Here is a 228,879-nt window from a genome sequence, read left to right as displayed (position 1 = left end):
ACGTTGATGCAGCGCAGGAAGGTGGACTTGCCCGAGCCCGAGGGCCCGACCACCACCACGACCTCGCCGGCCTCGATGTCCAGCGTGATGCCGTTCAGGACGGTGGTCTCGCCGAAGCGCTTCACCACGTCGCGGAATTCGACCATGCTCATTGTGTAGCCTCCTGCATCAGGCTCGTGGATACGTCTTCGTGCCGCGCGCGGCGGACTTCGTCCTGGATACGGGTGCGGGTTCTCATAGGATCCGCATCCGCTTTTCCAGCAGCCGCAAGCTCAGGGCGATGAACCCTGTGAGCGCCAGGTAGACGATGGCCACGGCCGACCAGATCTCCAGCGCGCGGAAGTTGCTGGCCATGATCTCCTGGCCCTGGCGGGTCAGTTCGGCCACGCCGATCACGATGAACAGCGACGAGTCCTTCAGGCTGATGATGCACTGGTTGCCCAGCGGCGGGATCATGCGGCGGAACGCCACCGGCCCGACGATGTGCAGCAGGATCTTGTGGAACGGCAGCCCCATCGCCTGCCCGGCCTCGCGCAGGCCCTTGTGCACCGACTGCAGCGCGCCGCGCACGATCTCCGCGATGTACGCACCCGAGTTGATGATGAGCGTGGCCACCGCCGCGGGCACGGCCTCGACGCGGATGTCGGCCACGATGGGCAACGCGAAGTAGATGAACATCACCTGCACCACGATGGGCGTGCCGCGCACCACCGCGACGTAGATGCTGGCGACGTCGGCCGCCAGCATGCCCAGCTGCGCGCCCAGCGCGGCCAGGCCGCCCACGCGCAACGCCGGCGCCAGCATCAGCCCCATCACGGCCAGCATCACCACCCAATAGCCGATCTGCGCCAGCGGCGCGAACCGCGTGACCCAGAAGAAGTAGACCAGCACGGTCGCGATGAACACCCACGGCAGCGCGGTGACGCGCAGGCCCTGGCTGCGCATGGCATCGGGCACGGCGGCGCGCCCGTACGTCTTGGCGACGCCCGCCAGCATGCCCAGCAGGAAGCCGCCCACCAGGCCTCCCACCGTGATCTTGACGGTCATCCACGTACCGTCCAGCAGATTGGGCAGCGAGTCCCAGATGACAGACCAATCGAAGTCCACGGTTGCTCCCTTGGACGCCGTGCGCGTCGTGCCGGCACAGCGCGGCCCCCCGTGGGGACTGCCTGCCGTTCAGGACGACGCAGCGGCACAGAAACCGGGGCGCCGCCCACGGGTGGCGTCCCCATCGATACCGCCGAAGGGTGGATGGGCGCAGTGCGGCGCCCTGTCCGTCCTCCGGCTCAGCCCGCGTTGGGCATCAAGGCTGCTTGCCGAACCACTTGGTGTACAGGGCGTCGTACTGGCCGTTCGACTTCAGCGTGGCCAGGGCCTTGTTGACCTTGGGCACCAGATCGCTGCCCTTGGGGAAGGCGATGCCGTAGAAGTCGCCGCTCTTGACCAGGCCGGCGACCTTCACGCGGCCCTTGCCGGCCGTGTTGGCGTAGTACTGGACATTGGGCGTGTCGTGCACCGCGGCGTCGACGCGGCCGGTGGCCAGCTCGAGATAGGCGTTGTCGATGTTGGGGAACAACTTGAGCTTGGCGTCCGGCACCTGGGTCTTCATGAAGTCGACCGTGGCGGTGCCGGTCTTCACGGCCACCGTCTTGCCGGACAGGTCCTTGGCCTGCTTGACCTTGTCGTCCTTGGCGTTGACCAGGATGGCCAGGCCGCTTTCGTAGTAGGGATCGGAGAAGTCCACGACCTTCTTGCGATCGTCGCGGATGGTGATGCCCGCCAGCGCGGCGTCGATGTTCCTGGTCTGCAGGCCCGGGATGATGCCGTTGAAGTCCATGGGCTGCAGCTTGTACTTCAGGTTCAACTCTTTGGCGATGGCTGCCCACAGTTCGACGTCGAAGCCGGTGTAGGTGTTGCCCTGCTTGAACTCGAACGGCACGAACGCGGTGTCGGTGGCGACGATCAGCTCGCGGTCCTGGGCCGACGCGGACGGCGCGGCGGCGGCCAGCGCGACGGATACGCCTGCCAGCACGGCGGCGAATTTGGCTTTCATCATGGAGTTGCTCCCTCTTGGTCAGGAATCTGGTTCAGACACTTGCACGCAAACGGCTGGCCCTGTTTTTGATAGTGGCCTGGAGCACGGCGTCCAGGGTACGGACGTCGGCTCCAGGCATCTTAGCAATGTGTCCCCGGCTTCGCCACCCTGGTCATTTTTTGTCGCCGGGTGGCGGCATGGCTGTCTTTGGCAAGCAGACGTTGCAATTCCCATCAAGATTGGCGGCACCTTCTAAAATCGGAACATCCCTGGAGACGGACATGTGGTTCAGACCGGCAAGCATTTCCGGCGCGCGTCGGCGCATCGGTGTGGAACTCGGCAAGCTGGGCCGTGCCCGCTTCGGCGCGTTCCTCGACCAAAGCCCATTGTGGGCGGCGCTGCGGCCCTGGCGTGGCCACGCGTATCTCGATGACCTGGCCGGCCATGCGCAGCGCGCGTTGCCCGCGGTGTGGGAGGAATTCGAGGGCTTGGCCGAAGGCCTGCGGGTGCCGCTGCCCGATCTGCTGCTGTGGCAAAGCCGCGGCGACCTGCTGCATCCGGCCGCGGACGGCTGCACCTCCATCGCCTGGCGCGGCCGCGACGGTACCTGCTGGATGGGCCACAACGAAGACGGCGATCCCTATCTGCACGGCCGCTGCGCCATGGTCGACGTGCGGCCCGACGACGCGCCGGGCTACGTGGCCTTCGCGTATCCCGGCTCGCTGCCGGGCCACGCGTTCGGCGCCAATCGCCTCGGCCTGGCGCAGACCGTCAACAACGTGCGCGTGAAGACGCGCCGGGCGGGCGTGCCGCGCATCTTCCTGGCGCGCGCGGTGCTGGACTGCGCCACGCTGGACGAGGCCCTGGAACTGCTGAGTGCCCACCCGCGCGCGGGCGGCTTCCATCACATGCTGGGGTCGGGCGCCGATGGCCGGCTGGTCGGCGTGGAAAGCGTGCCGGGCGTGTGTTCGGTGACCTCGGTCGAACGGGGCGCCGGGCACGCGAACCATCTGCTGCACACGGCCACGTCCCGCATTCCGCAGGTGATCACCGACTCTTCGCGCGCCCGGCAGCAGCGCGTCGAGAACCTGATGGATCAATGGGATGCCGACAGCGGCGCCGAACACGTGGTCGGCACGCTGCTGGACAGCGCGGGCGACCTGCCCCTGCTGCGCACGGCCAGCGATGATCCCGACGGCGAGAACACCCTGGCCACGGCGCTGTTCGAACTGCGCGACGGCGGGGTCACGCTGCGCGTGTACGACCGCGCGGCCAAGCCCTTGACGGAAATCGAGATCGTCTGAGGCCCGCGCGGGCCGGCATTGCCGGCCCGCGCGCCAGGGACGTCAAGCCGGCCCGTACCCGCCGCCTCCCGGCGTCTCGATCACGAACACGTCGCCCCGGCGCAACTGCGCGCTGTCCTGCGGCCCCAGGTCCTGCACGGAGCCATCCGCCCGCTCGATGTAGTTGCGCCCCATCCGCGCCGCGCCGCCGCCGGCCAGGCCGAACGGCGCATGCCTGCGGTTGTTCGACAGGATGGCCGCGGTCATGTCCTCCAGGAAGCGCACGCGCCGCACCCCGCCGTCGCCGCCCGGCCAGCGCCCCGCGCCGCCCGAGCCATGGCGGATCTCGTACGATTCCAGCCGCACCGGAAAGCGCAGTTCGAGCACCTCGGGGTCGGTCAGGCGCGAGTTGGTCATGTGCGCCTGCACCACCGAGGTGCCGGCGAATCCCTCGTCGTCCGGTCCTGTGGCGTCGATGCGCACCGGCCCCGCGCCCGTGCCGCCCGAGATGGTCTCGTAGTACTGGTAGCGCGCGTTGCCGAACGTGAAGTTGTTCATCGTGCCCTGGCTGGCGGCCAGCACGCCCAGCGCCCCGTACAGGGCGTTGACCACGCACATCGAGGTCTCGACGTTGCCCGCCACCACCGAGGCCGGCGGGCCCGGCCGCAGCATCGAGCCTTCCGGCACGATGATCTCGATGGGCTTCAGGCAGCCCGCGTTCATGGGGATCTCGTCGTTCACCAGCGTCCGGAACACGTACAGCACGGCCGCCACCGAGATCGCGCCCGGCGCGTTGAAGTTGTTGTCCAGCTGCGGCGAGGTGCCGGTGAAATCCACCACCGCGCTGCGCGCCTCGCGATCCACCTTGACCGCCACGCGCACCACCGCGCCGTTGTCCAGCGGGTACTCGTAGCGGCCGTCCGACAGCACCGAGATCACGCGCCGCACGGCCTCTTCGGCGTTGGCCTGCACGTGCCCCATGTAGGCCCGCACCACGTCCAGCCCGAAGCTGTCGCACATGCGCAGCAGCTCCTGCACGCCCTTTTCGTTGGCAGCGATCTGCGCGTGCATGTCGGCGATGTTCTGGTCCGGGTTGCGCGTGGGCCAGCGGCCCGATCCCAGGATCTCGCGCGCCGCCGCGTCGCGGAATTCGCCGCCGCGCACGATCTGGAAGTTGGTGAACAGCACGCCCTCTTCTTCCACCGTGCGGGAGTCGGGCGGCATCGAGCCCGGCGTGGTGCCGCCGATGTCCGAGTGATGCCCGCGCGAGCCCACGTAGAACAGGATCTCGCGGCCCGCCCGGTCGAACACCGGCGTGATCACCGTGATGTCGGGCAGGTGCGTGCCGCCGTTGTACGGGTCGTTGACCACGTAGGCATCGCCCGGCTGCATGCGGCCCGCGTTGGCCCGCATCACGGTCTTGATGGACTCGCCCATCGAGCCCAGGTGCACCGGCATGTGCGGCGCGTTGGCGATCAGGTTGCCCTGGTCGTCGAAGATGGCGCACGAGAAATCCAGGCGCTCCTTGATGGTGACCGAGTACGCCGTGTTCTGCAGCCGGTAGCCCATCTGCTCGGCGATCGACATGAACAGGTTGTTGAAGACCTCGAGCATGATGGGATCGGCATCGGTGCCGATGGCGCGCCGCTGGGCGCGGGCCTCGACGCGGCGCAGCACCAGGTGGTCCAGCGCCGTCACCTCGGCCTGCCAGCCGGACTCCACCACGGTGGTCTGGTTGGGCTCGGAGATGATGGCGGGGCCCGCCATCACGTCGCCCGGCACCAGGTCTTCGCGCACGTACAGCGGGGTGTCGCGCCAGGCGCCGCCGCTGTACATGCCCACGGTGCGCCGCGCCTGCAGCGGCTGCGAACGCGTACGCGTCACGGGCGCCTCGGCCGCGGTCTCGCCGCCGCCGCTGGCCTCGACCGACACCGTGTCCACCACCAGCTCGCGGCCCGGCATCAGGAAGGAATAGCGCTGGCGGTACGCCGCCTCGAACGCGGCGCGCGCCTGGTCGGGCGTGCCGTACGGCACTTCCAGCGCCGTGTCGGTGCCGCGGTACTTGAGGTGCAGCCGGCGCTGCACGGTGATGGCGCTGGCCGGCACGTGCTGGCGGCGCAGTTCGCCTTCGACCTCGGCGGCCAGGCCGTCCAGCAAGGCGTCCAGCTCGCCCACCAGCTCGGGCGACAACACTTTCTCGACCGTCTTCTGGCGCATCTCGGTCTGGTCGGCCAGGCCCATGCCATAGGCCGACAGCACGCCGCCCAGCGGATGCGCGTACACGGTGCCCATGCCCAGCGCGTCGGCCACCAGGCAGGCATGCTGCCCGCCCGCGCCGCCGAACACCGTCAGCGCATAGCCCGTGACGTCGTGGCCGCGCTGCACCGAGATGCGCTTGATGGCTTCGGCCATGTTGCCCACGGCGATTTCCAGGAAGCCCTCGGCCAGCTGCTCCGGCGTCATCTCGCGGCCGGTGGCCTCGCGCACCTCCCGCGCCATGGCGGCGAAGCGTTCGGCCGCGGCCTCGCGGTCCAGCGGCTGGTCGGCATGCGGGCCGAACACACGGGGGAAGAAGTCGGGCTGGATCTTGCCCAGCAGCACGTTGCAGTCCGTGACCGCCAGCGGACCGCCGCGCCGATAGCACGCCGGACCGGGATTGGCGCCGGCGGAATCCGGGCCCACGCGCAGCCGCGCGCCGTCGAAATGCAGGATCGAGCCGCCGCCGGCCGCCACGGTGTGGATGCTCATCATGGGCGCGCGCATGCGCACGCCGGCCACCCGGGTCTCGAACTCGCGCTCGAGTTCGCCGGCGTAGTGCGACACGTCGGTGGACGTGCCGCCCATGTCGAAGCCGATGACGCGGTCGAAGCCCGCCAGCTCGCTGGTGCGCACCATGCCGACGATGCCGCCCGCCGGGCCCGACAGGATGGCGTCCTTGCCGCGGAAGCGGTGCGCGTCGGTCAGGCCGCCGCTGGACTGCATGAACATCAGGCGGATGCCGGGCAGCTCGCCCGCCACCTGGTCCACGTAGCGTTTCAGGATGGGCGACAGATAGGCGTCGACCACCGTGGTGTCGCCGCGCGACACGTACTTGATCAGCGGGCTGACCTCGTGCGAGACCGATACCTGCGTGAAGCCGACGGCGCGCGCCAGCTCGGCGGCGCGCTGCTCGTGCGCGGGCTGCAGCCAGGCGTGCATGAACACGATGGCCACGGCGCGCAGGCCGTCGTCATAGGCCTTCTGCAGGCCCTCGCGCAGCGCGGCCTCGTCCAGCGGGCGCACCACGCCGCCCTGGGCGTCCAGGCGCTCGTCGGCTTCCAGCACCGACTCGTACAGCATCTCGGGCAGCACCACGTTGCGGTCGAACAGCCGCGGCCGGTTCTGGTAGGCGATGCGCAACGCATCGCGGAACCCGCGCGTGGCCACCAGCAGCGTGCGCTCGCCCTTGCGCTCCAGCAGCGCGTTGGTGGCCACGGTGGTGCCCATCTTCACGCATTCCACCTGGTCCGCCGGCACGGGCTCGCCCGGCGCCAGGCCCAGCAGCTTGCGGATGCCGGCGACCGCGGCGTCGCGGTACTGCTCGGGGTTTTCGGACAGCATCTTGGCGGTGGTCGTGCCGCCATCGGGACGGCGCGCCACGATGTCCGTGAACGTGCCCCCACGGTCGACCCAGAATTGCCATTTCATAAGAACATCCTCGAAAACGTTCGTACACGGGCGGCTGGCACCGCCCCGCGCGTCCGCCGCCCGAAGGCCGGCACGCAAGGGGCCGCGGCGCCCAGGATCCGGGCGCCGGCAGCCGACAGGAAAAGTAAACGATGTGGGCGCTACATGCCCAGGTAGGCCCGGCGCACCTCGTCGGACGCGGCCAGGTCGGTCGCGCTGCCCGACAGCGCCACGCGGCCGCTCTGCAGCACATAAGCGTGCGCGGCCACCTCCAGCGCCTGCGCCATGTTCTGCTCGACCAGCAGCACCGTCACGCCGCCGTCGCGGTTCAGCGCCGCCAGCGCGTCGAACACCTGTTCGACCAGCAGGGGCGACAGGCCCAGGCTGGGTTCATCGATCAGCAGCAGGCGCGGGCCGCTCATCAGCGCGCGGCCGATGGCCAGCATCTGCCGCTCGCCGCCCGACATGGTGCCCGCCAGCTGCTCGCGCCGTTCCTTCAGCCGCGGAAACAGCGTGTAGACGTGCTCCAGCCGCTGCCGGTACACCGTCTCGTCGCGCACCGTATAGGCGCCCAGGCGCAGGTTCTGCTCCACCGGCTGGCGCGCGAAGACGCGCGCGCCCTCGGGAATCAGCGCGATGCCCTGGGTGACGAGCTTCTCTGGCGGGGTGCCGGTGATGTCGCGGCCCTCGAAGGTGACGCGCCCGCTCTGCGGCCGCACCGCGCCCACGATGGACAGCAGCGTGCTGGACTTGCCCGCGCCGTTGGCGCCCAGCAGCGCCGCGATCTCGCCGTGCCGCACCTGCAGCGACACGCCGCGCACGGCCTGCACGCCGCCATAGGCCACGTGCAGGTTCTCCACTTGCAGCATCAGCTCAGACACGATGCTTCCTCCCCAGATAGGCCTCGATGACCGCCGGGTCGCGCACCACCTCGGCGGGCGTGCCCTGGGCGATCATCTGCCCGAAATTCAGCACCACCACGCGGTGCGCCAGGCGCATCACCACCTCGAGCACGTGTTCGACGATGACCAGCGTGACGCCCGCGGCATGGATGCCGCGCAGGATCTCCGCCAGCGCGATGGCCTCGGACGGGTTCAACCCGCCCGCCACCTCGTCCAGCAGCATCATGCGCGGCCCGGTGGCCAGCGCGCGCGCCAGCTCCACCCGCTTCTGCCCCGCCACGTTCAGTTCGCCCGCCTTGACCTGCGCGCGGTCGGCCAGTCCCACCAGTTCGAGCACGCGCTGCGATTCGCGGCGCGCGTCCTCCAGCCCGGGATGGCGCAGCAGCGCGCCCACCATGGCGTTCTCCAGCACGGTCATCTGCCCGAAGTTGCGCGGGATCTGATAGGTGCGCACCAGCCCCATCGCGGCGACCTGCTCGGGCCGTTTGCCCAGCATCGAGGCGCCGTCGAAGGTCACCGTGCCCGAGGTGGGCGCGTGATGGCCCACCAGGCCGTTGAACAGCGTGCTCTTGCCCGCGCCATTGGGGCCGATGATCGCCAGGATCTCGCCCGCCTGCACGGACAGCGAGATGTCCTTGTTGGCGACCAGCCCGCCGAAGCGCTTGGTCAGGTTATCAACGTCCAGCAGAGCCACGGCGCCTCCAAAGGGTTACCAGTCCACCCGGCAGGAACATCGTCACCAGCAGGATGGCCAGGCCGAAGATCAGCAGGTCCAGGCCCAGGCCCGAGCTGCCCCACATCACCCGCGTGCCCTCGGACAGCGGCAGCAGCAGCGCCGCGCCGATCCACGGGCCGACCAGCGTGCCCACGCCGCCCAGGATGGCCACCAGCACCACCTGCACCGACATGGTCAGGCTGAACATCGACTCGGGGTCGATGAAGCCCACGTACATGGCGAAGAACCCGCCCCACATGCCGGTCATGCCCGCCGACAGCACGAAGGCCAGCATCTTGTAGCGGTCGGCCGGCACGCCCAGGCTGCGCGCGGCCTCTTCGTCGCCGTTGATCGAGCGCCAATAGAAGCCCGTGCGCGAGTGCACCAGCAGATAGGTCGCGCAGAAGGTCAGCAGCGCCATGCCCACGGCGATCCAGTAGTACGGCACCTTGCTGCGGAACAGCAGCATCCACGGCGCGTCGCCGATGGGCGCTTCCAGCCCCACGGCGCCGCCCGCCCATTGCCAGTTGATCATCAGCAAGAGGCCTATCTGCAGCAGCGCGATGGTGGCCATGGCGAAATAGTGGCCCGACAGCCGCAGCGTCGGTCCGCCCACCAGCCACGCCAGCGCCGCGCTGATCAGGCCGCCCAGCGGGATGCCGATCAGGGGCGTCAGCTTCAGGTGCTGCAACAGCAGCAGCGTGGCATAGCCGCCCACCCCCACGAACACGCCGTGGCCGAACGAGATGCGGCCCAGGAAGCCGCCCACCAGGTTCCAGCACGCGCCCAGCGCGCCGAACATGATGGCCAGCAGCAGCACCTGCAGCGTGAAGGCGTCCTTGACCACGACGGGCACCAGGGCCAGCAGCACGGCCACGCCGGCCGCCGCCGCCAGCGGCCACATCGGCCGCAGCTTCACGTCGGAAGAAATCGATTGCGTCATGGCGTCACCACCTTCCGAACAGGCCCCGGGGCCGATACCACAGCACCAGGATGAACAGGATGAACACGCTGACGGTCTTGAGGGCCGGCGCGACGAAATAGCCCGTCATGGCCTCGATGATGCCGATGGCGATGCCCGCGATGAAGGCGCCCGGCAGCGAGCCGAAGCCGCCCATGCACACCGCCACGAAGGCCAGCAGGCCGAACACCGTGCCCACCGAGGGAAACACGTAGAAGAACGTGGTCAGCAGCGCGCCGGCCAGGCCCACGGCGGCGCTGCCCAGCATCCATACCTGCGCGTTGACGCGGTCGGGCGAGATGCCCACCAGCGCGGCCACCTTGCGGTCCTCGGCCACGGCCTGCAGCGCATGGCCCCAGCGGGTGCGGTAGACCAGCACGAACAGCGCGGCCACCACGGCCAGCGCCACGATGCCGGTGATCACCTGCGGCCGGCCCAGCGAGATGCCCGCCAGGCTGACGCTGCCGGACACCAGCGTGTCGGGCAGGCTGCGGTAGTCGGGCGAGAAAAAGATGAACGCCAGCTGTCGCAGCACCAGGCCCAGCCCGAAGGTGGCCAGGATGATGGCCATGGCCGGCCCCCGCTGCAGGCGCCGGATGACCAGCGCATAGGTCAGGAAGCCGACGAAGGCCAGCACGATGGCGACCAGCGGGGCCGACAGCGTGGGATCGAGATGGCCCAGGGTATAGAGCCAGTAGGCGGCATACATGCCCAGCATCAGGAATTCGCCGTGGGCGAAGTTGATGACGTCGGTGATGCCCCATATCAGCGCCAGGCCTACCGCCACGGCGGCGTAGATCAGGCCGTTGAACAGGCCGGCGGAAAGCGCTTCGAACATGGTTCAGCCCTCCCGCCGCCGGGCGTGCAGGCGCGACGCGCCCCCGACCGGCAGTGCAAGTAGATGCTTCATTGGATGCTCCCGCGACGGGCCCCGCGGCCCGCCGCTGTCGGCCAGAGGTTTACTTCCAGGTGAACGGAACGGTCGGCAGGCTCTTGTCGGCGCGGTACTTCTCGGGCCATACGGTCTGGTACGAGGCGCCCTTCAGTTCCAGGATCAGGCCCGCGCCCTGCGTGTTCTGGCCCTTGTCGTCGAACTTCACGCCGGCCCACGGCATGGCCACCTGCGCTTCGGTCAGGCTGGTGGCGGCCAGCGCCTTGCGGATGGCTTCCGGATCGGTCGAGCCGGCGCGGTTGATGGCATCGGCCAGCACCAGCACGCCCTGCATCGAGCGCGCGTTGTTGCCGTTCAGTTCCTTGCCGGTCTTGGCCTTGTACATGTCGTTGATCTTCTTCAGGCCGGCCTTGGCGGCGGCCACATCGCTGCCCCACACGTCACGCGTCAGCACGCCCTGCACCTGCGGGCCCACTTCCTGCACGAAGCGCGAGTCGATGAAGCCCGCGTCGTTGGCCAGCAGCACCGGCGGCGCGTACTTGGTCTCGCGCATGGTGCGCACGAACAGCATGGCGTCGGACGTGTAGCTGGCGAAGATCGCCACGTCGGGCTTGGCCGCGGCCAGCTTCTGCACTTCGGCGGTCACCGAGGCCGAGCCGGCGCTGTAGGCGATGTTGGCCACCAGTTCGCGCTTGTACTGCTTGGCGAACTTCTCGACGGCCTTGTACGTGTTCACGCCGAAGTCCGTGTTCTCGTATACCACGGCGATCTTGGCCGTGGGCACCTTCTGGATGGTATCCAGGAACTGCATCATGTTCTCGACGAAGGTGTCGTCGTTGGGCGAGGTGCGGAAGAACCACTTGTAGCCGCGCTCGGTCAGGTCCGGGCTGCTGGATTCGCCGTTCAGGTAGGGAATGCCGCGCTGCTCGGCCACGCGGCTGGCGGTCTTGGTCACCGCCGACTGGTAGGCGCCGGTCAGGGCGACCACCTTCTCCTGGTCGATCAGGCGCTGCGCGTCGGCCAGGCCCACTTCCGGCTTGCCCTGCGTGTCGCCGAACACCACTTCCAGCTTGGCGCCGCCCAGCTTGTCCAGGCCCGAGCCCACCGCCAGCGGCAGGCCTTCCAGTTCAGGATGCGGATTGTTGACGATATCCACCGCCAACTCGATGGCGGCCTTGATCTCGGCGCCGGTCGAGGCCAGCGCGCCGGACAGCGGATACAGCGCGCCGATGCGCACGGTCTTCTGCTGGGCATGAGCGGGCAGGCCCACGGTCAGCGCAAGGCTGGCGGCGAGACCTGCGATGAGTTTCTTGTTCATGACGACTCCTGAATATTCCGTTCGATTGAGACTGCAATGGGCAAAGCAGACTGCGGGCCGGCGGCCCGGCAAACGCGGGATGCGCCGCGCCGCCGCGCGTCGTGCGGCACGCGGCGGGCCCGGGCGCCGCACCTTTCCCCTGTCCTATCATGGATCGTTATGGGATGCGGCACCCGGCGCCGGCGCGCGCGGCCTCGCGGCCGCGGCGCCGGAGTGAAGCGGAATCAGAAAACGGCCATGCGGCTGTTCAGCAGGTCGGTGACCAGCATGTGGCCGGGCGCGTGCGTGATGCAGAACTCCGGCTTGACCGCCGTCACCACGGACTGCGGCGTGACACCGCAAGCCCAGAAGACCGGGATCTCGCCGTCGCGGATCTGCACCGCGTCACCGTAGTCCGGCTTCGCGATGTCGGCAATGCCGATCAATCCGGGGTCGCCCAGGTGCACCGGCGCGCCGTGCACCGACGGAAAGCGCGACGTGACCTGGATGGCCCGGATGGCATCGGCCGCCTTCAGCGGACGCATCGACACCACCAGCGGGCCGCCGAACACGCCGGCCTGCTGCGTCGCGATATTGGTGCGGTACATCGGCACGTTGCAGCCTTGCTCGATGTGGCGCACCGGCAGGCCGTTGTCCAACATGGCCTCCTCGAACGAAAACGAGCAGCCGATGAGAAACGACACCAGGTCGTCGCGCCACACGTCGCGCACGTCGGTGGGCTCGGACACCAGCTCGCCGTTGCGCCACACGCGATAGCGCGGGATGTCGGTCCGGATGTCGATGTCGCGGCCCAGCGCCGGAAGCGCCGGGTTGCCGGGTTCGGACATGGACAGCAGCGGACACGGCTTGGGATTGAGCTGGCAGAAGTGCAGGAAGTCCGCGGCCAGCGCGCGCGGCAGGATGGCCAGGTTGGCCTGCACGCGGCCCGGGGCCACGTTGGCCGTGGGACCCGCCAGCTTGCCGCTGCGGGCTTCCAGGCGCGCCAGATACCCAGGATCGACGTCTTGCGTCATGGTCAAACCCCTTGTGGTCTTGTGTTTGTGTAGACGCATTCCACAGGAAGACGCCCGCACCGTCCAATCACAAGTTGCGATACGCCCTGATCACAAAAACTTATCAGGGTTAAACCGGATGGCGGGCTTCCTCTTCGCGCGCGATCCGCACCGCTTCCTCGGCGACGCGGCGCGCCACCACGCTGTCCGGGCCGCGCATCCAGCTGGCCGTGTAATGCAGCGGCGGCAGCTCGGGCGCCTTCACGTCCAGCACGCGCAGCTCGCCCTGCGCGATCTCCTTGTGCAGGAACACCGGCGCGATCACCGCCGTGCCGATGCCGTCCTGCGCCATGCGCACGATCACGCTCAGCGCCGAACTGCCATACATGCGCGGCGTCGCCACGCCCGCGTCCAGCAGCATGCGGCGCACGGACTGGTGCGGCTCCGTGGTCGACGAATACGTGATGATCGGCCACTGCGCCAGGCGCTGCAGCGTGATGGGCTGGCGTCCCACCTTCAGCTTGGGGCCCGCCAGCCAGCGCAGCGGGTACGTGCATAGCGGCAGGTTCTCGGCGCGGGCCTCGTCCACCGGACCCAGCAGGAAGGCCAGGTCCAGCTGATGAGAGACCAGCTGGGTTTCCAGCGCCGTCGTGGTGTCCACCTGGATCTCGACCATCAAGGCCGGATAGGCATCCGACAGACGCTCCATCAGGCGCGACAGCCAGGTATGCACGATGGTTTCGGACACGCCCAGCCGCAGCGTCCCGCTCATCACATTCTTGGCCCGGGCGGCCTCCTGCATGTCGCGCCGCATCTGCAGCATGCGTTCGGCATGCGACAGCAGCTCGTAGCCCTTGGCAGTCAGCGTGATGCCGCGCGCGTCGCGCTCGAACAGGCGCACGCCCAGGTCGGACTCCAGCGACGCGATGCGTTGCGAGATGGCGGGCTGGGTGGCATTGAGTTTCTCGGCCGCCGCGCGGAAGCCGCCCAGCGTGGAGACCCAGAAGAACGTCTCGATGTTGCGCAGGTCGATCACGCGGCTAGGCTCCGGAAGATGCGGTGGTCGGGGTGCCTACGATAGCCGCTGCCGGGCGGAATTCATAACGCGCGCCAGTCCTAGTGATTACCCGTAAACCCATTGTCCATGCGCCTTTGCTGCGCGCGTGCGCCGTAGAATTGCCTTGCTTTCGCGGCTCTGAACGCTGCTTGCCGCGATTCCGAATCCTTAACTGCTCATCAAGGACTTCCCCATGTACAAGCGAGTTTCCCTGCTGGCCGGCGCCGCCGTGCTGGCCTTCGGCTCTGCCGCCAGCGCGCAGACCAAATGGGATCTGCCCAGCGCCTACCCGGCCAGCAATTTCCACGTCGAGAACCTGACGAACTTCATCAAGGACGTCGACTCGCTGACGGGCGGCAAGCTGAAGATCACGCTGCACAACAACGCCTCGCTGTACAAGGCGCCCGAGATCAAGCGCGCGGTGCAGGGCAACCAGGCCCAGGCCGGCGAGATCCTGCTGAGCAACTTCGCCAACGAAGATCCGGTGTACGAACTGGACGGCCTGCCCTTCCTGGCCTCGGGCTACCAGGCCTCGTACAAGCTGTACCAGGCGCAGAAGCCCTACCTCGAGAAGAAGCTGGCCTCGCAGGGCATGATGCTGCTGTACGCCGTGGCATGGCCGCCCCAGGGCATCTTCGCCAACAAGGACCTGCGCCAGATCAAGGACATGGCAGGCCTGAAGTGGCGCGCCTACAGCCCCGTCACCGCCAAGATCGCCGAACTGGTCGGCGCGCAGCCGGTCACCGTGCAGCAGGCCGAACTGTCGCAGGCCATGGCCACGGGCGTGATCGACTCGTACATGTCGTCGGGCTCGACCGGCTACGACACCAAGACCTTCGAGTACATCAAGAAGTTCTACGACACCCAGGCGTGGCTGCCCAAGAACGCCGTCATCGTCAACAAGCGCGCCTACGACGCGCTCGATCCCGCCACGCAGGAAGGCTTGAAGAAGGCCGCGGCGCAGGCCGAGGAACGCGGCTGGAAGCTGTCGGAAGAAAAGAACACCTGGTACCTCGAACAGCTGCAGAAGAACGGCATGGAGGTCGTCAAACCCGCGCCCGAGCTGCGCGAAGGCCTGGGCGCCATCGGCAAGCGCATGCTGGACGACTGGATGAAGAAGGCGGGCCCCGACGGCCAGGCCATGATCGAAGCCTACCGCAAGCAGTAATCGCCCATGCGCCGTTTCCTCGACAACCTGTACGGCGTGGCCGGCCTGCTGGCCGGCCTGTGCACCGTGGGCGTGCTGGCGGCGGTGCTGGCGGGCATCGCCGCCCGCCAGTTCAGCCTCAACGTGCCTGGCACGGATGCCTATGCCGGATACTTCATGGCCGCCGCCGGCTTCCTGGCCCTGGCCAGCACGTTCAAGCATGGCGAGCACATCCGCGTCACCCTGCTGCTGAACTCCCTGGCCCCGGCCGGCAATCGACGGCTGGACATCTTCGCGCTGGCCGTCGGCGCGCTGCTGGGCGCGGCGTTCGCGTTCTACAGCATCAAGCTGGCCTACGACTCCTGGCTCTACAACGACGTCTCCACCGGCAACGACGCCACGCCGCTATGGATTCCGCAGCTCACCATGGCCGCCGGCACGCTCCTGTTCCTGGTCGCCATCGTCGACGAACTGGTCCGCCGCACGAAGGGCATGGCCGCACCTACCTCGCAGCAAACCCATGAATGAAATCCTAGTCATCACCCTGCTGGTCGTCTCGATCTTCCTGCTGCTGGGCTGCGGAGTCTGGGTCGGCCTCACGCTGGCGGGCACGGCCTGGATCGGCATGGAGATCTTCTCCAGCCGCCCCGCCGGCGACGCCATGGCCGTGACCATCTGGGGCGCCTCGTCCAGCTGGACGCTGACGGCCTTGCCGCTGTTCCTCTGGATGGGCGAGATCCTGTTCCGCACGCGGCTGTCCGAAGACCTGTTCAAGGGGCTGGCCCCCTGGCTGAACCGGCTTCCCGGCCGGCTGCTGCACACCAACGTCATCGGCTGCGCCATCTTCGCCGCCGTCTCCGGCTCGTCCGCGGCCACCTGCGCCACCGTCGGCAAGATGACCATCCCCGAACTGACGCGGCGCGGCTATCCGCAGGACAAGATCCTGGGCACGCTGTCGGGCGCGGGCACGCTGGGCCTGCTGATCCCGCCGTCGATCATCATGATCGTCTACGGGGTCGCGGCCGACGTGTCCATCTCGCGGCTGTTCATCGCCGGCATCGTGCCGGGCATCATGCTGGCCCTGCTGTTCATGGGCTACATCGCCTGGTGGGCGTTGCGCAATCCCAAGGCCGTTCCCGAAGCGGATGCCGGCATGACGCTCGCCCAGAAGCTGCACCAGTCGCGCCACCTGATCCCGGTCGTGCTGCTGATCTCCGCGGTGCTGGGCTCGATCTACACCGGCTTCGCCACCGCCACCGAGGCGGCCGCCGTCGGCGTGGTCGGCGCCCTGGTGCTGTCGGGACTGCAGCGGTCGCTGACGCGCGAAAGCTTCATGCAGTCCCTGCTGGGCGCCACGCGGCTGTACTGCATGATCGCCCTGATCCTGGCCGGCGCGCAGTTCCTGACGCTGGCGATGGGCTACATCGGCCTGCCGCGCGCGCTGGCGGAATGGATCGGCGGCCTGGGCCTGAGCCAGTTCTGGCTCATCATGGCGCTGATGGTGTTCTTCATCATTCTCGGCTGCTTCCTGGACGGCATCTCGATCGTCGTGCTGACCATGGGCGTGCTGCTGCCCACGGTCCAGGCGGCCGGCATCGACCTGATCTGGTTCGGCATCTTCATCGTGCTGGTGGTCGAGATGGCGCAGATCACGCCGCCAGTAGGCTTCAACCTGTTCGTGCTGTCCGGCATGACCGGGCGCGAACTGCCCTACATCGCGCGGGTGTCGCTGCCGATGTTCTTCCTGATGATCCTGGCCGTGCTGCTGCTGTACTTCCTGCCCGGCATCGCCACCTGGCTGCCCCGGCAGATGATGTAGCGCGCATCACGCCCGCCAGGCAAAAAATGCCCGGCACTTCGTGCCGGGCATTTTCTTGTCTGAGTTGCCGTCGCGGCACGGCGGCGCGGGCGTACGAACGCTCGCGCAGCACGGCTCAGTGCGTGGCCAGCAGGTCTTCCACGGCCATGCCGATGGACAGGATGCGGCGGTCGGCGCCGTTGGCGCCCGCGATCATCAGCCCGACGGGCGCGCTGCCCGCTTCGTGGCACGGCACCGACAAGGCGCAGCCGTCCAGGAAGTTGATCAGCGTGGGATTGCGCAGGATCAGCAGGTTGGTGCTGCCGTACAGCGCATCGGACTCGACCAGCGCGGATACCGCGGGCGCCACCACCGGCACGGTGGGCAGCACCAGCGCGTCGTAGCCGGCGATGCGGCGCTGCACCGACGCGATCCAGGCCTGGCGCGCGGCCATCAGCTCGATCCAGTCGGCGGCGGTGATGTCCTGGCCGCGGCGGATGCGCGACACCACGCGCGGGTCATACTGGTCGGCCGAGCGGCCGATCAGGTCGCGATGCCAGGCCCAGGCCTCGGCAGCGGTAAAGCCGCCCTTGGCGTTGATCTGCCCCAGTTGGGCGAACTCGGAGATCTCGACGTGGTCGATCTGCGCGCCCGCCTCCGACAGCTTGGTCAGCGTGGCGGCAAAGGAGGCGGCCACGTGGTCGTCCATGCCTTCCAGGGCCAGCGTGGTGGGCACGGCCAGCCGCAGGCCGCGCAGTGCGGCCGGCTCGGGCAGCGGGCCGGCATCGCCCGACAGCACCGCGTCCATCGTCGCGCAGCAGCGGACAGTGGGCGCCAGGGGGCCGAGGGAATCCAGGTTGACCGACAGCGGCAGCACGCCGTCCATCGGCACGCGCTGCGCGCTGGGCTTGAAACCCGTCAGGCCGCACAGCGCCGCGGGAATGCGCACCGAGCCGCCCGTGTCCGAGCCGATGGCCGCGCTGGCCATGCCGTCGGTCACCGAGACCGCCGCGCCCGACGACGAGCCGCCCGGGATGCGGCCGGTGGCGCGGTCCCAGGGGTTGAGCGGCGTGCCGTAGTGCGGATTGATGCCCAGGCCCGAGTACGCGAACTCGGTCATGTTGGTACGGCCGACCAACACCGCGCCGGCGCCCAGCAGCCGCTGCACCACCACCGCGTGCGCGGCCGCCGGCGCGGCGTCGCGCAAGACGGCCGAGCCGGCCGGCGTCGCTTCGCCGGCTACGTCGAACAGGTCCTTGATCGACACCGGCAGGCCGTCGATCGGCGAGCGCGGCAGGCCAGCCTGGCGCATCAGGTCGGACGCGCGGGCGGCCGCGCGGGCCCGTTCCGCATACCGCTTGGTGAAGACGCGGGCGCCCTCGCCCGACGGGTCCGCGGCGCGCGCCAGCGCGGCCTCGGTCAGTTCCAGCGACGACGTACGGCCCTGCTGCAGGGCCTCGGCTTGTTCATGCAAAGAGGTGGACATGATGGACGGATGACGCCAGGCAAATGTGAAAAGAGAAACGGCCGCCTAAGCGGCCGCCGCGATCAGGCGATCTCGGGCAGGATCTCGACATCATAGCGATGGCGCAGCGTGCGGCCCAGGCGCGGGTCGTGCAGCTCCATGATGAACGTGGTGGACGGCCGGATGCCGCCGATCGCGCCCACCGTGCCGCAGGTCATGCCCGTGCCGTCCGGCAGCGCGCGGCCGCCCTGCGTGTAGCCTTCGATCAGTTCGATCGGCGTGCGCAGCGCCGACAGCGCGCCTTCCTGGTACAGCACTTCCGCGCCGTTCTCGACGATGTAGGCGCGCAGCACCAGCTCGTCCCAGTGGCCGGCCACGTCGGCATGCCGCCATGCCTGGCGCGCCACCGGCTTCACGCACAGCTGCTTGGACAGCGCCACGCTGTGCGCCTCCAGCTTGCGGTCGGTGTGGTCGGACGCGATGCTGACGTGCAGCTCGCCGTCCAGCATGAACACGAAGGGTTCGACCTCGCCCGACGACTCGCCGCCCACGGCCTGCACGCGCTCGTCCTGCGTCACCTGGTTGAAGGCCACGCGGTAGTACAGCGGCACGCTGCTGGGACGCGGCACGCCGATGGCGGCCAGCTCTTCGATGTGGTGCTCGATGGCGGCGCGGTCGCGCCCGGCCCAGCCGGCCACCACCAGGTTGCGGATGTCCACCTCGGCGGTGCGCGAGGCGCCGTTGCTCTCGATCTGGAATACGGTCTTCATGGAAATGAGGGTCCTACTACACAAGGGAATCTGAATGGCCGGCGCCAGGCGGCGCCGGCCGTGGGAATCAGCCGAATACCCGCGGCAGCCACAGCGCCAGGCCGGGGAACAGCGCCAGCAGCAGCAGCATCACGAACATGGCCAGCACGAACGGCAGGCTGCCGTTGATCACGGCGCTCATCGAGCCGCTCTTGCGCAGGCTCTGCACCACGAACAGGTTCAGGCCCACGGGCGGCGTGATCAGCGCGGCTTCCACCAGCACGATGATCAGGATGCCCAGCCAGATCGGGTCGTAGCCCAGGCCGATCATGATGGGCGCCACGATGGGGATGGTCGTGATCATCATGGACAGCGTCTCCATGAAGCAGCCCAGCACCAGGTAGAACACCACGATGATCAGCAGCATCCAGGCGGGCGACAGGCCCAGGCCGGTGATGGACTGCGTCAGCGCGTCCGTCAGGCCGGTGGCCGACATCACGAAGTTCAGGAAGCTGGCGGCGATCACGATCAGCATGATCATGGCCGTCGAGCGCATCGTGCCCTCCACCGCCTCGCGCAGCATGGTCAGCGTCAGGCGGCCGAAGCACGCGGCCAGAATCAGCGCGCCCAGCACGCCCAGCGCGGCGGCCTCGGTGGGCGTGGCCAGCCCGGCGTAGATGGAGCCCACCACCAGCAGGAAGATGCCCATCGGCGGCGCCAGGTGGATCAGGCTGGCCAGGCGCTCGCCCCACGAGGCGCGGATCTTCTGGCCCCCCCAGGACGGACGCATCACGCATGCCACGATGACGGTCAGCATGAACAGCCCGGCCATCAGGAAGCCCGGAATGATGCCGGCCAGGTACAGCTTGGGCACCGACGAGTTGGTCAGCACGCCGTAGATCACCAGGTTGATCGAGGGCGGGATCAGGATGCCCAGCGTGCCGCCGGCGGCCAGGCTGCCCAGGAACAGCGGCTCGTTGTAGCCGTACTTCTTGATCTGGGGAATGGACACCGTGCCCACCGTGGCGGCGGTCGCCACGCTGGAGCCCGAGGTGGCCGAGAACAGCGTGGAGGCGCCGATGTTGGCGTGCATCAGGCCGCCGGGCAGCCACGACAGCCACAGCGCCATCGCGCTGTACATGCGTTCGGCGAAGCCCGAGCGCAGCAGCACTTCGCCCAGCAGGATGAACAGCGGAATGGCGACCAGCAGGAACTCGTTGTTGGTGCTCCAGGACAGCTCGCCGATGGCGCGCGTCAGCGGCAGCATGGAGTACAGCGGATCCAGGATCAGGCCCAGCACCCCCAGGGCCGCGCCCACGGGAATCGAGATGCCGATCAGGACCAGCAGCAGTATCAACGCGGTGGCGATCATGCGGCGTCTCCCTTGACCATGCGCTCGCCGGCGGCGGCTTCTTCTTCGGCTTCTTCCTTGGTGGAACGCACGCCGCAGATGGCCTTGACCAGCTCGACGTCGCCCGTGACCAGCGCGGCGGAGGCGCGCACCAGCATCAGCGCCACCGTGATGCACATCCACGCCAGGCCCAGCAGCCACAGCGCCTGGGGAATCCACAGCGGCGTGGCCAACGGCGTGTTGGCCGCCGAGTTCTGCGTCCACGAGGCCTCGACCACGTCATACGCATAGCGGGTCAGGACCACCATGAACACGCCCAGCGCGACCAGCGCGATCCAGTCAACCAGCGCGGACAGGCGCACGGGCAGGTATTGGTAGACCACGTCCACGCGCACGTTGGCGCGCTGCAGCGTGGCAAAGGCCAGCGCCCACGAGGTGCTGATGGCGAAGGCGTAGCTGGACAGCTCGTCGGCGCCACCCGTGGTGAAGCCGAAGAACTTGCGCGACAGCACTTCGAAGGAGATCAGCAGCACGCTGGCCAGGGTGAGCGCGCCGCCCGCCCAGACCGCCACGCGCGAGCACGTCTCCGCGCGGCGCAGCAAGGCGCCCAGCGCTTGGAAATGTTCGGTACGAGTCATTGATGGAACCCTGTGGCCGGCATGGCGGCGCCGCATCGTGCGGGCGCCATGCCGGCGGTCATTGCATGGGGCCGGAGCGATCCGGCCGGTATTGCGCGGGCGGACCGCGCTTACTTCTTGGCGACCAGGCCGAGCTGCTTGCCGATGGTGGCGTTGAAGTCGGTCACGCACTGCGCCGAGCAGCGCGCGGCCCACTTCGGCAGCACCGATTCCTCGGTCACCTTCTTCAGCAGTTCGCGGTCGGCCGCGCTGGGCTGCACCAGCGTCATCTTGCCCTTGACGGGGAACGGGCATGCGGCGGCGCCGGTGTTGCAGTCATAGCCTTCCTGGGTCTGGCGCGCCGCGGCGTCCCAGATGTCCGACACCAGCTTGTTGACGTTCTCCTGCAGGAACGTGCGCACCTTCGGATCCAGCTTGTCCCAGGCCTTCTGGTTGACGGCGTGGATCTGCTGGTTCCAGTTGATGGGCAGCGCCACCAGGTGCGTCGACACCTCGTACCACTTGGCCGAATAGCCCGACAGCGAACCCGTGATGGCGCAGTCGACCACCTTGTTCTGCATGGCCGGCACCACTTCGCCGAACGCCATGGTCACGCTGGTGCCGCCCATCGCCTCGACGAACTCGGCCTGGGTGCGGCTGCTGGTGCGGACCTTCTTGCCCTTCAGGTCGCCCAGGTTGTTGATGGTCGCGTTGCAGAACAGCACCTGGGCCGGATAGGTCGAGATGCCCAGCAGCTTGACGTTGGCGCCGTCGCCATACGTCTTGGAGTAGACCGGCGCGAAGGCTTCCGTGACCTGGCGCGCGGTCTTGATGTCGGGCGCCAGGCCGGCCAGGTCGATGGCCTCGTTGATGGGATTGTCGCTGGCGAAGTAGGACAGCGTGGCGGTGCCGAACTCGACCACGCCCTGCGACATCAGGCGCAGCAGCTCGGGGCCCTTCAGGCCCATCTCGTTGAAGCCCTTGATCTGGGCCGTCACCTGGCCATTGGATTTTTCCGGGATGGTCTTGGTCCAGAACGGCACTTCGTAGTCCTGGTAGGCCGTCAGGTTGCTCAGGCCACCGACCACCTTCAGTTGGGTCTTGGGCAGGTCCTGCGCGTGGGCGGCACCGGACAGCGTGGCCGCGGCGAGCACGGCGTAGGCAAGCGACTTCATCATGGAGAATGCTCCTGGCAAGGGCGGGATTTCGTCGTGCGCCGGGCCCCGTCACCCTTGGCGGCACGCTTGGGAAACCGCCACGGGCAAGCGGGCACGCGCGGCCCGCGCCGCGCCAATCGCCCGATTCCCCGTGTGTGGTTATAAGTAAATCGTGATGCTGCGCATTGCACCGCGGCGCGGTCCGGAGCGTCCAATCGTTAGTTGGGATGAGGGGGTATAAATTTTTCTTAACCCTCTACCCAGACACGCCGCCGATCGCGGGGAAATCCAATGGTGGCGCGGCTTTGGGGGCAACCCGAAGCGCCGCGGAGCAGGCGCGCGGCCGGGACCGGCCGAGCCGGGGCAAGGGTAACTCCCTATCCTTTTTCCGTCGCGCAATGCCGACGCGGACTCAATCGGCGCCGTCTCGCGGGCGTGCGCCGTCGTGCTCCGCGGCAATGCGCTGGGCCAGCCGGGCAATGGCGCGCGCGGCATGGCTGTCCGGACCTTCGACCCAGGTGGCGGTGAAGGCGAGCTCCGGCAAGGGGTCGGCCTGCACCGACAGCAGACGCAGCTCGCCGCTGGCCAGTTCCTTTCCCAGGAACACGGGCGCGATCACGCTGGTGCCGATGCAGTCCATCGTCATGCGCACCACCATCGACAGGGAGGCGCTGCCATACATGCGCGGCGAGGCCACGCCGGCGCGCACCAGCATGTCCTGCACGGCCCGGTACGGCGTGCTGCTTGAGGGATAGGTGATCACCGGCAACTGGCCGACACGCGCCAAGCTCAGCGGCTCGGGCCCGAGGTCCAGCCGCGAGCTGGCGACCCAGGCCAGCGGATACGTGCACAGCGGCAGGTTCTCGACCCGCGCCTCGTTGACCGGCCCCATGAGGAAGGCCAGGTCGATCTGCCGCGCCAGCAACTGCGCGCGCAGCACGTGCGTGGTGTCCACTTCGATCTGCAGCACCAGCGCCGGGTAGGCGGCGTGCACGTGTTCGATCAGGGCAGGCAGCCAGGTCTGCACGATGGTCTCGGCCACGCCCATGCGCACCGTGCCGCTCATCACGTTCTGCTCGCGCGCCGCCTGCATCATGTCGCTGCGCATCTGCAGCATGCGTTCCGCGTGCGACACCAGTTCCTGGCCCTTGCCGGTGAGCGTGACGCCGCGCGCATCGCGCTCGAACAGCCGCACGCCCAGGTCGCTCTCCAGCGAGGCGATGCGCTGCGAAATCGCAGGCTGGGTCGTGTTGAGCTTCTCGGAAGCGGCACGGAAACTGCCCAGGCTGGCGACCCAGAAGAAGGTCTCGATGTGGCGCAGGTCTATCAATTGGCGCAGGTCCGGAAAAGTCGAGCCGGTATTTTAGGATGGCGATCCGCTGGCACTACAGGTCCAGCGGATCGCGGCTGCTCACCACGATCAGCGCGCGGCCCTCCTTGCGGCCCACGGAGGCCAGCTTGTGCGGCATCGTCGAATTGAACTGCACGCAATCGCCCTCTTCCAGCACTTCCTTGCGAGCGCCGATGGTCAGCTCCAGCTTGCCGGACAGCACGTACAGCAGTTCCTCGCCGTCGTGGTGGCTCAGCACACGCTTCTTCGTGCGGCCGCCATTGAACTGGCCGGGCCGGATGACGAAGGCGCGCATCAGGCGGTTGCCGTCGCCGCCGGCCACCAGCGACAGGTATTCGTTGGCCTCTTCGGGATCGGCATCCCTGGCGCGGAAGAACGAGGCCTCGGGCTGCTGCTCGGTCTTGCCGAACAGGCGGTCCACGTTCACGCCCAGGGCATGGGACAGCTTGAAGGCGGTCTCGATGGACGGCGTGGAGAGGCCGCGCTCGACCTTGGACAGGTAACTGCGGCTCAGGCCGCAGGCCTGGGCCAGTTGCTCCAGCGTCAGGCCCGCCTGGACACGCAGTAATTTCAGCTTCAATGCCACGAATGAACCTTTAACGAGATCTTTTCTTCCGATGGTGACGGGTCAGCCGGCCGCACCGCATGGCATCGCACCGCCCGTATCGCGAGCAAGCATAAACGGTCTTCATCCTGGCGTGCCCGCGTGGGCCAGGCCATGCACGGCCGCGGCCAGCTGGCGCACGCCGGTTTCGATGCGGACGGGGTCCAGGCTGGCGTAGCCGAGTATCAGCCCGGCATGCGGACGCCGGGCGCGCTGCGCCGCGTCCGCATACAGCGGCGTGATGGGCCGCACGCCCACGCCTTGCGCCCTCGCCCGCGCCACCAGGGCGTCTTCGTCGGCGTGCGCGATGTCCTTGAACCAGGCCACCACGTGCAGCCCGGACGCGGCGCCTTCCACCTCGACCCGATCGCCGGCATGGCGCTGCAAGGCTTGCAGCAGCGCCTCGCGCCGGGTCTCGTTCTCGCGCCGGCACCTGCGCACGTGGCGTTCGTACGAGCCGTCCTCGATCAGCGCGGCCAGCACGCGCTGGTCCACGCTGGGCGCGTGCCGGTCCATCAGCCGCTTGGCCTCGCGGAACACGCGCACCAGCGCCGGCGGCAGCACCAGGTAGCCCAGCCGCATCTGCGGCGACAGCGTCTTCGAGAACGTGCCCACATAGATGACGCGGCCCGCCTCGTCCACCGACTGCAGCGCGTCGACCGGCCGCAGGCCGTAGCGGAACTCGCCGTCGTAGTCGTCCTCGACGACCCACGCGTCCGCCCGCCGGGCCCAGTCCAGCAATTCCTGGCGGCGCCCGATGGGCATCACCCCGCCCAGGGGGAACTGGTGCGAGGGCGTCACGTACACCAGCCGGCCGCGCAGCCCGGACAGGGCCTGGGTGCGCAAGCCCTGCTCGTCCACCGGACAGCCGTGGATGCGCGCGCCCATCGCCTCGAACACCCGCCGCGCCGCTACGTAGCAGGGCTCCTCGATGACCATGTCGTCGTCCGGATCCAGCAGCACGCGCGCGCACAGGTCCAGCGCCTGCTGCGAGCCATGCACGATCACGATCTGCTGCGCCAGGCAGCGCATGCCGCGCGCCCGCAGCAGATAACCTTGCAGCGCCTCGCGCAGGGCCGGCTCGCCTTCGGGCGCTTCGTAGTACAGCCTGGGCTGGCGCTGCACGATGATGCGGTTGTAGGCGCGGCGCCAGGCCAGCGTGGGAAAGTCGTCGAAGGCGACGGCGCCGTACAGGAAGTCGATGGTGCGGCCCCAGTCGTGTTTTACCGGCGCGGAAATGCCGTCGAACCCGGCCACCCGCTTGCCGAACGCGGACAGCGCGACGGCCTGGGTCGGGGTCTGCATCGGAGCCTGCATCGCGGCATTGCGCGGCGGGCCGCCTGCACCCGGCAGCGCCACGCCCGCCGCCACGCGCGCCTTGGTGCCGGGTGAGGTCTCCAGGTATCCCTCGGCGGCCAACTGCTCGTAGACCGCGGTAACCGTGGTGCGCGACACGCCGAGTTCCTCGGCCAGCACCCGCGTGGACGGCAACCGTGCGCCTGCCGCCATCTCGCCCTGAACGATCTGGCCGCGCAAGGATTCGTAGATGGCCCGGCTTGCCCGCATGCGTGCTGGTCCAGCAACTGGACTTGTCGAAATGGCTTCAAATGGATGTTTTCATTGTGCCACGCGCGCCGCAGGGTGCCGGCGGGTCCATCTACAGGGAATCCCGCATCCCTGGACGCCTTCGCAAGGCCGGCTCCAAAAACGAATCCCGCCATCCCCCGGAACGCCAAGGGTGATGGCGGGTATGCCATGCCGGGCGAAGAGGCCGTCCTACTCCCGGATATACCCGATCGCCTTGGAAAACAGCGCGCGCTGCTGCTGCAGGTAGGTCCCATATTCCTTCGGCCCCAGCACGCTGATCTCGGCCCCGATCCCGCCCAGCGTCTTGCCCACCTCGTCGCCGTGCTCGGCCACCACCTTGCGCGCGGCCTGGTACAGCCTGTCGACCACCTGGGGCGGCGTGTTCCTGGGCGCCATCAGGCCGTAGATCGTGGGGCTGCCCACCTCGTAGCCCAGTTCGCGCAGCGTGGGCACCTCCGGGTACACGGCCAGGCGCTTGTCGCTGAACACGGCCAGCGCCCGCAGCGCGCCCGACTGGATGTGCGCCTGCGCCGGGCCGACCGCCGACACCGCGATGTCCGTATGGCCGCCCAGCAGGGCCGTCACCGCCGGCGTGCTGCCCTGGAACGGGATGTGGCGCAGCTGGACCTTCGCCTCGTGGGCGAAGGTCTCGCCCAGCAGGTGGCTGATGCCCATCGCGCCCGAGGTGCCGTAGGCGATGCCGTCCGGACGCGCCTTCGCGTCGGCCACCACGTCGGCCAGCGTCCTGTACCTGGATTTCGCGGGCGCGATGATCATCATGCCGCCCAGCGAGATCCCGGCCACGGGCGCGAAGGAATCGGTGGTGTACTTGATCTCCTTGTTGGCCAGCGGCACGACCACCAGCGAGCCGGGCGAGCTGCCGACGATGGTGTAGCCGTCCGGCGCCGCCCCCGCCGTGTAGGCCGCGCCGATGCCGCCGCCGGCGCCAGGCTTGTAGTTCATCACGATGGGTTGCCCCAGGTACTGCCCCATGCGCTCGGTGACGGGCCGCAGCATCTGGTCGGTGTCGCCCGGGGCGAATGGAATGACCAGCTGCACGGGTTTGTCGGGAAAGTCCTTCTGGGCCTGGACCGGGCCGGCGAGGGCCAGGCCCAGCGCCAGCGGTGCCAGGGCGATTCGCCATCCTTTGTAGCCTTGCATGTCCGTCTCCTTTGGTTTTTTGAACTACCGGCGTTCTGGCGAGCCGTTCATTCGTGGTCGACCTGGATGGCCTCCAGGAAGCGCGACACCATGTTGTAGGCCGCCACCGTGGCGGTGATCTCGACGATCTCCTGGTCGCTGAACGCGCCGCGCACCGCGGCGAAGGTCGCATCCTTCACGCGGATGCTGCGCGTCATCTCGTCGCAGTAGGCCAGCACCGCGCCCTCGCCCTTTTCCAGCGACGAGAAATCGCCCGACTTCACGCCCGCGACCTGCACCTCGGTGCAGCCGGCCTGCACCGCGATGGGCAGGTGCTGCTCGAACTCGTAGTCCGCCTCGTTCAGCACCGCCACGCGCAGGATGATCAGCTCGCGCAGCCTGGCCGGCAGGCTGCTCTTCTGCCGCACCGCCGTCAGATAGGCCAGCCAGCCCTCGGCGATGGCCGGGCTGTTCAGCAGCATGCGGTACAGGTTCGGCAGGCTGGAACGCTCTTTCTGGATGCGTTCCACCAGCGGCTGCGTATCGGGCTTCGTGATGTCGGCGTAGTCGATTCTTGCCATCTCGCTCTTGCTCCTTTGCGTGTTTCGTCGATCAATCGCAGCGGGCGCTCATGCCGCCGTCCACCACCAGTTCGGTGCCGGTGATGAAGCGCGCCTCGTCCGAGGCCAGGAACAGCACGGCATTCGCCGTGTCCCGGCCGTCGCCTTCCACCGGCAGCGGAATGCGCTTGCGGCGCCGCTGCAGCAGGGCCTCCACGTCGCCCGAGCTCTGCTGGCGGGCCAGGAAGGCATCCACCAGCGGCGTGTGCAACTGCCCCGGCAGCACCGTATTGATGCGCACGCCTTGCGCGGCCAGCTCCACGCCCGCCACGCGCCCGAACTGCATCACGCCCGCCTTCGCGGCGGCGTAACCCACCTGCGCGGCGCCCGTCCAACGGATAGCCGAGGTTGACGACACGTTCACCACCGCGCCGCCCCCCTGTGCCTGCATGATGGGCAGCACGTGCTGGCAGGTCGTGAAGACCGAGGTCAGGTTCAGGTCCAGCTGCTTCTGCCAGGCTTGCGGCGTCAACGCCGTGGGACCGCCCGGCGTGGGGCCGCCCACGTTGTTGACCAGGATGTCGATGCGGCCGTGCCGTCGATGCACGTCCTTTATCAACGCGGCCACTTGGTCGGCGTCAAGCACGTCGCAGATCCGCGTCTCGATGCGGGAGCGGCCGTCGCCCGCGCGTTCCAATGTCTCCGGCAAGGACTCCGGCTGGTTGTCGACGGCCACCACCGTGGCCCCTTCCTGCGCGAAGCGCACGGTGATGGCGCGGCCATTGCCCCAGCCCGGCCCGACGCAGCCCGCGCCGAACACCACCGCCACCTTGCCCGCCAGGCGTCCCGCATTGCCCGATGCCTGCATCGTGTCCCCCTAGCGCGTGGCCATCGTGATGCCGCCGTCCACCACGATCTGCTGCCCCGTGATGTAGCGGCTCTCGTCGCTGGCCAGGAAGGCCACCGCATGGGCCACGTCCCAGGCGTCGCCCATGCGGCCCGAGGGCACCTGCGCATGCCGATGCGCCACGAAGCCCTCGAAATCGCCCTTGGCGTACTTCTGCGCCAGGCGTTGCACCAGCGGCGTGAACATCAGCCCGGGCACCACCGAATTGAGGCGCACGCCGTCGGCGGCATAGATCACGGCGGTGGTGGCCGTCATCTGCATCAGGGCCGCCTTGGCCGCCGCGTAGCCCACCTGGGGTTTGCCCGCATACCGCAGCCCCGCGATGGAAGAAATGTTGATAATGGATCCCCCACCCTGTTCCTTCATGAGAGGAATGACGTGCTTGCAGCACAGGAAGGCGGACGTCAGGTTGACCTGGATCTGATCGTGCCAGGCTTCCTCCGTCATGCTGACCGGGTCGCCGGGCTCCGAGCGGCCGACGTTGTTGACCAGGATGTCGATGCGGCCATAGGTATCGATGCAGGCCTCGACCAGGCCGGCCACCTGCGCGCCATCGGTGACGTCGCAGGTCTGCACCTGGACGCGGCCGCCATCGGCGGCGATGGCCGCGGCCGATTGCCGGGCCGCCTCGATGTCCAGGTCGCATCCGTATATCGAGGCTCCCTGCCTGGCCAGCACCGCCGCGGCGGCCTTGCCGTTGCCCCACCCCTCACCCAGCGTTCCGCACCCCGTCACGAGCGCAACCTTTCCATCAAGGCGAAACATTCCAGCTCCAGAGATAGATCGTGATGTAGAGGCTAAGGCAGCGGGGCGCGAAGGGTAAGTTCCGATCCGGATGCGATTGATAGACAAAAAGAATGAATCTGACGACGAGACAATTACGCATCTTCGTGCTGCTGGCGGAGACGCTGAGCTTTCACCGCACGGCGGAGATGCTGCACATCACGCCGCCCACGCTGAGCAAGCTGCTGAAGGAGACCGAGGAAAGCCTGGGCATCAAGCTGTTCGAGCGCAGCACGCGGATGGTGCGGCTATCGCGCGAGGGGCAGGACATCCTGGAGACGGCGCGGCGCATCACCGCGCTGCATGCGAAGGGCATGCAGGAACTGGAGCAGCGCCTGCGGGACCGGAACAATCGCGTGGCGTTGGCGGCTCTGCCCACGCTGGCGGCGTCGGTGATTCCGCAGGTGATCCGGAACCTGACGAGCAGGAATCCGCGGATACGGGTGGAGGTGTTCGACCCGGTCGCCAACGAAGCGCTGGAGCTGCTGAGGGATCGGCGGGTCGACATCGCCGTGACGGCCAAGGGCGATGAGAACGCGACCGACCTGGTCTACCAGGAGCTGTTCACCGAGCCCTTCGTGCTGTTCCACAGCGAGCGGATGCGGCCGGGAATCACGCATTGGTCTCCCGCGGAACTGGCCGCCCTGCCGCTGATCAGCATGCCGCCCGGCACCAGCGTGCGCGTACTGACGGAGCGGGCCTTCCAGCGGGAATCGCAGCCCTTGAACCCGGTGTATTCGCTGCGGGACCTGAACACGATCACGCGCTTCGTGCAGAACGATTGCGGGATCGCGCTGTTGCCGGAGTCGTCCATCGACAGCGCGTCGCAGCATGGGGTCTGCAAGACGATGCTGCGCGGTGCGCTGACGCGATCGGTGGGGATGTACGTACGACGGGAGTTCCAGCCGTCGCGGCTGGTCCGGCAGGCATTGGATGAGTTGCGCAGGACAGGGAGATTGCGGCAGGCCCACTGATGAAACTGTGGCTGGCCGATTCAAATGAATTTGAGTTGCCCGCACACAAAAGCCAGCGCGGAGGGACTGGCGCAGGGCCTGCCGTATGCGACGATGAGTTACCGCTGGTAGGTTCGGCCGCTGGCGGCCTCGTATTGCGGGTAAGGTATGCGGTAGAGGCCATCATGCCCGGCACGCAGGCCCGTGCCGCCAGCGGGAACCAGAACATGACGAAGCACCTTCCGAAGCACCTTCGCTCGGCACTGCGGCCAGTCCTGGCCGCGGTTGCCTGCGCATCGATCAGCGCTTGCGCGGATAGTCGGCCGCGGCAAACCGGAATGGATTACCGAAGCCCTCCGGCGTCCACGACGCAAGGGGCGAACAATGGCGCCGGCCCGTCGGGCCAGCGCCTGACCATACAGTCCGGCGAGGGCGAACGGCTGAACCTTCCCTGGTTCGTCCGGGAAATACAGGACGGGGTCAACGGCAACTGAACCGGCCCGGCCGCTTCGCCAGTCGCGAGCAAAGGCTTCTTTCGTCCGAAAGCTGCCCGCGATACCCGCCTGGAGGTGGCGGGAGTATCACTCTTTCCGTGTCCGATTCACGAAGAACACCGCCATCGCCGTGGCTCCCATCCGCTGGATGACCACGTCGGCTTCCGTTCCCGCGTTGCCCGCTTCGTCCTTCACGCGCGCATCCGACGCGGCGCCAACGGCCTTTGCCACGCCCCAGAGCGTCGCCACGGCCACAAACCCCAATGGCGACGACAACGCGGTCAACACGCCCTCCGCATCCGACAGCAGGGGCCCAGTCGGCCATCGTCCCCACGTCAGCCCCAGCGCCACCACGCCCGCCTTGACCTGTGCCAGCACTACCTCGTAATCCTGGATGTTCTCGAGATAGAACGTCCGCCTCCCGGCAAGCAAGCCTTCCAGTTCGCCCTCGGCCATGCGGTTCATGAAGTAAGTCAGGCCACTGACCATGCCGGTCTCCCCGTTCAACCCCGCCGCGCCTTCTCGATGGCCGCGACGTCGATCTTCGTCATGGTCATCATCGCCTCGAAGGCCCGCTTGGCCGCCGCGCGGTCCGGATCGGTATACGCCTCGGTCAGCACCCGAGGCGTGATCTGCCAGGACAGGCCCCACTTGTCCTTGCACCACCCGCACGCGCTCTCATGGCCGCCGTTGCCGACGATGGCGTTCCACAGCCGATCGGTCTCTTCCTGGTCGTCCGTGGCCACCTGGAACGAGAACGCCTCGTTGTGCTTGAAGGCCGGGCCGCCGTTCAGGCCCAGGCATGGAATGCCCATCACCGTGAACTCGACCGTCAGGATCTCGCCTTCCTTGCTGGAAGGATTGTCGGCCGGGGAACGATGGACCGCGTTCACCGAGCTGTCGGGAAAGGTCCTGGCGTAGAAGGTCGCCGCCTCCAATGCGGTGCCGTCATACCACAGGCAAATGGTGTTCTTGCTGATCATGCCGGTCTCCCCTTCATGGTTGCAGGACTGCTGCTGGAAGAACCCACGCTGGCGCCGACCACGCGGCCGACGCCCGCCTATCGTACGGCGACATGATCCGTCCCGCCTATCGCCAGCGATGCCCCTCGCTTCAGGGTTTCCCCGCTTTGATGACACCAGGTGTTCTATAGGACACTTTGTGTCATAGAATGGCGATACACGCCGTTCACGCACCCAAGGGGAAGACCATGTTCAAGCATTCAGCGGCGGCACTCGGCCTGGCAACGGCGGCATTGATGGCGACCAGCGCGCAGGCCGCGTTTCCGGACAAGCCGATCCGGTTGATCGTGCCGTTCGGCGCGGGCGGCATCACGGACATCGTGGCGCGCCACGTCGGGCAGGCCTGGTCGCAGGCGCTGGGCGGCAACGTCATCGTGGAGAACCGGCCAGGCGCCGGCGGCGTGATCGCCGCGCAGGCCGGCGCCAGCGCCGCGCCCGACGGCTACACCGTCTTCATGGGCACCGTCGGCACCCAGGTGGTCAATCCGCTGATCATGCCCAAGCTCGGCTACGACCCGCAGCGCGCCTTCCGCCCTGTCGGCCTGGTGTCGGCGGCGCCCTACGTGCTGGCCGCGCGCGCCTCGCTGGGCATCCAGACCTATGCGCAACTGGTGGACTACGCGAAGGCCAACCCCGGCAAGCTGAATTTCGGCTCGGCCGGCAACGCCAGTTCGCCGCATCTGGGACTGGAACTGCTGAAGCTGCGCGAATCCCTGGACATCCTGCACATCCCGTTCAAGAGCGGCGGCGAGGCGGTGAACGCCGCCGTAGGCGGCCAGGTCGACCTGGTGATGGACGCGGTGCCGGTGGTGATGCCGCATGCGCAAAGCGGCAAGCTCAAGGCGCTGATGCTGGCGTCGGACACCGCCGTGCAGGGCGCCGAGCAGGTGCCCACCACGCAGCAACTGGGCAAGCCGGACCTGCGCATCGCCTCGTGGAGCGCCTTCTACGTGCCGGCCGGCACGCCCGACGACGTCGTGGCCAGGCTAAACGGCGCGTTGAAGCAGGCGTTGGCCTCCGAGGAACTGCGCGGCCGCGTCGCCGCCCAGGGCATCCAGTTGTACTCGGGCGACGTGGCCGAGCACGACGCCTTCCTGGCCGGCGAACGCACGCGCTGGGTCGAGATCGTCAAGCGCGCCAACATCACCTTGAACTGAGCCACACCGTGACCACAGACACCCCGCATCCCCTGAAAGGCCAGGACCTGCTGCTGGTCGACACGCTGCGCTCGGGCAACGCCTGGAAGATCCGCCTGGCCTGCGGCTGGATGGGCCTGGACGTACGCCGCCGCTCGCTGGACATCCTGCAGGGCGACCTGGAACGGCCCGAGTTCCGCCGGATCAATCCGTTCGGCCAGGTGCCCGTGCTGCAACTGCCCGACGGCACGTGGCTGGCCGAGTCCATCGCGATACTCTGGTATCTGGGACGCGGCACGCCCTGGCTGCCCGAGGACGCGGCCGGGCAGGCGCGCGTCGTCTCGTGGCTCAGCTTCGAACAGACGCAGCATATGCACGCCTATGCCCAGCCGCGCCTGCTGGTGCACCTGCGCCGCAGCGCGCGGGTGGACGACCCCGCCATCGCGGCGTGGCGCGAGATCGGCTACCGCGCGGCCGCCATCATGGAGGCCCACCTGGCCACGCAACCCTATTTCGCCGGGGACGCGCCCACCATCGCCGACGTCGCGCTGTATCCGTACACGGCGATGGCGGCGCTGGGCGGCTACGACCTCGGCGGCCACGCCGCTTTGCAGCAATGGCTGGCCCGCATGCGGCGCCTGCCGGGCTACGTGCCATTGCTGGACGGCGAACCCGATTAATCTACGTCCAGGAGACGACACATGACCGACACGATGACCCTGTCCAAGGACCAGCTGGTGCAGCAGGCCCAGCGGGATATGGAAAAAAAGCTGGCCGGCGGCGACTGGTCGCTGCGCGAGAAGCTCGCGCTGACCTGCCGCATCCTGTACGACGGCGGCCACGACTCCGGCCTGGCCGGCCAGATCACCGCGCGCACCGGCGAACCGGGCACGTTCTACACGCAGCAGCTGGGCCTGGGATTCGACGAGATCACCGCGTCCAACCTGCTGAAGGTGGACGAGCACCTGAACGTGCTGGAAGGCGAACGCATGGCCAACCCGGCCAACCGCTTCCATTCGTGGATCTACCGCGCGCGGCCCGACGTGCAGTGCATCATCCACACGCATCCGCTGCACGCGGCCGCGCTGTCCATGCTGGAGGTGCCGCTGGAAGTCAGCCACATGGACAACTGCGTCCTGTACGGCGACGTGGCCTTCCTGAAGGACTGGCCCGGCGTGCCCGTGGGCAACGAGGAAGGCGAGATCATCAGCGCGGCGCTGCAGGACAAGCGCGCGATCCTGCTCACGCACCACGGCATGCTGGTGGCCACCGAGAGCGTCGAAATGTCCTGCCAGCTGGCGCTGCAGTTCGAGCGCGCCGCGCGCATGCAATTGCTGGCCATGGGGGCCGGCACCATCCGTCCCATTCCGCCGGAACTGGGCAAGGAAGCGCACGACTGGATCCTGACGCCCAAGCGCAGCGAGGTGGGGTTCGCATACAACGCGCGCAAGGCGCTGCGCAATCACCCGGACGTGCTGAACTGACCGGCGGGCCGGCGTTCCCACGGGAACGCCGGCGCTGCGCAGTGCCACCCGCGTTCAGCCCGGTCCCGGGCGGACCGGACGCCGCGACGCCACGATGGCCTCTTCCAGCATCTCCAGCCGGTCCTGCCCCCAGAACAGCTCGCCCTCGTACACGTACGACGGCGAGCCGAACACGCCGCGCGCCACCGCCTGGTCGGTGTTGCGCCGGTACTCGGCCTCGACGCCCGGCTCGTCCGCATGCGCCATCAGCGCGCCCGCGTCCAGCCCCTCCTCCACCAGGATGGCGGCCAGGGTCTGCGGATCCGAGATGTCCCGCTCGTCGCACCATTGGGCCTTCAGCACGGCCTTGTGCAGCCCGTGCGCGTCCAGTCCGCGCGCCAGCGCCGCGATGGCAATGCGCGAGGCCTGGTCCGCATTGGGACACATGTAGGCCGGCCGCGGATTGACGTGGATGCCCAGCTTGCGGCACCAGCGCGCCAGCTCCGTCACGCGATAGGCCTGCCGCTCGGGCGCGCGCCGGCCCAGCAGCACGCCTCCCGTGCGCGCATACACGGCGGGCAGGTCCACGGGCAGGTAGCGGATCGGCACGCCGTGGTGCCGCGACAGCGCCAGCAGCCGGTCCGCGCCCAGGTAGGCCCAGTCGGAGTTCATCCAGAAGTAGTACTCGATGGCGCGCGCGCTCACGAGCCGCTCCGTTGCACGGCAGCGGCGGCAGGCAGCGCGAAGCGCGACGGCCCGTGCATGAAGCAGGCGCTGACAATGGCGATGACGCCCAGCGTGCCGAGATACCAGACGATGTAGCGCGGGCTGCCGTTGCCGTAGGCCAGCAGCGAGGTGGCCACGATGGGCGCGAGTCCGCCGCCGATGGCGCCGGACACCTGCACCGCGATGGAAATGCCGCTGTAGCGTACTTCCGGCGGGAACTGCGCCGAGAACAGGCCGCCTTCCGGACCGTACAGCGCGGCGTAGACCACGCCGATGGCGATGGCCACGGCCAGCGTGATGGTGCCCGGATCCAGCGTCTGCAGCATCGAGAAGAACGTGGACGCATACACCACGATGCCCAGCGAGCCCGCCATGAACACCCACTTGAAGCCGATGCGGTCGCCCAGCACCCCGCACAGCGGCATGATGAACAGCGCCACCAGCGCGCCCCATACGGTGGCGTCCAGCATCACCTTCCGGTCTATGCCCAGCGTGCCCGTGGCATAGGCCAGCGCGAAGGTCACCACGGTGTAGAACCACGTCACCTCGGCCAGCCGGCCGCCGACCACGGCCAGCACTTCGCGGGGATAGCGGCGCAGCACCGTCATCGCGGGAATCTCGACCTTCTCGCCTTGCGTCTGCATGTGCTCGAAGTCGGGCGACTCGGCCACCTTGACGCGGATGAACCAGCCCACCAGCAACAGCAGGACGCTGGCGATGAACGGAATGCGCCAGCCCCAGGACAGCATGTCCTGCTCGGGCAAGGCCGCCACGGCGCCCATGGCCAGCGACGACAGAATCAGCCCGGGGGCCACGCCCGTCTGCGGCAGGCTGCCGAAGAAGCCCTTCTTGCCCTCGGGCGCATGCTCGACGGCCATCAGCACGGCCCCGCCCCACTCGCCGCCCACCGCCACGCCCTGCAACAGGCGCATCAGCACCAGCAGCACCGCCGCCCAGTAGCCGATGCTGTCGTACGAAGGGATCAGCCCGATCAGGATGGTGGGTATGCCCATCAGGAACAGCGTGATCAGCAGCATGGACTTGCGGCCCACGCGGTCGCCGAAGTGGCCGAAGATGATGCCGCCCAGCGGCCGCGCGAAAAAGCCCACGGAATAGGTGGCGAAGGCCGCCAGCGTGCCCGTCAGCGGATCGAAGGCCGGGAAGAAAATCTTGTTGAAGATCAGCGCGGCGGCCGTGCCGTACAGGAAGAAGTCGTACCACTCGATAGTGGTGCCCATCATGCTGGCCAGGCCGGCCGTGACGTATTGCTTGCGCGAGCGGACGCCCGCATTCGATGCGTGTGTCATGGTGTTCCCCTTGTGGTTGTCGTCGCGACGCGGGCTATGCGATGCGCAGCGGCTCGATGCCGTGCGTCTGGCGCGCCCAGTAATTGAAGGTGGCCTTCACGATGGACGGCTTGAGCAGGTAGTCGTGCGCCTCGGCGGCCAGGGCGTCGTCCACCGGCGTCAGCGGGCCGAAGGCCTGGGCGCGGATCTGCATGCGCGCGGCGCGCTCCAGGTACACCGACAGGTACGTCGCTTCTTCGCAGCTACTGCCGGCGGTCAGGTAGCCGTGGTGGGCCAGGATGATGGCGCGCTTCCGGCCCAGGGCGCCCGAGATGATGACGCCCTCCTGGTCGGCGATGGGCACGCCGGGCCAGTCGCCCAGGAAAGCGCAGTCGTTATGCAGCGGCGTCATGTCCATCTGCGAGATCACCAGCGGCTGGCGCGCGGCGGCCAGCGCCGAGGCCCACGGCGAATGGGTATGGATGATGGAATCGACATCGGGCCGCGCGTCGTACACCCACAGGTGGAAACGCGTGGCGGGATTGGCCATGCCCTCGCCGGTCAGCGTGTTCAGGTCGCGGTCGACCTCGATGAAGTCCTCGGGCGTGGCCTCATCGAAGCCCAGGCCGAAGCGCAGGGTCCAGTACGCGCCGGGGCGCTGCGAACGCACGCTGATCTGGCCCGCCAGGCCGGCCTCCTGTTCCGTCATGGCCAGGATGCGACAGGCGTAGGCCATGGTTTCCTGCGTGCTGCGCTCGACGATGCGCAGGTGCCTGGCCATGTCCTGCGTGGCGCGTTGGTCGAAGTAGGATTTCTCTCGTAGCGGTTCGTTCATGGGGTCTCCGGAATGCGGGGCAGGCGCGCCGCGCGGACAGCGCGGCGCACCGGAGCATTCTGTAGACGGAACGACCGATAGGCCATGAACCTGCGTTCATAGCAGCTATTCCATATCGTTGGCGCGCAGGGCCTGCGCGACCTGCCGCGCGCAGCGCATCAGGTCGGCGATCAGCGGTTTCACGGGCTTGCCGGCCGGCGTGATCAGCACCACGCGGCGGCGCAGGGCCGGACTGCGCACGGGCAGCCTGCGCAGCGCGTGCTGCGCCAGCAGGCGTTCCGGAATGCGGGCGGGCAGGATACAGTCGCCCACGCCCGACGCCACCAGCTCCAGCACCGCGTCGATGGTCTCCGCTTCCGCGACGAACACCGGCGACAGCCCGCTGCTGTGGATCATCCGGCGCAGCGCATAGTGCGGCGGAAAGCCCACCAGCCGCAGGTCCATGCCCCGCAGGTCCTGCGGCCCTTGCAGCGGGCTGGCCTCGCGCACGATCAGCGCCATCTGGTCGTCGAACAGCGGATGCGCGTCCAGGTCGCCCGAGTCCACCGCGGCGTCGTAGACCAGGCCCAGATCGGCCTTGCCGCTTTCCACCAGCGCGACCACCTCGGGCGAACTTCGGCCCAGCAAGGACAGGTTGATGTGCGGATGCAGGCCGACGAAGCGCGCCAGCACGTCGGCCGTGTAGTAGTAGCTCAGCGTATGCACGGCGGCCAGGCGCACGGGACCATGCGCGACGTCGTGCCGCTGGCAGGCTTCCAGCGCCTGGTCGATGGCCCGGTACGCGGGCAAGGCGGATTCGTACAGGCGCGTGCCGGCGGGCGTCAGCTCGAGCCCGCGGCCCGTGCGCGTGAACAGCACCTGTCCCAATTGCGACTCCAGCAGGGCCAGTTGCTTGCTGAGGCCGGACTGGGTGTGATCGAGCGCGTCGGCGGCCTTGGACAACGAGCCGAGTTCGGCGATGCGCAGGAAGTACCGCAGCTGCCGATCCAGTGTCTGAGTGCCCATGCCTGTCGTCCTATTCGGCCTTCCGCGCCGCGCAGGCCAGCATCGCCCCGCCGACGTCCGTGCCGCCCCGCGCCATCACCGCGTTGGCCGCGGACTGCAGGTCGCGCAGCGCCTTGTTCTGGCTGAGCTTGCACTTGCCCACCAGCTGCGTCACGTCGATCCGGATGCCGACGATGGCGCGCAGCATGGCGTCGATGTATTCCGGCGCGCTGTCGGTCATCCTCCACGGCCTGGGCTGCGACGCCTCGTGGATGCGCGTCAGGCGGGCCACGACACCGCGCACGTAGCGCTCGTCGTCATGGATCGTGACGCGGCCGTGCGCGTGCACCACGCGGTAGTTCCAGGTGGGCACCTGCCTGTGTTCCTCGTGTTTGCTGGGATACCAGTTGGGCGAGATGTAGGCGTCGCCCGCGCGGAACACGGCCAGCACCTCGTCGCCATCGGCCACGTCCTGCCAGACGGGGTTGTTGCGCGCCACGTGCGCATGCAGCGTGGCCTGGCCCGAGTCGGCCACGTCCAGCAGGAACGGCACGTGGTTGGCGTCCAGCCCCCCCGCGCCATGCGTGACCAGCATGCCCAGCGGATACGCGCGGATCAGCGCGTGCAAGGCCTGCGCGTCTGAGACGGAAAAATGCTGAGGTACGTACATTGCCTGGATTCCTGAAGATTGCCGCCGCGCCCGGGCCGGGTCGAGGCGGCTGGCGCGGCGTCATCGAAGCGACGGCCCGCCCTCTGCGGGGCGGGTACCCGCATGATGCGCCGTAACTGGACGTATACGAATATCCAGTTATTGCTATTTTTCAAGGTCCACTTTTGTGGGATGCTTCCGATACACTGCCCAGGCAGCGCCCGCGTCCCATTGTGCGGGCCGCATGCCGTTTCGACCGTCAGGGTTTCCGCTGTTCGTCCATGCCGCGCGCGACCGGACCTTCCTGCCGTGCGGGTACCGAGCCACACGCCATTATCGGGATATGCCATGCGCGCCAAACTTGCCTGCCTAGCCCTGGGCCTGATGCCCGTCCTGTCGTACGCCGCGCAAGCCAGCGAAGCGTCCATCAAGAAACTGATGGAAGTCACGCAGGTGCAGGCCCAGGCCAACCAGATCGTGCAGCAGATGAATGCGTCGATCAACGCCAACCTGCAGCAGCGGCTCAATCAGCAGACCCTGACGCCCGCGCAGCGCAAGGACACCGAACGCATCCTGGCCGATTTCTCGCAGAAACTCACCGCCATGGTGGCCCAGGAAGTGACCGGCCCGGCCTACATGCAGGACGTGGCCAGCGTATACCGCGAAACCTTCTCGCAGGCCGAGATCGACAGCCTGATCGCGTTCTACCAGACGCCCACCGGCAAGCTGGTCATCGAAAAGATGCCCGTGGTGGCGCAGAAGACCACGGCGCTCACCATGCAGCGCATGCCCCAGCTGCAGCAGAAGGTGCAGGCCCTGGCGCAGCAGACGGTGCAGAAGCTGCAGGCCGCGGTGCCCACCCTGAAATAGACTCGCGCCCCCACGCGCGGCACGTCCCGCGCGTGGTGCGGCGCCAACAGGACCGTGCCGGCACAGGCGTATCATGACGCCCTGCCGGCCGCCGCATGCAGCCGGCTCGCCACAACAACGAGGAGACCTGCATGTCCGGCGCCCAGCCTGCCGCCGCGGCCACGCCACGCGCGGCCGTTCCCAGCACTCGTCCCCTGGCCGGCATCGCGCTGCTGGTGCTGTCGCTGTTCACGCTGTCGTGCCTGGACGGCACGGGCAAATGGGTCATGGCCGCGGGCGTGCCCATGCTGATCCTGTCGTGGGTGCGCTATGCCGTGCACCTGCTGCTGGTGCTGGCCCTGCTGGTGCCGCAACGCGGCTGGAAGGTGGTGCGCTCGGTGGGCCCGCGCGAGCAGATGATGCGCGGCGGCGCCATGCTGTGCGCCACGCTGATGTTCTTCAACACCCTGCACTACATCCCGCAGGCCGAAGCCACCGCCATCAATTTCCTGGCCCCGCTGATCGTGCTGGCCAGCGCGCCGTGGGTGCTGCGCGAGCCGCCGCGGCTGTCGCGCTGGGCGGCTGCGGGCATCGCGTTCCTGGGCGTGCTGATCGTGATCCGCCCCGGCGGCGGCCTGCCGGTGGCGGGCATCATCTCCGGCCTGCTGACGGCCATCTGCTTCGCGGCCCAGTACATCTTCACGCGGCGCGTGGCGCGCGACGATCCGTATACCTCGCTGGTGTGGAGTGGCGCCGTGGGCACCGTGGTGCTGACGCTGGCCATGCCCATCGCCCTGCCGCCCGCAATACCCATGCTGCAGGCCCTGGACGGCTGGACGTGGATGGCGCTGCTGTCGACCGGCGTCACCGGCGCGCTGGGACACCTGCTGCAGATAGGCGCCTACCGCAACGCGCCCGCGTCCATCCTGGCGCCCTTCACGTACTTGCAGATCATCAGCGCCACCACGGTGGGCTGGCTGATGTGGGGGCATTTCCCGGATTCATTCACCTGGGTGGGCATCGCCGTGATCTGCACCAGCGGCATGGGCATCGGCGCGCTGGAATGGCGGCGCGCGCGGCGGGCCTCAATCCACCAGGCGGCCCGCTGACAGCACCAACTGGCGCCCGCATCGCGCCGCCAGTTGCGGATCGTGCGTGACCAGCACCAGCGTGGCGCCCTGTTCGCGGTGCAGTTCGAACATCAGGTCGATGACCGTCTCGCCCGTGGCCGCGTCCAGGCTGCCGGTGGGTTCGTCGGCGAACAGCAATTCCGGGCGCACCACGAAGGCGCGCGCCAGCGACACGCGCTGCTGCTCGCCGCCCGACAGCGTGCGCGGGTAATGATGCAGGCGGCTGCCCAGGCCCACGCGTTCCAGCATGGCCTGCGCGGGCTCGCGCGCGGCCTGGCCGGCCAGTTCCAGCGGCAGCATCACGTTCTCCAGCGCCGTCAGGTTGGGCAGCAGCTGGAACGACTGGAACACGAAGCCCACGTGATTGGCGCGCAACCGCGCGCGGGCGTCCTCGTCCAGCGAGAACAGGTCCTGCCCGGCCAGCCTGACGCTGCCCGTGGAGGGAACATCCAGGCCCGCCAGCAGTCCCAATAACGTGGACTTGCCCGACCCCGAGCTGCCGGTGATCGCCACCGCGGTGCCGTTTGCCACCGTAAATTCGATACCATCGAGTATCGACAGCTCGCCGCCGGCATCGGCCACGCGCTTGCCCAGCCCCTTCACCTCGATCGAATTGATGCTATTCATGCGCCTACTCTTCCGTGTGTTTCTGGCGGCCGTCGCGGCCGCATCGTTTTCCACCGCACAGGCTCAGACCAGCCAGCCCGCGACGGGTTCCCCCGCGCAGGGCGCAGCGGCGCGCAGCGTATTGGTCGTGGGCGACAGCCTGTCGGCTGAATACGGCATCTCGCGCGGCACCGGCTGGGTCCCGCTGCTGTCCCGCCGGCTAGCCGAACAATACCCCAATTACCGCGTCATCAATGCCAGCATCAGCGGCGACACCACCAGCGGCGGCGTCACGCGCCTGCCCGCGCTGCTCAAGCAGCATTCCCCGGCGGTGGTCGTGCTGGAACTGGGCTCGAACGACGCGCTGCGCGGCCTGTCGCTGGACATGACCGAGAAGAACCTGCGCGCCATGACGCAGGCGGCCAGCCAGGCCGGCGCCAAGGTGCTGGTGGTCGGCATGCGCATCCCGCCGAACTACGGCCGCCAGTACACCGAGCGTTTCATGCAGGTCTTCGCCACCGTATCCAAGGACGCGGCCGCGCCGCTGGTGCCCTTTCTGATGGACGGTATCGCGACCGACCGCGACATGTTCCAGGCCGACGGCATCCATCCCAACGAGCAGGCCCAGCCCAAGCTGCTGGACAACGTCTGGCCGAAGCTGAAGCCGCTGCTGTAGGCCGTTGGAAGCCAAATGGCGGAAGGGCCGAAACGCTGATGGCGTTTCGGCCCTTCTTCATTCAAGCTGGTGCGCAGGGGGTCGATCCAGGCGGCCGACCGAAGCGGTCAGCCCGCCTGCTCCACCGGCGCCTGCATCAGCGTCTCGGCACCGGGCAGCACCTTAACCTCGTACTGCTCGCGCAGCACCTTGATGACGGCTTCCTGCTCGGCGGCGCCCCAGGCCTCGCCCAGCTGGCTGCCCAGCATGGTGCGCTGGTCGGCCGAGAACGCCGTGCCGGCACCCACGCTGTTCAGGCGCACCACGGTGTAGTCGTTGCCCATGGCCACGCCGGCGTAGCCCGGCTTGCCCTCGGCGGGCGTGGCCATGCCCATGACGGCTTCCAGCAGGGTGCGCGGGGCCTGGCCCGGATCCTGGCGCGACAACGTGACCGGCTGGCCGAAACCTTCCGGCGCCGTGGCCTGCGCCGGGCCGTCCTGCAGCGACTTCAGCGCGGCCTCGCCGGCGTCGCGGGCCGCGCGGGCGGCACGCTCGCCCACCAGGCGGTCGCGGATGCTGGCGGTCACGTCGGCCAGGGCCGGCACGTGGGCGGGCTTGATCTCCTGCACACGCACGGCCAGCATGGTGTCGGGCGTCAGCTCGATGACGCCCGAGTTGGCCTTGTCGCGCAGCACTTCGGAGGCAAACAGGGCCTGGCGCACGCGCGGGTTGTCCAGCAGTTGCGCATCGGGGCTGGCCGAGGCGGCGCCCGCGCCCGCCTGGTTGGCGGGCAGCAGGCCGGTGCGGGTGATGCCCGAGGCGGTACGCAGCTTTACGCCCAGCGCGTCGGCGGCGGGCTGCAGGCTGTCGCGCTGGTCGTACACCAGCTTGGTCAGGCTGGTGGCCATGTCGGAGAAGCGCGCCGAGGCCAGCTGCTTGCGGATCTCGGCCGTGACCTGATCCTTCACGTCGGCCAGCGGACGCACGGTGCCGGCCTGGAAGTCGGTGACCTTCAGCACGTGGAAGCCCGCGGGGGTTTCTACCACGCCGGAGACCTGATCCTTGGACAGCGCGGCGGCAGCCTGCTGCAGGCTGTCGGGCACGACCCAGCCCAGGTCGCCGCCCTGCGCGGCCGAGCCTGCGTCCTGCGATTCCTTGCGGGCCAGGTCGGCGAAGCCGGCCGGATTGGCAGCGGCCTGCTTGGCGATGGCGTCTGCCTGTTCGCGGGCCTTCTTGCGATCGGCCTCGGGCGTGCCCGGGGCCACCTGGATCAGGATGTGGCTGACGCGGCGGCGCTCGGGCTGGCCGTAGCGCGACTGGTTCTGCTTGTAGTAGCTCTCGACGTCGGCGTCGCTGACCTTCACGCCCTGCGTGGCGGCGGCTTCGTCCAGCACCAGGTATTGGGCCTGCACCTGCTCGGGCACTTCGAGCTGCTGCTTGTTGGCGTCGTACCAGGCCTGGATGTCCTGGTCGGACACCTGGACCTTGTCGCGGAAATCGGCCGCGGCGTACGTGCGCGTCTGCACGACGCGCTGTTGCACGAAGGCGGCCTCGATGCCGTCGAGTACCGAGGCCGGCACGCGGGCCGACGCGCCAACGGGCTGCAGCACGCGCGAGACGGCCAGGTCGCGGCGCAGGCCGGCCTCGAAGGTGGTGGGCGTGAGCCCCTGGCCAGCCAGCACCTGGCGATAGCGCTCGGGCGAAAAACGGCCGTTGTCCTGCACCTGCGGGATGGCGGCGATGGTGTTGCGCAGCGTGCCGTCGGACACCGAGAAGCGGTTGTCGGCGGCCACCTGGGCCAAGAGGCGCTGGTCGATCAGCTGGTCCAGCAGTTCGCGCCGCATGGCGGGCGTGTCGGCCACCACCGGGTCGAAACGCGAGCCCATGCGCTGGCGCATCTGCTCGAGCTGGTTGCGGTGCGCCGCGTCGAACTCGGCGCGCGACACTTCCTGCGTGCCCACGTCGGCCAGCTCGGGCTCGCGGTTGACGAAGCTCTCGTAGCTTTGCACGCCGACGACCATGAAGGACGGAACGATCAGCAGCAGCAGGATGAACTGCATCCAGCGACGATGGGTGCGAATAAACTCGAACATGGAATCCCTGTTGCCACGCCCGGCGCACGCTTGCACGCCGGGGCTTCAGAAAGCGCATAAAAAAGGGCGATCGATTCGCCCTGGCTAGGTGGCCGGAGTTTACCACCACAACGCGCCGCGCAAGGACTGCGTATCGAATGCAAAATCGACCCCGCCATACCGGCATTTCCACCACTGCTGTGCCGCATCCTACGAAGCGCGCTGTTATGCTTGCGGGTCCAGCGGCGCTTCTATGCGCCCTTTTTTCGCGCGCCCGCGCCCAGCCCCCCGCCATGACCGCCCCGTTCTCCTGGAACTATCCGACCCACATCGCCCACCGCGGCGGCGGGCGCCTGGCGCCCGAGAACACGCTGGCCGCCCTGCGTACGGGCCGGCATCACGGCTACCGCATGGCCGAATTCGACGTGAAACTGAGCCGCGACGGCGTCTGCGTGCTGCTGCACGACGATGACCTGGACCGCACCACCGACGGCCACGGCGCCGCGGCCGCGCGCGACTATTCCGAACTGGCCCGCCTGGACGCCGGCAGCTGGCACAGCCCGGAATTCGCGGGCGAACCCGTGCCCACCTTCGCGGCCATCGCGCGCCAGGCGCTGGCCAATGGCATCGCGTGCAACGTCGAGATCAAGCCCTGCCCCGGCCGCGACGCGGAGACTGGCGCCGCCGTGGCCTTGCTGGCCCGCCGGCTCTGGCAAGGCGCGGACGTGCCGCCCCTGATGTCCTCGTTCTCGGAGGTCGCGCTGGCCGCCGCCCAGCAGGCTGCGCCCGAGCTGCCGCGCGCCTTGCTGGTCGAGGCCGTGCCCGCCGACTGGGCCGAGCGCCTGCGCAAGCACGACTGCGTGGCCCTCAACATCAACCAGAAAGACGCCACCCCCGAATTGGTCCGGGCCGTGCACGCGGCGGGCTACCGCCTGTGCGCCTGGACCGTCAACGACCCCGCCCGCGCGCAATTGCTGCTGGACTGGGGCGTGGACGCCATCTTCACCGACGAGCTGGCCGCCATCCGGCCGGCCGCCTAGGACACCGCCTTGTTCAGTTACCGACACGCCTTCCACGCCGGCAACCACGCCGACGTGCTCAAGCACGCCATCCTGATCCACACGCTGGACTACCTGAACCGCAAGGACGCGCCCTACTGGGTGATCGATACCCACGCAGGCGCGGGCCTGTACCAGCTCGAAAGCGACTGGTCGGCCAAGAACGCCGAGCACGCCGAAGGCGTGGCGCGGCTCTGGGACCGCACCGACCTGCCCGCCATCCTGGCCGACTACGTGGCCCGCGTACGCGCCTACAACTCGGACGGCCGGCTGCGCCACTATCCCGGCTCGCCGTGGCTGACGCTGGACGCCATGCGCGACCGCGACCGCATGCGCATGTTCGAGCAGCATCCCAGCGAGATCGACGTGCTGATGCGCAACCTGGAACGCCGCGACCATCCGTCGTTGCGCCAGGTCACGGTGTTCGGCACCGACGGCTTCGAGGGCGTGAAGGCCCTGCTGCCTCCTCCCACCCGGCGCGGCATGGTGCTGATCGACCCGTCATACGAAGACAAGCGCGACTACCGCCGCACGCTGCTGACCGTGAAGGAATGCATCAAGCGCTTCGCCACCGGCACGTACATGGTCTGGTATCCGTTGGTGCAGCGGGTCGAGGCCGGCGAACTGGCGCGGCAACTGCAGCACCTGCAGGTCAAGAGCTGGCTGCACGCCACGCTGACGGTGAAGAAACCGGCCGCCGATGGGTTCGGATTGCATGGCAGCGGCATGTTCCTGGTGAACCCGCCGTGGACGCTGCATGCGGCGCTGAAGGAAGCGATGCCGTTCCTGGCGAAGGAATTCGCGCAGGATGAGCGGGCGGGATTCACGCTGGATCAGCACGAAGGTTGACGGGCTGATCTGGCTTGATTGGGACGAAGGCCGGGGCTGATTGCCTCGGCCTTCGTTCTTGGGCTTCGACTACACCTGCGCAGCCGACATGACCGCCTGCGCCTGCGCCTTCGCGGTTGCCTGCGCCTGCACCAGCTTCGCCTGCGCATCCCGCAGCGCCGTGCGCAGGCCCTCTTCCACCACGGGGTGATAGAAAGGCATCTCCAGCATGCGCGCCACGGTCAGTTCCTGCTGCGCCGCCCAGGCCAGCAGGTGGCCGATGTGCTCCGCGCTGGGGCCGATCATCTCGGCGCCCAGGAAGCGGCCGCTTTCGATGTCGGCGTACACGCGCAGCATGCCGCGGTTCTTCAGCATGACGAGCGAGCGGCCCTGGTCGCCGAAGTCGACCTCGCCCACCACGAATCCGCCCGTCTCCAGGCGTGCATGCGGCGTGCCGACCAGCGCGATCTGCGGATCGGAGAACACCACGCCCAGCGGCGCCCGGCGCGCGCCCGGCTTCACCGTCGGAAAACGCGCGGCATTCTCGCCCGCGATGCGGCCTTCGTCGGCGGCCTCGTGCAGCAGGGGCGCGTCGGCATTGGCGTCGCCCGCGATGAAGATGGACGAATTGCCCGCCTGCATCGTGTGGCGGTCATAGACCGGCACGTCGCGGGCATCCAGCGCCAGCGTGGTGTTCTGCAGGTCCAGCGTGTCGACGTTGGGCTTGCGGCCGGTGGCGGCCAGCACGTAGTCGAAACGCTCCACGCGCTCGGTGTTGTCCAGCGCCAGGTAGCGGATCTCGACTTCGTCGCCGATGCGCACGACTTCCAGCACGCGGGCATCCGGATCCAGGTAGAACTCTTCCTGGAAAATCTTGCGGGCACGCTGGCGCACGGCCGGATCGCTGATGCCGCCCAGGCTGCCGCTGACGCCGAACACGCGCACCTGCACGCCCAGCCGCGCCAATGCCTGGCCCAGCTCCAGGCCGATCACGCCAGGCCCGAACACGGCCACGCGGCGCGGCAGGTCGTCCCAGGCGAACACGTCGTCGTTCACCACCAGGCGATCACCCAGCCCGCGCAGCGGGCCGGCGATGGCGGGCGACGAGCCCGACGCGATGACCACGCTGCCGGCATGCACCTCGGTGTGATCGTCGATGCGCAGCACCGTGTCCGACACGAAGCGGGCATGGCCGCGCAGCTTGTCCTCGGCGGGAATGCTTTCCACGCCGTCCAATACGAAGCCCACGAAGCGGTCGCGTTCGCGCTTGACGCGCGCCATCACCTCGGCGCCATCGACGCGCACAGTGCCATCCACGTGCACGCCGAACGGCGCGCCATGCGCGGCCGCATGGGCGGCCTCGGCGGCGGCGATCAGCAGCTTGGACGGCATGCAGCCGACCCGCGCGCAGGTGGTGCCGTACACCCCGCCCTCGATCAGCAGCGCACGCCTGCCCGCGGCGCGAGCCGCGCGGTAGGCGGCCAGGCCGGCGGTGCCGGCGCCTATCACGGCGACATCGGTATGCAGATTCTTCATTTCATCCTCGCGATTCGTGAGCCGGCGGCGCGCCACCTCGGCGCGCCGCCTCGAGCCGACTGCTCAGCCCAGGTGGGCCTTCAGCTCTTCCAGGCCGCCGATCAGCGCGCCGTTGATGAACACCTGCGGGGCGGTGCTCTTGCCCGACACGGCGCCGATGACGCGGCCGCGGACCTTGTGCTCCAGCGGAATCTCGACCGGCGCGTAGCCGCGCGCTTCCAGCAACGCCTTGGCGTCGATGCAGAACGGGCAGCCGGGCTTGGAGAACACGACCACCTGGTCGGGCTTCTTGGCCTGCGGGGCCACGTAGTTCAACATCGTGTCGGCGTCGGAAACTTCGAAGGGATCGCCGTCTTTCTCGGGCTCGATGAACATCTTCTCGACCACGCCGTCACGCACCAGCATCGAATAGCGCCAGCTGCGCTTGCCGAAGCCGAGGTTGCGCTTGTCGACCAGCATGCCCATACCGTCGGTGAAATCGCCATTGCCGTCGGGCAGCAGCGCGATGTTCTCGGATTCCTGGTCCTTGGCCCATTCGTTCATCACGAAGGTGTCATTGACCGAGACGCAGACGATGCTGTCCACGCCCGCGGCACGGAAGGCCGGCGCCAGTTCGTTGTAGCGCGGCAGGTGCGAGGACGAGCAGGTGGGCGTGAAGGCGCCCGGCAGCGAGAAGACCACGACGGTCTTGCCCTTGAACAGCTCGTCGCTGGTCAGCGTTTTCCAGTCATTGCCCTGGCGGACGGGGAACGTGACGTTCGGAACGCGTTGGCCTTCGCGGGATTGCAGCATGGGGAACTCTCCTGTGGGGTGGGTGCGGCGGGATGCGCACCGGCATGGAGAGAACTATAAATACTGACTATCAATTTATCTAATTTAATTATCTTAATTGATTGATAGCCTATGACTTTCGAAATCGCAACCCCGATTGCCTTATGGTTATTCAAGGCGGTAAGCGAGGCATTCCCCGCCCCCGCCACCTCCGCAGGATCAGCCTCGTACGTCGTAGCCTGCCTCGCGGATGGCGTCACGCACGGGCTCCGCCTGCGATGCCCCGTCCACACGCACCTGATGCGTCGCCAGGTCGACATGCACCTGCGCGCCCGGCGCGACGGCCTGTACGGCTTCGGTGATGGTCTTCACGCAATGTCCGCAGGTCATGTCCGGGACGGTCAGTTCAATTGCCATGCTTGCTGCTCCTGTAGAAGTAAGACGGGTCCGATGCGACCCGACACGAATCCAGTCTAAACCTTCCCAAGATAGGAAGGTCAAGCCTAGAATGACTGCTTGACCTTCCCATGATGGGAAGGATGATACTGGTCGCATCATCAACGACAACCGGACGGCCCTGCCATGAGCGCAGCCCCTTCTACCCTCATCCAGCTGGATCTTTCCGTCGATGGCATGACGTGCGCCTCATGCGTGAAGCGCGTCGAGAAAGTGCTGTCGGCCGTGCCGGGCGTGCGGAGCGCCAGCGTCAACCTGGCCACCGAACGGGCGCAGGTGTCCTACGACCCTGACAGCGCCGCGCCGGACGCGATGGTCGCCGCCGTCGGCAAGGCCGGCTACGCGGCGCAGGTCATCGTGGCCCGGGACGGCCATGCCGAACGGCAGGCGCAGGCGCGCGACGCCGACGCGCGGCGCCTGACCCTGGCACTGGCGGCAGCCCTGGCGCTGACGCTGCCGGTCTTCCTCATCGAGATGGGCGGCCACCTGGTGCCCGCCTGGCATCACTGGATCGCGGCCACGCTGGGCGAGCGCAACAGCTGGCTGCTGCAGTTCGTGCTGACCACGGCGGTGCTGGCCGGGCCGGGGCGGCACTTCTTCACGCTGGGCCTGGCGGCGCTGTGGCGCCGCGCGCCCGAGATGAACTCGCTGGTGGCGCTGGGCGCGGGCGCGGCCTGGGGCTATTCCACCGTGGCGACGTTCGCGCCGCAGTGGCTGCCGGACGGCGCGCGCGCGGTGTATTTCGAGGCGGCCGCCGTCATCGTCACGTTGATCCTGCTGGGCCGCATGCTGGAGGCGCGCGCCAAGGGCCGCACGGGCGCGGCCATCCGCCGGCTGGCCGCGCTGCAACCGCGCAGCGCCCGCGTGTTGCGCGGCGGGCAGCCCGTGGACGTGCCGGTGGACGAGGTGCGCGTGGGCGAACAGGTGCTGGTGCGGCCGGGCGAGCAGATCCCGCTGGATGGAGAGATCGCCGAAGGCAGCTCGTACGTGGACGAGTCCATGCTGACGGGAGAACCGGTGCCCGTGGAGAAGCACGTGGGCGACACGGCGGCGGGCGGCACGCTGAACACGTCGGGCAGCTTCACATTGCGCGTCGCGCGCATCGGCGCCGACACGCAGCTGGCCCGCATCATCCGCATGGTGGAAGACGCGCAGGGCGCGCGGCTGCCGGTGCAAGCGCTGGTGGACCGCATCACCGGCTGGTTCGTGCCGGCGGTGATGGCGGCCGCTTTGCTGACGTTCGCGGCCTGGCTGGCCTGGGGCCCCCAGCCCGCGCTGGCCGGCGCGCTGGTGCACGCGGTGGCGGTGCTGATCATCGCCTGCCCTTGCGCGATGGGCCTGGCCACGCCCACGTCCATCATGGTGGGCACGGGCCGCGCGGCGGAACTGGGCGTGCTGTTCCGCCACGGCGACGCGCTGCAATCGCTGCGCGACGTGAACGTGGTGGCCTTCGACAAGACGGGCACGCTGACGCAGGGCAAGCCGGCGCTGGCCGCGCTGCGGCTGGCGCCCGCCCCGGCCCGCGCTGGCAGCGAATCCGATGCCTCTCGTGCGCACGATGCCTCGGATACACGCGACGCACCCGCCTGCGAGGACGACGTGCTGCGCCTGCTGGCCTCGCTGCAAGCGCGCTCCGAACACCCCATCGCCCAGGCCATCGTGACCGCGGCACGCGAACGCGGCATCGACATACTGCCCGCCGAGGACTTCGTGGCCGAGTCCGGCGCGGGGGTGCGTGGGCGCGTGCAAGGCCGCCGCGTGGCTGCCGGCGCGACGCGACTGATGGAGGCCTTGCGGGTGGACGTCTCGGTTTTCGGCGAGCAAGCCGTCGACTGGGGCCGCCGCGGCTGGACGCCGGTGTATGTCGCCATCGATGGTCGCGCCGCCGCGATGGCCGCCATCGCCGATCCCATCAAGCCCACGGCCCGCGAGGCCATCGCCGCGCTGCACGCGCAGGGGCTGCGCACCGCCATGATCACGGGCGACAACCGCGAGACGGCGCAGGCGGTGGCACGCGAACTGGGCATCGACGCCGTGCACGCCGAAGTGCTGCCCGAGGACAAAGTGCGCGCGGTGCAGGCGCTGCGCGAAGGCGGGCAGCGCGCGGCCTTCGTGGGGGATGGCATCAACGACGCCCCTGCCCTGGCCGCGGCCGACGTGGGCGTGGCCATCGGCACGGGCACCGACGTGGCCATCGAGGCGGCGTCGGTGGTGCTGATGGCGGGCGATCCCAACGGCGTGCCCACGGCCATCGCGCTCAGCCGCGCCACGCTGTCCAACATCCGCCAGAACCTGTTCTGGGCCTTTGCCTACAACGCCGCGCTGATCCCGCTGGCGGCCGGCGCGCTCTATCCGGCCTACGGCGTGGCGCTGTCGCCCATGCTGGCGGCGGGCGCGATGGCGCTGTCCAGCGTGTTCGTCGTGGGCAACGCGTTGCGCCTGAAGGCGTTTCGCGCGGCCGCCGCCTGACTACTCACCGCTTTCGGAACGCCATCGCCATGAACATCGGACAAGCCTCGCAAGCCTCGGGCATCTCGGCAAAGATGATCCGCTACTACGAAACCATCGGCCTGATCGGGCCGGCGCAGCGCACGGACTCGGGCTATCGCGTCTACAGCGACACCGACCTGCACACGCTGCGCTTCGTGCGCCGCGCCCGCGGGCTGGGCTTCTCGGTCGAACAGATGCACGAGCTGCTGGCGCTGTGGAACGACCGCAGCCGCGCCAGCGCCGACGTCAAGCGCGTGGCGCTGGAACACGTGCGGGAGCTGGAACGCAAGGCAGCCGAACTGCAGCAGATGGCGGATACGCTGAAGCACCTGGCGCGGCATTGCCATGGCGACAAGCGGCCGGATTGCCCGATCATCGATCAGCTGAGCGGCACCGCGGTCCCGGATTGACGCCGGCCGGCGCGGCTGGCACCGCCGGACCGAGGCCATGCCGGCGTCCCGTGCGCCGACGGGCCTGAGCCACAGGGAAGCTTGTCCTGTACCCTTGGGCAACTTCAACGTGTCAATCGGACGGGTATTCGTGATAATGAGAACAATTCTCGGACAACCAGCCCGCTCCTCCTCACTGCCCGCACGCCCATGACGACCGAAACCCTCGAACGCCTGACCCTGTCGCAGCGCCTGAAGATCGAAACCGCCGCGCAGCACGAGCGCATGCACCGGTTGATGGAACGCGCCGCGCCGTTTGCGAGCCGCGAGGCCTACGCGGGTTTCGTCGCCGCCCAGTACCTGTTCCAGCGCGACGTCGAGCACCTGTTCCACGACGCAGGACTGCGGGCCGCCGTGCCCGACCTGGCCGTGCGCGGGCGCGAAGCAGCCGCGCTGGACGACCTGCGCGACCTGGGCGCGCCGCCACCGAGGGAAGACGCCGTGGCCAGCCGGAACGTGACCATGCCCGAGGGCCTGGGTTGGCTCTACGTCTCCGAGGGTTCGACACTGGGCGCCGCCTTCCTGTTCAAGGAGGTGCAGGCCAAGCTGGGCCTGTCCGCCGAGTTCGGCGCGCGCAACCTGGCCGCCTACCCCGAAGGCCGCGCCGTCGTATGGCGCCGCTTCGTGCAGGCGCTGGACAGCGACGAGATCGGCGTGGACACGCACGACGCGGTGATCGCCGGCGCGCATGCGGCCTTCGATCGTTTCGGCCAGCTGCTCGAGCGCCATTTCAAGCTTTCCGCATGACTCGGCGCTCGGCCGATTCCTACGGCGCGCAAGCCGACTCGCGGGCAGCGCAACCGGCCCAGCCTCGCAAGACGACGCCGGCTGCCGGGCCAGTCCCGGCACCGAGCCCCACGCCCGCTGCCGACGTTCCCGCAATGCCGATTGCCGCGCCAGCCGCCATGCCCGCTTACCAGGGCCTGCGCAGGCCCTGGCAGCGCGCCTTGCTGATGGCGTTGGCGGGCCTTTGCATCTGCCTGGCCGTCATCGGCGTCTTCGTGCCCGGCCTGCCCACCACCGTCTTCGTGCTGCTGGCCGCATGGGCCTCCGCGCGCAGCTCGCCGCGCCTGCATGCCTGGCTGTATCGACACAAAGGGTTCGGGCCGTTGCTGCATGACTGGCACAACGGCAGGCGCGTTGCCCGGCGGGCGAAGATCGCGGCCGCGGTGTCGATGTCAGCCTGCGCGGTGATCATGTACTACACCATTCCGTACGCCTGGGCGCTCTGGTCCGGATGGATCAGCATGGCCTGCGTACTGGCGTGGCTATGGTCCCGGCCGGACGCGCAGCGCACCGGGACGTAGCACGTCCGCGGAGCGTGCGGCCCATTGGCGCGCGGCACATCCGCCCGGCACGTCGCCATGCGGCCGGCGCGCCGGTCCGCGCGCTATGGCAGGCCAACCGCGACGCGGTCCGGGCGGAATGCAGCTCGGCAGTCCGCAGGCGGCCGCGCGCCCACGCCGTCGATCAGGCGGCGTCGGCCTCAGCCGCCACGCCGGCCGCCGCAACGGCTTGCGCCGCCAGCCGCTTCTGCGCGGCATCGGCCTGCGCGGCCAGCACGGTGGCCTCGTCCAGCGATTCGAACACCGCGATGGACTCGACGTGCCCCGTGTGCGGGAACATGTTGATCACGCCCGCGCTGCGCAGCGCATAGCCGCCCTCGTGCACCATGATGGCGGCATCGCGCGCCAGCGTGGCGGGATTACAGGACACGTAGACGATGCGCCTGGGGCGCTCGGCCAGCGACAGTTGCGACAGCGCCTGCGCCACGGCCTGCGCGCCTTCGCGCGGCGGGTCGATGAGCATGCGGTCGAAGTAGCCCAGGCCGCGCAGCCACTGCACGTCGACCTCGAACAGGTTCAGCGTGGCGAAGCTGGTGGTGTCCTGCAGGCCGTGTTCGCGGGCCGCCTGCATGGCGCGGTCGGTCAGCATCTTGCTGCCTTCCACGCCCACGGCCTCGCGTGCGCGCGTGGCCAGCGGCAGCGTGAAATTGCCCAGGCCACAGAACAGGTCGGCGATGCGGTCGGTGGGCTGGGGTTCCAGCAGCGTCAGCGCACGCGAGATCATCGCGCGGTTGATGGAATGATTGACCTGCGTGAAATCGGTGGGCCGGTACGGCATGCGCAGGCCGAACTCCGGCAGCGCATAGGCCAGCGCGTCGGCGTGTCCGGGCTCCAGCGGCTGCACGGTGTCGGGCCCCTTGGACTGCAGCCACCATTGCACGCCGTGCTCCTGGGCAAAGGCGCGCAGCAAGGCGACGTCGCCGTCGGTCAGCGGCAGCAGATGGCGCAGCACCAGCACCGTGACGGCATCGCCCAGCGCCACTTCGATCTGCGGCATGCGGTCGGGCGCCGACATGCTGGCGATCAGGGCGCGCAGCGGCATCAGCAGCGCGCTGACGGACGGCGGCAGCACGTGGCACTCGCGCATGTCTGCCACGTAGCTGCTCTTGCGCTCGTGGAAGCCCACCAGCACCCCGCCCTTCTTGGGCACCACGCGCACCGACAGGCGGGCGCGGTAGCGATAGCCCCAGGTGGGGCCATGCAACGGCGGCAGCACGCGCGCCGGGCGCAGCTTGCCGATGTGCCAGAAGGTGTCTTCCAGCGAACGCTGCTTGATGGCCACCTGGGCGGTCGGCTCCAGGTGCTGCATGGCACAGCCGCCGCACACGCCGAAGTGAGGGCAGCGCGGCACGACGCGCTGCGACGACGGCGTCAGCACGGTCTCGACGCGCGCGGTCTCGTAGGACGGCTTGCGCCGCACCGTCGTGGCGGTCACCCGTTCGCCGGGCAGCGCGCCCTCGACGAACACGACCTTGCCGTCGCGGCGGGCAATGCCCCGGGCTTCCAGGTCCAGGGACTCGATTTTCAGTACGTCGGACATCTCTTGCGGGCGATCCAGGTTTTCGGGCAACCCGGCATTATATGAAGTGTCCGGACCCGCCCGAAACCTGCCTGGCCCGTGGCCCGCTGCGACGATCCGCCCCTGAAAACGGCAAGGCCGATCGTCCCTTGCGGGACGACCGGCCCCAAACCAGGAGAAATCAGAAGGTGCGCGACACGGACACCACGGCGCCCAGGCGGCCGGACGGGTGGCCGTACTTGGTCGGCAGCCAGTTGTCCTTGTTCGCTCCCACCGCGGCCAAGCCCACGACCCAGCCCTTCAGGTCCTTGGTCACGCCCAGCTTGTAGTCGACGTAGCCGCTGATCTTCTCGTCGTCGGCGGTGTAGGACACCGCACCCTTCAGGCGCTGGTAGCCGACGTGGCCGACCAGGCCCCAGCCGTCGCCCAGATCATAGGTGCCCGACGCGTCCAGGTACCAGGTGCCCTTGGTGTCGGCCACGCCGAAGAAGTCGCTGGGCGTGTACGAATACTTCAGCGAGAAGGTCTGGTAGGTCACGCCCAGGTAGATGTCGGTGTTGTTGATGTTGCCGCCGCTCTTGGCCGACGAGGAACCCGGGTAGTAGTAGTGCAGCGCGCCGATGTCCAGGCCCAGGTCGCCCGCGACCGGACCGCGCCAGCCGCCGTAGAAGTCCATCTCGAGGTTGCCTTCGTTGATCACGAAGTCGGAGACGTTGGAGTTCCAGTTGCCCAGGTAGAAACCGGAGCTGTGGGCGATGTCGAAGCCCAGTTGCGCGGCGGGCCGGAAATCGGTCTGCGAGAAGCCGCGGAACCGGTAGTCGTTGACGATCGTGGCATTGCCGCTGAGCGAAAAGCCGGCGCCTAGATCGGTCGGATCGGCATGCACGACGGGCGCCATCGCACATGCGGCGGCGGCCAGGCACAGGGAGTGGGCAAGCAGCGTCTTCTTCATGAGTACGTTCCTGAGGCGATTGGAATGGATAGGGCAGGCTCCGGATGCCCTGCAGGCCGGATACGAATAGACAGGTTCGATATCAGCTTGAAAGAGATTAAGCACGTTCCATGCCAGCTTTTTCGCGCCTTGCCGTGCGGGTGGGCAGGTCCCAGGAGCACCGCTTTGGGCCGGGAATGGCGCCCGATGGCCCAGAGCGGCGCACCATCGCGGTGCAGCGGGGCGGATATGCCCCGGGAAGAGGCGCATGCGAGCGCGTCGGCTGCCGCGGCCAGCCGGTGGCGCTGCGCGATTCGCTGCCGGATCTGCGCGGCAAAGTCCATTCACGATCGGATACGTGATTGACCAATCATTTCATATCGCCACGGTGCGCCCTGGTATTTTTTCCCGTCGCCTTTGGACGCTGGCGGAATCCCATTTCTCATTCCGCGGGCCTACGGCCGGGGCGTCTTCCCTTTCCGCGAAATAGAAAAAGAGACCCCTCATCCATGGCCATCAATGACCCGATTTCCCAGGACCGCTCCGCATTCGACTCGGCCATCCAGGCCCTGAAGGTCGAAGTCGCCAACGTCGGCTCCCACCTGTCGCTGGATGCTTCGGCCCGGCTTGCCTACACCCGCCAGATCCTGGCGATGTCCAACGAACTGCAGTTCGAGGTGATGAGCGGCCGCCTGACGTGGGCGCAGGCCGCCCAGCAGGCGCAGGAAGCGCGCAACACCATCATGCAGATCATCCGCGGGCGCAGCACGCCGGTCGGACTGGCGATCGCGCAGTCGTTGAAGAAGGAAGGCGTGACGCTGAACCAGTTGGTCGCCGCCAAGACCATCAAGCTGCACGGGCCGACGGCGCGGTTCGACAATCTCACGCTGTCGCAGCAGAACGCGGTGTACGGCGAGATCGTGAAGTCGGCGGGCCGGTCGAATCCCCAGGTGACGCAGACCATCAGCCGCCTGTCACGCGCCGGGCGTGGCCTGATCGTGATCTCGATCGCGCTGTCCGCCTACAACATCGCCACGGCCGACGACAAGGTGTCGGCCACGGGGCGCGAGGTCGCGGTCACGGGCGCCGGCATCGGCGGCGGCATTGCCGGCGGCGCACTGGCGGGCCTGGCCTGCGGTCCCGGGGCGCCGGTGTGCGTGACGGTCGGCGCATTCGTGGGCGGCGCCCTGGCCGCCTTCGGCATCGACATGCTGTGGTAACGCGCGAGGCCACCGGCATGCGCACGCTGTCGCAGGACGAATTCTCGCTGAAACCGCTACCGGCCTCGCAGGACCAGGTGCGGCAAAGCCGCGTGGTGATCGACGGCAAGGTCACGCAGGCCGTCGTCGACGGCGTCGTGCTGGAAGCCGCGCTGCAATGGCGCCAAGGCTATCTGGTGTTCGCCACCGACGACATTCCGTTCGAGGAAATGCTGCGCATCACCCTGCTGGATGCCGACCTGCGCGTCGTCGACAGCGCACGGATAGGCGGCATGTACACCACGGGCGTGTTCTCGTCGATGAAGCTGGAGGGCGCGGATACGGTGCGGTTCCGCTTTCTCGGCGGCACGGATTGGCGTGTGAAGATACTGCCGGCGCCGGGCTTTCGGGTGCCCTTTCTCAGCGAGCCGCGCGGGGTGGCGCGGCCGCTGGGATTCTCGAGGCGCTTCGTGGTGACGGGCAACCCGCAACCGGAATCGCGCTAGCGGGGAGTGTAGACGGCCGGCCACGGAGGCCGGCCGGAGCGCCCTTCACGCCTGGAGCCAGGCACGTCGGGTGGGGGGATGACACATCAGGCCTGACGCTGCGAGCCTGCTTCACGCTCAGCTGGCCGACGCGGCCGGCTGCTGCGCGCGCTCGGCGCGCCATTGCTGCATGCGCTCGGCGCGCTTTTCATGGCGGTCCTTCATGCGGGCCTGGCGTGCCTTGACCAGTTCGGCCACCTGGCCGCGCTGGGTCTCGTTCAGGCTGTCCCACACGGCCAGCCACTTGTCCCGCACCTGGCCCGCCTGCGTGCGGAACTGGTCGCGGTTGGACTCGGACGCGGCCATCAGCGCGCGCGGATCGAGCTTGCCGTCGGCCAGCTGCTTGTCCAGCAACTGGTGGCGGCCTGCGCCGGCTTCGCGGTGCGCCTTGAACAGGTCGCGCTGGGCGTCGCGCGCCTGCTGGACCAGGCCTTGCTGATCGGCGTCCAGCTTCAGCGTTTCGAGCTGCGCCTTCGACACGGGGCCCAGGCCGGGGATCATCATGCCGTCGCGGCCCATGTGATGGCCGTGGCGACCATGGTGCTCTCCGCGCGGGCCCTTGTGGCCATCCGGCGCCGCCTTGGCGGCGGACGGCTGGGTGGCGGGGGCATCGGACGTGGCCGCGGTGGCGGCAATCGTCGGGGCGCTCAGGGCGCCGGCGGTGATGGCCATGCTGAGGGCGGCGAGGGTATGACGGAGTGCGATTCGGGACATGAGAAATCTCCTGTTGGGTGGTAACGCGATGCCATTGTGCGGCGGCACCGGTTTCGCGCGGGTTTCGTGCGCGGGGCGCTTGTTTCAGTCGATTGCTTGGGGGAATGGCATGGCCGGCTGTTGACCTGACGCACGAAAACCCGCCCATTGCCGCACCCGCTTCCGCCTGCCCAAGCCGGATGGCATCCGTGCCCCGGACATCCAGCGGAAGTCAGGCATTACACGAACACTTCTTCCATCGTGCGCGCGTCCAGCAGCTTCACAGCCCAATCCGTCAGTTGATCGGCTTTCGCCTTGCTCAACTTGTCCTCGATTTCAGTCGGCAAGGCGCCGAAGCGATGCGTGAGCTGTCGTTTCAGCACGCGTTGCTGGCCCTTCTTCTCTGCGGCCCGCCGTGCGACGCGCTCGTCCATCGCCGCGAACTCGCGCTGCATGGCGATGATCCGCAATTCTTCTTCCGAACACATCGACTCGAGATGCTTCAGGGCCTCGAGGGCCGGGGGGTGGGTGATTTGGCGCATGATGTCCTCATCCGGGTAATGCGACAGGCAGACCACCCAATCCATCAAGGCGGAGGGCCCCTGTTGCAGAATTTCCGCCTTGTGCAGTTCGACGACGTACAACTGCAAGGCCTGATCGAATTCTATGGACGGACGCAGGGAATCGCGCAAAGTGAAGCGCCAATCAGCCTGGTCCGACACGCGGGTGTACCAGTCCTGTCCGATCAGCGTGATGCCGATGGATGGCTGCAGCACGTCATAGTCCTCGCCCGAGCGCAATTGTTCGGCCAGGCCACGCGCCATGTAGTAGACGCTGCGCGCCGGCCAATCGGCATGCCGCCGCATCTGCATTTCCACGATGAACTGCTGGCCATCGGCGTCCCGCGCGCGGATGTCGAACACGACCTGCTTGCCCGCAGGCGCATCCGGCACGAGAAGCGGATTCAGGATATGGACGATGGACACCGGCGCCGCCGGATGGCGCACCGTATTGATCAGGTCCGACAGCAGATGTGGCTGCCTGCAGAACAGGGCCTTGAAAACGACGTCGTTGGATAGACGAAGTTTGCGTCGCGCAGGTCTGTCGATGCGTGAGGTGATAGGCACGGCTTCCCTTCGATGAACGAATCCGGAAGCGGCACTCTACCCAGCCGGGCGACGAAGCAAAATTGGATGAATCCGTCCCTGTGGCGGAAACGTCCCTGCCCGGCTGTCAGGCCGCGTCCCAGGCCGCCATGTATTCCTTCCAGTGCGGCGCGTCGCTGGCGGCCAGCGTGTCGCGCACCAGGGTGATCTCGGCCTCGTACGAGGTCTGGTCGAGTTCGCCGCGCAGGAAGCGGAAGCGGCAGTACACCAGCCAGGTGTTGACCACGTCGGTCTCGCAATAGGCGCGCACCGCGTCGGCCTGGCCGTTGTTCCAGGCCTCCCAGACCTTGCTGCCGTCCATGCCCAGCTTGCCGGGAAAGCCGCACAGCTTGGCCAGCTCGTCCAGCGGCGCGTTGGCGCGGCCGTTGTACTTGGCCAGCAAATCCATCAGGTCGATGTGGCGGTTGTGGTAGCGGCTGATGTAGTTGTTGTACTTGAAGTCGCGGTCCTCCTCGCCCATGTCCCAGTAGCGGGGCGCGGGGACGCCGTGGATCAGGCTGCGATAGTGCAGCACGGGCAGGTCGAAACCCGAGCCGTTCCAGCTGACCAGCCGGGGCGTGTAGTGCTCGATGGTCTTGAAGAAGCCGGCCAGCAGCACGGGCTCGGGATCGTCGGGGTTGCCCAGCGTCTTCACGCGGAAACCCTTGTCGTCGCGGAACACGCAGCCCACTACCGCCACGCGGTGCAGGTGCAGCGGCAGGAAGTCGTGCCCGACGGCTTCGCGCCGCGCGGCGAAGGCGCGTTCGGCGACCTCGGCATCGGGCACGTCGGCGCCCCAGCCGTGCAGCCGGCGCAGGCCGGCCACGTCGGGCAGGGTTTCCAGGTCGAAGACCAGGGTGGGCGTCATCGCGCGGGCAGGTACTGCAAGGGGTCGACGGGCGTGCCCTGGCGGCGGATCTCGAAGTGCAGCTTGGGCGACGTGGTGTCGGTCTGGCCCACCTCGGCGATCTTGGCGCCCTTCTTGACGTTCTGGCCCGTCTTCACCAGCAGCGCGCGGTTGTGCGCATACGCGGTGATGAAGCCGTTCTGGTGGTTGATGATGACCAGGTTGCCCAGGCCGCGCACGCCGTTGCCGCTGTACATGACCTTGCCGTCGGCAGCCGCGATGACCGGATCGCCGGGCGAGCCGGCGATGTCGATGCCCTTGGTGTTGCTGTTGAACTGCGCGGTGACGGCGCCGCTGGCGGGCCAGCCCCACGAGATGACGTTGGCGTCGGACGCGCGCGGCGGCGCCGGAGTGGCGGGCGGCGCGGGCGTGGCAGGCTGGGTCGGCGTGGTGGCCGGCGGCGTGCCCGGCGTGGCGCCGTCCGCGGGCTTGGCGGCCGATCCGGGCGGCGCGTCCAGCGGCACGGGTTCGGTCGACTTGCTGGGCGCCGTGGCGATGGCCTGCGGCGTATTGACCGGCGCGGCGGACGGCGCGGTGCCACCGCCGTTGCCGCCGCCGGACGCGGACAGCTTCAGCACCTGGCCCACGGCGATCTGGTTGGGATCGTTCAGGTTGTTCAGGCGCTTGAGCGTGTCGACGTCGACGTTGTTGTTGCGAGCGATGCGATAGAGGCTGTCGCCAGGCTTGACCACGTACGTGCCGCCCGCGGCAGGCCCGCCATGGGCAGGCTGCTGGGTCATGTCGACGATGGGCGCCTGGCGCGGCGTGCTGGTGCAGCCTGCCAATGCCAGGGCCAGGACCAGCATGCTTGCCGGCAGCATGCGTTTGCCCGGACGCGCGAGCGCGCGGGGCGATATTGCAGCGGTCAGTGTCAACTGCCCGTTGAGCATACGATTCTCCTGTCGCTCAAGTTTGTATTCCGGCTCGCAGAGGCACGAAGCGGACGGCTTCGAGCTCGCGGCGATTCCAGCTGGCTGCCCCAGTGCGTTCGACCAGCACCAGCCGCTGGCTGGCGCCGCCTTCCGGCGCGATGAGGCGGCCGCCTGGCGCCAGTTGCGCAAGTAGGGCCTGAGGAATGCTCAGGCCCGCGGCAGCCACAACAATAGCATCGAACGGTGCGATGCCGGGCAGGCCCAGCATGCCGTCGCCATGGATCAGCCTGACCTTGGTTGCCAGGCGCAATGCGCGCAAATGGCCGCGCGCCAGTTCGAACAGGCCGCGGATGCGTTCGATGGCGTGGACCTCGCGCACGAACTGCGCCATGACTGCGGCCTGGTAGCCGCAGCCGGCGCCGACCTCGAGCACGCGAGTGGGCTCGCGGTCCTCGCAGACCGCCGCCAGCATGCGCGCCACCACCCAGGGTTGCGAGATGGTCTGCGAATGGCCGATGGGCAGCGCCGCGTCTTCATAGGCCCGGCTGGCCAGCGCCTCGTCGACGAACAGGTGCCGCGGCACGGCGCCCATGGCGGCCAGCACGCGTTCGTCGGCAATGCCCTGCTCTCGCAGGCGCTGCACCATGGCCTGGCGCAGGCGCTCGGAATTCAGGCCCAGGTTGGGCGCGGGCGGCGCGGCATTGCGCGAGGCGTCGGGACGCTGCAGCGTGGCCGACGAGATGCGGGTGTTGCTGTTGGCGGGCGTGATGCCGGGCCCTACGCCGGAGATGCCGTAGCGGGAAGCGCCCGGCTTGGACGAGCCTTGCGCAGGGGCGCCAGGCCTGGAAACGCCGGGCTGCGAGACGCGGGCGTAGTCGCCGGGACCGGGCCGCTTCGTGCTCATATAGACCCCGCCCACGCGCGAACCTCGTCCAGCTGGCCCGTGTGCGTCAGGTCCAGGCGCAGCGGGGTGATGGCGACGGCGCCTTGTGCCACCGCGTGGAAATCGGTGCCCGGCGTGGCGTCGGCGGCCAGCCCCACCGGGCCAATCCAGTAGACCGGATCGCCATAGGGCGTGGTGGTGCGCACCACGGGCTCGGACGGATGGCGTTTGCCCAGCCGCGTGACCGAGAAGCCTGCGAGGTCTTCGAAGGGACGGTTGGGGATGTTGACGTTCAGCAGCATGGGCGCGGCCAGCGGCTCGGCCATCTGGCGCCGGACCACCTGGCGCGCGGCACGGGCCGCCGAGTCGATGTGCTCCCAGCCCTTCTCGGCCAGCGAGAAGGCGATGGCCGGGATGCCGAACAGGTAGCCCTCGGTGGCGGCGGCGACGGTGCCCGAATACAGGGTGTCGTCGCCCATGTTGGCGCCGTTGTTGATGCCGGACACCACCAGGTCGGGACGCCCTTCCATCAGGCCGCCAGTGAGCGCCACGTGCACGCAATCGGACGGCGTGCCGTTGACGTAGAGGAAGCCGTTGGCCGCGGTGCGAACCGACAGCGGCCGGTTCAGCGTCAGGGAGTTCGACGCGCCGCTGTGGTTGGTTTCCGGCGCGACCACGGTCAGCTCGCCCAGGTCCGCCAGCGCCTCGACCAGCGCCTGCAGTCCAGGGGCGTTGTAGCCATCGTCGTTCGAAACCAGGATACGCATCAATCCTTCCGTATTTAACAAACCCTGCGCGGGGCAACCCTTCGTCGAGCCCACTGCGCGGGGCATCCCGGCGCCGGGGCCACCCGCCGCGAGGCAACCGATTGTACGGCAGCCGGACCCGACCCTGGCGGCCGGCCGCGCGGTAGAATCCGCAGCCTCAACCCTCAGCCGGATTCCGCAATGGTCGACGCCGCCCCCTCCCTGCCCCTGAACGCCGCCCTGATCCTGCTTGCCTACCTGATCGGCTCCATTCCCTTCGCGGTCATCGTGTCCCGCGTGATGGGCCTGCAGGACCCGCGCAGCTACGGCTCGGGCAATCCCGGCGCGACCAATGTGCTGCGCTCGGGCAGCAAGCCGGCCGCCGCGCTCACGCTGCTGGGCGACGCCGCCAAGGGCTGGTTCGCGCTGTGGCTGGCGCAGGCGCTGGCGCCCGGGCTGTCCTGGACGACCTACGCGCTGGTCGCCCTGGCGGTCTTCCTGGGCCACCTGTACCCCGTGTTCCTGCGCTTCAAGGGCGGCAAGGGCGTGGCCACGGCGCTCGGCGTGCTGGCCGCGATCCAGCCCTGGCTGGCGCTGGCCACCATCGCCACCTGGATCATCGTGGTGCTGTTCTCTCGCTATTCGTCGCTGGGCGCCCTGGCCGCCGCCTTCTTCGCGCCGCTGTACTACGTGTTCGGCTCGGGCGTGGCCTGGAAGGCGCATCCGCCCGTGGTCGTGGCCATCGCCGTGATGAGCGCACTGCTGTACTACCGCCACCGGGCCAACATCCAGCGCCTGCTGAAGGGCACGGAAAGCCGGATCGGCAGCAAGAAGAAGTAAGCGGCGTGCGGGCGTAGTGCGCAGCGCGCCCCCTCGCACGCCACGACAACCGCCCCGGGCGCCATCGCCCGCGATGGTGCCGGCCGCCGGCCAGCCGCTGCGCCTACGATCCGGCGCCCACCGTGATGTCGGCCAGGTCCCAGCGCGGCCGGACCGTGAAGGCATGGCCGTCCTCGCGCAGCTCGGCCAGCCCGGCCTTGACGCGCTCGGCCGCGGCGTAGGCGATCATCGCGCCGTTGTCCGTGCACAGCGACAGCGGCGGGAAATAGGCCTGCGCCTTCAGCTTTGCGAGTTCGCGCGCCAGGTGAGAACGCAGCAGGCTGTTGGCCCCCACCCCGCCCGCCACCACCAGGCGCCGCAGTTTCGTCTGCTTCAGCGCGCGGATGGCCTTGGCGGCCAGCACGTCGACGATGGCCGCCTGGGTGGCGGCCGCCAGGTCGGCACGCGTCTGTTCGTCCAGCCCTCCGGCCTGCTCGGCCGCCTTCACACGCGTCAGCACCGCCGTCTTCAGGCCGCTGAAGCTGAAATCCAGGTCGCCGCTGTGCAGCATGGGACGCGGCAGCTCGAAGCGCGTGGCGTCGCCCTGCTCGGCCATGCGCGACAGCGCGGGCCCGCCGGGATAGCCCAGTCCCATCAGCTTGGCCGACTTGTCGAAGGCCTCGCCGGCCGCGTCGTCCAACGTCTCGCCCAGCAGTTCATAGCGGCCGACGCCGTCGACCCGCATCAGCTGCGTATGCCCGCCCGAGACCAGCAGGGCCACGAAGGGAAACTCGGGCCGCGGATCGGCCAGCAACGGCGACAGCAGGTGGCCTTCGAGGTGATGGATGCCGATGGCCGGGCGGCCCAGCGACCAGGCCAGCGACTGCGCCACGCTGGCGCCCACCAGCAGCGCGCCGGCCAGGCCCGGGCCGGCCGTGTAGGCCACGGCGTCGACGTCCGACAGTTGCAGACCGGCGTCGCGCAGCACCTGGCGGGTGAGCGGCACCACGCGGCGGATGTGGTCGCGCGAGGCCAGTTCGGGCACCACGCCGCCGTACTCCTGGTGCATGGCGATCTGCGTGTGCAGGGCGTGCGACAGCAGGCCGCGTTCGGTGCAGACCGCGGCCACGCCGGTCTCGTCGCAGGAGCTTTCGAATCCGAGGATGATCATGGGCGCAGAGTTTACAACTGGTGCGAAAATACCGGTTTGGCGGCCGCGCAATACGGCCCTCGGCACAGGCGCGGGCACGCATGCGTGCACCGTGGCCGGCACTCATCACCAGGAACGAAGGGGACCTGACCAACATGCTCGAGAAGCTCTTCCGCCTGCGCGAGCACGGCACCACCGCGCGTACCGAGATCATCGCCGGGATCACCACGTTCCTGACGATGTCCTACATCATCTTCGTCAACCCGGACATCCTGTCGTCCACCGGCATGGACCGCAACGCGGTGTTCGTGGCCACCTGCCTGGCCGCCGCGCTGGGCACGCTGATCATGGCGCTGGTGGCCAACTGGCCCATCGGCATGGCGCCCGGCATGGGCCTGAACGCGTTCTTCGCGTTCGGCGTGGTCAAGGGCATGGGCTACACCTGGGAACAGGCGCTGGGCGCGGTGTTCATCTCGGGCATCATCTTCCTGGTCCTGACACTGACCGGCGTACGCGCCTGGCTGATCAAGGGCATCCCGCATTCGCTGCGCAGCGCCATCGCCGCGGGCATCGGGCTGTTCCTGGCCATTATCGCGCTATCCAGTTCGGGCATCGTGGTTCCCCACCCCGCCACCAAGGTCGCGCTGGGCGACCTGCGCGCGCCGGGCCCGCTGTTCGCCGTGCTGGGCTTCTTCATCATCGCCGGCCTCGATGCCCTGCGCGTGCGCGGCGCCATCCTGATCGGCGTGCTGGCCGTCACCGTGCTGTCCATGGTGCTGGGCTACAACGAGTTCCGCGGCGTGTTCTCCGCGCCGCCCAGCCTGGCCCCCACGCTGATGCAGCTGGACATCATGGGCGCGCTGCACACGGGCTTCGTGCACGTCATCATCGTGTTCGTGCTGGTCGAGGTCTTCGACGCGACGGGCACGCTGATGGGCGTGGCCAAGCGCGCCGGCCTGGTGCCCGAAGACCGCCCCAACCGCCTGGGCCGCGCGCTGTTCGCCGACAGCACGGCCATTGTGGCGGGCTCGATGCTGGGCACCAGCAGCACCACCGCCTTCGTCGAAAGCGCCTCGGGCGTGCAGGCCGGCGGCCGCACGGGCCTGACCGCGCTGGTGGTCGCCCTGCTGTTCCTGGCCGCGCTGTTCATCTCGCCGCTGGCCGGCTCCGTGCCGGCCTACGCCACCGCGCCCGCGCTGCTGTACGTGGCCGGCCTGATGATGCGCGAACTGATCGACATCGACTGGGACGACGTGACCGAGGCCACGCCCGCGGCGCTCACCGCGCTGATCATGCCGTTCACCTATTCCATCGCAAACGGCCTGGCGTTCGGCTTCATCAGCTACGCCGTGCTGAAGGCCTGCACCGGCCGCATCCGCCAGGTGCATCCGGCCACGTGGCTGGTGGCCGCGCTGTTCGTGGTGCGCTTCGCGTTCTTCCCCGAATAGCGGCGCGCAGGTCCGGGCGGCGCGGCACACAGGGCCATATACGCAGCCTATCGACCCGGAAGGCCGCAAGGTTGCTCGGGGCCGCGGTTGATTTCGCCGATACACTCTCCATATGAGCAACAGGCGGAACGTGCCCCTTCCGGCACGCCCCGCCGGTCTTTCCGCAGAGGTGATCATGAGCGTCCTGGCCAACGTGCCCCTTTCCGTGCTCGACCTGGCGCCCATCGTCCAGGGCGGCAGCGCGGCCGATGCGTTCCGCAACACCGTGGCGCTGGCCCAGCACGTCGAGAAGCTCGGCTACAACCGCTTCTGGCTGGCCGAGCACCACAACATTCCCGGCATCGCCAGCAGCGCCACGTCGGTGCTGATCGGCCACGTGGCCGGCCACACCCGCACGCTGCGCGTCGGCTCCGGCGGCATCATGCTGCCCAACCACGCCCCGCTGATCATCGCCGAACAGTTCGGCACGCTGGAGACGCTGTATCCCGGCCGCATCGACCTGGGCCTGGGCCGCGCGCCCGGCAGCGACGGCGCCACGCAGCACGCGCTGCGCCGCGGCCCGCGCAGCGGCCTGGAGTTCCCGGCCCTGCTGGACGAGCTGCGCGCCTTCCTGGCGCCGGCCCAGCCTGGCCAGCCGGTGCGCGCCATCCCTGGCGCCGGCCTGGACACCATTCCCATCTGGCTGCTTGGCTCCAGCGATTTCAGCGCGCGCCTGGCCGCCGAACTGGGCCTGCCCTTCTCGTTCGCCGGCCATTTCTCGCCCGAGGGCATGGCGGCGATGCGGCTGTATCGCCACCTGTTCAAGCCGTCCGACACCCTGGCGCGGCCCTATGCCATGATCGGCGTGCCCGTCATCGCGGCCGACACCGACGAGCAGGCGCGGCACCTGTCCACCACGCAGCAGCTGAAGTTCCTGTCGCTGGTGCGCGGCAACCGCCTGGCGCTGCAGCCGCCAGTGGAAAGCATGGACGGCCTGTGGAACGAGTGGGAACGCCAGGCCGTGCACCAGAAGCTGGCCGCCTCCATCGTGGGCGGGCCCGACACAGTCCGCCAGAAGCTGGAAGCCCTGATCGCGCAGACCGAAGCCGACGAAGTGATGATCGTCTCCGACTTCCATCGCCTGGAAGACCGGCTGCGGTCGTACGAGATCGTGGCCTCGCTCAGGGGCGAGCGCGCCGGCGCGCAAGACCCGGCGTCCTGTCTGCCGGCCTGAGATCCCATTGCATGGCCGCAGCCGGCAGGCATGCCGGTTGCGGTGCCCGTCGCGGCGCGCCGAAGTTCGCCGCGTATAACCGGGCCGGCCCGCCGGCCCACACTTCCGCGTCCGGCGCGGCAAGGATGGCGTTATGAGCATCGTAGAACTCACCAAGGATTCCTTCCAGGAAGCCATTACCCCCGACGGCACCCTGATCGTCGACTTCTGGGCCCCGTGGTGCGGCCCGTGCAAAGGCTTCGCGCCGGTCTTCGAGCAGGCCGCCACCGAGCATCCCGACGTCACGTTCGCCAAGGTCAACACCGACCTCGAGCAGGAACTGGCCGGCGCGCTGGGCATCCGCTCGATTCCCACGCTGATGGTGTTCCGTGAACAGGTGCTGCTGTTCTCGCAGCCGGGCGCGCTGAGCGCGGGCCAGCTGAACGAACTGCTGGGCAAGATCAAGGAAGTGGACATGACCCAGGTCCACAAGGACATCGCCGACGCGCGCGCGAAGTCCGATGGCGCGGACGGCGCCGCGGCCGAATAAGGCCATGCCCGTGCGCTGGCCCACGCCCGGGCGCACGGGTCGTTCAACCCCGGTTCACTGCGCGATGCGCCACGCGCCCCTGCCGCGCGTGACGTTCGCCACCACCTGCTCGGTCTCGGCCACGGCGGCGCGCGGCACCTGCAGCGTCAGTTCCGCGCCGCGCTCGTCGAAGCTTTCCGCGACGATTCCGACGCCCGCCTGTGCCAGCTTGGCGCGCACCAGCGGCAGTTCGGCGAAATCGCAACGGCACCGCGCGGCCACCGTCTCGATCAGTTCGACGCGCGCGCCCAGGCGCAGGCAGTTCGACGCGCAGCCGCCATACGCGCGCGCCAATCCCCCGGCCCCCAGTTTGATGCCGCCGAACCAGCGCACCACCAGCACCGCCACGCGATCCAGGCCCTGGCCGTCGATGGCCTGCAGGATGGGACGGCCCGCCGTGCCGCCGGGCTCGCCGTCGTCATTGCTGCGGTATTCGTTGCCGATGCGATAGGCCCAGCAGTTATGCGTGGCCGTGGGATCCCCATGGCGCGCATAGAGCGCCATGGCCTCGCCAACCGTCGATACGGGTCCGGCATAGGCCAGGAAGCGGCTTTTCTTGATGTCTTCTTCGTGCGTGCAAAGGGCGGCCAGCGTGTGCATGCCAGGGATTGTAAGCGTGGCGAAGGAGGCGGTCGGGCCGCGCGCCTGCAAGGCCCGCGCGGCATGCGTGCTCGTGCGATGCCTGCTGCCGGCGGCGCGCTGCAGGCTTGCACGCCGGGCGTAGCGAACACGCCTCAGCCGTGGCAGTCCGGGACTTCCTGGTCCAGGTAGACATCGAAGGCCACGTCGCGCGCCCACTTGTCGGCCATCGCCTTCCAGGCGCCGTTGCGGCGCCAGTCGCGCATGGCGTCGGCCAGCAGTTCCGCCTGCCCACCCTGCGGTGCCACCAGCCAGACGCGTTCGGCGCGCGGACCGTCCGGCGCCAGCGTGGAGGAGAACTTCTTCCATTCGGGATAGCGCATCAGCGGCGCCCATACGGCGTCGTCGATCACGGCCACGTCGCACTCCCCTTCGCGGGTCGCGACCAGGGCATCCGACGGCACACGGTAGGTGCGCACCGTGGCGCCCCAATGCCGGGCCAGCTCCTGCGCCTGCACGGCCGCGGCGGCCATGCATACGCTATGGCCTTTCACGTCCTGCCAGCGGCGCATCGTGGTGTCGCCTCGGATGACGGCCTGCGGCCGAGTCACGTAGCCCGTGGGCACGCGCGCCATGCCGGGCGCCTGCGCCCCGGCGGCCGACTGCCCCTCGACCTGGCTGGCCAGCACCGCGTCGATCTCGCCCGAAGCCAGCAATGACGCCGCCTTGCCGACATCGACCTGGCGCAGCGTCACGGGCAGGCCCAGCATCTGTCCCAGGCGCTCGGCGATGGGGGCATCCACACCGTCGGGCGTGCGGATCTTGGCACCGGCCGCAGGCGGCGGCGCCAGGTAGGGCACGCCGACGATCAGCGATCCTCTGGCCCGTGCGTGCGGGAACGGTGCGGTGGCGAACGCTGGGCTGTACGCTGCCGCCGCAGATGCGATGGCCGCCGATGAGGCCGTTTCCGAAGACGTCGATACGGAGGACGCCGGTACGGATGCCCCCGACGCGGCCGCATCGGCTTCGGGCGCCAGCGGCGCGCTCGCGCCGCCCGCCAGCAAGACGGCCAGCAGCAGCGCGGCCGCGCCGCTCGTCAGCCGGGCGCGTCCCGTACGCATCGATATCAGCCGCAGCATGGTCGTCCGGCCTCAGACGTACTGATACCGCAGCAGGCGATGCTTGAGCTTCTCGAGCACGAGCTGGTCGATGAGCGCCGCGAGCACCGCGATGACCAGGATGTTGGCCATCACGCCGGTCATGTCGGCGATCTCGCCCGAATAGGCCAGCGAACGCCCCAGTCCCTTGCCGAAGCCGATCAGCATCTCGGCCGAGATGAGCGCGCGCCAGGCATTGCCGAACGCCAGTTGCGCGCCGGTGATCAGTTCGGGCATCACGGCCGGCAGGTACACGCGCTTGACCAGATCCCACGGCGTGGCGCCCATGACGCGCGCCGCGCTCACATGCACGCGCTGCACGGACTCCGTCGCGTTCATCACGCTGAGCGCGGCCGGGAAGAATGCCGACAGCGCCACCACGATGATGATGGGCGTGTTGCCGAAGCCCATCACGATGAGGAACAGCGGCACCCAGGCGATGGAAGGAATCGCCTGAAGGATGACGATGGCGCTGCGCAGCACTTCGCGGAAGAAGACCAGCAATGCGGCCACCAGGCCGAAGCCCACGCCCGCGGCCAGTGCCAGGCCATATCCCAGCCCCAGGCGGCTGAGCGTGCCCGACAGGCTCTGGTGGAAGTTGTCCTTGCCCAGTTCCTCGGCCAGGCGACCCAGCACCGTGGGCACGCCCGGCATCAGGAAATCGGGCAGCGACCAGGCCGCGACCTGCCACAGCAGGAAGATGAAGGCCACGCCCAGTACCCCGGCGAGGTACTTGCGCAGCCCGGTGACGCGGGACGAAGTGCTCAAAGCTTGCGAGCCTCTTGCCAGGACAGGTCGACGATGCTGGTGACGTCGTACGGCTTGCCGTCGCGGGTCTTCAGCGCGCCCTGGGCCTGCAGGATGTCAGCGATTTCCTGCATGCGGGCCGTGTCCTTGTCCGTCAGCTTGGGCGTGAACACCTGGGTGCTGATGGCTTCGCTGATGACGATGTCGCGGGGCAGTTCGCCGCGCTTCAGGGTCTTCAGCGTGGGCTCGGCGATGAAATAGGACGAGATCAGCCTGGCGGCGTCGTTTGGCTGCTTCTGCAGCAGGTTGGTGGCGTGCAGTTGGGCGTCCAGCGCCTTCCACACATCGTCCTTGCGCTTGGCCAGGGTCTCGCCCGAGGTGATCACGACCATGCAGGGAAACGGCCACGACTGGCCCACTTCGTAGATCTGCTTGACCGGCGCGACCAGTTGCGCGATGCGGTCGTAGGGTTCGAACAAGAAGGCGGCGTCGACGCGTTTGCCGACCAGCGACTGCACGGCCACGGCGGGGCTCACGCCCATGATGTTGACGTCGTCGGCCGACAGGTTGCCCTGCTTCAGCACCACCCCCTTGAACACCACGTCGGCGGTGCTGCCTTCGCTTTGCGAGGCCAGGGTCTTGCCTTTCAGGCCGGCGATGTCGCTGACGTTGGCGTCGTCGCGCACCACCAGCGAGTGATAGCCCTGCTGCGCGCCGCCCACGACCTTCAGGTCGGCGCCCTTCGATGCCCACGCCACGGCGTTGGTGAAGCCCAGCACGCCGATGTCCATCTGGCCGCCGACGATGGCCTTGATCAGGTCGGTGCCCGACTTGAACTCGACCAGCTCGGTGTCCAGGCCAGCCTTCTTGTAGTAGCCGCCTTCCTGGGCCACGATCGCCTGGGCGTCGTCCATGACGCGCAGGTAGCCCACGCGGAACTTCTCGGCGGCCATGGCCGGCGCGGCGGCCAGCAGCGCGGCCGCCAGCGGCAGGGTAAGCCAGTGCTTGATCTTCATGATGGGGATTCCTCGGTGATGGGGACGTGCGCGCCCGCGACGGCGCGACAGGGGCGTTATGAACGGGGCGATGGAGAAACGGGGTCGCGTGCGACCTCAGGCGGTCAGCGTTGCCGCGCGGGGCGTGGCAACGCCCTGGCCGGGCTGCTCGTGGCCGTGGCTGTCGACGGCGATGCCCAGCAGGCGCAGGATCTCGCGCTTCTCGTCGGCCAGGTCGGACAGGTCGTGCGACTTGGCGCGGTGCGCCAGGTTGAACTCGCGCAGCACCCGCGCCGGACGCGGGCTGAACACCACGATGCGGTCGGCCAGGAACAGGGCCTCGTCCACGTCGTGGGTCACCAGCAGCACGGTGGGCTTCTCCTGCTCGATGAGCTGGCGCAGCACGTCCTGCAGGCTCAGGCGCGTCAGCGCATCCAGCGCGCCGAAGGGCTCGTCCATCAGCATGGTCTGCGGCCTGGCGATGAACGCGCGAGCCAGGGCGGCACGCTGGCGCATGCCGCCGGACACCTGATGGGGATAGTAGTTCTCGAAGCCGCCCAGGCCGACACGCTCGAGCCAGGCCACGGCCTGCTTGCGGGCATCCGCCTTGGGCACGCGCTGAAATTCCAGCGCCAGCGAGACGTTGTCGCGCAGCGTCAGCCAGGGATACAGCGCATGTTCCTGGAACACCAGGGTACGGCTGGGATGCGGCCCCTGCACGGGCTTGCCGTCGGCCAGCACACTGCCCTGCGAAGCCTTTTCCAGGCCGGCCGCCAGATGCAGCAGCGTGGACTTGCCGCAGCCGGACGGACCGACCAGCGCGACCAGTTCACCGGTCTTGAATTCGCTGGAGAAGCCGTCCACCACTTGCAGCGAGCCGAAGCGCTTGTGGACGTGGTCGAAAGTCAGGTTCATGAGGCAGGCCAGGTCGAGACAAATTTGGTCACAAGGGACTGTACCCACAGGACATATGAGTGAAAACTATATTTCCATAATTTATTAATAACTTTTGGAAATATGTAATCGAGCCGGATCTGCGCCGGTGACTGAGCAGATCCGAACCCAGTCCAAGCGGCCGCATACGGCGCGGCTGCGAAGACGCCCGAGTCAGGGCCAGGCCCGGGGCGTGTCCTGGCGGCACCCCGGGCAGCGCGGAATCAATCCACGCCGCGCGACGCCAGGTACTCGTCGTACGTGCCGCGGTAATCGACGATCTCGCCGTCGGGCATGATCTCGATCACGCGCGTGGCCAGGCCCGACACGAATTCGCGGTCGTGCGACACGAAGAACAGCGTGCCCTTGTACTGCTCGAGCGCGAACTGCAGCGACTCGATCGATTCCATGTCCAGGTGGTTGGTCGGCTCGTCCAGCAGCATCACGTTGTGCCGGCCCAGCATCAGGCGGCCGAAGGTCATGCGGTTCTTTTCGCCGCCCGACAGCACCTTGGGCGCCTTGGGCAGGTCGTCGCCGGAGAAAAGCAGGCGGCCCAGCGCCGAGCGGATGGCCTGGTCGTCGTCGCCGGGCTGGCGATGGTCGGTCATCCAGTCGAACAGGTTGATGTCGGTCTGCTGGAACTGGTCGGACACGTCCTGCGCCATGTAGCCCAGGTCGGCGTTCTCGGACCACTTCACCGTGCCGCCGCTGGGCTCCAGGTCGCGGGCCAGCAGGCGCAGCAGCGTGGTCTTGCCGACGCCGTTGGCGCCGATGATGGCGATCTTCTCGCCCGCCTCGACCATGGCCGAGAAGCTCTTGATGACGGGCGCCGTGTCGTACGACTTGGATAGGTTCTCGACCGTGACCGCAAGGCGGTGCATGGGCTTGGCCTGCTCGAAGCGGATGTAGGGGTTCTGGCGCGACGAGGGCTTGACCTCGACCTGCTCGGCCTTGATGCGGTCGATCTGCTTCAGGCGCGAGGTGGCCTGGCGGGCCTTGGACTTGTTGGCCGAGAAGCGGCGCACGAAGTCCTGCAGTTCCGCCACGCGTTCCTTGGCCTTGGCGTTGTTGGCGTTCAGGCGCTCGCGCGCCTGCGTCGACGCCAGCATGTAGTCGTCGTAGTTGCCTGGATAGACGCGCAGTTCGCGGAAGTCCAGGTCGGCCATGTGGGTGCAGACCTGGTTCAGGAAGTGGCGATCGTGGCTGATGATGATCATCGTGCTCTGGTAGCCGTTGAGCACGTCTTCCAGCCACCGGATCGTGTTGATGTCCAGGTTGTTGGTGGGCTCGTCCAGCAGCAGCACGTCGGGGTTGGAGAACAGCGCCTGCGCCAGCAGCACGCGCAGCTTCCAGCCCGGCGCGATCTCGCGCATGGGCAGGTTGTGCTGGTCGACGGCGATTTCCAGGCCCAGCAGCAGCTCGCCGGCGCGCGCCTCGGCGGTATAGCCGTCGTACTCGGCGAACTTGGCCTCGAGGTCGGCCGCGCGCATGTAGTCGTCCTCGGTGGCCTCGGGATTGGCGTAGATGGCGTCGCGCTCGGACATGGCGGCCCACATCTCGGTGTGGCCCATCATCACGACGTCCAGCACGCGCACGTCTTCGTAGGCGAACTGGTCCTGGCGCAGCTTGCCCAGGCGCACGCCGGGCTCGAGCGACACGTTGCCGCTGCTGGACTCGAGATCGCCGCCGATGATCTTCATGAAGGTCGACTTGCCCGAGCCATTGGCCCCGATCAGCCCGTACCGGTTGCCCTCGCCGAATTTGACGCTGACGTTCTCGAAAAGGGGCTTGGGACCGAACTGGATGGTGAGGTTGGCAGTGGAGATCACGGTGGCTGGGGGCTCTTTGTACGATGCGCGGCCCGCGGGGTGCGGATATGCATGCGGATGCGTCTGCACATCGCGGCGGGCGGCTGGGGGAAACCCATGAGTTTACCAAGGCGGCGTTTCGATTGCCTGCCTGGTGTTTTTTGCGTTGGCTTCGGGTTGTCTTTGGACCGGAGAGTGTCTCGTCGTTGGGGATTTGAGTTCTTGCGCGCCTGGGGCAGGACTGCGTACTCCCGTCCTCGCGCTTTCGCGCTGCGGGCGGAAGTCCTCCGTCATGCCCCAGGCTCAAGCGTCGTCAATCCCCGAGAACGCTTCACCCTCCGGATTACGCGGCTGCGAGCCGGCGAGGTCCCGGAGAAGTCGCGCCCGCAGCGCGACAGCGCGAGGACGGGACTTCGCAGGGACCTCGCCTGCGCCACAAGAGCGAAATCCGACGCATGAAGAGACCTCAAACAACGCCCCTCGCCCATCAGCCATTCGTCCCGCCCCCGGGTTATCACTGGTCATCAGCTTATTGTCAGAATCCTTTCAGACAGCTTTAATCTCGAAGCGGCTTGCCATTGCTTTCCTGCATCGGAACACAAATACGAACGACCGAGCCGCCCAGGACGTCCGCAGCCCGTCCGGCAGAGACAGAAAACACACCTCGCAGTAACAACGAGCTGGTCCATGTAGTCCATCCAGGAGACAACGAACCATGCAACACGTTACGCAGTCCCGCCGCAAATTCATCTCTGGCGCCACCGCCGTCGCGGGCACCGCGGCGCTGGGATTTCCCGCCATCGTCAGCGCCCAGACGCCCGTCAGCCTGCGCTTCCAGAGCACCTGGCCGGCCACCGACATCTTCCACGAGTTCGCCGTCGACTACGCCAAGAAGGTCAACGACATGGCGGGCGGCCAGTTAAAGATCGAGGTGCTGCCGGCTGGCGCCGTGGTCAAGGCCTTCGACCTGCTGGATGCCGTGTCGGCCGGCACGCTGGACGGCGGCCACGGGGTGGTGGCCTATTGGTATGGCAAGAACACCGCGGTGGCGCTGTGGGGTTCGGGTCCCTCGTATGGCATGGACGCCAACATGCTGCTGGCCTGGCACGAGTACGGCGGCGGCAAGGAGCTGCTGCAGGAGATCCAGAAGGCCATGGGCGTGAACGTGGTGTCGCTGATGTACGGCCCCATGCCCACCCAGCCGTTCGGCTGGTTCAAGAAGCCCGTCACCAAGGTCGAGGACGTCAAGGGCCTGAAGTTCCGCACCGTCGGCCTGGCCATCGACATGTATACCGCCATGGGCGCGGCCGTGAACGCCCTGCCCGGCGGCGAGATCGTGCCCGCGCTGGACCGCGGCCTGCTGGACGGCGCCGAGTTCAACAACGCCTCGTCGGACCTGTCGCTGGGCTTCGCGGACGTGTCCAAGGTGTGCATGCTGCAGAGCTTCCACCAGAGCGCGGAGCAGTTCGAGGTGATGTTCAACAAGGCCAAGTACGACGCCCTGCCCGAGCACCTGCGCCACCTGCTGCGCTATGCCGCGCAGGCCAGCAGCGCCGACATGTCCTGGAAGGCGGCGCACCGCTATTCGCAAGACTACGTCAAGCTGCAGAAGGACCACAGCGTCAAGTTCTACAAGACGCCCGACGCCATCCTGCAGACGCAGCTGAAGATCTGGGACGACATGATCGCCAAGCGCGCGGCCGAGAATCCGCTGTTCAAGAAGGTGCTGGATTCGCAGCGCGCCTTCGCCGAGCGCATCGGCCGCTGGCACGGCGACACCACCGTCAACTACCGGATGGCCTACAACCACTACTTCGCGCGCAGCAGCAAGCCCGCGTAAGTCCCGGGCCTCGCCCCCCGCGCCGCAGCCGCTTCGTGCCGGCCGCGGCCGGCATGGCGCGGCGCCGCCCCACCGCTGACATCCGCCCTGGTCCGCACCGGCCGCACGCCGCCTGCCGCGCCCGGGCCTCCACGCGTCTACACCGGGACGTCCGATGATCCGATTCATACGCTCCATAGACCGCATCTCGACCTGGGTCGGACAGGCTTTCGCCTGGCTGATCGTGGTGCTGACCGTGCACGTCTGCTGGGAGGTGGCCGCGCGCTACCTGCTGAACCAGCCCAGCGCCTGGGCCTTCGACATGCAGATGATGTACTACGGCATCCTGTTCATGATGGCCGGGGCCTATACACTGGCCAAGAGCGGCCACGTACGCGGCGACATCCTGTACGGCTTTCTGCCGGCGCGCGTGCAGGCCTCGCTGGACCTCGTCCTGTACATCGCTTTCTTCATCCCCGGCGTGGTGGCCCTGGTATGGGCGGGCTGGTACTACGCCGGCTATTCCATCGCGATCCGCGAGCACTCCTCGCTGATGGCCAACGGACCGCCCATCTATCCCTTCAAGGCCTTCATCCCCGCGGCCGGCGCCGTGCTGCTGCTGCAGGGCGTGGCCGAGATCCTGCGCTGCGTGCTCTGCCTGCAACGCGGCGCCTGGCCCTCGCGCGAAGAGGACGTCGAGGAAGTCGACGTCGACAAGCTCAAGGAAATGGTGAACGTGAAAGACGAAGACATCGCCAGGCTGGACCGCTACGTCACCGAAGGGGAGCAGACCCGATGAAGATCAACAAGGCTTTGTGGTTCGGCCTGTCCTGCATCGGGCTGGTGCTGCTGATGATCGCGTTCCTCACGCCGTGGGGCAGCCTGCAGACCGGACACATCGGCCTGCTGATGCTGGCGCTGATCGTGGTGGCCATCATGCTGGGCTTCCCGACCGCCTTCACGCTGATGGGCATGGGCGTGCTGTTCACCTTCTTCGCCTATTTCATGCAAAGCGGCGACGGGGGACGCTCGCTGGGCCAGACGCTGGACCTGATGGTGCAGCGGACCTATGCCACCATGACCAACGACTCGCTGATCTCGATCCCGCTGTTCGTGTTCATGGGCTACCTGGTCGAGCGCGCCAACCTGATCGAAAAGCTGTTCCGCTCGATGCACCTGGCGCTGGCGCGCGTGCCGGGCGCGCTGGCCGTGGCCACGCTGGCCACCTGCGCCATCTTCGCCACCGCCACCGGCATCGTCGGCGCGGTGGTCACGCTGATGGGCCTGCTGGCCATGCCCGCCATGATGAAGGCCGGCTACAGCGTGCGGCTGACGGCGGGCGCCATCACGGCCGGTGGCTGCCTGGGCATCCTGCTGCCGCCGTCGGTGATGCTGATCGTCTACGGCGCCACCACCGGCACCTCCGTCGTCCAGCTTTATGCCGGGGCGCTGTTCCCAGGCATCATGCTGGCCGGGCTGTACATGCTGTACGTCATCATCGTCGCGAAGCTGCGGCCCGACATGGCGCCGCCCCTGCCCGAGAACGAACGCCACGTTCCCCTGCCCCCCGCGACCGCCGCGCTGGCGCAGGGCAACCACCGCCATGCGGTGCCGGGCATGCTGTCCGCGCTGTTCGGCGGCCGGCGCCCGGGCGGCGTCGCTTCCGGCTACGTGCTGCGCAACCTGCTGGTCGCCATGCTGCCGGTGCTGGTCGTCGTGCTGCTGATAGGCGTGGTGCATCGCGGCGTCACCAAGCCCGCGGAGACCTACGAAATCCCGGCGGAATTGCAGCTGGGATCCAGCCAGTTCGACTCGGGCCTGGCGGAGCCGCCCATGGAAGGCGGACTGGCCGAGCCGCCGGTGGAAGGCGGCTTGCAGGAACCGCCGGCCGAAGGCGGCTCGGGGCTGTCCGAACCGCCGGGTACGACGCAGGCGGGCGGTGGCCTGTCCGAACCGCCCGGCGCGGCGCCCCCGCAGGCCACGCAGCCGCCCGGCGCCGCGCCTGCCGCCGGCGATCCCGCCGTCCCCGAACGCCGCTCCGCCCCGCAGGGTTTCTGGATCTTCCTGGGCGTCTGCGTCGCCATCCTGGCCGCGTTCTACGGCCTGCTGACCTGGGCGCGCCTGGAGATCTTCAAGATGCTGCTGGGCTCGTTCTTCCCGCTGGCGGTGATGATCGCCGCCGTGCTGGGATCGATCGCGTTCGGCCTGGCCACGCCCAGCGAGGCCGCCGCCATGGGCGCGATGGGGGGCGCGCTGCTCGCGTTGGCATACCGGCGCCTGACGCTGCCCGTGCTGCGGGAGTCCGTGTTCCTGACGGCCAAGACCAGCGCGATGGTGTGCTGGCTGTTCGTGGGCTCGTCGATCTTCTCGGCGGCCTTCGCGCTGCTGGGCGGGCAGAGCCTGATCGAGCAATGGGTGCTGTCGCTGGGCCTCACGCCGATCCAGTTCCTGCTGCTGGCGCAGGTCATCATCTTCCTGCTGGGCTGGCCGCTGGAGTGGACCGAGATCATCGTCATCTTCATGCCGATCTTCGTGCCGCTGCTCAATGCCTTCGGCATCGACCCGCTGTTCTTCGGCCTGCTGGTGGCGCTGAACTTGCAGACGGCCTTCCTGTCGCCGCCGGTGGCCATGTCGGCCTTCTACCTGAAGGGCGTGTCGCCGCCGCACGTCACGCTGAACCAGATCTTCCTGGGCATGATGCCCTTCATGGGCATCCAGGTCGTGGCGATCTTCCTGCTGTACATGTTCCCCGGCATCGGCCTGTGGCTGCCGACAGTGCTATACCGGTGATACATGGACTGAGACAGGAGACGAACGACATGCTGCAAACGCTGGAAGTGGCCTACGGCCCGCAGACCGCCGTGGTCTGGATGAACCGCCCGGACCAGCGCAATGCGCTGGATCCGCGCATGATCGCCGAGCTGACCGAGGTGTTCGGCGGACTGGCGGGCGACGACGAGGTGCGCGCTATCGTGCTGGCCGGCCGCGGCAAGGCCTTCTGCGCCGGTGCCGACCTGAACCACATGCGCGCCAGCGCGGCGGCGCCCGCGTCCGACAACCGCGCGGATGCCCTGGCGCTGACCACGCTGCTGCAGCTTATCTACACCTGCCCCAAGCCTACCATCGCGCGCGTGCACGGCCATTGCCTGGCGGGCGGCGTGGGCCTGGCCGCGGCGTGCGACATCGCGGTGGCGGCGCACGAGGCGCGTTTCGGCCTGTCGGAAACGCGCCTGGGCCTGATCCCCGCCATGATCTCGCCCTACGTGCTGCGCGCCATCGGCGCGCGCGCGGCGGGCCGTTGGTTCCTGACCGGGGAACAGTTCGACGCCGCCGAAGCTTGGCGGCTGGGACTGGTGCACGAGCTGGCGCCGGCCGACGAAGTGGATATGCGCATCAACGAATTGCTGGGCGCGTTCATGATGACCTCGCCCGAGGCCGTGGCCGATTGCAAGGCGCTGGTGCGAGACGTGGCGGGTGCGCCGATCGATCAGGCGTTGATGGAAGAGACGGCCGATCGCCTGGCCGCGCGGCGCGCCAGCGCGGATGCCCTGGAGGGGATGGCGTCGTTCCTGGAGAAGCGCAAGCCGGCATGGGTGCCGGCTTCATAAGCCTCGCGCGCCGCCGCCAACCGATCGGCCGGCGCGGCGGCTGGCGGATCGAACCGCCAGCCCGCGCACGCGGTACGTCAGTGCACGTGCTCGTCGATCACCAGGTGCGCCATGCCGCGCTCGGTGGCGATGCCCACCTTCTGGCCCACCGGCAGCGTGGCCTTGGTCGGGATGTGGCCGTACGGCAGCCCCGTCACGACGGGCACCTTCACCGTGCGGCGCAGCCACTTGACCACTTCAGGCATGTCGAAGCCGGCATCGTGAGGCGCCAGGCGGTAGTTGGAGAAATGCCCCAGTACGATGGCCTTCTGCCTGTCCAGCACGCCGGCCTGCGCGAGTTGCGCGAGCATGCGCTCGACGCGGTAGGGATGCTCGCCCACGTCTTCCAGGAACAGGATGCCGCGGGTCTTGGGCAGGTACGGCGTGCCGAGCAGCGAGCACAGCACTGCCAGGTTGCCGCCCCACAGGATGCCGCGGGCATCGACGGGATCGGCGTCGCGCGTCTCGAAGCTGAGGATCTCCAGCTCGCCGCGCATGATCTCGCCGAACAGCAGCGGCGTCAGCTCGTCGGGCTCGGCGACGCCGAAGTCGGCCACGGCGGTCGCGCCGCTGTAGCTGACGGCGCCCGTCTGCGCCAGCAGGGCCAGGTTGAAGGCGGTGAAATCGCTGAAGCCCACGAAGCGCTTGCCGCTGTCGGCCATGGCCTTCCAGTCGATGGACGGCAGCAGGCGCGACAGGCCGTAGCCGCCACGCGTGACCATGACGATGGGATGCTTCTGCGCGATGGCGCGGTCCAGGCCGGCCAGGCGCTGCTTGTCGGTGCCGGCGAAGCGCTGGTGCGTGAGCAGCGCGGCGCGGTCGACGCGGGTCTGGAAGCCGTCTGCGGCCAGGCGTTCGCAGGCGCGCTCGACGCTGGCCGGGTCCTGCACGGCCGACGACGGCGAGATCAGGTAGATGCCGCCGGCTTCGGGCATGGCATGGGCGTGGCCGTGATCGTGATCGTGCCCGCAGGCCTCGCCGCATTCGTGGCCATGTTCGCCGTGGGCGTGATCGTGTTCATGGTCGCCGGGCGCATGATTGCGGGCATGGGCATGTTCGCCGTGTGCGTGATGCTGGACCTGTGCCTGATCGGCATTCCGGGCAGGCGCCGCGGCGGCCTTGCCGCGCGTCTTCGCGGCGCGCGGCGCCTTGGCCGTCTTGCCGTCGTGGGTGTTGCTCATTCGTTGGGTTCCTTGCGGCGGCGTTCCCGGAAGAAGCCGCGCAGTATGCTGCCGCAGGGATCGGCCAGCACGTTGCCATGGATATGGGTCTGGTGGTTCAGCTGGGCGACCGCGCCGACGTCCAGCACGCTGCCACAGGCGCCCGTCTTGGGGTCGGGCGCGCCGTAGACGATGCGCGTCAGGCGCGCATGCAACATGGCGCCCACGCACATCACACAGGGCTCCAGCGTGACGTACAGGCTGAAGCCTGGCAGCCGGTAGTTGCCCTGGCGCGCGGCCGCCTGGCGCAACGCGACGATCTCGGCATGCGCCGTGGGATCGCTGTCGGTGATGGTGCGGTTGTACCCCGCGCCGACGACGTTGCCCGCGGCGTCCACCACCACGGCGCCCACCGGCACCTCGCCGGCGCCGGCGGCCAGCATGGCCTGCTCCAGCGCCAGGTTCATCATGCGTTCGTCGACCTCGGCCTGGACTTGCACGGGGTCTTCGAGGGTCGTGCCGGTGCTTGCAGTCATTACGCTCTCCTCAGCCACGATAGACACGCGATTTCAGGGCGATGCGGCCAGCCAGACTGGTGACGGCTTCCTCCAGCCATTGGTACAGCTCGGCATTCTCGTCGAAACGAGCCTGGTTCAGGTTGGACACGCGGCCATCCTCGATGAAGCCCCAGGCCCGGCTGCGCTTGTCCTTGTGCTTGGGATCCCACACGCCGAAGGCGATACCGCCGCCGCGGCGCACCAGCGAGAAGCACGGGATGTCGGTGTAGCCGTCGCCCACGAACACCATCTGGTCGAACGGCACGCGCAGCCTGTCTTCCGGCACCTTGCGGTTCACCTCGAAGGGCTTGCCGCGGTACTCGCGGCCGATGATGCCCTTCTGGATGTGGAACAGGTAGCGCGTCTTGTCGGTGTAGCTGACGATGCGGCGCGGGAACGTGATGCCGCCGTCTTCGCCATAGGCGAACTCGGATGCCCAGATCTCGGTGAATTCCTTCGCGATGGGCGTGTGGCGGACGACGTCGCCGATGCCGCTGGAGATGAGGTAGAACTCGAGCTGCACCTTGGGATGATCGGCCCGCACCGCGTCGCGCAGGCGCTGGAACAGCGTGGTGACGCCGTCGTGCAGCGGCACGTTGGCGCCCCACTGGCCGAGGCGTTCCTTCGTGATGAGGCCATGTTGGCCGCTACGCGACAGCTCGATCATGCGGTAGAGGTAGGCGGGAACCGGATCCCAGTCCTGCTGCAGCAGCAGCGGATCGACGGAATCCTTCCAGAAGGCCTTGGTGTCGACGCCGATGCTGTCCAGAAAGCCCGTGGTGCTGTCCGGGGCCAGCGTATCGTCGAAATCGAAAATCAGTGCGATGACGTCGGACATGGCAAGGGCGTGTTCTGAGAGACAGCCGACATTTTGCCTGATTGCCGTGACCTCACCAAAATTGGTAACGGTTTTAGCGCGTGGACACGCGCAGCGGGACTGCCGGGTCACGGGACGGAGGGACATGCAGGGCATGCGCCTTGCGTCGACCTGAACTCACAATGAAAAAGCCGGGCAACGCGTGCCCGGCTTTTGGCGCAACGGTCTGGCTGGACCGCGCGGCGATCAGCGAACGGGCGGCGGCGCGTAGCCCGGGGCGGGCGCGGCCGGGGCGTAGCCCGGAGCCGGTGCAGGCGCATAGCCCGAGGCGGGCGCCGAGCCCGGGGCCGGCGGAGGCGGCGGGGGCGCGTAGCCCTGGCCACCCGCGGGCGGGGGCGCATAACCCGGCGCGGGGGCAGCGGGCGTGGCGCCCGGCGTGCCGGCCGGCACCTGGATCACGGTCTCGCGCAGCACGCCGCCGCCTGCGACGCTGCCCAGCACACGCGTGGGCGACTGCATCTGCGTCATGCAGTCCTGCTGCTGCGACGTGGGCAGCGCGGCGCAGCGCTGCATGGCATTTTGGTCGTAGCGGCCCTGCTGCTTGTCGTCCAGGCGGTTGCGGCGCGATTCCTGCAGCGCGGCGCCTGCCTCTTGCAGGCAGGTACGGCGATCCTGGTTCGTCTGGCCGGCGTTGCAGCGCTGGACATCCATCTTGTATTGCTCTTGGGCCGATTTGTCGGCCGATTTCTGGGCCATGGACACGGCCGGCAGCATGGCCGCGCCAAGCGCCAGGGCGCCGCACAGGGTGGTCAAACGCGAAATAGCGGAAGTCTGCATGGATCCCTCCTGAATAACCGTCGGCGGGACAGGATGTCCGCCGCAATACTCACCCGACATACGGTACGGGATTGCGGCGATGAGGTCCCCTGAAAATGTAACAAGCCCCGCTAAACCGTAAATAGGGGACGCTATTCCATAAAGACAAGGCGCGACGGATGAGATATCCGTCGCGCCTTGGGATTGCCGTGGGTGCGCCAGCCTGGCCTGCCGGCCGAAACCTATTTCCCCTCCGCCTTCTTCGCCGCCTCGGCCTCGATGTCCTCGCGGCGCCGCGTGCGGTAGACGGACGCGCGCATCAGCAGCATGGCCGTCACCGGCGAGGTCAGCAGCAGCAGCAGCGCGATGACGATCTCGTGGAACACGAAGCGGCCTGACTGCGCGGAAAACACCAGGGCGGAGGCCAGCAGCATGCACATCGCGCCCAGCGTCGAGCCCAGCGTGGGCGCATGGATGCGCGTGACGAAGGTGCGAAAGCGCACCAGGCCGGACGAGCCCGTCAGGGCCAGCAGGCCCGACAGCACCAGCAGGACGGAGGCCGGTATGGAGGCCCAGAGCGGGATGTCGTTCATGGCTCGATCACCTCGCCGCGCAGCAGGAACTTGGCCATGGCGGTGGAACCGACGAAGCCGAACAGGCCTATCAGCAGCGCCACGTCGAAGTACACCTCGGCGCCGGAGCGCACGCCCAGGGCCAGCATGGCCAGCATGCCGTTGATGTAGAAGGCGTCCAGCGCCAGCACGCGGTCTTGCGCCGTGGGCCCGCGCAGCATGCGGAACGCGGCGAAGCCCATGCCCGCCACGAAGCACAGCAGCGCGAACCAGGCGGCCCAGAAAAGCATCGTGTTCATTCGAAGACCTCCATCAGGGTGCGCTCGTAGCGCTGCTGGATCAGCTCCACCCACTCCTCTTCGTTCTGCAGGTCGAGCACGTGCAGCGTCACGCTCTGGCCGCGCTTGAGGTCGACCACCACGGTGCCCGGCGTGTAGGTCAGGCAGCAGACCAGCACGGCCAGCCCGTGCGGGTCGCGCAGGCGCAGCGGCACGGTGATGAAACCCGGCGTCAGTTCGCGGCCCGGACGCCAGATCAGCTTGGCGACGGCGATGTTGGACTTGACGATCTCCAGCACCATGCGCGCGCTGAGCGGCGCCAGGCGCCACAGGCGCCGCGGGCGGCTGCCCAGCGGGCGCAGCCGCAGCGAGGCCCACGCCAGCCAGATGGCCAGGCCAGCGCCCAGCACGACCTGCCCGGCCGACAGCGACTGGTTCAGCACCAGCCACAGCACCAGCAGGAACAGCGGAAGGATGAAGAGTTGGTCGCGGCGCATCAGTGGCCTCCCCCGCCCAGCGCACGCACCGGCAACTGCGCCAGCACGGCCTCGATGTAGGCCGACGGCTGGTCCAGCGACTGCGCAGCGGCATCCAGGTAGGCCGACACCGGCCCGGCGCCCGCCGACAGGGCCACGCACAGCAGGATCAACACGGCCACCGGGCCCGCCTCGCTCCAGCGCAGCCGCGGCGTAGTGCGGTCGTCGGCGCTCCAGAAAATGCGGATGCCCACGCGGCCGAAGGTGACGATGCCCGCCAGCCCGGAGACCAGCACGCCCGCCACGAGAATCCACGCGTCCATGTGACGCACCTGATCGTTGGCCGCCGACACCGCGGCCGACAGCAGCGACAGCTTCGCCACGAAGCCCGACAGCGGAGGCAGGCCCGTGACCAGCAGCGCGCACGAAACGAAGCCCAGGCCCAGGAACGCCATGGCAGCCGGAATGGCGCGGCCCACCACGTCGTCGGAGCGGTTCTCGGACAGTGGATCGTCCAGGTGGAACGCGTCCATGGTGACCGCCAGCACGTTGGCGCCGAACGCCTGCGTGCGTTCGATCAGCTCGGCCAGCATGAACAGCGCGGCCGTGGCCAGCACCGAGCTGATGAGGTAGAACAGCGCCGGCCCCGTCAGCGTGACGCCCGGCATGCCGAGCGCAGTCAGCAGCGTGCCGGCCGACACGATCACGCAATAGCCGGCCAGCTGGTTCATCTGCTGCGTGGCCAGGATGCCGATGGCGCCGAACAGCAGCGTGGCCAGGCCCGCGGCATACATCCAGTCGAGGCTGAACGCGGCGGGCGCTCCCGTGGGCAGCAGCAGCGAACCGATGCGCAGCAGCGCATAGATGCCGATCTTGGTCATGATGCAGAACACCGCCCCGACCGGCGCACCGGCGGCGGAATAGCCGCGCACCAGCCAGAAGTTCAGGGGCCACGCGCCGGCCTTGACCAGAAAGGCCACGCCCAGGACCGCCGCGCCGGCCTCGAACAGATGGCGGTCGCCGCCCGTCAGCGCGCCCGCGCGCAAAGCCAGGTCGGCCAGGTTCAACGTGCCCGTGACGCCATAGATGAGAGCGATGCTGATCAGCAGCAGGAACGAGGCCACCAGGTTGACGGCGATGTAGTGCAGCCCCGCCCCCACCCGCGCCATGCCCGAGCCGTGCAGCAGCAAGCCGTAGGACGCGGCCAGCAGCACCTCGAAGAACACGAACAGGTTGAACAGGTCGCCCGTCAGGAAGGCGCCGTTCAGGCCCATCAGCAGGAACTGGAACAGCGGGTGGAAGTGCACGCCCGAGCGTTCCCAGCGCGGCAGCGAGTAGACCAGCGCGGCCAGGCCCAGCACGGCGGTCAGCGCCAGCATGACGGCCGCCAGCCGGTCGACGACCAGCACGATGCCGAACGGCGCCGGCCAGTCGCCCAGCAGGTAGACGCCGATGCCGGTGGGCCACGGGCCCTGCCCCAGGCTGTCGCCCGCCAGCGCCAGCAACGCGATGGCGCTGGCCAGCTGCAGCAGCACGGCGCCCACGCCGATCGCCCCGCGCAGGGCGCGCTGCGCGTCGGGAATCAACATCATGGCCGCCCCCGCCAGCAGCGGGATGGCGATGGGCAGAATGGGAAGATGCGTCAACAGCAGGGACATCAAGATCGCGGCTCCCGTCCATCGACGTGGTCGGTGCCCGTCAGTCCGCGCGAGGCCAGCAGCACCACCAGGAACAGCGCGGTGGTGGCGAAGCCGATGACGATGGCGGTCAGCACCAGGGCCTGCGGCATGGGGTCGGCCAGGGTGGCCGGATCGACGGGCACGGCCGGGTCGACCACCGGCGGGCGGCCGACGGTCAGGCGGCCCATGCCGAAGATGAAGAGGTTGACCGCGTAGGACAGCAGGGACAGGCCCATGATGACCTGGAAGGTGCGCGGACGCAGCACCAGCCACACCCCCGAACCCGCCAGCACGCCGATCGCGATTGCGTAGATTACTTCCATGTCGGCTCCGCCGGATCGTTGCGGGAGGCCCCGTCGAAGGGCCGTGAACGCGAGAAGGGTTTCATGCCTGGCCCCCCTCGGTCGCGGGTTGCGCCGTGGCCTGGGCCTCGGCCGCCGCCCTGCGCTGCGCGCGCAGCGATTGGTGGGCCAGCGCCACCAGCACCAGCACCGTGGCGCCCACCACCAGCATGTACACACCCAGGTCGAACAGCAGCACGGTCGAGATGTGCACCTTGCCGATCACCGGCAGCGGCAGGTCCGCCGCCAGCGCCGACATGAACGGTCGGCCGGCCAGCCATGCCATCAGCGCGGCGCTGCCGGCGGCCAGCAGGCCCAGGCCCAGCCAGTACTGCGGATTGAGGCGGCTGCGCGACTCGACCCAGTGCACGCCGCCCACCATGTATTGCAGGATGACCGAGGTGGCCATGATGAGGCCGCCCACGAAACCGCCGCCGGGCTGGTTGTGGCCGCGCAGCAGCAGGTACACCGACACCAGCGCCGCGATGGGCAGCACCAGGCGCGCCAGCACGGCGGGCACCATCATGAAGCCGTCGGGAATGGGACGCCGCAGGTCGGTCAGCTTCTCGGCCGCGCGGCCGTCCTGGTCGTACTGCTGGCGCGGCACGGCCACGCTCTCGGGCGCGGGGCGGAAGCGGCGCAGCAGCGCGTACACCGTCAGGGCGACGATGCCCAGCACGGTGATCTCGCCCAGCGTGTCGAAGCCGCGGAAGTCCACCAGGATGACGTTGACCACGTTGGTGCCGCCCCCTTCGGGCAGCGCGTTGCGCACGAAGAAGGCCGAGATGGTGTCGCCGATGGGACGGGTCAGCATGGCGTAGGTCAGCGCGGCCATGCCCGTGCCGGCCAGCACGGCCAGCGCCAGGTCGCGTACGCGTCGCAGGCGGGCGCGGCCGCCCTTGCCGCCCTCGGCGCCCATGTCTTCCACCCGGCGCGGCAGCCAGCGCAGGCCCAGCAGCAGCAGCACCGCCGTGGCGACCTCGACGGCCAGCTGCGTCAGCGCCAGGTCGGGAGCCGAGAACCAGACGAACGTGAGACAGACCGCAAGCCCGGCGGCGCCGGCCAGCGTCAGCGAGGCCAGGCGGTGGTATTTGGCCTGGTAGGCCGCACCCAACGCGCACGTGCCGCCCACCACCCACAGGGCCAGGAAGGCCGGATCGGGCATCGACGGCGCCATGCCGCCGGCCAGCCATCCGCCGGCATGCAGCGGCAGCCAGGCCACCAGCAGCGTGCCCAGCACGATCAGCAGCATCTGCACCTGCAGGCGCGTCGACGACACATGGCGCAACAGCCAGCTGGAACCCAGGCTGGCGGCCTCGAGCAGGAATTCGAAGGTGCGCAGGCCGTCCAAACGGTAGATGAACGGCACGCGGCCCGGATGGCGGCGCTGGTGCGCGCGCAGCACCAGATACAGCACGATGCCGACGCCCAGCGCCAGCAGGCTCATGATCAGCGGCAGGTTGAAGCCGTGCCACACGGCCAGGTCGTACTCGGGCATGGCGTCGCCCAGCACGCTGCGCGCGGCCAGTTCCAGGAACGGTCCCACCGTAAAGGCCGGCAGCACGCCGACCACCAGGCAGGTGCACACCAGCAGCGCGCTGGGCAGCAGCATCCAGTACGGCGGCTCGTGCGGCGCGCGCGGCAGGTCTTCCGACGGCGCCGGGCCGAAGAACACCTGCACGATGAAGCGCAGAGAATACGCCACGCTGAAGGCGCCGGCCAGCGTGGCCAGCGCCGGCAGCCCGATCTGCACCGCCCAGTCGCCGCTGACGAAGGTGGTCTCGGCGAAGAACATCTCTTTCGAGATGAAGCCGTTGAGCAGCGGCACGCCCGCCATCGACGCCGCCGCCACCATGGCCAGGATGGCCGTGATGGGCATGGCGCGGTACAGGCCGCTGAGCCGCGTGACGTCGCGCGTGCCGGTTTCATGGTCGACGATGCCGGCCGCCATGAACAGCGAGGCCTTGAAAGTGGCATGGTTGACCATGTGGAAGATCGCCGCCACCAGGCCCAACGAGCTGTTCAGTCCCAGCAGCAGCGTGATGAGCCCGAGATGGCTGATGGTTGAATACGCCAGCACGCCCTTCATGTCGCGCTGGAAGATGGCGGCATACGCACCCAGCACCAGCGAGCACAGCCCCGCCCCGCCGATGATCCAGAACCATTCCTCGGTGCCGGCCAGCACGGGCCAGAAGCGCGCCAGCAGGAACACGCCGGCCTTCACCATGGTGGCCGAGTGCAGGAAGGCAGACACCGGCGTGGGCGCGGCCATGGCGTTGGGCAGCCAGAACTGGAACGGGAACTGCGCGCTCTTGGTCAGCGCGCCCAGCGCGATCAGGCCCAGCACGGCCGGATACCAGGGATCGGCGCGCACCTGCGGGCCCGATTGCAGCACCACGTCCAGGTCGTAGCTGCCGGCGATGTAGCCCAGGATGAGCACGCCGGCCAGCAGGCAGAGGCCGCCCGCCGCCGTCACGGTCAGGGACATGCGCGCCCCGCGCCGCGCATCCTGGCGGTGATGCCAGTAGGCGATCAGCATGAAGGACGCCAGGCTGGTCATTTCCCAGAAGAGCACCAGCTGGATGAGATTGCCGGACAGCACCAGGCCCAGCATGGCGGCCATGAAGGCCAGGAAGAACGAGAAGAACCGCGGAACGGGGTCCTTCGGCGACATGTAGTAGCGGGCGTACAGCACGACGAGTGTGCCCATCGCCGCCACGATGAATGTGAACAGCCACGCAAAGCCATCCATGCGCAGGGTGAAATGCAGCCCCAGCGCGGGGGCCCACGGCAGATCCAGGCGTATGACCTCGCCGGCCGCGATCTGCGGATACAGCAAGGCGGTGATGACGGCGCAACCGAAAGCCACTATGCCGGCCAGCCAGGATTCCGCGTTGCGGGCGTTGGCGGGCAGCATAGCGGCACACAGGCTGCCGGCGAATGGCAACACGAGGATCAGGGCTAAAAGCATGGGACTCCGGCGGTATCACCCGGAAAATATCAGATTATTGTCAGCTATGCATGGATGTCGGCGAATACGCCCCGTTTCGTGCGTGATGACGACACGTTCGGCACCCCTAAGGTAACTGTCGCACAGGCACCCCCATGTCCTTCCAATCTTGCGGATGGCAGGTGAAAAGCAGGATCTGGTGGCGCGACGCGGCATCGAACAGTGCCCGTTTCATCAGGTCGCGGCGGACTTCGTCGGCGTGCACCAGGGCATCGTCCAGGATCAGCAGGGTCGGCCGGCCGGCTTCCCGCAGCAGGTCGGCGTAGGCCAGACGGGCCAGCACGCCCAACTGCTCGCGGGTGCCGAAACTCAGGGCCGCCAGGGTGTCCTCTTCGCCCCCTCGGCGCAGGCCCGCCGGCAGTAAGGCCTCGTCCAGACGCAGCTGGGCGCCGGGCAGCAGCAGGTTCAGGTAGTGGCCCAGGCGGCGCGCCAGCGGCTCCAGCAACCGCTGGGTGGCGGCCGCGCGGCGTTCGCCCAACAGCCGCCACAGCAGGTCCAGCGCGGCGGCTCGGCGCGCGAACTCGGCACGGCGGCGCGCCAGCCGCTCCACGTCGGCCCGCGCCTCGGCCAGGCGTTCGCCCAGGCCCTGGGCGCCGGCCTGCTCCAGTTTGCCCTGCAGTTGCAGCAGTTCGGTATGGCGGGCCTGCTGGGCCTCGCGCTCCAGGGCGGCGGAGCGCTCGTAGCGCTTGAGGTCCTGCTCCAGCAGTTCGGGCTGCTGGCGGGCCAGGGCCTCGTCGGCCTGGGCGACGCGGATGCGCAGTGTGTCGGCAGCCTCCTGGGCGTCGGCCAGGCGGGCACCGCGGGCGTCGCGCTGGGCTTGCCGGGCCGGGTCGGCGGCCTCGGCGCGCAGCGTATCCAATTGGGTTTGGAGCAGTCGCGCCTGGGCGAGCCGGGCTTCCTGCGCGGACCGGGCCGAGGCCAGCACGGCGTCGGCCTGGCGCGCGGCGGCCTCCGCCTGGCTCTGCGCCTGCGCGGCAACGGCCTCTGAAATCACCGACGTTGGCCCGTTTTCGGCGGAATTGAGAGCAACGTGCAGCGTGGCACGGCGTTCGTTCAGGCGCGCCAAGCGCAGCGCATGCTCGTCGATGGAGGCCCGCAAGGCCTCACGGCCATTCGGCGCGTGGATCTTCAATTCGCGCTTCAACGCGTCCAGGTCATGGCCGCTGCGCTCGTGGCGGCGGGCGCGTGCCTCGCCTTCTTCCAGGTTGGGGATGCCCAGGCGCGCCAGACAGGCGGCGCGTTCGGCCTGGCACGCGGCCAGTTCCGCCACCAAGGCCGGCAGGTCCTTGCCACCGGGTTCGATGCCCAGGACGCCAACGCCGGGAATGCGCAATTCGGTCGCGCCCGTCAGCAGGGCCTCGCCCTCGCCCGCCAGCGGCTGGCCGCCCAGGTCGATCCGCACGCCCGGGTCCAGGCGATGGCGCACGCGGGTGGCGACGGCCTGCTGCTGGGCGTGCAAGGTCGACAGCGCCTGGTCCAGCTTGCGCAGCTTGTCCAGTTCCGTGGCGTCGATCTCGTCGCGGACACGCTCGGCCTGCAAGGCCTGGCCCTGCCGGGCCACGCGCTCGGCTTCGGCCCAGGCGTCGTCCAGGCGCTTGCGTTCGCGCTCGTGCTGGGCGATCTGTTCGTCCAGGTCGCGCCGCGCGGCCGCGGCCTGGGCCTGGGCCAGCTGCGCGCGAGCCTGTTCCAGCTGCGCGGCGTACGTGCGCGCGGTCTCTTCATGGCGGGCCGCTGCCTCGGCCGCCTGCGCCGCCGCCGCGCGGGCCTCGGCCACCTGGGCATCCAGCGTGGCCAGGGCCTGGACATCGCGCTGGTCGCGCGCGGCCTGCTCGCGCAGCAGCGCCAGCGTGCCCGACGCCTGGTCCTGCTCGCGGCGCAGGCCGGCCAGCGTGTCGCGCTCGCGCGCGATGGCGGCCAGGCGGTCCCGGGCCTGCGCGGCGCGGGCCTCCAGGTCGACCCAGGGCGCCTCGCGCTGGGCACGGGCGTGCTCGACGCGCAGCCGGTCCAGGCGGTCGACGTCGGCGTCCAGCTGCGACTTGGCCTGCTCCAGCTCGGCGCGGCGCAGCTCGGCCTGCGCGCAAGCCTCCTCCGCTTCGCGCCAGGGGCCCTTGGGCTTGCCGCCGCGGGCGTCCAGCAGCTCGGCGCGTTCGGCCGTCACCCGCTCATACAGACGATCGCCGTCGCCGGCGGCCAGTTCGCCCGTCAGTTGCGTCAGCGCCTCGCGCAGGTGCGTCGTCGCATGCGCGGCCGGCTCCAGCAGCTCCTGCCCCTGCCCTTGCGCGATCCACAGCAGGCCCGGCACGCCGGCGTGCTCGGGCTTGCTCTGGCCGCGATTGGGAAACTCGAAGCCCAGCAGCGCGGCCAGCGCGTTCTCGGCCTCCTCGCCTTCCAGGCGCTGCGCGCCGCCGTCGATGGCCAGTTCGCAGCGCGCGCGCGACAGGAAGTATTTGCGCAGCACGTAATCGTGGCCGCCGTGGCTGAAGGCCAGCTCCACGCCCGGCCGCGCGCCCGACACGCCCCAGGGCGCGAAGTCGGTCACCGTGCTGGTCTTGTAGCGCTCCAGGAAGGCCGCCCGGATGGCGGTGGCGTAGGTGCTCTTGCCGGCCTCGTTGGGGCCGGCCACGATGTTCAGGCCGTCCTGCAGGTCCGTCAGTTCGACGGGGTCGCGAAAGCGGCGGAAGGATTCGAGCGTGATGCGGTCGAGCCTCATGCCGCCCCCGCCGCGCCGGTTTCGCGCTGCAGGCGCAGCAATTGGCGCAGGGCTTCGCGGGCGATCTCGGCCTGCGTCAGGCCGGCCTGCACTTGGCCGTCCTTGCCGATTGCGCCCTGGCCCGTCCTGGCCGGGCCCGCGCCGATGCCGCCCGGATCCTGGCCAGCCTGCGGCCCGTCATGCTGCATGGCCTGCAATTGCGCGGCCACGTCGGCGACGTAGCCGCCTGCCTGCAACGCGGCCAGGTCGGCCGCCTGCGGCTCCAGGCTCAGGCCGGTGCTGTCGCACAGCAGCGCCCGCGCACGGGCCGCGGCGCGGTCGATGGCGGACTGCAGCGCATCCCACGCGGACAGCGTGGTCTCGCCCTCGATCACCAGTCGCAGCACGGCCTCTGACTGCACGTCGTCCAGGCGCCGGGCCAGCGCTTCGGCATCCGTGTCCAGGGCCAGGCGCTCGTTCCACAAGGACCAGTGATAACGGCCGATCGGCTCCTGCCGCACCTCGGCCTGGGCGCCGGGGCCGGGGATGGAGACATCGAGGACGTAGCCCGGCGCATTGCCCCGGAAGCGGTCCTGTTCCGGCGTGCCGGCGTACCAGGTGCGCGGATCGATCGACAGGCAGCCATGCCAGTCGCCCAGGGCCAGATAGTCGAGCCGCGCACGGGCGGCGCGGTCGGCGGCGATGGGATTGGTCGAGTCGATGTCGCCGGGCAGATGGCCCTCGACGCTGCCGTGGGCCAGCCCCACGCGCAGCAGGCCGGGCGCGGTGTCGATGCCGTCGAATGGCTGGGTGACGTCGTCGTAGGTATGGCGCTGGGTCAACGGCGCCGCCAGCACGGCGATGCCGGCCTCGGGCAGCTCGATCACGCCGCAGCGTTCGGCGACGTGCACGTAGTCGGGAATGCAGTCCAGCTGGCGCGCGCGGGTCCAGACGCTTTCGGCCAGCATGGCGTCGTGGTTGCCGGCGATCATGACCCACGGGCCCGTATAGGCCTGCAGCGCGCCGAACAGGCGGCGGATGGTGCGGTCGGAGACGGCCTGGGTATCGAAGACGTCGCCCGCGACCAGCACGGCGTCGACCTTCCTCTGCGCGGCCAGCGCAGCGATGCGCGCCACCGCGTCGAAGCGCGCCTCGGCCAGGACGGCGGCGTCTTCCTGTTCGAACTGGCCGTACTGGCGGCCGATCTGCCAGTCGGCGGTATGGAGGAATCGGGTCATGGGTACGAGACGGCGTGGAGTGGCCTCATGATAGTGCAGACGTCGCGGCGTTTGACGCGGCGTGGCATCGGCGGCACGCAGCCACAGGGGATGGACGTGGGCCCTCGGCAGCCGCGCGGGCGGTTCATTCTTTCATGAAGGGCGTCGCAGTCACGACCAGCGTGCCCGCGGCACGGCCGATGCACGTGTCGAGGTCCGCAGTCGACCGGCCGTTAGAATCCCAGCGTCACATTCCGACCTACGCCAATGAGAGCCAGCAGCCAGCACGTGCGGATCGACGAAGCGCCCATGACGGACGAGGACATCACGTGGCTGCGCCAGAACACCCGACACAAGACGGTCAATGCGGTCGTCGGAACCGTGTTCTTCCTGTTCTTCCTCGCGGCAACGGCCGTGCTGGCCTGGATGCGCTTCACGGTATCGATGGGCCCGACGCCCGACACCGTGCTGACGATAAGCATCGTCCTGCTGACCCTGCTGGTGCTGTTCTTCGCCCGCCACCTGCTGCGCATGCCGCGCTCATGGCGGCGCCTGCGGCGGGCGGTGCGCGGACACATCCCCAAGCACGTCGCCAGCGGGCTGCTGACCGGCTTCGGGGCCTCGCGAGCCGGCGTGCGCTACATGTTCGGCGAAGAATGCCTGGACGCGGTGCTGCCCATCATGAACATGAACGACATCAGCGTCGAGGGCAGCACGGCGGTGCGCCCCGTCTTTCACGCCGCCCGGATCGGGACGCCGGTACGCCTGCACCTGCTGGAACTGTGGCCTGGGCGGCCCGCGATCCTGCTGCGCGCCGAGTACGAAGGCAGCGAGCCCGCTCGGCAATCCTGCGAGCCCATCAGCCAGAAGGACCGCCAGCAGGTGCGCGCGGACGAGGTCGCCATCCGCAACATCTTCCTGGGCATGGCCCTGGTCATGGCGGCCCTCGGCCTCTTCGTTTGGCCGGTGCTCATCTGCGCGGGCGTTCTCGTGGTCCTCGGCCTGGTGTTGGGCCGGCCCAGCCGCCGCCTGAAAAAGGCCGACTTCAAGTTCAGCGTCCGCGGCCAAGTCGACGAAGCCCTGACCTACCGCATGACCGCGCCGCCCAACATGACGCCGATCATCGTGCATGCCTACCGCGTGGGCGGCCTGCTCTACACCGTCGGCCATGGAGGCGATGCCGCGCAGCCGGGCGAACGGGTCGCGTTCGAATATCTGGAGGGCCGCGGGCAGGCGCGGCAGCCGTTGTTCTTCCATCGGGAAGGCAGCGCGCGGACGGCGATCGCAAGACAGACGCTGGGTGGGCCTGGAACGGGCTTGTGAAGGCGCCCGGCGTCAACCCGCCGGCACGAGGCCACGCCGCGCCGGCGCAGGGCCAGGCCCATACCGCGCCAACGCCAGATCCTCCGCACGTATCCCTGGCCGCGCGCCGGTCACCAGATCGGCCATCACCCTGCCCGACCCGCATGCCATCGTCCACCCCAGCGTGCCGTGCCCGGTATTCAGGAACAGATTCCCGTACCGCGTCGGCCCGATGATCGGCGTGCCATCCGGCGTCATCGGCCGCAACCCCGTCCAGAACTCCGCGCGCGGCAGGTCGCCGCTGCCGGGATACAGGTCCGACACCACGAATTCCAGCGTGCGCCGGCGCGCCTCGCGCAGGCTCAGGTCGTATCCGGCCACCTCGGCCATGCCGCCCACGCGGATGCGGTCGTCGAAGCGCGTGACGGCGATCTTGTAGGTCTCGTCCAGCACCGTGGACGTGGGCGCGGAGGAGGGATCGACCAATGGAATCGTCAGCGAATAGCCCTTCAGCGGATACACCGGCAGATCCAGGCCCAGCGGCCGCATCAGGTCGCGCGAGTAGCTGCCCAGCGCGACCACGTAGCGGTCCGCCCGCAGCATTTCGCCGCCCACGCGCAGCCCGGTGACGTCGCCCTGGCGCGTTTCCACGCCTTCCACGGCTTGCCCGAATCGGAAATCCACGCCCAGGCCGCGCGCGAGCTCGGCCAGACCCAGCGTGAAGCGTCGGCAATCCCCGGTTTCGTCGTTCGGCAGGCGCAGCCCGCCCGCCAGTTTGTGCCGCGACCGCGCCAGCGCGGGCTCGGCGGATTCCAGGCGATGGCTGTCCAGCAGTTCGTAGGGCACGCCGCACTCTTCCAGCACGGCGATGTCCCGCTGCGCCGCGGCCATCTGCCCCGCCGTGCGGAACAGCTGCAGCGTGCCCAGCGTGCGCTGCTCGTACTGGATGCCGGTCTCGGCGCGCAGTTCGCGCAGGCAATCCCGGCTGTATTCGGCCAGCCGCAGCATGCGCTCCTTGTTCACCGCATAACGCGAGGCCGAGCAGTTGGCCAGCATCATCGCCAGCCAGCGCCACTGGTACCAGCTGCCGTCCGCGCGGATCGCCAGCGGCGCGTGCTTCTGGAACAGCCACTTCATGGCCTTCAGGGGTATGCCCGGCGCTGCCCAGGGCGTGGAGTAACCGGGAGACACCTGGCCCGCGTTGGCGTAGCTGGTTTCGCCCGCCGGCCCCTCCTGGCGGTCGATCACGGTGACCTGGGCGCCCCGGCGCGCCAGGTAATACGCGGTCGTGGTGCCCACCACGCCGCTGCCCAGGACGATGACATGCATGGGAATTCCCCGTGTATTTCAAATAGGTGACGATTTCTCGTAGTCTATGACCCCATATCCCATGAAAATCACTAAAATATCGCGCACAGGCAGTGAATCCCGCTGCCGCCGCCCCTGTTCCGCCCATGGCGAAGTGAAATGCGCGAACTCGACCGTGTCGACCTGAAAATCCTGGACGTGCTGCAACGCGAAGGCCGTATTTCGATCACGGAACTGGCCGAGCGGATCAGCCTGTCGGCCACCCCCTGTTCCGAACGCGTGAAGCGACTGGAGCGCGAAGGGGTGATTACGGGATACCATGCTCGGGTGAACCCGGCCGCGCTCGGCAAGAACTTGCTGGTGTTCCTCGAGATCAAGCTGTCGGCCAAGTCCGGCGACGTGTTCGACAAGGTGCGCAAGGAGCTGCTGTACGTGCCCGAGGTGATGGAATGCCACCTGGTGTCCGGCGATTTCGATTATCTGGTCAAGGCCCGCCTGTCCGAGATGAACGAATACCGCCGGCTGCTGGGCGAGATCCTGAAGCGCCTGCCGGCCTCGGCCGAATCGCGCAGCTACGTCGTGATGGAAGAAATCAAGGAAACGCTGTACCTGCCCGTGGACCGCTGACGCGCACCGCGCCAGCGTCGAGACCCGGCCCGCCGCCCCTATCGCCATGATGCCCTCCCCATGAATGCCATTTTCCAAGGCGGCATCCACATCGCCGCCGCCACCGTCGCCACGGCCGATGCCGCCCATCAGCAGTTCCAGGAATATGCCCAGCAGCTGGGCGTGCAGCAGTACGTCGCCTGCGCCCGCATCGCGGCCGGCGCCACGCTGGCCCTGACGCCCACCGGCACCCTGCGCGAACGCGCGCTGCAGGACGGCGGCACCATCGGCCTGGCCGACGCGCTGGGCCTGGACACGCAGGCCAGCGAGGCCGACCTGGACCGCGAGATCCTGCTGTCCATGGTGGCGTGCCCGGTGCCCTTCGTGTTCCCGAACCACGACGAGCTGCTGTCGGCGGTGCGCATCCGCCGCCGCATCGTGCAGGGCGCGCGCCGCACGGCACTGGCCTTCGATACCGAGGCGGCCGAGCGGCCGGCGGGCTACTGGACCTACGACCCCGAGCGCGGCTTCACCGTGCTGCCCGGCAAGTCGCTGATCACCGCGCTGCAGCTGGCCACGCAGCCCGAAGAAGGCAAGCTGTACGCCTTCTCGTGCTATCGCGCCACCGAGTACGTCACCGTGCTGGGCATCGCGCAGGAGCTGCAGGCGGTCCATCCCGAGCTCTACAGCCGCCTGCAACGGCAATGGGAGACGCGCGCGGTGATGTCGGGCCGCTTCCACGAGGTGTTCCTGCGCGAGTACGGGTCGCTGGACGCTCCCTTGCCGCCGGGCTATTACGTGCCGGGCGACCGCCTGTGGTTCCGCAACCCCGACGCGCACTCGTCCAACATCGAGGGCTACGAGGGCTCGTGGGTCTTCTACCTGGGCAGCGGGCTGTTCAATAATTTCTGGAAGCGCGACCAGCCCTACACGCTGACGGCCAAGTGCGTCGAGATCTACCACTGGCGCCACGGCGCGCACCAGAACGCCGAGGGCAAGCTGGCGATGGACGAGTCCGTGGTCGAGGCGCGCGCGGCCGCCACCCTGGCCGATGCGGAGGAGACCGCGCGCGTGCTGTCGCGCATGCTGCGCATCCGCGATCCGCAGGGCGTGTACGAGGAAGGCGGCTGCATCGACGCCACGCGCGAATGCGCGCGCTGGGTGCGCCCCGGCACGTCCGACATCGTGCTGCCGGACTTCCCGGCCTGACCCCCATGAATCCCGAGCGCACCGCCCCGTGCGACGCGCGGCAACACGTTAGCCCGCGGGCCATGCCGGCCCGCATGCAGACCTATCCATGCCACTGACTCCCGCTGATACCGCCAACCGCGCCGCCCTGCTGGCCAGCCTGCCCGACACCGAATGGGACATCGTCGTCATCGGCGGCGGCGCCACCGGACTGGGCACCGCGGTGGACGCCGCGGCGCGCGGCTACCGCACGCTGCTGATCGAGGCAGCCGATTTCGCCAAGGGCACGTCCAGCCGCGCCACCAAGCTGGTGCACGGCGGCGTGCGCTACCTGGCGCAGGGCAATGTGGCGCTGGTGCGCGAGGCGCTGCACGAACGCGGCCTGCTGGCGCGCAACGCGCCGCACCTGGCCTGGGCGCTGGGCTTCGTGGTGCCGGCCTATGGCCTGTTCGACCAGCCCTTCTACGGCGTCGGCCTGAAGCTGTACGACATGCTGGCCGGCAGCATGAACCTGGCGCCCAGCCGCTGGCTGTCCCGGCGCCAGACGATGGAGCACGTATCCACGCTGTCCCCCACGATGAACGGCCGCTCGCTGCGCGGCAGCGTGATGTATTACGACGGGCAATTCGACGACGCGCGGCTGGCCCTTGCGCTGATGCGCACGCTGCAGGACCTGGGCGGCATGGCCGTGAACTACCTGCGCGTCACCGGCCTGACGCATGCCGGCGGCCGCATCGCCGGCGTCACCGTGCAGGACGCCGACGGCGACGCCGCCTTTGCCGTGCGCGCCCGGTGCGTCATCAATGCCACGGGCGTGTGGGTGGATGCGGTGCGCCGCATGGACGACGCAGGCGCCGCCGGCATCGTGGCGCCCAGCCAGGGCGTGCACCTGACGCTGCCGCACGACTTCCTGCCGGGCCGCGAAGCCATCCTGGTGCCCAAGACCGACGACGGCCGCGTGCTGTTCGTGGTGCCCTGGAACGGCCACACCATCGTCGGCACCACCGACACGCCGCGCAGCGACCTGCCGCTGGAGCCGCGCGCCGAGGCGCGCGACGTGGACTTCATCCTGCAGACCGCGGCGCGCTATCTCAGCCGCAAGCCGACGCGCAATGACGTCACCAGCGTGTGGGCGGGGCTGCGGCCGCTGGTGAAGGCGTCGGCGGACACGTCGACCAAGTCGCTGTCGCGCGAGCACACCATCGCGGTGTCGCCGTCCGGACTGGTGACGGTGACGGGCGGCAAATGGACCACCTACCGCCGCATGGCGCAGGACGTGGTGAACACGGCGGTGTCGCATCAATTGTTGACGCCCGCGCCGTGCCGCACCGAGACATTGGCGCTGCACGGCGCGCCGGCGCCCGGCGCCGCGGGCGGCGGCGCGCCCGCGCCCGGCACGCCAGATGCCTACTACGGCACGGACCTGCCCGCCGTGCGCGCCCTGCCCGGCGCGGACCGCACGCTGGTGGCGGGCAGCGGGCTCTCCGAGGCGCACGTGCGCTATGCCGCACGCCACGAGATGGCGCGCTGCACCGAGGACGTGCTGGCGCGGCGCAACCGGGCGCTGTTCCTGGATTCGATGGCCGCGCGGCAGGCCGCGCCCGAGGTGGCGCGGCTGCTGGCCGAAGAACTGGGACGGGACGCCGCGTGGCAGGCGCGCGACGTGGCGGCGTTCGAGGCGGTGGCGGCGCAGTATCGGCTGGATTAGGCCGCCAGAGCGGAGGGCCGCGGGCGGGCGACGCCGCGACGGCGGCCGGCCCAGGGCGGCATCGCGCAGGCCGGCTTGCCTGCGTCCAGCCGCGTCACGCCTGCTTCAGGCATGCCAGCAGGGCCTTGGCCGCCGCCTCCGACGACGCCGGATTCTGCCCGGTGATCAGCATGCCGTCGCCCACCACGTATGGCTGCCAATCCTCGCCGCGCTCGTAGCGCGCGCCGAGCCGCTTCAGCTCGTCCTCGACCAGGAACGGCACGACGTCGGTCAGCTGCACCGCGTCTTCCTCGCTGTTGCTGAAGCCGGCGACCTTGCGTCCGGCCACCAGCGCCTGGCCATCGGACGCCTTCACGTGGCGCAGCACGCCCGGCGCATGGCAGACCGCCGCGACCGGCTTGCCGGCCGCCAGCATGTTCTCGATCAGCGCGATGGAATGCCGGTCCTCGGCCAGGTCCCACAGCGGCCCGTGGCCGCCGGGATAGAAGACGGCGTCGTGGTCGGCCGCGCGCACCTGGTGCAGCGGCACCGTGGCGGCCAGCAGCGCCTGGGCCTGCGGATCGCCGCGAAAGCGCCGCGTGGCGTCGGTCTGGGCATCGGGCTCGTCGCTCTTCGGGTCCAGCGGCGGCTGCCCGCCGCGCGGCGAGGCCAGCGTCAGGGACGCGCCGGCGTCCGCGAAGACGTAGTACGGCGCGGCGAACTCCTCCAGCCAGAACCCGGTCTTGCGGCCGGTGTCGCCCAGCGTGTCGTGCGAGGTCAGGATCATCAGGATCTTCATGCGGGGCTCCGTATCGGGTCCGGTCGAAGGCTTGCAAGGCCACTCTACTACAGGGTCGGCGTAGCTGGCGGTGCCGTTTCGCCGAGTTCGACGCTTGATACCGTTCAGGCTTCGAAATAAACTAAGCCAGGTTAGCTAAGTTCATTGGAGATGCCCATGCGCACCGTCAATATCCACGAAGCCAAGACCCAGTTGTCCCGCCTGGTCGACCAAGCCGCCAATGGCGAGCCGTTCATCATCGCGAAGGCAGGCAAGCCCCTGGTTAGGGTCGTCCCGTTGAACACCCCGGAAAGCGCACGCCAGCAACGATTGGGCTTTCTGCAAGGCCACATTGCCGTCCCAGACGATTTCGATCGAATGGGCCGCGACGACATCGAGACGCTGTTCGGTGGCGACGCATGAGACTGCTGCTCGATACGCATCTGCTCCTTTGGGCCGCCGGCCAGCCGGACCGCCTTCCGAAGACCGCCCGAGCCATGCTGGAAGACCCCGCCCATCAGTTGTACTTCAGCGCCGCCAGCATCTGGGAAGTCGCCATCAAGAGCGGCTTGGGCCGCGCGGACTTCCAGGTGGATGCCCGTGCGTTCAGGCGCGCCCTGGCGGACAACGGCTACGAAGAGCTGCCCATCATTTCGGCGCACGCCGCGGCCGTGGCAGGCCTGCCGCCGCTGCACAAGAATCCATTCGACCGCATGCTGGTCGCCCAGGCGTCCATCGAAGGCATCACGCTGTTGACGTCCGATGCCGCGGTCGCGGCCTATCCGGGCCCGATCCAACACGTCTGATCCGTCCTGGCCAACGCGGCGGCTGGCGCGGCGGCCAGGCGTATGATGCCGTGACCCGCCATCGCTCCCGCCTCCCATGACCGTCTTCGACCTCCTGCAGCAGTTGCTGACCGACCACAACGTTCCCTTTCGCCTGCTTGAGCACACCGCCGCCGGCCGGTCGGTGGAAGTGGCCGCCATCCGCGGCACCGAGGTCAGCCAGGGGGCCAAGGCCCTGGTGTGCCGCGTCAAGATCACCTCCACGCAACGCCAGCACGTGCTGGCCGTGTTTCCCGCCGACCGCCAGGCCGACCTGGACGCCATCGCGGCGGCCGTGGGCGGCAAGAAGGCGTCGCTGGTGGACCACGACCTGGCGCGCGAGCTGACCGGCTGCGAGATCGGCGCCATCCCGCCCTTCTCGTTCAATCCGGAACTGGCCCTGATCGTGGACCCGACGCTGCGCACGCGGCACGACGAAATCGTGTTCAACGCGGGGCGGCTGGACGCGTCCATCCTGATGCCCACCGAGGACTACTTCCGCGTGGCCCAGCCGCGCCAGGCCACCATCGTGCGGCCGTAGGAAGGAAGACGCGCCATGTGCCTTGCCGTACTCGCCCTGCACCAGGTCGCCGGCCTGCCCGTGCTGATGGCCGCCAACCGCGATGAATTCCATGCCCGTCCCACGGCGCCCGCGGCGCGCTGGGACGGCGACGGCCCGGCCGTCTACGCCGGCCGCGACCTGCTGGCGGGCGGCAGCTGGATGGGCGTGAGCGAGACGGGCCGCTATGCGGTGGTCACCAATTTCCGGGATCCGGCCATGCAGGTGGCCGACGCGCCATCGCGCGGCGCGCTGGTCGAGGCCTATCTGCGCGGCTCGGACAGCCCGTCGGAATACCTGTCGGCGGTCGCGCGCGAGGGCCAGCGCTACAACGGCTTCAACCTGATCGTAGGCGACGCGCGCCAGGCCTGGTATTACGGCAACCGTGGCGCGGCGCCGCACGAACTGGCCCCCGGCATCTACGCCCTGTCCAATCACCTGCTGGACACGCCGTGGCCCAAACTGGCCCGCACCAAGGCGGCCTTCACGCAGGTGATCTGCCGGTCGCCGCAGCCCGATTTGCCAGCCCTGTACGCAGCGCTGGCCGACCGTTCGCCCGCGGCCGACGACGAACTGCCCGATACCGGCGTGGGCCTGGACCGCGAGCGCATGCTCAGCAGCCCCTTCATCGTCAGTCCGACCTACGGCACGCGGGCGTCCACGATACTTGCGCTGCATGCCGACGGCCGCGGCGAACTGCACGAGCGCGGTTTCGATCCCTCCGGCGCGGCCATGCGGGATACCGAGCTGGCTTTCGGCTGGCACGAGGCGGGCTGACGATCCTCGATCGGGCAGCCTGCGGCCAGGCACGCCGCAGCCGCGGCACGGCGTCGGCCGGTGCCCGACCATCCCATCATCGCGACCACGCGCCCACACCGCCGCGCCCGGGCCCATTTCCCCCTTGTCGACTCTAGGGGATTTCACCTAACACCCCATCCGCGCCAGTGCCGCCGCGGTGCCGTCATCGCCCCCCCTCTCATAGGGAAGTGCCCCGCGAAACGCAAGCATTCTATTTTCGGCAAGCCTAATTTGTTGAAACTCTAATTGTTGTCCTGGGTCGCGTTCTCTAGACTTTTTTACCCATCAGGGGGCAGCGCGTCCGATTTCATCCAGGAACGAAGCGCGACTGCCGAACCACAACAAGGGGAGCGTCGGTCGCGATACCGCCGCCACTCCGCCTCGTCTCGAGGGGATATGTTTTCCTACACCTGCAGGCGTCTGCTGATGACGCTTCCGGTCATGCTGTTCGTCGCCGTCTTCGTCTTCGGCCTGCTTGACCTTGCTCCCGGCGATCCGGCAGCCCTGCTGGCGGGCGAAGACGCCACGCCGGAACACATCGCCCAGATCCGCGCCAACCTCGGCCTGGACCAGTCCTTCCCGGTGCGCTTCGGCCATTGGCTCTATGCCGTGGCCCATGGCGACCTGGGCCAGTCGCTGTACACCGGCCTGCCGGTGTCGCAGATGATCGCGCAACGCATCACACCGACATTCACGCTGATGGTGATGACGCTGCTGATCTCGGTGCTCCTGGCCATCCCCATGGGCACGCTGGCCGCCTGGAAGCACAACCGCTGGCAGGACCGCAGCGTGATGATCTTCGCGGTGCTGATCTTCTCTGTGCCCTCGTTCGTGGTCGGCTACATCCTGGCCTGGGTGTTCGGCCTGCAGCTGCGCTGGTTCCCGGTGCAGGGCTACGTGCCCTTCTCGGCCGGCTTCTTCGCCTCGCTGCACACGCTGATCCTGCCCGCGCTGGCGCTGGGCAGCGTGTACGTGGCGCTGATCACCCGCATCACGCGCGCCACGATGCTGGAAACGCTGTCGCAGGACTACGTGCGCACCGCGCGCGCCAAGGGCGTCGACAACCGCACGCTGCTGTTTCGCCACGCGCTGAAGAACGCCGCCGTGCCCATCGTAACGGTGGTCGGCATCGGGGTGGCGCTGCTGATCAGCGGCACCGTGGTCACCGAGACCGTGTTCTCCATTCCGGGGCTGGGCCGCCTGGTCGTCGACGCCATCCTGCGCCGCGACTATCCCGTCATCCAGGGGACCGTGCTGCTCTTCAGCTTCCTCTACGTGATCGTCAACCTGCTGGTCGACCTGCTCTATCGCGCCTTCGATCCGAGGATCAAATACTGATGAAACGCCTGCTGACTTTCCTCAAGGGCCAGCCGACGATCCTGATCGGCATGTCGCTGCTCGTCGTGCTCATCCTGATGGCGATCTTCGCGCCATGGGCGGGCACCGTGGACCCGACCGCGCTCAATCCCGTCAAGCGTACCCAGGCGCCCAGCGGCGACTTCTGGTTCGGCACAGACCTGCTGGGCCGCGACGTGTACTCGCGCGTGGTCTACGGCGCCCGCGTGTCGCTGATCGTGGGCTTCTCGGTGGCCATCTTCTCGACCCTCCTGGGCACGGCCATCGGCCTGGCCGCCGGCTTCACCAAGTGGGTCGACGCCATCGTGATGCGCATCATGGACGGCTTCATGTCCATCCCGACCATCCTGCTGGCCATCGCGCTGATCGCCGTGACCAGCCCGTCGATGAAGAACGTGATCATTGCCATCACCATCGCCGAAGTGCCGCGCGTGGTGCGGCTGATCCGCGGCCTGGTGCTGACGCTGCGCGAGCAGCCCTACGTGGAAGCCGCCGTGGCCTCGGGCGCGGGCACGCTGCGCATCATCGCCAGGCACATCTTCCCCAACACCATCGCGGCGCTGACGGTGCAGGCCACCTACATCTGCGGCGTGGCGATCCTGGCCGAGGCCAGCCTGTCCTTCATCGGCGCGGGCGTGCCGCCCGCCACGCCGTCGTGGGGCAACATCATGGCCGAAGGCCGTGCGCTGTGGCAGATCAAGCCCTACCTGATCGCCTTCCCGGCCCTCTTCCTGTCGATCACCATCCTGGCCATCAACATGCTGGGCGACGGCCTGCGCGACGCCATCGATCCCCGCCTGACCCGCAGGAGCGGCGAATGAACATGAACACCCCATCTTTCGACGCCTCCCGGCGGGTGCTGGAAGTCCAGGGCCTGTCGGTGGATTTCGGCAGCCCGTCCAAACCCGTGCACGCCGTGCGCGACCTGAGCCTGCAGGTGCACCGCGGCGAGACCCTGGCCATCGTCGGCGAATCGGGGTCCGGCAAGTCGGTGACCTCGCTGACCACCATGCGTCTGGTCGAGTTCGGCGGCGGCCGCGTCACCGCGGGGCGCATCATGTTCCAGCGGCCCGGCGGCGCCATCGACCTGCTGCAGGTGCCCGAGCACGACATGCGCAGGATCCGCGGCAGCGAGATCGCCATGATCTTCCAGGAGCCCATGACCTCGCTGAACCCGGTGCTGACCGTGGGGCAGCAGATCACCGAGGCGATCCGCCTGCACCAGCATTGCGATGCCGCCACCGCCACGGAAAGCGCGCGCCGCATCCTGGACCAGGTGCGCATTCCGGATTCGCGCGGCATCCTGCTGCGCTATCCGCACGAGCTGTCGGGCGGCATGCGCCAGCGCGTGATGATCGCGATGGCGCTGTCCTGCAAGCCCTCGCTGCTGATCGCCGACGAGCCCACCACCGCGCTGGACGTGACCATCCAGGCCCAGATCCTGCAGCTGATCCGAGAGCTGCAGCAGGAGATGGACATGGGAGTGATCTTCATCACGCACGACATGGGCGTGGTGGCCGAAGTGGCCGACCGCGTCATGGTGATGCGCCATGGCGCCGTGGTCGAGCAGAACGACGTCCGGCAGATCTTCGAGAAGCCGACTCATCCGTATACCCGCGCGCTGCTGGCCGCCGTGCCCCGGCTGGGCGCCATGCAGGGCACGGCGCTGCCCGCGCACTTCGACCTGTTGTCCAGCGACCCTCAGGGCGAGGCCCCGGCGCCCGCGCGCCTGGCGCCGTCGCAGGGCGACGGCGAGGTCATCCTGCGCGTGAAGGACCTGGTGACCCGCTTCGACGTGCGCGGCGGCATCCTTTCGCGCGTGAAGAAGCGCGTGCATGCGGTGGAGCACCTGAGCTTCGAGCTGCGCGCCGGCGAGACGCTGTCGCTGGTGGGCGAATCCGGTTGCGGCAAGACCACCACGGGCCGCAGCCTGATGCGGCTGGCCAAGCCGCTGTCGGGCAGCGTGGAGTTCGATTCGCGCGTCATCGACGGCCGCGACCCGGCGTCGCTGGCGCACCTGCGCCGCAACATGCAGTTCATCTTCCAGGACCCGTTCGCGTCGCTGAACCCGCGCATGCGCGTGGGCGACAGCATCAAGGAGCCGATGCTGATCCATGGCATCGCGCAGGGCAAGGAAGCCGACCGCCGCGTCGGCGAGCTGCTGGAACGCGTCGGGCTGGCGGCCAACATGGCCAGCCGCTGGCCGCACGAATTCTCGGGCGGCCAGCGCCAGCGCGTCTGCATCGCCCGCGCCCTGGCGGTGAACCCGAAGGTGCTGATCGCCGACGAATCCGTGTCGGCGCTGGACGTGTCGATCCAGGCCCAGATCGTGAACCTGCTGATCGACCTGCAGCGCGAGTTCGGCATGGCCTATCTGTTCATTTCGCACGACATGGCCGTGGTCGAGCGCATCAGCCACCGCGTGGCCGTGATGTACCTGGGCCAGATCGTCGAGATCGGCCCGCGCCGGAGCATCTTCGAGAACCCGCAGCATCCGTACACGAAGAAGCTGATGCAGGCCGTTCCCATCGCCGATCCCACCTGCCGCCGCGAACGCACGCTGGAGGTCAGCGAGATTCCCAGTCCCGTGCGCCCCGTCGATTTCCAGCCCGAGCTGGCCGCGCTGGTCAACGTCGGCCCCGACCATTTCGTCGCCCGTCACCAGGTAGGCGCGCTGTAGACGCCGCCGCACACAACCATACAAGGAAGAAAACGCATGAACCGTAGAACTTTCATCCTGACGCCGCTGGTCGCGGCCGTGGCCCAATCGCTGCCGATGTCGGTATTCGCGCAGGCCAAGCCGCGCGTGTTCCGCTGGGTGCCGCAGTCCGACCTGACGCTGCTGGACCCGGTGTTCACGACCGCGTCGGTCACGCAGAACCATGCCCAGCTGGTGTACGACACGCTGTACGGCCTGGACGCGCAATACCAGCCGCATCCCCAGATGGCCGAAGGGCATACGGTCAGCGACGACCAGCTGACCTGGACCATCAAGCTGCGCGACGGCCTGAAGTTCCATGACGGCTCGACCGTGCGCGCACAGGACGTGATCGCCAGCATCAAGCGCTGGGGCAGCCGCGACCTGATGGGCGGCTCGCTGATCGCTCTGACCAAGTCGATGGACGCGGTGGACGAGCGCACCGTGCGCATCACGTTGACCGAACCCTTCCCGCTGATCCTGCACGCGCTGGGCCGCCAGGCCACCAGCATGGCGGTGATCATGCCCGAGCGCCTGGCCAGCCAGCCGTCCAACCAGGCCATCAAGGAAGTGGTGGGCAGCGGCCCGTTCCGCTTCGTGGCGGACAAATGGCTGTCGGGTTCGCGCGTGGTGTACGAGCGCTTTGCCGACTACGTGCCGCGCGCCAAGGACGAGAAGCCCAGCTTCACGGCCGGCCCCAAGGTGGCGCACGTGCCGGGCGTGCAGTGGAACGTGATCTCGGACAGCGCCACCGCCATCGCCGCATTGCAGGCGGGCGAAGTGGACGGCGTGGAGCGCGTGAACAACGACTTCATCGGGATGCTGAAGGAACTGCCCGACATCACGCTGGTGAAGTCGACGCTGCCCACCGTCAACATCCTGCGCTTCAACCATCTGTACCCGCCGTTCAACAACGTCGAGATCCGCCGCGCCGTGCTGTCGGCGATCAGCCAGACCGACTTCATGACGGCCGCCAACGGCTCGTCGTTCCCCGAGTACTGGAGCGACCGCTGCGGCGTGTTCGTGCCCGGCTCGCCGATGGACAGCAGCGCCGGCATGGACAAGCTGACCGGCAAGCGCGACCTGGAAGCGGCCAAGGCGGCCATCAAGAAGGCCGGCTACAACAACGAACCCGTCGTGCTGCTGGACCCGGTCGACTTCCCGGCCCACCATGCCTCGGCGCTGGTCGCGGCCGACCTGTTCAAGAAGCTGGGCTTCAACGTGGACGTGCAGAGCGTCGATTGGGGCACGGCCGTGCAGCGTCGCAACAGCCAGTCGGATCCGAAGGAAGGCGGCTGGCACATCTCGTTCACCGGCCTGACGGGCACCAACAACCTGGATCCCGCCGGCCACCTGGCCCTGCGCGGCAACGGCAAGAAGGCCTGGTTCGGCTGGCCCGACAGCCCGCGACTGGAGGAGCTGCGCGCCGCCTGGTTCAAGGCGCCCGACCTGGAGGCCCAGAAGAAGATCTGCGCGCAGATCCAGGAGCAGGTGTTCCTGGACGTGCCCTACATCCCGCTGGGCGCGACCTATGGCGTGTCGGCCGTCCGCAAGGAATGGAAGGACTTCCAGCCGCAGATGCCGCTGTTCTACACGCTGCGCCACGCCTGAGCCGAGCCGGAGCCACACTGATGCGTATCGCCGTACTGCAATTCACCCACGAGACCGTCACCTTCCTGCCCAACGACACCACACTGGAGGACTTCATCTATCCCGGCTCGCCGGCGGGCGGCGAGGACCTGCTGCGCACCGATCCCAAGGGCTACATGGGCGGCTTCGTCCAGGTCGGGCGCGAGTATGCGGACGTCGAACTGGTCGGCATCACCTCGCCGCTGTGGCCGCGCACGGGCACCGGCTCGGGCTGGATCACCGAAGAGGCGTTCGAGCACTTCACCGCCATCATGGTGAAGGAGCTGCAGGAGAAAGGCCCGTTCGACGGCGCCTTCCTGGCCGTGCACGGCGCCAGCGCGGTGCGCGGCGTGCCGCGCCCCGAGGCCGAACTGGCGCGCCGCGTACGCGCGGTGATCGGTCCCGATGCCTGCATCAGCGGCACGTTCGATCCGCACGGCAACGAGGACAAGGCGTTTCTGGAAAGCGCCGACATGGCGTTCAGCGTGAAGTACTTCCCGCACTACGACATGCACCTGCAGGGCCAGCGCGCCGCGCGCATGCTGGTGCGCGCCATCCGCGGCGACTTCACGCCCGTCAACGCCGTGGTCCGCGTGCCCATCATCGCCCCCACGGTGGTGATGTGGACCGGCGCGTCGCCGTGGTCGGACCTGGTGCAGCGCGCCCTGACCTGGGAGGCCCGCGAGCCGGACGTCTTCGTCAACGTGTTCTTCGGCTTCCCGTGGGCCGACGTGCCGGACGCCGGCATGACGATCCAGGTGCTGACCAACGGCAAGCCCGAGCTGGCAGAGACCATCGCGCGCGACATGGCCGAATGGGCCTGGCGCAAGCGCGAGGCCCTGCTGAACACCACGCGCATCCACGGCATGAAGGACGGCGTGCGGATGGCGGCCGACGCCGTCGCCGACGGGCAATCGCCCGTGGTGCTGGCCGACTACAGTGACCGCTCGGGCGCCGCCACCTGGCTGCTGTCCGAGATCCTGGCGCAGCAGGGCCGCCGCACGGTGGTAGCCACGGTCTCGTCGGCGCGCACCTTGGAGGCGCTGGAGCAGGCCGGCACCCAGCCCGGCGACGCCTTCGACATGGAAGTGGGCGGCCTTGTGGACGAATCGGCCGGCCCGGCGGTGCGCGTGCAGGGCACCGTCCTGAAGGTGGCCGAGTCCGCCCACGGCCGCAGCAAGGGCCACCGCTGGTACCTGATCGGCTTCGGCGACGGCAACGTGCTGATCCTCAGCCCCTATCTGGTGCAGGTGCAGGACCCCGCCGAACTGTGGGCGCTGGGTCTGAAACCCGAGGACTTCGATATCGTCGCCATCAAGTCGCGGGTGCACTTCCGCCGCGGCTTCGACGACAGCGGCTACGCGCCCACCATCCTGCTTGTGGAACCGCCCGAGCCCTTCATGGGCACGGTGCGCCTGGACGCGCTGAAGTACGAACACCTGACGCTGACGGACTACTACCCCTACGGCGAGCCGGTGTTCGACTGCAAGCTGCTCTGACGGCGGCCGCGCCAGGCCTGCCGGGCCGCCCGTATACTGAGGGGCGGCCGGCCGGCCAGGCGCCCATGACTCTCTGCCAGCAATGCTGAACACGGCTTTCAGATACTTTCTCGAGGTGGTCAACGCGGGTTCGTTGACGGCCGCGGGCCTGCGCCTGCACGTGGCGCCGTCGGCCGTCAGCCGCATGATCCGCAAGCTGGAGGAAGAGTACGGCGTCGAGCTGTTCGAGCGCCACGGGCGTGGCATGGTGCTGACCGAGGCCGGCGAGATACTGGCCACCAGCGCCCGGCGCAGCCAGCTCGAGGCCGAGCATGCGCGGATGGACATCTTCGACCTGCGCAAGATCGGCAAGCGCCTGATCCGCATCTCGGCCAACCAGGCCTTCGGCATGGAACTGCTGCCGAACCTGATCGCGCATTACCAGAAGGCCGAGCCGGACGTCACCTTCAACCTGACGCTGCTGCGCGCCAGCGAGATCCATCGCCGCATCCAGGACGGCGAGGACGACATCGGCCTGTACTACAGTCTGCGGCCCGCCGTGGGCGTGAACCTGCGGTATTCGCGGCGCATGCGCGTACTGGCGCTGGTGCATCCGGACCATCCGCTGGCGTCCCGCGCGTCGATCTCGCTGAAGGACATCGCGCCCTATCCCGTGGGCCAGATGAGCCTGGGCACCACCGTGCGCACCATCGTCGACCTGTGCTGCATGCAGGAGAACGTGGCGCTGTCGTCCGTGTTCATCAGCAACAACGTGACGTCCCTGCAGAACTTCTGCCTGGAGCGGGACGATGCGGTGGTGTTCTTCGGCGAGCTGACCGCCACGTCCATCGTCAAGCAGTGCAAACTCGTGGCCCTGCAGATCAACGATCCGCAACTGCATCAGCGGCACTTGCAGATCATCACCATGGAAGGCCGCGAGCTGCCCAACAGCGCCAGGCGCTTCCTGGAGCTGACCGTGCAGCACATCGAGCAGTCGGCGCCGCAGCCGCTGCCGTATACCGGGGATGCGGCGTAGGTCCGCGCGGGCCATGGCGCCGGCGTCCGTTGCGCCTCATTGGAAGGAAGCGAACATCATGACGCATCGTGAAGGCGCCGGCCGCCGCGCCCGCGTGAGCCTTTACGCCGTGGGCGGCACCATCGCCGGCAGCGCCGCCAGCCGCACCAACACCACCGACTACCAGGTCGGGATCGCCGCCGCGGACCTGCTGGCCGCCGTGCCCGAGATCGCGCAGATCGCCGAAGTCAGCCACGAGCAGATCGCCAACGTGCCCAGTTCGGACGTGGGCGCGGACCTGCTGCTGAAGCTGTCCAAGGCCGTCACGGAGCGCCTGCGGGACCCCGGCGTGGACGGCGTGGTGGTCACGCACGGCACGGACACGCTGCCCGAGTCGGCGTTCTTCCTGGACGTCACGGTGGCCAGCCCCAAGCCGGTGGTGTTCGTGGGCGCCATGCGGCCCGCATCGGCCGTCAGCGCGGACGGCCCGTCCAACCTGCTGAAGGCCATCGCGTTGGCGGGCGCGCGCGAGGCCAGGGGCCGCGGCACGCTGATTGCCCTGAACGACCGCATCGGCTCGGCGTTCTACACCAACAAGACGCACAGCACGGCGGTGGAGACCTTCCGCGCCGACGAGCAGGGCTCCGTGGGCGTGTTCATCAACCTGCGGCCGCGCTTTTGGTATGAGCCCGCCAAGCCCGTGGACAAGCCGTTCTTCGACGTATCGGGCATCGATACGCTGCCCAAGGTGGCGATCCTGTACGCCTACCAGGACCAGGACGACCTGCTGATCGACGCGGCCATCCAGAACGGCGCGCAAGGCATCGTGATCGCCGCGTCGGGACATGGCTCCGTCAGCACGCCGACCAAGCTGCGCATACGCGAACTGGAGGCGCAGGGCTTTCCCGTGGTGCGGGCGACGCGCACGGGCAACGGGGTCGTGGCGGAAAAGCCGGAGGGCATCGGCGCGGGCGTGTACAGCGTGACGAAGGCGCGCTGGCTGCTGGCCTTGGCGCTGGCCAGCGGGGCTCCGCTGGAGCGGATACGGGAGTATTTCCGGGCGTGATGAGGCGCCGCTACCCGTCCGACACCCTGCCCCGCAGCCGCTTCACCTGCCCGCGCTGCGTCTTGCCCTCGATGCGCCGGCGCTTGGATGCCAGGGTCGGCCGGGTCGCGCGGCGCAGGGTCACGGGGCGGGCCCCCTCGCGCACCATCTCCAGCAGGCGCTCGACGGCCTCGGCGCGGTTCAGCTCCTGGCTGCGGTGCGACTGGGCCTTGATGACGATCACGCCGTCCTTGGTGATGCGGTAGTCGCCCAGCGCCAGCAAGGCCTCCTTCACGCGGTCCGGCAGCGCCGACGCGCGCACGTCGAACCGCAGGTGGATGGCGCTGGAGACCTTGTTGACGTTCTGTCCGCCTGCCCCCTGCGCGCGGATCATGGTGAACACGATCTCGCGTTCGTCCAGGTACAGGGTGCCCGAGACGTGCAGCATCATGGCGCTAACCCTTCCGGCCCAGCGCGCCGCACAGGGTCAGCAGGCAGGACACCGTCATGTGGTCGGCGTATTCCAGCCTGGGCGCCAGGCCCTGCGCCTGCCGCACCAGCCAGGCGGCCTGCAGCCCCGCGTTGCGCGCGCCGACCACGTCCAGCTCGAAGTTGTCGCCCACGTGCAGCATCTGCGCGGGCTTCACCGACACCATGTCGGCCGCGGCGTGGAAGATGGCGGCCTCGGGCTTGGCCACGCCGGCCTCGGCCGCCGAGATCGCCCCCGTGAAGAACTGGTGGCCGCCGGTCAGGTCCAGCCGGGCATTGCCGTTGGACACCGCCACCAGCGGAAAGCGCGCGCTGAGCCATTCCAGCGCCGGGAAGGCATCCTCGAAGAACTCGACCTGCTGCCGCGCGGCGTAGAACGCGTCATAGGCGGGCTGGACGAGCGCGATGTCTTCCTGAGCGGCTTCCAGGGCTGCCTGGATGGACCCCAACCGCAAGGCCCGGTAGTTGCCGGCCAGCGCCGGATTGGCCGCCTCGTAGTCGTTGCGCAGTTGCGCCAGCGCCTCGGGGGTGGCCACGATGGCCGCCGTGCGCGGCGCGTTCTCGAGCAGCCAGCCGTGCAGCCGGACCTCGGCGCGCGCCACGATGGGATCGAAAGGCCACAGGGTGTCATCCAGGTCGAGCGAGATCGCCGACACGTTCTTCAAGCGTTCATTCATTCCATCCGACCTTGCGCCGGCCGAGGCAGGCCTCGCCGGCGTCCGTCCTGCCCGGCGATGCGGCGCCGGACCGGGAAATTCCAGGGTGCCTGCAAAAGGCAATCGTGGAAGTCTACCCGCGTGCGCGGCCGGCACAAATGCGGGCCCGATGAGACGGCGCCAGCCCCGCCGCCAAACCCCGGTTAAAATGGCGGATTCCCGGCTTTCCTTCCCCGCCCCGGCCGCCGGCCGGCGGTGCTCCATGACCTACGCCGTCAAAGAACTGTTCAAGACCCTGCAAGGCGAAGGCGCCCATGCAGGCCGTGCCGCCGTGTTCTGCCGCTTCGCCGGCTGCAACCTCTGGAGCGGCCGCGAAAGCGACCGTGCCAGCGCCGCCTGCACCTTCTGCGATACCGACTTCATCGGTACCGACGGCGAAGGCGGCGGCAAGTTTGCCCAAGCGGACCTGCTGGCCGACGCCATCGCTGCCGCCTGGGGCGCGGGCGCCGACGACCGCTACGTCGTCTTCACCGGCGGCGAGCCGCTGCTGCAGCTCGACGCCGTCCTGCTGGCGGCGGTGCATGCGCGCGGCTTCACCGTGGCCATCGAGACCAACGGCACGCTGCAGCCGCCCGAGGGCATCGACTGGATCTGCGTCAGCCCCAAGGGCAGATCGCCCGTGGTGATCGAGCGCGGCAACGAGCTCAAGCTGGTCTATCCGCAGGCCGACGCCCAGCCCGAGGCGTTCGCGCACCTGGATTTCCAGCATTTCTTCCTGCAGCCCATGGACGGTCCGGCGCGCGCTGCCCATACCGAACGCGCAGTGCAGTACTGCATGCAGCATCCGCAATGGCGGCTGAGCCTGCAAACCCATAAATACATAGGCATTCCATGATGTACCCCTACGCCGCGCGGGGCGCCCGATGATCTCCGTCACCCGCAGGCTGGAATTCGACGCGGGCCACCGCATCCCCGACCACCGCAGCCAGTGCCGCAACCTGCACGGGCACCGCTACGTGCTGGAAATCACGCTGTGCGGCGACATCGTGCAGGCGCCCGGCCAGTCCGACAACGGCATGCTGATGGACTTCTCCGAGATCAAGTCCATCGCGCAGGCACGACTGGTCAACGTGTGGGATCACGCGTTCCTGGTGTATTCGGGCGACGAGGCCGTGCGCGGCTTCCTCGATTCCCTGCCCGGCCACAAGACGGTGGTGCTGGACCGCATTCCCACGGTCGAGAACCTGGCGGCCATCGCCTTCGACATCCTGGCGCCGCACTATCAGGGCCACTACGGCCACGCCCTGCGCCTGCAGCGCGTGCGGTTGTACGAAACGCCCAATTGCTGGGCGGACTGCGACGGGCCGACCCACTCCTGAGCGCTGCGCGGCCGCTGTCGCCTGGCGCATCGGTGTCGGTTATAAAGGCGGGCCGCACTGGCGCACGTTGCCGCCGGCAGCGGCTGATTCGGAGACAGCACGCATGACCGCCTCGCCCCCCAATCCCGACGTGGCCGCGCCGTATGGCGGCGATGCACCGAGCGCCGCGCCTGCACGCGGGAAAGTGACCACCGCGCGCATCGCCCGGATGCGCGAGGCCGGCGAGAAGATCGCCATGCTGACCGCCTACGACGCCACGTTCGCCGCCATGGCGGATGCCGCGGGGGTCGACAGCGTGCTGGTCGGCGACTCGCTGGGCATGGTGTGCCAGGGCAGGACCACCACCGTCGGGGTGTCCCTGCACGAGATGGAATATCACACGCGATGCGTGGCGCAAGGCCTGGCCCGCAGCGCCAACGGCGCGCTGCTCATCGCGGATCTGCCCTTCGGCAGCTATCACCAGTCGCACGACCAGGCCATGGCCTCGGCCGTGCAGCTCATGGCGGCGGGCGCGCACATGGTGAAGCTGGAAGGCGGCGGCTGGACCACCGACGTGGTGGCCTTCCTGGTCGAGCGCGGCGTGCCGGTGTGCGCGCACCTGGGGTTGACCCCGCAGACAGTCTCGGCGCTGGGCGGCTACCGGGTGCAGGGCCGCGATGACGAAAGCGCGGCGCGGATCCGCAGGGATGCCGCCGCACTGGACGCGGCCGGCGCGTCGATGCTGGTGCTGGAAATGGTGCCGGCCCGCCTGGCCGTGGCCATCACCGAGGACATGAAGGCCTGCGCGACCATCGGCATCGGCGCCGGCGACGGCACCGATGGCCAGGTCCTGGTCATGCACGACATGCTGGGGCTCAACCTGGGGCGCATGCCCCGATTCGTGCGGGACTTCATGGCCGGCGCGCCGAGCGTGCAGGACGCGTTCCGCGCCTACGTCCAAGCGGTGAAGGCGGTCACGTTTCCGGATAACGCGCAACACGCCTGGTAAGGCGTTGCCGATGCGCCGGGGCGGCAGGCCGGCGATGCGCCAGGCCGTTGCGTTGGGCGATCTTCCCGGGCCGGTATTCTGCAGGGCCGCGTCGCGCCGGGACGCCGCAGCCTCCCCGGCCGGATTCCGGCGGTCAGGACGTGCGGCGACCCCGTTCGGCCGCCACGGGCGCATCCGCGCCGGCATCCATGGCGGGCTCGGTCTTCTTGGTGCGCTTGGCCTCGTACATGGCCGTGTCGGCCAGCCGCAGCGCCGTGTCGATGTCGGTGCCGTCCCATTTCACGCTGGCGCTGCCGATGCTGACGCCCACCGAGGCCACCACGCCATGCGACAGGCTGAACGGATGGCGGATGGATTCGGCGATGGCGGCGGCAAGATCCTGCTGCGCCTGGCCTTCCCACACCTCGTCGACCACCACGAACTCGTCGCCGCCCATGCGTGCCACCAGCGCCTGCGGACTGGCCAGGGCGCGCAGGCGCAGCGCCACCTGCATCAGCAGCATGTCGCCGGCCTCGTGGCCGTAAGCGTCGTTGACGGGCTTGAAGCCGTCCAGGTCCAGGAACAGCAGCGTCATGTCCTTCTTGCCGGGCTCGGCGCCGCGCTGCTCCAGCGCCTTGGACAGGCCCTCGCGGTTGAGCGCGCCGGTGAGCGCATCATGGCGCGCGCGATGGCTGTGCTCGCGCTCGGCCGTCATGGTGGTGATCAGCATGCCGTTCAGGCGGCGCGCCGCCGCCCCCATGGCGAACAGGTAGAACGGCACCTGCAGCAAGGTCAGCAGCAGCACCGGCTCGCCCGCCAGCAGCGCGCCCAGGCAGCAGGGCCCCAGCGAGAACACGATCATCACCACGACCAGGCGCGGCGCCGCGAAGTTGCGGAAGCAGATGCCGCCGACCATGGCGGCGGCCGACAGGAAGGACAGCGTGGAGGCGACCCAGTCGCCGCTGACCGCGCTGACGAAGGCGCCATAGCCCACCGTGGCGCCCCACACGGGGGCCAGCAGGATGTACAGGTCGGTGGGAGTCGGCCTGCCCTGCTCGGCGCGGCGCCGCGAGACCACCAGCACGCACCAGCGGATCAGGCAGACGATGATCTCGGCGATGAGCCAGAGGCGGAACGGCAGCGTCGGATGGCGGTAGAACAGCACGCCCGCCACCGCGACGGTGTTGAACACGCCGCCGAAGAAGATGGGCAGCGTGCCGAACAGCGTACCCACCAGCGCCACGCGGATCTCGTGCGGCGTGGCCTGGCCGGGCGCGGTCAGCCACCTCGCCAACCGGCCGCGCGGCAATGAGTACTCTGCGTGATTTTGCACCAACTACACCTGTTCGATTCGGATGCCGGGTTGCCAGGAAACCGGACGAGCATCCCTCGTTGAGTCGAGATTGTAATTGTTTGTCAATTTTTACGCCGTGCGTTTGCACAACACCCCCTTATCGGTGCCCCGCGCGCATCCCACGATGCTGCGACGCAGCATGCGAGCGGCACCGTGTGGGCACTATCCATTTGTTAGCTTGTTTAAATGTTAGCTTCCTAATAAATAGGCTACAATCAAACATATGAAAACGCCCACCGACAGCCAACTCATGTCCGTTTCGGCCGCCCTGCCCGTGCTGGCGCGTGCCTATCGCAGCGCGGCCGACAAGGTGCTGGCCGGCTACGGCCTGTCCCAGGCCACGGCCTGGCCCGTCATCCTGGCCGGCCGGCTGGGCGACGGCGTGCGACAGGGCGCGCTGGCCGAGGCCCTGGGCATCGAGGGCCCGTCGCTGGTGCGGCTGCTGGACCATCTGGTCAGCGCCGGCCTGATCGAACGCCGCGAAGATCCCAATGACCGGCGCGCCCGCACGCTGCATCTCACCGACAGCGGCCAAGCCCTGCGCGCCAAGCTGGAAGACGTGTTGACCCGCATCCGCCGCGAACTGTTCTCCGGCATCGACGCCGACGACGTCGCCGCCTGCCTGCGGGTGTTCGAGAAGCTTACGTACGCGCTGTCGCAGGGCCTGCCCATGCCGGAAGACCTGCCGCCCCCGCCGGCCGTCGAAGCCCCCGACAGACAACGGGACGGCCAGCCATGAACCGCATCCTGCCCACGCTGAACGACAGCCTCTTCTCGATCAAGTGCTACATCGGCGCCATGCTGGCGCTGTACCTGTCGTACTCGATCGGCCTGCCCCGCCCGTTCTGGTCGGTCACCACGGCCTACGTCGTGTCGCAGCCGTGGGCGGGCGCGGTGCGGTCGAAGGCCCTGTACCGGCTGGGAGGCACCTTTTTCGGCTCGGCCATGGTGGTTTACACCGTGCCGCGCCTGGCCAACTATCCGGTGCTGATGAGCCTGGCCATGGCGCTGTGGGTGGGTGCCTGCCTGTACATCTCCGTGCTGGACCGCACGCCGCGCTCGTACATGTTCATGCTGGCGGGCTACACCGCCGCGCTGATCGGCTTTCCCAGCGTGACCGACCCCGTCAACGTGTTCGACACCGGCCTGGCCCGCGTCGAGGAAATCATCCTGGGCATCCTGTGCGCCTCGCTGGCCCACAGCCTTATCCTGCCGCAAGGTATAGGCCGCGCCATCATCGGCCGGCTCGACGCCACGCTGCGCGATGCGCGCGACTGGGTGCGCGCGGTGCTGCACGGCGATTCGGCCCGGCAGGACAACGACCGCCGCCAGCTGGCCAATGACCTGACGCAGCTGCGCCTGATGTCGTCGCACGTGCCGTTCGACACCGGCAACATCCGCTGGACGGCCAACGCGCTGCGCGTCATGCAGGACCGCCTGGCCGCCCTCACGCCGTCGGTGTCCGCCGTCGAAGACCGCCTGCAGGCCTTGAAGGAGGCCGGCCAGCCACTGCCGCCCGACACGGCCGAGCTGCTGGAACAGGTCTCGCAATGGGTGGGCCAGGGCAAGGAGGCCACCACCGCGCGCGCCGCCGAACTGCGCCGCGACCTGGCCGCCCTCATCCCGCCGCTGTCCGACGCGCCCGACTGGCATACGCTGCTGCGCATCAGCCTGCTGACCCGCGTGGGCGAACTGATCGACGCCTTCGAGGCCTGCCTGCTGCTGCGCCGCGACATCAACGACGGCCTGCGCGGCTCGCCGCGTTCGATATTGCGCATGCGTCCGCTGACCCGCGGCCCGGTGCTGCACCGCGACCGCGGCATCGCGCTGTGGTCGGCGCTGTCGGTGGGCGTGGCCATCGCGGTTTGCTGCGCCTTCTGGATCGGCACGGCATGGACCAACGGCTCGGTCGCCGCGATGATGGCCGTGGTGTTCAGCTGCTTCTTCGCCTCGCAGGACAACCCCGTGCCGGGCATCATGCAGTTCCTGAAGTTCACGGTGTATTCCATTCCGCTGTCGGCGCTGTACCTGCTAGGGGTGATGCCGGCGGTGCATTCGTTCGAGATGCTGGCGCTCACGCTGTTTCCGGTGGCCTTCGTCCTGGGCACGCTGATCTCCCAGCCCCAGTACACGCTGCCGGGCATGGCGCTGCTGTTCGGCGTCACCGGCACCCTGGCGCTGCACGACACCAACACGGCTGACCTGGTTTCGTTCCTGGACTCCACGGTGGCGCAGATCCTGGGCGTGGCCACCGCGGCCATCGTGGCCGCCATCTTCCGCACGGCCAGCGCCGACTGGAGCGCGCGCCGCATCCAGTCGGCCAATTGGGACGAACTGGCCGAACTGGCGGGTTCGTCCAAGGCGCGCTCCAGCAGCGAGGCCTATGCGTATGCGTCGCGCATCCTGGACCGCGTCGGCCTGCTGCAGCCGCGCCTGGCGATGGCCACGCGGCGCGACGACCTGTTGGCCGCCGATGCGCTGAAGGACCTGCGCGTGGGCAAGGACATCGTCGAGCTGCAGCGCGCGCGCCTGCATCTGCCCGTGGCCGACGCGGCCATCCAGCGCGTGCTGCGCGGCCTGGCCGTCTTCTTCGGCCGGCGGTCCTCGGGCCGCCGCGAAGATCCGCAATTGCTCGAATCCATCGACCGCGCCCTGGCCGGCGTCACCGCCCTGGGCGCGGCCGACCCTGCCCGCAACCGCGCCGCGGTGGCGCTGGTCGGCATCCGCCGCGCGCTGTATCCGCAGGCCGACGGCTATGCCGCGCCGCGCGTCGCTTCCGCCTCGGAGTCCACGCCATGATCGGCGAATTCAGTTTCTACGGCATCTACTTTCCCTGGCTGCTGGTATTGGGCGTGATCGCCTGGGCCGCCAACTGGGCGCTGCGGCGCGTGCTGGCTCGCGCCGGGTTCTACCGCCTGGTGTGGCACCCCGCCCTGTTCGACCTGGCGCTGTTCGTCGTGCTGCTGTATTTCACGTCGCTGGCGGCCCCCTATTTTCTGCAGAGATAGCATCATGAGTCGCAAACTTTTCGATATGCTTCGCCCCGCCGCCCTGGGCCGCTTCGCCGTCACGGTGGCGGTCGTGGCCGCCGCCGCCTATGCGGGCTGGCAGCTCTGGGCCCATTACGAGATCGAGCCCTGGACGCGCGACGGCCGCGTCAAGGCCTATGTGGTGCAGGTGGCGCCGGACGTGTCCGGCCTGGTTACCGCCGTGCCCATCTCCGACAACCAGGACGTGCGCAAGGGCGACGTGCTGTTCGAGATCGACCGCGCGCGTTTCCAGCTGGCCTATGACCAGGCCCGCGCAGCCGTGGCGGCCCGCAAGGTGGCGCAGACGCAGGCGCAGCGCGACGTGAAGCGCAACCGCGCGCTGGGCCAGCTGGTGGCGGCCGAATTGGTCGAGCAGAGCCAGACCAAGCTGCAGCAGAGCGAAGCCGACCTGGCCCAGGCCGAGGTGCAGCTGGACATCGCCCGCCTGAACCTGGAGCGCAGCCGCGTGCTGGCCGCCACCGACGGCCGCATCACCAACCTGGACCTGCGCGTGGGCTCGTACGCCACCGCGGGCCGCGGCGTGATGGCGCTGGTCGACGCCAACTCGTTCTACGTCGAAGGCTATTTCGAGGAAACCAAGCTGCCGCGCATCCACGAGGGCGACGCGGTCAGCGTGCTGCTGATGGGCGAGGAGCGCCGCATCGCCGGCCACGTGGAAAGCATCGCCATGGGCATCGCCGACCGCGACCGCAGCACCAGCGCCAACCTGCTGCCCAACGTGAATCCCACTTTCAACTGGGTGCGCCTGGCGCAGCGTATTCCTGTCCGCGTGAAGATCGACAGCGTGCCCGAAGGCGTGCGCCTGGTGGCCGGCCAGACCGCCACCGTGTCGATCGACGGCGCCGAGCCCGCCGCCGCGGGCAATCCGGCGCCCGCGCGTTCGTGATCGATGACCGCCGTACTGCCATGACGACCCGCCGTTTGCTGCTTCCCCTGACCCTGGCCCTGGCGCTTGCCGGCTGCGCCGCCGTGGGCCCCGACTATTCGCTGCCGGACGAGGCCGCCGTGCGCACGCCCGCCGCCAATGCGCCCTTCGCGCAGGGCGGCGATGCCCGGCTGTTCGCCCAGGACGAGCCGCCGGGCGACTGGTGGCGGCTGTACCAGGACCCGCGACTGGACGCACTGGTGCGGCAGGCGCTCGCCGCCAATACCGACCTGCGCCAGGCGCAGGCCAACCTGGAACGTGCCCAGGCCGTGTCCGACGAGGCGCTTTCGCAGGGGCGTCCCGGCGTCAGCGTCAACGCATCGCCCACCTACGGCCACAGTTCGGGCGTGTCGGTGCTGCAGCCGGAGGCCGTGCCGCGCAATCGCTTCAGCTATTCCGGCACGGTGGGCGTGTCGTACCAGCTGGACCTGTTCGGCCAGATCCGCCGCGCCATCGAGGCCGCCGATGCCGACACGCAGGCCGCGCGGGCGGCGTACGACGCCGCGCGGGTCACGGTGGTGGCCGCCACGGCGCAAGCCTATGCCGACATGTGCTCGGCCGGCATGCAGCTGGCTTCGGCCAGGCATTCGGTGGACGTCCAGCAACAATCCGCCGATGCCGTGCAGCGCCTGCAGCGCGCGGGACGCGGCACGGCGCTGGACGTATCGCGCTCGCGTGCGCAGCTCGATCAGTTGCGGGCCGAGGTGCCGCCCTTCCAGGCGCGGCAGCGCACGGCGCTGTACCAATTGGCCGCGCTGACCGGTCACGCGCCCGGCGACATGCCGCAGACGCTGTTGTCCTGCGCGCAGCCGCCGCGGCTGGCGCAGACCATCCCGGTAGGCGATGGCGCGGCGCTGCTGCGCCGCCGGCCCGACGTGCGCCAGGCCGAACGCGCCCTGGCCGCCGCCACCGCCCGCATCGGCGTGGCCACGGCGGACCTGTACCCGAAGATCTCGCTGGGCCTGAATGGCGGTTCAGCCGGACCGATGTCGATGCTCGGCGACCGCGGCACGTTCAGCTGGAGCCTCGGTCCGTTGATCTCGTGGACCGTGCCCGATACCGGCGCGGCGCAGGCCCGCATCGCGCAGGCCGAGGCCGCCACGCGCGGCACGCTGGCCAGGTTCGACGCCACGGTGCTGAACGCGCTGCGCGAGACCGAGAGCGCGCTGGTGTCGTATGCGCGCCAGCTGGATCGCGACGCCGCGCTGCGGGCCGCGCGCGACCAGAGCGCCACGGCGGCCGACCAGGCGCGCCGGCTGTTCCAGGCGGGCAAGACGGACTACCTGACCGTGCTGGATGCCGAACGCACGCTGGCCAGTTCGGAAAGCGCCATGGCCGCATCGCAAGCGGCACTGGCCAGCGACCAGGTGACGGTGTTCATGGCGCTGGGCGGGGGATGGCAGGACGCGGAGGAAGAGAAGACCGGCGGGTGACGCACCGGGCAGCGCCTCGCCGGCCATTGCGGCCCGCAGGCCGCCGCGGCGTCATCGAAACACGTCCTCCAGCTTCGATGCGTGCAGGACACCGAGCGCCCACGACTCGACCTGGCCGGGATCCGCCGCGCGCAGGCGGGCTTGCACCTCGGCCGGCACCTCGCCGAACCGGTCCGCGATCAAGAGTTCGAGGATGGCGATCCGGCCATTGGAAAGGCCTTCCGCCAGGCCTTCCGCCAGGCCTTTCGCACGGCCTTCCGCGAGGCCCGCTTCAAGCCCCTTTTCGCGTCCTTCCGCTACGCCGGCTTCGTGCCCATCTTCGCGCGCGCATTCGAGCCCCCAGTGGTAATCCCTCACTGCCATCTCGCGCGACACGACGGCCATGCGAAACGCCGGGTCGTCGGACATCTCCTCGATGAGGCGCAACGCCTCGAGTACGGGGGGGTGGGTGATATGGTTCATGAGTGCCTCGTTGTGGCTATCGCGCAGGCAGCTGGCCCACGCATGCAGGGCCGAAGAAGCGGATAGCGATTCGGCCTTGTCCAGTTCGACAATGTGCAATTGCAGACTGTCGGTGAATTCTATGGAGGGGCAGCCGTCGTTTCGCATGGCGAAGCGCCAATCAGTCTGATCCGACAACGCCGGGTACAAATTCTGTCCCAGCAGACTGATGCCGATGACCGGCCGCAAGACGCGATAACCGTTACCCCTGCGCAATTGAGCAACCAGATTGCATGCCAGGTAATAGATGTTGCGGGCGGGCCAATGGCGTTGGGCGAAGCGCTGCATCTCGACGACGTAGCAGCGACCTTCGGCATCCTGCGCGCGCACATCCACCGAGATCAGCTTGCCTTGCGGCGTTTCGGGAACAAGCTCGCCGTCCAGGATGCGGATGCCCGCGGTGGGCCTGTCCGGCCGTCGCACGGCATCGATCAGGTCGGACAGCAGGTGGGGATGCCCGCGGAACAACGCCTTGAAGACGAGGTCGTTCGACAGGCTGAGTCGGCGCGGGCGGCCAGGGTGGGAAGAAGACGTCACGGGCATGTGTTTCCTGGAAGCGGGTGGATCCCTGGAAACACTCTAGCGACGATCGATCTGTCCTGAAATTGGGCCGATTTGTCCCTTGCGACAGGAATGTCCCGCAGAGGATCGGACGGCGCGTACGCGTGATCGGCGCGCGGACCTCCCCTCATGGAATGACTGCCGTCAATGCATCGTCGTGCCTTCCGGCGGCACCGGATCCATCTGCATCGCGGCCGCCCAGCTGCGCAGCGGCACGCAGGTCTGAAGGCGGTGGATGGCGCGCTGCACCAGCGCCGGATGCAGTTCGTGACCCACGCGCGAGGCCACGTCTATGGTGGAGTCGCCCTTCAACTCGGCCAGGCGGGCCTGGGCTTCGTGGACGTGCGTCACGGGCATCACGGGGTCGTCGGCGCCGTGCAGCAGGTGGATGGTGGTGTACGGCGGCACGGTCGTGGGCAGTTGCGCGTAGCGGCCGGAGAACGCCAGCACGCGGCCGGCCAGGCGGTGCTCGGCCTGCACGGCCTCAAGCGCCATGATGGCGCCCTGCGAAAAGCCCACAAGCGCGGTGTCGGACGATTTCAGCTTCAGGCTGCGCTGGGCCGTCTGGACGTACTCGATCAGGGCCGGCATGGCCTGGGCGACGCGTTCGGCCCGGTTCTCGTCGGTGATGCCGCGCACCGAAAACCACTGGCGGCCGTGGGCGCTGCCGTCGAAGGCCTCGAAACCCTCGGGGATGCGCACCACGGCGTTGGGAAACGCCGCGCGCAAGGCCAGCCCCAGCGACTCCAGGCCGTCGGGCGTATCGCCCACGCCGTGCAGCAGCACGAACAATTGCCGAACCTCGGTGCCGGGGTTGGGCCAGAATTCGATGGAGTTGGAAGCGGGCATGCGGGAAGACCTCTGGAACGGAACGCGCCGGAAACCCGGCGCGGATAACCCATTCTAGCGCCGGCCGCGGCAGCGCTACGCCAAGACGCCGCCGTGCGCAGGGTCATCCGAAATGGCGGCGCGGCTGCTGCTCGATGACCCCATACCAACCCAGGCCCGGATAGGTTTCATAGCCGGGCGTCAATGCGTAGCCCACCAGCCGATCGGCGCTCGGGTAGAACCCCCGCGTCTGGCCATCGGTGTTCAGCAGCACATAGCGTTCGCGCAGGTCCGCCCCGTCGGACGCGGCGATCACACGCTGGCGACTGTCCACCAGCATGCAGCGCGTGCGCGACCACTCCTCATCGCTCAGTCCCACCGACCGCACCACCGTCTCGGCCTGGCGGGCCCAATCGAAGAAGATGCCCAGCACGCCCACCGGCTTGCCTTCGCGCCGGGCGCCGGCGCGGATCGCGGTGCTGTAGGCGGCCACCTGCGCGCCCTCCAGCAGCGGCTCGGGCCGGATGTCCAGGGCGGCGTAGTCGCCCCCGTCCGTGGTGGCCATGCCGCGTCGAAACCATTCCTCGTGCGCGACGCTGGCCCCCAGGGCCTTCGGGTAACGGTCCGGACGCCCGGTGGCCAGCACCCGTCCTTGTGCATCGGCCACCCACAGGTCCAGGTACACGGTGTAGCTGTCCAGGATCACGGCCAGCCGTTCGCAGGCATGGCGCACGGCCTGCGGCGTGGGCGACTGCAGCAGTTCGACCAGCGACGAATCCGTCGCCCACCAGCGCACGTCGCACGAACGCTCGTACAGGTTCCGGTCCATGGTCTCGACCATGTTCAGCGCCAGGTCGCCCAGCCGGCGGCCTTCGTAGCCGCGGATCTCCTGCAATGTGTTCTCGCCCAGCCGGATCAGGTCGGCGATGGAGCCGGCCAGCTCGAGCTTGAGCGCGTCGGCGATGTGCGTGATCTGTTCGGACACCTGCTGCACCTGGTTGGCCACGACCGCGAAACCGCGGCCCGCCTCGCCCGACCGGGCAGCCTCGATGCGGGCATTCAGCGAGAGGTATTTGGCCTGCTGATTGATGTCGACGATGTTGGAGATCTTCTCGTTCGAGATCTTCTCTACGCGACGGGACAGTTCGACGATCATTTCCGGATGATGGGCCATGCTGCTTACTCCTTTCGAACGGAACGTGTTGGACGAGGAGACAGTCTTGAATCCGTTCAAGCACGATGCGTGCCAGCTTGGCGAAACAAGAGGCAGGGAACCTCTCGTCTCCCGCTTCCAGGATCTGCGCGGCGATAGCTCGCGAGGGCGGCGGCACCAGAATGGGGCAAGCGGGGTTGAGGATGGGGCATGCCCACGCTGATGGCGCTCGAAGCCGGCGCGCGGGGCAAACGCCATCCGCCCAAAATACTGTATATTTGTACAGTGATTACGGTTTTTGATCGATGCGCCCCGAACACATCCACCCCGCCCTCTGGCGCGCCACGCAACTGGCGCAAGGCGCCGCGCGCTGCGTGGCGACCGGCCATGATGCCCTGTCCGGCCAGTTGCCGGGCGGGGGGTGGCCGCTGGGCGCGCTGATCGAACTGCTGCAACCGCATCCCGGCATCGGCGAGGTCCGCCTGCTGCAACCCGCGCTGGCGCGGCTGGACGGCCCGCGCGCCATCGCGCTGGTGCAGCCGCCGCACGTGCCGCACATCGCCTGCTGGAGCCAATGGCAGCTAGACCCGGCGCAACTGCTGTGGGTCGACCCGGCCACGCCCGAAGACGCCTTGTGGGCGGCCGAGCAGATCCTGCGCCATGGCACCTGCGGCGCGCTGCTGTGCTGGCTGCCGCGCGCCCGGCACGAGGCCCTGCGCCGCCTGCACCTGGCCGCCGCGGGCAGCGACACCCTGTTCTTCGCGCTGCGGCCGGCCGCGGCGGCGCGCCAGGCCTCGCCCGCGCCGCTGCGGCTGGCACTGGACAGCGCGCCGGCCGGCCTGTCGGTGCGGGTGCTCAAGCGCCGCGGTCCCGTCACCGACACCCCTTTCTTCATTCCTTTCGAGCCGGGCGCCCTGCCCGTTCCCCATGCGCCTCTGGATCGCCGTGTTCCTGCACAGCCTGCCGCTGGACGCCGTACGCCCGTACTGGTTCCGTGACGACGGCGGCGCGGGCTGCGCCGTGCTCGAAGCCACGCGCGTGGCGGCGCTGACCCCGGCTGCGCAACGGGCCGGCGCGCAGTTGGGCATGCGGCGCGCCAGCCTGGCCGCCATCGCGCCGCACTGCGGGCAGGTCGACCGGCAGCCTGCCGCCGAGGCCCAGGTGCAGCAAGGCGCGGCCTTCGCCCTGCTGCAATACACGCCGCAACTGGCCGTGCCCGACACCTCGGCGCTGCTGCTGGACGTGGGCGCCAGCCTGCAGTTGTTCGGTGGCCCGCGCGCCCTGGCGCGCCGGGTGGCCGCCACGCTGGCGGCGCAGGGCGTGCAGGCCACGCTGGGGCTGGCGCCCACCGCCCTGGGCGCATGGCTGCTGGCGCATCAGCCGGTGCGCCATGGCGCGCAGGTGGTCACCGGAGCGGCCACCGACCGCGTCGGCGACCTGGCGCCCGATGGCTCGCCGCGGCCGGTGCGCGGCAAGACCCACACCTCTCGCGGCCAGCCCCTGCAGGCCATCGGCGAATCCCTGGCGCGCCGTCCCCGGCAGCGCACGGTGCTGCGCGTGGCGCTGCGCCAGGCCAGCCTCGAACGCCGGCTGGACGCCCTGTCCCTGTCCTTGCTGCCGCAGGCCCGCGAACGCCTGGACTGGCTGCACGACCTGGGCTGCCACACGTTGGGCCAGGCGCGGCGCCTGCCGCGCGCGGGCTTGCAACGGCGCGGCTGCGGCCCGATGCTGCAGGCCCTCGATGCCGCCTATGGCGCCGCGCCCGAGCTGCACCGCTGGATCACGCCGCCGCCCAGCTTCCACCAGCGCATCGAACTGCCCGATTACCTCGAACAGGCCGACGCCCTGCTGGCCGTGGCGCGGCGCCTGGCCGACCAGTTGTGCGGCTGGCTTGCCGCGCATCAGCGCGCGGTGCAGCGCATCACGCTGGAACTGTCGCACGAGCGCGGCCGCCACGCCCGGCCGCCCACCGAACTGCCGCTGGCCATGGCCCAGCCCGCCTGGCATGGCGGCCATCTGGTCGAACTGCTGCGTGAGCGGCTGGGCCGGCTCGAATTGCAGGCCCCCGTCATCGCCGTCACGCTGCACGCGCCGCAGACCGTCGATCGCCCCGACGCCAGCACCACGCTGTTTCCCGATCCGGCCACTCAGCCGGCCGACCATGCACGGCTGCTGGACCTGCTGGCCGCGCGGCTGGGCGCGCAGCGGGTGCTGCGCGCCCAGCCGCGGGCCGACCACCGGCCCGAGCAGGCCAATGGGTGGATGGCAGCGCAGGCCGTGGACGGCAAGCCACGCCCGCTCGCATTGCCGCCGCGCCTGGAGCGCCCGTTCTGGCTATGCGATCCGCCCGTGCTGCTGCGTGTCGAACGCAACCGTCCCGTGTATGCCGGCCAGCCCCTGCGCATGATCCGCGGTCCCGAACGCATCGAAACCGGCTGGTGGGACGGTGGGGACACGCAGCGCGATTACTTCGTCGCCGAGGATGACGGTGCGGCGCGCTATTGGCTTTTTCGCGAGCGCGACAGCGCAGATGCGCGCTGGTTTTTGCACGGGCGGTATGCCTGAGGTTCCGCCATGTCCGACGACTCGCCCACCATTCCCGCGGTGCTGCCGCAGTATGCAGAGCTGTACTGCCAATCCAATTTCTCGTTCCTGCAAGGCGCTTCGGAACCCGAAGAGCTGGTCGACCAGGCCATTGAACTGAACTATGCCGCGCTGGCCATCACCGATGAGTGTTCGCTGGCGGGCGTGGTGCGCGCGCATCTCCAGCTCGGCAAGTACCACGAGGCTGCCAAAGAAGCCGGCACGCCGCCCCCGCCCTTGCAGTTGCTCATCGGTGCCAGCTTCACCTTGCAGGCGGGTTCCGATGCCGGCGACATCAGGCTGGTGCTGCTGGCGCAGACCCGCGAAGGCTATGGCAATCTGTCCGAGTTCATCACCCTGGGCCGCATGCGCACCACCAAGGGCGAATACCTGCTGGGCACCAAAGACCTCAAGACCATGCGCCACCTGCCCGATTGCCTGGCCATCCTGGCGCCGCCCCAAGGCATCGAGCCCGACACCCTGCTGGCCCAGGCACGTTGGCTGGCACGCGCCTTTCCTCGACGCGCCTGGCTGGGCCTGACGCTGCTTTATGGCCCCCGCGACGACCTGCACCGTGCGGCCGTCGACCAGGCCGCGCGCGCCACGGGTCTGCCGGTGGTCGCGGTGGGGGATGTACAGATGCACCTGCGCTCGCGCAAGCCGCTGCACGACACCATGTCGGCGATCCGCCTGGGCCGCCCGATCGCCGAATGCGGCTACGACCTGGCCGCCAATGCCGAGCGCCATCTGCGCACGCGCCTGCGCCTGGCCCAACTCTATCCGCCCGAGGCCCTGGCACAGACGCAGGCCATCCTGCGCCGCTGCCGGTTCTCGCTGGAGGAACTCAAGTACCAGTACCCTGACGAAATCGTTCCCAAAGGTCTTACCGCCTCGAAATACCTGCGCCGCGAAACCCTGGCGGGCGCGGAATGGCGCTATCCCCAGGGGATACCACCATCCACCCTCGAGCAGATCAACCACGAACTGGAATTGATCATCGAGATGAAGTACGAGGCCTATTTCCTGACGGTGTACGACGTCGTGAAAGAAGCCAGGCGCCGCGACATACTTTGCCAGGGCCGCGGCTCGGCGGCCAATTCCGTGGTGTGCTTCTGCCTGGGCATCACCGAGGTCCGTCCCGAAAGCAGCAGCCTGCTGTTCGAACGCTTCATCAGCAAGGAACGCGGCGAACCGCCCGACATCGACGTCGACTTCGAACACCAGCGCCGCGAAGAGATCATCCAGTACATCTACGACAAATACGGCCGGCATCGCGCGGCGCTGACGGCCGTGGTCATCAGCTATCGCCCACGCAGCGTGCTGCGCGATACCGGCAAGGCGCTGGGTGTGGATCCGGTCATCATCGATGCGGTGGCCGGTGCGCACCAGTGGTGGGACGGCAAGGAAGCCCTGCTGGCCACGCTGAAATCCTGCGGGCTGGATCCGCAAGCGCCCGTGGCGCAACATTGGGCCGAGCTTGCGCAGACCCTGATGAGTTTTCCCCGTCACCTGTCACAGCATCCCGGTGGCTTCGTCATCTCGCGCGACAAGCTGTCGCGCCTGGTGCCCATCGAGAACGCCGCCATGCCGGATCGCAGCGTGGTGCAATGGGACAAGGACGACCTGGACGCGATGGGTCTGCTGAAGGTGGACATCCTGGCGCTGGGCATGCTCAGCATGCTGCAGCGCGCGTTGAAACTGATCTCCCTGCGGCGTGGGCGCAAGATGGTGCTGCAGGACATCCCCTCGGACGACAAGCCCACCTACGACATGATCTGCAGGGCCGACACCATCGGTGTATTCCAGATCGAATCGCGCGCACAGATGAGCATGCTGCCTCGCTTGCGGCCGCAGGAATACTACGACCTGGTGGTGCAGGTAGCCATCGTGCGGCCCGGGCCTATCCAGGGCGGCATGGTGCACCCGTACCTGGCACGCCGCAAGGACAAGTCGCTCATCACCTCCCCTGGCAAAGAGGTCGAAGAGGTGCTGGAACGCACGCTCGGCGTACCGATTTTCCAGGAACAGGTCATGCAGATCGCCATCAAGGCCGCCGGGTTCAAACCTGGCGAAGCCGATGGCCTGAGGCGTTCAATGGCGGCTTGGCGCAAGAAAGGCAGCGTGGATAAGTATCGCGAAAAGTTGACCAACGGATTGAAGAAAAAGGGCTATACCCCTGAATTCGCCGAATCCCTCTTCAAGCAGATCCAGGGCTTCGGCGAATACGGCTTCCCCGAAAGCCACGCCGCCAGCTTCGCCTTGCTGGCCTATGCCAGTTCCTGGGTCAAATGCCACGAGCCCGAGGCCTTCCTCGCCGCGCTGCTCAACTCCCAGCCCATGGGCTTCTACGCTCCCGCCCAACTGGTGCAGGACGCCCGCCGCCATGGGGTCGAGGTGCTGGCCATCGACGCCACCGCCAGCCATTACGACGCCACGCTCGAACCCCTTCCCGGCGCGGTGCGCCCGGCGGTCCGACTGGGGCTGAACCTGGTGCAAGGCCTCAGCGAAGAAGCCGCCAAACGCATCGCCGAAACTCGCGACCAAAGCGCCTACACCGATACGCGCGACCTGGCCCTGCGCGCCCAGTTGAATCGCCATGACCTGGACGCCCTGGCCGCCGCCGACGCGCTGCGCACGCTGGCCGGGCACCGCCGCCACGCCAGCTGGGCCGCTGCCGGGGCCGTGCCCAGCCGCGACCTGCTGCGCGCCGCGCCGCTGGCCGAGCCCGTCATGCCGGCCCTGGCCGAGCCCTCCGAGGGCCAGGACGTGGCCGCCGACTACCGCAGCACCCGGCTTACCTTGCGCCGCCATCCGGTGGCGCTGCTGCGCGAGGAACTGGCCGCGCGCAACTTCCAGCCCGCCGAGGTGCTGAACACCTATCCTGACCGACGCACGGCACGCGCCTGCGGCATCGTCACCGTGCGGCAGCGGCCGCAGACGGCCAACGGCACCATCTTCGTCACCATCGAGGACGAGACCGGACCCGTCAACGCGGTGGTGCGGCCCGAACTGATCGAACGCCAGCGCCGCGAACTGCTGGGCGCCACCCTGCTGGGCATCTACGGCACCTGGCAATCGCGCGAAGGTGTGCAGCACCTGATGGCACAACGGCTGGTCGACCTGACGGAATTGCTGGGCAACCTGCCGGCGAAAAGCCGTAATTTCCAATGAGCGGGGATCAACAGCAAGCGCATTTCCCAACGCGACCGCAATAGCGCACGCGCCGCGGTTGGGCTCATAACGCTCTGCCGCTCAGCGGGGGCCGAGGTCGAGGCCGAGACGGCAGCAGCCCTCCCGCAGAACGCCACAGCACCCTGACGTCCGGCAAGGTATCGCCGGCGGGTGTATGCCATTCAAACCCCGCATCCGGCCCGCACCAGACCACACTGGCGATCCACTGGTCCCCCACCGCCATCGTGCACGCCTGCCAGGCCAAGCCGTCCTCCGGACCGCGCAGCACCCACCGCTGCCCATCTTGCGCCAGGCCCACGCTTTTCATATCCGCCGGAAAATCCAGCCCAGCCGCTTTGACATACGCTTCTTTCAGCGTCCAGAACCGGTAAAACCATTCCCGTAGCAAATCGGAAGACAGCGTGCGCAGGAAAACCAATTCGGCCTCGTCGCAACACCATTCAGCCAAACCAGGGAAATCCCTGGGACGCATGCGTTCCAAATCAACCGCCACCCGCCAACCCGGCGGCGCCACCGCCAGCAGGGCATGGCCGGCGCTGTGGCTGAGGCCGCACACGGCCTGATCGCGCCGGTCGCCCGGTAATGCGTGTTGTATTAATGCACGGCTGACGCGCCATTCCTCCTCTGCCTTGGGGGACCGTTGCACATCCGCGCGGAAAATATCGCACCGGCGCAGCATTTTTGGCCGATAATCCTGCGCTGCGCGAGGAGGGCCCCACCAGAGGGCAAGTCCGTCATACTCCATGGCACATGTAACCAAAAATAAATACCCACGGTCAAGTTAACCACGTTTTACCCATGTTCAGCTTCTCGATCACGCAGTGGCAAGCGTGGGCGCCCGGTATCGACACCACCGACGCCTGGCGGGAATGGGCGCACCACCCCTACTGCCCTCTGGGCGATGGGCAGACGCCCGACCTCGGTTTCCTGCCGTCCCTGCAACGCCGCCGCCTCAGCCCGCTGGCACGCATCAGCCTGGGCTGCGCCTGGCCGCTGGCGGCAGGCCGCGCGCCGATGCCCGTGGTCTACGCCTCGCACCATGGAGAGACGCCGCGTGGGTACGAACTGCTGACCACCCTGGCCGCCGAAGAGCCGCTGTCGCCTACCGCGTTCAGCCTGTCGGTGCATAACGCCATCGCGGGCCTGTGGTCCATCCTGCGCCAGGAAACCCAGGAAAGCGTCGCCCTGTCCGCGCAGGGCGACGGCATGGAAAGCGCCGTGGCGGAAGCCTGCATGCTGCTGCATGCCGGCCATCCGGACGTGCTGGTGATCCTGGCCGAGACGCGCCCGCCGCGCGACTACGCCCCGTGGATCGACGACGTGCCTTTTTCCTATGCCGTGGCGCTGCGCCTGACGGCCGGACAGGGCTTCCACCTCGCGCTGGACGAGAGCCCGGCGGACGATGCCCTCGGCGCCCCGGCGTGGCCGTCGCCGCTGAGCCTGCTGCGCCACCTGCTGCTGGACTCGCGCCAATGGCGCCACACCCATGGCCCGCGCGCCTGGCAGTGGCGCCGTCCGGCCGCGCCGGGAACGCTTGCATCATGAGCCAGCCCGGCATGGACATCGGCCCCGCAAGCACGCTCCCCCCGCGGCAGGACTACTGGCTGCTGCGCCTGTTCACCACGGGCTTCGCCTTCGCGGCCTTCGGCCTGGGCGGGCTCACGCTGCGCCTGACCGTCTTCCCGCTGCAGCGCCTGTTGTACCGGCACCCGGCGCGGCGGCAGGACAAGGCGCGCGCGGCCGTGCGGAACCTGTTCCGGGTGTTCGTGCACCTGCTGGTGCGCAGCGGCACGCTGACCTACGAATTCCGCGGGGTCGAACGCCTGGGCCGTCCGCACCAGATGATCGTGGCCAACCATCCCTCGCTGCTGGACGTGGTGTTCCTGCTGGCGCACGTGCCCGACGCCAACTGCATCGTCAAGCACAAGCTGGCCACCAATCCGTTCACGCGCGGCCCGGTGCGCGGCGCCAACTACATCACCAACAACGAAAGCGTCGAGATGTTCGACGCCGCGGTCGAACGCCTCCAGGAAGGCGAGACCATGATCGTCTTTCCGGAAGGCACGCGCACGCCGCGCGACGGCATGCCGATCTTCCATCGCGGCGCCTGCGCCATCGCCATGCGCGGCGCGCAGGCCGTCACGCCGGTGGTCATCACCATGAACACGCGCAGCCTGACCAAGGGCGAGCCGTGGTACCGCATTCCTCGCCAGCGCCTGCACTACGTGTTCGAGGTCGGTCCCGACATCGATCCCGCCACGTGGACCAGCCGCCACCCGCTGCCCATCGCGGGCCGCAAGATGAACGAGCATCTACATCGCTATTTCGAATCGGAGTTGAAGAAACATGCAGCAACTGGAGCATGACCTCAAAGTGCTGATCATCGAGGCCCTGGGCCTGGAGGACATCGGCCCGGACGACATCGCCAGCGACGCCAACCTGTTCGGCGACGGCCTCGGCCTGGATTCGGTGGACGCGCTCGAGCTGGGCCTGGCGCTGCAGAAACGCTATGGCATCTCCATCGACGCCGAGACCCGCAACATGCGCCACCACTTCGCCACGGTCGCCAACCTGAGCGAATTCGTGACCGCACAACGCACCGCCAAGTAACGGAGACCCCATGCAGACTCGGGATGAGATTTTCGCCGTGCTGCGCGATGCGCTGGTGGAACTGTTCGAAATCGAGCCGCAGCGCATCACGCCGGCGGCCCACCTGTATACCGACCTGGAAATCGACAGCATCGACGCCATCGACCTGATCGACCACATCAAGCGCAAGACAGGCCGCAAGCTGGCTGCCGAGCACTTCCGCACCGTCCGCACGGTGCAGGACGTGGTCGACGCCGTCTACGAGCAGCAAGGCAAGGCCGCATGACGCGAAGGCTGTTCGCCTTCGCGCTGGTGTTGCTCGGGCTGGCGTATCCGTTCGCGGTCTACGTCGGCCTGCAGCACGGCGCCGCGCGCTGGATCGCCGTGCCGCTGGCCGCCCTGTGGCTGGCGCGCGCACTGACCGCGCCCGCGACGCAGCCCGGTGGCCGCCTGCTGCCCGTCCTGGCGCTGGCCTTCTGTCTCGTGCTCGCCATCGCCCAGGGCGATGGCTGGCTGCGCTGGTATCCCGTGCTGATCAACGCCGGGCTGCTGGCCGTGTTCGGCGCCAGCCTGCTGCGCGGCATGCCCGTGATCGAACGCCTGGCGCGGCTGCGCGAGCCCGACCTCCCCCCGTCCGGGGTGCGCTACACGCGCCGCGTCACCGTGGTGTGGACGCTGTTCTTCGCGGCCAACGGCCTGGCGGCGGCGGCGCTGGCAGAGTGGGGCTCGTGGGACTGGTGGACGCTGTACAACGGCTGCATCAGCTACGTCCTGATCGGCGCGCTGCTGGCCGGTGAATGGCTGGTGCGCCCGCTGGCGCGCAAGGCGGCCTGACGTGGCCTGGATCGCCCTGCACCGCCTGCTGGAGCACGCCGACGCCGATCCCGGCCGGCTCGTTGCGCACGAACCCGCACTGCCGCACGACGGCTTCGTGCGGCACGCCCTGGCCGCGGCCGGCACGCTGCAGGCCGCCGGCATGCGCCGCGCGGGCCTGTGGTTCGAGGACGCCGCGCAACTGGCCATCGCCCTGTACGCCTGCTGGCGGGCGGGTGTGGTCGCGGTGCTGCCCGGCGACGCCCGGCCGGCCACCTGCGCGGCGCTGGACGCCGACGTGGACGGCTGGATCGGCGACATGCCCGGCCTGCCCGTGCCCGCGGCGCGCTATCGCGTGCTGCACACCCTGTACGATGCCGCCCCGGCGCTTGCGCCCGGTGCCTTGGACCCGGACGCCGCCGGCATCGAACTGTGCACGTCGGGGTCCAGCGGCCAGCCCAAGCGCATCGCCAAGCGCTGGCGCCAGCTGGCCACCGAGATCGAGGCCTTCGAGCAGCAATGGCACTGGGCGGACAGCCCCGCCTGCGTGCTGGGCAGCGTCAGCCCGCAGCACATGTACGGCCTGCCCTTCCGCGTGCTGTGGCCGCTGTGCGCCGGCCGCGCCATCGCGCGCCGCCAGCTGGTCTATCCCGAGGCGCTGCAGCACGCCAGCCTGCCGCATGACGCCTGCGTGTGGATCGTCAGCCCCGCCCTGCTCAAGCGCCTGGGCAACAGCCTCGACCGGCAGGTCCTGGCGCCGCGGCTGCGGCAGATCTATTCGTCGGGCGGCCCGCTGCCGGCAGACACCTCCGACAGCGTCGCCCGCGACCTGCGATGCCGGCCCGTCGAGATCTACGGCAGCTCCGAGACCGGCGCCACGGCCTGGCGCCAGGGGGATACCCTCTGGCAGCCGCTGCCGGCCGTCAGGATCGGACTGAACGACGAGAACGCCCTGTGGGTGGAATCGCCGTGGCTGGGCGACGCGCGCGAGCAGACCGCGGACGCCGCGCGGCTGACGGGGGCCGGTTTCCAGCTGCTGGGCCGCATGGACCGCATCGTCAAGATCGAGGAAAAGCGCATCGCCCTGCCGGCGCTCGAAGACGCGCTGGCCCGCCACCCGCTGGTGCGCGAGGCGCGGCTGGGCCTGGCCGCGCACCGGCAACGCCTGACCGCCCTGGTGGCGCTGAGCGGACTGGGCGTGCACACGCTGCGCAACGGCGGCCGCAAGGCCTTGGCGCACACCCTGCGCCTGTACCTGGCCGAGCATGCCGAGCCGCTGGCGGTGCCGCGCGCCTGGCGCTTCCTGCGCGAACTGCCCTGGAACGAGCAGGGCAAGCTGCCGCAGCATCGCTTCGAGGCAGCCGCGGTGCGCCCGCAGGTCCCGCACGTGCTGGACATCCGGGCAGACGGCGCGGCGCCGCAGGCCTGCAGCCTGTCGCTGGAGATTCCATTGGACCTGCCGTGCTTCGACGGCCACTTTCCGCAGGCGCCCGTGGTGCCCGGCATCGTGCAGGTCGGCTGGGCGCTGGACTATGCACGCGGTCATCTCGACCCCTCGTTGGGCTTTTACGGCATGGAGGTGCTGAAATTCCAGCGTCTGGTGCGGCCGGGCGACGTGGTGGCGCTGACCCTGCGCCATGAACCCGCCCGCGGCCGCGTGGTCTTCGACTACCGCATGGATGGCCATCCCTGCTCGTCGGGACGCATCCTGACGCACGCCCCGGCGGAGGCCGCGGCATGAACACTGGCCCGAACACCGCTGCGCGCGCCGATGCGATCTTCGATTCGAACTTCGATGCGAAACCCGATGTGAATTCCGACGCGAACACCGACGCGCACAGCGCCATGAGCCCCGCGCCCGACCACCGCCTGTGCGCCGTCATCCCCGTCTACAACCACGGCCGCACGGTGCGCGCGGTGGTCCGGCGCATACGCGCGCTGGACATCCCCTGCGTGCTGGTGGACGACGGCTCCGAACCGGACTGCGCGGCGGAACTGGACGCGCTGCACGCCGAGGGCCTGGCCACGCTGGTGCGACGCGCCGCCAACGGCGGCAAGGGCCACGCGGTGCAGGACGGCCTGCGCGCCGCGCACCGCCTGGGCTACACGCACGCCTTGCAGGTCGACGCCGACGGCCAGCATGCGCTGGACGACATCCCGCAGTTCATGCAGGCCTCGCGGCGGCATCCGCACGCCCTGGTGGGCGGCGCGCCGCGCTACGGCGACGACGCGCCGCGCGGCCGCATCTACGGCCGCTGGCTGACGCGGGTATGGGTGTGGATCAATACGCTGTCGCTGGACATCCCGGATGCCATGTGCGGCTTCCGCGTTTATCCGCTGGCACCCGCGGTGGCGCTGCTGGAACGCTGCGATCCCGGCCGCCGCATGGATTTCGACATCGCGGTGCTGGTGCGCCTGCACTGGCGCGGCCTGCCCATGATATGGCTGCCCACCCGGGTCACGTATCCGGCCGACGGGGTCTCGCATTTCCGGGGCCTGCAGGACAACGTGCTGATCAGCCGCATGCACGCGGGCCTGTTCTTCGGCATGCTGTGGCGCGCGCCCCTGCTGCTGGCGCGGCGCGTGCGTGCCAGGAGCGCGCGATGACGGCGCCACGGATCCCGCGAGGCGAACCGGCCGACGCATCCGCGCACTGGGCCGGGCGGCGCGAGCGCGGCGCCCCGCTGCTGATGCGCCTGACCGCCTGGGCCGTGCGCCGCTTCGGCCGGCGCGCCATGCGGCCGCTGGTGGTGGGCATCGTGCTGTACTTCTACTGCTTCGGCGCCAGCGCGCGCCGCAGCATCGCCGAATACCATCGGCGCCTGCGCGACACGGGAGGCGCCCGGGCCCTGCCAGCCCGGCGCGCGGTCTACGGCCAGTTCCTGGCCTTCGCCGACGCCATCCTGGACAAGCTCGACGCCTGGCAGGGCAAGCTCACGCGCGACGACATCACCGTGCGGGACCCGCACGGCCTGCACGCGCAGATGGGCGCTGGACGCGGCCAGATACTGGTGGGCTCGCATCTGGGCAACATCGAGGTGTGCCGCGCGCTGATCGAGGGCTCGCCCGACCTGACCCTGAACGTGCTGGTGCACACCCGCCACGCCGAAGCCTTCAACCAGCTGCTGGGCAAGGCGGGCGCCAGCAGCCTGCGGCTGTTCCAGGTCTCCGAGCTGGACACGGCCGCCATGATGCGGCTGAGCGAGCGCGTCGAGCGCGGCGAATGGCTGGCCATCGCGGGCGACCGCGTGCCGCTGCACGGCGGACGCACCGTCGAGGTCGATTTCCTGGGCGCGCGCGCGGCGCTGCCGCAAGGCCCATGGCTGCTGGCCGGCCTGCTGGCCTGCCCAGCCAACGTGCTGTTCTGCACCCGGATCGACGGACGCTACCGCGTCACGATGGAGCGGCTGGCCGACCGCGTCGCCTGGACGCGCGCCAGCCGCGCCGCCGAGGTGGAACGCTGCGCGCAGCGCTACGCCGACCGACTGGCGCAGGAGTGCCGCGACGCGCCCCAGCAATGGTTCAACTTCTACCCCTTCTGGAGCGGCCATGCGTAAGCGCGGCGTATTCAGCGTCGAGACCGCCCTGCAGGTGCCGTTCTTCGACATCGATTCCATGAACGTGGTCTGGCATGGCCACTACGTCAAGTACCTGGAGTACGCGCGCTGCGCCCTGCTGGACGCCATGGGTTATGGCTACGACGCCATGCGCGCCTCGGGCTACGCCTGGCCGGTGGTCGACCTGCAGCTGCGCTACGTCCAGCCGGCGGTGTTCGGCCAGCGCATCATGGCGCGCGCCGAACTGGTCGAATGGGAGAACCGCTTGAAGATCAATTACCTGATATCCGACGCCGAGAGCGGCACGCGCCTGACGCGCGCCAGCTCGGTGCAGGTGGCCGTCGACATGGCCAGCCGCGAGATGCTGATGGCCTCGCCCGAGCCGCTGCTGGCCGCCGTGCGCAAGGTGCTGGCATGACGGGCCTGGTCTCGCGCATGCTCGTGGCCGCCGCCCTGGCCTGCGCCGGCGCCTGCGCCGCCGCCTTCGACCTGGGCGCGCTGCAGCAGCAGCTGCGGGCCACCGCCGTCGTGCACGGCGACTTCGTGCAGCAGAAGTTCCTGCGCTCGCTGCCCCAGCCGCTGACCAGCACCGGCCAGTTCACCCTGGCGGCCGACGCGGGCCTGCTGTGGCAACTGCGCGCGCCCATCGCGCAGGACCTGCGGATCACACCAGAGGGCATCTACCGCCGCGACGAGGCCGGCAAGTGGCAGGCCCTGCCGCAGAGCACCTCGGCCAGCCGCGAGACGCGCCTGTTCCTGGCGGTGCTGGCCGGCGATACCCAGGGCCTGCAGGACAACTTCGACATCGCCCTGTCGGGCGACGCCGCCGCCTGGCAACTGGTGATGACGCCGCGCTCGGCGCTGCTCAGGCAGATTTTCACCGACATCCGCATCGATGGCGGCAAACTCGTCGACCGCATCGAGCTGCGCGAGACCCAGGGCGACCGCACCGTGATGCAGATGCGGAACGCCCGCGCGCAATCGGCGCTCAGCGACGAGGAGCGTCGTGCCTTCGCACCCTGAGCGCATCGAACGCCGGCTGAGCTGGCTGTTCCGCGCCGCCCTGCTGCTGGTGCTGGCGCTGGGCGCCTGGCAGTGCCGCGACGGCCTGCCGGTATCGTCCGACCTGCTGGATCTCATCCCGCGGTCGTCGGGCGATGCCGAACAGAAGCGGGCCGAAGCCCGCATCAAGGAACCGCTGACCCGCCAGGTGGTCGCGCTGGTCGGCGCCGCCGATCGCGCGCACGCGGTCGAATCCGCGCGCGGCGTGGGCCACGCCTGGCGCCACAGCGGCCTGTTCGCCAAGGTCGACGTCGAGCTGGACGTGGACCTGAAATCCATCAACGCCCAACTGCTGGCCCAGCGCCTGTCGATGCTGCCGGCCGCCGACCGCCAGCGGATGCTGGACGACCCGGCCGCCTTCGCGCAGCAACGGGCACGCGAACTGGCCGACCCCTTCTCGTCGGCCGGCGCGGTGCCGCCCGACCAGGACTGGCTGGGCCTGACGCGACGCGCCGAGCAGGCCATGCATCCCGGCGGCGCCCTGTTCGTCGACCTGGCGGGCGGCACGCTGATGGCCGAGCACGACGGGAAATTCTGGGTGATGGTGCGCGCCACCATCGGCGGCGACGCATTCGATGCACACGGCCCGGACGCCATCGCCGCGCTGGTCCAGCAGACCCGTGCCGGCCTGCGCGCGGACGATGCCGACATGGTGGCCGCGGGCGGCCCGCTGTTCGCCGCGGCCGGCCGCGATCAGGCCACCCGCGACAGCACGTGGATCGGCGCAGCTTCGCTCATCGGCATCATCGCCGTGCTGCTGCTGGCGCTGTGCCGCGTGCGCGCGCTGCTGGCGCTGGTCCCGGCGCTGGTCGGCCTGGTGTGCGGCGCGGTGGCCTGCGTGGCGATCTTCGGCTCGATCCACGTGCTGACCCTGGTGGTGGGCGCCAGCCTGATCGGCGTGGCCGTCGATTTTCCCCTGCACTTCCTGGGCAAGCGCTACGGCATGCCCGACTGGCGCGCCTGGCCGGCGCTGTGGCGCGTGCTGCCCGGCCTGAGCATCAGCCTGGCAGCCACGCTGGTGGGCTATCTGTCGCTGCTGTTCACGCCGTTTCCGGCCCTGACGCAGACGGCCGTGTTCTCGGCGGTGGGCCTGCTGGGCGCCTATGCCTACACGGTCTGCGAATTGCCCAACGCCTTGCGCGGCTGGCAGCCGCGCACCTGGCCGCCGCTGCTGCGCCTGGCCCATGCGCTGCTGGCCCGCCTGTCGGCGTGGACCGCGCGCCGCCGGCTGCGCGGGATCGCCGCGCTGGCCGTGCTGCTGTGCGCGGGCGGCATCGCCCGCCTGGACGTGCAGGACGACCTGCGGCAGTGGATCAGCCTGCCGCCCGACCTGCTGGCGCAGGCGGCCCGGATCGGCACGATCACGGGCTTCGTGCCCACCAGCCAGTTCTACCTGGTGCGCGCGCCGGATACCGACACCCTGCTGCGGAGGCAGGCGGAACTGGGCGCGCGCCTGGACGCCCTGGTGGCCGCCGGCGCGCTGACCGCCTACACCGCCTTGAGCCAGCTCGTCGCGCCGGCTGCCGTGCAGCAGGCCACCCAGTCGCGGCTGCGGGACCCGGCCTGGCGCACGGCCATCACCCCACCTTTGGCCGCTCTGGGCGTTCCGGCGCGGGCCGTGCTGGACGAAGCCGACCGGCTGGCCGCGCTGCCCGTGGTCGGCGTGGACGAGGCCTTGCGCGGCCCGCTGGGCGAACGCTGGCGCGGGGTGCCGCTGGACGTGCAGCCCGATGGCAGCCAGGCCGCCACGGTGACGCTGCTGGGGCTGAAGGACACCACAAAGGCGGCTCGCGCCGCCGACGGACTGCAGGGCGTCACCTTCGTCGACAGCACCGGCCAGTTGAACGAGAGCTTCGCCCAGACCCGCTGGCGCGCGGCCGAACTGAAACTGCTGTCCTACGTGGGCGCCGCGCTGCTGCTGTGGCTGACGCTCGGCCGTTCGGCCACCTGGCGCCTGCTGGCCGTGCCCTTCGCCGCCACCGCATGCGTATTGGCCACACTGGGCTATCTGGGCCAGCCGCTGACCCTGTTCAGCCTGTTCGGCCTGCTGCTGGTGTCCGCCATCGGACTGGACTACGCCATCTTCATGTACGAGCGCGTGGCGGGCGCGCCGGCCAGCCTGATCGGCATCCTGCTGTCGGCCGCGACCACCTTCCTGTCGTTCGGCCTGCTGGCCGCCAGCAGCACGCCCGCCATCTCCAACTTCGGCCTGGCGGTGGGGCTGGGCGTGCTGTTCAGCGTGATGTGGGCGCCTTGGGTGCGCGCCGACGCCGCCGCGTCGCAACCGGAGACTTCATCATGACCATCGTGCTGTTCTGGGCCGCCGCGCTGGCGCTGTATGCGGCCATCACCGAACTGGGACGCCGCCGCGGCGTCATCCCGGTGGTCAGCCAGCTGGCCGCCGCCACCTTCATCCTGCCCGCCGCCGTCTACTTCGGCGTGACGCCCGCCACCGGCCTGCACGGCAGGGACCTCGTGGCGCCGGACTGGGTGCGGCTGCTGTACAGCCTGAACTTCTCGGTGCTGCTGGGCTGCATCCTGGCCGACGTGGCCGACGTGCGCGTCAGCCGCGCCAGCCTGCGCATCGCGCTGCCCAGCTTCACCGTGCCGCTGGCCGTGGGCATCGCCACCGCCACGCTGCTGCTGCCGCAGGCCGACTGGTCCACGCGCGTGGCCGTGGGACTGCTGTTCTCCATCACCGCCATTCCGGTGCTGTACCTGTACCTGAAGGGCATCGGCTACCCCGCTCAGGACACGCGCCGGCTGGTGCACGCGGCCATCCTGATGGACATGGCCTGCTGGAGCCTGTTCGCGCTGACGCAGGGCGCGGCCGCCCCCGAGAAACTGCTGTGGCCGGTGCTGTGCGGCCTGTCGCCGCTGCTGCTGCACTACGTGATCCGCGTGCGCAGGCCCGCCCTGTACGGGCTGGTGTTCCTGCTGCTGATCTTCGTGATGGACCGCTACAGGCTCAACGCCATGGTGTTCGGCATCCTCTACGTGGCCGCCGTCGGCCTGATGCGCCAGCCGTTCGCTCTGCCCGCGTCGCGCCGCGTGATCACCGCGTTCCAGAACCACCTGGCCGTGCCGCTGACGCTGACCTTCGGCGTCGTGCAGATCGACTTCGACCATGCCTTCGCGCACTACACGCCGTGGCACCTCGCGGGCCTGCTGGTGCTGCCGGTGGCCAGCAAGATGGCGGGCAACTGGATCGGCCTGAAGTGGGCGCATCCCGACATGCCGGCCGGCCAGCGCCGCCGCGAGACCGTGCTGCTGAACATCCGCGGCCTGACCGAGATCGTCTTCCTGAACCTGCTGTTCCAGCACGGCATCATCGACGCGACCCTGTACTTCAGCATCATGCTGATGGGCCTGGCCTCCACCCTGCTGCCTGCCATCACCGGGGCCGCCCGCGCGCGACGCTTTGCCGCCCTTTCCCCCGATCCATCCTGAGAAGCGAGACATGGAACATCGCGAAGTCGTCATCATCGGCGCGGGCCCCGCAGGCGCCGTCGCCGCCGCCCTGCTCAAGCGCCACGGGCACGACGTGCTGGTGCTGGAGCGCCAGCGATTCCCCCGCTTTTCCATCGGCGAGAGCCTGCTGGCGCACTGCCTGGAGTTCGTCGAGGAAGCCGGCATGCTGCCGGCCGTGCAGGCCGCGGGCTTCCAGGTGAAGAACGGCGCCGCCTTCGCCTGGGGCGACCGCTACACCGCCTTCGATTTCCGCGACAAGTACTCGCCCGGCCCCGGCACCACGTTCCAGGTGCTGCGCTCGCGCTTCGACCAGATCCTGGCCGACGAGGCGCAGCGCCAGGGCGTGGAAGTGCGCTACCAGCAGGAAGTGGTGGCCGCCGACTTCAGCGGCGACGCGCCCGTGCTGCGCGTGCGCCCGGCCGGCGCACAGGACGATGCCGGCCAGCCGGTCCGCGCCGGCTTCGTGCTGGACGCCAGCGGCTATGGCCGCGTGCTGTCGCGCCTGCTGGACCTGGAGCGTCCCTCGAACCTGCCGCCGCGCAAGGCCATCTTCACGCACATCGAGGACCGCATCGACGATCCCGCCTTCGACCGCGAGAAGATCCTGATCAGCGTCCATCCCGACGAGCCCGGCATCTGGTACTGGCTGATCCCGTTCTCCAACGGCCGCGCGTCGGTGGGCGTGGTGGGCGGCGAGGACCTGTTCGGCCGCGACGGCGCGGACCTGATGCGGACCCTGCGGCAGATGCACGATGCCGCCCCCAATCTGAAGCGCCTGCTGGCCAATGCCGTGTGGGACACGCCGGCCAACACCATCGGCGGCTACGCGGCCAGCGTCACGGCGCTGTACGGCCCCGGCTACGCGCTGCTGGGCAACGCGGCCGAGTTCCTCGATCCCGTGTTCTCGTCCGGCGTCACCATCGCCATGCACTCGTCCAAGCTGGCCGCCGACGCGCTGCATCGCCAGTTGACCGGCCACGCAGTCGATTGGGAAGACGAATTCGCCCGGCCGCTGATGCGCGGCGTCGACACGTTCCGCACCTACGTGCAGGGCTGGTACGAAGGCACCTTCCGCGACGTGGTGTTCTACGAGAAGGCCCAGCCCGAGATCCGCCGCATGATCTCGTCGATCCTGGCGGGCTATGCCTGGGACACGGGCAATCCCTTCGTCGCGGAGCACGAGCGCCGCCTGCGCATGCTGGCCGAGATTTGCCGCCTGCCGGCCGCCTGACACGTTTGCGACAGACACCGATGACGTCCCTGCCCCCTCGTCCCGCCGTGCTCGCCAGCCCCGCCCATTCCTCCCCGGCCGCGCGGCGGCGCGGCGCGGCCAGGGCAGCGTTCGCCGCCGCGCTCGCCACCACGCTTGCAGCCGCCCTGACCGGCTGCGCCAGCGCGCCGCCGGTGCCCGTGGCCTCGGCCGACCTGGCGCTGCCGCGCTTCGTACGCATCACCACACAAGCACCCGGCGAGCATGCCCAGGACTCGCTGCTGGCCGTGCAGGCCGAGGCTGGCCAGGCCACACGCTGGTCGCTGTTCGACCTGCTGGGCATGCCGCAGGCCCGGCAGATCCTGCAGGACGGCACGTGGCGCAACGACGGCTTCCTGCCTCCCAACGGCCGCGCCAGCAACCTGTTCTCGGCCATCCTGTTCGCCTGGACGCCCGCAGCGCGCCTGGAGGCGGCCTATCCCGGCCGCGCGTGGCGCGACGACGCGCAGCCCGGCGGCGGCCGCGTGCGCACGCTCGCTGACGATTGCGAAACCCGCTGGACGGTCGCCTGGGCCCCCGGCGCGCCCCCCGACACCTTCACCATCCGCCAGCCCGACGGCACGTCCTGGCGCGTCTCGCCCGTGCCGCAAACGCCATGACTCCATCCCTGCCCATCCTCCGTCCGAAACCCGCCCCAGTGAGCCCGCCGGGCCGCCCCAAGGGCGAATACGGAGTGCGCAGCACGGAGGTACAACAGTGAGCGCCTGGCTGCTTACCCCCGGCATCGTCTGCGCCCTGGGCGCGGGCATGGACCAGGTCGGCGCGGCGGCGCTGCGCGGCGACACGGGCGGCATGCGCGCGCAGGCGGGCTGGCTGCGCGACCGCGCGATCACGCTGGGCGGCGTGCAGGCCGCGCTGCCGGACCTGCCCGGCGACCTGGCCGCGCACCACGACAGCCGCAACAACCGCGTGCTGCTGGCCGCCGCGCTGCAGATCGAGGCCACACTGCGCGGCGCGATCGCGCGCCACGGCGCCGCGCGCGTGGCCGTCGTGCTGGGCACCAGCACCTCGGGCGTCAACGACAACGCGCCGGCCTTCCGCCAGCGCGCCGGCCTGGGCCGCATGCCGGACGGCTACGACTATCGGCGCCAGCGCCTGTCCGCGCCGGGCGCCTTCCTGGCCGACTGGCTGGGCGCGCGCGGGCCCGTCTACGCGCTGTCGACCGCCTGCACGTCCAGCGCGCGGGCCCTGCTGTCGGCCAAGCGGCTGCTGGACATGGACGCCTGCGACGCGGTGGTGTGCGGTGGCGTCGACACCTTGTGCCGCCTGACCGTCAACGGCTTCGCCTCGCTGGAAGCCGTGTCCGACGGCCTGTGCAACCCTTTCTCGGCCAACCGCAACGGCATCAACATCGGCGAGGCCGGGGTGCTGTTCCTCATGCAGCGCGAGCGCGGACCCGAGGATGGCGTGGCGCTGCTGGGCGGCGGCGCCAGTTCGGACGGCTGGCACATGTCCGCGCCCGACCCCAGCGGCGCCGGAGCGCGCCGCGCCATGCAGGCCGCGCTGGACGACGCCGGCGTCACCGCCGAGGACATCGGCTGGCTCAACCTGCACGGCACCGCCACGCAGCACAACGATGCGATGGAAAGCCGCGCCGTGGCCGATCTGTTCCCGCACGGCGTGCCCTGCGCCTCGACCAAGTCCATGACGGGCCACGCCCTGGGCGCGGCCGGCGCGCTGGAGGCCGCGCTGTGCTGCGCTGCCCTGGCATCCGGCAATGTCGAAGGCCGCCTGCCTCCGCACGTGTGGGACGGCGTCGCCGATCCCGAGCTGCCCACGCTGGATTTCTCCGGCGCCGCGCACCGGCTGGGCGCGCGCCGCATGGCCATGAGCAACTCCTTCGCGTTCGGCGGCAACAACGCCTGCCTGATCTTCGGAGACGCATGACGCCATGTGGTCCGTCGACGAACTCCTGCCCCACGCCGGCAACGCCATCCTGCTGGATACGGTGCGCCACTGTGACGACGACGCCCTGGTGGCCGATGCCGTCGTCGCCCCAGGCGGCCTGTACAGCCAGCCCGACGGCAGCCTGCCCCCGTGGGCCGGCCTGGAACTGATGGCCCAGGCGGTGGCGGCCTGGGCAGGCTGGCGCGCGCGGCAAGACGGCCAGCCGGTGCAGTTGGGTTTCCTGCTGGGCACGCGCCGCTACGAATGCCACGTGCCGCGTTTCGCGGCGGGCAGCGCGCTGGCCGTCACCGCCACGCGCTCGCTGGAGGACGCCATCGGCATGGGCGTCTTCGAATGCAGCATCCACCAGGGCGGGCAGTTGCTGGCCCTGGCGCGGCTGAACGTCTACCGGCCGCCGGACGCCGCGGCGTTCATGCAAGAATCCTTCCCTTCCGCTTCCGACGTCACTTCCGCACCATGAGCAGCTCATCAACGATCCTGGTCACCGGCTCCAGCCGCGGCATCGGACGCGCCATCGCCCTGGCGCTGGCGCACGCCGGCCATGACCTGGTCCTTCATTGCCGCTCGCGGCGCGAGGACGCCGAGGCCGTGCGCGACGAGATCGCGGCCTTGGGACGCCAGGCGCGCATCCTGCAGTTCGACGTCTCCGACCGCGCCGCCGCGCGCGCCGCGCTGGAGGCGGACCTGGCGGAACACGGCGCCTGCTACGGCGTGGTGCTGAACGCCGGCCTGACGCGCGACGGCGCCTTCCCGGCACTGGAGGACGACGACTGGGACCAGGTGATGCGCACCAACCTGGACGGCTTCTACAACGTGCTGCATCCGCTGGTCATGCCCATGGTGCGCCGCCGGTCGCCGGGCCGCATCGTGTGCGTGGCCTCGGTCTCGGGCCTGATCGGCAACCGCGGCCAGGTGAACTACAGCGCCTCTAAGGCCGGCGTGATCGGCGCCGCCAAGTCGCTGGCCATCGAGCTGGCCAGGCGCCAGATCACCGTGAACTGCGTGGCGCCCGGCCTGATCGACACCGACATGATCGACGAGAACGTTCCCGTGCAGGAGATCCTGAAAGCCATCCCCGCCCAGCGCCTGGGCCGTCCCGAGGAAGTCGCGGCCGCGGTGTCCTTCCTCATGTCGCCCGGCGCGGCCTACATCACGCGCCAGGTACTGGCCGTCAACGGAGGACTGTGCTGATGAAACGCGTCGTCGTCACCGGCATGGCCGGCATCAGCGCGCTGGGACAGGACTGGGCCACAATCCGCGCCGCCTTCGACAGCGGCACCAGCGCGATCCGCTACATGCCCGACTGGGCGCGCTATCCCGAACTGAACACGCGCCTGGCCGGCCCCCTGCCCGACTTCGCCGTGCCCACGCACTGGACACGCAAGCAATTGCGCAGCATGGGCCGCGTCTCGCAGCTGTCGGTCCATGCCGCCGAACGCGCGCTGGACGACGCTGGGCTGCTGGGCGACGCCTCGATCGCCGACGGCAGGATGGGCGTGGCCTGCGGCTCGTCCACGGGCAGCACGGCCGAGATCAAGGCGTTCGGCAACATGCTGCTCAACGGCGTCACCGACGAGCTGAACGCCAACTCGTACGTGCGCATGATGCCGCACACGACCGCCGCCAACATCGGCATCTTCTTCGGCCTGAAGGGCCGCATCATCCCCACCTCCAGCGCCTGCACCTCGGGCAGCCAGGGCATCGGCTACGCCTACGAGGCCATCCGCTATGGCCGCCAGTCGCTGATGCTGGCGGGCGGCGCCGAAGAACTGTGCCCCAGCGAGGCCATCGTGTTCGATGCGCTGTACGCGACCAGCCAGCAGAACCACACGCCGTCGCTGACGCCCCGCCCCTACGATGCGCGGCGCGACGGCCTGGTCATCGGCGAAGGCGCCGGCATGCTGGTGCTGGAAGAGCTCGAGCACGCGCAGGCGCGCGGCGCCCGCATCCACGCCGAGATCGTGGGCTTCGGCTGCAACAGCGACGGCACCCACATCACGCGCCCCGAAGCCGCCACCATGCGGGTCGCCATGGAAATGGCCCTGGCCGACGCCGGGCTGCCCGCCAGCGCGGTGGGCTACGTCAACGGCCACGGCACTGCCACCGAACAGGGCGACATCGCCGAGACGCAGGCCACGCAGGCGGTGTTCGGCAGCGGCGTGGCCATCAGCTCGCAGAAGAGCTACCTGGGCCATACCCTGGGCGCGTGCGGCGCGCTGGAGTCCTGGTTCAGCATCGAGATGATGAACGCCGACTGGTATGCGCCCACGCTGAACCTGTCCGACGTGGATCCGCTGTGCGGCGAACTCGACTACCTGATGCAGCAGGGCCGCACGCTGTCGCTCGAATACGTGATGAACAACAACTTCGCCTTCGGCGGCATCAACACCTCGCTGGTGTTCCGCCGCTGGCGCTGAAGCCGTTTTCCCCCGCAAGCTATCCCACCACTGGAGTGTCACCGCAATGCGCGCTACCCGTAAGGCTCTTGGCTTTCTCGTTCTGGCAGGCTGCATGTCGACGGCCCACGCGGCCGACCGCACCGTGATGCAGACCCTGCAGAGCGCCATCGATTCGGCCACCGCCGCCGGCAAGCTGGACGGCAGCGTCAAGTTCTACATGGCCGGCACGGGCCCCAAGGGCCAGGTGCTGCAGGCCGACGTGGTCACCAACCGCAAGACCAACGCCTTCGGCAAGAGCGACCCCGACGCCTGCGACTGGGCCGCCCAGTCGGCGCTGATCGCACTGCAGGACGCCGCCAAGAAGGCCGGCGCCAATGCCGTCGTCAACATCGTGAACTATTACAAGAAGAACGTGAACCGCGATGCCAAGAACTACGAATGCCACGCCGGCGCGGTCGTGGCCGGCGTCGCGTTGCGCGGCGACCTGGCTCGCGTGAAGTAAGGCCGCGCGGCTATGCCGCCCGATGCAGCCGGATGATGGCTGCATCGGTCGGCGCGCGGACCAGGTCGGCCAGCGTGTGCCGGTCCAGCGTCTCGAACAGATTGCGCAGGGCGTCGTTCAGCACGCCCGCCAGGCGGCAGGCGCCGTTCAGCGCACAGGGCGGATCGGCGCAATCGATCAACGGGCCCTGGTGCTCCAGCACCCGCACCAGTTGGCCGACGCGATAAGACTGCGCGGGCCGCGCCAGCGCCAGGCCGCCGCCCTTGCCGCGCGTGGCCGCCACCCAGCCCTGCTGCGACAGGAAATGCACCACCTTCACCAGGTGATTGCGCGAGATCTCGAACCGTTCGGCGATCTCGGGAATCGTCACGGGACGCGCGCGATCCTGGCATTGCGTCAGATACATCATGACGCGCAGGCCGTAGTCGGTGAATCGGTTCAGTTGCATGGTGGAAACCGTGGGCGGTGCAAGCGGCAAGAATACACTGCCGCCCGCCTGCCTCAGGCGCCCGCGCCGCCGGTGCCGAAGACCTCGGCGTGGATGCGCTGTGGCGGCACGCCCAGTTCGCCCAACACGCGGCGCTGCGCCTGCATGAACAGCAGCGGGCCGCACAGGTAGTAATCCGCGTCGGGCACGAGCGCCTGGTCCTGGATGGCGCGCAGGTCGATCCGCCCGACGTGGTGATAGTCCACGCCGTGCCGGTCCGCCGGGCCCACGTTCTCGTAGAACACCACGTGGCGCACGTTGGGCAGGCGTTCGGCCAGCCCGTTCACGTGGTCGCGCATCGCATGCACCGATGCATCGCGGCAGCCATGCACGAAGCGCACCTCGCGCCCATCGCCGCGCGAGGCCACCGCGTTCAGCATGGACATCATCGGCGTCAGCCCCACGCCGCCGCTGATCAGCACCACCGGCGTGGCGGCATCGGGATCCAGCGTGAACTCGCCCTGCGGCGGCGCCACGTCCAGGATGTCGCCTTCATCGAACTGGTCGTGCAGCAGGTTCGAGATCATGCCCGCCGGGCTGGCGCCGGCCGCGGCCTCGCGCTTGACCGAAATGCGCAGCCACTTGCTGCCGGGCGCGTCGGACAGGCTGTACTGGCGCGGCTGCATGATGCCCAGCGCGGGCACGAACACGCGCACCGACACGTACTGGCCCGGCAGGAAACCCGGCACCTCGCCGCCGTCGGCGGGCGCCAGGTAGAACGAGGTGATCTCGGCGCTTTCCGGCACCTTGCCCGCGATGCGGAAGGCGCGCCAGCCCGTCCAGCCGCCCTGCCGCGCCGCCGCGGCGGCATACATCGAGGACTCCATGCCGGCCATCAGGTCGACCAGCTGCCCGTACGCCTGGGCCCAGGCGTCGATCAGTTCCGGCGTGGCGGCCTCGCCCAGCACCTCGCCGATGGACGCCAGCAGGTGGCGGCCCACCACGTCGTAGTGCTCGCGGCGGATGCCCAGGCTGACGTGCTTGTGCGCCACGCGCTCGAGCACCGGCAGCAGCACCGAGGGATCGTCGATGTGCTGCGCATAGGCCGCGACCGCCATCGCCAGTGCCTGCTGCTGCTGTCCGCTGTGCTGGTGGCCCTGGTTGAAGACCTGGCGCAGCTCGGGATTGCCGCGGAACATGCGCTGGTAGAAATGGCGCGTCAGCGCCTCGCCATGGACCTGAAGAACGGGCGCCGTGGCCTTGACCTGTGCACGGACGGATTCGCTGAGCATGGGGTACTCCTGGGTGGTTGAGGGCGTGCGCCCAGATAAACATGTATTTATTCTACATCTTTAAAATCCGATGCGCACCCGCATTGCCGACAGACCTTCCCCTCGACTTGCCGCCGGACCCGTGCGGCGGTTAAAACACGGGATTTGCAGCAACATTTTCAGGATTTCCACCATGAGCACTGCCACGCTCAAGACCCGACTGTCCGACTCCGTCAAGGACGCCATGCGCGCCAAGGACACCGCGCGCCTGACGACGCTGCGCTTCCTGCTGGCCGCCGTGAAGCAGAAGGAAGTGGACGAGCGCCGCGACCTGTCCGACGCCGAGATCACCGCGATCATCGAGAAGCAGGTCAAGCAGCGCCGCGAGTCGATCGCCGCCTTCGAACAGGCCGGCCGCACCGAGACCGCCGAGCAGGAAAAGGCCGAACTGGCCGTGCTGCAGGAGTTCCTGCCGCAGGCCGCCAGCCCCGAGGAAGTGTCGGCCGCGATCGACGCGGCGATCGCCGAGGTCACGGCGCAAGGCATCACCGGCGCCCCCGCAATGGGGAAGGCGATGGCGATTCTGAAGGCAGCGCTGGCCGGGAAGGCTGACATGTCGGCGGTGTCGGCGCAGTTGAAGGCGAAGCTGGGGTGACTCGCTTGCTTGGCGGGGGCGGGTTTCAGGCTCGCCTTTTTTCGATGGCCTTCGCACGTTGGCGTTTTTGGTGCTTGGCGCAGGGTCTTTGAGTTCTTGAGCCGCCGGCGTCATGACTGCGAAGTCCCGTCCTCGCGCTTTCGCGCTGCGGGCGGGACTTCTCCGCCATGCCCCCGGCTCAAGGGGTCTCAATGTCGTTGCTTCAACCCTCTCTCGCCTGTGCGCGGCGCTTTGCCATGGTCTGGCAATCGTCTAGGCGAGTCTCACGCGGGGATGGAGCTGCCGTCCCTTCCATGCGCGCGGCAAGCCGCAGCAGCCACGCTAAGCAGTCGACTCCATCGCACAATCCGCTGCCGTTTTTCAGCCGTGACAGCACGGCAGAGTGAAGGGTGTGAAGGTCAGAATCACGCAAAGGGAAGAGAGAAAACAATCTCTATTTTCCCGAGGATTGGGGCCTCGACGAACTGGAATCGGCCTTGAATCGAAACCCGGGTTGGAAAGCCGAGTTTCACACCGACGAAGCCCATCGATTTGACCCAATGAATGAACGGGCCGTTGACAACTGCCGCCCCCTGTCTTCAAGAGTCGATTGTTGACCCGATGAATGAGGAAAGCTTGACCCGATAAATGACGAGGGTTCGACCCGACGAATTGCGAGGGTTTGATTCGACGAATTGCGAGGCTTTGAGCCGCGGGACTTCCGGAGAAGTCGCGCCCGCAGCGCGAAAGCGCGAGGACGGGACTTCGCAGGGAGGCCCGCGGCGTCTAAAGAACCCAAATCGTCTAAAGAACCCAAATCGTCTAAAGAACCCAAATCGTCTAAAGAACCCAAATCGTCTAAAGAACCCAGATCGTCTAAAGAACCCAGATCGCCTGAAGAACCCAGACAACGCCCCCCTATCCCCCAGAGAACAGATCCGCCTGCCGCCCCTCCTCCTGCGGATCCGCGAAATTGCTCATTCCCACGCCGGCCAGCCGGTAGCGTGTCTCGGTGGGCAGGCTGATGCGGGCGCACAGCGCCTTGGCCACGGAGGCCAGCTCCGCCGCGGAACCCGGCGGCTGCAGCTGCGTCAGGCTGCGCGTCAGGATGCGGAAACGGTCCGTCTTCAGCTTCAGCACCGTCGTGCGGCCCAGCATGCCCTTGCGCAGCCCCTGCTCCCATACTTTCGTGGCCAGACGTTCCAGCGTTTCGCCCAGCTCGTCCAGGCGCAGGTCGGTGCTGAAGGTCGTTTCGGCCGAGACCTGCTGCGCCACCTGGTCGGGCTCCACCTCGCGATCGTCCATGCCGTTGGACAGTTCGTGCAGGCGATAGCCGTAGCGGCCGAAATGCATCTCCAGCTCGCTCGCCGAGCGCAGGCGCAGGTCGCCCACCGTGCGGATGCCCAGGGCTTCCATCTTGGCCTGCGTCACCTTGCCCACGCCCGGAATCTTGCGCACGGGCAGCTCCTGCAGGAACTCCAGCACGCGATGCGGCCGGATCACGAACTGGCCGTCGGGCTTGTTCCAGTCGGACGCGATCTTGGCCAGGAACTTGTTGGGCGCGATGCCGGCCGAGGCGGTCAGGCCGGTCTCGGCGCGGATCTCGTCGCGGATCGCGCGCGCCACTTCGGTGGCCGTGGGCAGGCCGCGCTTGTTGACCGTCACGTCCAGGTAGGCCTCGTCCAGCGACAGCGGCTGGATCAGGTCGGTGTGGCGCGCGAAGATCTCGCGCACCTGGCGCGACACGGCGCGATAGCGATTGAAATCGGGCGGCACGAACACGGCATTTGGGCACAGGCGCTCGGCGCGCATGGCCGACATGGCCGAATGGATGCCGTACTTCCGCGCCTCGTATGACGCCGCGCAGACCACCGAACGCGGTCCCGTCCAGGCGACGACGACCGGCAGGCCCTTCAATTCTGGGCGATCGCGCTGCTCGACCGAGGCGTAGAACGCATCCATGTCGACGTGCACGATCTTGCGGGCCAGGCGCGCGCCGGAGCCGGATAGCGGCGCCTCGGTGTCGCTCCGCTGTCCAACGGCGGACGATGGCACGTCGTCTTCGGCAGCCGGAGACATACCCTCGGCCAGGCGTGCAAGCGCAGCGGCCGACGACTCGTCGAGAGCGGCAGGAAACTCAGCCATGGCGGCCGCCCCAGGAAAGGCGAGGCCGCGCGCCAGGACGGGCGATCCGAACCGCGCCGGCACGGCGGACAGGACGGCAGGCGGGACCGAAGCCACCTCCGCCCCGCAAGGCGGAGCCACGAAATAGGGCCACAGATTGGACCATGCAGGAAAAACGGAAGACGAAGAAAGCCAAAACGCCATATTATGGCGCGCTTAGCCTAACCTGCGCCCGCGCCGCCTCGGGCCCCTCGCGATGTCCTCGACTCCCACCGATTACTTCGGCCTGACCATACCCTTGATGGAACTGCTGGGCCTGGTGCCGCAGCAGGCCGATGAAAACGGCTCCCGCACCTTCCTGCCCTGGCGCACCGAACTGACCAACAGCCGTGGCGACATCCACGGCGGCACGCTGATGAGCGTGCTGGACTTCACGCTGAGCGCCGCCGCACGCGGCGCGGACCGGACAGTGGGCATGGCCACCATCGACATGACCACCAGCTTTTTGTCGCCGGGCCGCGGCGACCTGACCTTCACGGCGCGCTGCCTGCGCCGTGGCAAGTCCATCGCCTTCTGCGAAGGCGAGGCCCACGACGCGCAGGGCGAGCTGGTGGTGCGCGCCACGGCCACCTTCAAGGTGATCCGCAAGCGCCCGGGCGGCGATTGAACCTCGCGCCACGCGCCGTTTCCAGCAGGGCCGCCGAGCCCGAAGGACGGCCGCCCCTGGCCGCCGAATCCAGCAGACCGCACCTTGCAGGCCGCGCCTTGCAAGCCGCACCTTGCAGGCCGCACCTGGCCGACCGCACCTGGCCAGCCGCCGCCACATCACTTCTTCTTCATGAACCACGCGTTGGGATCGGTGCCCTTGTCACGCGGCATGTAGGTGGTGCACGAGGGCGCGCCGAACACGATGGCGTCATGCATGGCGCGCATCGCGGTCTCGTCCCAGATGCCCCTGCCCCACATGTTGACGGTGGCGCGCGTGCGGCCGCCGTCGATGGACGACAGCGCCACGGAGGCCACGTCGCCCGACGTCAGCCGCGCCCTGACGCGCATTTCGCCGCGCCGCGCGGCCTCGTCCAGGCTGCCCACGACGTCGTAGCCCCCCTCGCCCAGCAGGCAGAGCTCGGCCTGCTGGCGCGCCGATTGATACGCCTGGCGCAGGCTGACGTTCGCGTCGAACGAGCCGGACAACGCCCCGCCGCCGGGTTCCATGCCCACCGAGCAGCCCGCCAGCGCCAAGGCGGCCATAGCCGCCGCGATCCATTTTCCAGCCATGATTCCTCCAACAGTCATGGCGGCGATTATCCCGCAAACCGCCCGGTTCGACACCGCCGCGGGCGCTGTGGCATGATCGAACGCGATTCCCTGGACGGCGCGACGCCCCCCCGCGGCATCCCCGTGGCGCCCCGCACGACGCCGCGCGGGACCCGCCACCGCGCCGTCCGCGACCCACGGAGATGCCCTTGCTGAAACTCACGCTGCTGCGCACCCTGCTGGCTGCCAGCCTGACCGCCGCGTCCGCGGGCGCCGCCGCCCAACCGCCGCGCCTCTATCCGCTGCAAGACTTTTTCCGCAATCCCGAACGCGGCTTCTTCCGCCTGGCCGACGACGCCGCCACGCTGGGCTTCATGCAGCCCGTGGCCATCGAGGGCCACCCGGCGCGCATGAACATCCACGTGCAGGACCTGCGCGACGGCAAGCCCGCCGGCGAACCGCGCCGCCTGACCGCCGAGACCGAGCGCGACATCAGCAACTTCTTCTGGAAGGGCTCGGACATCGTGCTCTACCAGAAGGACTTCGGCGGCGACGAGAACTTCCACGTGCTGGCGGTCAACGCCAAGACGGGCGCCATCACCGACCTGACGCCCTTCGAAGGCGCGCGCGCCCACATCGAGGACGACCTGCCCGACGACCCCGGCCACGTGCTGATCAGCCACAACCACCGCGATCCGGAAGTCTTCGACGTCTACCGCGTCGACGTGCGCACGGGCAAGGCGGAACTCGTGGCTCAGAACCCGGGCAACGTCGTGGGCTGGCAGACCGACCACGCCGGCCGCGTCCGCGCCGCCGTCACCAGCGACGGCCTGAACACCACGCTGCTGTACCGCGACGACGAGAAGGCCGAGTTCCGTCCGCTGGTCACCACCGACTACCGCACCAGCGTCAGCCCCGCGCTGTTCACCTTCGACAACAGCAAGCTGTACGCCCTGAGCAACCGCGGCCGCGACCGACTGGCGCTGGTGGTGCTCGATCCCGCCCGCCCCGACCAGGAAGACCTGGTCTACGAACCCGAACAGGTCGACCTGGACGCCGCCGGCTACTCGCGCAAGCGCAAGGTGCTGACCATGGCGGCCTACCAGACCGACAAGCCGCGCTACCACTTCTTCGACAGGCAGACCGAAGACCTGTACCGCCGCCTGGGCGAGCTGCTGCCCGGCTACGACCTGATGCTGCAGGGCTGGAACCGCGAAGAGGACACCTTCATCGTGGCGGCCTACAACGACCGCACGCCCGGCTCGCGCTACCTGTACAGCCAGCGTACCGACACGCTGCACAAGCTGGCCGACATCAATCCCGCCATTCCCGAAAAGGACATGGCGCAGGTCAAGCCCATCAGCTATACCAGCCGCGACGGCCTGACCATCCACGGCTACCTGACGCTGCCCGTGGGCCGCGACCCGCGCAACCTGGCGTGCATCGTCAACCCGCACGGCGGCCCCTGGGCGCGCGACGGCTGGGGCTACAATGCCGAGGCCCAGTTCCTGGCCAACCGCGGCTTCTGCGTGCTGCAGATGAACTTCCGCGGCTCGACCGGCTATGGCCGCAAGTTCTGGGAAGCCGGCTTCGGCCAGTGGGGCCTGTCGATGCAGGACGACATCACTGACGGCGTGAAGTGGCTGATCGACCAGGGCATCGCCGATCCCAAGCGCGTGGGCATCTACGGCGGCAGCTACGGCGGCTACGCCACGCTGGCCGGCGTCACCTTCACGCCCGACCTGTACGCGGCGGCGGTGGACTACGTGGGCGTCTCGAACCTGTTCACGTTCATGAACACGATCCCGCCCTACTGGAAGCCGCTGCTGGACAAGATGCACGACATGGTGGGCGACCCCGAGCGCGACAAGGACCGCCTGGCCGCGACCTCGCCGGCGCTGCATGTGGACCGCATCACGACCCCGCTGTTCATCGCCCAGGGCGCGAAGGATCCCCGCGTCAACAAGGCCGAGAGCGACCAGGTCGTCGAAGCACTACGCAAGCGGGGCGTCGAGGTCGAATACATGGTGAAGGACAACGAGGGGCACGGGTTCCACAACGACGAGAACAAGTTCGAGTTCTATGCGGCGATGGAGAAGTTCTTCATCGAGCATCTCAAGCCCTGATCTTTGTTCTTGGCCCCGGGGTGGGTGTATCTCGGGGCGTTTGCTGGGTTCTTCTGGCGCCTGGGGCATGACTGCGAACTCCCGTCCTCGCGCTTTCGCGCTGCGGGCGGGAGTTCTCCGTCAGGCCCCAGGCTCGCGATGTACGCCATGCGACGGTCGCCGGAAGACATTGAGATGCCTGGGTCGAGCTCCCTGCTCCACCTTCTAAGTTCGTGCGCTCCTGCCCCCAAGCCGCAGGACTTTGTTATCCCCCTCCTTCCCGAGCCGATCGCCCCCGAACGACTGTCTTCTCTCCCGGGAATCGCGCGATTTTTGTCATGCAGAAATTCGCTCTCAACTGAGGAGAGAGAGAAAACATCCGATTGCCACCGTCAACGCTGCGTCGACCAGATTCGCGCGCTGAGGCTGGCACACGGCGCCCCCGGGTTTTTGACCGCCGAATTGGACGCATGCGAGCAGCGTGCGGTCCGGAGAAGTCTCGCCCGCAGCGCGAAAGCGCGAGGACAGAGACTTCGCAGGGCCGCACGCTGCGTCTCAAGAACCCAAATATTCGCCATCAAATCCCCCCATATCCGCGAAGAACCCACACCACAGCCAAATTTAGTTACGGAAACCTTATCGCGGTGACGATGTCTATCCCCGGCAATGAAGCAGTTCCCCCTAAAATCGCCTGCGATGAAGAATTCTGAACCTACTGCCGAGAAACGGCGCACCCGGCTGCGCGGCCTGATGATCAAGGCCGGCGTTGCCGTCGCCGGATTGGGACTGTGCGGGGTCCTGCTGGCCGGGCTGGCCATCGGGCTTACGTGGCCCAACCTGCCCGAACTGCACGCCATGACCGACTACCGGCCGCGCGTGCCCTTGCGGGTCTATACCGCCGACAAGGTGCTCATCGGCGAATTCGGCGAAGAGCACCGCAACGTGCTGCGCTTCGACGAAATCCCGCAGGTGATGAAGGACGCCATCCTGGCCGCCGAGGACGACCGCTTCTACAAGCACGGCGGCATCGACTGGACCGGCGTGGTCCGCGCGGGCCTGACCAACATCGTCAACATGTCGAAGTCGCAAGGCGCCAGCACCATCACCATGCAGGTGGCGCGCAACTTCTATTTGTCGTCCGATAAGACCTACTCGCGCAAGTTCTACGAACTGCTGCTCACGTTCAAGATCGAATCGCAGCTCACCAAGGACCAGATCCTCGAGCTGTACATGAACCAGATCTACCTTGGGCACCGCGCCTACGGCTTCGCGGCCGCGTCGCGCACGTACTTCGGCAAGCCGCTGTCCGACATCACGCCGGCCGAGGCCGCCGTGCTGGCCGGCATTCCGAAGGCGCCGTCGCGCGCCAACCCCATCACCAACCTGGATCGCGCCCGCGCCCGTCAGCACTACGTGCTGGGCCGCATGCAGGCGCTGGGCACGCTCACGGCCGAACAGGTGCAGACCGCGCTGGCGCAGCCGCTGGTGGTGCGCGGCTCCGAAGGCGGTCCGGCGCGCGGCTTCTCGGTGCATGGCGAGTATCCCGCCGAAATGGTGCGCCAGCTGATGTACGGCGTCTTCAAGGAGGACGCCTACACGCAGGGCATCGACGTCTACACCACCATCGACTCGAAAGACCAGCAGGCCGCCTACCAGGCCGTGCGCGACGGCGTGCTCGACTACACGCGCCGCGCGGCCTATCCCGGCCCCGAAGACCAGCTCGAACTGCCCGACGGCATCGAGAACGACGCGGCGGCGCTGGACGAGTTCCTGGACGGCGTGCAGGACAACGCCCCCGACAGCGACGACCTGCTGTCCGGCGTGGTGCTGTCGGCCAGTCCCACCGAGGTCAAGGTGGCGCGCAGCGGCCGCCAGACCATCACCATAGCCGACAAGAAGGCACTGGCCGTGGTGGCGCGCGCGCTGGGCGACAAGGCCAAGCCGGACGTGCGCATCAAGCGCGGTTCGGTGGTCTACGTGCGCAAGAACGGCGACAACTGGGAAATCATCAACATGCCGGCCCTGCAGGCCGCGCTGGTCTCCCTGGCGCCGCAGGACGGCGCCATCCGCGCCATGGTGGGCGGCTTCGACTTCTACCGCGGCTCGTTCAACCGCGTGGTGCAGGCCTGGCGCCAGCCGGGCTCGAACATCAAGCCGTTCATCTATGCGGCCGCGCTGGAGCGCGGCATGACGCCCGGCACGCAGATCTCGGACCAGCCGTTCTTCCTGAGCGCCGCGCAGACCGGCTCGCGCGACTGGAGCCCCAAGAACGACGGCGACCGCTACGAGCCCATGCTAACGCTGCGCCAGGGCCTGTACAAATCCAAGAACATGGTCTCGATCCGCATCCTGCAGGCCATCACGCCGCAGTACGGACAGGAATACCTGACGCGCTTCGGCTTCGAGAAGGACCGCTGGCCCGCGGTGCTGCCCATGGCGCTGGGCGCCGGCAGCGCCACGCCGCTGCAGGTGGCCAGCGCCTATTCGGTGTTCGCCAACGGCGGCTACCGCGTCACGCCGTACCTGATCGACCGCGTGACGGACCGGTCCGGCAAGGTGCTGATGCAGGCCCAGCCGCCCGAGGCCGGCGACGAGACCGTGCGCGCCATCGACCCGCGCACCGCGTGGGTCATGGACGACATCCTGCGCGGCGCCACCGTGCAGGGCACCAGCGCGCGCGCGCACAAGGTGCTGGGCCGCAACGACGTGGGCGGCAAGACCGGCACCACAAACGGCGCCGTCGACGTCTGGTTCTCGGGCTACACGCCCAAGCTGGCCACCACCGTGTGGATGGGCTTCGACCAGCCGCGCACGCTGGGCTCCAACGAGTTCGGTAGCGGCCTGGCGCTGTCCACCTGGCTGGACTATTCGCAGCCGGCCTTGAAGGGCATTCCGCAGACGCCGCAGGCGCCGCGGCCACAGGGCCTGATCGTGGCCGACGGCGACCTCTACTTCTCCGAGTTCCCGCCGGGACAGGCCGTGGCCGCCGTGGACCTGTCCACCGGCGACCAGCTGCAGGACTTCCTGAACAACTACCGCCCCAGCGACAACTCGCCCAGCCGCGTCATCCAGCCGGGCCAGCAGCCGTCGCCGTCGCCTTACCCCATGCAGCCCGGCCAGCCGGGCTACCAGCCGCTGCCGGCCCAGCCGGCGCAGCCGGGACAACCTTCGTCGTCCGGCGACCGCGTGCCGATTCCGCCGATCCCGGTGCCCAGCGCCGACCTGGGCACGCCGGAGATGCGCTTTCCCGTCCACGCCACCGCGGCGGCCTCCGGGCTGGCCGCGCCGGCGATGCCGGCGGCCGCGCCCGCCGCCCCTGCAGAACTGCCGGAAGGCGGCATCCGCACGCGGCCGATCGCCCCACAGGGCGGGTCGCTCACCCCCCAGCCGCTGTAGCCATCGCGGCCGCGACGGCCGCGGCACCTGCGGGGAGTTGCAACCGGCGCAGCCCCGGCACCCGCGCACGTCACGGCGCGGCATGGGCCGGCACGGCGTCGGGGATGGCCCTCCGCACGATTGACGCCACCCAGCAACACCTTCGACGGGAAGCCTGATCAGCTTCCCGTCAGTATTTGCGCGCTTCGCTGAGAATAACTATTATTCTTGCTGTTTTTGCGTCCCTCGCCTGCAAGGCAGCCCCATGAGCACCGCCTCCAAGATCAAGACCTGGTATCTGGTCCACAAGTGGACCAGCCTGGTATCCACGCTGTTCCTGCTGATCATCTGTATCACCGGCCTGCCGCTGGTCTTCCACCACGAGATCGAAGACCTGCTGAGCGATGGCAAGCCCGTGGCCGAACTGCCCGCCGGCACGCCCAACGCCCCGCTGGACCAGTACGTCGCGAAGGCGAAAGCGCTCTATCCCAAGGAGTTCGTGGACTACGTCTACATGGACGACCACGATCCCAAGGTCTACGTGGGCATGACGCCCAAGCTGGGCGACGGCGTCGCCCAGGGCCACGCCGTGCAGCTGGACACGCGCACCGTCGACGTGCTGGAGGATGGACCGCTGTATTCCGCGGACAAGTTCAGCTTCATGGGCATCATGCTGGCCCTGCACACCGACCTGTACGCGGGCCTGGCGGGCGAATTGTTCCTGGGCTTCATGGGCCTGCTGTTCGTGGTCGCCATCGTGTCGGGCGTCGTGCTGTACGGCCCTTTCATGAAGAAGCTGGATTTCGGCACGGTGCGCGCCGGCCGCTCCAACCGCGTCAAGTGGCTGGACCTGCACAACCTGCTGGGCATCGTCACGCTGGTGTGGGGCATGGTCGTGGGCGTGACGGGCGTCATCAACGAGCTGTCCACGCCCATGTTCGCGCTGTGGCAGTCATCCGAACTGCCGCCGCTGCTGGAGCCCTACCAAGGCAAACCAGTACCCACCGAGCTGGCTTCGCCGCAGGCCGCCGCCGAGACCGCCCTGAAGGCCGTGCCCGGCCGCGAATTGACCAGCATCGCCTTCCCCGGCAATGCCTACGGCAGCCCGCACCACTACCTGGTGTGGCTGCGCGGCAGCACGCCGCTGACCTCGAAGCTGAACACGCCGGTGCTGGTGGACGCGGTCTCGGGCGAACTGACCAAGGTGGCGCAGATGCCGTGGTACCTCACCGCGCTGGAGCTGTCGCGGCCACTGCACTTCGGCGACTACGCCGGCATGCCGCTGAAGATCCTCTGGGCCCTGCTGGACCTGGTCACCATCGTGGTGCTGGGCAGTGGCCTGTACCTGTGGCTGGCGCGCCGCAAGGCCACCGACGCCCGCGTCGCCGAACTGGTACGCCGCCACCAGGCCGCCGCGGCGCAGCCGCAACGGAGCCCGGCATGAGCGCCAAGCACACAGACGCGATCGACAAGGCCCGGGCGCGTTCGCAGTTCATGTTCGTGTGGGGCATGCCCATCGTGCTGGGCGTGCTCAGCACCTTCGGCCTGCTGGCCGCCCTGCTGGGCACCGGCATCTGGCACTGGGCCTCGTGGCTGTCGCTGGGCTGGCTGCTGGTGGTGATCGCGCGCTACTGGATGCGCCCGGTGCGGCGCGACCGCGAATAGCCGCGCAACGCCTTTCTCGCCGGTTCCTCCAGACAACGAAACGCCGCCCCAAGGCCGCATGCGCGGGCCTTGGGGCGGCGTCTTGTCTTGCTCCGGACGGCGCGGTCTCTATCGCTTCACTTGAAGCTTTCGGGATCCGGGCCCAGGCGGCCGGTATCCGCGATGCCGTCGATGGCGGCGACCTCGTCGGCCGACAACTCGAAGTCGAACACCTCGATGTTGGCCCGGATGCGCTCGGGCGTCACCGACTTCGGGATCGCGATCAACCCGTTCTGCACGTGCCAGCGCAGCACCACCTGGGCCGGCGTCTTGCCGTGCTTGCGCGCGATCTCGCCGATGGTTTCGTCGTGCAGCGTACCGCCCTGCCCCAGCGGGCTCCACGACTCGGTGGCGATGCCGTGCTCGGCATGGAAGGCGCGCAGCTCGCGCTGGTTGAAGCCGGGATGCAGTTCGACCTGGTTCACGGCCGGCACCACGCCCGTCTCGTCGATCAGGCGCTGCAGGTTGGCCCTGGTGAAGTTGGACACGCCGATGGAGCGCGCGCGGCCGTCTTCCTTCATCGCCACCATGGCGCGCCAGGCGTCGACGTAGCGGTCGCTGCCGGCCACGGGCCAATGGATCAGGTACAGGTCGACGTAGGCCAGGCCCAGCTTCTGCAGGCTTTCGTCCATCGCCCGCTGCGCATCGTCGTAGCCGTGCTTGTCGTTCCACAGCTTGGTCGTGACGAACAGGTCCTTGCGGCCCACGCGCGCGGCGCGCAGGCCCTCGCCCACGCCCGGTTCATTGCCGTAGATGGCCGCGGTGTCGATCGACCGGTAGCCGGCCGCCAGCGCCTCCTGGACGGCAGCGCTGGCCTGGTCGTTCGGAACCTGCCAGACGCCGAAACCCAGTTGCGGCATCGCGTTGCCATCGTTCAACTTGAATGCGGGGACTTGCGCCATACAACCTCCCTGATAATCGTGTTGCGCATCGGGAACGGCGCCGCCGCAGCAAGCGCGCGTCTTGCCGGCCTGGACGTTCCCTGCGAGAGTTCTGATCGAGCGCCATGCGGAACGGCCTCGTCGCACGAGGCCTTCCCGCAAGGGTTATAGGCCTGTATAGCATAATGCGTGCCATATCGGCCGGGCGGTTGTCACGCCCAATGAAACAATCATGAGCAAATCAGACAATCCCGCCGCGCGCGGCCGTCTCTCCACCCTGCGCCCCCTGCTGCCCTACCTCTGGCCCGCCGGACGCCGCGATCTGCGCTGGCGCGTGGTGGCGGCCGTGCTGAGCCTGCTGGCCGCGCAGCTGGCGCAGGTGTATGTGCCCATCCTGTACAAGAACGCGGTCGATCATCTCGGCGGCCAGGCCAGCGGGCTGGTCACGGTGCCGCTGGGCATCATCCTGGGCTACGGCGCGGCGCGCGTGCTGTCGCTGCTGTTCTCCGAGCTGCGCGACGCCATCTTCGCCAAGGTGGGACAGCATGCCATCCGCGCGGTGGCGCTGCAGGTCTTCCAGCACCTGCACGCGCTGGCGCTGCGCTTTCACCTGGCGCGCCAGACCGGCGGCCTGACGCGTGCCATCGAACGCGGCACCAAGGGCATCCAGACGCTGCTGTCCTACCTGCTGTTCAGCGTGCTGCCCACGTTCTTCCAGATCGCGCTGGTGTGCGTGATCCTGTGGCGCATGTTCGACGTCTGGCTGGCGCTGGCCACGGCGGGCACGGTGACGCTGTACCTGGCCTATACCCTGGCCGTGACCGAATGGCGCGCCAAGTTCCGGCGGCAGATGAACGAGACCGACTCCGAGGCCAACACCAAGGCCATCGAGAGCCTGCTGAACTACGAGACGGTGAAGTACTTCGGCAACGAGGCGCACGAGGCTGGCCGCTTCGACGCCTCGCTGCAGCGCTACGAGCGCGCCGCGGTGCGCAGCCAGGTCAGCCTGTCCCTGCTCAACATCGGCCAGGCCATCATCATCTCGGCCGGCCTGACGCTGGTGATGGCGATGGCGGCCCAGGGCATCGCCGACGGCCGGCACACGCTGGGCGACTTCGTTCTGGTCAACACCTATCTGCTGCAGCTGTACCAGCCGCTGAACTTCTTCGGCTTCATCTATCGCGAGATCAAGCAGGCGCTGGTCGACATGGAAAGCATGTTCGCGCTGCTGGGCCAGCAGCGCGAAGTGGCCGATCCGGCGGGCGCGCAGCCGCTGCGCGTGGCGGGCGCCGCGCTGGAATTCCGCGACGTGCATTTCGGCTACGACGCGCGCCGCCCCATCCTGAAGGGCGTGAGCTTCAGCGTGCCGGCGGGCAGGACAGTGGCCGTGGTGGGCGCCTCGGGCGCGGGCAAGTCGACGCTGGCGCGCCTGGTGTTCCGCTTCTACGACGTGGACTCGGGCGCCATCCTGATCGACGGCCAGGATATCCGCCAGGTGACGCAGGCCAGCGTGCGCGCGGCCATCGGCGTGGTGCCGCAGGACACCGTGCTGTTCAACGACACCATCCACTACAACATCGGCTACGGCTGCCCCGGCGCCACGGACGCGGACATCGAGGACGCCGCGCGGCTGGCGCACATCCACGCGCACATCCTGTCCATGCCTGACGGCTACCGCACCGTGGTGGGCGAGCGCGGCCTGAAGCTGTCGGGCGGCGAGAAGCAGCGCGTGGCCATCGCGCGCACCATCCTCAAGAACCCCGCCATCTTCCTGTTCGACGAGGCCACCAGCGCCCTGGACACGCACACCGAGCGCGAGATCCAGGCCAACCTGCGCGAGGTAAGCCGCGGGCGCACCACGCTGATCATCGCGCACCGCCTGTCGACCATCGCGGATGCGGACGAGATCCTGGTCATGGGCGACGGGCGCATCGTCGAACGCGGCCGGCACCAGGCGCTGCTGGCGCAGGGCGGCGTGTATGCGGGCTTGTGGACGCGCCAGCAGCAGTCGTCGCGCGCGGCTGACGAAGCGTAGGCGGGGCTACTGCGGCAGGGGCTCTGGAAGGCCTTCGGCATCGACCGAGCGCACAGCCGCCAACGCGTTGCGCGCCGCGGACATCGCCTCGATCGTGTTGCGGAAACGGCGCGAGGTGAAGATCTCGAACACCTGGGCGTCGGCTTCGCCCGCCACGGGCTTGGTTTCGATGAACGCCCGCGCGGGCACACCGCCCTGGGGGTGCGTGGCGTAGGCCACCACGTTGAAACCATCAAGCACTTTCGATGACATGCTGGTATCCCATCCTGGCGCGCCATGCGGTGGCGCTTCAGACCGATAACGGCGGGGATGCCAGGGTCTTAATGGGGTAGTTGCGCCGGCCTGCGCCGACCAGACCCCGCCGGCGTCACGGCGCCAGGCGGAAGCCCATGTCGAAGCCCCACCGGTCGGTTTCGCGCAGCCATTTGGACTCGCAGCGCACGCAGCGGAAGTGTTCGACGCGGTTGTTTTCGCGGCCCTGCTGGGTCGGGCTGGTGAAGCCCTGGTAACCAAGCTCGCAGTGCGGCGATACGCCGGACAATCCCGGTGAAATGGACCTGCACGCTGGACACATGATGCTCATGACTTTCCCCGACAATTCCGTGTAACCAACGAATTGTAAGGGGTTTCATCAATTCCGAACGTCATTCCGTGGCGTTAAAGCCGCATTCCCCTCTAAGAAATAATTATTTTTGTGAAATTTCAACCACGTTTTCCAGTGCTTCGTAACACGTCGAAAGATGGTAGGGCGTGGTCGAAGGCATGTCGGCGCGGGCCAGGCTGCCGTCGGCGTGCAGCACTTCGTGCCAGCCCTTTTCATGCAGGAAGCGCGCGCGGAACTGCGCCAACTGGGTAGCCAAAAAGTCGTAATCCCCGACCAGGGCCAGGTAACGGCAGAACTCGGTCTGCGCCCAGATGCGCTGCAGCGGATCGCGCACCCGGCCGTCGGCGTCCAGCGCGGCGCACACCCCCGCCGTGGCGGGATCCACGCCCGGTCCTCTCGACCATTGACAGCCACGCGGCACGGCCAGCGTCAGCGCCAGGCCGTCGTAGACCTGCGGGGCCGATTGCAGCAGCGCCTGCCACTCGAACTGATGTCCCGGTTCAATACGGTTGTCCGCCTCGTCCATCGGCAACTCGGCGATGCACTGGGTGCGCGCGTCGAGATGGCGGCGCGCCACGTCGACGGCGATGTCGCGCAGCAGGCTCGCGAACCAGGCGGGCTCCGCCACGCGCGCCGCCGCCAGGTAGGCTTCCGTCAGGTGCATCACGGGGTTCTGTTGCGGCCCGCGCACGGCGGCGCCGGACGGGTCCAGCGCGGCGCAATAGCCGCCGTCGGGGCTGCGGAAACGCGCCTCGACCGCCCGGGCCGTGGCCAGCATCGTCTGGCGCGCGCGCGGGTCCTGGGTCCGCTGGAAATACACCGCGCAGGCCAGGATGACGAAAGCATACGTATAGAGATCCTGCGTGCGGTCCAGGGGCCGCGCGCAGGCATCCACGCTGAAGTGCCAGTTGCCCGCGCCGGCATCGTGGAAATGGCGCAGCAGCCCGTCGAACAGCACGGCGGCATGGTCGGCTGCCGCATCGCCCGGCGCCCGTGCATGCACGTAAACCTGCCGTGCGCACGCCATGGCGCGATAGCGCTGGTCGGGCAAGGCGATGCCCTCCTGGGACAGCGCCTCGTGCGGCAACCCCAGCGCGGCATTGAAACCGGCGTCCCGCCACAGCGGCAGGATCGCCTCATCGAGATGTCGGCGCAGCGCGCGTACGGTGTCGGCCAGGGTGTGCTGAGGCATGAAATCGTCGGAATACGTAGAACCAGCGCGCTCCCGACCAGACCCTGTGCAGGTCTTGCCGGAAAGCGGCTGGCGCAACGATAACCCGAAATGCCGCGGCCAGCGGCACGGCGTCATCGATAGACGTTTTCCTGCAGCCAGTCCAGCGCGAAGGCTTCGGCGCGGTCGCGCGCCTCGTCCAGCGAAGCGCAGGCGCCGAGGTAGGAAAATGCGGCGTCGACTTCGGTGCCGCCCTCGGCCGTGACGGTCAGCAGTACGCCGTAGCCGCCCGTGTCCATGGCGGCGGTGGAAACGTCGATCAGAACTTCCTGGTCATGATGCTGCATGGCGCCCTCCCAGTCGGTTTTGTAGAGACGCGTGACTCGTTCCACGCGACGTCAGCGGGCAGCGTACACCCCGCTTTTGTCAAGATAAGACAAGGCCGGTGCCTTGGAGTTCACCGCGTGATGACAAGGCGAAGACACGCCCGTTTCAGCGGATTACGGCGGTTGCTCGTGACGGCGTGAGCCGTCCTGTCCGCTTACCTGAGATGAATGGCGGCAGGGTCCGCCATGCGCAGCGACAGCCGGCCTTTGTCCGTAAGGACGAAGCCGCCGTCGGCAGGCTCGATACAGCGCAATATCTGCAGCGACTCGGCCACGTGCGTCGGCATTTCCCGCGCCGTATCGGCACGGGCCTGGGCGGTTTCCGCCCCGGCTACGGCGCCTAGCCAGTAGGCCAACTCTCCTTGCTGGATGCGGGCGGTGATCATGATGTGCGGTGTGGGAAGCAGGTACGAAAACCCGACGATAGCACGCACACCCCGCCCTGCCCGGAGGATGAACCCGCGGCCTGGACAGCGCCGCGGGCCGTGCTCACGACAGCGAGCGATCGTCCGGACGCGCCGAACGGACGGGAATCGGCACGGGACGCATCATGCGCTGGCGCAGCAGTTCCGCGATGCGCGGACCCAGGAACGTGACGGCGGCCATCAACGCCAGCCAGAAACCCAGGAACTGAATGAACGTCATGAACAGGGGATCCATAGTCATCACCTTCTCGTGTGTGGTTGCTGGGAATCCCCTGCACTGGAATTGTGCGTCTCGCGGGGACATGGCTGCATCCTACGTGCGGCGCTGCACCACGGGAATGCTTTTTCGGGACTCCGTTACAAGAACCATTTTTTTGACGGATTCATGACGCAAGCGGGGTCTCCCTAGGAAGACAACGGGCAAGAACCTGCTTTCAGGAGAGCATCATTGGCCGGCGGATTGCCCGAGAAGCCTTGTGGCGCAACGTTCTACGGGCAACGCGGCAACGTGCGGATGCGGCAGCGCAGCGTCCACGGCTGATACATACGGGAAACAGCGGGCAAAGTTTTGCGCGGGACATGCTTACGAATGGACGGCCGCGGGCAGCCTCCGACGGCGCGTCGGCGGCTGCCCTGCTCGTCCCACACGAACTTTTTTGAGATTTTTGGAAAAAAGTGCCGGTTCAGTTTGACAAGCGCCAATTTCTTCCGCTATACTCTTTTTCTTTCGGGGCGTAGCGCAGCCTGGTAGCGCACTTGCATGGGGTGCAAGGGGTCGCGAGTTCGAATCCCGCCGTCCCGACCAGCAATACCGAGGCCGTTAGTGATAGCAATCACTAACGGCCTTGTCCTTTTTCGGGCCAGTTCACGTTGTGCCGGAGTTGCTGGCGGGGCCGCAATGCACCCCGGCGGCGGCCTTGCCTGCCGCGTCGACGTATACGCCTGGATTGTCCCATTCTCAGTGCGGCGCCGCCGCCCTGACTGTGACAAACCCATCCCTGATTTCAGCCGCGTGGGCGGCCTGCCTGGCCATATAGCCAGGCTGGATGCCCGGTCGGCGGCCGCGCGCGACACGCCCGGCGCGCGCCTCACAAGCCCAGGCACACCGCGCCCGCCGCGACGGCCAGGCACGCCAGCCAGCGCCCCGCGCTGACCCGTTCCCGCAGCACCACTCGCCCGATCAGCACGGCGAAGACGACGCTGGTCTCGCGCAGCGCCGATACGGCGCCCAGCGCGCTGGACTGCAACGCCCAGATGACGATGCCGTACGCAGCAAGCGACACCAGGCCGCCGCCCAGCGACACGCCGACCGACCACGGTTCGTCGCGCACCGATGTCCACAAGGGCCGGCATCCGCGCAAGGCTGCGTACAGCACCGGCATCAGCCAGTAGAAGAGGAAGATCCACGCGGTATAGACGAGCGCCTGGCCGCCGGAGGCCCTGACGCCAATGCCGTCGATGACGGTATAGACCGCGATGGTGGCGCCCGTGGCCAGCGCGCCCAACGCGCCCGCGCGCGATACCTGCCGCCCCTGCAAGGCGATCGCGAGGATGCCGACCGACACCATCGCCACGCCCGCCGCCTGCAGCGGGCCGATGGTTTCGTCTGCGAAAAGCGTTGCCCCCAGCGCGACCAGCAGCGGCGAGGAGCCGCGCGCAATGGGATAGGCCAGGGTCAGGTCCCCACGGCGATACGACCACACCAGACCCAGGTTGTAGAGGATGTGCACCAGTCCGGATGCCACGATGTACGGCCAGGCCTGGGGAGCCGGCCAGGGGCTGGCCGCGACGGCCACCGCGGACACCGCCCCGATGGCGATGCTCATCCACGTCATCGAGAGAAACCGGTCGCGGTTGCCGTGCAGCATGGCGTTCCAGCTCGCGTGCAGCACGGCGGCCAGCAGCACGACGCCGCCCGTCTCACTGAACATGGGAACCCGGTGAAACGATGGCAGGGCGGAACGGGGGCGTCGTCATGCGAGGAGAATATCTATCTTGATATCCCCGAACAACCGAGATAATTTCGCAATTCGGCCCAAATAAACTATCTCGATGCGACGAGCGCTTCCTCCTCTCAATGCCCTGCGCACCTTCGAGGCTGCGGGCCGCCTGGGCAGCTTCAAGCATGCGGCCGCGGAGCTGCACGTGACGCAAGGCGCCGTAAGCCAGCAGATACGCCTGCTGGAGCAGTGGCTGGAGGCGCCGCTGTTCGAACGGCACAACCGGAGGGTCGTGCTGACGCCGGCGGCGCAAGCGTATCTGGAAGACATCGGTCCGTTGCTGGAGGAGATCGCGCGGGCGACCTCACGCTACGGCACCGCGCGGCCCGCATCGCGCACCCTGCGCGTCAATGCGACCTCTACCTTCACCCTGCGCTGGCTGGTGCCGCGCCTGGCGGCGTTCCGTGCCCTGCACCCGGATGTGGAGGTCAAGGTGGAGACTTCGAACGCCCCGCTGGACAGTCTGCCGCAAGGCAGCGACCTCGTCATCCGGGGCGGGCCGGATACGTTCTATGGCTACTCGACCCGTCCGTTCCTGACCGAAGAACGCCTGCCGGTATGCAGCCCGATACTGCTGGAACGGCTGCCGCTGCGGCAGCCGTCCGACCTGGGCCTGCACACGCTGCTGCATACGTCGAGCCTGCCGCGGCTCTGGCCTGACTGGCTGGCGCGTGCGCGGATTCCCGCCTTGCAGCCGGCCGCTTCGCTGACGCTGGATCATTTCTACCTGACCCTGCAGGCGGCCATCGACGGGATCGGCATCGCCATGGGGCCGACAGCACTGGTCGCCGACGATCTGGCCGCAGGACGGCTGGTCGCGCCGCTGGCGGGCCCCCGCCTGCCGTCGCGCAGCTACTGCACCTACGTGCCGGACGACAAATCCGATGACGCACTGGTCCGGCTGTTCCGGGCGTGGATAGAGCTGGAAGGGTCTCGCCACTGAAGGGGACGGGCAGGCACGCGCCTCTCATGCCGGATCGGTCCGGCAGCCCCGCGCTGCGGGCATGCGCGGTGACGCACTGCATGTGCGGAATCTTCTCGGAATGGGCACGCCAAGCGCCTGGAGGCCGGCCATGCCGCCGCCAGGCGAGCAGGCCTGCCCGGCTGGACGGCCGGGCACCTGGAAAAGCGATTGGAGAAGACGACTGGAGGGGACGGCCGCGGAAGATGCCTCGCTTGCGCGAGGCCCCGGAAAGGCCGACGCGGTCCGGTCAACCGCGCGGCGTGGACCTACCCTCGCCCAAGGCCAGCGCCTCGCCCAGCATCATCGAGATGCCGCCCAGCTCGGCGCGCAGGGATTGCATTTCGGTGGCGGTCAGGCGCACCGCGGCTTCCGGATCGTGGGCGGCCGCGTCGCGGGCGTCGCCCAGGCGGTTGCGGGCGCCGCTGATGGTGAAGCCCTGCTCGTACAGCAGCGAACGGATCTTGCGGATCAGCAGCACTTCGTGGTGCTGATAGTAGCGGCGATTGCCGCGCCGCTTGACCGGCTTGAGCTGCGTGAATTCCTGCTCCCAATAACGCAGCACATGCGGCTTGACGCCGCACAGGTCGCTGACCTCACCGATGGTGAAGTAGCGCTTGGCGGGAATGGGGGGGAGGACGACGGCGGTAGTTTCGGGACGTGTCATGGAGGGATTTTATGCCGCTGTTTCCTGGAGGATCGATGACAATTACCGACAAAGCGTATCACTGCGCCGAGGACTCCGGATCGGCATCCGCCTCGGAATCCGCGCCGGCCGGCGGGGCCTGCTCGACCACGCCCTTGAGCTTCTGGCTGGCATGGAAGGTGACCACGCGGCGCGCCGCGATGGGGATGGTCTCGCCGGTCTTGGGGTTGCGGCCCGGACGCGGCGGCTTGTCGCGCACCTGGAAATTGCCGAACCCCGACAGCTTGACCGCATCGCCGCGCGCCAGCGCTTCGCGGATTTCCTCGAAGAACGTATCGACGATGTCCTTGGCTTCGCGCTTGTTCAGCCCGACCCGCTCGAACAGGAGCTCGGCCAGTTCGGCCTTGGTCAGTGTGCGCGGTTCGGCAATCATAGCGGTCCCCATGATCAGTCGCGCAGGCGGGCGCCGTGGGCGGCGGCCAGCGCATCGCGGATGCGTGCCAGGCAATCGGACACGCGAGCCTCGTCCAGAGTGACTTCAGTGTCCTGTAGCCAGAAACGGAAGGCAAGGCTTTTCTCGGCCGGCGCGGGCTGGCCGGGCTGCGTCTTCTCGCGCCAGACGTCGAACAGGCGCACGTCCTGCACCACGGCCAGCTGGGCATCGGCGCGCACGGTGGCGGCGATGGTGTCCAGCAACGCCTGGGTCGGCGTGGCGGCGGCCACCCACAGGGCCAGGTCGCGCACGACCACGGGCTGGCGCGACAGCTCGCGCACCTGCGGCAGGCGGCCGGCCTGCAGCGCGTCCACGTCCAGCTCGAACACCACCGGCGCGTGCGCCAGTTCGGCCTGCTGCGCCCAGCGCGGATGCAGTTCGCCCAGCCAGCCGATGACGCGGCCGTCCAGTTCGATGCGGGCGCCGCGGCCCGGGTGCAGCGCGGGATGGCTGTCGGCGACGAAGCGCAGGTCCGCCGCGCGGGCGCCGAACAGCGCCTCGACGTCCATCTTGACGTCGTAGAAATCGACCTGGCGCACCGGCTCGGCCCATTGCTCGGCCACGGCGGGGCCCCAGGCCGCGCCGCCCAGCTTCAGGGGTTGGGTGAGACCGGCCACGGCCAGCTCGCCATCGGCGGCGGAGGCGTCGCGGTGGAACACGCGGCCCAGTTCGAACAGGCGCACGCGCGACTGCTTGCGGTTGGCGTTGTGGCGCACGATGGCGACCAGGCCGGCCAGCAGGCTGGACCGCATCACCGACAGGTGGCTGGCGATGGGGTTGACCAGGCGCACGGGGTTGTCGTTGCCGGCGTAGTCGCGTTCCCAGGCGGCTTCGACGAAGCTGTAGTTGACCACTTCCTGGTAGTCGCGCGCGGCGACCTGGCGGCGCAGGCCGTGCAGGCTGGGGCGGGTCTCGGGCCGCGCGCGCATCTTGGCGCGCGCCACCGGCGGCACGCTCGGGATGCGCTCGAAGCCGTGGATGCGCGCCACTTCCTCGATCAGGTCTTCCTCGATGGCCAAGTCGAAGCGGTACGACGGCGGTTGAACCACGAAGTCGTCGCCCTCGCAGGTGAACGGCAGGCCCAGGCGCGTGAAGATCTGCGCGACCTCGTCGCCCGGCACGGCCACGCCCAGCACGCGATGGCAGCGCGCCAGGCGCAAGCGCACGGGCTCGCGGGTCGGCAGGTTGACGATCTGGTCGTCCACCGGGCCGGCCTGGCCACCGCAGATGTCGACGATCAGGCGCGTGATGCGCTCGATGTGGTCGGGAATGCTGGCGTAGTCGACGCCGCGCTCGAAGCGATGGCTGGCGTCGGTGCTGAACTTGTAGCGGCGCGCGCGGCCGGCGATGGCCTCGGGCCACCAGAAGGCGGCCTCGAGATAGATGTTCTGCGTGTCCAGCGTGACGGACGTGGACTCGCCGCCCATGATGCCGGCCAGGCTCTCGACCTGGTCGCCCGCGGTGATGACGCCGACGCGCTCGTCCAGCGCGATGGTCTGGCCGTTCAGCAGTTCCAGCGATTCGCCGGCGCGGCCCCAGCGCACGGTCAGGTCGCCGGACACCTTGTCCAGGTCGAACACGTGGGTGGGCCGGCCCAGTTCCAGCATGACGTAGTTGGAGATGTCGACCAGCGCCGAGATGGAACGCTGGCCGGCGCGCTCCAGGCGGCCGCGCATCCAGTCGGGCGTGGCCGCGCGGGCGTTCACGCCGCGGATGACGCGGCCGGCGAAGCGGCCGCACAGGTCGGGCGCATGCACGTTCACCTTCAGGCGGTCGTCGATGGCGACGGGCACGGGCTGCACGGCGGGCAGCGCCACCGGCAGGCCCGACAGCGCGGACACCTCGCGCGCCACGCCCACCAGCGACAGGCAGTCCGCGCGGTTGGGCGTGAGCTTGAGCGTGAAGACGGTATCGTCCAGGTCGAGGGCCTGGCGGATGTCCTGGCCAGGCGCCAGCGTGTCGGGCAGCACCAGCAGGCCGGCGTGGTCTTGCGACAGGCCCAGCTCGCGGGCCGAGCACAGCATGCCGGAGGACTGCACGCCGCGCATCTTGGCCACGCCGATCTTCATGCCGCCGGGCAATTCGGCGCCCACGCGCGCCAGCGGCACGGTGATGCCGGCCGCGGCATTGGGCGCGCCGCAGACGATCTGCAGCAGCTGGCCCGAACCGTCGTCGACCTGGCAGACGCGCAGCTTGTCGGCGTCGGGATGCGGAGCGATCTCGGCGATGCGGGCCACCACCACGCCGGAGAACGGCGGCGCGGCGGGCACGGCATCCTCGACTTCGAGACCGGCCATGGTGAGCTGGTGCGCCAGCTCGTCGGAGGAGATAGGAGGATTGACCAGTGAACGCAGCCAGGATTCGGGGATTTGCATGTCAGTTTTCCAGAGCGCCAGCGCGCCATCCACCACGAATTAAATCAAAAGCCTCGAGCAACAAGGACGCCATACTCAAGAACGTCGCGCACCGCGGATACTGCCAAACGCAAGAACCTCGGGCACCAGGGACACCACGGATCCGGGCTCCGCCGGTCCGTCGGTGTCGCCCCCTGGGGGGCGCGCGCAGCGCGTACGGGGGGGCCCTATTCGTTGAATTGGCGCAGGAAGCGCAGGTCGCCTTCGTAGAACTGGCGCAGGTCGTTGACGCCGTAGCGCAGCATGGTCAGGCGTTCGAGGCCCGAGCCGAAGGCGAAGCCGATGTAGCGTTCCGGATCCAGCCCGAAGTTGCGCACCACCTGCGGATGCACCTGCCCCGCCCCCGAGATCTCCAGCCAGCGGCCGCGGTTGGGACCGGACGTGAACATCATGTCGATCTCGGCCGAGGGCTCGGTGAACGGGAAGAACGACGGGCGGAAACGCACCACCAGATCGTCGCTTTCGAAGAAGCAGCGCAGGAAGTCGGTGTACACGCCCTTCAGGTCGGCGAAGGAGATGTCCTCGGCGATCCACAGGCCTTCGACCTGGTGGAACATCGGCGAGTGCGTGGCGTCGCTGTCCACGCGATAGGTGCGCCCAGGGGCGATGACCTTGATGGGCGGTTCGTGCATGCGGGCGTAGCGCACCTGCATGGGGCTGGTGTGCGTGCGCAGCAGCAGCGGCAGGCCGTCGGCGTCCTGCATGTCGACGTAGAACGTGTCCTGCATGGACCGCGCCGGGTGGTCCAGCGGGTTGTTCAAGGCCGTGAAATTGGTCCAGTCGTTCTCGACCTCCGGGCCGTCGGCCACGTCGAAACCGATGGAACGGAAGATTTCCTCGACGCGTTCCCAGGCGCGGATGACCGGGTGGATGCCCCCCACGGCCTTGCCGCGGCCCGGCAGCGTGACGTCGATGGTCTCGGACGCCAGGCGGGCATCGAGCTCGGCCTGGGCCAGCGCGGCGCGGCGGGCGCTCAGCAGCCCTTCGATGCGCTGCTTGGCCTGGTTGATCTGGGCCCCCATCTCGCGCTTGGCGTCGGGGTCGAGCTTGCCCAGGCCTTTCAGAAGCACCGTCAGCGCGCCTTCCTTGCCCAGGAAGCGCGCCTTGGCGTTCTCGAGCGAGGCGGCATCGGCCGAGGCGGCGAAACGTTCGTCTGCCTGGCAGACCAGGTCGTCGAGCTCTTGAGTCATGGCGTGTCAGCCTTCAAAACGCAAACGGGGCCATGACAGCCCCGTTTGCAAGCGCGATGCGCGATAGGTGCGCGATCAGGCGGCCAGGGCGGCCTTGGCTTGCTGGACAATGGCGGCGAAGCCGGCCTTGTCGCGGACGGCCAGGTCGGCCAGGACCTTGCGGTCGAGTTCGATCGCAGCCTTCTTCAGGCCGGCGATGAACACGCTGTAGCTCAGGCCCTGTTCACGCACGGCGGCGTTGATACGGGTGATCCACAGGGCGCGGAAGGTGCGCTTCTTGTTGCGGCGGTCGCGGTAGGCGTACTGGCCAGCGCGCATGACCGCCTGCTTGGCGATACGGAAGACGTTACCGCGGCGGCCACGGTAACCCTTGGCGGCGTTGAGGACTTTCTTGTGACGGGCGCGGGCAGTTACGCCGCGTTTGACGCGAGGCATATGAGATCTCCTATCAAGCGAACGGCATCATCGCCTTGACGGAGGCGACGTTGGTTTCGTGGACCGCAGCGGAACCGCGCAGTTGGCGCTTGTTCTTCGTGGTCTTCTTGGTCAGGATGTGACGCTTGAACGCCTGACCGCGCTTGATCGATCCGCTGCCGCGAACCTGAAAGCGCTTCGACGCGCTTTTCTTGGTTTTCATCTTGGGCATGATGATTCCTGGATATGTTGATATTGCATGGCAGACAGGTGCTTGCGGTCAGGGGCATGGTCCAGGATGTTCAGTGAACATTGCCCGTGGACGATCGCCAGGCAGGAGATGAAAAGCCCCGCCCTGCCGCAAAACTTGTTGAACCCGCGCCACTTCTGGTCTTATCCGAACGATTCTGCAAGTGACAACTGCAGGCGAATCCGGAAAAGCCCTTGATTATATGGCATTTTCGCAGCATGTGTCGACCGGGATATGCATCGGGCCGCCGCCGGGGGGCCCGCCCAGGGGCCTTGCCCTTACCACTTCACCCCGATCCCCGTGCCGTAGATGGACTCGTTGATCGATTCGCGCGAGCTGCTGACCTGGTTGCGGGCGTATTTCAGATACAGCGACAGCCAGCTGTTCAGGTTGTACCTGGCCCCCATTTCGCCCGAGATGGACACCTCGGCGGCGGCGCCGAACGGCCGCGTCAGTTCGCCGCGCGCATAGATCTCGTACTGCTTGCCGCTGAAATAACGCAGGTAGTCCCACCGCAGGCTGGCCGCGTAGCTGCTGTCGTTGGCGCCGTCCTCGTAGCCGTAGTGCACCCGCCCGAGCAGCGCCGACATCGAGAAGGCGCCCCGCTCGTCGTCCCAGAACTGGTAGCCGGGCCCCGTGCCGTAGCCGGTCTGACGGTTGAGCTCTTCCACCCAGTCGCGCCGGTGCAACACCCGGGCCTGCCAGAACGCCTGTTCGCTGAGAAAGCGGTCCAGCGTGTAGTCCAGGCCGTAGTTGTTGGTATTGACGCTGTCCTCTTCCTTGCTGCGCGCGTAGTTGGCCTTCAGGGCGTGACGCCACAGGCCATGCCGCAGGCCGGCCTGCAGCGCGGCCGTGTAGTCTTGCGTCTCGGTGGACGCCGTCTTGCGATTCGCGGCGATGTCCACGCGCCCCGTCCACATCGCATCTGTCAGGAAAGGCCGGGGGCGCACCGCGCCGTCCAGGGACGACAGCGGCAGCTGGCTGTCGACCGCGCCGGATTCGCCGGACTCGGTGACCACGCCGCGCACCGCCACCGCGCCCGGGCTGGACGGCGCCAGGCTGGCGCGGTATTCGCGGCCGAAGGCCTGGTCGCGCAGCACCAGTTCGCCGTCGGTCTGCATCGTCTTGACCTTGTCCGCCGCGATGCGGATCTCGCCGCCGTAATCGGTCTGTATCAGCAGTTTGCCGGCATCGAGGGACCGGATGGTGCCCGAGATGCGGTCGCCGTTGTTCAGCCACACGGTGTCCGCGCGTCCCAGCCCCGGCATCCAGCACGCCGCCAGCGCCACGAGGATGAGGGACAGGCTCGGGGCAGTGCTGCGGGGATACGGCATCGGGATGATCTTTATGGCGGACATGGACTGGGGGACCGACCATCCTAAAGAATTGCTGCGATGCAAACAACCCCGCGGCCCCGGCCATCCCCGCCCGCCGGCATGCCGCCCTGGGCTCAGGTACCATACCCGCACCGCCGCATCGCACCTGCTGCGTCGCGCATCCCATCCGCATCCCCACCCTGCCCGCCGCGGCACGTCCACACAAGCCGTTTTCCCGCCCATGAGCGTCAAGACCGCGCTGAGAGTCATAGAAATCATCGAGATCTACGCGCGCGAGAAACGGCCGCTGTCGCTCTCCGAGCTCGCGCGCCTGTCCGAGGTGCCGGTGTCCAGCTGCCTGGCGCTGATCCGCACGCTGACGGACCTGGGCTATCTGTATGAAACCGGCCGGCGCCAGGGCTATTACCCGACCTCGCGCCTGCTGGCCATGGCGCAGTCCATCGCCCGCGCCGATCCCGTGCTGGACCGCGTGTATCCGCGCCTGGCGGCGCTGCGCGAGGCCACCCAGGAAACCGTGGTGTTCGCCAAGCTGGACGGCGAAGGACGGGTGGTCTACCTGGACGTGCTGGATTCGCCGCACACCATCCGCTACGTGGCGATGGCCGGGGAATTCCGCGAGGCGCATGCCAATTCCCTGGGCAAGGCGCTGCTGTCGACCATGGCGCCCGAGGCGCGCCAGGCGCTGCTGGCGCGCCGGCCCATGACCCGCTACAACGAGCGCACCCTGGTGACGGTGGACGCGATCGAGGCCGAGCTGGCGCGCTCGCGCGAACGCGGCTGGTTCGCCAACATCAGCGAATCCATCCAGGACGTGGGCGCCGTGGCCTGGCCGGTGGCGCTGTCCGGCGAACACTACGCGATCTCCATCGGCGGGCCGGTGCAGCGCATCGAGCCGCGCCAGGAGGAGTATGCGCGGCTGCTGCGCCAGGCGGCGGACCTGCTGGAGCAGCCGGGCGGCTGAGCGGCCAGGCGGCCTGGCCGTTTCCGGCCGGCGCCTTGGCCACGCGGCCCATGGCCGCCGCAACGGCTCGGCACGCGGCCGATCAACACGCATCACACATGAGCCCCGGGTGCCGTCGCGGAGGCGCCCGTCCTTCGACAGGTCCCGCGTTGCGCCCATGCGCGCGTCAGTACGACCGGGGCAGCCCCAGCACCTTCTCCGCGATGAAGCACATGATCAGCTGCGGGCTGACCGGTGCGATGCGCGGGATATAGCTTTCGCGCAGCAGCCGCTCGACGTGGTATTCCTTGGCATACCCCATGCCGCCCAGCGTCAGGATGGCGGTCTGGCAGGCGTTGTGGCCGGCCTCGGAAGCCAGGTACTTGCCCGCGTTGGCGCTGGGCGCGCACGGCAGGCCCGCGTCGTATTGGGTGGCCGCGCGCATCACCATCAGGTTGGCCGCCTCCAGCTGCATCCAGACCTGCGCCAGCGGATGCTGGATGCCCTGGTTCTGGCCGATGGGCCGGCCGAACACCGTGCGCTCGCCGGCGTAGCGCACCGCGCGGTCCAGCGCGGCGCGGCCCAGGCCCACGGCCTCGGCGCCGATCAGGATGCGCTCGGGATTCAGGCCATGCAGGATGTACTCGAAGCCCTTGCCCTCTTCGCCGATGCGGTCTGCCTCGGGTATGTGCAGCCCATCGATGAACAGCATGTTCGAGTCCACGGCCTTGCGGCCCATCTTCTCGATCTCGCGCACCTCGACGCGCGTGCGGTCCAGGTCGGTGTAGAACAGCGACAGGCCCTGCGTGGGCTTGGCCACGTCGGCCAGCGGCGTGGTGCGGGCCAGCAGCAGCATCTTGTCCGCCACCTGAGCAGTGGAGATCCAGATCTTGCGGCCGTGCACCACGTAGCCGCCGTCGACGCGCTCGGCGCGGGTGGACAGGCGCGTGGTGTCCAGGCCGGCATCGGGCTCGGTGACCGCGAAACAGGCCTTGTGCGTGCCGTCGATCAGCGGCGGCAGCCAGCGGCGGCGCTGCTCGTCGGAGCCGAACACCACGACGGGATTCAGGCCGAAGATGTTCATGTGCACGGCCGAGGCGCCCGTGAAGCCCGCGCCCGATGCGGCGATGGCCTGCATCATCAGCGCTGCCTCGGTCATGCCCATGCCGGCGCCGCCGTATTCCTGCGGCATGGCGATGCCCAGCCAGCCGTCGCGCGCCAGGTCGGCGTGGAACTCGTGCGGGAAGACGCCGTCGCGGTCACGGGCCAGCCAGTATTCGTCGGGATAGCGGGCGCACACGCGCCCGATCGCGTCGCACAGCGCGGACTGGTCCGCGGAAAGTTCGAAATCCATCAGGTCTCCCCTGCGATGGTGACGTGTTCGGCAATCAGGCGGTCGATGGCCGCGTCGTCGAATCCCGCTTCACGCAGGATCTCCCGCCCATGCTCGCCCAGGCGCGGCGCGGGGCGCCGCAAGGCGGTGGGCGTCTCCGCGTAGCGGCCCAGCGGCGCGGTGGTGCGCAGCCTGCCTTCGGTGGGATGGTCGACGCTGCGCACGAAATCGGTGGCGCGCATGTGCTCGTCGGCCATCAGGTCTTCGACCGAATACAGCGGCGCGGCCGGAATGTCGGCGCGCGCCAGTTCCTCCAGCCACGCGGCGCTGGTGCGCGTGCGCATGATCTCGGCCACGTAGGCATAGACCTCGCCGATGTGCGCGGCGCGCGCCGTATGGGTGCAGAAACGCGGGTCCTGCAGCAGCTCGGGCTGGCCGATCAGCGTGAAGAAGGCCCGCCAATGTTTGTCGTTGTAGATCAGCAGCGACAGGTAGCCGTCGGCGGTGGCGTACGGCCGCCGATGCTCGGCCAGCAGGCGCGCATACCCCGTGGGGCCCAGCGGCGGATCGAAGGTGGCGCCGCCCAGGTGGTCGCCAAGCACCATGTGGGCCATGCCCTCGAACATGGGCACCTCGATGGCCTGGCCGCGGCCTTGCTGGCGTGCATGCAGCACGCCGGCCAGCAGCGCGATGGCCACGTGCAGCCCGACGCTGCGGTCGGCCAGCGTCAGCGGCGCGTAGCGCGGCACGTCGGAGCCCTGCCGCACGGACAGGTCTCCCAGGCCGGCCAGGCCCTGGATGAGGTCGTCGTAGGCGGGCCGGCCGGCATACGGCCCGGCCTCGCTGAAGCCGTACGCGCCCACGTAGACGATGCGCGGATTGCGCGCCGCCACGGCCTCGTACGACAGGCCCAGGCGCGCCATGGCCTGCGGCCGGATGTTGTAGAGCAGCGCGTCGCAGTCCTCGGCCAGCTTCAGGCAGGCATCGCGGCCCGCGGACGTCTTCAGGTCCAGCACCAGCGAACGCTTGTTGCGGTTCAGGTGCAGGTGCAGGTGGCCCATGCCGGGATTGCGCATGGGGCCCACCGCGCGCAGGTTGTCGCCGGCGGGCGGCTCGACCTTGATGACGTCGGCGCCCAGGTCGCCCAGCATCTGCGTGGCGTACGGCCCCATGACCACGGTACTGAGGTCCAGCACGCGCAGGCCGGCCAGCGGGCCGGCGACGGCCTGCGCGGCCGGATTGGAACGGGAAGCAGCGGGTTGCGTCATTCTGGCTGGATGCCGGCGTCGCGCACCAGCTTGCCCCACAGTTCGAGCTGCTGGCCGACGAAGGTGCCGAACTCTTGCGGCGTGCCGCTGAAGGCGTCGAAGCCCAGGTCCGCCAGGCGCTTGCGCACCTCGGGCTTGGCCACGACCTGGTTGATGGCCTTGTTGAGCTTCTCCACGACCTCGGGCGGCATGCCGGCCGGGCCGAAATAGCCGTTCCAGGAGTTCAGGTCGAAATCGGCCACGCCGGCCTCGCGCATGGAAGGCAGGTCGGGCACGATCTTGCTGCGCTGCGCGGTGGACACCGCCAGGGCGCGCAGCTGGCCGGACTGCACGAACGGCATGCCGGACGTGAGGTCGGTGAACATGAAGTCGACCTGCCCGCCCACCACGTCGGTCAGCGCCTGCGGCGTGCCCTTGTACGGGATGTGCAGCATGTCGGTGCCGGTGCGGTGGGCCAGCGTGGCGCCCGCCACGATGCCGGTGCTGTTGCCGCTGGCGTAGGTGACCTTGCCCGGATTCTTGCGCGCGTAGTCGACCAGTTCCTGCACGTTCTTGTACGGGCGCCTGGGGTTGACCACCAGCATGAACGGCAGGTTGCCGCCGCGCGCGATGGGCGTGAAATCCTTGATGGGATCGTACGGAATGCTCTTCATCAGCCAGGGCGCGGCCGAGTGCGAGGTGTTGGTGGTGACGAACAGCGTATAGCCGTCGGGCTTGGCGCGGGCCACCAGGTTGCCGGCGATGGTGGAGTTGGCGCCGGGCCGGTTTTCGACCACGATGGTCTGGCCCAGGATGCTGCCCAGTTCGCCCGCGAAGATGCGGCCCACGGCGTCGGTGCCGGCGCCGGCGGGAAACGGCACCACCAGCGTGATGGGGCGCGAGGGATAGTTGTCGGCGGCCACCACCGGGGCGGCTGCGCACAGCCCGGCGATGGCCAGCGCGGCCGTCCCCAGGAAGGATCGGAATTGCATGCTTGTCTCCTGTCTGTCGTTATGGGCCCGCGCCGCGATGCAAAGCCGGCGCGGGCGGGCGAGCGCCTTTTCAGGCGGCGCTGCGGATCACCCGGTCGGGCGATTCTTCGTAGGGCGGCGTGTAGATCACCAGCAGGCGCGCGGGCGTGTCGCTGGTGACGGTGAACACGTGGGGGATGTCGGGCGGGAAATAACAGCAGTCGCCGGGCTGCATGTCGGCGGACTCGTCGCCCACCTGCGCGCGCGCAGTGCCGGCCAGCAGATAACAGACCTGTTCGATGCCGGGATGCGCGTGCGGCAGCGCGCCGTTGCCCTTCTCGATGGTGCCCAGCAGGACTTCGACGTGCTTGGACCCGACGTTTTCCGGGCCGATGAGGCGGCGGTTGAGCGTGCCGGTGTGGTTGGCGGGATGGTAGCCAGGCACTTCCGCCTCGCGCACCAGCCACTTGGGATTGGTAGCCATGTCGTCTCCGTTTTTCATATGTATGAAAAACATTTTCGTACACGGAAAACGAAAACGCAAGGCGGGGTGCCGGCTTATGGCCTAATGGCTATCCCGACGCAACGCCAAACCCGGTAGAACAGATGGACGTGAACGACGCCTTGGCCCGATACCCCCGGCTTCCCCTGTTGGACGGGCCCACGCCCATCCAGCGCCTGCCACGCCTGGGAAAGCACCTGGGCAGCCCGGTGCAGGTGTACGCGAAGCGCGACGACCTGATGGGCCTGGGGCTGGGCGGCAACAAGCTGCGCAAGCTGGAGTTCCTGATGGGCCAGGCGCTGGCGGAAGGCTGCGATACCTTCATCACCACCGGCGGGCTGCAGTCGAATCACGCGCGGCTGACCGCGGCGGCGGCGGCGCGGGCGGGGCTGGCCTGCGAGCTGGTGCTGGCGGACATGGTCCGGCAAGACGACCCGGCGTATGCCGACAACGGCAACGTGCTGCTCGACCAGTTGTTCGGCGCCACCTTGCACAAGGTGGCGCGCGAGGTCGATCCGCTGGCCGTTGCGCGGCAACGTGCGGAAACCTTGGCGCGCGCTGGCCGCAAGGCTTATGTGGTGGGCCTGGGCGGCTCTTCCCCATTGGGCGCCTTGGGCTACGTCGCGTGCGCGGCGGAGCTGCTGGCGCAGGAGCGCGCGCTGGGCACGCGCTTCTCGTCGATCGTGGTTCCCACAGGCAGCTTCGGCACGCATGCGGGACTGCTGGCGGGCCTGCACCTGATGGATGGGGACGCGGCGCGCGTCCAGGCGTATACCGTGTTGGCGCAGCGTGAGGTTGCCGTGCAGCGCACGGCCGGGCTCGTGGAGGCCGTGCTGGCGCAGTTGCGGCGGCCGGAAGCGCCGGGCGGTGATGGGCGGGAGAATGCGATGCCGGGCGCCGCTGCGCCGGGCGCCGATGCGCCGGGCGCCGCTGCGCTGGATACCGATGCGATCCGCATCTCGGAGTCCCAATTGGGATCGGGATACGGCCTGCCCACGCAGGCCATGGTCGACGCCGTGCGCCTGCTGGCCAGGACGGAAGGCCTGCTGCTGGACCCGGTCTACAGCGGCAAGGCGTTCGCTGGCCTCATCGCATCGATCCAGGCGGGCGATTTCCCGGCAGGGTCGGCCGTACTGTTCATCATGACGGGTGGCACGCCGGGACTGTTCGCTTATCGAAGCACGATGGAGAATGCAGCGGCCACGTGAGGCAAGCACGCGCAGCCGTGCATGAAGGCCGATCGAGGCAGCCTCATACCCCCGTGCGCCGATACTGCACCGCCTCGGCCACGTGCCGCGTCTCGATCTCGTCCACGCCATCCAGATCGGCCAGCGTGCGCGCCACCCGCAACGCGCGATGCAGCGCCCGCGCCGAACCATCCAGGCGGCGGATGGCTTGCTGCAGCAGGCTGCGCGCGGCCGTCGGCATGGGGCAATGCTGCTCCAGCTCCGCCCCCTGCAACCCCGCGTTGGGCTTGCCCTGCCGGGCGAGCTGCCGGTCCCGGCAATGCACGACACGCGCGCGCACCGCCGCCGACGGTTCGCCCGGCGGCGCGTCCAGCCAGTGCAGGTCCGCGGGCGGAATGGCCAGGTGCAGGTCGATGCGGTCCAGCAAGGGACCGGATATCTTCCCCGCATAGCGTTCCACCTGGTCGGGACTGCAGCGGCACGGCCGCGTGGGATGCCCGCGCCAGCCGCACGGACAGGGATTCATCGCGGCGACCAGCTGGAACCGCGCGGGGTACTCGACCTGGTGCAGCGCCCGCGAAATGGCCACCCTGCCCGTCTCCAGCGGCTCGCGCAGCGATTCCAATGCGCGCCGTCCGAACTCGGGCAGCTCGTCGAGGAACAGCACCCCTCGATGCGCCAGGCTGATCTCTCCGGGGCGCGGCTTGCTGCCGCCACCCACCAGCGCGACCGCCGACACGGTGTGATGCGGCGCGCGCAACGGCGGCTGGCCCAACGGCAGCGTCCCGCCCGCCAGCGCCGCCAAGGCCGCCGCTTCCAGTGCGTGCGTCACCGACAGCGGCGGCAGCAACCCGGGCAGGCGCTGCGCCAGCATGCTCTTGCCCGCGCCCGGCGGCCCCACCATCAAGAGGCTGTGCGCGCCGGCGGCGCAGACTTCCAGCGCGCGCCGCGCCGCGGGCTGGCCGCGCACCTCGGACAGGCAGGGCATGTCCGGCGCGGCGGGCCAGGCGGCCGGCTGCGCGGCGGGCAGCGCCGAGGTACCCGCCAGATGCGCGGCGACCTCGGCCAGAGTGCGCGCCGACAACACCCGCACGCCCGGCACCCAGGCCGCGATTTCCGCGCTGCCCGCGGGTAGCACCAGCATCGCGCCCGGCCGCTCGCGCGCCACGGCCAAGGCGAGCGGCAAGGGAGAAGCCACCGGCACCAGCGCCCCCGTCAGCGACAGCTCGCCCGCCACCACCACGTCCGCCAACGCATGCGCCGGCAGATCCGCGGGCAGATTGAGTTGCCCGGACGCCAGCAGCAAGCCCAATGCGATGGGCAGGTCGAAGCGCGCCGAGGCCTTGGGCAGATCGGCCGGCGACAGGTTGACGGTGATGCGGCCAGGCGGGAACTCGAAGCCGCTGTTGGCCAATGCCGCGCGCACACGTTCGCGGCTTTCGCGCACCTCCACGTCGGGCAGGCCCACCACGCTGAAAGACGGCAGTCCAGCACCCAGATGGGTCTCCACGCGCACGGCGGGCGCTTCCAGGCCGGACAGGGCGCGGCTGGCGAATACGGCGAGGGTCATGGGAGCGCTGCTCGAAGGGATGCGAGCGGGCCAGTATGCGGAATTTCCAGGCGGGGCGTGGGACTCGGCGTGGCGAAAACGTCCCTGAGCAGCGGTGGCCGCCTGCAAAATCCCACCCCTGGAAAAGCGTAAAAATATGCATCATTCGGGGCAAATGCGCCAGATAAACGGGGTCCGGTGCTATATTCGCGCGCTTGTCGAGCACACTCGAGGCCCCGGAATGCTGCGTCGCGCCTGTCGAATCGTCCCTGCCTTCATTCTCCCGTTCGCGCTGTCGGCCTGCATGGGCCTGTCCATCTATTCGCCCACGCGCAACAAGCTGGATGATCAGGTAGGCAAGAACATCAAGGAACTGTTGCCCAAGTGGCCCGAGCCCAACGGCGCCGAGCCCTTCGTCGACAAGGTCGACGACCAGACGACCAGCTACACCTACGTCTACGGCTACACCCCCGACCACTACGAGAACCGGGGATATTCGGTCAACGGGCCCGGCAGCGTGACGTACAACACCTACAGCGTCTTCATCCCCGCTTCCACCGATTGCTGGGTGATCTTCTATACCGACAAGGCGGGCACCATCCTGCGCTACGACATGAAGACCAACGGGAAGATCAGCTACAACTCCTGCGGCCGATACATCAGCGGCTACGGATTCTGAGCGGATTCAGCCGCCGCGCGGCGCGGCTGGAACCGCACTGGACGGCAGGCGAGCCCCCGCAAACCAGGGCTCGTGACCGGAGCGGCTATGCCACGCGCGCCGCCTCTTCCGGCATTCGTTCCACCAGCCTCGCCACGCAGCGCCTGGCGAACGCGGGTTCGACCGGCGCCGCGTCGAACAGCAGGCGAAAGGTGATCGGGGCCACCACGACGTCCAGCATCTCGTCCATGTCCGGCACGTCGAACTCGCCGCGCTCGTGGGCGCGGTCGACGAACATCTGCAGGTGCGCGCGGACGATGTCCGCGCACTGACAGGCGGGGCCGCTGTCCTTGGCGCTCATGCCGGCCATCACGTCGCGCAGCATTTCGCGCCCCGGCGCCGACGACATTTCCTCCAGGTAGTTCTGCGCCCACGCCTCGAGGTCGCTGCGGAACGAGCCCGTATCCCCGGGATCCCCATCCGGATGAAAACGGTCGACGGCCACGTCGGCCAGCAGCGTCTGCAGGTCGCCCCATCGTCGATATATGGTGGAGGGCGTAACGCCGGCTTCCGCCGCCACCAACGCCACCGTCACGTCCTCGCTGGACATGCCGTCCAGCAGGTTCTTCACGGCCTGATGCACGGACGCCTGCACCCGTGCGCTTCTTCCGCCTGGCCGCACACCTTCTCTGATAGCCATGATCGTGCACTCCTTGCGTCACTATCGGACACTTTCGATATCGTTAAAGCCAAAGAATTGCTTTAATGATGCGCATAATCTACGCTGCACTAAAGCAATTATGTAGCGTTTACCAGCTGGAGTGTCAATGAACGCCACCCACACCCCGCCCTCCCCGTCACGCGCGCTGGCCATTTATTCGCTGACCGCCGCGTCCTTCCTGGGCGCGTCCAGCGCACCCACGCCGCTGTACCGGATCTACCAGCAGACCTGGCAGTTTTCATCCGGCACGCTGACGCTGGTGTTCGCTGTCTACGCCTTTACCCTGTTGGCCGCGCTGCTGACCACGGGTCCGCTGTCCGACCACGTGGGACGGCGCCCCGTCGTCGTCGGCAGCATCCTGCTGAACATTCTCGCCCTGTCGCTGTTCGCCGCCGCGGACGGCGCGGCAATGCTGTTGCTGGCCCGCGCGCTGCAAGGCCTGGCCACCGGCATGGCGATCAGCGCGCTGGGCGCCGCCCTGCTCGATGCCAGCCGCGAGCGCGGTCCGCTGCTCAATTCCCTGGCCCCCTTGTTCGGCATGGGCATCGGCGCGCTGGTCACCAGCCTGCTGGTGCAATACGCACCCGCTCCCATGCGGTTGATCTACTTGTTGCTTATTGCCTTGCTGGCCATCGAGGCGCTGCTCGTGCTCGGTCTGCCGGAAACCGCAAGCCGCGTGCCGGGGCTGTGGGCCTCGATGCGCCCGCGCGTGCGGGTGCCCCCCGCGGCGCGCGGCGCAATGCTGCGTATCCTACCGGTCAATATTGCCGTGTGGGCGCTGGGAGGATTCTATCTGTCGCTCGGGCCCACGCTGGCACGCATCGTCACCGGGTCCGACAATGTCGTGGTCGGCGGCTGGGTGGTGTTCGCGCTGACGATGAGCGGGTTCGCCGCCGTCGCCGTGCTGCGCACGCTGTCCACGCCGCGGCTGCTGATGGCCGGGTCGATCGCGCTGGCATCGGGGCTGATGGTGACGCTGGCCGGCGTGCACCTGGACAGCGCGGCGCCGTTCTTCGCGGGCACCTGTCTGTCGGGCGCGGGCTTCGGCGCCGCGTTCCAGGGCGCGCTGCGCTCTGTCGTGCCGCTGGCGCCGCCGGCCGAACGCGCCGGCCTGGTGGCCGCATTCTTCGTGCTGAGCTACCTGGCCTTCAGCCTGCCCGTGCTGCTGGCGGGAGTGCTGGCGCACGAACTGGGCTTGCGGCTGACCATGGACCTGTATGGCGCCGCGTTGATCGTGCTGGCCTCGTCGACGGTGGCGGCCAGCGCCCTGGGCAGGCATGCCCGCGCCGCGGGCTGAGCCGCGGCCGGCACGGCTTTCGGTCAGGACTGCGGACCGCCGCGCGCCTCCAGCGCGTCCAGGCGGGCCTGCAGCTGCTGGACCTGTTCGCCCAGCTGGTCGACGCGCATGCGGGCACGCGCCAGCAGGTCGGTCTGCACTTCGAATTCCTCGCGGGTGACCAGATCCAGCCGCGTGAACGTCTGCGTCATCATGGCGCGCGCGTTGCGCTCCAGGTCCGCCGCGGGGCTGCGGGCGATCAGGTCGGACAGGTTCTTCTGCAGGTCTTCCATCCACTGCGTGCGATTGTTCATCATGGCTTTTCCTTCAAATACGGGCGGACAACCGTCAGTGTAGAGCAGGCAAAAAGAAAGCGGCCCGCCGAAGCGCCGCCGCCTTTCAAAAGCACAGGAGAAAAACCGAATCGCCGCAGCGATTCCTAGAAGCTGCCATCAGGCACACCCCTGGTCGGTCCGGTTGCCCGGACCCCACGCGACGACGTTGCCGCCATCGCGTGGAAGTGATTCTTCATTAGAGGGCGGTCGGGAACAAGCGGCAGCTGTAATGCGCCGTATCAGCCGCGGCCATCGCCGCCGTGGCCAGCCCTGCAATTGGCTACAAATTCCCCCCTGGATACATACTTGGTTGCACCCCTGCCCTTTGCGAGGGCGGCGGTCCAGTTTGGTGCACAGCCATGCACCGCCGTGCCCCAACTTGAGGCATGCATGCACGCCGCCGACGCATGGCGGCGCCGCCAGCCCGGCGCCGTCGGTCGCGCGCGCGTCGGCGCCTTCGCTTTCGCAAGTTGGCACGGCTTTTGCTTGATAGCTGATGCCCACGCGCAACCATGAGAGGAAAAGCCATGAAACTCGTCATCGCCATCATCAAGCCCTTCAAGCTCGACGAAGTGCGGGTGGCTCTGTCCGGCATCGGCGTCCAAGGACTGACCGTCACTGAAGTGAAAGGCTTTGGACGCCAGAAAGGCCATACCGAGCTGTACCGCGGCGCCGAATACGCCGTCGACTTCCTGCCCAAGCTGCGGGTGGAAGCCGCCGTGCCGGACCACCTGGTCGACCAGGTCGTGGAGGCCATCGAGCAGGCCGCCCGTACCGGCAAGATCGGCGACGGCAAGATCTTCACTGCTCCGCTGGAGCAGGTCATTCGTATCCGAACCGGCGAATCCGGGGAAGCAGCGCTGTAAAGCACACAAAGAAAAACTCATTGGAGCCCATTGGAAATGGATAAAGCGGATATCTCCTGGTTGCTGGTCTCGACACTGCTGGTGTTGATGATGGCGGTCCCCGGCCTGGCGCTGTTCTACGGCGGCCTGGTGCGCAGCAAGAACGTGCTGTCGGTGCTGATGCAGGTGCTGTGCACGTTCGCCCTGGGCGTCGTGCTGTGGTTCATCTACGGCTACTCGCTGGCCTTCACGGAAGGCAACGCCTTCTTCGGCGGCTTCTCGCGTGTGTTCTTCTCCGGCATGTTCACGCCGGTCGATGGCAAATACGCGCTGTCGGGTTCGCTGACCGAGATCCTGTTCGCCTCGTTCCAGGCCACGTTCGCCGGCATCACCTGCGCGCTGATCGTGGGCAGCTTCGCCGAGCGCGTGCGCTTCTCGGCGGTGCTGGTCTTCACGGCCATCTGGTTCACGTTCGCCTACGTGCCCATCGCGCACATGGTGTGGTTCGCCTCGCCGACCGTGCCGGGCCTGCTGAACGCACAGGGCGCGCTGGACTTCGCCGGCGGCACGGTGGTGCACATCAACGCCGGCGTGGCCGGCCTGGTGGGCGCGTACGTGATCGGCAAGCGCGTGGGCTACGGCCGCGAAGCCATGCAGCCGCACAACCTGTCCATGACCTACATCGGCGCCATGCTGCTGTGGGTGGGCTGGTTCGGCTTCAACGCGGGCTCGTCGCTGGCCGCCAACGAAGGCGCCACCCTGGCCTTCTTCAACACCATGATCGCCACGGCAGGCGCGGTGCTGGCCTGGACGCTGACCGAGTGGAGCCTGAAGGGCAAGCCCTCGGTGCTGGGCGCGGCCTCCGGCGCGATTGCCGGCCTGGTCGGCATCACCCCGGCCGCAGGCCTGGTCGGTCCGGTGGGCGCGCTGGTGATCGGCGTGGTGGCGGGCGTGGTCTGCGTGTGGGGCGTGAACGGCCTGAAGCGCATGCTGCGTGCGGATGACGCGCTGGACGTGTTCGGCGTGCACGGCGTGGGCGGCATCGTCGGCGCCCTGCTGACCGGCGTGTTCAACGCCAAGGCCCTGGGCGGCCCGGGCCTGGACAGCGCCGGCGCCATCGCCGGCCAGGTCTGGGTGCAGCTCGAAGGCGTGCTGCTGACCATCGTGTGGTCGGGCATCGTGGCCTGGATCGCCTACAAGATCGCCGACATGCTGTGCGGCCTGCGCGTGCCGGAAGACCAGGAGCGCGAAGGCCTGGACGTGACCAGCCACGGCGAGTCCGCGTACCACAGCTGAACGAACGCCAGAGGCGGGCACTCTATACGCCCGCCCTGCAGACCCCAGGGGAAAAAGCCGAAAAGGCTGAGCAGTACGGACGGCGCCGCAAGGCGCCGTTCTCTTTGGACGGACGAAAGTGTCGATTCAGGCCTGGGCGGGCCGATGGCGCAGAGGGATCAGTGGATATGCCCTGCCCTGGCCGTCCAGCTCGGACCGGCCGATGGCTGGAAGCCCAGCCGCTCGTAGAAACCGATGGCCTGGCCATTCTGCGCGTTGACGTCGGTGCACAGGTCAGGATGCTGGGCAAAGCGCATGTCGCACAGGCAGAGGGCCCACGCCGGACCCGCCAGACGCGGGATCGACAAACAGCGCCTCCATGCGGTGACCGTCCAGCAGCATGAAAGCGATGGCCCGGTCCGACGCATGAACCGCCAGGTCAAGGGCGCATGCCCATGGATACGCTACAGACTGGCCTCGATCAGGCGCTCCGCGACCTCGCGCAGATGCGTCGCCGGACCATTGCCGCCGAATATCTGGCCCGTCACGAAGGCGCCCTCCAGCAGCAGCAACAGGCCGTCGCCCAGGGCTTGCGGATCGCGCGCGCCCATGTCGCGCGCCATGCCGGCCAGGCGGCGGCGCAGCTCCTGCTTGTGCGCCACGGCTACCTGGCGAGCCGGGTGGTCGGGTTCGGGATACTCCACCGCCGCGTTGCTCAGGCCGCAGCCACGGTAGCAGCCGGGCGTTCGCGTGCGTTCGGTCAGGCCGCTGAAATACGCCAGGATCTGCGCGCGCGGATCGCCGGGATGCCTGGCCACCGTGGCGTCCAGGCGGGCCCAGAATTCACCTTCGTAGTCGCGCAGGTAGGACGCGGCCAGCTCGTCCTTGGACGAGAAGCTGCGGTACAGGCTGGGCTTGGTGACGCCGGCCTCGGCCACGATGGCGTCCACGCCCACGGCACGGATGCCATGGTGGTAGAAGAGTTCGCGTGCGCTCTTGCGGATGCGGTCGGCCGCCGGCGCGGGACGCGGCGGGGCATCGGGAAGGGAGGCTTTGTTCGTCATGGAAGGCCCTGGAGAAATCGGCGCGTGGATCGCCGGAGCATGGCAACGGCGGCTGGCAATACCCCTGACGGCACGGCAACCACGGCGTCGAAAATCGTATTGACGGCGTTACTGACCGGTACGTATTATACGCACTCCTTGATACGTACCGGTCAGTAACATGATCTTCCATCGCGCCGTTCCCCGCTTCGGCCAGCGCTACGCCTTCGTCGTGGTCGCCGTCATCTTCTTCTGCCTGCTGGTCTCGGCCGGCCTGCGCTCCACGCCCAGCGTGCTGCTGGTTCCGCTGGAGGAATCCTTCGGCTGGAGCCGCTCGTCGATCTCGCTGGCCGCAGCCATCGGCATTTTCTTCTACGGCCTGATGGGCCCCTTCGCCGCGGCCGCCATGGAACGCTTCGGCCTGCGCCGCGTGCTGATCACCGCGCTGCTGGTGATGTCGGCCTCCAGCGCCGCCAGCGCCTACATGACGGAAACCTGGCATTTGCTGGCCTCCTGGGGCGTGTTCTCGGGCATGGCTTCGGGCGCGGTGGCGGTGGTGCTGGGGGCTACCGTGGTCAATCGCTGGTTCGTCAAGCGCCGCGGCCTGATGATGGGGCTGCTGACCGCCAGCACGGCCACGGGCAACCTGGTGTTCCTGCCGATCCTGGCCAGCCTGGCGGCTTCGGGCGACTGGACCCGCGTGGTGTGGACGGTGGCCGCGGCCGCGCTGGTCCTGGCGCCGCTGGCCTGGCTGCTGGTGCCCGACCGCCCCGGCGACGTGGGCCTGACGCCCTACGGCACCGATCCGGGCGTGGCGCCGGCCGCCCCGGCGCCGCGCACCGGCATGGTGGCGGCTACCTTCGGCGTGCTGCGCCGCGCGGCCGCCACGCGCGTGTTCTGGTATCTGTTCGCCACCTTCTTCGTGTGCGGCTTCACCACCAACGGCCTGGTCGGCACGCACCTGATCGCGCTGTGCGGCGACCACGGCATCGCCGAAGTGCAGGCGGCCGGCCTGCTGGCTCTGATGGGCGTGTTCGACCTGGTGGGCACCACGGCCTCGGGCTGGCTGACCGACCGCTACGACCCGCGCAAGCTGCTGTTCACGTACTACGCGCTGCGCGGCCTGTCGCTGATGGTCCTGCCCTATTCCGACTTCTCGTTCTACAGCCTGTCGATCTTCGCGATCTTCTACGGCCTGGACTGGATCGCCACCGTGCCGCCCACGCTGCGGCTGACCACGGAAGCCTTCGGCGAGCGCGATGCGCCGGTGGTGTTCGGCTGGATCGTGGCGGGACACCAGCTGGGCGCGGCCAGCGCCGCGTGGATGGGCGGCTTCGTGCGCGAGAGCACCGGCAGCTACCTGATGGCCTTCGTGCTGGCGGGCGCCACCGGGCTGGTGGCGGCGGTGATCGCGCTGCTGATCCACCGCAGGCCGCGCGAGGCGGCGCAGCCGGCCTGACGACGCATCAGGCCGCCAGACTGGCCGGCGCTTCGATCCTGTCGACCCGCCCCGCCCGCATGTGCACGATGCGGTCGGCCACGTGGAAATAGCGGTCGTCGTGCGAGATCACCACGATCGACCGGCCCTGCGCGCGCAGTTCGGGCAGCAGCTCGGTATAGAACAGATGGCGGAAGGCCGGGTCCTGGTCGGCCGCCCACTCGTCGAACACCAGCACCGGCCGGCCTTCCAGGTAGGCGTGGACCAGCGCCAGGCGCTTGCGCTGGCCGGTGGACAGGTCCACGGTGCTGAAGGCGCCCTCCTGCACGCTGACCTTGTGGGCCAGCTCCAGCCGCTGCAGATAGGGCTGCGCCGTCTCGGGCAGCGACTGCTGCCCGCCGGGCAGGTCCTCGAACAGGAAGAAATCCGACAGCACCGTGCCGAACAGCTGGCGGTAGTCGTCGCGCTCGGCGTGGCCCACCGGCTTGCCGTCCAGCAGCACCGCGCCGTCGCTGGGCATGTACAGCCCCAGCAGCAGCTTGATCAGCGTGGTCTTGCCCGAGCCGTTGTCGCCGACGACGAACAGCAGCTCGCCGCGCCGCACCGTCAGGTCGATCGGTCCCAGCACGAAGCCCGGCTGTCCAGCGGCCGGCGCGTCGAACGTGTACGACGCGCCGCGCAGCTCGATGCCGCGTTCCATCGCGGGCCGCCTGTCCGTGTCCAGGCCCGACGCATCGGCCAGCGCGGCCTCGGGCGTGGCGAAGCGCGCGGCGAGGTCGGCGACGCGTTTCAATGCCACCCGCGCGCGGCCCAGGCTGGGCAGCGTATTGATGATCTGGTCCATGGGCCCCTTCAGGAACAGCAGCACCAGCACGAAGCCGCTGAGCACGCCCGGTTCGCTGCCGCGCAGCGTGGCCCATCCGAGGATCAGCGCGATCAGCAGGAAGAACAGCGCCGAGCCGAAGGCGCGCGCGGTGACGTAGGTATTGATGGCCTTCCAGTTGATGTCGCGGATGCGGTCCACCGAATGCGCCACGCCGTCGCGGTAGACGCGATGGCGGCGCTCGCGGTTCATCCGCAGTTCCTTGGCGCCCTCGCTGATGCCGCGATAGGCCTTGTGCAGCGTCTCCTCCATGTCGCGCGCCTGCCAGAAGCCCGCCATGCCGCGCGCCTGGTAGCGCAGCTGGCAGGCCGTGCCCAGCAGCAGCATGACCAGCAGCACGCCGAACATGGCCGGCGACAGCCACGCCAGGTAGACCAGGCAGCCCAGCGCGGTGGCCAGCGCGATGACGGTCGACGACAGCGTGAAGGCGACGTCGCTGATCATGTCCACGTCCTGCGTCAGCACCGGCATCAGGCGGTGCGTGCGATAGCGCTCCAGCGCGTCGATGGGCGCGGACAAGATCTGGCGCGCGAGCATCTTGCGCACCTGCGCCACCAGCCGCTGGCCCACCAGGTTGGTGGAGATGTCGGACACGGCGCGGCCCGCCAGCGCGACCAGGCAAAGGCCGATGAATACGTACAGCGCCTGTCCTTGCAGCGGACCGGACTGGTTGAGTACCTGGTTGATGGTGCCCAGCAGCGCCACGGTGGCCGCGCCGGCGGCGATGCCGCATACCGAGGACAGCACGATCCAGCCCAGGAAGGGGCGCAGCAGACCGGCCAGGCCCCGGCGTTCGGACCGCGCCGCTTCGTCCGAGGGCGCCTGCCCGGCCGCTTCCGTGGGCGCCTCTTGCACAACCGTCATTGCCTGCTCCTGGATCGCGGCACCGGTACGGCGCTGCCCTGTTTACCAAGACGCGCGAGCGCGCGGGATGTTTAGTCCCGCGCGGCGCCCCGGCGCGCCCGCGACTAAACAAAATCGCGCGGCCCGCGTCTTTCCAGGACAGGCGCTGGTTGCCGGGCGCCTGCATACCCTAGCCATGCAGGATGGACATGACCTTGCATCCCGACCTGGAAGCCTTCCTGGAAATGAGCCGGCGGTCCGGCGCGCGCCCCATGACGGGCATGACGCCGGACGAGGCTCGCGCCGTGTACGACCGCGCCACGCTGGCGCTGGATACCGAAGCCCCGGACGTGCCCACCGACGCCGTGCGGATGGACTGCCGCGACGGCCACCCGCTGCGCCTGCGGCTCTATCGCGGCACGGCGGCGCGGCCCGCGCCCGTGCTGCTGTACTTCCACGGCGGCGGCTACGTGCTGGGCAGCCTGGCGTCGCACCACTCGCTGTGCGCCGCGCTGGCGCGGCAAGCGGCCTGCGCGGTGGTGGCGGTGGAGTATCGGCTGGCGCCCGAACACCGCTTTCCCACGGCCTTCGAGGATGCCGAGGACGCGCGGCTGTGGCTGGGCCGCGAAGGACCGGCCCTGGGGCTGGACACCTCGCGCGTGATCTATGGCGGCGACAGCGTGGGCGGCACGCTGGCCACGGCGCTGACGCTGGCCGACCGCGCGGCCGGCCGGCCGCAGCCCGCGCTGCAGCTGCTGCTGTATCCGTGCACCAGCGCGCGGCAGGACACGCCCTCGCACGCCGCCTATGCGCGCGGCTACCTGCTGGAGGCGGACGTGCTGCAGTGGATGTTCGGCCATTACCTGCGCACGGACCAGGACCGCGACGACTGGCGCTTCGCCCCGCTGCAGGCCGCGGACCTGTCGGGCCTGGCGCCGACCCGCCTCTTCCTGGCCCGCCACGATCCGCTGTGCGACGAGGGGCTGGCCTACGCGCAGCGCCTGCGCGACGCAGGCGTGGACGCGCGGGTGCGGGTATACGAGGACATGGTCCACGACTTCGCCCGGCTGGGCAACGTCGTCGAGCAGGCCGACGAACTGCGCGCCGAACTGGCCGCATGCCTGCGCCAGGGCCATGCGCGGGCCTTGCCGGATGCAGCCGCGCCGCGCGCGGCGCTGGCCTGACCCGCCCATGGACACGACGCACACTCCCCCGCCCGGCCCCGTTTCCAGGCGCGACGCGCGCGCGCCCGACTGGATCTCCTATGCGCTGGGCCTGGCACTGCACGTGGACGCGCGCCCCGCGCAGGACAGCAGCCAGTTGCTGCGCATCGGCGCGCACGACGGGCCGCGCAGCCTCTGGACGCTGCACGCGCAGGACGACACCGGCAAGCTGCACTGCCAGGATGGCGCGGGCGACGATACGCTGCCGGCACACACGCTGGCGGCGCTGGATGCCGCGTTCGGCCTGCACCCGGCATTGCGCCGCATCGACCTGCCGCAGGCGCCACGGCTGGCGCCGCAACTGGCCAGCGCCGCGTCCCCGGGCCCCGGCGGCTCGGCCCCGGCCATCATCCCGCGCGCCGCCTTGTGGCAATTGCCCGCGCTGTGGCTGCCGCCGGGCCCAACGGACACACCGTACGCCGAGCACTGGACCTGGACCGGCTCGCGGCGCCATCCCGCGCGCAAGCCGCAGCCGTCCGGCGTGGCCTACCGGCGCTTCATCCCGTGGCTGGGCCGCACCCTGACCCTGCGCAGCGCCGATCCCGACGCCGACCTGCCGCACTTCCATCGCTGGATGAACGATCCGCACGTGGCCGAGTTCTGGCAGGAGACCGGCACGCCCGAGCAGCACCGCGCCTATCTCGCGCGCCTGGCGGCCGACGCGCATGCCGCGCCCCTGATCGCGGCGCTGGACGACACGCCGTTCGCCTACGTCGAGACCTACTGGGCACAGGAGGACCGCCTGGCCCCCTACTACGACGCCGACGACTACGACCGCGGCTGGCACGTGCTGGTGGGCGAGCCGGCGTTTCGCGGCAAGGATTTCCTGACGGCCTGGATGCCGTCGGTCTCGCATTATCTGCTGCTGGACGATTGCCGCACCCGGCGCATCGTCATCGAGCCCAGGGCGGACAACGCCCGCATGATCAGAAGCCTGGGGCGGTGCGGCTACGCGCTGCAGAAGGAGTTCGACTTTCCCCACAAGCGCGCCATGCTGGGCATGTTGCTGCGCGAGCGCTTCTTCTCGGACGCGCTCTGGATACCGGGCTGACGCCCGCCGCGGGAGAACGGCATCCCCGCCCGGACCCGCAATGACATAAGGACGAATCCATGCAAGTCCACGACGTCATCGGGGTCGGCTTCGGCCCGTCCAACCTCGCGCTGGCCATCAACCTGCGCGAGGCGCCGCCGGAAGGCCGCCGCCTCAGTGCGTGCTTCATCGAGAAACAGCAGGGCTTCGCCTGGCATCGCGAGATGATGCTGGACCATGCCCACATGCAGATCTCGTTCCTGAAGGACCTGGCGACCATGCGCGACCCGCGCAGCCGCTTCACCTTCATCAGCTACCTGCATCACAAGGGCCGGCTGGCGGACTTCATCAACCTGAAGACCTTCTATCCCAGCCGCCGCGAATTCAACGACTACCTGTCGTGGGCGGCCGCGCATTTCGAGGACGAATGCGCATACGGCGAAGAGGTGTTCGACGTGCTGCCGGAGCCGCGCGACGGCCGGGTCGCCCTGCTGCGCGTGCGCTCGCGCGATACCCAGGGCAAGGTGCGCGAGCGCCTGGCGCGCAACCTGGTGCTGGGCATCGGCGGCAGCGCGCACATCCCCTCGTGCTTCGCCGACCTGCCCGACGATTCTCCGGTGTTCCATTCCAGCCGCTACCTGGGCTGCATCGACGCGCACGCGCAGGCGCGGCGTGTCGCGGTGGTGGGCGCCGGGCAAAGCGCCGCGGAGCTGTTCATGGACCTGCATGGGCGCCTGCCCGGCGCGCGGGTCGACCTGATCATGCGCGGCCGCGCCATGCGGCCCTCCGACGACAGTCCTTTCGTCAACGAGATCTTCAATGCCGAGTTCACGGACTACATGTACCACCGCGATCCGGCCACGCGCGCCGCGCTGCTGGACGAGTTCTGGCACACGAACTACGCCGCGCCGGACCTGGACCTGGTGCAGCGCATGTTCGCCGTGTTCTACGAGCAGAAAGTGGCTGGGCAGGACCGCCACCGCCTGCTGCGCCGCCACGAGACGCGCAGCGCGCGCCGCGACGGCGCCGGCATCGAGCTGCAGCTGCGCGATCTGGACACGGGCGCCGCGCGCACCGAGCGCTACGACGCCGTCGTGCTGGCCACGGGCTATGCCCACGAACACCACAAGACGCTGCTGGCGCCGCTGTCGGCGCACCTGGGGGAGCTGGCCGTGGACCGCCATTACCGCGTCGTGTCCGACGCCACGCTGCAGGCCGGCATCTTCCTGCAGGGCGCCTGCGAGACCAGCCACGGCCTGAGCGACACGCTGCTGTCCCTGACCTCGATACGCGCCAGCGAAATCCTGGATGCGATGTTGCGGCCGCCCCACGTCCAGGCCGAGCCAGCCCTGCAGGGCGCCGCGGAAAGCCCCTAGCGGTGCCGGATTTCCAGGGTATGTACTCAGAAATTTTTAATTGCAAATGAAAACCATACCTATTACTCTTTCCGCAGGAGTTCAGCGATGACCCATGTGCCAACCCGCGTGCCCCCCGCGTTCGGCTTGTCCCCCGCTGCGGCCGAACTGGCCCGGCGGCATCGCGCCATGGCCGAGCCCTACGCCATCGGCTCCAATCCGCTGCTGGCCCACCAGCAGGCCCGCGAATCCAACGCGCGCAGCTATCCGCGCCGCATCCCGCTGGCCCTGCGCCGCAGCGCGGGCATCTACGTCGAGGACGTGGAAGGCCGCGTGTTCATCGATTGCCTGGCCGGCGCCGGCACGCTGGCGCTGGGCCACAACCACCCCGTCATCACCGCGGCCATCCAGGCCGTGCTGGACAGCGGCGCGCCGCTGCACACGCTGGACCTGACCACGCCCGTCAAGGACCGCTTCATGGCGGACCTGTTCGACGTGCTGCCGCCCGCGCTGGCGGCCGGCGCCAAGGTGCAGTTCTGCAGCCCCAGCGGCTCGGACGCCATCGAAGCGGCCATGAAACTGGTGCGCATCGCCACCGGCCGCGCGGGCATGGTGGCCTTCAGCGGCGCCTATCACGGCATGACGCAGGGCGCGCTGGGCATGATGGGCAGCCTCGGGCCGAAGCGCGCGCTGCACGGCATGCTGCAGAACGTGCAGTTCGCGCCGTATCCCTACGACTACCGCTGCCCCTTCGGGCTGGGCGGCCAGGCCGGCGTGCAGGCCGGCCTGCATTACCTGGACACGCTGCTGTCCGATCCCGAGAGCGGCGTGCCCACGCCCGCCGGCGTAGTGGTCGAGCCCGTGCAGGGCGAAGGCGGCGTGATCCCCGCGCCGGATGCCTGGCTGCGCGGCCTGCGCGAGGCCACCGCCCGCCACGACGTGCCGCTGATCGCCGACGAAGTGCAGACCGGCTTCGGCCGCACGGGCCGCATGTTCGCGGTCGAGCACGCGGGCATCGTGCCGGACGTGCTGGTGCTTTCCAAGGCCATCGGCGGCGCGCTGCCGCTGTCGGTGGTGGTCTACCGCGGCGAACTGGACGCCTGGCAGCCCGGCGCCCATGCCGGCACGTTCCGCGGCAACCAGATGGCCATGGCGGCGGGCTCGGCCACCCTGCGCTTCATCCGCGACGAAGGCCTGCCCGAGCACGCCGCCCGCATGGGCGAGCGGCTGGCCACGCAGCTGCGCGCGCTGCAGGAAGACATTCCCGCGCTGGGCGACGTGCGCGGGCGCGGCCTGATGCTGGGCGTGGAGATCGTGCAGCCCGCCGGCGGCGCCGCGGACGGCGCGCCCGCGGCCGCGCCCGAACTGGCGCAACGCCTGCAGGCGCTGTGCCTGCGCCATGGCCTGATTCTCGAACTGGGCGGCCGCCACGGCAGCGTCGTGCGCTTCCTGCCGCCCCTGATCATCGACGCCTCGCAGATCGACGACGTCGCGCGCATCTTCGGCGACTGCGCCCGCCAGGTGTGCGGGACGGCCCTCGTCGCCGACGACAAGGACCCTGTTGTACCCATGTAGTTCTCCATCAACCCATCGACCACGAAAAATGACTCAACGGCTTTCCATGCGCAAACCGGCTGCCGCCCGGCTTCTTCCGCACAAGACCTCCCTGGCGGTGCATGCCGCTTTCTTGGGCCTGGCCTGCTTCCATGGCAGCGCGCACGCGCAGAGCGCCACGGGCAGCGGCAACGTCACGCAGCTTCCGGCCGTGACCGTCACGGGCGAGGCGGCCCCGCAGACGGCCACCGGCCCGGTGGACGGCTACCTGGCCGAGCGCAGCGCCACCGGCACCAAGACGGACACGCCCATCCTGGAAACGCCGCAGTCGATTTCGGTGGTCACCAAGGACGCCATGCAGAGCCAGGGGACGCTGAACCTGGCCAACGCCGTGCGATACACGGCAGGGATGAACTCCGCTGCGTATGCCAACGGCGACGGCAACGCCTTCGACGCCTTCACCATGCGCGGCTTCGTGGTCAGCAACAGCGGTGTGCTGCTGAACGGCATGCGGCTGCGCTACAACATCCTGGACGCGCCCACCGATCCGTACGCGCTGGAGCGCATCGACATTCTGAAGGGCCCGTCCTCGGTGCTGTACGGCCAGTCCGGCCCCAGCGGCGTGATCAACCTGGTGTCCAAGCGGCCCAGCGCGGAAAGCCGCCACGAGATCGAGGTGCAGGGCGGATCGTACGACCGCCGCCAGATCGCCACGGACCACACCGGCGCGCTGAACCAGGACGGCACGCTGTCCTACCGCCTGACCGGCCTGTTCCGCGAGAGCAATACGTACATCGACCACAACGGCGACGACCGCGTCTTCATCGCGCCGGCGCTGAAATGGCAGCCCAGCGCCGCCACCAGCTTCACGTTGCTGGCCAACTACTACAAGAACAAGACGGACGCCTACAGCGGCCTGCCCTACTACGGCGCGGTCAAAAAGAGTCCGTTGGGCGAGCCGTCGGTCCACACCAACCTTGGCGACCCGAACTACAACTACTGGAACAGCTACAGCAAGTCCATCGGCTACATCTTCGAACACAAGTTCAACGATGCTCTCGAAGTGCGGCAGAGTGCACGCTACGGCGAATACTCGCTGTACTACGGCTATCTGTTCCCCGCCGCCAGCGGCGACCCCTTGCCCGGCAATCGGATCGTCAACCGGCAGGCCATCCGACGCCACGACGAAACGGATACGCTGACCGTCGACAACAACGTGACGGGGCGCTGGCGTGCCCTGGGCGGCGAGCACACTACCCTCGTCGGGCTAGACTATAGCCGCAACCACTCGGATACGATGAATTTCCGCGGCGCCGCAACGCCGACCGACCTTTACGATCCAGTGTATGGTCCGGCCAACGTACCGTCCAACCTGGCGCTGCGCAACAGCGACGTGGTGCGCTTCGAGCAGGTCGGCGTCTATGCGCAGCAGCAGAGCAAGTTCCTGGACCGCTTCGTCGTCACCCTCGGCGGCCGCCAGGACTGGTCCGAGAACAAGGCCTACAGCCGCGTCACCCGCGTGAGCACGAAGCAGAACGACGACAAGTTCACAGGCCGCGTCGGCCTGACCTATCTGGCGCCGTACGGCATCGCGCCGTACGTCAGCTACGCCCAGTCCTTCGAGCCGCTGGGCGGCAGCGACGCCAGCGGCAGCCCGTTCAAGCCGACCGAAGGCGAGCAGTACGAAGTCGGCGTGAAGTGGCAGCCCGAGAACAGCAGGACGCTGGTCACCCTGGCCGCCTATCACCTGACGCAGCAGAACGTGCTGACGACCGACCCGGTCAACCGCGGCTTCCAGGTCCAGACGGGCGAGATCCGCTCCAAGGGCGTCGAGCTGGAAGCCACCACCGAAGTGGTGCGCAACCTGCGCGTGCGCGGCGCGCTGACCTTCAACAGCAGCGAAATCACCAAGAGCAACGTGCCGGGCCAGGTGGGCTTCCGCCCGGCCGACACGCCGATGCGCATGGCCTCGCTGTGGGTCGACTACAAGTTGCCGCCCTCGGTGCTGGGCGGCCTGCTGGTGGGCGCCGGGGCGCGCTACATGGACGGCACGTACGACGTGCAGAACTCGGTCAAGACCTCGGGCTACACGGTGTACGACGCGATGCTGGGGTACGAGATCCAGAGCTGGAGGTTCGCGTTGAACGTGCAGAACGTGTTCGACAAGAAGTTCCTGAGCTCGTGCAACAACTTCACGTGCTACTACGGCCAGCCCCGCACCGCCATGCTGACGGCGCGCTACTCGTGGTGATGCCCGAGGCGTCCGTTGGGGCGCCTGCGGCCGCGCCTGCATGAATCGCGCCACCGCCCGCGCGGCGCGCCGGCATGCGGCGCAGCGGGCGGAACGGTAACGGGCCGCCGCGAAGGCGGCCCGTCTGGCCTGAAGGCAGCATCGCGCGGGCGCGCATCACGGCATCGCAGCGCCTACGACACCGCCGCGCTGCGGCAGCGCCGCGCCAGGCTTTCCAGCTCCTGGCGATAGCTGTCCGCCAGGCCCTGCAGCGTTTCCGCCTGGAACACCCGCTTGCTGTAGACGCAGCGCAGCGTGAGCTGGCCGCCGTAGACGCTGCCGACGATCTCGATCCAGTTGGCCAGCGGACCGTCCGGACCGCGCTCGCTCCCCGCGCTTTCCTCGGCCACCGAGAACCCGGAGGCCGCGCCCAGCGCCTGGTCGAACTGGCCCAGGTAGTTGAACGTGATGCGTGCGGGTCCCGCCAGGCCGCCGTGTCCGCCGAAGGGCGCATCGCCGGCGGCCGTATCGGCCGGCGCCAGGTGGCGCAGCACACCGTAGCCCAGCCCGTTGGCGGGCAGCCCGCGCAGGGTCTCGCGCACGGTGTCCAGCGTGCGCCGGGGCGCGTCGGACAGGCCGCCGGACAGGCGCACCGGGTAGGCCGTGGTGAACCAGCCGACCGTGCGGCTGAAGTCCAGCCCGGCGGCGTCGCCCTCGCGGCCATGGCCTTCCAGGCAGATGGCGTGGCTGTCGCCGCCCGTCCAGCGCGACAGCGCGCGTGCCAGGCCGGCCAGCAGCAGCTCGTTGATGGTGGCCCCGTAGGCCGCGGGCGCTTCGCGCAGCAGGCTGTCCGTGGCCGCCGGGTCCAGTTGCACGCGCACCGATGCCACGTCGCGCACCAGGTTCGGCGCGTCGGCATCGTCGCGCGGGATCTCGGTGACGTCGCTCGTCTGCGCCAGCCAGAGCGGCTTCTCGCGCGCCAGCTCGGCCGACGCCGCCATGGCATGCAGGCGCCGCGTCCAGGCCTGGTACGACGAGGTGCGCACGGCCGGCGTGGGCGCGGCGCCGGTGCGCAACTGCCCGTACCAGGTCTGCAGGTCATCCAGCAGAATGCGCCACGACACGCCGTCGATGACCAGGTGGTGCGCCACCAGCAACAGGCGAGCGCTGCCGTCGGGCAGGCGCATGTGCACGGCGCGCCAGACGGGCCCGCATGCCAGGTCCAGGCTGCGCTGAGCCTGCTCCGCCACGGTCGTGACCTGTCCGGCGTCGTCCAGCTCGCGCAGCCACAGCACGTCATCCGCCGCGTCTTCCGGAGCATGGTGCTGCCGCCAGGTACCCGCCGCGTCGCGCGTGAAACGCATGCGCAGCGCGTCGTGCCGGCGCTGCAGCAGCGCCAGCGCCTGGCCCAGCAGGGCGTGGTCCACGGGCTTCGCCGAACGCAGCATGACGGACTGGTTGTAGTGGTCGCGCTGCGCGATGTCCTCGTGCAGGAACCAGTGCTGGATGGGCAGCAGCGGCACGTCGCCGGCCACGCAGGCATCCGGCCGCGGCGCGGCTTCGCGCTTCGCCTGCGGCGCCTGCTCGCACAGCGCGCGCACCGTCTGCAGGCGCATCAGGTCGCGCAGCTTCAGGTCCAGGCCCAGGCCGCTGGCCCGCACCTGCGAGATGACCTGCAGGCTGAGGATCGAGTCCCCGCCGATCTCGAAGAAGTTGTCCAGCGCGCCCACGCGCGGCAGGCCCAGCACGCGTTCCCAGATCCGCGCCAGCGTACGTTCGGCGTCGTTGCGCGGCGCCTCGTACCCGCCATCGGCGCGCGGCTCGGGCAGCGCGGCACGATCCAGCTTGCCGCTGATCAGGCGGGGCAAGGCGTCCAGCGGCACGACGTGCGCGGGCACCATGTGGGCCGGCAACTCGGCCGTCAACTGCCGGCGCACGCGCTCGGACAGCTGCTGGCCCGACTGGCCGGGCAGCGGCACGACGTAGGCGACCAGCTGCGGCCCGCTGCCGTCGCGGCGCGCGACCACGGCGACCTCGGCCACGCCTTCCACGGCGCGCGCGCGGCTCTCGATCTCGCCCGGCTCGATGCGGAACCCGCGGATCTTCACCTGCTCGTCCGCGCGGCCCAGGTACTCGATGTTGCCGTCCTCGCGCCAGCGCGCCAGGTCGCCGGTGCGGTACATGCGGCCGCCCGGCACGTACGGATCCGCAACGAAACGCTCGGCCGTCAGTGGCGCCCGGCCCAGGTAGCCGCGCGCCAGGCCGTTGCGGCCCATGTAGAGCTCGCCCACCGCCCCGCGCGGCACCAGCGCCAGCTCGTGGTCGAGGATGTAGGCATCCCGCTCGCCCACGGGCCGGCCGATGGGCGCGCAGGCGCAGTCGAATGCGGCATCGGCGGGCGCCTTCCAGATCAGCGGGGTCACCACGGTCTCGGTCGGCCCATAGCCGTTGATGAACCATTGTGGCCGCAACGCCTGGCTGGCGCGTTCGAAGCCGCCCTTGGTCATGGCCTCGCCGCCGAACACGTACAGCCGCATGGGCGGCGCCTGGCCGCACAGCCGTGCCCATTCGGCCAGCTGGCCGAGATAGGCCGGCGGGAAGGCAGCCTGCGTGACGCCGTGGCGCACCAGCGCCTCGTGCGTCTGTTCGGCGGTCCAGACCTCGTCGTCGCGCAACGCCAGCCCGGCGCCCACGCACAGGGGCGTCAGCCAGCGCTCGTGCGCGCCGTCGAACGACAGCGACATGAAGTGGAACTCGCAGTCGTCCTCGTCCATGCCGTAGACGCGGGCGGTGGCCGGGCAATGCATGGACATCTGGCCGTGCGGCACGGCCACGCCCTTGGGCGCGCCGGTCGAGCCCGAGGTGTAGATGACGTAGGCCAGTTGCTGCGGATGCACGGGCAGGCCCGGATCCGTGTCGGGCCAGGCCGCCAGGTCGACGGTGTCGATGTCGGTGACCGGCGCGCAATCCAGCGCGCGCATGCGGTCGGCCAGCGAGCATTGGGTCAGCAGCAGCCGCACCGCGCTGTCGCGCAGCAGGTATTGCAGCCGCTCGGCGGGATAGGCCGAGTCCAGCGGCACGTAAGCCCCACCCGCCTTGAGCACGCCCAGCATGGCGGCGAACGCGTCGAACGAGCGCGTCATCGCGATGCCCACGCGCACGTCGGCGCGCACGCCCGCCGCGATCAGGTAATGGGCGATGCGGTTGGCGCGGGCATTCAGTTCGCCGTAGCTGATCCGGTCGTCGTGCAGCGCCAGCGCACGCCGACCGGGGCGCTGGGCGGCATGATGCTCGAAGTGCGCATGCAGCGGCGGGTGCGCGGCAGCCGACGGCTCGCCGCGCCCCAGCGCCAGCAGCGCGTCGGCGTCGGCCTCCGGCAGGACCGGCAGCTCGCGCAGCGGCGCGTCCGCCTGTCCAGCCATCACGCGCAGCAGGTGGAACATCTGGCACGCGAGCGCTTCGACCTGTTCCGCGCTGAAATGCCTGCGCTGGTAGATGAACTTGATGAACAGGGTACTGCCCAGGTGCACCTCGACGTCCATCGGGTACGTCGTGACGTCCAGCGAGGAAGGCCGCTCGAAGCGCAGCTCGCCTTGCGAATTCCCCAGCGCCGCATCCACCGGATAGTTCTCGAAGACGACGATGCTGTCGAACAGACCGCCCTGCTGGCCCGACCAGCGCTGGATCTGGTTCAAGGGCGTCTGTTCGTGCTCGCGCATGGCCGCGTTGGCCGATTGCAGGCCGCGCAGCCACGGTCCCAGCGCCTGCCCGCCCGACGTATCCACCACCACGGGCAGCGTGTTGATGAACAGCCCGACCATGCCGTCGGCGCCCGGCAGATCCATGGGCCGGCCGGCGACGGTGGCGCCGAAGGCCACCACGCCCTGGCCGCAGTAGCGGGACAGCAGCAGGGCCCAGGCCCCCTGCACCAGCGTGTTGGGGGTGATGCGCTCGCGCCGCGCGAACGCCAGCAGGCCGGCCGTGGCGCGCTCGTCCATGCGATGCCGGACTTCGTCGTGGCCCGTGGCCCGCGGCGAGCCCGAGCCCAGGGAGGCGGCCAGCAGCGAGGGCGCCGGCAAGGGCGCGAGCGCGGCCTTCCAGTACGTCTCGCTGGCCGCCGCATCGCGCGTCCGCAGCCACGCGATGTAGTCGCGGTACGGTGCGGCGGCAGGCCGCTGAGTGCGATGCGTGTAGTGCTCCAGCACCTCGCCCAGCACCGCCGACATGCTCCAGCCGTCCATCAACAGATGGTGACGGGTCCAGACGAACTCATGGTGATCGTCGCCCGTACGCACCAGCGACCAGCGCATCAGCGGCGGTTCCAGCAGGTCGAAGGGCCGGCGCTGCTGCCGCGCATGGTCCGCCAGGGCCTCGTCCAGCCCGGCACGCCCGCGCCAGTCGTGCTGCTCCACCTCGATCCGCGCATCGCGCGCCACCCACTGCAACGGCTGTCCGTCGCGGCCGGCCGGCAGGAAGCCCGTGCGCAGCACGTCATGGCGATCCACCACCGCCTGCCAGGCCGCGCGGAAGCGCTCCACGTCGAGCCCGCCGATGCCCAGCCGCAGCTGCGTGACGTACGCCGCGCCCTCCTGATCGTCCAGGCTGTGGAACAGCATGCCGGCCTGCATGGGCGACAGCGGATAGAGGTCCGCCACGCGCGCCGGCAGCAGCGGCAGGCCGTCCAGCCGGGCCTGCGCCACGCGCGCCAGCGGGAAATCGGAAGGCGTGTAACCCAGCGCCCCGGCGCCGCAATGCCCGACGATGGCCAGCAGCTCGCGCTCGTAGTCCCGCAGCCACGCTTCCACCTTGTGCTGCGCATGGCGGCGCGGGTCGAAGCGCACGGACATCTGCAGGGCGCCGCGATAGACGCGTCCACTGACGCCGATCTCGTGCATGCTGGCCGATGCCGGGTCCATGGCGGGCCCCGCATCCTCGGCGGCCGGCTCCCACGGCGCCTCGCCGTTGAAGCTCGCGTCGAACTGGCCCAGGTAGTTGAACACCACGGCGGGCCGCGTGGCGGCGTCCAGCACCTGGCGCTGCGCCGCGGTGCCGCAACGGCTCAAGAGACCGTAGCCGGCCCCGCCGGCGGGCACGTTGCGCAAGGTCTCCTTCACTCGCTTGATGGCATCGCCCAGTTCGCCGCCCGCCTCCAGGCAGACGGGATACAGGCGCGTGAACCATCCCACGGTGCGCGAGTAGTCCTCGTCGCCCGCGCCGTCGCGGCCGTGGCCCTCGATGTCCAGCACGATGCGGTCGCGGCCCGTCGCGCCGCACAGGGCGCGGGCCAGCGCGGTCAGCAGCAGTTCGTGCACCTGCGTGCGGTAGGCCGCGGGCGCGCGGGCCAGCAGCGCCTGCGTGGCCGCCGTGTCCAGCGAGAACTGCAGCGTGCGCAGCGCGCCGACACGGCTGTCCGCCCCAGGGGCGTCGCAGGGCAGCGGCTCGACCGCGGCCTGCGTGTCGCGCCAATAGTCCAGTTCGTCCGCGTGGTCCTGCGCGTGGGCATGCAGCCACGTGGTCCACGTCTTGTAGGACGCGCTGCGCGCGGGCAGCACGATCGCCTGCCCCGCCAGGCACTGGCCATAGGCCAACGCCAGGTCTTCCAGCAGGACCCGCCAGGACACGCCATCCACCGCCAGGTGATGGATGGCCAGCAGCAGGCGGCCCGATCCGTCCTCGGTGCGCAGCCAGGCCGCGCGGGCCAGCGGGCCGTGCTGCAGATCCAGGCTGCGCTGCGCCTGCTGGCAGGCCTCGGTCAGTTGCGCCGCGCCGCCTGCTTCCCGCTCCCATAGCGCGTGCTGCGCATCGAGGTCGGGACCGGGCTCGGCGTAGGCCTGCGACCAGGTGCCATCGGCCTCGCGCCGGTAGCGCAGCCGCAGCGCGTCGTGGGTCCGCGCCACGGTGGCCCATGCGCGCCGCATGGCGTCCAGGTCGACCGGCACGCGCGGCCGCAACAGCAGGGCCTGGTTCCAGTGGTGGCGCGCGGGCACGTCCAGGTCGAAGAACGCCGCCTGCATGGGCGACAGCGGCACCGCGCCTTGCGCGCGATCCGGCTGCGCGCGCGCGCCGGCCCGCGCGCCGACCAGCACGGCGCCCAGGCGGGCCACCGTCTGCTGCTCGAACACCTGGCGGGGCTGCACCTGCCAACCCTCGCGCTGCAGGCGCGCCACCACCTGCAGGCTGAGAATGGAGTCGCCGCCCAGCGCGAAGAAGTTGTCGTTGCGTCCCACCCGGGCCTGGCCCAGCACTTCGCGCCACGCCTGGGCCACCGCCACTTCGGCGGGCGTCGCGGGCACTTCGTACTGCGCGGCGTCCTCGCCCAGCGTCACCTCGGGCAGCGCCTTGCGGTCGATCTTGCCGTTCGCGTTCAGCGGCAATGCGTCCATGGGCACGATGAACTCGGGCACCATGTAGTCGGGCAGGCCGCGTGCCAGCTCGGCGCGCAGCGCCGCAGCATCGATCACGGCATCGGCCGCCGGGCAGGCGTACGCCACCAGCCGCGTGGCCCCGCCGTCCACCCTGGCCACCACCACCGCGTCGCGCACCTGCGGGCAGTCCAGCAGGCGGCTCTCGATCTCGCCCAGCTCGATCCGCAGGCCGCGCACCTTGATCTGATGGTCCAGCCGGCCCAGGTATTCGATCTGGCCGTCTGCGCGCCACCGCACCAGGTCGCCCGTGCGGTACAGGCGCTGGCCGCTGCCCAGCGGGTCCGCCACGAAGCGCTCGCTGCTCAGGCCGGGCCGGTCCAGGTAGCCGCGCGCCAGCCCCGCCCCGCCCAGATAGAGTTCGCCCGGCACGCCGGGCGGCGCCAGGTTCAGGTCGCGGTCCAGCACGCAGACACTCACGCCCGGAATGGGCTCGCCGATGGGCACCGGCTGGCCGGCGCGGCAGGTCCAATGCGTCACCTCGATGGCCGCCTCGGTGGGACCATACAGGTTGTACAGCGCCACGCCGGGGCAGCGCGCCAGCAGCGCGTCCTGGCAATCGCGCGGCAGGGCCTCGCCGCTGCAGAACACGCGGCGCAGGCTGTCGCACGCCTCGATCCCGTCGAACGCCAGGAAGGCGCGCAGCATGGAAGGCACGAAGTGCAGCGTCGTGATCGACTGCTCGCGTATCAGGCGCATCAGCGCCGGCGGATCCCGGTGATCGCCGGGCGGCGCCATCACCAGGCGGGCGCCGACCGTCAGCGGCCAGAAGAACTCCCATACCGACACGTCGAAGCCGAACGGCGTCTTCTGCAGCACCGCGTCGTCGTCGCGCAGGCCGTACGCCTGCCGCGACCACGCGATGCGGTTGGCCACCGCGCGATGGCTGTTGGCCGCGCCCTTGGGCCGGCCGGTCGACCCCGAAGTGAAGATGACGTAGACCAGGTTGTCGCCGTGCAGGGCCACGCCGGGGTTGTGGTCCGGTCCGTCCTGGACCGCGCTTTCCACGTCGACGAAGCGCACCCCGCCGGGCAGGCCGATGCGTTCGGCGACGCCGCCGTGGCTCAGCACGATGTCCAGGCTCGCATCCTCCACCATGTCCGCCAGGCGCTGCGCCGGATGGTCGGGGTCCAGCGGCACGTAGGCGCCGCCGGCCTTCATGATGCCCAGCATGGCCACCACCATGGCCGCCGAGCGCTCCAGCGCGATGCCCACCGGGACGTCGGGGCCGACGCCCAGCGCCCTCAGCCGGTGCGCCAGCCGGTTGGACTGGCGATTCAGTTCGTCGTAGCTCAGCACCCGCTGGCCGCTGACCAGCGCCACCGCCCGCGGCGTGCGGGCCGCCTGCTGCTCGAATCCCTCGTGCACGAGGGGCGCCGCCTCGGCGCGCGGGCCGCCGTCGCCCCAGGCCTGCAGCTGCGCCGCCTGCGCGGCATCCAGCAGCGCCACGTCGCCCACGGCCTGTCCTGCATCACGCGCCAGGGCGCGCAGCATCGCCAGGTAGTGCTCGCCCAGGCGCTGGATCGCCCGCGGCTCGTACAGTTCCTGCGCATAGGCCAGGCTGGCGCGTACGCCCCCGCCGGCATCCTCGCTGGTGGTCAGCATCAGTTCGCACTGCGCCATGCGGCCATCCAGCGCGTAATCGGAGATCTCCAGCGCGCCCACCTGCCGGCGCGCCGACACCGCGCCGGCCTGCAGGTGGTTGTACATGATCTCGAACAGCGCCCCGGAGGCCGTGCCGCGCCCGCCCTGCAGCGCCTCGGCCAGCTGCTCGTACGGCAGGTCCTGGTGCGCCTGCGCGCCCAGCGCCGCCGTCCGTACCTCCGCCAGGACCTCGGCCAGCGATCGGCGCCCATCGACGCGGGCCTGCAGCAGCTGCGTGTTCACGAACAGGCCGATCAGGCGCTCGGTCTCGCTGCGATGGCGGTTGGCCACCGGCACGCCCAGGCGCAACGTCTCCTGCCCCGTATAGCGGTGCAGCAGCGCCACGAACCCCGCCATCAGCACCATGAACAGGCTGGCCTCGTGCGCCTGCGCCACGGTCCGCAAGGACTGCACCAGCGGTGCGTCCAGCGCCATGCCATGGCTGGCGGCGCGGTAGCGGCCGTCGGTGCGGCGTGGATGATCGGGCTGCAGCTGCGCCACCGGAGGCTCGCCGCCGTCGGCCCGCAGCGCAGCCCGCCAGTACGCCAGCTGGCGCTCGCGCTCGCCGGCCTCGAGCCAGTTGCGCTGCCAGGTCGAGTAATCCGCGTACTGGATGGGCAGCGGCGGCAACTGCGCGTCGCGGCCCTGCGTGGCCTGCGACTGATAGTGCGCCACCAGCTCTTCCACCAGCACGCCCATCGACCAGCCGTCGGACACGATGTGGTGCATCGCCAGCACCAGCACGTGTTCCTGCTCATCCAGCCGTATCAGGCCGCCGCGCAGCAGCGGCCCTTCGCGCAGGTCGAACGGCGTATCGGCCACCTGCTGCGCGTACGTTCTTGCCCGAGCCTGTGCGTCGGCCTGGCCGCGCAGGTCCCACTGGTCCCATGCCGGTTCCTGCGCGGGCAGCACGACCTGCTCGCCCAGGCCGGACGAACCGGCGCGGAACACGGTGCGCAGGCTCTCGTGCCGCGCCGTCAGCGCCGCCAGCGCGGCGCGCAGCGCGCGCGCATCCAGCGGACCGGTCAGGCGCAGCGTGCGCACGATGTGATAGGCCGTGCCCTGCGGGTCCATGCTCCACATGAACCATTGCCGGGATTGCGAGTACGACAGCGGCGCGACCTCGCGCGAGGCGGCCGGGACGATGGGCAGTCGCGCGAAATCCAGGCCCTGCTTGGCCAGCGCCTGCAGGAAGCTGGCCTGCTTGTCGCGCGGCAGCCTGCCGAAGCGCTCGGCAAGCGCCTGTTTGCTGGTGTCCATTCAGTTCTCCAATCCATCCAGTAGTGCGGCCATCGAGGCCAGTTCGTCCTGCTCGCCAGCCTGTCCCGCCGTCCGCGCCGCGTCGACCTCCACGGCCATGGACGCCACGGTCGCCTGGCCGAAGAACAGCCGCAGCGGCAGCTCGACGCCGAAGCGTTCGCGCACGCGGGCCTGCAGGCGCATGGCGGCCAGCGAATGGCCGCCCACCGAGAAGAACGCCTGGTCGCGACCGACCGGGCCGGTCTCCAGGACTTCGCGCCACAGCTGCGCCAATGCGGTTTCCGTCTCGCCTTGCGGCGGCTGTCGCGCCGCCGCGTCGTCGGCGATGTCGGGCAGCGCGGCGCGGTCGACCTTGCCGTTGCCGGTCAACGGAATGCCCTGCAATACGCCGATGGCGAATGGCACCAGGTAGGCCGGCAGTGCGTCCTGCAAGGCGCGGCGCAAGGCGGCCGTGTCGAGACGCGCGTCGCTGCGCGCCACCACATAGGCGACCAGCGCATCCCGGCGCACGGCCGCCGCCGCCTGCGCCACGCCGGGCTGGCGCAGCAGCGCAGCCTCGACCTCGCCCATCTCGATGCGATGGCCCTGCAGCTTCACCTGGCCGTCCAGGCGGCCCAGGTATTCGAGCTGACCGTCGTGGCGCCAGCGGGCCAGGTCGCCGGTGCGATACAGCCGCGCGCCGGCCGGACCATGCGGGTCCGCCACGAAGCGCGCGGCGGTCATGCCCGCCTGCCCCAGATACCCGCGCGCAAGGCCCGCGCCGCCGATGTACAGTTGCGCCGCCACGCCGGCGGGCACGGGCTGCAGGGCCTCGTCCAGCAGCACGCAGTACGTGTCGGCGATGGGGGTGCCGATGGGCACCGCGCTGCGCGCCAGGTCGCTTGCGTCCACGCGGCGGCAGGCGGCGAAGGTCGTGGTCTCGGTGGGGCCATAGCCGTTGACCAGTTCGCCGCGCGGCATGGCCTGGCGGGCGCGCGCGGCATGGTGCGTGGACATGGCTTCGCCGCCGGTGATCAGCTGGTCCAGGCCGGCCAGCGCGTCGGGCTCGTGGGTGACCAGCTGGTTGAACAGCGCCGCCGTCAGCCATGCGACGTTCACTGCCTGGCCGCGCAGCACAGCCGCCAGATCGCCCAGTCCCAGCGGACCCGCGGGCGCCTGCACCAGCGTGCCGCCATTGCATAGCGTGCCCCATATCTCCAGGGTGGAGGCATCGAAGGCCAGAGGCGCGAACTGCAGCATGCGCACGCCGGCGTCCAGACGGGCATAGCGGGCGCCCGTGATCAGCCGGTCCACGGCGCGATGCGTGGCCATCACGCCCTTCGGCCGGCCGGTGGAGCCGGAGGTGTACATCACGTAGATGGGGTGGTCGGGATGGACAGGGATGGCGGGGTTGGCGTCGTGGCCGGACGCGCCGCGCGCGGCGGCGGGCGCGGCCGGCGGCTGCCCGGCGTCCGCGAGGCCGGGGTCGTTCGGCGGGCCTTGGGGCCGGTCGCCATGGGCCAGCCCCTGATGGGCCAGCCCCTGCTCATCCAGGCGCAGGCGGGGCACCTGCGTCCACGCCGGCGCCGCGGCATCCGTGCCGGCGTCCACCAGCAGCAGCGCGATCGCCGCGTCCCGCGCCATGTCCGCCAGGCGCTGCGCGGGATAGTCCGGGTCCAGCGGCACGTAGGCGCCGCCCGCCTTCAGGATGCCCAGCAGCCCCACCACCATCGCGGCCGAGCGCGGCAGCGCGATGCCCACCTGCACGTCCGGCCCCACGCCCAGCTCGGCCAGCCGATGGGCCAGGCGGTTGGCGCGGCGGTTCAGTTCCGTGTAGCTGAGCGACTGGTCGCCATTGACCAGCGCGACCGCGTCCGGCGTGCGCGTCGCCTGGGCCTCGAAGCGCGCGTGCACGGGCTGCGCGGCGACCGCCCGGGCGGGGCCCGCGCCCCAGGCGCGCAGCTGCGCGTCCTCTTCCGGGTCCAGCAGCGCGATCTCGCCCACCGCCCGTTCCGCATCGCTCGCCAGCGCGCGCAGGACCGCCACGTAGTGCTCGCCGAATCGCCGCACGCGCCACGCCTCGTACAGCTCCTGCGCATACGTCAGCTGGACCCGCACTTCGCCCGTGCCGTCCTCGCTCGTGGCCAGCATCAGGTCGCACTGCGCCGCGCGTCCGTCCAGCGGATAGTCGGCGATGTCCAGTTCGCCGACACGGCGGTGCTGTGACGATGGCGCCGACTGCAGATGGTTGTACATGATCTCGAACAGCGGGCCCGCCCCGCGGCTATCCTGCAGGGCCTCGACCAGTTGCTCGTACGGCAGGTCCTGGTGCGCCTGCGCGCCCAGCGCGGCGGCGCGGACACGCGCCAGCAGCTCGGCCAGCGTCGTGCGGCCATCCAGCCGCGCCTGCAGCAGCTGCGTGTTCACGAACAGGCCGACCAGGCGCTCGGTCTCGCTGCGGTGGCGGTTGGCGATGGGCATGCCCAGCCGCACGGTGCCCTGCCCCGTATGCCGATGCAGCAGTGCCACGAACCCCGCCATCAGCACCATGAACAGGCTGGCCCCGTGCGCCTGCGCCGTCGCGCGCAGCGACTGCGCCAGCGGCGCGTCCAGCGTCAGCGCGTGGCTGGCGGCCCGATGGCGGCCATCCGCACGGCGCGGATGGTCGGCCTGCCACTGCGTCGCGACGGGTGCGTCGCCGCCGGCCAGCAGCGCGTCTCGCCAGTATTCCAATTGGCGTTCGCGCTCGCCGGCCTCCAGCCAGTTGCGCTGCCATGCCGCGTAGTCCGCATACTGGATCGGCAACGGCGGCAACACCGCGGCGCCGCCTGTCGAGGCATGGGAGCGATACTGCGTCACCAGCTCCTCCACCAGCACGCCCATCGACCACGCATCCGACACGATGTGATGCATGGCCAGCACCAGCACGTGCTCCTGCTCGTCCAGCCGGACCAGGCCCGCGCGCAGCAATGGGCCCGCGCACAGGTCGAAGGGCGTGTCGGCCACCTGCTGCGCATGCGCACGAGCCCGCGCCTGGGCATCGGACTGGCCGCGCAGGTCCCAGCGCGCCAGCACGGGCGGCTGCGCGGCAAGCACCACCTGCTCGCCCTCGCCGCCCTCGCCCGCGCGGAACACCGTGCGCAGGCTCTCGTGCCGCGCAACCAGCGCCGCCAGCGCACGCTGCAGCGCGTCGGCGTCCAAGGGCCCCCGCAGGCGCAAGGCGCGCGCGATGTGATACGAATTACCCTGCCGGTCCAGGTTCCAGATGAACCACAGGCGGGCTTGCGCATACGACAACGGCTCGGGGCCGTCGGCATGCGCGGAACGGGGAATCAGGGGCAACTGCGACGGCAGGATGCCCTCGGCGCGCATGCGCTGGTAGAACTGCGCACGCTGGTCCGGCGTGGCGTTGCCAAAGCGCTGCATCAGCCGCTCGGCGGCAAGGCGTTCCATCAAGAGGTCTCCAGCGTATCGAAGAAGGCATCGAGCGTGTCCAGGGCCTGGCTGCCGGCCGTCACCGGCGCCTGCGCCACGCGCTGCGCGAAATCGCGCAGCACCGGAGCGGCGAACAGCGCCGAGACGTCCAGCTCGCAGCCCCGCTCGCTCTGCACGCGCGCCACCACCTGCATGGCGCTGAGCGAATGGCCGCCCAGCATGAAGAAGTCGCTGTCGCGCGAAAGGACCTCCACGTGCAGCACCTCGCCCCACATGCGGGCCAGAGCGGCTTCCAGCTCGCCTTGCGGCGGCTCGGCGGCCTGTTGCGCGGACGGCAACGGCAAGGCCTTGCGGTCCACCTTGCCGCTGTTGTTCAAGGGCAGGGCATCCAGCACGCAGATGTGCGCGGGCACCATGTACTCGGGCAGCGCGCGCGCCAGCGCGGCACGCAGCAGCGCGGCGTCGGGCCGTGCGCCGCCGCGGCCGGTCACGTAGGCGGCCAGCGCCGGCGCGTCCCCGCCCTGCCACACCGTGACGACGGCGGCGCCCACGCCGGCCTGCGCCAGCAGTTGCGCCTCGATCTCGCCCAGTTCGATGCGGTGGCCGCGCACCTTGACCTGATGGTCCGCGCGTCCCAGGTACTCAAGGCCGCCGTCCGCCGTGCGCCGCACCAGGTCTCCCGTGCGGAACAGGCGGCCCGTGCCGGCGGGATCGGCCACGAAGCGCTCGGCCGACAAGCCCGGCCGGCCCCAATAGCCGTGCGCCAGCCCATCGCCGCCGATGTAAAGCTCGCCGACCACGCCGGCCGGCACGGGATGCATGCGCGCGTCCAGCACGTGCAGCGTCGTGCGGGCGACAGGCCGGTCGATGGAAGGCGGCAGCGCCGCCACGGGCGTGGCGCTGGACCAGATGGTGGTTTCGGTGGGCCCGTACATGTTCCACAACGACACGCCGCGCTCGCGCAGCTCGGCGGCCAGGCCTTCGTGCAGGGCTTCGCCGCCGCACAGGCCGGTCAGCGGCCGGCCCGGGTCGGCGCGCCAGCCCGCGGCCAGCAGCAGGCGCCAGCCTGCCGGCGTCAGCTGCAGGAAGCCCGGCTTGCGCTGGCGCAGCAGGGCCGCCAGCGCCACGCCATCGCGCGCCTGGGCACGGGTCGCCAGCGTCAGGCTCGCCCCGAGCGTCAGGGGCAGGAAGAGCTCCAGCGCGGCGATGTCGAAGGACAGCGAGGTGGTCGCCACCAGTTGGTCGTCGTCGTCCATGCCGGGCGCCTGGCGCATGGCGTACAGGAAGTTGTCCAGGGCGCCGTGCGGCACCATCACGCCCTTGGGCTTGCCGGTCGAGCCCGAGGTGTAGATCAGGTAGGCCAGGTGCTGCGGTCCAATCGACAGCGTGGGCGCATGGTCGCCGGCGGCCTCGGCCATGCATGCCTCCAGGGTCAGCACGCGCCAGCGATCGCCGGCACGCTCGGCGTCGGCGGCCGTGCTGGCCAGCACCAGCCGCACGCCGCTGTCCTGCAGCATGTATTCGGCGCGTTCGGCCGGCAGGGCCGGATCGACCGGCACATAGGCCGCGCCCGCCTTCAGGATGCCCAGCAAGCCCGCCAGCATGGCGGGCTCGCGGTCCATGGCGATGGCCACCCGGTCGCCGGGCTGCACGCCCAGCCGGCGCAGGCCCTGCGCCACGCGGTTGGCGCGCGCGTCCAGCTGCGCGTACGTCCAGTCCTGCCCGCCCGCCGACACGGCAAGCCGACCGGGGCGCTGCCGCGCCTGGCGGGCGAACTGCTCGTGCACCGGCACGTAGCCCCAGGGATCGCCGCGTTCGTCCTGGATCGGCGGCGCCGCATCGCGCAGCGCCGCCTCGCCCAGCACGGCATCGCAATGGCCGCACAGCCACCGCAGCAGGTGCTCGAACTGCGTGGCGATGGCCTCGGCCCGGTGCGCGTCGAAATCGCGGCCGGCGTAGGCGAAGGCGGCGTGCAGCGTGTCGTCGACGTGTACGGTGACGGTCATCGGATAGCCCGTCTCGTAGCGATTGACTGGCAGCCCGAAACCCACGCCGGCCGCCTCGCCCTCGCGCAGCGCGCGGTCCACCGGATAGTTCTCGAACACCAGGATGGAATCGAAGAGGGCCTGCCCGCCCTGCCCCGTCCAGGCCTGGATCTCGTACAGCGGCGTGGCCGCGTGCTCGCGCGCGCGTGCCTCGTCCGCCTGCAGCCCGCGCAGCCACGCGCCGACTCGGGCGCCGTCGGGCAGGCTCGCGACGACGGGCAGGGTGTTGATGAACAGGCCCACCATCTCCTGCGCGCCGGGCAGGTCGGCCGGCCGGCCGGCCACGGTCGCGCCGAATGCGACGCAATGGCTGCCCACGTGGCGTGACAGCAGCAGCGCCCACGCGGCCTGCACCAGCGTATTCACCGTGACGCGTTCGCGCTGCGCGCAGGCGCTCAGCAAGGTCATTCCGGCCACGTCCAGCGAGCGATGCAGCACGGCGGGACCGGTGTCGCGGCCGGCCTGGGCACGGCCCGCCTCGGCCAGCCGGGTCGGCGCGCCCAGCGGAGCCAGCCGGTCCGTCCAATACTGGCGCGCGGCATCCGCGTCGGTGCGCGCCAGCCAGGCCAGGTAATCGCGGAACCGGGGCGCCGCGCCGTTCGACGGTTGTCCCGCGTAGGCGCGCAGCACGTCGCCCAGCAGGCGCGACACGCTCCAGCCGTCCATCAACGCATGATGGTGCGTCCACACCAGATGATGGCGATCGGCATCGACGCGCACCAGCAGCAGGCGCATCAGCGGGGGCTCCGCCAGGTCGAAGCCGCGCTCCAGCGCCGCGCGGGCCAGGTCATCGATGTGTGCCGCCATGTCAGGATCGCCGCGCAGGTCCTGCACGTCCAGCGGCAGCGGCGCCTGCCTGGCAACCCACTGCAGCGGCACGCCCGCGCCGCCCGGCAGGAATCCCGTGCGCAGGACGTCGCAACGCTGCAGCACGTCCTGCCACGCCCGGCGAAAGCGCGGCACGTCCAAGCCATCGATGTCCACGCGCAGCTGGTTGATGTAGGCGGCGCCGGCCGCGCCGCTCATGCCATGGAAGAGCATGCCCGCCTGCATGGGCGTGGCGGGATAGATATCCTCGACGCGCTGCGCGGCCAGCGGCAGCGCGTCCAGCTGCGCCTGCGTCAGGCCGGCCAGCGGCACGTCCGACGGCGTCAGGCCTCGTGCCTGCGCGCCGCAGTGCGCCACCAGCGCCTTCAGTTCGTCGCGGAAGTCGTCGAGCCACGACTGGATGTCCCGCTCGTCGTGGCGTGCCGCGCCGAACGACACCGACAGCGTCAGCGCGCCGCGGAACACGCTGCCCTTCACGTTGAACTCGTGGGCGCTTTCCGCGCGCGGATCCATGGCGGCGCCCGGCGCGCCGGGCAAGGCGCACCAGCCCGCCTGGGTGGGCTGGCCATCGTCGTACTGGCCCAGGTAGTTGAAGACCACCTGGCGCGGCGGCAGCGTCACGGCGTCGGTTGACCGTTGCCATGCGTCGAACCCCAGTCCATGATGCGGCGCCCGGCGCAGGCTTTCCTTCACGCGCTTGATGGCGGCCCCGGGCTCGCCCAGCGGCCGCAGCGCGACCGGATAGAGATTGGTGAACCATCCCACGGTCCGCGACAGGTCGACGTCGTCGAACACCGGCTCGCGCCCGTGCCCTTCCAGGTCGACCAGCACGTGATCCTGCCCGCTCCAGCGGCACAGCGCGCGGCCCAGCGCGGCCAGCAGCAGGTCATTGACCTGCGTGCGGTAGGCCGCGGGAGCCTGGCGCAGCAGGCGGTCCGTCCAGTCGGCATCCAGCATGGCCGTCAGCGTGCGCTGGTCGGCCAGCGCGCGGCTGCCCGCCGCATCGCCCTGGGGCAGCGCCGCCGGGACATCCGCCAGGCCGCGCCAATGCGCACTTTCGGCGGCGCCGACCGCCAGCCGTGTCCGCAACGCCGCGGCCCAGGCCTGGAAGCTGCAGCCCACGGGCGCCAGCCGGCACACCTGGCCGTTGCGCGCCTGCTCGTAGGCCTGCCGCAGGTCGTCCAGCAGGATGCGCCACGACACGCCGTCCACCGCCAGATGGTGGATGACCACCAGCATGCGCGCCGGCGCGCCTTCGGTGTCGACGATCTGCAGCCGCAGCAACGGCCCCTGCTCGATGTCCAGGCTGCGCTGGGCCCGCTCGAAGAGGGCCAGGGCGTCGTGCTCATCGCGCGCCGTGGCCCGCCAGACCAGTTCGCCGGCATCGTCGGCATTCGGCGCGTGGTATTGGACCCATTGCCCGGGCGCCTGCTGCCGATAGCGCAGGCGCAAGGCGTCGTGCGTGGCCAGCACGGCCTGGAGCGCCCGCGCCAGGGTGGCCGTGTCGGGCGGGGCGTCGGCCTGCAGCAGCACGGCCTGGTTCCAGTGATTCCGGTTCGGGATGCGCCGTGCGAAATAGCGTTGCTGTATCGGCAGCAGCGGCGCCTCGCCCTGCGCGGGTCCGGCCTGCGTGCTGACGGACCCGTCCAGCCGCTCGGCCTCGCCCGCCAGCGCCGCGATGGTCTGCCGTTCGAAGACCTGCCGCGGCGACAGGCGCCAGCCCGCATTGCGCAGGCGCGCCACCAGTTGCAGGCTGAGAATGGAATCGCCGCCCGCTTCGAAGAAATTGTCGTGCCGGCCCGGCCTAGCGGTGCCCAGCACCTCGGACCAGGCCTGTGCGATGGCGGTCTCGGCCCCGTCGCGGGGGGCATCGTAGGCCTGCGCGGCCAGCTCGGGCTCGGGCAGGGCCGCGCGGTCCAGCTTGCCGTTGGGCGTGCGGGGCAGCGCGGGCAACAAGACGATGGCCGACGGCACCATGTAATGCGGCAACCGGCGCGCCAGCTGGTCGCGCAGCGCGTCGGCCGTGTCCACGGCGGCCGTGTCCACTGCGGCCGTATCCATGGCGGCCGTGTCGGCGCCGTGGCTGGCACGTGCGGGGTCCATCACCACATAGGCGACGAGCCGGGCCGCGCCGTTGGACGCGGCGCGCGCCAGCGCGACGGCCTGCGCCGCCCCGGCCGCCAGCAGCGCCTGTTCGACTTCGGCGGGCTCGACACGGAAGCCGCGGATCTTGATCAGATGATCGCGTCGGCCCAGGTAGGCCAGTTGCCCGTCGGGCAGGATCACCGCGCGGTCGCCCGTGCGATAGAGGCGTGCGCCGGCATGTTCCGGGTCGGCCACGAAACGCTCGCTGGTCAGTCCGGCGCGGCCGAAATAGCCGCGCGCCAGGCCGGCGCCGCCGAGGTACAGCTCGCCCGGCACGCCCGGCGGCACGGGGTTCAGGTCCGCGTCCAGCACGCGGGCGTGCCGTTCGCCCACGGCGGTGCCGATGGGGGCATAGGCCGTTGCGGGGATACTTGCCGGGAGCACGCCAGGCGCTGCGGCCTGCGTCGCCCAGGCAGCCAACGCGGGGAGCGTCGCCAAGGATTCGGGCGCCACCCATGCGCACGGGGTGATCACCGCCTCGGTCGGACCATAAGAATTCACCAGCACTCGCGCGTCCAGGTCCGCGCGCGCCTGGTGCACGCCGTCCAGCGGCCAGGCCTCGCCGCCCGCGATGCAGAGCCGTATGCGCAGCCCCTGCCGGCGGGCCTCCGCGCCGAACTCGCGCAGGTAGGCGGGCGGCAGGTGCACCGCCGTCACGCCCTGCCCGCGCGCATGGGATGCCAGCGCTTCCGCATCCCACATGCCGGGCGGCGGCACCACCACGGCTGCGCCCGCGCACAGCGGCGCCATCCACTGCGAGCCGGCGGCGTCGAAGCTGATCGATGCGAACAGCAGCTGGCGATCATCGGACCGCAGGCCGAAGCGCCGCACCGCAGCGGCGATGTGCATGCCCAGCGCCCCGTGCGTGACGGCCACGCCCTTGGGCGTGCCGGTGGAGCCCGAGGTGTAGATCACGTAGGCCAGGGACTGCGGGGCCGGATCGGTGGGGTTGGCGCGATTCCCCTGCGCGGGCGCGGAGACATGCGCGGCATCGGCAGCGAGTACGGCGCGCGTGGCATGAGCGGCCTGCGTGGCAGCGTCGACATCGCTCGCGTCGGCGGTGTCGCTCACGCCAGCGGCGTCTCGCGCGTCCAGCGTGGCCAGGTCCAGCACGCGCACCTCCGGCATGTCCCGCAGGATCGCCCGCACGCCATCATCGGACCGGGCCAATGCCTCGTGGACGATGGCGAACCGCGCGCCGCTGTCGCGCAGCATGTAGGCGATGCGCGCGGCGGGATAGGCGGCGTCCACCGGCACATAGGCCGCGCCGCGCTTCATCACGCCCAGCAGGGCCGCGAGCAGCTCGGCGCCGCGCGGCACCGCGACCGCGACGCAGGATTCCGGCCTCGCGCCCACGCGGCGCAGATGGTCCGCTATCCGGCGGGCGTACGCGTCGAGCCGCGCATACGTCCACGCGCCGCGCTCGTCCACCACGGCGATGGCATCGGGCCGTTGCGCGGCCTTCGCCTCGAACTGCGCGACGACCGAAGGCTGGATCACAATTTGCTCGGGCGGCGTGGCAGCGACGATCGCCGGCCGGGCCGCCGCCGCGATGCCGGTATCGCCCACCAGGCTGTCCGGCGCGTGCGCCAACCGATGCAGCACATGGGCCATGGCGTCCAGCATGCGCCGCGCGGTGTCCGCCTGGAAGAGACCGCTGTCGTACTCCAGCCGCAGCCGGCAGCCCCGCGCGTCCAGCATGCACAGCAACGACAGCTCGAACTTGGGCGCGATCGCCTGCAGGGGCAAGGCCTCGGCCTGCAACCCGTCGAGCATCAGCGCGGCATCCGCGTCGGCCACCTGCACGCCGAACAGTGTCTGGAACAAAGGATGGCGGGTGCCGTCGCGCGCCTCGCCGCGTCCGGCCAGCAGGCGCTCCAGCGGCAGCGCGGCCTGGTCCATGGCCTGCAGCGCGACGCGCCGCACGTCGCGGCACAGCTGGCGCAGGCTCACGTCGGCGCGCAACCGCGCGCGAAACACCTGCGTGGTGACGAAGCAGCCGACCAGTCCCTGCGCCGCCTCATCGTCACGGCCCGCGGACGGCACGCCGACGGCATAGTCCTGCTGGCCACTGTAGCGGCCCAGCACGACCTGCCACGCCGCCATCAGCACCATGAAAGGGGTGCTGCGCTCGGCCTTGCAGAACGCCGCCAGCGCGGCGAAATCGTCCGCCGCCAGGCGCTGCTGGACGGTGGCGGCCACCTGCCCCGCCCGCTGCGAACGCGGCGCGTCGGTGGGCAGGTCCAACACCGGCACCTCGTCGCCCAGGTGCGCCTGCCAGAACGCCAGGCTGCGCGCCAGCGCGGCCTGCGCCTCGGGCCCGCGCTGTGCGCGGGCATGGTCGCCATACTGCAGCGGCAGCGCGGGCAGCGGCGCGGCAGCCCCGCGCACCGCGCGCCGGTAGGCCTCGGCCACGTCGGCCGCGAACAGCGGATTGGACCAGGCGTCCGACACGATGTGGTGCAGGCACAGCGCCAGCGTCCACTGGTCGTCGGCCGTGCGCAGCAGGCTGCCGACCATCAGCGGCGCGCGGGACAGGTCGAATTCGTGCTGGCTGACGGCCGCGATCGCGCGCACCACCTGCGCCGTGCGCACGGCGTCCGGCTGGCCGCGCAGGTCATGCCGATCCAGGGCGAAATCGCAGGCGTCGTGCACGCATTGCATGGCCTGGCCGTCCGCCTCGTGGAAACTGGTGCGCAGAATCTCGTGGCGCGCCAGCACCGCACGCAACGCCGCGTCCAGCGCGTCGGGGTCGAGCGTGCCCCGCAGCCGGAATGCGCGCGGCAGGTTGTAGGCCGTGGCGCCCGCGCGCGTGCGCTGCGCCAGCCACAGCTGTTCCTGCGCATACGACAGCGGATGGCAACGGCCGGCGGGATGCGGCGCGGCGCCGCCGGCGCTCAGCACGGCTGGGCCTCGCCCGCCACGGCGGCGAACGCATCGGCCCGCGCGCGCAGCGCCGCGGCCAGCCCGCGCGCGGTGGGATGGTCGAACACCAGCGCGGGGCTGGCCTCCAGCTGCAGCGTATTGCGCAGGCGCGCCACCAGCTTGATCACCAGGATGGAATGGCCGCCCAGGTCGAAGAAATCCTCGTCCTCGCCGATATGGTCGCGTCCGAGCACCTTCGCCATGGTGTCGCGCACGGCCTGCTCGATGGGGTCCAGAGCGGCGGCGCCGGCCGCGGGCTGCGGCGCGGTCGGGGTCGCAGGGGTGGCGGTGATCGCGCCGGCGGCCAGGCCGCGACGGTCGATCTTGCCGTTCTCCAGCCGCGGCATGTCGGCCACGAAGCGGTATCGTGCCGGCAGCATGTAGTCCGGCAGGCGCCGAGCCAGCGCCGTGCGCAAGGCTTGCTCCAGACCTGCCGATCGTGCCTCTGCATGCGGGGTTTCGGTATCCGAGGCGTCGGTGGAGACCGCGCCGGCATGCGCTGCGGCCGAGTCCTGCTGCACATGGGCCACCAAGGCCGTGCCGGTGGCGGCGTCGGCTTCGGTCAGCACCACGGCCTGGGCCACGCCCGGCACGGCGCGCAGCGCCGCTTCGACCTCGCCCGGCTCGACGCGATATCCGCGCACTTTCACCTGATGGTCCGCGCGTCCCGCGATGCGCAGGCCGCCCTCGGCCAGCACGTAGGCCAGATCGCCGGTGCGATAAAGCAGCGCCCCGGGCAGGAAGGGATCCTCGACGAAGGCATGCGGATCGCGTCCGTTCAGGTATCCGCGGCACAGCTGCGCGCCCCCGATGTACACCTCGCCCAGGCTGCCGGCGGGCGCCGGCTCGCCCTGCGCGTCCAGCACGCGCACACGGTTGCCGTCCAGCACGGTGCTCAGCGGCAGCACGTCGCCGCGCACGCCGTCGACACCGACCTCATGGATCATGACGCCCACCGTGGTCTCGCTGGGGCCATAGTGATTGAAGATGCGGCATGCCGGGGCCACCGCGCGGATGCGCCGCACCAGCGCCGCGGGCGTGGCCTCGCCGCCCAGCACCAGGGTGGCGGGCAACGCCGGCGAATCGTGCTCCAGCAAGGCCTGCAGGTGCGAGGGCACGATCTTCAGCGCGTCGACGCCGCCGTCGCGCAGGAACGCGCTGAACGCCGCGCCGTCCAGCGTGTCGCGCGCCTGCGCGAAGGCGATGCGGGCGCCGCTGTACCAGGCGCCGACCAGCGCGGTATAGCCCAGGTCGGCCGCCAGCGAACTGGCCAGCCCCCAGCTGCGGCATTGCGACAGGCCCATGGCGGCCGTCGCGGCCCGGGCATAGTTGGCCAGCGCGCCATGCGTGATGGCCACACCCTTGGGCGTGCCGGTCGAACCGGAGGTGTACACGACGTAGGCAAGCGCGTCGGAGGCGATGGCGGGGTCGGCGGCGGCGGGCACGTCGGTGTGCACTTCGGCCTGCATCGCGGCGCGGTCTTCCTGGCCAGGAATCCCGGCCAGGTAGCCCAGCGGCGCCTCGCCCGCTTCCACGACCAGCACCGGCCGCGCATCGTCCAGCACCGCCTGCATCCGCCCTTCGGGCCAGGAGGGGTCCACGACCACATAGGCCGCGCCGGCGCGCCATACGCCGGCGACGGCCAGGGCCAGCGCGGGCGTGGGCGGCAGGCGCAATGCCACCAGGCTACCGGGCAGGACGCCCTGCCGCGCCAGCCAGGCAGCCACCGCACCGGCGCGTGCATACAGGCCGGCGTAATCCACGACCTGGCCATCGGCCAGCGCCAACGCGGGCGCTTGCGGGGTCTCGGCGGCCCAGTGCCAAAGGCGCTGCGCCAGCAATGGCGGTTCGCCGGCCTGCTCCGCCCGATCGCCTCGCGCCAGCAAGGCCGCGCGCTGGGGCGCATCCATCAGGCCATAGTCCGCCGCGGACCGGTGGACGTCCTGCGCCACCGCGTCCAGCAGCACCGCGTACTGGTCCAGCAGCGCGGCCAACGCGTCGCGGGAATAACGCGCCGCATCGCCCTGCACCTGGACCACGCCGGGCTGTTCCGCATGCAGATGCAGGCACAGCGCGAAGCCTTCCGTGGGCAGATGCGCGACCTGCACGGAAGAAGCGTCGCCCGGCAATACCGCATCCTGGCGGTGCACCACCGCACCGCATGCCTGCGCGGCGCGCAACGCCTGGGCCTGCCCGGGCAGGAACTCGCGCGCGGCCGCATGGGACTCCCACGTCTCGCGCAGGCCTTCCAGCCAGGCCGCGACGGTGGGCGCGGCCCCCACGTCCACCACCAGCGGCAATGTCCGCTGATACCGTCCCACGCCGTCACGCATCAGGTCGTAGTCGTCGCGGCAATCGTGCACCCAGCCGCCAACGTAGGGTTGAAGGCCATTCAATCGGGTCAGCAGCAGCCACCACACGGCCTGCTGCAGCTGCGCCGGCAGGATGCCGAGCCTTTCGGCCTGCGCGCGCGCCCGCGCCACGACGCCGGACGGCAGCGCGATGGCGGCCCGCACCGCCGCGCCGGGCGAGGACGCCGGCAACGACGCCACGCTCGCGCCCGGCAGGCCCTGCGCCCGCGACAGGCAATCCGCCCAGTAGACCTGGCCTTGCTGGGCATCGGCCGACTGCGCCAACCCGTCGCACCATGCCAGGTAATCGCCGAACTGGAAGGCCGGTTCGTCCGCATCCCGTCCGTCCGGCGACGCGCCTTGCAGCAGGTCCCGGGCGACGATGTGGGCACTGGGCAAATCCACGCGCGCAGGGTCGAACGCCAGCAGCAGCACGGGTCCGGCCGCACCAACCCACGTCGCCCGCAGCGCCCCGTCCGCGGGCAGCGGCGTGGCCGCCTCCCGCGCCACGAGCGCCTGCAACGACTCCTGCCCGCCCGCCTCGCGCCACGCGTCCTGCGCTGCGCCCAGCGCCTCGTGGCGACGCACCACGGCCTGCAAGGCCGCCCGCCAGCGGGACGGTGCACCCTCGGACTGGCCCGCATCCATCGCCAGCTTCAACACGATATTGCCCTGCTGCATGGTTCGCTACTCCTGGTATTCGCCCGCGACCGCCGCCTGCTGCGCGGCCTGCGGCAGCATCGAGCGGTCGAACATCGCACCCATGGCCACCACGATCTTGCGCGGACCCGTATACGGGTCCCGCGCATGGGCGGCCAGCATGTTGTCCAGCATCACCACGTCGCCGCGCTGCCACGCGAAGCGCACCGCGCAGGCCTCGTAGGCCCGGCCCAGCAGGGCCATGGTGTCGTCGGGAATCGGCGAGCCATCGCCGAAGTACACCTGGCGCGGCATGCGGCGCGCGCCCACCATGGCCAGCAGGTCGGTGCGCACGTCCGGATCCAGGCACGCCACGTGGTGCAGTTGCACCTGGTTGAAGAAGGCGCGATCGCCCGAGACCGGATGGCGGATCACCGCCGCGCAGCGATGGCGGGTCTGCAGGGTCTCGCCATCCAGCCACTCGAACGACGCGCCCGCGGCCAGCAGCCGAGCCTCGACCTCGCGCCGGTCGTCGGTCTTGTAGAAGTCGCGCCAGCCGACGTCCAGGCGCGGCGTGAACGTGCGCACGTACAGCAGCTCCTTGCGCTCGAACTCGTCCACCAGCGCCGCCGGCAGGATGCGCAGCATCTCCCGGCAATCGACGATGGGCGTGGCGCCGCCCGTCACGGAAGGCAGCTCGCAGAAGAACCACTGCTTGCGCGGCCAGCGGTCCAGGTGCGAGCTCTCGTTGTGGTACAGGATCATTTCCTGTTCGGGGTACGGCGTGGACCGGTAGATGTTGCGCCCGCCCTCTTTCTTCGGCAGGTCGCCGTACTGGCCGTACAGGCCGGGCTCGATGGCCTCGGCGAAGGCCTCGAAGTCGCGCGGCGTCTGCAGGGGGAAACCGCGCAGCAGCAGGCCCGCATGGCGCAGCACCAGCGTCTCGATCTCTTCTCGATGCTCGCGGGCCCACTGCACGGCGTCCAGGCCGATGCCTTCGGCGCGCACCACCAGCGGGAAGGAACGTGCCGACCCGGGCAGCAGATCGTGCACCACGCGCGGCGCGGCGTGCGCCTGGACCTGCGCCTGCGCCGTCGCGGCAGGTCCAGCCTGAGCCTTGCGCGCGGCGTGCAAGGCGCGCAGTTGGTCCAGCTTGGCGGACGGTTTGGCCCCGGCCTGGACGGGCGCGCCGTCGGCCGTTGCCTGGCCGGACGCGTCCGGCGCCGCAGTCTGGCCGCGCGCGGCGGCGGCCGGCCGATAGACCAGCGCATCCAGCGAGACCTGGGCATCCTGCGCCACGCGGCCCAGCCCCGCCTGCCAGGCCTGCGCCAGGCGCTCCATGCCGGCCTGCGAGTAAAGCGCGCGGCGGTACACCCAGTCCGCGCGCAGGCCCGCGTCCGACTCGCTGACGAACACCGCCAGGTCGAACTTGCCGCGCTCGGCGGCACTGTCGACCACCTCGACGCTCAGTCCGGGCAGCTCGAAGCGCGCCTGGGGCAGGTTCTGCATCACGAACAGCACCTGCACCAGCGGCGCCTGGCCGCGCCGGCGGCGCACGCGGCCGGCCTCGACGATCTGGTCGAACGGCAGGTCCGCGTGGTCCAGCGCATCCAGCAGATCGGCATGCACCGACTTCAGCCATGCGCCGAACGGCAGCGCCGGCGCGCGCCGCAGGCGCATCGGCAGCACGTTGACGAAGAAGCCCACCAGCGGCTCCAGCTCGGCATGCGTGCGTCCGGCCGAGTCGGTGCCGATCACCACGTCGTCCTGTTCGGCCGCGCCGTGCAGCACCGGTGCGAAGGCGGCCAGCAGCACCGCGAACAACGAGGCGCCGTGCGACTGCCCGAGCTCGCGCAGGCCACGCGTGGCCGCGGCGTCCAGCTCGGTGCGGATCTGGCCCACGTCGGGGAGCCCCGCTCCGCCTGGCACGGCGCCCGCCTTACCGGCCGCGGCCGGATCCGCGTCGGAAACACCCGCGTACACCGCCGGCCGCGACAAGGCCGGGGCATCCTGAAGCTTGCGCGCCCAGAACCCGGCCAGCGCATCGCGCCGCGACCGGACGCGACCGCATTGCCAGGCCGCGTAGTCCGGGTACTGGACGGCCAGCGCGGGCCAATGCGGATCGCGCCGCTCCAGCCGCGCGCGATACGCTTCCACCCAGTCCCGCACGAACACGGCCTGCGACCAGCCGTCGAACACGATGTGATGCACGCACAGGAACAGCAGATGGCTGTCCTGCCGCAGCGGCGCGATCGCCGCGCGCACCAGCGGCCCCGACGCCAGGTCGAAAGGCTGCCCGGCGCGCGCCCGCAGAGCCTCTTCGGCGGCGGCGCGCCGCCCCGCTTCGGGCACACGGGACACGTCCACGCGCTCCAGCGCGAGCGTGGCGTCGGACAGGATGGATGCACCGACCTCGCCGTCACCTGACTCCACGAACACCGTGCGCAGCGCCTCGTGCCGCGCCACGACCGCGTTCAGCGCCGCCTCCATCGCGTCCAGGTCCATCTGCCCGTCGCAGACCAGCATGGCGGTCATGTTGTAGGCGGCGCGCTGCGCCAGGGCCTCGCGCGGCGCCAGCCGGTCGGCCAGCCACAGGCGCTGCTGCACGGGCGCCACCGGCAGCGGCTCCTGCCGCGCCACCGGTCGCGGCGCCTGCTCCGACGCCGCCGCGCCCTGTTGCAGGGCCTGCGCCATGCGCCACAGCACCGGCTGGTCGAACACGGCGCGCAGCGGCAGCTCGACCTTCAAGGCCGCGCGCACCCGCGACACCAGCTGGATGGCCAGCAGCGAATGCCCGCCCAGTTCGAAGAAGTGGTCGTCGCGGCTGATCGACGGCACATCCAGCACGTCGGCCCAGGCCTGCGCCAGCGCCTGCTCGCTGGGCGTGCGCGGCGGTTGCGCGGCGACGGACTCGCGTTGCGGTTCGGGCAGCGCACGGCGGTCGAGCTTGCCGTTGGCGTTGCGCGGCAACTGATCCAGGCCGACCCAGCGCTGCGGCACCATGTATTCCGGCAGCACGGCGCGCAGGTGCGCCGTCGCCGCCTGCTGGCACGCCGCCAGCGCGGCCGCGCCGCCCTCGGGCACCACGTAGGCCACCAGCTGGCGGTCGCCGCGCCGGCCCGCTGGGGCCGCCACCGCCGCCTGCGCCACGCCGGGCGCGCGGCGCAACTGCGCCTCGATCTCGCCCAATTCGATGCGGTAGCCGCGGATCTTGATCTGGTCGTCGCGCCGGCCCACGTATTCCAGCACGCCGTCCGCCCGGCCGCGCGCCAGGTCGCCGGTCCGATACATGCGGGCGCCGGGCGCGCCGGCATGCGGATCCGCCAAGAAGCGCTCCGCGCTCAACCCGGGGCGCGCCGCATAGCCGCGCCCCACGCCGCTGCCCGCCACGTACAGCTCGCCCACGACGCCCGCGGGCACGCACTGCAGGGCCGCGTCCAGCACCATCAGCCGCGTGTTGGGCACCGGGCTGCCGATGGGCAGCATCGGCGCGTCTTCCAGCGTGTCCGCCTGGATGCGGTGCAGCGACACGTCGTCCGCGCATTCGGCGGGACCATAGGCATTGACCAGCGGCACCGTCGGGTACCGGCCGAACCAGTCCTGCGCCAGCTGCGTGCTGGATGCCTCGCCGGTGGGCAGCATCCAGCGCAGCGCCGGCAGATCCGGGGCCTCGGCCGCCAGCATGGCGCCGATGACGGCCGGCACGGATTGCAGCACCGTCACGCCGCGCTCGCGCACGGCGCGGGCCAGGGCCGCCGGATCGCGCGCCACCGTGTCGCCGAAGATCTCGACGCGCGCGCCGCACAGCGGGGCCGTCAGGAACTGCCATACCGAGATGTCGAAACTGGGCGATGCGGTCTGCGCCACGACGTCGGTCTCGGACAAGGCCAGGAACGGCAGCTTGCTCAGCTGGTTGTTCAGCATGCCGCGCAACGTCACGACCACGCCCTTGGGCTGCCCCGTCGACCCCGAGGTGTAGATCACATAGGCCGCCTGGTCCGGATGCGAGGGCAGGCGCAGGTCCGTATCGGCGCCGGCGCGCAGCACCTCGTCGTAGCGCAGCAGCGCCAGCCCGGCGTCTCGGGCCTGTCCGGCCACGCCATCCAGCGCCCGCGCCTGGGCGGGCGTCATCACCAGCGCGCGCGCGCCGCTGTCGCGCAGCGCCGCCGCCAGCCGCTGCGGCGGCAGCGCGGGATCCAGCGACAGGAAGGCGCCGCCCGCCTTCAGCACGCCCAGCATCATCGCCAGCAGCGCCACGCCGCGCTCGCCCACCAGTCCCACCACGGTGTCGGCGCCCACGCCGGCGGCGCGCAGCGAGTGTGCCACGCGGTTGGCATTGCGGTTCAACTGCTCGTAGGTGAGCTGGCCATCGTCGCCGCGCGCGGCCACCCTCAATGGGTGGCGCCGCACGCACGCCTCGAAGCGGCTGGCATGGTCGCCATCGCCGTAATCCAGCGGCTCGCCGCGCAGCACCGCATCCGCGCGCACCGAGGCGCCCAGGTCCAGGTCGCCCAGCCTGGCGTCGGGATCGGCGGTCAGGCATGCCAGCGCCTGGCGCAGCAGCGCCAGCAGCCGCTCGACGTCGGCCGCGTCGAAGCGGTCGACGTCATAGGACAGCCGCACCAGTATCCGCGTGCCGGGCACCACGATCACCGTCATCGGATAGTTGGTATGGGTATGGTTGTCGCCGATGTCGATGCGCAGGCCCGAGATGTTCAGATGCACGCTGCCGTCCAGCGGCGCGTTCTCGAACACGAACAGGCTGTCGAACAGGGGCGTTCCGGGCGGCAGCGGGGCCAGCTGCTGGATCTCGGCCAGCGACAGGTGCTCGTGTTCGCGCATCGCGGCATTGCGGTCCAGCAGCGCGCCCAGCCATTGCCGCACGGTCGTGTCCGCGGACGGCATGCGCAACCGCAGCGGGATCGAATTGATGAACAGGCCGATGGTTTCCTGGATACCCTCGAGCTCGAGCGGCCGCCCGGCCG

Annotated in this window: 198 protein-coding genes, 1 tRNA gene and 1 pseudogene (2 of these 200 only partly in view); 95 read left to right on the top strand and 105 right to left on the bottom strand. The window is 69.3% G+C overall.

The features are described 5' to 3' along the window. The 3 genes from glnQ to glnH all read right to left on the bottom strand — a co-directional run. Positions 1-152, bottom strand: partial view of a glutamine ABC transporter ATP-binding protein GlnQ gene (gene glnQ, locus FS845_RS13320; protein ID WP_144635740.1) — the beginning only. The gene continues 577 nt to the left of window position 1, outside the view; 152 of the gene's 729 nt are visible here — the first part of the coding sequence; the start codon lies at positions 150-152; the stop codon falls past the left edge of the window. An 82-nt stretch (positions 153-234) separates the two neighbouring features. Further along, positions 235-825, bottom strand: a complete 591-nt coding sequence (locus tag FS845_RS13315) for an ABC transporter permease subunit (protein ID WP_144635834.1) — start codon at positions 823-825, stop codon at positions 235-237. A gap of 478 nt (positions 826-1,303) precedes the next feature. Beyond that, complete coding sequence (gene glnH, locus FS845_RS13310; RefSeq protein ID WP_144635737.1) at positions 1,304-2,056, bottom strand: glutamine ABC transporter substrate-binding protein GlnH; 753 nt, start codon at positions 2,054-2,056, stop codon at positions 1,304-1,306. A gap of 260 nt (positions 2,057-2,316) precedes the next feature. On the opposite strand from glnH, the gene FS845_RS13305 reads away from it, so the two are divergent. Then, the gene (locus FS845_RS13305; RefSeq protein WP_144635734.1) at positions 2,317-3,339 is read left to right on the top strand and encodes a C45 family autoproteolytic acyltransferase/hydolase; all 1,023 of its coding nucleotides are present in this window, start codon (positions 2,317-2,319) and stop codon (positions 3,337-3,339) included. 42 nt (positions 3,340-3,381) lie between these two features. On the opposite strand, the gene FS845_RS13300 is transcribed toward FS845_RS13305, so the two are convergent. The 8 genes from FS845_RS13300 to FS845_RS13265 all read right to left on the bottom strand — a co-directional run bounded on the left by FS845_RS13300 (position 3,382) and on the right by FS845_RS13265 (position 13,800). After that, the gene (locus FS845_RS13300) at positions 3,382-7,005 is read right to left on the bottom strand and encodes a hydantoinase B/oxoprolinase family protein (RefSeq protein ID WP_144635731.1); all 3,624 of its coding nucleotides are present in this window, start codon (positions 7,003-7,005) and stop codon (positions 3,382-3,384) included. A gap of 140 nt (positions 7,006-7,145) precedes the next feature. Next, the gene (locus tag FS845_RS13295) at positions 7,146-7,853 is read right to left on the bottom strand and encodes an ABC transporter ATP-binding protein (RefSeq protein WP_144635831.1); all 708 of its coding nucleotides are present in this window, start codon (positions 7,851-7,853) and stop codon (positions 7,146-7,148) included. Positions 7,854-7,857: 4 nt separating this feature from the next. Further along, positions 7,858-8,580 carry an ABC transporter ATP-binding protein gene (locus FS845_RS13290; RefSeq protein ID WP_144635728.1) on the bottom strand — a complete coding sequence of 241 codons (723 nt, stop codon included), beginning with the start codon at positions 8,578-8,580 and terminating at the stop codon, positions 7,858-7,860. Next, the gene (locus FS845_RS13285; RefSeq protein ID WP_144635725.1) at positions 8,561-9,544 is read right to left on the bottom strand and encodes a branched-chain amino acid ABC transporter permease; all 984 of its coding nucleotides are present in this window, start codon (positions 9,542-9,544) and stop codon (positions 8,561-8,563) included. The genes FS845_RS13290 and FS845_RS13285 overlap by 20 nt, the downstream gene beginning before the upstream one ends. A gap of 4 nt (positions 9,545-9,548) precedes the next feature. After that, complete coding sequence (locus tag FS845_RS13280; protein WP_144635722.1) at positions 9,549-10,400, bottom strand: branched-chain amino acid ABC transporter permease; 852 nt, start codon at positions 10,398-10,400, stop codon at positions 9,549-9,551. 121 nt (positions 10,401-10,521) lie between these two features. After that, on the bottom strand, positions 10,522-11,772 hold the full coding sequence (locus tag FS845_RS13275) for an ABC transporter substrate-binding protein (RefSeq protein ID WP_144635720.1): 1,251 nt from the start codon (positions 11,770-11,772) through the stop codon (positions 10,522-10,524). A gap of 224 nt (positions 11,773-11,996) precedes the next feature. Continuing rightward, positions 11,997-12,785, bottom strand: coding sequence for a putative hydro-lyase (locus tag FS845_RS13270; protein WP_186332268.1), 789 nt, complete (start codon positions 12,783-12,785; stop codon positions 11,997-11,999). 109 nt (positions 12,786-12,894) lie between these two features. Further along, on the bottom strand, positions 12,895-13,800 hold the full coding sequence (locus tag FS845_RS13265; protein WP_144635714.1) for a LysR family transcriptional regulator: 906 nt from the start codon (positions 13,798-13,800) through the stop codon (positions 12,895-12,897). Between the two features lie 214 nt (positions 13,801-14,014). On the opposite strand from FS845_RS13265, the gene FS845_RS13260 reads away from it, so the two are divergent. Genes FS845_RS13260 through FS845_RS13250 form a run of 3 tightly spaced genes read left to right on the top strand, consistent with a single transcriptional unit; the run spans position 14,015 to position 16,787 of the window. Beyond that, positions 14,015-14,989, top strand: coding sequence for a TRAP transporter substrate-binding protein (locus tag FS845_RS13260; protein WP_144635711.1), 975 nt, complete (start codon positions 14,015-14,017; stop codon positions 14,987-14,989). A gap of 6 nt (positions 14,990-14,995) precedes the next feature. Then, the gene (locus tag FS845_RS13255; protein WP_144635708.1) at positions 14,996-15,496 is read left to right on the top strand and encodes a TRAP transporter small permease; all 501 of its coding nucleotides are present in this window, start codon (positions 14,996-14,998) and stop codon (positions 15,494-15,496) included. Continuing rightward, complete coding sequence (locus tag FS845_RS13250) at positions 15,489-16,787, top strand: TRAP transporter large permease (RefSeq protein ID WP_144635705.1); 1,299 nt, start codon at positions 15,489-15,491, stop codon at positions 16,785-16,787. The genes FS845_RS13255 and FS845_RS13250 overlap by 8 nt, the downstream gene beginning before the upstream one ends. Before the next feature lie 115 nt (positions 16,788-16,902). Here the strand turns inward: FS845_RS13250 and FS845_RS13245 are convergent, their stop codons facing one another. The 12 genes from FS845_RS13245 to FS845_RS13190 all read right to left on the bottom strand — a co-directional run bounded on the left by FS845_RS13245 (position 16,903) and on the right by FS845_RS13190 (position 29,019). Then, positions 16,903-18,252 carry an amidase gene (locus FS845_RS13245; RefSeq protein ID WP_144635702.1) on the bottom strand — a complete coding sequence of 450 codons (1,350 nt, stop codon included), beginning with the start codon at positions 18,250-18,252 and terminating at the stop codon, positions 16,903-16,905. A gap of 62 nt (positions 18,253-18,314) precedes the next feature. Continuing rightward, positions 18,315-19,001, bottom strand: coding sequence for a DUF2848 domain-containing protein (locus FS845_RS13240; RefSeq protein ID WP_144635700.1), 687 nt, complete (start codon positions 18,999-19,001; stop codon positions 18,315-18,317). Between the two features lie 67 nt (positions 19,002-19,068). Continuing rightward, positions 19,069-20,352, bottom strand: a complete 1,284-nt coding sequence (locus tag FS845_RS13235) for a TRAP transporter large permease (RefSeq protein ID WP_144635696.1) — start codon at positions 20,350-20,352, stop codon at positions 19,069-19,071. After that, positions 20,349-20,969, bottom strand: a complete 621-nt coding sequence (locus tag FS845_RS13230) for a TRAP transporter small permease subunit (protein WP_144635693.1) — start codon at positions 20,967-20,969, stop codon at positions 20,349-20,351. The genes FS845_RS13235 and FS845_RS13230 overlap by 4 nt, the downstream gene beginning before the upstream one ends. Positions 20,970-21,079: 110 nt before the next feature. Next, positions 21,080-22,126, bottom strand: coding sequence for a TRAP transporter substrate-binding protein (locus FS845_RS13225; RefSeq protein ID WP_144635690.1), 1,047 nt, complete (start codon positions 22,124-22,126; stop codon positions 21,080-21,082). A 391-nt stretch (positions 22,127-22,517) separates the two neighbouring features. Continuing rightward, positions 22,518-23,435, bottom strand: a complete 918-nt coding sequence (locus FS845_RS13220; RefSeq protein WP_144635687.1) for a LysR family transcriptional regulator — start codon at positions 23,433-23,435, stop codon at positions 22,518-22,520. 55 nt (positions 23,436-23,490) lie between these two features. Then, on the bottom strand, positions 23,491-24,036 hold the full coding sequence (locus FS845_RS13215; protein WP_222129987.1) for a helix-turn-helix domain-containing protein: 546 nt from the start codon (positions 24,034-24,036) through the stop codon (positions 23,491-23,493). A 108-nt stretch (positions 24,037-24,144) separates the two neighbouring features. Next, positions 24,145-25,626 carry a PLP-dependent aminotransferase family protein gene (locus tag FS845_RS13210; protein ID WP_144635680.1) on the bottom strand — a complete coding sequence of 494 codons (1,482 nt, stop codon included), beginning with the start codon at positions 25,624-25,626 and terminating at the stop codon, positions 24,145-24,147. A 210-nt stretch (positions 25,627-25,836) separates the two neighbouring features. Further along, the gene (locus tag FS845_RS13205; RefSeq protein WP_144635677.1) at positions 25,837-26,808 is read right to left on the bottom strand and encodes a tripartite tricarboxylate transporter substrate binding protein; all 972 of its coding nucleotides are present in this window, start codon (positions 26,806-26,808) and stop codon (positions 25,837-25,839) included. 47 nt (positions 26,809-26,855) lie between these two features. Continuing rightward, positions 26,856-27,368: a carboxymuconolactone decarboxylase family protein gene (locus FS845_RS13200; RefSeq protein WP_144635674.1), complete on the bottom strand. Its 513-nt coding sequence runs from the start codon at positions 27,366-27,368 to the stop codon at positions 26,856-26,858. Between the two features lie 31 nt (positions 27,369-27,399). Beyond that, entirely contained in the window at positions 27,400-28,215 is an 816-nt protein-coding gene (locus tag FS845_RS13195) for an SDR family NAD(P)-dependent oxidoreductase (RefSeq protein WP_144635671.1), read from the bottom strand. Positions 28,216-28,224: 9 nt separating this feature from the next. Beyond that, complete coding sequence (locus FS845_RS13190; protein ID WP_144635669.1) at positions 28,225-29,019, bottom strand: SDR family NAD(P)-dependent oxidoreductase; 795 nt, start codon at positions 29,017-29,019, stop codon at positions 28,225-28,227. A 92-nt stretch (positions 29,020-29,111) separates the two neighbouring features. Between FS845_RS13190 and FS845_RS13185 the strand changes: the two genes are divergently transcribed. Beyond that, positions 29,112-30,011 carry a LysR family transcriptional regulator gene (locus tag FS845_RS13185; protein WP_144635666.1) on the top strand — a complete coding sequence of 300 codons (900 nt, stop codon included), beginning with the start codon at positions 29,112-29,114 and terminating at the stop codon, positions 30,009-30,011. A gap of 206 nt (positions 30,012-30,217) precedes the next feature. Then, positions 30,218-30,484 (top strand): hypothetical protein, encoded by a 267-nt coding sequence (locus tag FS845_RS13180; protein ID WP_186332274.1) that lies wholly within the window; start codon positions 30,218-30,220, stop codon positions 30,482-30,484. A gap of 87 nt (positions 30,485-30,571) precedes the next feature. Here FS845_RS13180 and FS845_RS13175 read toward each other — a convergent pair whose 3' ends face one another. Both FS845_RS13175 and FS845_RS13170 read right to left on the bottom strand, forming a co-directional pair. Continuing rightward, the gene (locus FS845_RS13175; protein WP_144635663.1) at positions 30,572-30,973 is read right to left on the bottom strand and encodes a hypothetical protein; all 402 of its coding nucleotides are present in this window, start codon (positions 30,971-30,973) and stop codon (positions 30,572-30,574) included. A gap of 14 nt (positions 30,974-30,987) precedes the next feature. Then, the gene (locus tag FS845_RS13170; protein WP_144635660.1) at positions 30,988-31,467 is read right to left on the bottom strand and encodes a VOC family protein; all 480 of its coding nucleotides are present in this window, start codon (positions 31,465-31,467) and stop codon (positions 30,988-30,990) included. Positions 31,468-31,694: 227 nt separating this feature from the next. Here FS845_RS13170 and FS845_RS13165 point away from each other — a divergent pair, with 227 nt between their 5' ends. Genes FS845_RS13165 through FS845_RS13155 form a run of 3 tightly spaced genes read left to right on the top strand, consistent with a single transcriptional unit; the run spans position 31,695 to position 34,126 of the window. Further along, positions 31,695-32,663, top strand: a complete 969-nt coding sequence (locus FS845_RS13165; protein WP_144635657.1) for a Bug family tripartite tricarboxylate transporter substrate binding protein — start codon at positions 31,695-31,697, stop codon at positions 32,661-32,663. 8 nt (positions 32,664-32,671) lie between these two features. Then, positions 32,672-33,322 (top strand): glutathione S-transferase family protein, encoded by a 651-nt coding sequence (locus tag FS845_RS13160; protein WP_144635654.1) that lies wholly within the window; start codon positions 32,672-32,674, stop codon positions 33,320-33,322. Positions 33,323-33,343: 21 nt separating this feature from the next. Next, entirely contained in the window at positions 33,344-34,126 is a 783-nt protein-coding gene (locus tag FS845_RS13155; protein WP_144635651.1) for an aldolase, read from the top strand. Between the two features lie 54 nt (positions 34,127-34,180). Here the strand turns inward: FS845_RS13155 and FS845_RS13150 are convergent, their stop codons facing one another. The 5 genes from FS845_RS13150 to FS845_RS13130 all read right to left on the bottom strand — a co-directional run bounded on the left by FS845_RS13150 (position 34,181) and on the right by FS845_RS13130 (position 38,606). Continuing rightward, positions 34,181-34,810, bottom strand: a complete 630-nt coding sequence (locus FS845_RS13150) for a 2-hydroxychromene-2-carboxylate isomerase (protein ID WP_144635648.1) — start codon at positions 34,808-34,810, stop codon at positions 34,181-34,183. Next, complete coding sequence (locus FS845_RS13145) at positions 34,807-36,138, bottom strand: MFS transporter (protein WP_144635644.1); 1,332 nt, start codon at positions 36,136-36,138, stop codon at positions 34,807-34,809. Before FS845_RS13145 ends, FS845_RS13150 begins: the two co-directional genes overlap by 4 nt. A 34-nt stretch (positions 36,139-36,172) precedes the next feature. Then, positions 36,173-36,952 carry an aldolase gene (locus FS845_RS13140; RefSeq protein WP_144635640.1) on the bottom strand — a complete coding sequence of 260 codons (780 nt, stop codon included), beginning with the start codon at positions 36,950-36,952 and terminating at the stop codon, positions 36,173-36,175. Positions 36,953-37,057: 105 nt separating this feature from the next. Next, positions 37,058-37,957, bottom strand: coding sequence for a LysR family transcriptional regulator (locus FS845_RS13135; RefSeq protein WP_144635637.1), 900 nt, complete (start codon positions 37,955-37,957; stop codon positions 37,058-37,060). A gap of 10 nt (positions 37,958-37,967) precedes the next feature. Next, positions 37,968-38,606: an FMN-binding negative transcriptional regulator gene (locus FS845_RS13130; RefSeq protein WP_144635634.1), complete on the bottom strand. Its 639-nt coding sequence runs from the start codon at positions 38,604-38,606 to the stop codon at positions 37,968-37,970. A gap of 327 nt (positions 38,607-38,933) precedes the next feature. Between FS845_RS13130 and FS845_RS26535 the strand changes: the two genes are divergently transcribed. Together FS845_RS26535 and FS845_RS13120 are read left to right on the top strand one after the other, a co-directional pair. Next, entirely contained in the window at positions 38,934-39,455 is a 522-nt protein-coding gene (locus FS845_RS26535) for a DUF2059 domain-containing protein (protein ID WP_186332267.1), read from the top strand. A gap of 131 nt (positions 39,456-39,586) precedes the next feature. Beyond that, positions 39,587-40,543, top strand: a complete 957-nt coding sequence (locus FS845_RS13120) for a DMT family transporter (protein ID WP_144635628.1) — start codon at positions 39,587-39,589, stop codon at positions 40,541-40,543. Here FS845_RS13120 and FS845_RS13115 read toward each other — a convergent pair. Beyond that, a complete protein-coding gene (locus FS845_RS13115) occupies positions 40,520-41,191 on the bottom strand; it encodes an ABC transporter ATP-binding protein (protein WP_144635625.1) in 672 nt (223 codons plus the stop codon). The genes FS845_RS13120 and FS845_RS13115 overlap by 24 nt on opposite strands. On the opposite strand from FS845_RS13115, the gene FS845_RS13110 reads away from it, so the two are divergent. Next, positions 41,190-41,846: an arylesterase gene (locus FS845_RS13110; protein WP_144635622.1), complete on the top strand. Its 657-nt coding sequence runs from the start codon at positions 41,190-41,192 to the stop codon at positions 41,844-41,846. The two genes, FS845_RS13115 and FS845_RS13110, sit on opposite strands and share 2 nt — an antisense overlap. A gap of 107 nt (positions 41,847-41,953) precedes the next feature. Here the strand turns inward: FS845_RS13110 and FS845_RS13105 are convergent, their stop codons facing one another. Further along, positions 41,954-43,918: a SurA N-terminal domain-containing protein gene (locus FS845_RS13105; protein ID WP_144635619.1), complete on the bottom strand. Its 1,965-nt coding sequence runs from the start codon at positions 43,916-43,918 to the stop codon at positions 41,954-41,956. A gap of 272 nt (positions 43,919-44,190) precedes the next feature. On the opposite strand from FS845_RS13105, the gene ugpQ reads away from it, so the two are divergent. Both ugpQ and FS845_RS13095 read left to right on the top strand, forming a co-directional pair. Continuing rightward, positions 44,191-44,937 (top strand): glycerophosphodiester phosphodiesterase, encoded by a 747-nt coding sequence (ugpQ, locus tag FS845_RS13100; protein ID WP_144635616.1) that lies wholly within the window; start codon positions 44,191-44,193, stop codon positions 44,935-44,937. Positions 44,938-44,946: 9 nt separating this feature from the next. Further along, the gene (locus tag FS845_RS13095; protein ID WP_144635613.1) at positions 44,947-45,804 is read left to right on the top strand and encodes a 23S rRNA (adenine(2030)-N(6))-methyltransferase RlmJ; all 858 of its coding nucleotides are present in this window, start codon (positions 44,947-44,949) and stop codon (positions 45,802-45,804) included. Between the two features lie 69 nt (positions 45,805-45,873). Here the strand turns inward: FS845_RS13095 and FS845_RS13090 are convergent, their stop codons facing one another. The 3 genes from FS845_RS13090 to FS845_RS13080 all read right to left on the bottom strand — a co-directional run bounded on the left by FS845_RS13090 (position 45,874) and on the right by FS845_RS13080 (position 48,507). After that, complete coding sequence (locus FS845_RS13090; protein WP_144635610.1) at positions 45,874-47,319, bottom strand: dihydrolipoyl dehydrogenase; 1,446 nt, start codon at positions 47,317-47,319, stop codon at positions 45,874-45,876. 63 nt (positions 47,320-47,382) lie between these two features. Continuing rightward, the gene (locus FS845_RS13085) at positions 47,383-48,111 is read right to left on the bottom strand and encodes a glutathione peroxidase (protein ID WP_144635607.1); all 729 of its coding nucleotides are present in this window, start codon (positions 48,109-48,111) and stop codon (positions 47,383-47,385) included. Between the two features lie 198 nt (positions 48,112-48,309). Further along, the gene (locus tag FS845_RS13080; protein ID WP_144635604.1) at positions 48,310-48,507 is read right to left on the bottom strand and encodes a heavy-metal-associated domain-containing protein; all 198 of its coding nucleotides are present in this window, start codon (positions 48,505-48,507) and stop codon (positions 48,310-48,312) included. Between the two features lie 165 nt (positions 48,508-48,672). On the opposite strand from FS845_RS13080, the gene FS845_RS13075 reads away from it, so the two are divergent. The 4 genes from FS845_RS13075 to FS845_RS13060 all read left to right on the top strand — a co-directional run bounded on the left by FS845_RS13075 (position 48,673) and on the right by FS845_RS13060 (position 52,792). After that, the gene (locus tag FS845_RS13075) at positions 48,673-51,015 is read left to right on the top strand and encodes a heavy metal translocating P-type ATPase (protein WP_144635601.1); all 2,343 of its coding nucleotides are present in this window, start codon (positions 48,673-48,675) and stop codon (positions 51,013-51,015) included. A 29-nt stretch (positions 51,016-51,044) separates the two neighbouring features. After that, positions 51,045-51,446: a Cu(I)-responsive transcriptional regulator gene (gene cueR, locus FS845_RS13070; protein WP_144635597.1), complete on the top strand. Its 402-nt coding sequence runs from the start codon at positions 51,045-51,047 to the stop codon at positions 51,444-51,446. Between the two features lie 189 nt (positions 51,447-51,635). Continuing rightward, positions 51,636-52,232: a biliverdin-producing heme oxygenase gene (locus FS845_RS13065; RefSeq protein WP_144635594.1), complete on the top strand. Its 597-nt coding sequence runs from the start codon at positions 51,636-51,638 to the stop codon at positions 52,230-52,232. Between the two features lie 158 nt (positions 52,233-52,390). Next, positions 52,391-52,792, top strand: coding sequence for a YbaN family protein (locus tag FS845_RS13060; RefSeq protein ID WP_260986268.1), 402 nt, complete (start codon positions 52,391-52,393; stop codon positions 52,790-52,792). 163 nt (positions 52,793-52,955) lie between these two features. Here the strand turns inward: FS845_RS13060 and rlmD are convergent, their stop codons facing one another. Further along, positions 52,956-54,371 carry a 23S rRNA (uracil(1939)-C(5))-methyltransferase RlmD gene (gene rlmD / locus FS845_RS13055; RefSeq protein WP_144635588.1) on the bottom strand — a complete coding sequence of 472 codons (1,416 nt, stop codon included), beginning with the start codon at positions 54,369-54,371 and terminating at the stop codon, positions 52,956-52,958. 160 nt (positions 54,372-54,531) lie between these two features. Then, complete coding sequence (locus tag FS845_RS13050; RefSeq protein WP_144635585.1) at positions 54,532-55,302, bottom strand: TorF family putative porin; 771 nt, start codon at positions 55,300-55,302, stop codon at positions 54,532-54,534. 488 nt (positions 55,303-55,790) lie between these two features. On the opposite strand from FS845_RS13050, the gene FS845_RS13045 reads away from it, so the two are divergent. Both FS845_RS13045 and FS845_RS13040 read left to right on the top strand, forming a co-directional pair. Next, entirely contained in the window at positions 55,791-56,501 is a 711-nt protein-coding gene (locus tag FS845_RS13045; RefSeq protein WP_144635582.1) for a hypothetical protein, read from the top strand. Between the two features lie 17 nt (positions 56,502-56,518). Continuing rightward, complete coding sequence (locus FS845_RS13040) at positions 56,519-56,986, top strand: hypothetical protein (RefSeq protein WP_144635579.1); 468 nt, start codon at positions 56,519-56,521, stop codon at positions 56,984-56,986. A 117-nt stretch (positions 56,987-57,103) separates the two neighbouring features. Here FS845_RS13040 and FS845_RS13035 read toward each other — a convergent pair whose 3' ends face one another. The 6 genes from FS845_RS13035 to surE form a co-directional block, all read right to left on the bottom strand. Beyond that, positions 57,104-57,739: a hypothetical protein gene (locus tag FS845_RS13035; protein ID WP_144635576.1), complete on the bottom strand. Its 636-nt coding sequence runs from the start codon at positions 57,737-57,739 to the stop codon at positions 57,104-57,106. A gap of 218 nt (positions 57,740-57,957) precedes the next feature. After that, positions 57,958-58,845 (bottom strand): Rpn family recombination-promoting nuclease/putative transposase, encoded by an 888-nt coding sequence (locus FS845_RS13030; RefSeq protein ID WP_144635573.1) that lies wholly within the window; start codon positions 58,843-58,845, stop codon positions 57,958-57,960. A gap of 106 nt (positions 58,846-58,951) precedes the next feature. Then, on the bottom strand, positions 58,952-59,731 hold the full coding sequence (locus tag FS845_RS13025; RefSeq protein ID WP_144635570.1) for a 3'-5' exonuclease: 780 nt from the start codon (positions 59,729-59,731) through the stop codon (positions 58,952-58,954). Further along, a complete protein-coding gene (locus tag FS845_RS13020; RefSeq protein WP_144635567.1) occupies positions 59,728-60,660 on the bottom strand; it encodes a peptidoglycan DD-metalloendopeptidase family protein in 933 nt (310 codons plus the stop codon). The genes FS845_RS13025 and FS845_RS13020 overlap by 4 nt, the downstream gene beginning before the upstream one ends. 16 nt (positions 60,661-60,676) lie before the next feature. Next, on the bottom strand, positions 60,677-61,546 hold the full coding sequence (locus FS845_RS13015; protein WP_144635564.1) for a protein-L-isoaspartate(D-aspartate) O-methyltransferase: 870 nt from the start codon (positions 61,544-61,546) through the stop codon (positions 60,677-60,679). After that, positions 61,543-62,292, bottom strand: coding sequence for a 5'/3'-nucleotidase SurE (gene surE, locus FS845_RS13010; protein ID WP_144635561.1), 750 nt, complete (start codon positions 62,290-62,292; stop codon positions 61,543-61,545). Before surE ends, FS845_RS13015 begins: the two co-directional genes overlap by 4 nt. A gap of 180 nt (positions 62,293-62,472) precedes the next feature. Here surE and plsY point away from each other — a divergent pair, with 180 nt between their 5' ends. Then, positions 62,473-63,111, top strand: coding sequence for a glycerol-3-phosphate 1-O-acyltransferase PlsY (gene plsY, locus FS845_RS13005; RefSeq protein WP_144635558.1), 639 nt, complete (start codon positions 62,473-62,475; stop codon positions 63,109-63,111). A gap of 103 nt (positions 63,112-63,214) precedes the next feature. On the opposite strand, the gene tsaD is transcribed toward plsY, so the two are convergent. Next, positions 63,215-64,261 (bottom strand): tRNA (adenosine(37)-N6)-threonylcarbamoyltransferase complex transferase subunit TsaD, encoded by a 1,047-nt coding sequence (tsaD, locus tag FS845_RS13000; protein WP_144635555.1) that lies wholly within the window; start codon positions 64,259-64,261, stop codon positions 63,215-63,217. Between the two features lie 134 nt (positions 64,262-64,395). Between tsaD and FS845_RS12995 the strand changes: the two genes are divergently transcribed. The 3 genes from FS845_RS12995 (at position 64,396) to FS845_RS12985 (ending at position 67,430) form a co-directional block, all read left to right on the top strand. Next, a complete protein-coding gene (locus FS845_RS12995) occupies positions 64,396-65,688 on the top strand; it encodes an NCS2 family permease (protein ID WP_144635825.1) in 1,293 nt (430 codons plus the stop codon). A gap of 175 nt (positions 65,689-65,863) precedes the next feature. After that, entirely contained in the window at positions 65,864-66,901 is a 1,038-nt protein-coding gene (locus FS845_RS12990; RefSeq protein ID WP_144635552.1) for an LLM class flavin-dependent oxidoreductase, read from the top strand. A gap of 133 nt (positions 66,902-67,034) precedes the next feature. After that, a complete protein-coding gene (locus FS845_RS12985) occupies positions 67,035-67,430 on the top strand; it encodes a thioredoxin family protein (protein ID WP_144635549.1) in 396 nt (131 codons plus the stop codon). A 54-nt stretch (positions 67,431-67,484) separates the two neighbouring features. On the opposite strand, the gene FS845_RS12980 is transcribed toward FS845_RS12985, so the two are convergent. Further along, positions 67,485-68,069: an IMPACT family protein gene (locus FS845_RS12980; RefSeq protein WP_144635546.1), complete on the bottom strand. Its 585-nt coding sequence runs from the start codon at positions 68,067-68,069 to the stop codon at positions 67,485-67,487. 134 nt (positions 68,070-68,203) lie between these two features. Continuing rightward, positions 68,204-68,995, bottom strand: a complete 792-nt coding sequence (locus tag FS845_RS12975) for a transporter substrate-binding domain-containing protein (protein WP_260986276.1) — start codon at positions 68,993-68,995, stop codon at positions 68,204-68,206. Here FS845_RS12975 and FS845_RS26825 point away from each other — a divergent pair. Further along, positions 68,994-69,212, top strand: coding sequence for a hypothetical protein (locus FS845_RS26825; protein ID WP_260986278.1), 219 nt, complete (start codon positions 68,994-68,996; stop codon positions 69,210-69,212). The genes FS845_RS12975 and FS845_RS26825 overlap by 2 nt on opposite strands. Here FS845_RS26825 and FS845_RS12970 read toward each other — a convergent pair. The 4 genes from FS845_RS12970 to FS845_RS12955 form a co-directional block, all read right to left on the bottom strand. Further along, entirely contained in the window at positions 69,200-69,973 is a 774-nt protein-coding gene (locus tag FS845_RS12970) for an ABC transporter permease (protein ID WP_144635540.1), read from the bottom strand. The two genes, FS845_RS26825 and FS845_RS12970, sit on opposite strands and share 13 nt — an antisense overlap. Beyond that, positions 69,970-70,968: an ABC transporter substrate-binding protein gene (locus FS845_RS12965; protein WP_144635537.1), complete on the bottom strand. Its 999-nt coding sequence runs from the start codon at positions 70,966-70,968 to the stop codon at positions 69,970-69,972. The genes FS845_RS12970 and FS845_RS12965 overlap by 4 nt, the downstream gene beginning before the upstream one ends. Before the next feature lie 96 nt (positions 70,969-71,064). Beyond that, positions 71,065-71,862: an ABC transporter ATP-binding protein gene (locus FS845_RS12960; protein ID WP_144635534.1), complete on the bottom strand. Its 798-nt coding sequence runs from the start codon at positions 71,860-71,862 to the stop codon at positions 71,065-71,067. A 242-nt stretch (positions 71,863-72,104) separates the two neighbouring features. After that, complete coding sequence (locus FS845_RS12955; protein ID WP_144635531.1) at positions 72,105-73,709, bottom strand: ABC-F family ATPase; 1,605 nt, start codon at positions 73,707-73,709, stop codon at positions 72,105-72,107. Between the two features lie 694 nt (positions 73,710-74,403). On the opposite strand from FS845_RS12955, the gene FS845_RS12950 reads away from it, so the two are divergent. The 4 genes from FS845_RS12950 (at position 74,404) to FS845_RS12935 (ending at position 79,115) form a co-directional block, all read left to right on the top strand. Further along, positions 74,404-75,528, top strand: a complete 1,125-nt coding sequence (locus FS845_RS12950) for a TRAP transporter substrate-binding protein (protein WP_144635528.1) — start codon at positions 74,404-74,406, stop codon at positions 75,526-75,528. Positions 75,529-75,682: 154 nt separating this feature from the next. After that, positions 75,683-76,306 carry a TRAP transporter small permease subunit gene (locus FS845_RS12945; protein ID WP_144635525.1) on the top strand — a complete coding sequence of 208 codons (624 nt, stop codon included), beginning with the start codon at positions 75,683-75,685 and terminating at the stop codon, positions 76,304-76,306. Continuing rightward, positions 76,303-78,297 (top strand): TRAP transporter large permease subunit, encoded by a 1,995-nt coding sequence (locus FS845_RS12940; RefSeq protein ID WP_144635521.1) that lies wholly within the window; start codon positions 76,303-76,305, stop codon positions 78,295-78,297. The genes FS845_RS12945 and FS845_RS12940 overlap by 4 nt, the downstream gene beginning before the upstream one ends. Positions 78,298-78,326: 29 nt before the next feature. After that, entirely contained in the window at positions 78,327-79,115 is a 789-nt protein-coding gene (locus FS845_RS12935; RefSeq protein ID WP_144635518.1) for an enoyl-CoA hydratase/isomerase family protein, read from the top strand. Positions 79,116-79,192: 77 nt separating this feature from the next. Here FS845_RS12935 and FS845_RS12930 read toward each other — a convergent pair whose 3' ends face one another. From FS845_RS12930 to FS845_RS12875, 12 genes are all read right to left on the bottom strand, one after another. Further along, complete coding sequence (locus FS845_RS12930; RefSeq protein WP_144635515.1) at positions 79,193-80,335, bottom strand: LD-carboxypeptidase; 1,143 nt, start codon at positions 80,333-80,335, stop codon at positions 79,193-79,195. Then, positions 80,332-80,850, bottom strand: coding sequence for a tRNA adenosine(34) deaminase TadA (tadA, locus tag FS845_RS12925; protein WP_144635512.1), 519 nt, complete (start codon positions 80,848-80,850; stop codon positions 80,332-80,334). The genes FS845_RS12930 and tadA overlap by 4 nt, the downstream gene beginning before the upstream one ends. A 10-nt stretch (positions 80,851-80,860) precedes the next feature. Next, positions 80,861-81,709 (bottom strand): HAD family hydrolase, encoded by an 849-nt coding sequence (locus FS845_RS12920; RefSeq protein WP_144635509.1) that lies wholly within the window; start codon positions 81,707-81,709, stop codon positions 80,861-80,863. Positions 81,710-81,934: 225 nt separating this feature from the next. Then, positions 81,935-82,525 (bottom strand): hypothetical protein, encoded by a 591-nt coding sequence (locus FS845_RS12915; protein WP_409929290.1) that lies wholly within the window; start codon positions 82,523-82,525, stop codon positions 81,935-81,937. Between the two features lie 221 nt (positions 82,526-82,746). Beyond that, positions 82,747-83,097, bottom strand: a complete 351-nt coding sequence (gene mnhG / locus FS845_RS12910; protein ID WP_144635506.1) for a monovalent cation/H(+) antiporter subunit G — start codon at positions 83,095-83,097, stop codon at positions 82,747-82,749. Continuing rightward, a complete protein-coding gene (locus FS845_RS12905) occupies positions 83,094-83,375 on the bottom strand; it encodes a K+/H+ antiporter subunit F (protein WP_144635503.1) in 282 nt (93 codons plus the stop codon). The genes mnhG and FS845_RS12905 overlap by 4 nt, the downstream gene beginning before the upstream one ends. Then, a complete protein-coding gene (locus tag FS845_RS12900) occupies positions 83,372-83,851 on the bottom strand; it encodes a Na+/H+ antiporter subunit E (protein WP_144635500.1) in 480 nt (159 codons plus the stop codon). Before FS845_RS12900 ends, FS845_RS12905 begins: the two co-directional genes overlap by 4 nt. After that, complete coding sequence (locus FS845_RS12895) at positions 83,851-85,488, bottom strand: monovalent cation/H+ antiporter subunit D (protein WP_144635497.1); 1,638 nt, start codon at positions 85,486-85,488, stop codon at positions 83,851-83,853. Before FS845_RS12895 ends, FS845_RS12900 begins: the two co-directional genes overlap by 1 nt. After that, positions 85,488-85,832, bottom strand: coding sequence for a Na+/H+ antiporter subunit C (locus tag FS845_RS12890; protein WP_144635494.1), 345 nt, complete (start codon positions 85,830-85,832; stop codon positions 85,488-85,490). The genes FS845_RS12895 and FS845_RS12890 overlap by 1 nt, the downstream gene beginning before the upstream one ends. Before the next feature lie 61 nt (positions 85,833-85,893). Continuing rightward, positions 85,894-88,821 carry a monovalent cation/H+ antiporter subunit A gene (locus FS845_RS12885; RefSeq protein ID WP_144635491.1) on the bottom strand — a complete coding sequence of 976 codons (2,928 nt, stop codon included), beginning with the start codon at positions 88,819-88,821 and terminating at the stop codon, positions 85,894-85,896. 106 nt (positions 88,822-88,927) lie between these two features. Continuing rightward, complete coding sequence (locus FS845_RS12880) at positions 88,928-91,570, bottom strand: AAA family ATPase (RefSeq protein ID WP_144635488.1); 2,643 nt, start codon at positions 91,568-91,570, stop codon at positions 88,928-88,930. Next, a complete protein-coding gene (locus FS845_RS12875; protein WP_144635485.1) occupies positions 91,567-92,787 on the bottom strand; it encodes an exonuclease SbcCD subunit D in 1,221 nt (406 codons plus the stop codon). Before FS845_RS12875 ends, FS845_RS12880 begins: the two co-directional genes overlap by 4 nt. A gap of 246 nt (positions 92,788-93,033) precedes the next feature. On the opposite strand from FS845_RS12875, the gene FS845_RS12870 reads away from it, so the two are divergent. Next, positions 93,034-94,089 carry a hypothetical protein gene (locus FS845_RS12870; RefSeq protein WP_144635482.1) on the top strand — a complete coding sequence of 352 codons (1,056 nt, stop codon included), beginning with the start codon at positions 93,034-93,036 and terminating at the stop codon, positions 94,087-94,089. A gap of 12 nt (positions 94,090-94,101) precedes the next feature. Here the strand turns inward: FS845_RS12870 and FS845_RS12865 are convergent, their stop codons facing one another. Further along, positions 94,102-95,397 carry a D-amino acid dehydrogenase gene (locus tag FS845_RS12865; RefSeq protein WP_144635479.1) on the bottom strand — a complete coding sequence of 432 codons (1,296 nt, stop codon included), beginning with the start codon at positions 95,395-95,397 and terminating at the stop codon, positions 94,102-94,104. Positions 95,398-95,535: 138 nt separating this feature from the next. On the opposite strand from FS845_RS12865, the gene FS845_RS12860 reads away from it, so the two are divergent. The 3 genes from FS845_RS12860 (at position 95,536) to FS845_RS12850 (ending at position 98,878) form a co-directional block, all read left to right on the top strand. Then, complete coding sequence (locus FS845_RS12860; protein WP_144635476.1) at positions 95,536-96,003, top strand: winged helix-turn-helix transcriptional regulator; 468 nt, start codon at positions 95,536-95,538, stop codon at positions 96,001-96,003. Between the two features lie 60 nt (positions 96,004-96,063). Next, complete coding sequence (locus tag FS845_RS12855; RefSeq protein WP_144635473.1) at positions 96,064-97,191, top strand: hypothetical protein; 1,128 nt, start codon at positions 96,064-96,066, stop codon at positions 97,189-97,191. Positions 97,192-97,279: 88 nt separating this feature from the next. Then, entirely contained in the window at positions 97,280-98,878 is a 1,599-nt protein-coding gene (locus FS845_RS12850; protein WP_144635470.1) for a glycerol-3-phosphate dehydrogenase/oxidase, read from the top strand. A 94-nt stretch (positions 98,879-98,972) separates the two neighbouring features. Here FS845_RS12850 and FS845_RS12845 read toward each other — a convergent pair whose 3' ends face one another. Beyond that, positions 98,973-99,656 carry a type 1 glutamine amidotransferase domain-containing protein gene (locus FS845_RS12845; RefSeq protein ID WP_144635467.1) on the bottom strand — a complete coding sequence of 228 codons (684 nt, stop codon included), beginning with the start codon at positions 99,654-99,656 and terminating at the stop codon, positions 98,973-98,975. A gap of 156 nt (positions 99,657-99,812) precedes the next feature. Between FS845_RS12845 and FS845_RS12840 the strand changes: the two genes are divergently transcribed. From FS845_RS12840 to FS845_RS12790, 11 genes are all read left to right on the top strand, one after another. Further along, a complete protein-coding gene (locus tag FS845_RS12840; RefSeq protein ID WP_144635464.1) occupies positions 99,813-100,058 on the top strand; it encodes a type II toxin-antitoxin system Phd/YefM family antitoxin in 246 nt (81 codons plus the stop codon). Beyond that, a complete protein-coding gene (locus FS845_RS12835; protein WP_144635461.1) occupies positions 100,055-100,441 on the top strand; it encodes a type II toxin-antitoxin system VapC family toxin in 387 nt (128 codons plus the stop codon). Before FS845_RS12840 ends, FS845_RS12835 begins: the two co-directional genes overlap by 4 nt. Positions 100,442-100,517: 76 nt before the next feature. After that, positions 100,518-101,000 carry a YbaK/prolyl-tRNA synthetase associated domain-containing protein gene (locus FS845_RS12830; protein WP_144635457.1) on the top strand — a complete coding sequence of 161 codons (483 nt, stop codon included), beginning with the start codon at positions 100,518-100,520 and terminating at the stop codon, positions 100,998-101,000. A gap of 15 nt (positions 101,001-101,015) precedes the next feature. Further along, entirely contained in the window at positions 101,016-101,795 is a 780-nt protein-coding gene (locus tag FS845_RS12825) for an NRDE family protein (protein WP_144635453.1), read from the top strand. A 417-nt stretch (positions 101,796-102,212) separates the two neighbouring features. Beyond that, entirely contained in the window at positions 102,213-103,154 is a 942-nt protein-coding gene (locus tag FS845_RS12820) for an ABC transporter permease (protein WP_144635450.1), read from the top strand. Beyond that, positions 103,154-103,993, top strand: coding sequence for an ABC transporter permease (locus FS845_RS12815; RefSeq protein ID WP_144635447.1), 840 nt, complete (start codon positions 103,154-103,156; stop codon positions 103,991-103,993). The genes FS845_RS12820 and FS845_RS12815 overlap by 1 nt, the downstream gene beginning before the upstream one ends. A gap of 2 nt (positions 103,994-103,995) precedes the next feature. Then, positions 103,996-105,852 (top strand): dipeptide ABC transporter ATP-binding protein, encoded by a 1,857-nt coding sequence (locus tag FS845_RS12810; RefSeq protein WP_144635444.1) that lies wholly within the window; start codon positions 103,996-103,998, stop codon positions 105,850-105,852. A 36-nt stretch (positions 105,853-105,888) separates the two neighbouring features. Further along, a complete protein-coding gene (locus FS845_RS12805) occupies positions 105,889-107,481 on the top strand; it encodes an ABC transporter substrate-binding protein (RefSeq protein WP_144635441.1) in 1,593 nt (530 codons plus the stop codon). Between the two features lie 20 nt (positions 107,482-107,501). Continuing rightward, positions 107,502-108,998 carry a M81 family metallopeptidase gene (locus tag FS845_RS12800; RefSeq protein WP_144635438.1) on the top strand — a complete coding sequence of 499 codons (1,497 nt, stop codon included), beginning with the start codon at positions 107,502-107,504 and terminating at the stop codon, positions 108,996-108,998. Positions 108,999-109,080: 82 nt separating this feature from the next. Then, positions 109,081-110,013, top strand: a complete 933-nt coding sequence (locus tag FS845_RS12795; protein ID WP_144635435.1) for a LysR family transcriptional regulator — start codon at positions 109,081-109,083, stop codon at positions 110,011-110,013. A gap of 58 nt (positions 110,014-110,071) precedes the next feature. Next, positions 110,072-111,058, top strand: coding sequence for an asparaginase (locus FS845_RS12790; protein WP_186332266.1), 987 nt, complete (start codon positions 110,072-110,074; stop codon positions 111,056-111,058). Between the two features lie 10 nt (positions 111,059-111,068). On the opposite strand, the gene arfB is transcribed toward FS845_RS12790, so the two are convergent. Together arfB and FS845_RS12780 are read right to left on the bottom strand one after the other, a co-directional pair. Further along, positions 111,069-111,485 carry an alternative ribosome rescue aminoacyl-tRNA hydrolase ArfB gene (arfB, locus tag FS845_RS12785; protein ID WP_144635822.1) on the bottom strand — a complete coding sequence of 139 codons (417 nt, stop codon included), beginning with the start codon at positions 111,483-111,485 and terminating at the stop codon, positions 111,069-111,071. A 7-nt stretch (positions 111,486-111,492) separates the two neighbouring features. Next, positions 111,493-112,203 (bottom strand): HAD family hydrolase, encoded by a 711-nt coding sequence (locus FS845_RS12780; RefSeq protein ID WP_144635429.1) that lies wholly within the window; start codon positions 112,201-112,203, stop codon positions 111,493-111,495. A gap of 241 nt (positions 112,204-112,444) precedes the next feature. Between FS845_RS12780 and queE the strand changes: the two genes are divergently transcribed. The 3 genes from queE to panB all read left to right on the top strand — a co-directional run bounded on the left by queE (position 112,445) and on the right by panB (position 114,549). Continuing rightward, the gene (gene queE / locus FS845_RS12775; protein ID WP_144635426.1) at positions 112,445-113,077 is read left to right on the top strand and encodes a 7-carboxy-7-deazaguanine synthase; all 633 of its coding nucleotides are present in this window, start codon (positions 112,445-112,447) and stop codon (positions 113,075-113,077) included. Positions 113,078-113,105: 28 nt separating this feature from the next. Beyond that, positions 113,106-113,561, top strand: a complete 456-nt coding sequence (gene queD, locus FS845_RS12770) for a 6-carboxytetrahydropterin synthase QueD (protein WP_144635423.1) — start codon at positions 113,106-113,108, stop codon at positions 113,559-113,561. 103 nt (positions 113,562-113,664) lie between these two features. Beyond that, on the top strand, positions 113,665-114,549 hold the full coding sequence (panB, locus tag FS845_RS12765) for a 3-methyl-2-oxobutanoate hydroxymethyltransferase (protein ID WP_144635420.1): 885 nt from the start codon (positions 113,665-113,667) through the stop codon (positions 114,547-114,549). Positions 114,550-114,682: 133 nt separating this feature from the next. Here panB and FS845_RS12760 read toward each other — a convergent pair whose 3' ends face one another. Then, complete coding sequence (locus FS845_RS12760) at positions 114,683-115,861, bottom strand: sensor domain-containing diguanylate cyclase (RefSeq protein ID WP_144635417.1); 1,179 nt, start codon at positions 115,859-115,861, stop codon at positions 114,683-114,685. A 244-nt stretch (positions 115,862-116,105) separates the two neighbouring features. On the opposite strand from FS845_RS12760, the gene FS845_RS12755 reads away from it, so the two are divergent. The 5 genes from FS845_RS12755 to FS845_RS12735 are packed head-to-tail and all read left to right on the top strand — an operon-like array spanning position 116,106 to position 121,290. Beyond that, complete coding sequence (locus FS845_RS12755) at positions 116,106-116,621, top strand: MarR family winged helix-turn-helix transcriptional regulator (RefSeq protein WP_144635414.1); 516 nt, start codon at positions 116,106-116,108, stop codon at positions 116,619-116,621. Then, positions 116,618-118,681: an FUSC family protein gene (locus FS845_RS12750; RefSeq protein WP_144635411.1), complete on the top strand. Its 2,064-nt coding sequence runs from the start codon at positions 116,618-116,620 to the stop codon at positions 118,679-118,681. Before FS845_RS12755 ends, FS845_RS12750 begins: the two co-directional genes overlap by 4 nt. Beyond that, a complete protein-coding gene (locus tag FS845_RS12745; protein ID WP_144635408.1) occupies positions 118,678-118,890 on the top strand; it encodes a DUF1656 domain-containing protein in 213 nt (70 codons plus the stop codon). Before FS845_RS12750 ends, FS845_RS12745 begins: the two co-directional genes overlap by 4 nt. Before the next feature lie 4 nt (positions 118,891-118,894). Continuing rightward, positions 118,895-119,818, top strand: a complete 924-nt coding sequence (locus FS845_RS12740; RefSeq protein WP_186332265.1) for an HlyD family secretion protein — start codon at positions 118,895-118,897, stop codon at positions 119,816-119,818. 20 nt (positions 119,819-119,838) lie between these two features. After that, entirely contained in the window at positions 119,839-121,290 is a 1,452-nt protein-coding gene (locus tag FS845_RS12735) for an efflux transporter outer membrane subunit (RefSeq protein WP_144635405.1), read from the top strand. A gap of 51 nt (positions 121,291-121,341) precedes the next feature. Here FS845_RS12735 and FS845_RS12730 read toward each other — a convergent pair whose 3' ends face one another. The 3 genes from FS845_RS12730 to FS845_RS12720 form a co-directional block, all read right to left on the bottom strand. Beyond that, positions 121,342-122,328 carry an Rpn family recombination-promoting nuclease/putative transposase gene (locus FS845_RS12730; protein ID WP_186332264.1) on the bottom strand — a complete coding sequence of 329 codons (987 nt, stop codon included), beginning with the start codon at positions 122,326-122,328 and terminating at the stop codon, positions 121,342-121,344. Between the two features lie 168 nt (positions 122,329-122,496). Continuing rightward, positions 122,497-123,201: an esterase gene (gene ypfH, locus FS845_RS12725; protein WP_144635399.1), complete on the bottom strand. Its 705-nt coding sequence runs from the start codon at positions 123,199-123,201 to the stop codon at positions 122,497-122,499. A 103-nt stretch (positions 123,202-123,304) separates the two neighbouring features. Further along, positions 123,305-124,591: a methyl-accepting chemotaxis protein gene (locus tag FS845_RS12720; protein ID WP_409929289.1), complete on the bottom strand. Its 1,287-nt coding sequence runs from the start codon at positions 124,589-124,591 to the stop codon at positions 123,305-123,307. A gap of 47 nt (positions 124,592-124,638) precedes the next feature. On the opposite strand from FS845_RS12720, the gene imuA reads away from it, so the two are divergent. The 3 genes from imuA to FS845_RS12705 are packed head-to-tail and all read left to right on the top strand — an operon-like array spanning position 124,639 to position 130,087. Continuing rightward, complete coding sequence (gene imuA, locus FS845_RS12715; RefSeq protein ID WP_144635393.1) at positions 124,639-125,331, top strand: translesion DNA synthesis-associated protein ImuA; 693 nt, start codon at positions 124,639-124,641, stop codon at positions 125,329-125,331. Continuing rightward, on the top strand, positions 125,261-126,898 hold the full coding sequence (locus tag FS845_RS12710; RefSeq protein ID WP_186332263.1) for a Y-family DNA polymerase: 1,638 nt from the start codon (positions 125,261-125,263) through the stop codon (positions 126,896-126,898). Before imuA ends, FS845_RS12710 begins: the two co-directional genes overlap by 71 nt. Positions 126,899-126,907: 9 nt before the next feature. Next, on the top strand, positions 126,908-130,087 hold the full coding sequence (locus FS845_RS12705; protein ID WP_144635387.1) for an error-prone DNA polymerase: 3,180 nt from the start codon (positions 126,908-126,910) through the stop codon (positions 130,085-130,087). Between the two features lie 64 nt (positions 130,088-130,151). Here the strand turns inward: FS845_RS12705 and FS845_RS12700 are convergent, their stop codons facing one another. Beyond that, complete coding sequence (locus tag FS845_RS12700) at positions 130,152-130,787, bottom strand: 4'-phosphopantetheinyl transferase family protein (protein ID WP_186332262.1); 636 nt, start codon at positions 130,785-130,787, stop codon at positions 130,152-130,154. A 119-nt stretch (positions 130,788-130,906) separates the two neighbouring features. Between FS845_RS12700 and FS845_RS12695 the strand changes: the two genes are divergently transcribed. From FS845_RS12695 to FS845_RS12605, 19 genes are all read left to right on the top strand, one after another. Next, positions 130,907-131,653 (top strand): beta-ketoacyl synthase chain length factor, encoded by a 747-nt coding sequence (locus tag FS845_RS12695; protein WP_144635381.1) that lies wholly within the window; start codon positions 130,907-130,909, stop codon positions 131,651-131,653. Next, the gene (locus FS845_RS12690; protein WP_260986266.1) at positions 131,650-132,474 is read left to right on the top strand and encodes a lysophospholipid acyltransferase family protein; all 825 of its coding nucleotides are present in this window, start codon (positions 131,650-131,652) and stop codon (positions 132,472-132,474) included. Before FS845_RS12695 ends, FS845_RS12690 begins: the two co-directional genes overlap by 4 nt. Then, complete coding sequence (locus FS845_RS12685; protein WP_144635378.1) at positions 132,455-132,718, top strand: phosphopantetheine-binding protein; 264 nt, start codon at positions 132,455-132,457, stop codon at positions 132,716-132,718. Before FS845_RS12690 ends, FS845_RS12685 begins: the two co-directional genes overlap by 20 nt. 10 nt (positions 132,719-132,728) lie before the next feature. Continuing rightward, positions 132,729-132,983: an acyl carrier protein gene (locus tag FS845_RS12680; RefSeq protein WP_144635375.1), complete on the top strand. Its 255-nt coding sequence runs from the start codon at positions 132,729-132,731 to the stop codon at positions 132,981-132,983. After that, the gene (locus FS845_RS12675; protein ID WP_144635372.1) at positions 132,980-133,531 is read left to right on the top strand and encodes a hypothetical protein; all 552 of its coding nucleotides are present in this window, start codon (positions 132,980-132,982) and stop codon (positions 133,529-133,531) included. Before FS845_RS12680 ends, FS845_RS12675 begins: the two co-directional genes overlap by 4 nt. Before the next feature lies 1 nt (position 133,532). Further along, on the top strand, positions 133,533-135,251 hold the full coding sequence (locus FS845_RS12670) for an AMP-binding protein (protein WP_144635369.1): 1,719 nt from the start codon (positions 133,533-133,535) through the stop codon (positions 135,249-135,251). A 104-nt stretch (positions 135,252-135,355) separates the two neighbouring features. Then, positions 135,356-136,117 carry a glycosyltransferase family 2 protein gene (locus FS845_RS12665; protein ID WP_144635813.1) on the top strand — a complete coding sequence of 254 codons (762 nt, stop codon included), beginning with the start codon at positions 135,356-135,358 and terminating at the stop codon, positions 136,115-136,117. Continuing rightward, positions 136,114-137,067 carry a glycosyl transferase gene (locus FS845_RS12660; RefSeq protein WP_144635365.1) on the top strand — a complete coding sequence of 318 codons (954 nt, stop codon included), beginning with the start codon at positions 136,114-136,116 and terminating at the stop codon, positions 137,065-137,067. The genes FS845_RS12665 and FS845_RS12660 overlap by 4 nt, the downstream gene beginning before the upstream one ends. After that, positions 137,060-137,485, top strand: a complete 426-nt coding sequence (locus FS845_RS12655; RefSeq protein ID WP_144635362.1) for an acyl-CoA thioesterase — start codon at positions 137,060-137,062, stop codon at positions 137,483-137,485. Before FS845_RS12660 ends, FS845_RS12655 begins: the two co-directional genes overlap by 8 nt. Beyond that, complete coding sequence (locus tag FS845_RS12650) at positions 137,482-138,090, top strand: outer membrane lipoprotein carrier protein LolA (protein ID WP_222129986.1); 609 nt, start codon at positions 137,482-137,484, stop codon at positions 138,088-138,090. The genes FS845_RS12655 and FS845_RS12650 overlap by 4 nt, the downstream gene beginning before the upstream one ends. Next, positions 138,074-140,431, top strand: a complete 2,358-nt coding sequence (locus FS845_RS12645) for an MMPL family transporter (RefSeq protein ID WP_222129985.1) — start codon at positions 138,074-138,076, stop codon at positions 140,429-140,431. Before FS845_RS12650 ends, FS845_RS12645 begins: the two co-directional genes overlap by 17 nt. Beyond that, entirely contained in the window at positions 140,428-141,579 is a 1,152-nt protein-coding gene (locus tag FS845_RS12640; protein ID WP_144635359.1) for a sodium:proton antiporter, read from the top strand. The genes FS845_RS12645 and FS845_RS12640 overlap by 4 nt, the downstream gene beginning before the upstream one ends. Positions 141,580-141,589: 10 nt before the next feature. Beyond that, positions 141,590-142,831 (top strand): NAD(P)/FAD-dependent oxidoreductase, encoded by a 1,242-nt coding sequence (locus tag FS845_RS12635; protein WP_144635356.1) that lies wholly within the window; start codon positions 141,590-141,592, stop codon positions 142,829-142,831. 20 nt (positions 142,832-142,851) lie between these two features. Beyond that, entirely contained in the window at positions 142,852-143,469 is a 618-nt protein-coding gene (locus FS845_RS12630; protein WP_260986265.1) for a DUF3261 domain-containing protein, read from the top strand. A 97-nt stretch (positions 143,470-143,566) separates the two neighbouring features. Further along, entirely contained in the window at positions 143,567-144,757 is a 1,191-nt protein-coding gene (locus tag FS845_RS12625; protein ID WP_144635353.1) for a beta-ketoacyl-ACP synthase, read from the top strand. Between the two features lie 4 nt (positions 144,758-144,761). Beyond that, entirely contained in the window at positions 144,762-145,238 is a 477-nt protein-coding gene (locus tag FS845_RS12620; protein ID WP_144635350.1) for a hotdog family protein, read from the top strand. Continuing rightward, positions 145,235-145,969 carry a 3-oxoacyl-ACP reductase FabG gene (fabG, locus tag FS845_RS12615; RefSeq protein WP_144635346.1) on the top strand — a complete coding sequence of 245 codons (735 nt, stop codon included), beginning with the start codon at positions 145,235-145,237 and terminating at the stop codon, positions 145,967-145,969. Before FS845_RS12620 ends, fabG begins: the two co-directional genes overlap by 4 nt. Continuing rightward, complete coding sequence (locus FS845_RS12610) at positions 145,969-147,195, top strand: beta-ketoacyl-ACP synthase (RefSeq protein ID WP_144635343.1); 1,227 nt, start codon at positions 145,969-145,971, stop codon at positions 147,193-147,195. The genes fabG and FS845_RS12610 overlap by 1 nt, the downstream gene beginning before the upstream one ends. Before the next feature lie 94 nt (positions 147,196-147,289). Continuing rightward, complete coding sequence (locus FS845_RS12605) at positions 147,290-147,679, top strand: excinuclease (protein WP_260986264.1); 390 nt, start codon at positions 147,290-147,292, stop codon at positions 147,677-147,679. Positions 147,680-147,689: 10 nt separating this feature from the next. Here FS845_RS12605 and FS845_RS12600 read toward each other — a convergent pair whose 3' ends face one another. Then, complete coding sequence (locus FS845_RS12600) at positions 147,690-148,127, bottom strand: RrF2 family transcriptional regulator (RefSeq protein WP_144635336.1); 438 nt, start codon at positions 148,125-148,127, stop codon at positions 147,690-147,692. 53 nt (positions 148,128-148,180) lie between these two features. Next, positions 148,181-149,398, bottom strand: a complete 1,218-nt coding sequence (gene hmpA / locus FS845_RS12595) for an NO-inducible flavohemoprotein (RefSeq protein WP_144635333.1) — start codon at positions 149,396-149,398, stop codon at positions 148,181-148,183. A 172-nt stretch (positions 149,399-149,570) separates the two neighbouring features. On the opposite strand from hmpA, the gene FS845_RS12590 reads away from it, so the two are divergent. After that, a complete protein-coding gene (locus FS845_RS12590; RefSeq protein ID WP_144635330.1) occupies positions 149,571-150,032 on the top strand; it encodes a GatB/YqeY domain-containing protein in 462 nt (153 codons plus the stop codon). An 897-nt stretch (positions 150,033-150,929) separates the two neighbouring features. Here the strand turns inward: FS845_RS12590 and dinB are convergent. Beyond that, complete coding sequence (gene dinB, locus FS845_RS12585) at positions 150,930-152,156, bottom strand: DNA polymerase IV (RefSeq protein WP_260986263.1); 1,227 nt, start codon at positions 152,154-152,156, stop codon at positions 150,930-150,932. Positions 152,157-152,391: 235 nt separating this feature from the next. On the opposite strand from dinB, the gene FS845_RS12580 reads away from it, so the two are divergent. Then, a complete protein-coding gene (locus tag FS845_RS12580; protein ID WP_144635327.1) occupies positions 152,392-152,802 on the top strand; it encodes a PaaI family thioesterase in 411 nt (136 codons plus the stop codon). 158 nt (positions 152,803-152,960) lie between these two features. Here FS845_RS12580 and FS845_RS12575 read toward each other — a convergent pair whose 3' ends face one another. Beyond that, complete coding sequence (locus FS845_RS12575; RefSeq protein ID WP_144635324.1) at positions 152,961-153,413, bottom strand: BPTD_2524 family lipoprotein; 453 nt, start codon at positions 153,411-153,413, stop codon at positions 152,961-152,963. Positions 153,414-153,604: 191 nt separating this feature from the next. On the opposite strand from FS845_RS12575, the gene FS845_RS12570 reads away from it, so the two are divergent. The 4 genes from FS845_RS12570 (at position 153,605) to FS845_RS12555 (ending at position 160,537) form a co-directional block, all read left to right on the top strand. Beyond that, positions 153,605-155,518 carry an alpha/beta hydrolase family protein gene (locus FS845_RS12570; protein WP_409929294.1) on the top strand — a complete coding sequence of 638 codons (1,914 nt, stop codon included), beginning with the start codon at positions 153,605-153,607 and terminating at the stop codon, positions 155,516-155,518. 729 nt (positions 155,519-156,247) lie between these two features. Continuing rightward, positions 156,248-158,893: a penicillin-binding protein 1A gene (locus FS845_RS12565; RefSeq protein ID WP_409929293.1), complete on the top strand. Its 2,646-nt coding sequence runs from the start codon at positions 156,248-156,250 to the stop codon at positions 158,891-158,893. Positions 158,894-159,137: 244 nt separating this feature from the next. Further along, positions 159,138-160,316, top strand: coding sequence for a PepSY-associated TM helix domain-containing protein (locus FS845_RS12560; RefSeq protein WP_144635312.1), 1,179 nt, complete (start codon positions 159,138-159,140; stop codon positions 160,314-160,316). Continuing rightward, positions 160,313-160,537: a hypothetical protein gene (locus FS845_RS12555; protein WP_144635308.1), complete on the top strand. Its 225-nt coding sequence runs from the start codon at positions 160,313-160,315 to the stop codon at positions 160,535-160,537. The genes FS845_RS12560 and FS845_RS12555 overlap by 4 nt, the downstream gene beginning before the upstream one ends. Before the next feature lie 116 nt (positions 160,538-160,653). Here FS845_RS12555 and FS845_RS12550 read toward each other — a convergent pair whose 3' ends face one another. Next, the gene (locus FS845_RS12550) at positions 160,654-161,478 is read right to left on the bottom strand and encodes an aldo/keto reductase (protein ID WP_144635305.1); all 825 of its coding nucleotides are present in this window, start codon (positions 161,476-161,478) and stop codon (positions 160,654-160,656) included. A gap of 211 nt (positions 161,479-161,689) precedes the next feature. On the opposite strand from FS845_RS12550, the gene FS845_RS12545 reads away from it, so the two are divergent. Continuing rightward, the gene (locus FS845_RS12545) at positions 161,690-163,492 is read left to right on the top strand and encodes an ABCB family ABC transporter ATP-binding protein/permease (protein ID WP_186332261.1); all 1,803 of its coding nucleotides are present in this window, start codon (positions 161,690-161,692) and stop codon (positions 163,490-163,492) included. A 6-nt stretch (positions 163,493-163,498) separates the two neighbouring features. Here FS845_RS12545 and FS845_RS12540 read toward each other — a convergent pair whose 3' ends face one another. From FS845_RS12540 to FS845_RS26530, 6 genes are all read right to left on the bottom strand, one after another. Continuing rightward, positions 163,499-163,744 carry a hypothetical protein gene (locus FS845_RS12540; RefSeq protein WP_144635303.1) on the bottom strand — a complete coding sequence of 82 codons (246 nt, stop codon included), beginning with the start codon at positions 163,742-163,744 and terminating at the stop codon, positions 163,499-163,501. Positions 163,745-163,859: 115 nt separating this feature from the next. Next, positions 163,860-164,075 carry a hypothetical protein gene (locus tag FS845_RS12535; RefSeq protein WP_144635300.1) on the bottom strand — a complete coding sequence of 72 codons (216 nt, stop codon included), beginning with the start codon at positions 164,073-164,075 and terminating at the stop codon, positions 163,860-163,862. Positions 164,076-164,178: 103 nt separating this feature from the next. Beyond that, complete coding sequence (locus tag FS845_RS12530) at positions 164,179-165,288, bottom strand: AGE family epimerase/isomerase (protein WP_144635296.1); 1,110 nt, start codon at positions 165,286-165,288, stop codon at positions 164,179-164,181. Between the two features lie 113 nt (positions 165,289-165,401). Beyond that, positions 165,402-165,614 carry a hypothetical protein gene (locus FS845_RS12525; RefSeq protein WP_144635293.1) on the bottom strand — a complete coding sequence of 71 codons (213 nt, stop codon included), beginning with the start codon at positions 165,612-165,614 and terminating at the stop codon, positions 165,402-165,404. A 194-nt stretch (positions 165,615-165,808) separates the two neighbouring features. Then, entirely contained in the window at positions 165,809-166,039 is a 231-nt protein-coding gene (locus FS845_RS12520) for a hypothetical protein (RefSeq protein ID WP_144635290.1), read from the bottom strand. A 103-nt stretch (positions 166,040-166,142) separates the two neighbouring features. Further along, positions 166,143-166,319, bottom strand: coding sequence for a hypothetical protein (locus FS845_RS26530; RefSeq protein WP_186332260.1), 177 nt, complete (start codon positions 166,317-166,319; stop codon positions 166,143-166,145). Between the two features lie 487 nt (positions 166,320-166,806). Between FS845_RS26530 and FS845_RS12515 the strand changes: the two genes are divergently transcribed. Continuing rightward, positions 166,807-166,883: transfer RNA gene (locus FS845_RS12515), tRNA-Pro, on the top strand. Positions 166,884-167,166: 283 nt separating this feature from the next. Here FS845_RS12515 and FS845_RS12510 read toward each other — a convergent pair. Beyond that, complete coding sequence (locus FS845_RS12510) at positions 167,167-168,009, bottom strand: DMT family transporter (RefSeq protein ID WP_144635287.1); 843 nt, start codon at positions 168,007-168,009, stop codon at positions 167,167-167,169. A 121-nt stretch (positions 168,010-168,130) separates the two neighbouring features. On the opposite strand from FS845_RS12510, the gene gcvA reads away from it, so the two are divergent. Next, complete coding sequence (gene gcvA / locus FS845_RS12505; RefSeq protein ID WP_144635283.1) at positions 168,131-169,021, top strand: transcriptional regulator GcvA; 891 nt, start codon at positions 168,131-168,133, stop codon at positions 169,019-169,021. Positions 169,022-169,289: 268 nt separating this feature from the next. Here gcvA and FS845_RS12500 read toward each other — a convergent pair whose 3' ends face one another. The 7 genes from FS845_RS12500 to FS845_RS12470 form a co-directional block, all read right to left on the bottom strand. Then, positions 169,290-169,706 carry a MerR family transcriptional regulator gene (locus FS845_RS12500; protein WP_144635279.1) on the bottom strand — a complete coding sequence of 139 codons (417 nt, stop codon included), beginning with the start codon at positions 169,704-169,706 and terminating at the stop codon, positions 169,290-169,292. 58 nt (positions 169,707-169,764) lie between these two features. Next, positions 169,765-170,130 (bottom strand): integration host factor subunit alpha, encoded by a 366-nt coding sequence (locus tag FS845_RS12495; RefSeq protein WP_144635276.1) that lies wholly within the window; start codon positions 170,128-170,130, stop codon positions 169,765-169,767. A gap of 2 nt (positions 170,131-170,132) precedes the next feature. Then, positions 170,133-172,553 carry a phenylalanine--tRNA ligase subunit beta gene (pheT, locus tag FS845_RS12490; protein WP_144635273.1) on the bottom strand — a complete coding sequence of 807 codons (2,421 nt, stop codon included), beginning with the start codon at positions 172,551-172,553 and terminating at the stop codon, positions 170,133-170,135. Positions 172,554-172,759: 206 nt separating this feature from the next. Next, entirely contained in the window at positions 172,760-173,782 is a 1,023-nt protein-coding gene (gene pheS / locus FS845_RS12485; RefSeq protein WP_144635270.1) for a phenylalanine--tRNA ligase subunit alpha, read from the bottom strand. Between the two features lie 75 nt (positions 173,783-173,857). Beyond that, positions 173,858-174,217 carry a 50S ribosomal protein L20 gene (rplT, locus tag FS845_RS12480; RefSeq protein ID WP_094827718.1) on the bottom strand — a complete coding sequence of 120 codons (360 nt, stop codon included), beginning with the start codon at positions 174,215-174,217 and terminating at the stop codon, positions 173,858-173,860. A 13-nt stretch (positions 174,218-174,230) separates the two neighbouring features. Then, entirely contained in the window at positions 174,231-174,428 is a 198-nt protein-coding gene (rpmI, locus tag FS845_RS12475; protein WP_012249552.1) for a 50S ribosomal protein L35, read from the bottom strand. Positions 174,429-174,724: 296 nt separating this feature from the next. Continuing rightward, positions 174,725-175,804 (bottom strand): DUF481 domain-containing protein, encoded by a 1,080-nt coding sequence (locus tag FS845_RS12470; RefSeq protein ID WP_186332259.1) that lies wholly within the window; start codon positions 175,802-175,804, stop codon positions 174,725-174,727. Between the two features lie 199 nt (positions 175,805-176,003). Here FS845_RS12470 and FS845_RS12465 point away from each other — a divergent pair, with 199 nt between their 5' ends. Further along, on the top strand, positions 176,004-176,744 hold the full coding sequence (locus tag FS845_RS12465) for an IclR family transcriptional regulator (RefSeq protein WP_144635264.1): 741 nt from the start codon (positions 176,004-176,006) through the stop codon (positions 176,742-176,744). Between the two features lie 166 nt (positions 176,745-176,910). Here the strand turns inward: FS845_RS12465 and FS845_RS12460 are convergent, their stop codons facing one another. From FS845_RS12460 to FS845_RS12445, 4 genes are all read right to left on the bottom strand, one after another. After that, a complete protein-coding gene (locus tag FS845_RS12460; protein WP_144635262.1) occupies positions 176,911-178,077 on the bottom strand; it encodes an acyl-CoA dehydrogenase family protein in 1,167 nt (388 codons plus the stop codon). After that, complete coding sequence (locus tag FS845_RS12455) at positions 178,077-179,324, bottom strand: CaiB/BaiF CoA transferase family protein (protein WP_144635259.1); 1,248 nt, start codon at positions 179,322-179,324, stop codon at positions 178,077-178,079. Before FS845_RS12455 ends, FS845_RS12460 begins: the two co-directional genes overlap by 1 nt. Then, positions 179,321-180,295 carry a Bug family tripartite tricarboxylate transporter substrate binding protein gene (locus FS845_RS12450; RefSeq protein WP_144635256.1) on the bottom strand — a complete coding sequence of 325 codons (975 nt, stop codon included), beginning with the start codon at positions 180,293-180,295 and terminating at the stop codon, positions 179,321-179,323. Before FS845_RS12450 ends, FS845_RS12455 begins: the two co-directional genes overlap by 4 nt. Before the next feature lie 70 nt (positions 180,296-180,365). After that, entirely contained in the window at positions 180,366-180,758 is a 393-nt protein-coding gene (locus FS845_RS12445) for a cupin domain-containing protein (RefSeq protein ID WP_144635253.1), read from the bottom strand. A 122-nt stretch (positions 180,759-180,880) separates the two neighbouring features. On the opposite strand from FS845_RS12445, the gene FS845_RS12440 reads away from it, so the two are divergent. Continuing rightward, on the top strand, positions 180,881-181,984 hold the full coding sequence (locus tag FS845_RS12440; RefSeq protein ID WP_186332258.1) for a D-cysteine desulfhydrase family protein: 1,104 nt from the start codon (positions 180,881-180,883) through the stop codon (positions 181,982-181,984). Positions 181,985-182,027: 43 nt separating this feature from the next. On the opposite strand, the gene FS845_RS12435 is transcribed toward FS845_RS12440, so the two are convergent. Then, the gene (locus tag FS845_RS12435) at positions 182,028-183,533 is read right to left on the bottom strand and encodes a YifB family Mg chelatase-like AAA ATPase (RefSeq protein ID WP_144635246.1); all 1,506 of its coding nucleotides are present in this window, start codon (positions 183,531-183,533) and stop codon (positions 182,028-182,030) included. 220 nt (positions 183,534-183,753) lie between these two features. Here FS845_RS12435 and FS845_RS12430 point away from each other — a divergent pair, with 220 nt between their 5' ends. After that, on the top strand, positions 183,754-184,191 hold the full coding sequence (locus FS845_RS12430) for a hypothetical protein (protein ID WP_260986262.1): 438 nt from the start codon (positions 183,754-183,756) through the stop codon (positions 184,189-184,191). Positions 184,192-184,276: 85 nt separating this feature from the next. Here the strand turns inward: FS845_RS12430 and FS845_RS12425 are convergent, their stop codons facing one another. Then, the gene (locus FS845_RS12425; RefSeq protein WP_144635243.1) at positions 184,277-184,870 is read right to left on the bottom strand and encodes a TetR/AcrR family transcriptional regulator; all 594 of its coding nucleotides are present in this window, start codon (positions 184,868-184,870) and stop codon (positions 184,277-184,279) included. Positions 184,871-184,997: 127 nt separating this feature from the next. Here FS845_RS12425 and FS845_RS12420 point away from each other — a divergent pair, with 127 nt between their 5' ends. Then, positions 184,998-186,188 carry an MFS transporter gene (locus FS845_RS12420; RefSeq protein WP_144635240.1) on the top strand — a complete coding sequence of 397 codons (1,191 nt, stop codon included), beginning with the start codon at positions 184,998-185,000 and terminating at the stop codon, positions 186,186-186,188. A gap of 23 nt (positions 186,189-186,211) precedes the next feature. On the opposite strand, the gene FS845_RS12415 is transcribed toward FS845_RS12420, so the two are convergent. Beyond that, on the bottom strand, positions 186,212-186,481 hold the full coding sequence (locus FS845_RS12415; protein ID WP_144635791.1) for an accessory factor UbiK family protein: 270 nt from the start codon (positions 186,479-186,481) through the stop codon (positions 186,212-186,214). A gap of 548 nt (positions 186,482-187,029) precedes the next feature. Between FS845_RS12415 and FS845_RS12410 the strand changes: the two genes are divergently transcribed. Next, entirely contained in the window at positions 187,030-187,368 is a 339-nt protein-coding gene (locus FS845_RS12410) for a P-II family nitrogen regulator (protein WP_094801830.1), read from the top strand. A 36-nt stretch (positions 187,369-187,404) separates the two neighbouring features. After that, a complete protein-coding gene (amt, locus tag FS845_RS12405; protein ID WP_144635237.1) occupies positions 187,405-188,643 on the top strand; it encodes an ammonium transporter in 1,239 nt (412 codons plus the stop codon). A 126-nt stretch (positions 188,644-188,769) separates the two neighbouring features. On the opposite strand, the pseudogene FS845_RS12400 reads toward amt, so the two are convergent. Together FS845_RS12400 and FS845_RS12395 are read right to left on the bottom strand one after the other, a co-directional pair. Next, a pseudogene (locus FS845_RS12400) lies at positions 188,770-189,069 on the bottom strand (acetyltransferase); the annotation flags it as partial. Positions 189,070-189,086: 17 nt separating this feature from the next. Then, a complete protein-coding gene (locus tag FS845_RS12395; protein WP_144635235.1) occupies positions 189,087-189,686 on the bottom strand; it encodes a TetR/AcrR family transcriptional regulator in 600 nt (199 codons plus the stop codon). Between the two features lie 160 nt (positions 189,687-189,846). Between FS845_RS12395 and FS845_RS12390 the strand changes: the two genes are divergently transcribed. Beyond that, complete coding sequence (locus tag FS845_RS12390) at positions 189,847-191,124, top strand: MFS transporter (protein ID WP_144635231.1); 1,278 nt, start codon at positions 189,847-189,849, stop codon at positions 191,122-191,124. A gap of 7 nt (positions 191,125-191,131) precedes the next feature. On the opposite strand, the gene FS845_RS12385 is transcribed toward FS845_RS12390, so the two are convergent. Next, the gene (locus tag FS845_RS12385; RefSeq protein ID WP_144635228.1) at positions 191,132-192,850 is read right to left on the bottom strand and encodes a cyclic peptide export ABC transporter; all 1,719 of its coding nucleotides are present in this window, start codon (positions 192,848-192,850) and stop codon (positions 191,132-191,134) included. 188 nt (positions 192,851-193,038) lie between these two features. Between FS845_RS12385 and FS845_RS12380 the strand changes: the two genes are divergently transcribed. From FS845_RS12380 to FS845_RS12360, 5 genes are all read left to right on the top strand, one after another. Further along, positions 193,039-194,013 carry an alpha/beta hydrolase gene (locus FS845_RS12380; RefSeq protein ID WP_144635225.1) on the top strand — a complete coding sequence of 325 codons (975 nt, stop codon included), beginning with the start codon at positions 193,039-193,041 and terminating at the stop codon, positions 194,011-194,013. A 7-nt stretch (positions 194,014-194,020) separates the two neighbouring features. Next, the gene (locus tag FS845_RS12375) at positions 194,021-195,103 is read left to right on the top strand and encodes a GNAT family N-acetyltransferase (protein ID WP_144635222.1); all 1,083 of its coding nucleotides are present in this window, start codon (positions 194,021-194,023) and stop codon (positions 195,101-195,103) included. A gap of 59 nt (positions 195,104-195,162) precedes the next feature. Next, entirely contained in the window at positions 195,163-196,458 is a 1,296-nt protein-coding gene (locus tag FS845_RS12370) for a lysine N(6)-hydroxylase/L-ornithine N(5)-oxygenase family protein (RefSeq protein WP_144635218.1), read from the top strand. Between the two features lie 87 nt (positions 196,459-196,545). After that, on the top strand, positions 196,546-198,012 hold the full coding sequence (locus FS845_RS12365) for a diaminobutyrate--2-oxoglutarate transaminase (RefSeq protein ID WP_260986261.1): 1,467 nt from the start codon (positions 196,546-196,548) through the stop codon (positions 198,010-198,012). A 97-nt stretch (positions 198,013-198,109) separates the two neighbouring features. Then, positions 198,110-200,242 carry a TonB-dependent siderophore receptor gene (locus FS845_RS12360; RefSeq protein ID WP_186332257.1) on the top strand — a complete coding sequence of 711 codons (2,133 nt, stop codon included), beginning with the start codon at positions 198,110-198,112 and terminating at the stop codon, positions 200,240-200,242. Between the two features lie 173 nt (positions 200,243-200,415). Here the strand turns inward: FS845_RS12360 and FS845_RS12355 are convergent, their stop codons facing one another. The 5 genes in view from FS845_RS12355 to FS845_RS12335 are tightly spaced (at most 6 nt apart) and all read right to left on the bottom strand, a layout consistent with a single transcriptional unit that may run on beyond the window. Next, a complete protein-coding gene (locus FS845_RS12355) occupies positions 200,416-209,547 on the bottom strand; it encodes a non-ribosomal peptide synthetase (RefSeq protein WP_144635211.1) in 9,132 nt (3,043 codons plus the stop codon). Next, positions 209,548-212,979 (bottom strand): non-ribosomal peptide synthetase, encoded by a 3,432-nt coding sequence (locus FS845_RS12350; RefSeq protein WP_144635207.1) that lies wholly within the window; start codon positions 212,977-212,979, stop codon positions 209,548-209,550. After that, positions 212,979-220,883 carry a non-ribosomal peptide synthetase gene (locus tag FS845_RS12345; protein ID WP_144635204.1) on the bottom strand — a complete coding sequence of 2,635 codons (7,905 nt, stop codon included), beginning with the start codon at positions 220,881-220,883 and terminating at the stop codon, positions 212,979-212,981. The genes FS845_RS12350 and FS845_RS12345 overlap by 1 nt, the downstream gene beginning before the upstream one ends. Beyond that, the gene (locus FS845_RS12340; RefSeq protein WP_144635201.1) at positions 220,877-223,936 is read right to left on the bottom strand and encodes an amino acid adenylation domain-containing protein; all 3,060 of its coding nucleotides are present in this window, start codon (positions 223,934-223,936) and stop codon (positions 220,877-220,879) included. Before FS845_RS12340 ends, FS845_RS12345 begins: the two co-directional genes overlap by 7 nt. Before the next feature lie 6 nt (positions 223,937-223,942). Continuing rightward, on the bottom strand, positions 223,943-228,879 hold the 3' portion of the coding sequence (locus FS845_RS12335; RefSeq protein WP_144635198.1) for a non-ribosomal peptide synthetase. It continues 4,303 nt past the right edge of the window; only the last 4,937 of its 9,240 coding nucleotides appear in the window; its start codon lies off the right edge, out of view — the gene reads right to left on this strand; its stop codon occupies positions 223,943-223,945.

Source organism: Bordetella genomosp. 13 (assembly GCF_007679965.1).
GTDB lineage: Bacteria > Pseudomonadota > Gammaproteobacteria > Burkholderiales > Burkholderiaceae_B > Bordetella.
The sequence above is the reverse complement of the archived record's forward strand: the minus strand, read 5'-3'. Positions and strand labels throughout refer to the sequence as shown.

Bases quoted from the DNA above. Each gene is read 5' to 3' on its own strand.
- FS845_RS13315 (WP_144635834.1), bottom strand. From the start codon at position 825: ATGCTGGCCGTGATGGGGCTGATGCTGGCGCCGGCGTTGCGCGTGGGC.
- glnH (WP_144635737.1), bottom strand. From the start codon at position 2,056: ATGATGAAAGCCAAATTCGCCGCCGTGCTGGCAGGCGTATCCGTCGCG.
- FS845_RS13305 (WP_144635734.1), top strand. From the start codon at position 2,317: ATGTGGTTCAGACCGGCAAGCATTTCCGGCGCGCGTCGGCGCATCGGT.
- FS845_RS13300 (WP_144635731.1), bottom strand. From the start codon at position 7,005: ATGAAATGGCAATTCTGGGTCGACCGTGGGGGCACGTTCACGGACATC.
- FS845_RS13295 (WP_144635831.1), bottom strand. From the start codon at position 7,853: ATGCTGCAAGTGGAGAACCTGCACGTGGCCTATGGCGGCGTGCAGGCC.
- FS845_RS13285 (WP_144635725.1), bottom strand. From the start codon at position 9,544: ATGACGCAATCGATTTCTTCCGACGTGAAGCTGCGGCCGATGTGGCCG.
- FS845_RS13280 (WP_144635722.1), bottom strand. From the start codon at position 10,400: ATGTTCGAAGCGCTTTCCGCCGGCCTGTTCAACGGCCTGATCTACGCC.
- FS845_RS13275 (WP_144635720.1), bottom strand. From the start codon at position 11,772: ATGAACAAGAAACTCATCGCAGGTCTCGCCGCCAGCCTTGCGCTGACC.
- FS845_RS13270 (WP_186332268.1), bottom strand. From the start codon at position 12,785: ATGACGCAAGACGTCGATCCTGGGTATCTGGCGCGCCTGGAAGCCCGC.
- FS845_RS13260 (WP_144635711.1), top strand. From the start codon at position 14,015: ATGTACAAGCGAGTTTCCCTGCTGGCCGGCGCCGCCGTGCTGGCCTTC.
- FS845_RS13255 (WP_144635708.1), top strand. From the start codon at position 14,996: ATGCGCCGTTTCCTCGACAACCTGTACGGCGTGGCCGGCCTGCTGGCC.
- FS845_RS13250 (WP_144635705.1), top strand. From the start codon at position 15,489: ATGAATGAAATCCTAGTCATCACCCTGCTGGTCGTCTCGATCTTCCTG.
- FS845_RS13245 (WP_144635702.1), bottom strand. From the start codon at position 18,252: ATGTCCACCTCTTTGCATGAACAAGCCGAGGCCCTGCAGCAGGGCCGT.
- FS845_RS13240 (WP_144635700.1), bottom strand. From the start codon at position 19,001: ATGAAGACCGTATTCCAGATCGAGAGCAACGGCGCCTCGCGCACCGCC.
- FS845_RS13235 (WP_144635696.1), bottom strand. From the start codon at position 20,352: ATGATCGCCACCGCGTTGATACTGCTGCTGGTCCTGATCGGCATCTCG.
- FS845_RS13230 (WP_144635693.1), bottom strand. From the start codon at position 20,969: ATGACTCGTACCGAACATTTCCAAGCGCTGGGCGCCTTGCTGCGCCGC.
- FS845_RS13225 (WP_144635690.1), bottom strand. From the start codon at position 22,126: ATGATGAAGTCGCTTGCCTACGCCGTGCTCGCCGCGGCCACGCTGTCC.
- FS845_RS13210 (WP_144635680.1), bottom strand. From the start codon at position 25,626: ATGCGGGCAAGCCGGGCCATCTACGAATCCTTGCGCGGCCAGATCGTT.
- FS845_RS13205 (WP_144635677.1), bottom strand. From the start codon at position 26,808: ATGCAAGGCTACAAAGGATGGCGAATCGCCCTGGCACCGCTGGCGCTG.
- FS845_RS13200 (WP_144635674.1), bottom strand. From the start codon at position 27,368: ATGGCAAGAATCGACTACGCCGACATCACGAAGCCCGATACGCAGCCG.
- FS845_RS13195 (WP_144635671.1), bottom strand. From the start codon at position 28,215: ATGCAGGCATCGGGCAATGCGGGACGCCTGGCGGGCAAGGTGGCGGTG.
- FS845_RS13190 (WP_144635669.1), bottom strand. From the start codon at position 29,019: ATGTTTCGCCTTGATGGAAAGGTTGCGCTCGTGACGGGGTGCGGAACG.
- FS845_RS13185 (WP_144635666.1), top strand. From the start codon at position 29,112: ATGAATCTGACGACGAGACAATTACGCATCTTCGTGCTGCTGGCGGAG.
- FS845_RS13180 (WP_186332274.1), top strand. From the start codon at position 30,218: ATGACGAAGCACCTTCCGAAGCACCTTCGCTCGGCACTGCGGCCAGTC.
- FS845_RS13175 (WP_144635663.1), bottom strand. From the start codon at position 30,973: ATGGTCAGTGGCCTGACTTACTTCATGAACCGCATGGCCGAGGGCGAA.
- FS845_RS13170 (WP_144635660.1), bottom strand. From the start codon at position 31,467: ATGATCAGCAAGAACACCATTTGCCTGTGGTATGACGGCACCGCATTG.
- FS845_RS13165 (WP_144635657.1), top strand. From the start codon at position 31,695: ATGTTCAAGCATTCAGCGGCGGCACTCGGCCTGGCAACGGCGGCATTG.
- FS845_RS13155 (WP_144635651.1), top strand. From the start codon at position 33,344: ATGACCGACACGATGACCCTGTCCAAGGACCAGCTGGTGCAGCAGGCC.
- FS845_RS13145 (WP_144635644.1), bottom strand. From the start codon at position 36,138: ATGACACACGCATCGAATGCGGGCGTCCGCTCGCGCAAGCAATACGTC.
- FS845_RS13140 (WP_144635640.1), bottom strand. From the start codon at position 36,952: ATGAACGAACCGCTACGAGAGAAATCCTACTTCGACCAACGCGCCACG.
- FS845_RS13135 (WP_144635637.1), bottom strand. From the start codon at position 37,957: ATGGGCACTCAGACACTGGATCGGCAGCTGCGGTACTTCCTGCGCATC.
- FS845_RS13130 (WP_144635634.1), bottom strand. From the start codon at position 38,606: ATGTACGTACCTCAGCATTTTTCCGTCTCAGACGCGCAGGCCTTGCAC.
- FS845_RS26535 (WP_186332267.1), top strand. From the start codon at position 38,934: ATGCGCGCCAAACTTGCCTGCCTAGCCCTGGGCCTGATGCCCGTCCTG.
- FS845_RS13120 (WP_144635628.1), top strand. From the start codon at position 39,587: ATGTCCGGCGCCCAGCCTGCCGCCGCGGCCACGCCACGCGCGGCCGTT.
- FS845_RS13110 (WP_144635622.1), top strand. From the start codon at position 41,190: ATGCGCCTACTCTTCCGTGTGTTTCTGGCGGCCGTCGCGGCCGCATCG.
- FS845_RS13115 (WP_144635625.1), bottom strand. From the start codon at position 41,191: ATGAATAGCATCAATTCGATCGAGGTGAAGGGGCTGGGCAAGCGCGTG.
- FS845_RS13105 (WP_144635619.1), bottom strand. From the start codon at position 43,918: ATGTTCGAGTTTATTCGCACCCATCGTCGCTGGATGCAGTTCATCCTG.
- ugpQ (WP_144635616.1), top strand. From the start codon at position 44,191: ATGACCGCCCCGTTCTCCTGGAACTATCCGACCCACATCGCCCACCGC.
- FS845_RS13090 (WP_144635610.1), bottom strand. From the start codon at position 47,319: ATGAAGAATCTGCATACCGATGTCGCCGTGATAGGCGCCGGCACCGCC.
- FS845_RS13085 (WP_144635607.1), bottom strand. From the start codon at position 48,111: ATGCTGCAATCCCGCGAAGGCCAACGCGTTCCGAACGTCACGTTCCCC.
- FS845_RS13080 (WP_144635604.1), bottom strand. From the start codon at position 48,507: ATGGCAATTGAACTGACCGTCCCGGACATGACCTGCGGACATTGCGTG.
- FS845_RS13075 (WP_144635601.1), top strand. From the start codon at position 48,673: ATGAGCGCAGCCCCTTCTACCCTCATCCAGCTGGATCTTTCCGTCGAT.
- cueR (WP_144635597.1), top strand. From the start codon at position 51,045: ATGAACATCGGACAAGCCTCGCAAGCCTCGGGCATCTCGGCAAAGATG.
- FS845_RS13065 (WP_144635594.1), top strand. From the start codon at position 51,636: ATGACGACCGAAACCCTCGAACGCCTGACCCTGTCGCAGCGCCTGAAG.
- FS845_RS13060 (WP_260986268.1), top strand. From the start codon at position 52,391: ATGCCCGCTTACCAGGGCCTGCGCAGGCCCTGGCAGCGCGCCTTGCTG.
- rlmD (WP_144635588.1), bottom strand. From the start codon at position 54,371: ATGTCCGACGTACTGAAAATCGAGTCCCTGGACCTGGAAGCCCGGGGC.
- FS845_RS13050 (WP_144635585.1), bottom strand. From the start codon at position 55,302: ATGAAGAAGACGCTGCTTGCCCACTCCCTGTGCCTGGCCGCCGCCGCA.
- FS845_RS13045 (WP_144635582.1), top strand. From the start codon at position 55,791: ATGGCCATCAATGACCCGATTTCCCAGGACCGCTCCGCATTCGACTCG.
- FS845_RS13040 (WP_144635579.1), top strand. From the start codon at position 56,519: ATGCGCACGCTGTCGCAGGACGAATTCTCGCTGAAACCGCTACCGGCC.
- FS845_RS13035 (WP_144635576.1), bottom strand. From the start codon at position 57,739: ATGTCCCGAATCGCACTCCGTCATACCCTCGCCGCCCTCAGCATGGCC.
- FS845_RS13025 (WP_144635570.1), bottom strand. From the start codon at position 59,731: ATGACGCCCACCCTGGTCTTCGACCTGGAAACCCTGCCCGACGTGGCC.
- FS845_RS13020 (WP_144635567.1), bottom strand. From the start codon at position 60,660: ATGCTCAACGGGCAGTTGACACTGACCGCTGCAATATCGCCCCGCGCG.
- FS845_RS13015 (WP_144635564.1), bottom strand. From the start codon at position 61,546: ATGAGCACGAAGCGGCCCGGTCCCGGCGACTACGCCCGCGTCTCGCAG.
- surE (WP_144635561.1), bottom strand. From the start codon at position 62,292: ATGCGTATCCTGGTTTCGAACGACGATGGCTACAACGCCCCTGGACTG.
- plsY (WP_144635558.1), top strand. From the start codon at position 62,473: ATGGTCGACGCCGCCCCCTCCCTGCCCCTGAACGCCGCCCTGATCCTG.
- tsaD (WP_144635555.1), bottom strand. From the start codon at position 64,261: ATGATCATCCTCGGATTCGAAAGCTCCTGCGACGAGACCGGCGTGGCC.
- FS845_RS12995 (WP_144635825.1), top strand. From the start codon at position 64,396: ATGCTCGAGAAGCTCTTCCGCCTGCGCGAGCACGGCACCACCGCGCGT.
- FS845_RS12990 (WP_144635552.1), top strand. From the start codon at position 65,864: ATGAGCGTCCTGGCCAACGTGCCCCTTTCCGTGCTCGACCTGGCGCCC.
- FS845_RS12985 (WP_144635549.1), top strand. From the start codon at position 67,035: ATGAGCATCGTAGAACTCACCAAGGATTCCTTCCAGGAAGCCATTACC.
- FS845_RS12980 (WP_144635546.1), bottom strand. From the start codon at position 68,069: ATGCACACGCTGGCCGCCCTTTGCACGCACGAAGAAGACATCAAGAAA.
- FS845_RS26825 (WP_260986278.1), top strand. From the start codon at position 68,994: ATGGCCGCCGATGAGGCCGTTTCCGAAGACGTCGATACGGAGGACGCC.
- FS845_RS12965 (WP_144635537.1), bottom strand. From the start codon at position 70,968: ATGAAGATCAAGCACTGGCTTACCCTGCCGCTGGCGGCCGCGCTGCTG.
- FS845_RS12960 (WP_144635534.1), bottom strand. From the start codon at position 71,862: ATGAACCTGACTTTCGACCACGTCCACAAGCGCTTCGGCTCGCTGCAA.
- FS845_RS12950 (WP_144635528.1), top strand. From the start codon at position 74,404: ATGCAACACGTTACGCAGTCCCGCCGCAAATTCATCTCTGGCGCCACC.
- FS845_RS12945 (WP_144635525.1), top strand. From the start codon at position 75,683: ATGATCCGATTCATACGCTCCATAGACCGCATCTCGACCTGGGTCGGA.
- FS845_RS12940 (WP_144635521.1), top strand. From the start codon at position 76,303: ATGAAGATCAACAAGGCTTTGTGGTTCGGCCTGTCCTGCATCGGGCTG.
- FS845_RS12935 (WP_144635518.1), top strand. From the start codon at position 78,327: ATGCTGCAAACGCTGGAAGTGGCCTACGGCCCGCAGACCGCCGTGGTC.
- FS845_RS12930 (WP_144635515.1), bottom strand. From the start codon at position 80,335: ATGAGCAACACCCACGACGGCAAGACGGCCAAGGCGCCGCGCGCCGCG.
- tadA (WP_144635512.1), bottom strand. From the start codon at position 80,850: ATGACTGCAAGCACCGGCACGACCCTCGAAGACCCCGTGCAAGTCCAG.
- FS845_RS12920 (WP_144635509.1), bottom strand. From the start codon at position 81,709: ATGTCCGACGTCATCGCACTGATTTTCGATTTCGACGATACGCTGGCC.
- FS845_RS12915 (WP_409929290.1), bottom strand. From the start codon at position 82,525: ATGCAGACTTCCGCTATTTCGCGTTTGACCACCCTGTGCGGCGCCCTG.
- mnhG (WP_144635506.1), bottom strand. From the start codon at position 83,097: ATGAACGACATCCCGCTCTGGGCCTCCATACCGGCCTCCGTCCTGCTG.
- FS845_RS12905 (WP_144635503.1), bottom strand. From the start codon at position 83,375: ATGAACACGATGCTTTTCTGGGCCGCCTGGTTCGCGCTGCTGTGCTTC.
- FS845_RS12900 (WP_144635500.1), bottom strand. From the start codon at position 83,851: ATGCGCCGCGACCAACTCTTCATCCTTCCGCTGTTCCTGCTGGTGCTG.
- FS845_RS12895 (WP_144635497.1), bottom strand. From the start codon at position 85,488: ATGTCCCTGCTGTTGACGCATCTTCCCATTCTGCCCATCGCCATCCCG.
- FS845_RS12890 (WP_144635494.1), bottom strand. From the start codon at position 85,832: ATGGAAGTAATCTACGCAATCGCGATCGGCGTGCTGGCGGGTTCGGGG.
- FS845_RS12885 (WP_144635491.1), bottom strand. From the start codon at position 88,821: ATGCTTTTAGCCCTGATCCTCGTGTTGCCATTCGCCGGCAGCCTGTGT.
- FS845_RS12880 (WP_144635488.1), bottom strand. From the start codon at position 91,570: ATGAGGCTCGACCGCATCACGCTCGAATCCTTCCGCCGCTTTCGCGAC.
- FS845_RS12875 (WP_144635485.1), bottom strand. From the start codon at position 92,787: ATGACCCGATTCCTCCATACCGCCGACTGGCAGATCGGCCGCCAGTAC.
- FS845_RS12870 (WP_144635482.1), top strand. From the start codon at position 93,034: ATGAGAGCCAGCAGCCAGCACGTGCGGATCGACGAAGCGCCCATGACG.
- FS845_RS12865 (WP_144635479.1), bottom strand. From the start codon at position 95,397: ATGCATGTCATCGTCCTGGGCAGCGGCGTGGTGGGCACCACGACCGCG.
- FS845_RS12860 (WP_144635476.1), top strand. From the start codon at position 95,536: ATGCGCGAACTCGACCGTGTCGACCTGAAAATCCTGGACGTGCTGCAA.
- FS845_RS12855 (WP_144635473.1), top strand. From the start codon at position 96,064: ATGAATGCCATTTTCCAAGGCGGCATCCACATCGCCGCCGCCACCGTC.
- FS845_RS12850 (WP_144635470.1), top strand. From the start codon at position 97,280: ATGCCACTGACTCCCGCTGATACCGCCAACCGCGCCGCCCTGCTGGCC.
- FS845_RS12845 (WP_144635467.1), bottom strand. From the start codon at position 99,656: ATGAAGATCCTGATGATCCTGACCTCGCACGACACGCTGGGCGACACC.
- FS845_RS12840 (WP_144635464.1), top strand. From the start codon at position 99,813: ATGCGCACCGTCAATATCCACGAAGCCAAGACCCAGTTGTCCCGCCTG.
- FS845_RS12835 (WP_144635461.1), top strand. From the start codon at position 100,055: ATGAGACTGCTGCTCGATACGCATCTGCTCCTTTGGGCCGCCGGCCAG.
- FS845_RS12830 (WP_144635457.1), top strand. From the start codon at position 100,518: ATGACCGTCTTCGACCTCCTGCAGCAGTTGCTGACCGACCACAACGTT.
- FS845_RS12825 (WP_144635453.1), top strand. From the start codon at position 101,016: ATGTGCCTTGCCGTACTCGCCCTGCACCAGGTCGCCGGCCTGCCCGTG.
- FS845_RS12820 (WP_144635450.1), top strand. From the start codon at position 102,213: ATGTTTTCCTACACCTGCAGGCGTCTGCTGATGACGCTTCCGGTCATG.
- FS845_RS12815 (WP_144635447.1), top strand. From the start codon at position 103,154: ATGAAACGCCTGCTGACTTTCCTCAAGGGCCAGCCGACGATCCTGATC.
- FS845_RS12810 (WP_144635444.1), top strand. From the start codon at position 103,996: ATGAACACCCCATCTTTCGACGCCTCCCGGCGGGTGCTGGAAGTCCAG.
- FS845_RS12805 (WP_144635441.1), top strand. From the start codon at position 105,889: ATGAACCGTAGAACTTTCATCCTGACGCCGCTGGTCGCGGCCGTGGCC.
- FS845_RS12800 (WP_144635438.1), top strand. From the start codon at position 107,502: ATGCGTATCGCCGTACTGCAATTCACCCACGAGACCGTCACCTTCCTG.
- FS845_RS12795 (WP_144635435.1), top strand. From the start codon at position 109,081: ATGCTGAACACGGCTTTCAGATACTTTCTCGAGGTGGTCAACGCGGGT.
- FS845_RS12790 (WP_186332266.1), top strand. From the start codon at position 110,072: ATGACGCATCGTGAAGGCGCCGGCCGCCGCGCCCGCGTGAGCCTTTAC.
- arfB (WP_144635822.1), bottom strand. From the start codon at position 111,485: ATGCTGCACGTCTCGGGCACCCTGTACCTGGACGAACGCGAGATCGTG.
- FS845_RS12780 (WP_144635429.1), bottom strand. From the start codon at position 112,203: ATGAATGAACGCTTGAAGAACGTGTCGGCGATCTCGCTCGACCTGGAT.
- queE (WP_144635426.1), top strand. From the start codon at position 112,445: ATGACCTACGCCGTCAAAGAACTGTTCAAGACCCTGCAAGGCGAAGGC.
- queD (WP_144635423.1), top strand. From the start codon at position 113,106: ATGATCTCCGTCACCCGCAGGCTGGAATTCGACGCGGGCCACCGCATC.
- panB (WP_144635420.1), top strand. From the start codon at position 113,665: ATGACCGCCTCGCCCCCCAATCCCGACGTGGCCGCGCCGTATGGCGGC.
- FS845_RS12755 (WP_144635414.1), top strand. From the start codon at position 116,106: ATGAAAACGCCCACCGACAGCCAACTCATGTCCGTTTCGGCCGCCCTG.
- FS845_RS12750 (WP_144635411.1), top strand. From the start codon at position 116,618: ATGAACCGCATCCTGCCCACGCTGAACGACAGCCTCTTCTCGATCAAG.
- FS845_RS12745 (WP_144635408.1), top strand. From the start codon at position 118,678: ATGATCGGCGAATTCAGTTTCTACGGCATCTACTTTCCCTGGCTGCTG.
- FS845_RS12740 (WP_186332265.1), top strand. From the start codon at position 118,895: ATGAGTCGCAAACTTTTCGATATGCTTCGCCCCGCCGCCCTGGGCCGC.
- FS845_RS12735 (WP_144635405.1), top strand. From the start codon at position 119,839: ATGACGACCCGCCGTTTGCTGCTTCCCCTGACCCTGGCCCTGGCGCTT.
- ypfH (WP_144635399.1), bottom strand. From the start codon at position 123,201: ATGCCCGCTTCCAACTCCATCGAATTCTGGCCCAACCCCGGCACCGAG.
- FS845_RS12720 (WP_409929289.1), bottom strand. From the start codon at position 124,591: ATGGCGTTTGCCCCGCGCGCCGGCTTCGAGCGCCATCAGCGTGGGCAT.
- imuA (WP_144635393.1), top strand. From the start codon at position 124,639: ATGCGCCCCGAACACATCCACCCCGCCCTCTGGCGCGCCACGCAACTG.
- FS845_RS12710 (WP_186332263.1), top strand. From the start codon at position 125,261: ATGCGCCTCTGGATCGCCGTGTTCCTGCACAGCCTGCCGCTGGACGCC.
- FS845_RS12705 (WP_144635387.1), top strand. From the start codon at position 126,908: ATGTCCGACGACTCGCCCACCATTCCCGCGGTGCTGCCGCAGTATGCA.
- FS845_RS12700 (WP_186332262.1), bottom strand. From the start codon at position 130,787: ATGCTGCGCCGGTGCGATATTTTCCGCGCGGATGTGCAACGGTCCCCC.
- FS845_RS12695 (WP_144635381.1), top strand. From the start codon at position 130,907: ATGTTCAGCTTCTCGATCACGCAGTGGCAAGCGTGGGCGCCCGGTATC.
- FS845_RS12690 (WP_260986266.1), top strand. From the start codon at position 131,650: ATGAGCCAGCCCGGCATGGACATCGGCCCCGCAAGCACGCTCCCCCCG.
- FS845_RS12685 (WP_144635378.1), top strand. From the start codon at position 132,455: ATGCAGCAACTGGAGCATGACCTCAAAGTGCTGATCATCGAGGCCCTG.
- FS845_RS12680 (WP_144635375.1), top strand. From the start codon at position 132,729: ATGCAGACTCGGGATGAGATTTTCGCCGTGCTGCGCGATGCGCTGGTG.
- FS845_RS12675 (WP_144635372.1), top strand. From the start codon at position 132,980: ATGACGCGAAGGCTGTTCGCCTTCGCGCTGGTGTTGCTCGGGCTGGCG.
- FS845_RS12665 (WP_144635813.1), top strand. From the start codon at position 135,356: ATGAGCCCCGCGCCCGACCACCGCCTGTGCGCCGTCATCCCCGTCTAC.
- FS845_RS12660 (WP_144635365.1), top strand. From the start codon at position 136,114: ATGACGGCGCCACGGATCCCGCGAGGCGAACCGGCCGACGCATCCGCG.
- FS845_RS12655 (WP_144635362.1), top strand. From the start codon at position 137,060: ATGCGTAAGCGCGGCGTATTCAGCGTCGAGACCGCCCTGCAGGTGCCG.
- FS845_RS12650 (WP_222129986.1), top strand. From the start codon at position 137,482: ATGACGGGCCTGGTCTCGCGCATGCTCGTGGCCGCCGCCCTGGCCTGC.
- FS845_RS12640 (WP_144635359.1), top strand. From the start codon at position 140,428: ATGACCATCGTGCTGTTCTGGGCCGCCGCGCTGGCGCTGTATGCGGCC.
- FS845_RS12635 (WP_144635356.1), top strand. From the start codon at position 141,590: ATGGAACATCGCGAAGTCGTCATCATCGGCGCGGGCCCCGCAGGCGCC.
- FS845_RS12630 (WP_260986265.1), top strand. From the start codon at position 142,852: ATGACGTCCCTGCCCCCTCGTCCCGCCGTGCTCGCCAGCCCCGCCCAT.
- FS845_RS12620 (WP_144635350.1), top strand. From the start codon at position 144,762: ATGTGGTCCGTCGACGAACTCCTGCCCCACGCCGGCAACGCCATCCTG.
- fabG (WP_144635346.1), top strand. From the start codon at position 145,235: ATGAGCAGCTCATCAACGATCCTGGTCACCGGCTCCAGCCGCGGCATC.
- FS845_RS12610 (WP_144635343.1), top strand. From the start codon at position 145,969: ATGAAACGCGTCGTCGTCACCGGCATGGCCGGCATCAGCGCGCTGGGA.
- FS845_RS12605 (WP_260986264.1), top strand. From the start codon at position 147,290: ATGTCGACGGCCCACGCGGCCGACCGCACCGTGATGCAGACCCTGCAG.
- FS845_RS12600 (WP_144635336.1), bottom strand. From the start codon at position 148,127: ATGCAACTGAACCGATTCACCGACTACGGCCTGCGCGTCATGATGTAT.
- hmpA (WP_144635333.1), bottom strand. From the start codon at position 149,398: ATGCTCAGCGAATCCGTCCGTGCACAGGTCAAGGCCACGGCGCCCGTT.
- FS845_RS12590 (WP_144635330.1), top strand. From the start codon at position 149,571: ATGAGCACTGCCACGCTCAAGACCCGACTGTCCGACTCCGTCAAGGAC.
- dinB (WP_260986263.1), bottom strand. From the start codon at position 152,156: ATGGCTGAGTTTCCTGCCGCTCTCGACGAGTCGTCGGCCGCTGCGCTT.
- FS845_RS12580 (WP_144635327.1), top strand. From the start codon at position 152,392: ATGTCCTCGACTCCCACCGATTACTTCGGCCTGACCATACCCTTGATG.
- FS845_RS12575 (WP_144635324.1), bottom strand. From the start codon at position 153,413: ATGGCTGGAAAATGGATCGCGGCGGCTATGGCCGCCTTGGCGCTGGCG.
- FS845_RS12565 (WP_409929293.1), top strand. From the start codon at position 156,248: ATGATCAAGGCCGGCGTTGCCGTCGCCGGATTGGGACTGTGCGGGGTC.
- FS845_RS12560 (WP_144635312.1), top strand. From the start codon at position 159,138: ATGAGCACCGCCTCCAAGATCAAGACCTGGTATCTGGTCCACAAGTGG.
- FS845_RS12555 (WP_144635308.1), top strand. From the start codon at position 160,313: ATGAGCGCCAAGCACACAGACGCGATCGACAAGGCCCGGGCGCGTTCG.
- FS845_RS12550 (WP_144635305.1), bottom strand. From the start codon at position 161,478: ATGGCGCAAGTCCCCGCATTCAAGTTGAACGATGGCAACGCGATGCCG.
- FS845_RS12545 (WP_186332261.1), top strand. From the start codon at position 161,690: ATGAGCAAATCAGACAATCCCGCCGCGCGCGGCCGTCTCTCCACCCTG.
- FS845_RS12540 (WP_144635303.1), bottom strand. From the start codon at position 163,744: ATGTCATCGAAAGTGCTTGATGGTTTCAACGTGGTGGCCTACGCCACG.
- FS845_RS12535 (WP_144635300.1), bottom strand. From the start codon at position 164,075: ATGAGCATCATGTGTCCAGCGTGCAGGTCCATTTCACCGGGATTGTCC.
- FS845_RS12530 (WP_144635296.1), bottom strand. From the start codon at position 165,288: ATGCCTCAGCACACCCTGGCCGACACCGTACGCGCGCTGCGCCGACAT.
- FS845_RS12525 (WP_144635293.1), bottom strand. From the start codon at position 165,614: ATGCAGCATCATGACCAGGAAGTTCTGATCGACGTTTCCACCGCCGCC.
- FS845_RS12520 (WP_144635290.1), bottom strand. From the start codon at position 166,039: ATGATCACCGCCCGCATCCAGCAAGGAGAGTTGGCCTACTGGCTAGGC.
- FS845_RS26530 (WP_186332260.1), bottom strand. From the start codon at position 166,319: ATGACTATGGATCCCCTGTTCATGACGTTCATTCAGTTCCTGGGTTTC.
- FS845_RS12510 (WP_144635287.1), bottom strand. From the start codon at position 168,009: ATGTTCAGTGAGACGGGCGGCGTCGTGCTGCTGGCCGCCGTGCTGCAC.
- gcvA (WP_144635283.1), top strand. From the start codon at position 168,131: ATGCGACGAGCGCTTCCTCCTCTCAATGCCCTGCGCACCTTCGAGGCT.
- FS845_RS12500 (WP_144635279.1), bottom strand. From the start codon at position 169,706: ATGACACGTCCCGAAACTACCGCCGTCGTCCTCCCCCCCATTCCCGCC.
- FS845_RS12495 (WP_144635276.1), bottom strand. From the start codon at position 170,130: ATGGGGACCGCTATGATTGCCGAACCGCGCACACTGACCAAGGCCGAA.
- pheT (WP_144635273.1), bottom strand. From the start codon at position 172,553: ATGCAAATCCCCGAATCCTGGCTGCGTTCACTGGTCAATCCTCCTATC.
- pheS (WP_144635270.1), bottom strand. From the start codon at position 173,782: ATGACTCAAGAGCTCGACGACCTGGTCTGCCAGGCAGACGAACGTTTC.
- rplT (WP_094827718.1), bottom strand. From the start codon at position 174,217: ATGCCTCGCGTCAAACGCGGCGTAACTGCCCGCGCCCGTCACAAGAAA.
- rpmI (WP_012249552.1), bottom strand. From the start codon at position 174,428: ATGCCCAAGATGAAAACCAAGAAAAGCGCGTCGAAGCGCTTTCAGGTT.
- FS845_RS12470 (WP_186332259.1), bottom strand. From the start codon at position 175,804: ATGTCCGCCATAAAGATCATCCCGATGCCGTATCCCCGCAGCACTGCC.
- FS845_RS12465 (WP_144635264.1), top strand. From the start codon at position 176,004: ATGAGCGTCAAGACCGCGCTGAGAGTCATAGAAATCATCGAGATCTAC.
- FS845_RS12460 (WP_144635262.1), bottom strand. From the start codon at position 178,077: ATGGATTTCGAACTTTCCGCGGACCAGTCCGCGCTGTGCGACGCGATC.
- FS845_RS12455 (WP_144635259.1), bottom strand. From the start codon at position 179,324: ATGACGCAACCCGCTGCTTCCCGTTCCAATCCGGCCGCGCAGGCCGTC.
- FS845_RS12450 (WP_144635256.1), bottom strand. From the start codon at position 180,295: ATGCAATTCCGATCCTTCCTGGGGACGGCCGCGCTGGCCATCGCCGGG.
- FS845_RS12445 (WP_144635253.1), bottom strand. From the start codon at position 180,758: ATGGCTACCAATCCCAAGTGGCTGGTGCGCGAGGCGGAAGTGCCTGGC.
- FS845_RS12440 (WP_186332258.1), top strand. From the start codon at position 180,881: ATGGACGTGAACGACGCCTTGGCCCGATACCCCCGGCTTCCCCTGTTG.
- FS845_RS12435 (WP_144635246.1), bottom strand. From the start codon at position 183,533: ATGACCCTCGCCGTATTCGCCAGCCGCGCCCTGTCCGGCCTGGAAGCG.
- FS845_RS12430 (WP_260986262.1), top strand. From the start codon at position 183,754: ATGCTGCGTCGCGCCTGTCGAATCGTCCCTGCCTTCATTCTCCCGTTC.
- FS845_RS12425 (WP_144635243.1), bottom strand. From the start codon at position 184,870: ATGGCTATCAGAGAAGGTGTGCGGCCAGGCGGAAGAAGCGCACGGGTG.
- FS845_RS12420 (WP_144635240.1), top strand. From the start codon at position 184,998: ATGAACGCCACCCACACCCCGCCCTCCCCGTCACGCGCGCTGGCCATT.
- FS845_RS12415 (WP_144635791.1), bottom strand. From the start codon at position 186,481: ATGAACAATCGCACGCAGTGGATGGAAGACCTGCAGAAGAACCTGTCC.
- FS845_RS12410 (WP_094801830.1), top strand. From the start codon at position 187,030: ATGAAACTCGTCATCGCCATCATCAAGCCCTTCAAGCTCGACGAAGTG.
- amt (WP_144635237.1), top strand. From the start codon at position 187,405: ATGGATAAAGCGGATATCTCCTGGTTGCTGGTCTCGACACTGCTGGTG.
- FS845_RS12395 (WP_144635235.1), bottom strand. From the start codon at position 189,686: ATGACGAACAAAGCCTCCCTTCCCGATGCCCCGCCGCGTCCCGCGCCG.
- FS845_RS12390 (WP_144635231.1), top strand. From the start codon at position 189,847: ATGATCTTCCATCGCGCCGTTCCCCGCTTCGGCCAGCGCTACGCCTTC.
- FS845_RS12385 (WP_144635228.1), bottom strand. From the start codon at position 192,850: ATGACGGTTGTGCAAGAGGCGCCCACGGAAGCGGCCGGGCAGGCGCCC.
- FS845_RS12380 (WP_144635225.1), top strand. From the start codon at position 193,039: ATGACCTTGCATCCCGACCTGGAAGCCTTCCTGGAAATGAGCCGGCGG.
- FS845_RS12375 (WP_144635222.1), top strand. From the start codon at position 194,021: ATGGACACGACGCACACTCCCCCGCCCGGCCCCGTTTCCAGGCGCGAC.
- FS845_RS12370 (WP_144635218.1), top strand. From the start codon at position 195,163: ATGCAAGTCCACGACGTCATCGGGGTCGGCTTCGGCCCGTCCAACCTC.
- FS845_RS12365 (WP_260986261.1), top strand. From the start codon at position 196,546: ATGACCCATGTGCCAACCCGCGTGCCCCCCGCGTTCGGCTTGTCCCCC.
- FS845_RS12355 (WP_144635211.1), bottom strand. From the start codon at position 209,547: ATGGACACCAGCAAACAGGCGCTTGCCGAGCGCTTCGGCAGGCTGCCG.
- FS845_RS12350 (WP_144635207.1), bottom strand. From the start codon at position 212,979: ATGGAACGCCTTGCCGCCGAGCGGCTGATGCAGCGCTTTGGCAACGCC.
- FS845_RS12340 (WP_144635201.1), bottom strand. From the start codon at position 223,936: ATGCAGCAGGGCAATATCGTGTTGAAGCTGGCGATGGATGCGGGCCAG.